At 67.6% G+C, this 226866-nt stretch carries 212 protein-coding genes (2 of these 212 cut by a window edge); 90 read left to right on the top strand and 122 right to left on the bottom strand.

Features of this window, described 5'->3' with window-relative positions; genetic code table 11:
- The 6 genes in view from EJP69_RS02330 to EJP69_RS02305 are tightly spaced (at most 18 nt apart) and all read left to right on the top strand, a layout consistent with a single transcriptional unit that may run on beyond the window.
- Positions 1-1952, top strand: partial view of a type VI secretion system Vgr family protein gene (locus tag EJP69_RS02330; protein WP_126468586.1) — the 3' portion only. The gene continues 391 nt to the left of window position 1, outside the view; only the last 1952 of its 2343 coding nucleotides appear in the window; its start codon lies off the left edge, out of view; the stop codon is at positions 1950-1952.
- Positions 1953-1964: 12 nt separating this feature from the next.
- Entirely contained in the window at positions 1965-2399 is a 435-nt protein-coding gene (locus EJP69_RS02325; RefSeq protein ID WP_093195105.1) for a hypothetical protein, read from the top strand.
- Between the two features lie 7 nt (positions 2400-2406).
- Entirely contained in the window at positions 2407-5061 is a 2655-nt protein-coding gene (locus EJP69_RS02320) for a DUF2169 family type VI secretion system accessory protein (protein ID WP_126468585.1), read from the top strand.
- Positions 5058-6170 (top strand): pentapeptide repeat-containing protein, encoded by a 1113-nt coding sequence (locus EJP69_RS02315; RefSeq protein WP_126468584.1) that lies wholly within the window; start codon positions 5058-5060, stop codon positions 6168-6170. Before EJP69_RS02320 ends, EJP69_RS02315 begins: the two co-directional genes overlap by 4 nt.
- Positions 6167-6913: a DUF3540 domain-containing protein gene (locus tag EJP69_RS02310; protein ID WP_126468583.1), complete on the top strand. Its 747-nt coding sequence runs from the start codon at positions 6167-6169 to the stop codon at positions 6911-6913. The genes EJP69_RS02315 and EJP69_RS02310 overlap by 4 nt, the downstream gene beginning before the upstream one ends.
- An 18-nt stretch (positions 6914-6931) precedes the next feature.
- The gene (locus tag EJP69_RS02305) at positions 6932-7318 is read left to right on the top strand and encodes a DUF4150 domain-containing protein (protein ID WP_093195101.1); all 387 of its coding nucleotides are present in this window, start codon (positions 6932-6934) and stop codon (positions 7316-7318) included.
- Positions 7319-7351: 33 nt separating this feature from the next.
- Here EJP69_RS02305 and EJP69_RS02300 read toward each other — a convergent pair whose 3' ends face one another.
- From EJP69_RS02300 to EJP69_RS02285, 4 genes are all read right to left on the bottom strand, one after another.
- Positions 7352-8839: a tannase/feruloyl esterase family alpha/beta hydrolase gene (locus EJP69_RS02300; protein WP_170217029.1), complete on the bottom strand. Its 1488-nt coding sequence runs from the start codon at positions 8837-8839 to the stop codon at positions 7352-7354.
- A gap of 194 nt (positions 8840-9033) precedes the next feature.
- Positions 9034-10014 (bottom strand): tripartite tricarboxylate transporter substrate binding protein, encoded by a 981-nt coding sequence (locus EJP69_RS02295; protein WP_126468581.1) that lies wholly within the window; start codon positions 10012-10014, stop codon positions 9034-9036.
- A 119-nt stretch (positions 10015-10133) separates the two neighbouring features.
- Positions 10134-11543, bottom strand: a complete 1410-nt coding sequence (locus tag EJP69_RS02290; RefSeq protein WP_126468580.1) for a sensor histidine kinase — start codon at positions 11541-11543, stop codon at positions 10134-10136.
- Entirely contained in the window at positions 11536-12249 is a 714-nt protein-coding gene (locus EJP69_RS02285) for a response regulator transcription factor (protein ID WP_126468579.1), read from the bottom strand. The genes EJP69_RS02290 and EJP69_RS02285 overlap by 8 nt, the downstream gene beginning before the upstream one ends.
- 208 nt (positions 12250-12457) lie before the next feature.
- Here EJP69_RS02285 and EJP69_RS02280 point away from each other — a divergent pair, with 208 nt between their 5' ends.
- Genes EJP69_RS02280 through EJP69_RS02260 form a run of 5 tightly spaced genes read left to right on the top strand, consistent with a single transcriptional unit; the run spans position 12458 to position 18955 of the window.
- Positions 12458-13612, top strand: a complete 1155-nt coding sequence (locus tag EJP69_RS02280; RefSeq protein WP_126468578.1) for an efflux RND transporter periplasmic adaptor subunit — start codon at positions 12458-12460, stop codon at positions 13610-13612.
- Entirely contained in the window at positions 13605-16700 is a 3096-nt protein-coding gene (locus EJP69_RS02275) for an efflux RND transporter permease subunit (protein WP_126468577.1), read from the top strand. Before EJP69_RS02280 ends, EJP69_RS02275 begins: the two co-directional genes overlap by 8 nt.
- A gap of 25 nt (positions 16701-16725) precedes the next feature.
- Entirely contained in the window at positions 16726-18222 is a 1497-nt protein-coding gene (locus EJP69_RS02270; RefSeq protein WP_126468576.1) for an efflux transporter outer membrane subunit, read from the top strand.
- A complete protein-coding gene (locus EJP69_RS02265; protein ID WP_093195093.1) occupies positions 18219-18590 on the top strand; it encodes a RidA family protein in 372 nt (123 codons plus the stop codon). Before EJP69_RS02270 ends, EJP69_RS02265 begins: the two co-directional genes overlap by 4 nt.
- On the top strand, positions 18587-18955 hold the full coding sequence (locus tag EJP69_RS02260; protein WP_240652006.1) for a hypothetical protein: 369 nt from the start codon (positions 18587-18589) through the stop codon (positions 18953-18955). The genes EJP69_RS02265 and EJP69_RS02260 overlap by 4 nt, the downstream gene beginning before the upstream one ends.
- Here the strand turns inward: EJP69_RS02260 and EJP69_RS02255 are convergent.
- The 4 genes from EJP69_RS02255 to EJP69_RS02240 form a co-directional block, all read right to left on the bottom strand.
- A complete protein-coding gene (locus EJP69_RS02255; RefSeq protein ID WP_093306884.1) occupies positions 18919-19992 on the bottom strand; it encodes a patatin-like phospholipase domain-containing protein in 1074 nt (357 codons plus the stop codon). The genes EJP69_RS02260 and EJP69_RS02255 overlap by 37 nt on opposite strands.
- Before the next feature lie 52 nt (positions 19993-20044).
- Positions 20045-22420, bottom strand: a complete 2376-nt coding sequence (locus tag EJP69_RS02250) for a Tex family protein (protein WP_126468575.1) — start codon at positions 22418-22420, stop codon at positions 20045-20047.
- A gap of 84 nt (positions 22421-22504) precedes the next feature.
- A complete protein-coding gene (locus tag EJP69_RS02245) occupies positions 22505-23452 on the bottom strand; it encodes a sensor histidine kinase (protein WP_240652005.1) in 948 nt (315 codons plus the stop codon).
- Between the two features lie 59 nt (positions 23453-23511).
- The gene (locus tag EJP69_RS02240) at positions 23512-24306 is read right to left on the bottom strand and encodes a LuxR C-terminal-related transcriptional regulator (RefSeq protein ID WP_093195090.1); all 795 of its coding nucleotides are present in this window, start codon (positions 24304-24306) and stop codon (positions 23512-23514) included.
- 385 nt (positions 24307-24691) lie between these two features.
- On the opposite strand from EJP69_RS02240, the gene EJP69_RS02235 reads away from it, so the two are divergent.
- The 7 genes from EJP69_RS02235 (at position 24692) to EJP69_RS02205 (ending at position 29767) form a co-directional block, all read left to right on the top strand.
- Positions 24692-25381: a hypothetical protein gene (locus EJP69_RS02235; RefSeq protein ID WP_093195089.1), complete on the top strand. Its 690-nt coding sequence runs from the start codon at positions 24692-24694 to the stop codon at positions 25379-25381.
- 77 nt (positions 25382-25458) lie between these two features.
- Complete coding sequence (locus tag EJP69_RS02230) at positions 25459-26328, top strand: hypothetical protein (RefSeq protein WP_126468573.1); 870 nt, start codon at positions 25459-25461, stop codon at positions 26326-26328.
- Positions 26329-26344: 16 nt separating this feature from the next.
- Positions 26345-26674: a hypothetical protein gene (locus EJP69_RS02225; protein WP_093306795.1), complete on the top strand. Its 330-nt coding sequence runs from the start codon at positions 26345-26347 to the stop codon at positions 26672-26674.
- Positions 26675-26732: 58 nt separating this feature from the next.
- Entirely contained in the window at positions 26733-27239 is a 507-nt protein-coding gene (locus tag EJP69_RS02220) for a hypothetical protein (protein ID WP_093195086.1), read from the top strand.
- Between the two features lie 58 nt (positions 27240-27297).
- On the top strand, positions 27298-27660 hold the full coding sequence (locus EJP69_RS02215; protein WP_126468572.1) for a GIY-YIG nuclease family protein: 363 nt from the start codon (positions 27298-27300) through the stop codon (positions 27658-27660).
- 116 nt (positions 27661-27776) lie between these two features.
- A complete protein-coding gene (locus EJP69_RS02210) occupies positions 27777-28343 on the top strand; it encodes a DUF2239 family protein (RefSeq protein WP_093195084.1) in 567 nt (188 codons plus the stop codon).
- Positions 28340-29767 (top strand): MATE family efflux transporter, encoded by a 1428-nt coding sequence (locus EJP69_RS02205; RefSeq protein WP_126468571.1) that lies wholly within the window; start codon positions 28340-28342, stop codon positions 29765-29767. The genes EJP69_RS02210 and EJP69_RS02205 overlap by 4 nt, the downstream gene beginning before the upstream one ends.
- Before the next feature lie 12 nt (positions 29768-29779).
- Here EJP69_RS02205 and EJP69_RS02200 read toward each other — a convergent pair whose 3' ends face one another.
- Together EJP69_RS02200 and EJP69_RS02195 are read right to left on the bottom strand one after the other, a co-directional pair.
- A complete protein-coding gene (locus tag EJP69_RS02200; protein ID WP_093195082.1) occupies positions 29780-30256 on the bottom strand; it encodes a VOC family protein in 477 nt (158 codons plus the stop codon).
- Positions 30257-30392: 136 nt separating this feature from the next.
- Entirely contained in the window at positions 30393-30743 is a 351-nt protein-coding gene (locus tag EJP69_RS02195) for an antibiotic biosynthesis monooxygenase family protein (RefSeq protein ID WP_126468570.1), read from the bottom strand.
- 99 nt (positions 30744-30842) lie between these two features.
- Here EJP69_RS02195 and soxR point away from each other — a divergent pair, with 99 nt between their 5' ends.
- A complete protein-coding gene (soxR, locus tag EJP69_RS02190) occupies positions 30843-31316 on the top strand; it encodes a redox-sensitive transcriptional activator SoxR (protein WP_093306799.1) in 474 nt (157 codons plus the stop codon).
- 4 nt (positions 31317-31320) lie between these two features.
- On the opposite strand, the gene EJP69_RS02185 is transcribed toward soxR, so the two are convergent.
- The gene (locus EJP69_RS02185; protein WP_126468569.1) at positions 31321-32322 is read right to left on the bottom strand and encodes a hydroxyacid dehydrogenase; all 1002 of its coding nucleotides are present in this window, start codon (positions 32320-32322) and stop codon (positions 31321-31323) included.
- Positions 32323-32432: 110 nt separating this feature from the next.
- Between EJP69_RS02185 and EJP69_RS02180 the strand changes: the two genes are divergently transcribed.
- Positions 32433-32963 carry an HD domain-containing protein gene (locus EJP69_RS02180; RefSeq protein WP_126468568.1) on the top strand — a complete coding sequence of 177 codons (531 nt, stop codon included), beginning with the start codon at positions 32433-32435 and terminating at the stop codon, positions 32961-32963.
- A 148-nt stretch (positions 32964-33111) separates the two neighbouring features.
- Positions 33112-33699 carry a hypothetical protein gene (locus EJP69_RS02175; protein WP_093195077.1) on the top strand — a complete coding sequence of 196 codons (588 nt, stop codon included), beginning with the start codon at positions 33112-33114 and terminating at the stop codon, positions 33697-33699.
- A 6-nt stretch (positions 33700-33705) separates the two neighbouring features.
- Here EJP69_RS02175 and EJP69_RS02170 read toward each other — a convergent pair whose 3' ends face one another.
- From EJP69_RS02170 to EJP69_RS02120, 11 genes are all read right to left on the bottom strand, one after another.
- Complete coding sequence (locus EJP69_RS02170; RefSeq protein WP_126468567.1) at positions 33706-35184, bottom strand: flavin-containing monooxygenase; 1479 nt, start codon at positions 35182-35184, stop codon at positions 33706-33708.
- Positions 35185-35204: 20 nt separating this feature from the next.
- Positions 35205-36806, bottom strand: a complete 1602-nt coding sequence (locus EJP69_RS02165) for an MFS transporter (protein ID WP_126468566.1) — start codon at positions 36804-36806, stop codon at positions 35205-35207.
- Positions 36807-36871: 65 nt separating this feature from the next.
- Positions 36872-37504, bottom strand: coding sequence for a PqiC family protein (locus EJP69_RS02160; protein WP_126468565.1), 633 nt, complete (start codon positions 37502-37504; stop codon positions 36872-36874).
- Positions 37501-39162 (bottom strand): PqiB family protein, encoded by a 1662-nt coding sequence (locus tag EJP69_RS02155; RefSeq protein WP_206169273.1) that lies wholly within the window; start codon positions 39160-39162, stop codon positions 37501-37503. The genes EJP69_RS02160 and EJP69_RS02155 overlap by 4 nt, the downstream gene beginning before the upstream one ends.
- Positions 39159-39914, bottom strand: a complete 756-nt coding sequence (locus tag EJP69_RS02150) for a paraquat-inducible protein A (RefSeq protein ID WP_420824195.1) — start codon at positions 39912-39914, stop codon at positions 39159-39161. The genes EJP69_RS02155 and EJP69_RS02150 overlap by 4 nt, the downstream gene beginning before the upstream one ends.
- Positions 39911-40585 (bottom strand): paraquat-inducible protein A, encoded by a 675-nt coding sequence (locus tag EJP69_RS02145; protein WP_126468564.1) that lies wholly within the window; start codon positions 40583-40585, stop codon positions 39911-39913. Before EJP69_RS02145 ends, EJP69_RS02150 begins: the two co-directional genes overlap by 4 nt.
- Before the next feature lie 20 nt (positions 40586-40605).
- The gene (locus EJP69_RS02140) at positions 40606-42078 is read right to left on the bottom strand and encodes an MFS transporter (RefSeq protein ID WP_206169272.1); all 1473 of its coding nucleotides are present in this window, start codon (positions 42076-42078) and stop codon (positions 40606-40608) included.
- On the bottom strand, positions 42078-43310 hold the full coding sequence (locus tag EJP69_RS02135) for a multidrug effflux MFS transporter (RefSeq protein ID WP_206169271.1): 1233 nt from the start codon (positions 43308-43310) through the stop codon (positions 42078-42080). The genes EJP69_RS02140 and EJP69_RS02135 overlap by 1 nt, the downstream gene beginning before the upstream one ends.
- A 73-nt stretch (positions 43311-43383) precedes the next feature.
- The gene (locus EJP69_RS02130; RefSeq protein WP_126468563.1) at positions 43384-44715 is read right to left on the bottom strand and encodes an LLM class flavin-dependent oxidoreductase; all 1332 of its coding nucleotides are present in this window, start codon (positions 44713-44715) and stop codon (positions 43384-43386) included.
- 10 nt (positions 44716-44725) lie between these two features.
- On the bottom strand, positions 44726-45586 hold the full coding sequence (locus tag EJP69_RS02125; protein ID WP_126468562.1) for a CmcJ/NvfI family oxidoreductase: 861 nt from the start codon (positions 45584-45586) through the stop codon (positions 44726-44728).
- A 13-nt stretch (positions 45587-45599) separates the two neighbouring features.
- Positions 45600-46397 (bottom strand): SDR family NAD(P)-dependent oxidoreductase, encoded by a 798-nt coding sequence (locus EJP69_RS02120; RefSeq protein ID WP_126468561.1) that lies wholly within the window; start codon positions 46395-46397, stop codon positions 45600-45602.
- 199 nt (positions 46398-46596) lie between these two features.
- Between EJP69_RS02120 and EJP69_RS02115 the strand changes: the two genes are divergently transcribed.
- The 3 genes from EJP69_RS02115 to EJP69_RS02105 all read left to right on the top strand — a co-directional run bounded on the left by EJP69_RS02115 (position 46597) and on the right by EJP69_RS02105 (position 50160).
- Positions 46597-48459 carry a M48 family metallopeptidase gene (locus EJP69_RS02115; protein WP_126468560.1) on the top strand — a complete coding sequence of 621 codons (1863 nt, stop codon included), beginning with the start codon at positions 46597-46599 and terminating at the stop codon, positions 48457-48459.
- A gap of 76 nt (positions 48460-48535) precedes the next feature.
- Positions 48536-49834 carry an MFS transporter gene (locus EJP69_RS02110; RefSeq protein WP_093195069.1) on the top strand — a complete coding sequence of 433 codons (1299 nt, stop codon included), beginning with the start codon at positions 48536-48538 and terminating at the stop codon, positions 49832-49834.
- Between the two features lie 161 nt (positions 49835-49995).
- Positions 49996-50160, top strand: a complete 165-nt coding sequence (locus EJP69_RS02105; RefSeq protein ID WP_126468559.1) for an HHHH-motif protein — start codon at positions 49996-49998, stop codon at positions 50158-50160.
- A gap of 76 nt (positions 50161-50236) precedes the next feature.
- Here EJP69_RS02105 and EJP69_RS02100 read toward each other — a convergent pair whose 3' ends face one another.
- Together EJP69_RS02100 and EJP69_RS02095 are read right to left on the bottom strand one after the other, a co-directional pair.
- Positions 50237-50857, bottom strand: a complete 621-nt coding sequence (locus tag EJP69_RS02100) for a pyridoxamine 5'-phosphate oxidase family protein (RefSeq protein WP_126468558.1) — start codon at positions 50855-50857, stop codon at positions 50237-50239.
- Positions 50854-52020 carry an MFS transporter gene (locus EJP69_RS02095; RefSeq protein WP_126468557.1) on the bottom strand — a complete coding sequence of 389 codons (1167 nt, stop codon included), beginning with the start codon at positions 52018-52020 and terminating at the stop codon, positions 50854-50856. The genes EJP69_RS02100 and EJP69_RS02095 overlap by 4 nt, the downstream gene beginning before the upstream one ends.
- A 78-nt stretch (positions 52021-52098) precedes the next feature.
- On the opposite strand from EJP69_RS02095, the gene EJP69_RS02090 reads away from it, so the two are divergent.
- The gene (locus tag EJP69_RS02090; RefSeq protein WP_126468556.1) at positions 52099-52998 is read left to right on the top strand and encodes a LysR substrate-binding domain-containing protein; all 900 of its coding nucleotides are present in this window, start codon (positions 52099-52101) and stop codon (positions 52996-52998) included.
- Here EJP69_RS02090 and EJP69_RS02085 read toward each other — a convergent pair.
- The gene (locus EJP69_RS02085) at positions 52995-53861 is read right to left on the bottom strand and encodes an NmrA family NAD(P)-binding protein (RefSeq protein WP_126468555.1); all 867 of its coding nucleotides are present in this window, start codon (positions 53859-53861) and stop codon (positions 52995-52997) included. The genes EJP69_RS02090 and EJP69_RS02085 overlap by 4 nt on opposite strands.
- Positions 53862-53990: 129 nt before the next feature.
- On the opposite strand from EJP69_RS02085, the gene EJP69_RS02080 reads away from it, so the two are divergent.
- Positions 53991-54929, top strand: coding sequence for a LysR family transcriptional regulator (locus EJP69_RS02080; protein WP_126468554.1), 939 nt, complete (start codon positions 53991-53993; stop codon positions 54927-54929).
- Between the two features lie 57 nt (positions 54930-54986).
- On the top strand, positions 54987-56213 hold the full coding sequence (locus tag EJP69_RS02075) for an MFS transporter (protein WP_126468553.1): 1227 nt from the start codon (positions 54987-54989) through the stop codon (positions 56211-56213).
- A gap of 27 nt (positions 56214-56240) precedes the next feature.
- Here EJP69_RS02075 and EJP69_RS02070 read toward each other — a convergent pair whose 3' ends face one another.
- The 5 genes from EJP69_RS02070 to EJP69_RS02050 form a co-directional block, all read right to left on the bottom strand.
- Entirely contained in the window at positions 56241-58469 is a 2229-nt protein-coding gene (locus tag EJP69_RS02070; protein WP_093195062.1) for a DNA/RNA non-specific endonuclease, read from the bottom strand.
- A gap of 105 nt (positions 58470-58574) precedes the next feature.
- On the bottom strand, positions 58575-59111 hold the full coding sequence (locus EJP69_RS02065) for a methylated-DNA--[protein]-cysteine S-methyltransferase (protein WP_126468552.1): 537 nt from the start codon (positions 59109-59111) through the stop codon (positions 58575-58577).
- Positions 59111-60343: a YbfB/YjiJ family MFS transporter gene (locus EJP69_RS02060; RefSeq protein ID WP_126468551.1), complete on the bottom strand. Its 1233-nt coding sequence runs from the start codon at positions 60341-60343 to the stop codon at positions 59111-59113. Before EJP69_RS02060 ends, EJP69_RS02065 begins: the two co-directional genes overlap by 1 nt.
- A 66-nt stretch (positions 60344-60409) precedes the next feature.
- Entirely contained in the window at positions 60410-63487 is a 3078-nt protein-coding gene (locus EJP69_RS02055) for an FAD-binding and (Fe-S)-binding domain-containing protein (protein WP_126468550.1), read from the bottom strand.
- A 27-nt stretch (positions 63488-63514) separates the two neighbouring features.
- On the bottom strand, positions 63515-64207 hold the full coding sequence (locus tag EJP69_RS02050; RefSeq protein WP_093195058.1) for a GntR family transcriptional regulator: 693 nt from the start codon (positions 64205-64207) through the stop codon (positions 63515-63517).
- Between the two features lie 120 nt (positions 64208-64327).
- Here EJP69_RS02050 and EJP69_RS02045 point away from each other — a divergent pair, with 120 nt between their 5' ends.
- From EJP69_RS02045 to EJP69_RS02035, 3 genes are all read left to right on the top strand, one after another.
- Positions 64328-65569 carry a pyridoxal-phosphate-dependent aminotransferase family protein gene (locus tag EJP69_RS02045; RefSeq protein WP_126468549.1) on the top strand — a complete coding sequence of 414 codons (1242 nt, stop codon included), beginning with the start codon at positions 64328-64330 and terminating at the stop codon, positions 65567-65569.
- An 86-nt stretch (positions 65570-65655) separates the two neighbouring features.
- Positions 65656-66633, top strand: a complete 978-nt coding sequence (locus EJP69_RS02040) for a Bug family tripartite tricarboxylate transporter substrate binding protein (RefSeq protein WP_093195056.1) — start codon at positions 65656-65658, stop codon at positions 66631-66633.
- A 153-nt stretch (positions 66634-66786) separates the two neighbouring features.
- Positions 66787-67557 carry a fumarylacetoacetate hydrolase family protein gene (locus EJP69_RS02035; protein ID WP_126468548.1) on the top strand — a complete coding sequence of 257 codons (771 nt, stop codon included), beginning with the start codon at positions 66787-66789 and terminating at the stop codon, positions 67555-67557.
- On the opposite strand, the gene EJP69_RS02030 is transcribed toward EJP69_RS02035, so the two are convergent.
- A complete protein-coding gene (locus tag EJP69_RS02030; RefSeq protein WP_126468547.1) occupies positions 67506-68468 on the bottom strand; it encodes a LysR family transcriptional regulator in 963 nt (320 codons plus the stop codon). The genes EJP69_RS02035 and EJP69_RS02030 overlap by 52 nt on opposite strands.
- A 94-nt stretch (positions 68469-68562) precedes the next feature.
- Here EJP69_RS02030 and EJP69_RS02025 point away from each other — a divergent pair, with 94 nt between their 5' ends.
- Positions 68563-69753, top strand: a complete 1191-nt coding sequence (locus EJP69_RS02025; protein ID WP_126468546.1) for an MFS transporter — start codon at positions 68563-68565, stop codon at positions 69751-69753.
- A gap of 36 nt (positions 69754-69789) precedes the next feature.
- Complete coding sequence (locus tag EJP69_RS02020) at positions 69790-70323, top strand: GNAT family N-acetyltransferase (protein ID WP_170217027.1); 534 nt, start codon at positions 69790-69792, stop codon at positions 70321-70323.
- Positions 70324-70344: 21 nt separating this feature from the next.
- On the opposite strand, the gene EJP69_RS02015 is transcribed toward EJP69_RS02020, so the two are convergent.
- The gene (locus EJP69_RS02015; protein WP_240652004.1) at positions 70345-73107 is read right to left on the bottom strand and encodes a sensor domain-containing diguanylate cyclase; all 2763 of its coding nucleotides are present in this window, start codon (positions 73105-73107) and stop codon (positions 70345-70347) included.
- Between the two features lie 175 nt (positions 73108-73282).
- On the bottom strand, positions 73283-74716 hold the full coding sequence (pdxR, locus tag EJP69_RS02010; protein WP_126468544.1) for a MocR-like pyridoxine biosynthesis transcription factor PdxR: 1434 nt from the start codon (positions 74714-74716) through the stop codon (positions 73283-73285).
- A gap of 103 nt (positions 74717-74819) precedes the next feature.
- Here pdxR and EJP69_RS02005 point away from each other — a divergent pair, with 103 nt between their 5' ends.
- Entirely contained in the window at positions 74820-75272 is a 453-nt protein-coding gene (locus EJP69_RS02005) for a carboxymuconolactone decarboxylase family protein (RefSeq protein ID WP_126468543.1), read from the top strand.
- A 19-nt stretch (positions 75273-75291) separates the two neighbouring features.
- Here EJP69_RS02005 and EJP69_RS02000 read toward each other — a convergent pair whose 3' ends face one another.
- Positions 75292-75699: a PaaI family thioesterase gene (locus EJP69_RS02000; RefSeq protein WP_093306825.1), complete on the bottom strand. Its 408-nt coding sequence runs from the start codon at positions 75697-75699 to the stop codon at positions 75292-75294.
- A 29-nt stretch (positions 75700-75728) separates the two neighbouring features.
- The gene (locus EJP69_RS01995; RefSeq protein ID WP_240652003.1) at positions 75729-76445 is read right to left on the bottom strand and encodes an FMN-dependent NADH-azoreductase; all 717 of its coding nucleotides are present in this window, start codon (positions 76443-76445) and stop codon (positions 75729-75731) included.
- Positions 76446-76565: 120 nt separating this feature from the next.
- Here EJP69_RS01995 and EJP69_RS01990 point away from each other — a divergent pair, with 120 nt between their 5' ends.
- A complete protein-coding gene (locus EJP69_RS01990) occupies positions 76566-77492 on the top strand; it encodes a LysR substrate-binding domain-containing protein (protein WP_126468541.1) in 927 nt (308 codons plus the stop codon).
- 79 nt (positions 77493-77571) lie between these two features.
- Positions 77572-79152, top strand: coding sequence for a serine hydrolase domain-containing protein (locus tag EJP69_RS01985; protein WP_126468540.1), 1581 nt, complete (start codon positions 77572-77574; stop codon positions 79150-79152).
- A gap of 58 nt (positions 79153-79210) precedes the next feature.
- Here the strand turns inward: EJP69_RS01985 and EJP69_RS01980 are convergent, their stop codons facing one another.
- Complete coding sequence (locus EJP69_RS01980) at positions 79211-79414, bottom strand: hypothetical protein (protein WP_093195045.1); 204 nt, start codon at positions 79412-79414, stop codon at positions 79211-79213.
- 220 nt (positions 79415-79634) lie between these two features.
- On the opposite strand from EJP69_RS01980, the gene EJP69_RS01975 reads away from it, so the two are divergent.
- A complete protein-coding gene (locus EJP69_RS01975) occupies positions 79635-80351 on the top strand; it encodes a hypothetical protein (RefSeq protein WP_126468539.1) in 717 nt (238 codons plus the stop codon).
- Positions 80352-80357: 6 nt separating this feature from the next.
- On the opposite strand, the gene EJP69_RS01970 is transcribed toward EJP69_RS01975, so the two are convergent.
- The 4 genes from EJP69_RS01970 to EJP69_RS01960 form a co-directional block, all read right to left on the bottom strand.
- Complete coding sequence (locus EJP69_RS01970; protein WP_240652002.1) at positions 80358-80621, bottom strand: general secretion pathway protein GspL; 264 nt, start codon at positions 80619-80621, stop codon at positions 80358-80360.
- 21 nt (positions 80622-80642) lie between these two features.
- Positions 80643-80888, bottom strand: a complete 246-nt coding sequence (locus EJP69_RS01965) for a hypothetical protein (RefSeq protein ID WP_126468537.1) — start codon at positions 80886-80888, stop codon at positions 80643-80645.
- 347 nt (positions 80889-81235) lie between these two features.
- On the bottom strand, positions 81236-81403 hold the full coding sequence (locus EJP69_RS29395) for a hypothetical protein (RefSeq protein ID WP_170217026.1): 168 nt from the start codon (positions 81401-81403) through the stop codon (positions 81236-81238).
- Between the two features lie 139 nt (positions 81404-81542).
- Positions 81543-82445 (bottom strand): LysR substrate-binding domain-containing protein, encoded by a 903-nt coding sequence (locus EJP69_RS01960; protein WP_126468536.1) that lies wholly within the window; start codon positions 82443-82445, stop codon positions 81543-81545.
- Positions 82446-82580: 135 nt separating this feature from the next.
- Between EJP69_RS01960 and EJP69_RS01955 the strand changes: the two genes are divergently transcribed.
- The gene (locus EJP69_RS01955; protein ID WP_126468535.1) at positions 82581-83249 is read left to right on the top strand and encodes an FMN-dependent NADH-azoreductase; all 669 of its coding nucleotides are present in this window, start codon (positions 82581-82583) and stop codon (positions 83247-83249) included.
- Between the two features lie 139 nt (positions 83250-83388).
- Positions 83389-83841: a fimbrial protein gene (locus EJP69_RS01950; protein WP_126468534.1), complete on the top strand. Its 453-nt coding sequence runs from the start codon at positions 83389-83391 to the stop codon at positions 83839-83841.
- 15 nt (positions 83842-83856) lie between these two features.
- Here EJP69_RS01950 and EJP69_RS01945 read toward each other — a convergent pair whose 3' ends face one another.
- The 21 genes from EJP69_RS01945 to EJP69_RS01845 form a co-directional block, all read right to left on the bottom strand.
- The gene (locus tag EJP69_RS01945) at positions 83857-84762 is read right to left on the bottom strand and encodes an SDR family oxidoreductase (protein ID WP_093195038.1); all 906 of its coding nucleotides are present in this window, start codon (positions 84760-84762) and stop codon (positions 83857-83859) included.
- Between the two features lie 81 nt (positions 84763-84843).
- Positions 84844-85782 (bottom strand): glutathione S-transferase family protein, encoded by a 939-nt coding sequence (locus EJP69_RS01940; RefSeq protein ID WP_126468533.1) that lies wholly within the window; start codon positions 85780-85782, stop codon positions 84844-84846.
- Positions 85783-85818: 36 nt separating this feature from the next.
- Complete coding sequence (locus EJP69_RS01935; protein ID WP_126468532.1) at positions 85819-87462, bottom strand: isovaleryl-CoA dehydrogenase; 1644 nt, start codon at positions 87460-87462, stop codon at positions 85819-85821.
- A 42-nt stretch (positions 87463-87504) separates the two neighbouring features.
- Positions 87505-88521, bottom strand: a complete 1017-nt coding sequence (locus tag EJP69_RS01930) for an NADP-dependent oxidoreductase (RefSeq protein WP_126468531.1) — start codon at positions 88519-88521, stop codon at positions 87505-87507.
- A 43-nt stretch (positions 88522-88564) separates the two neighbouring features.
- Complete coding sequence (locus EJP69_RS01925; RefSeq protein ID WP_126468530.1) at positions 88565-89029, bottom strand: PaaI family thioesterase; 465 nt, start codon at positions 89027-89029, stop codon at positions 88565-88567.
- Between the two features lie 9 nt (positions 89030-89038).
- A complete protein-coding gene (locus EJP69_RS01920; protein WP_126468529.1) occupies positions 89039-89836 on the bottom strand; it encodes an SDR family oxidoreductase in 798 nt (265 codons plus the stop codon).
- Positions 89837-89862: 26 nt separating this feature from the next.
- A complete protein-coding gene (locus tag EJP69_RS01915; protein ID WP_093306839.1) occupies positions 89863-90165 on the bottom strand; it encodes a Dabb family protein in 303 nt (100 codons plus the stop codon).
- 20 nt (positions 90166-90185) lie between these two features.
- Positions 90186-90446 carry a hypothetical protein gene (locus tag EJP69_RS01910; RefSeq protein WP_093195028.1) on the bottom strand — a complete coding sequence of 87 codons (261 nt, stop codon included), beginning with the start codon at positions 90444-90446 and terminating at the stop codon, positions 90186-90188.
- The gene (locus tag EJP69_RS01905) at positions 90446-92299 is read right to left on the bottom strand and encodes an acyl-CoA dehydrogenase (RefSeq protein ID WP_126468528.1); all 1854 of its coding nucleotides are present in this window, start codon (positions 92297-92299) and stop codon (positions 90446-90448) included. The genes EJP69_RS01910 and EJP69_RS01905 overlap by 1 nt, the downstream gene beginning before the upstream one ends.
- A gap of 189 nt (positions 92300-92488) precedes the next feature.
- On the bottom strand, positions 92489-93664 hold the full coding sequence (locus EJP69_RS01900) for an acetyl-CoA C-acyltransferase (protein ID WP_126468527.1): 1176 nt from the start codon (positions 93662-93664) through the stop codon (positions 92489-92491).
- A 49-nt stretch (positions 93665-93713) separates the two neighbouring features.
- The gene (locus EJP69_RS01895; protein ID WP_126468526.1) at positions 93714-95189 is read right to left on the bottom strand and encodes a M20 family peptidase; all 1476 of its coding nucleotides are present in this window, start codon (positions 95187-95189) and stop codon (positions 93714-93716) included.
- Positions 95190-95229: 40 nt separating this feature from the next.
- On the bottom strand, positions 95230-97335 hold the full coding sequence (locus tag EJP69_RS01890) for a 3-hydroxyacyl-CoA dehydrogenase NAD-binding domain-containing protein (protein ID WP_093195024.1): 2106 nt from the start codon (positions 97333-97335) through the stop codon (positions 95230-95232).
- A gap of 237 nt (positions 97336-97572) precedes the next feature.
- Complete coding sequence (locus EJP69_RS01885) at positions 97573-98268, bottom strand: ABC transporter ATP-binding protein (protein ID WP_093195022.1); 696 nt, start codon at positions 98266-98268, stop codon at positions 97573-97575.
- A 1-nt stretch (position 98269) separates the two neighbouring features.
- Positions 98270-99040: an ABC transporter ATP-binding protein gene (locus EJP69_RS01880; RefSeq protein WP_093195021.1), complete on the bottom strand. Its 771-nt coding sequence runs from the start codon at positions 99038-99040 to the stop codon at positions 98270-98272.
- Entirely contained in the window at positions 99037-100368 is a 1332-nt protein-coding gene (locus tag EJP69_RS01875; protein WP_093195020.1) for a branched-chain amino acid ABC transporter permease, read from the bottom strand. The genes EJP69_RS01880 and EJP69_RS01875 overlap by 4 nt, the downstream gene beginning before the upstream one ends.
- 4 nt (positions 100369-100372) lie before the next feature.
- Complete coding sequence (locus EJP69_RS01870) at positions 100373-101326, bottom strand: branched-chain amino acid ABC transporter permease (protein ID WP_093195019.1); 954 nt, start codon at positions 101324-101326, stop codon at positions 100373-100375.
- Positions 101327-101410: 84 nt separating this feature from the next.
- Positions 101411-102652, bottom strand: a complete 1242-nt coding sequence (locus EJP69_RS01865; RefSeq protein WP_093195018.1) for a branched-chain amino acid ABC transporter substrate-binding protein — start codon at positions 102650-102652, stop codon at positions 101411-101413.
- A gap of 200 nt (positions 102653-102852) precedes the next feature.
- A complete protein-coding gene (locus tag EJP69_RS01860; RefSeq protein WP_093195017.1) occupies positions 102853-104082 on the bottom strand; it encodes a branched-chain amino acid ABC transporter substrate-binding protein in 1230 nt (409 codons plus the stop codon).
- 141 nt (positions 104083-104223) lie between these two features.
- A complete protein-coding gene (locus EJP69_RS01855; RefSeq protein ID WP_093306842.1) occupies positions 104224-105867 on the bottom strand; it encodes a 3-(methylthio)propionyl-CoA ligase in 1644 nt (547 codons plus the stop codon).
- Between the two features lie 114 nt (positions 105868-105981).
- On the bottom strand, positions 105982-107865 hold the full coding sequence (locus EJP69_RS01850) for a CocE/NonD family hydrolase (RefSeq protein ID WP_126468525.1): 1884 nt from the start codon (positions 107863-107865) through the stop codon (positions 105982-105984).
- A gap of 77 nt (positions 107866-107942) precedes the next feature.
- Positions 107943-109703 (bottom strand): carboxylesterase/lipase family protein, encoded by a 1761-nt coding sequence (locus EJP69_RS01845; protein ID WP_126469257.1) that lies wholly within the window; start codon positions 109701-109703, stop codon positions 107943-107945.
- A 233-nt stretch (positions 109704-109936) separates the two neighbouring features.
- On the opposite strand from EJP69_RS01845, the gene EJP69_RS01840 reads away from it, so the two are divergent.
- The 6 genes from EJP69_RS01840 to EJP69_RS01815 all read left to right on the top strand — a co-directional run bounded on the left by EJP69_RS01840 (position 109937) and on the right by EJP69_RS01815 (position 114730).
- Positions 109937-111016 (top strand): AraC family transcriptional regulator, encoded by a 1080-nt coding sequence (locus EJP69_RS01840; RefSeq protein ID WP_126468524.1) that lies wholly within the window; start codon positions 109937-109939, stop codon positions 111014-111016.
- Positions 111017-111079: 63 nt separating this feature from the next.
- Complete coding sequence (locus EJP69_RS01835) at positions 111080-112561, top strand: protein adenylyltransferase SelO (protein WP_126468523.1); 1482 nt, start codon at positions 111080-111082, stop codon at positions 112559-112561.
- A complete protein-coding gene (gene msrB / locus EJP69_RS01830) occupies positions 112558-112968 on the top strand; it encodes a peptide-methionine (R)-S-oxide reductase MsrB (RefSeq protein WP_093195012.1) in 411 nt (136 codons plus the stop codon). Before EJP69_RS01835 ends, msrB begins: the two co-directional genes overlap by 4 nt.
- Before the next feature lie 28 nt (positions 112969-112996).
- The gene (locus EJP69_RS01825) at positions 112997-113539 is read left to right on the top strand and encodes a septation protein A (RefSeq protein ID WP_093195011.1); all 543 of its coding nucleotides are present in this window, start codon (positions 112997-112999) and stop codon (positions 113537-113539) included.
- Positions 113536-113814 carry a BolA family protein gene (locus EJP69_RS01820; protein ID WP_093306846.1) on the top strand — a complete coding sequence of 93 codons (279 nt, stop codon included), beginning with the start codon at positions 113536-113538 and terminating at the stop codon, positions 113812-113814. Before EJP69_RS01825 ends, EJP69_RS01820 begins: the two co-directional genes overlap by 4 nt.
- A gap of 130 nt (positions 113815-113944) precedes the next feature.
- Positions 113945-114730, top strand: coding sequence for a peptidylprolyl isomerase (locus EJP69_RS01815; protein ID WP_093195009.1), 786 nt, complete (start codon positions 113945-113947; stop codon positions 114728-114730).
- 105 nt (positions 114731-114835) lie between these two features.
- Here EJP69_RS01815 and purL read toward each other — a convergent pair whose 3' ends face one another.
- The gene (gene purL, locus EJP69_RS01810; RefSeq protein WP_126468522.1) at positions 114836-118804 is read right to left on the bottom strand and encodes a phosphoribosylformylglycinamidine synthase; all 3969 of its coding nucleotides are present in this window, start codon (positions 118802-118804) and stop codon (positions 114836-114838) included.
- A gap of 237 nt (positions 118805-119041) precedes the next feature.
- On the opposite strand from purL, the gene map reads away from it, so the two are divergent.
- Genes map through EJP69_RS01795 form a run of 3 tightly spaced genes read left to right on the top strand, consistent with a single transcriptional unit; the run spans position 119042 to position 123561 of the window.
- On the top strand, positions 119042-119866 hold the full coding sequence (gene map / locus EJP69_RS01805; protein ID WP_093195007.1) for a type I methionyl aminopeptidase: 825 nt from the start codon (positions 119042-119044) through the stop codon (positions 119864-119866).
- Positions 119867-119888: 22 nt separating this feature from the next.
- On the top strand, positions 119889-122495 hold the full coding sequence (locus EJP69_RS01800; protein WP_093195006.1) for a [protein-PII] uridylyltransferase: 2607 nt from the start codon (positions 119889-119891) through the stop codon (positions 122493-122495).
- A 28-nt stretch (positions 122496-122523) separates the two neighbouring features.
- Complete coding sequence (locus EJP69_RS01795) at positions 122524-123561, top strand: sensor domain-containing diguanylate cyclase (protein WP_126468521.1); 1038 nt, start codon at positions 122524-122526, stop codon at positions 123559-123561.
- Between the two features lie 30 nt (positions 123562-123591).
- On the opposite strand, the gene EJP69_RS01790 is transcribed toward EJP69_RS01795, so the two are convergent.
- Both EJP69_RS01790 and EJP69_RS01785 read right to left on the bottom strand, forming a co-directional pair.
- Positions 123592-124941, bottom strand: coding sequence for a putative bifunctional diguanylate cyclase/phosphodiesterase (locus EJP69_RS01790; protein ID WP_093195005.1), 1350 nt, complete (start codon positions 124939-124941; stop codon positions 123592-123594).
- A 144-nt stretch (positions 124942-125085) separates the two neighbouring features.
- Positions 125086-125442 carry a hypothetical protein gene (locus EJP69_RS01785; RefSeq protein ID WP_093195004.1) on the bottom strand — a complete coding sequence of 119 codons (357 nt, stop codon included), beginning with the start codon at positions 125440-125442 and terminating at the stop codon, positions 125086-125088.
- 189 nt (positions 125443-125631) lie between these two features.
- On the opposite strand from EJP69_RS01785, the gene EJP69_RS01780 reads away from it, so the two are divergent.
- Genes EJP69_RS01780 through EJP69_RS01770 form a run of 3 tightly spaced genes read left to right on the top strand, consistent with a single transcriptional unit; the run spans position 125632 to position 128366 of the window.
- Positions 125632-126309 carry an HAD family hydrolase gene (locus EJP69_RS01780; protein WP_126468520.1) on the top strand — a complete coding sequence of 226 codons (678 nt, stop codon included), beginning with the start codon at positions 125632-125634 and terminating at the stop codon, positions 126307-126309.
- The gene (pgm, locus tag EJP69_RS01775; protein ID WP_126468519.1) at positions 126306-127961 is read left to right on the top strand and encodes a phosphoglucomutase (alpha-D-glucose-1,6-bisphosphate-dependent); all 1656 of its coding nucleotides are present in this window, start codon (positions 126306-126308) and stop codon (positions 127959-127961) included. The genes EJP69_RS01780 and pgm overlap by 4 nt, the downstream gene beginning before the upstream one ends.
- 6 nt (positions 127962-127967) lie before the next feature.
- The gene (locus tag EJP69_RS01770) at positions 127968-128366 is read left to right on the top strand and encodes a PPC domain-containing DNA-binding protein (RefSeq protein ID WP_126468518.1); all 399 of its coding nucleotides are present in this window, start codon (positions 127968-127970) and stop codon (positions 128364-128366) included.
- Between the two features lie 8 nt (positions 128367-128374).
- Here EJP69_RS01770 and EJP69_RS01765 read toward each other — a convergent pair whose 3' ends face one another.
- The 4 genes from EJP69_RS01765 to EJP69_RS01750 form a co-directional block, all read right to left on the bottom strand.
- The gene (locus EJP69_RS01765; RefSeq protein WP_126468517.1) at positions 128375-129736 is read right to left on the bottom strand and encodes a homoserine dehydrogenase; all 1362 of its coding nucleotides are present in this window, start codon (positions 129734-129736) and stop codon (positions 128375-128377) included.
- 271 nt (positions 129737-130007) lie between these two features.
- Positions 130008-131066 (bottom strand): amino acid ABC transporter permease, encoded by a 1059-nt coding sequence (locus EJP69_RS01760; RefSeq protein WP_126468516.1) that lies wholly within the window; start codon positions 131064-131066, stop codon positions 130008-130010.
- Positions 131063-132052: an amino acid ABC transporter permease gene (locus tag EJP69_RS01755; protein WP_126468515.1), complete on the bottom strand. Its 990-nt coding sequence runs from the start codon at positions 132050-132052 to the stop codon at positions 131063-131065. The genes EJP69_RS01760 and EJP69_RS01755 overlap by 4 nt, the downstream gene beginning before the upstream one ends.
- The gene (locus tag EJP69_RS01750; RefSeq protein WP_093195569.1) at positions 132049-133083 is read right to left on the bottom strand and encodes an amino acid ABC transporter substrate-binding protein; all 1035 of its coding nucleotides are present in this window, start codon (positions 133081-133083) and stop codon (positions 132049-132051) included. The genes EJP69_RS01755 and EJP69_RS01750 overlap by 4 nt, the downstream gene beginning before the upstream one ends.
- A 179-nt stretch (positions 133084-133262) precedes the next feature.
- On the opposite strand from EJP69_RS01750, the gene EJP69_RS01745 reads away from it, so the two are divergent.
- Positions 133263-133658, top strand: coding sequence for a DoxX family protein (locus EJP69_RS01745; protein WP_093194997.1), 396 nt, complete (start codon positions 133263-133265; stop codon positions 133656-133658).
- Positions 133659-133664: 6 nt separating this feature from the next.
- Here the strand turns inward: EJP69_RS01745 and def are convergent, their stop codons facing one another.
- From def to smc, 5 genes are all read right to left on the bottom strand, one after another.
- A complete protein-coding gene (gene def, locus EJP69_RS01740) occupies positions 133665-134204 on the bottom strand; it encodes a peptide deformylase (protein WP_126468514.1) in 540 nt (179 codons plus the stop codon).
- Between the two features lie 46 nt (positions 134205-134250).
- Positions 134251-134655 (bottom strand): hypothetical protein, encoded by a 405-nt coding sequence (locus EJP69_RS01735; protein WP_126468513.1) that lies wholly within the window; start codon positions 134653-134655, stop codon positions 134251-134253.
- 130 nt (positions 134656-134785) lie between these two features.
- A complete protein-coding gene (ligA, locus tag EJP69_RS01730; RefSeq protein ID WP_126468512.1) occupies positions 134786-136873 on the bottom strand; it encodes an NAD-dependent DNA ligase LigA in 2088 nt (695 codons plus the stop codon).
- A gap of 29 nt (positions 136874-136902) precedes the next feature.
- Entirely contained in the window at positions 136903-138006 is a 1104-nt protein-coding gene (locus EJP69_RS01725; RefSeq protein ID WP_093194994.1) for a cell division protein ZipA C-terminal FtsZ-binding domain-containing protein, read from the bottom strand.
- Between the two features lie 18 nt (positions 138007-138024).
- Positions 138025-141540, bottom strand: a complete 3516-nt coding sequence (smc, locus tag EJP69_RS01720; protein WP_126468511.1) for a chromosome segregation protein SMC — start codon at positions 141538-141540, stop codon at positions 138025-138027.
- Between the two features lie 171 nt (positions 141541-141711).
- On the opposite strand from smc, the gene EJP69_RS01715 reads away from it, so the two are divergent.
- The 3 genes from EJP69_RS01715 (at position 141712) to EJP69_RS01705 (ending at position 143973) form a co-directional block, all read left to right on the top strand.
- Positions 141712-142413: a hypothetical protein gene (locus EJP69_RS01715; RefSeq protein ID WP_240651999.1), complete on the top strand. Its 702-nt coding sequence runs from the start codon at positions 141712-141714 to the stop codon at positions 142411-142413.
- A 74-nt stretch (positions 142414-142487) separates the two neighbouring features.
- A complete protein-coding gene (locus EJP69_RS01710) occupies positions 142488-143180 on the top strand; it encodes a P-loop NTPase family protein (RefSeq protein ID WP_093306858.1) in 693 nt (230 codons plus the stop codon).
- 79 nt (positions 143181-143259) lie between these two features.
- A complete protein-coding gene (locus EJP69_RS01705; RefSeq protein WP_170217025.1) occupies positions 143260-143973 on the top strand; it encodes a DUF4339 domain-containing protein in 714 nt (237 codons plus the stop codon).
- Positions 143974-144013: 40 nt separating this feature from the next.
- Here the strand turns inward: EJP69_RS01705 and fabG are convergent, their stop codons facing one another.
- From fabG to EJP69_RS01655, 10 genes are read right to left on the bottom strand one after another with little or no spacing between them, the layout of a single operon-like run.
- Positions 144014-144745: a 3-oxoacyl-ACP reductase FabG gene (gene fabG, locus EJP69_RS01700; RefSeq protein WP_093306860.1), complete on the bottom strand. Its 732-nt coding sequence runs from the start codon at positions 144743-144745 to the stop codon at positions 144014-144016.
- On the bottom strand, positions 144742-145221 hold the full coding sequence (locus EJP69_RS01695; protein ID WP_126468509.1) for a hotdog family protein: 480 nt from the start codon (positions 145219-145221) through the stop codon (positions 144742-144744). The genes fabG and EJP69_RS01695 overlap by 4 nt, the downstream gene beginning before the upstream one ends.
- Complete coding sequence (locus EJP69_RS01690) at positions 145218-145988, bottom strand: class I SAM-dependent methyltransferase (RefSeq protein WP_093306862.1); 771 nt, start codon at positions 145986-145988, stop codon at positions 145218-145220. The genes EJP69_RS01695 and EJP69_RS01690 overlap by 4 nt, the downstream gene beginning before the upstream one ends.
- Positions 145985-146806: a polysaccharide deacetylase family protein gene (locus EJP69_RS01685; protein WP_126468508.1), complete on the bottom strand. Its 822-nt coding sequence runs from the start codon at positions 146804-146806 to the stop codon at positions 145985-145987. Before EJP69_RS01685 ends, EJP69_RS01690 begins: the two co-directional genes overlap by 4 nt.
- Before the next feature lie 20 nt (positions 146807-146826).
- Positions 146827-149232, bottom strand: coding sequence for an MMPL family transporter (locus tag EJP69_RS01680; RefSeq protein ID WP_126468507.1), 2406 nt, complete (start codon positions 149230-149232; stop codon positions 146827-146829).
- Positions 149229-149867, bottom strand: a complete 639-nt coding sequence (locus EJP69_RS01675) for a LolA-related protein (protein ID WP_126468506.1) — start codon at positions 149865-149867, stop codon at positions 149229-149231. The genes EJP69_RS01680 and EJP69_RS01675 overlap by 4 nt, the downstream gene beginning before the upstream one ends.
- Positions 149839-150852: an LpxL/LpxP family acyltransferase gene (locus tag EJP69_RS01670; RefSeq protein WP_093306865.1), complete on the bottom strand. Its 1014-nt coding sequence runs from the start codon at positions 150850-150852 to the stop codon at positions 149839-149841. Before EJP69_RS01670 ends, EJP69_RS01675 begins: the two co-directional genes overlap by 29 nt.
- Complete coding sequence (locus tag EJP69_RS01665; RefSeq protein WP_126468505.1) at positions 150852-152573, bottom strand: AMP-binding protein; 1722 nt, start codon at positions 152571-152573, stop codon at positions 150852-150854. Before EJP69_RS01665 ends, EJP69_RS01670 begins: the two co-directional genes overlap by 1 nt.
- A 16-nt stretch (positions 152574-152589) precedes the next feature.
- A complete protein-coding gene (locus EJP69_RS01660) occupies positions 152590-153234 on the bottom strand; it encodes a COG4648 family protein (RefSeq protein WP_093194981.1) in 645 nt (214 codons plus the stop codon).
- A 4-nt stretch (positions 153235-153238) separates the two neighbouring features.
- Entirely contained in the window at positions 153239-153550 is a 312-nt protein-coding gene (locus tag EJP69_RS01655) for a phosphopantetheine-binding protein (RefSeq protein WP_093194980.1), read from the bottom strand.
- A 181-nt stretch (positions 153551-153731) separates the two neighbouring features.
- Between EJP69_RS01655 and EJP69_RS01650 the strand changes: the two genes are divergently transcribed.
- A complete protein-coding gene (locus tag EJP69_RS01650; RefSeq protein WP_126468504.1) occupies positions 153732-155249 on the top strand; it encodes a helicase HerA-like domain-containing protein in 1518 nt (505 codons plus the stop codon).
- A 30-nt stretch (positions 155250-155279) separates the two neighbouring features.
- Here EJP69_RS01650 and EJP69_RS01645 read toward each other — a convergent pair whose 3' ends face one another.
- Both EJP69_RS01645 and EJP69_RS01640 read right to left on the bottom strand, forming a co-directional pair.
- On the bottom strand, positions 155280-155921 hold the full coding sequence (locus EJP69_RS01645) for an NrsF family protein (RefSeq protein ID WP_093194978.1): 642 nt from the start codon (positions 155919-155921) through the stop codon (positions 155280-155282).
- A complete protein-coding gene (locus tag EJP69_RS01640; protein ID WP_093194977.1) occupies positions 155918-156508 on the bottom strand; it encodes a sigma-70 family RNA polymerase sigma factor in 591 nt (196 codons plus the stop codon). The genes EJP69_RS01645 and EJP69_RS01640 overlap by 4 nt, the downstream gene beginning before the upstream one ends.
- A gap of 124 nt (positions 156509-156632) precedes the next feature.
- On the opposite strand from EJP69_RS01640, the gene EJP69_RS01635 reads away from it, so the two are divergent.
- The 14 genes from EJP69_RS01635 (at position 156633) to EJP69_RS01570 (ending at position 170023) form a co-directional block, all read left to right on the top strand.
- On the top strand, positions 156633-157055 hold the full coding sequence (locus EJP69_RS01635) for a hypothetical protein (RefSeq protein ID WP_126468503.1): 423 nt from the start codon (positions 156633-156635) through the stop codon (positions 157053-157055).
- Between the two features lie 18 nt (positions 157056-157073).
- Positions 157074-157544, top strand: a complete 471-nt coding sequence (locus EJP69_RS01630) for a DUF6152 family protein (protein ID WP_126468502.1) — start codon at positions 157074-157076, stop codon at positions 157542-157544.
- 66 nt (positions 157545-157610) lie between these two features.
- A complete protein-coding gene (locus tag EJP69_RS01625; protein WP_206169270.1) occupies positions 157611-158921 on the top strand; it encodes a GTP cyclohydrolase II in 1311 nt (436 codons plus the stop codon).
- Complete coding sequence (locus tag EJP69_RS01620) at positions 158918-160321, top strand: URC4/urg3 family protein (RefSeq protein WP_126468501.1); 1404 nt, start codon at positions 158918-158920, stop codon at positions 160319-160321. Before EJP69_RS01625 ends, EJP69_RS01620 begins: the two co-directional genes overlap by 4 nt.
- A gap of 44 nt (positions 160322-160365) precedes the next feature.
- Entirely contained in the window at positions 160366-160998 is a 633-nt protein-coding gene (upp, locus tag EJP69_RS01615; RefSeq protein WP_093194973.1) for a uracil phosphoribosyltransferase, read from the top strand.
- 194 nt (positions 160999-161192) lie between these two features.
- A complete protein-coding gene (locus EJP69_RS01610) occupies positions 161193-162197 on the top strand; it encodes a BMP family protein (protein ID WP_093306870.1) in 1005 nt (334 codons plus the stop codon).
- Between the two features lie 8 nt (positions 162198-162205).
- A complete protein-coding gene (locus EJP69_RS01605; protein WP_126468500.1) occupies positions 162206-163159 on the top strand; it encodes a 5'-methylthioadenosine/S-adenosylhomocysteine nucleosidase in 954 nt (317 codons plus the stop codon).
- Positions 163150-164805, top strand: a complete 1656-nt coding sequence (locus EJP69_RS01600; RefSeq protein WP_126468499.1) for an ABC transporter ATP-binding protein — start codon at positions 163150-163152, stop codon at positions 164803-164805. Before EJP69_RS01605 ends, EJP69_RS01600 begins: the two co-directional genes overlap by 10 nt.
- The gene (locus EJP69_RS01595) at positions 164805-165869 is read left to right on the top strand and encodes an ABC transporter permease (RefSeq protein WP_176947614.1); all 1065 of its coding nucleotides are present in this window, start codon (positions 164805-164807) and stop codon (positions 165867-165869) included. Before EJP69_RS01600 ends, EJP69_RS01595 begins: the two co-directional genes overlap by 1 nt.
- Positions 165870-166793: an ABC transporter permease gene (locus EJP69_RS01590; RefSeq protein WP_126468498.1), complete on the top strand. Its 924-nt coding sequence runs from the start codon at positions 165870-165872 to the stop codon at positions 166791-166793.
- Complete coding sequence (locus tag EJP69_RS01585; protein ID WP_093194968.1) at positions 166793-167266, top strand: hypothetical protein; 474 nt, start codon at positions 166793-166795, stop codon at positions 167264-167266. The genes EJP69_RS01590 and EJP69_RS01585 overlap by 1 nt, the downstream gene beginning before the upstream one ends.
- Positions 167267-167289: 23 nt before the next feature.
- Entirely contained in the window at positions 167290-167745 is a 456-nt protein-coding gene (locus EJP69_RS01580; RefSeq protein ID WP_126468497.1) for a hypothetical protein, read from the top strand.
- Between the two features lie 30 nt (positions 167746-167775).
- Entirely contained in the window at positions 167776-169062 is a 1287-nt protein-coding gene (locus EJP69_RS01575; protein WP_126468496.1) for an amidohydrolase family protein, read from the top strand.
- Positions 169063-169138: 76 nt separating this feature from the next.
- Entirely contained in the window at positions 169139-170023 is an 885-nt protein-coding gene (locus EJP69_RS01570) for an alpha/beta hydrolase (RefSeq protein WP_126468495.1), read from the top strand.
- Here the strand turns inward: EJP69_RS01570 and EJP69_RS01565 are convergent.
- A complete protein-coding gene (locus EJP69_RS01565; RefSeq protein ID WP_126468494.1) occupies positions 170020-170853 on the bottom strand; it encodes an NAD-dependent protein deacetylase in 834 nt (277 codons plus the stop codon). The genes EJP69_RS01570 and EJP69_RS01565 overlap by 4 nt on opposite strands.
- A gap of 69 nt (positions 170854-170922) precedes the next feature.
- Here EJP69_RS01565 and EJP69_RS01560 point away from each other — a divergent pair, with 69 nt between their 5' ends.
- A complete protein-coding gene (locus EJP69_RS01560; protein ID WP_126468493.1) occupies positions 170923-171909 on the top strand; it encodes a Bug family tripartite tricarboxylate transporter substrate binding protein in 987 nt (328 codons plus the stop codon).
- Between the two features lie 33 nt (positions 171910-171942).
- Here EJP69_RS01560 and EJP69_RS01555 read toward each other — a convergent pair whose 3' ends face one another.
- The 7 genes from EJP69_RS01555 to icd form a co-directional block, all read right to left on the bottom strand.
- Positions 171943-172392, bottom strand: coding sequence for a DUF3574 domain-containing protein (locus EJP69_RS01555; protein ID WP_093194962.1), 450 nt, complete (start codon positions 172390-172392; stop codon positions 171943-171945).
- A gap of 24 nt (positions 172393-172416) precedes the next feature.
- Positions 172417-173151 (bottom strand): CatB-related O-acetyltransferase, encoded by a 735-nt coding sequence (locus EJP69_RS01550; RefSeq protein ID WP_170217024.1) that lies wholly within the window; start codon positions 173149-173151, stop codon positions 172417-172419.
- A 23-nt stretch (positions 173152-173174) separates the two neighbouring features.
- Positions 173175-174614: an exodeoxyribonuclease I gene (gene sbcB, locus EJP69_RS01545; protein ID WP_126468492.1), complete on the bottom strand. Its 1440-nt coding sequence runs from the start codon at positions 174612-174614 to the stop codon at positions 173175-173177.
- Positions 174615-176060 (bottom strand): cardiolipin synthase, encoded by a 1446-nt coding sequence (cls, locus tag EJP69_RS01540; protein WP_093306879.1) that lies wholly within the window; start codon positions 176058-176060, stop codon positions 174615-174617. It lies immediately after the preceding gene.
- A 112-nt stretch (positions 176061-176172) separates the two neighbouring features.
- Complete coding sequence (gene clpA / locus EJP69_RS01535; protein WP_093194958.1) at positions 176173-178494, bottom strand: ATP-dependent Clp protease ATP-binding subunit ClpA; 2322 nt, start codon at positions 178492-178494, stop codon at positions 176173-176175.
- A 67-nt stretch (positions 178495-178561) separates the two neighbouring features.
- A complete protein-coding gene (gene clpS, locus EJP69_RS01530) occupies positions 178562-178921 on the bottom strand; it encodes an ATP-dependent Clp protease adapter ClpS (protein WP_093195566.1) in 360 nt (119 codons plus the stop codon).
- Between the two features lie 250 nt (positions 178922-179171).
- Positions 179172-180431, bottom strand: a complete 1260-nt coding sequence (gene icd / locus EJP69_RS01525) for an NADP-dependent isocitrate dehydrogenase (RefSeq protein ID WP_093194957.1) — start codon at positions 180429-180431, stop codon at positions 179172-179174.
- Positions 180432-180650: 219 nt separating this feature from the next.
- On the opposite strand from icd, the gene EJP69_RS01520 reads away from it, so the two are divergent.
- The 3 genes from EJP69_RS01520 (at position 180651) to EJP69_RS01510 (ending at position 181900) form a co-directional block, all read left to right on the top strand.
- Positions 180651-180974, top strand: coding sequence for a nuclear transport factor 2 family protein (locus tag EJP69_RS01520; RefSeq protein ID WP_093194956.1), 324 nt, complete (start codon positions 180651-180653; stop codon positions 180972-180974).
- Between the two features lie 154 nt (positions 180975-181128).
- Positions 181129-181332: a hypothetical protein gene (locus tag EJP69_RS01515; RefSeq protein WP_093195565.1), complete on the top strand. Its 204-nt coding sequence runs from the start codon at positions 181129-181131 to the stop codon at positions 181330-181332.
- Between the two features lie 97 nt (positions 181333-181429).
- The gene (locus EJP69_RS01510; RefSeq protein ID WP_093194955.1) at positions 181430-181900 is read left to right on the top strand and encodes a DUF192 domain-containing protein; all 471 of its coding nucleotides are present in this window, start codon (positions 181430-181432) and stop codon (positions 181898-181900) included.
- Between the two features lie 68 nt (positions 181901-181968).
- On the opposite strand, the gene EJP69_RS01505 is transcribed toward EJP69_RS01510, so the two are convergent.
- Positions 181969-182550 (bottom strand): superoxide dismutase, encoded by a 582-nt coding sequence (locus EJP69_RS01505; protein ID WP_126468491.1) that lies wholly within the window; start codon positions 182548-182550, stop codon positions 181969-181971.
- Between the two features lie 49 nt (positions 182551-182599).
- The gene (gene xseA / locus EJP69_RS01500; RefSeq protein WP_126469254.1) at positions 182600-183913 is read right to left on the bottom strand and encodes an exodeoxyribonuclease VII large subunit; all 1314 of its coding nucleotides are present in this window, start codon (positions 183911-183913) and stop codon (positions 182600-182602) included.
- 313 nt (positions 183914-184226) lie between these two features.
- Here xseA and EJP69_RS01495 point away from each other — a divergent pair, with 313 nt between their 5' ends.
- From EJP69_RS01495 to adk, 6 genes are all read left to right on the top strand, one after another.
- Positions 184227-184859 carry a MotA/TolQ/ExbB proton channel family protein gene (locus tag EJP69_RS01495; protein ID WP_093202257.1) on the top strand — a complete coding sequence of 211 codons (633 nt, stop codon included), beginning with the start codon at positions 184227-184229 and terminating at the stop codon, positions 184857-184859.
- 100 nt (positions 184860-184959) lie between these two features.
- Positions 184960-185385, top strand: a complete 426-nt coding sequence (locus tag EJP69_RS01490; RefSeq protein WP_371287180.1) for an ExbD/TolR family protein — start codon at positions 184960-184962, stop codon at positions 185383-185385.
- Positions 185386-186408: a tetraacyldisaccharide 4'-kinase gene (gene lpxK, locus EJP69_RS01485; protein ID WP_126468490.1), complete on the top strand. Its 1023-nt coding sequence runs from the start codon at positions 185386-185388 to the stop codon at positions 186406-186408. It begins immediately after the preceding gene.
- Positions 186389-186571 carry a Trm112 family protein gene (locus EJP69_RS01480; protein WP_093202265.1) on the top strand — a complete coding sequence of 61 codons (183 nt, stop codon included), beginning with the start codon at positions 186389-186391 and terminating at the stop codon, positions 186569-186571. The genes lpxK and EJP69_RS01480 overlap by 20 nt, the downstream gene beginning before the upstream one ends.
- Entirely contained in the window at positions 186568-187341 is a 774-nt protein-coding gene (kdsB, locus tag EJP69_RS01475) for a 3-deoxy-manno-octulosonate cytidylyltransferase (RefSeq protein WP_126468489.1), read from the top strand. The genes EJP69_RS01480 and kdsB overlap by 4 nt, the downstream gene beginning before the upstream one ends.
- Before the next feature lie 136 nt (positions 187342-187477).
- Entirely contained in the window at positions 187478-188134 is a 657-nt protein-coding gene (gene adk, locus EJP69_RS01470) for an adenylate kinase (protein ID WP_093202271.1), read from the top strand.
- Between the two features lie 45 nt (positions 188135-188179).
- Here the strand turns inward: adk and EJP69_RS01465 are convergent, their stop codons facing one another.
- Positions 188180-189145 (bottom strand): asparaginase, encoded by a 966-nt coding sequence (locus EJP69_RS01465; protein WP_126468488.1) that lies wholly within the window; start codon positions 189143-189145, stop codon positions 188180-188182.
- Between the two features lie 73 nt (positions 189146-189218).
- Here EJP69_RS01465 and lexA point away from each other — a divergent pair, with 73 nt between their 5' ends.
- The 9 genes from lexA to EJP69_RS01420 all read left to right on the top strand — a co-directional run bounded on the left by lexA (position 189219) and on the right by EJP69_RS01420 (position 198431).
- Positions 189219-189902 (top strand): transcriptional repressor LexA, encoded by a 684-nt coding sequence (gene lexA, locus EJP69_RS01460; RefSeq protein WP_019652457.1) that lies wholly within the window; start codon positions 189219-189221, stop codon positions 189900-189902.
- Positions 189903-190047: 145 nt separating this feature from the next.
- Entirely contained in the window at positions 190048-190425 is a 378-nt protein-coding gene (locus EJP69_RS01455; RefSeq protein WP_126468487.1) for a hypothetical protein, read from the top strand.
- Positions 190426-190526: 101 nt separating this feature from the next.
- Positions 190527-191534 (top strand): D-2-hydroxyacid dehydrogenase family protein, encoded by a 1008-nt coding sequence (locus tag EJP69_RS01450; RefSeq protein ID WP_093202278.1) that lies wholly within the window; start codon positions 190527-190529, stop codon positions 191532-191534.
- Entirely contained in the window at positions 191531-192688 is a 1158-nt protein-coding gene (locus EJP69_RS01445) for an MFS transporter (protein ID WP_126468486.1), read from the top strand. The genes EJP69_RS01450 and EJP69_RS01445 overlap by 4 nt, the downstream gene beginning before the upstream one ends.
- A gap of 149 nt (positions 192689-192837) precedes the next feature.
- The gene (locus EJP69_RS01440) at positions 192838-194358 is read left to right on the top strand and encodes a 3-hydroxyacyl-CoA dehydrogenase (RefSeq protein WP_126468485.1); all 1521 of its coding nucleotides are present in this window, start codon (positions 192838-192840) and stop codon (positions 194356-194358) included.
- A gap of 30 nt (positions 194359-194388) precedes the next feature.
- Positions 194389-195171, top strand: a complete 783-nt coding sequence (locus EJP69_RS01435) for an oxepin-CoA hydrolase, alternative type (protein WP_126468484.1) — start codon at positions 194389-194391, stop codon at positions 195169-195171.
- Between the two features lie 89 nt (positions 195172-195260).
- Positions 195261-195980 (top strand): Crp/Fnr family transcriptional regulator, encoded by a 720-nt coding sequence (locus EJP69_RS01430; protein WP_093202289.1) that lies wholly within the window; start codon positions 195261-195263, stop codon positions 195978-195980.
- Positions 195981-196025: 45 nt separating this feature from the next.
- On the top strand, positions 196026-197132 hold the full coding sequence (locus tag EJP69_RS01425; RefSeq protein ID WP_093202291.1) for a phosphotransferase: 1107 nt from the start codon (positions 196026-196028) through the stop codon (positions 197130-197132).
- A gap of 27 nt (positions 197133-197159) precedes the next feature.
- A complete protein-coding gene (locus EJP69_RS01420) occupies positions 197160-198431 on the top strand; it encodes an acyl-CoA dehydrogenase family protein (protein ID WP_126468483.1) in 1272 nt (423 codons plus the stop codon).
- Between the two features lie 102 nt (positions 198432-198533).
- On the opposite strand, the gene EJP69_RS01415 is transcribed toward EJP69_RS01420, so the two are convergent.
- The 5 genes from EJP69_RS01415 to EJP69_RS01395 all read right to left on the bottom strand — a co-directional run bounded on the left by EJP69_RS01415 (position 198534) and on the right by EJP69_RS01395 (position 204057).
- Positions 198534-199031: a GNAT family N-acetyltransferase gene (locus EJP69_RS01415; RefSeq protein ID WP_126468482.1), complete on the bottom strand. Its 498-nt coding sequence runs from the start codon at positions 199029-199031 to the stop codon at positions 198534-198536.
- Positions 199028-200365 (bottom strand): phosphoglucosamine mutase, encoded by a 1338-nt coding sequence (glmM, locus tag EJP69_RS01410; RefSeq protein WP_093202299.1) that lies wholly within the window; start codon positions 200363-200365, stop codon positions 199028-199030. The genes EJP69_RS01415 and glmM overlap by 4 nt, the downstream gene beginning before the upstream one ends.
- Positions 200362-201180 carry a dihydropteroate synthase gene (gene folP, locus EJP69_RS01405; protein WP_093202911.1) on the bottom strand — a complete coding sequence of 273 codons (819 nt, stop codon included), beginning with the start codon at positions 201178-201180 and terminating at the stop codon, positions 200362-200364. The genes glmM and folP overlap by 4 nt, the downstream gene beginning before the upstream one ends.
- 125 nt (positions 201181-201305) lie before the next feature.
- Positions 201306-203222, bottom strand: coding sequence for an ATP-dependent zinc metalloprotease FtsH (gene ftsH / locus EJP69_RS01400; RefSeq protein ID WP_093202302.1), 1917 nt, complete (start codon positions 203220-203222; stop codon positions 201306-201308).
- A 166-nt stretch (positions 203223-203388) separates the two neighbouring features.
- Positions 203389-204057 carry an RlmE family RNA methyltransferase gene (locus tag EJP69_RS01395; protein ID WP_093306397.1) on the bottom strand — a complete coding sequence of 223 codons (669 nt, stop codon included), beginning with the start codon at positions 204055-204057 and terminating at the stop codon, positions 203389-203391.
- Between the two features lie 33 nt (positions 204058-204090).
- Here EJP69_RS01395 and EJP69_RS01390 point away from each other — a divergent pair, with 33 nt between their 5' ends.
- Together EJP69_RS01390 and EJP69_RS01385 are read left to right on the top strand one after the other, a co-directional pair.
- Entirely contained in the window at positions 204091-204570 is a 480-nt protein-coding gene (locus EJP69_RS01390; protein WP_093202307.1) for a YhbY family RNA-binding protein, read from the top strand.
- Positions 204571-204575: 5 nt separating this feature from the next.
- Positions 204576-205334 (top strand): glycosyltransferase, encoded by a 759-nt coding sequence (locus tag EJP69_RS01385; protein WP_206169290.1) that lies wholly within the window; start codon positions 204576-204578, stop codon positions 205332-205334.
- Between the two features lie 63 nt (positions 205335-205397).
- On the opposite strand, the gene EJP69_RS01380 is transcribed toward EJP69_RS01385, so the two are convergent.
- From EJP69_RS01380 to rpsB, 21 genes are all read right to left on the bottom strand, one after another.
- A complete protein-coding gene (locus tag EJP69_RS01380; RefSeq protein ID WP_170217023.1) occupies positions 205398-205823 on the bottom strand; it encodes a DUF4149 domain-containing protein in 426 nt (141 codons plus the stop codon).
- Between the two features lie 11 nt (positions 205824-205834).
- Positions 205835-206311 carry a transcription elongation factor GreA gene (gene greA, locus EJP69_RS01375; protein ID WP_093202309.1) on the bottom strand — a complete coding sequence of 159 codons (477 nt, stop codon included), beginning with the start codon at positions 206309-206311 and terminating at the stop codon, positions 205835-205837.
- Positions 206312-206375: 64 nt separating this feature from the next.
- Entirely contained in the window at positions 206376-207245 is an 870-nt protein-coding gene (locus EJP69_RS01370) for a Kdo hydroxylase KdoO (RefSeq protein ID WP_126468481.1), read from the bottom strand.
- 11 nt (positions 207246-207256) lie between these two features.
- The gene (gene carB, locus EJP69_RS01365) at positions 207257-210505 is read right to left on the bottom strand and encodes a carbamoyl-phosphate synthase large subunit (protein WP_126468480.1); all 3249 of its coding nucleotides are present in this window, start codon (positions 210503-210505) and stop codon (positions 207257-207259) included.
- Complete coding sequence (gene carA, locus EJP69_RS01360; protein WP_126468479.1) at positions 210498-211691, bottom strand: glutamine-hydrolyzing carbamoyl-phosphate synthase small subunit; 1194 nt, start codon at positions 211689-211691, stop codon at positions 210498-210500. The genes carB and carA overlap by 8 nt, the downstream gene beginning before the upstream one ends.
- Before the next feature lie 142 nt (positions 211692-211833).
- Positions 211834-212619: a TrmH family RNA methyltransferase gene (locus EJP69_RS01355; RefSeq protein ID WP_126468478.1), complete on the bottom strand. Its 786-nt coding sequence runs from the start codon at positions 212617-212619 to the stop codon at positions 211834-211836.
- Positions 212620-212630: 11 nt separating this feature from the next.
- A complete protein-coding gene (gene rnhB, locus EJP69_RS01350; RefSeq protein WP_093306441.1) occupies positions 212631-213353 on the bottom strand; it encodes a ribonuclease HII in 723 nt (240 codons plus the stop codon).
- Positions 213325-214473 (bottom strand): lipid-A-disaccharide synthase, encoded by a 1149-nt coding sequence (gene lpxB, locus EJP69_RS01345; RefSeq protein WP_126468477.1) that lies wholly within the window; start codon positions 214471-214473, stop codon positions 213325-213327. The genes rnhB and lpxB overlap by 29 nt, the downstream gene beginning before the upstream one ends.
- 10 nt (positions 214474-214483) lie before the next feature.
- Positions 214484-215272 carry an acyl-ACP--UDP-N-acetylglucosamine O-acyltransferase gene (gene lpxA, locus EJP69_RS01340; RefSeq protein WP_093202327.1) on the bottom strand — a complete coding sequence of 263 codons (789 nt, stop codon included), beginning with the start codon at positions 215270-215272 and terminating at the stop codon, positions 214484-214486.
- A gap of 31 nt (positions 215273-215303) precedes the next feature.
- Positions 215304-215753, bottom strand: a complete 450-nt coding sequence (gene fabZ / locus EJP69_RS01335; RefSeq protein ID WP_093202918.1) for a 3-hydroxyacyl-ACP dehydratase FabZ — start codon at positions 215751-215753, stop codon at positions 215304-215306.
- 23 nt (positions 215754-215776) lie between these two features.
- Positions 215777-216754: a UDP-3-O-(3-hydroxymyristoyl)glucosamine N-acyltransferase gene (gene lpxD, locus EJP69_RS01330; RefSeq protein WP_126468476.1), complete on the bottom strand. Its 978-nt coding sequence runs from the start codon at positions 216752-216754 to the stop codon at positions 215777-215779.
- A gap of 14 nt (positions 216755-216768) precedes the next feature.
- Positions 216769-217320: an OmpH/Skp family outer membrane protein gene (locus tag EJP69_RS01325; protein WP_093202332.1), complete on the bottom strand. Its 552-nt coding sequence runs from the start codon at positions 217318-217320 to the stop codon at positions 216769-216771.
- On the bottom strand, positions 217321-219753 hold the full coding sequence (bamA, locus tag EJP69_RS01320) for an outer membrane protein assembly factor BamA (protein WP_093202334.1): 2433 nt from the start codon (positions 219751-219753) through the stop codon (positions 217321-217323).
- A gap of 38 nt (positions 219754-219791) precedes the next feature.
- On the bottom strand, positions 219792-221165 hold the full coding sequence (gene rseP, locus EJP69_RS01315; RefSeq protein WP_126468475.1) for an RIP metalloprotease RseP: 1374 nt from the start codon (positions 221163-221165) through the stop codon (positions 219792-219794).
- Positions 221166-221192: 27 nt separating this feature from the next.
- Positions 221193-222353 carry a 1-deoxy-D-xylulose-5-phosphate reductoisomerase gene (gene ispC / locus EJP69_RS01310; RefSeq protein WP_420824199.1) on the bottom strand — a complete coding sequence of 387 codons (1161 nt, stop codon included), beginning with the start codon at positions 222351-222353 and terminating at the stop codon, positions 221193-221195.
- A 26-nt stretch (positions 222354-222379) separates the two neighbouring features.
- Positions 222380-223225, bottom strand: a complete 846-nt coding sequence (locus EJP69_RS01305; RefSeq protein WP_126468474.1) for a phosphatidate cytidylyltransferase — start codon at positions 223223-223225, stop codon at positions 222380-222382.
- A gap of 21 nt (positions 223226-223246) precedes the next feature.
- On the bottom strand, positions 223247-223969 hold the full coding sequence (uppS, locus tag EJP69_RS01300) for a polyprenyl diphosphate synthase (RefSeq protein ID WP_126468473.1): 723 nt from the start codon (positions 223967-223969) through the stop codon (positions 223247-223249).
- 8 nt (positions 223970-223977) lie between these two features.
- Positions 223978-224538: a ribosome recycling factor gene (gene frr, locus EJP69_RS01295; RefSeq protein WP_093202347.1), complete on the bottom strand. Its 561-nt coding sequence runs from the start codon at positions 224536-224538 to the stop codon at positions 223978-223980.
- An 11-nt stretch (positions 224539-224549) separates the two neighbouring features.
- Positions 224550-225272, bottom strand: coding sequence for a UMP kinase (gene pyrH, locus EJP69_RS01290; protein WP_093202350.1), 723 nt, complete (start codon positions 225270-225272; stop codon positions 224550-224552).
- A gap of 96 nt (positions 225273-225368) precedes the next feature.
- Complete coding sequence (tsf, locus tag EJP69_RS01285; RefSeq protein WP_093202352.1) at positions 225369-226292, bottom strand: translation elongation factor Ts; 924 nt, start codon at positions 226290-226292, stop codon at positions 225369-225371.
- An 80-nt stretch (positions 226293-226372) separates the two neighbouring features.
- Positions 226373-226866, bottom strand: partial view of a 30S ribosomal protein S2 gene (rpsB, locus tag EJP69_RS01280; RefSeq protein WP_093202355.1) — the 3' portion only. 259 nt of this gene lie beyond the right edge of the window; 494 of the gene's 753 nt are visible here — the last part of the coding sequence; its start codon lies off the right edge, out of view; the stop codon is at positions 226373-226375.

Here is a 226866-nt window from a genome sequence, read left to right as displayed (position 1 = left end):
AGCGCCTCACGGGCAGCTACGCCGCCCAGGAATACTGCGTGCAGTATCAGGAAAGCGACTTCTCCTTCGTAAGCCGTCTCATGGAGCACGAAGGCATCGGCTACCACTTCGAGCACAGCAACGGCTCGCACCTGCTGGTGCTGGCCGACGACTCGGGCAGCTACAAGCCGCTGCCCGGCCATGCGAGCATCGCCTACCGCCCGCGCGACCGCGTGGTCAACGCGCTGGAGCCCTGCATCGACCAGTGGCGGGTGTCCGAGCAGATCACCTCCGGCCGCGTGATGCTCGACGACTTCGACTTCAGGAAGTCGCGCGCCTCGCTGCAAAGCGTGCAGCAGGACCCGAAGCCGCACGAGCATTCGACCTACGAGGTCTACGAATGGCTCGGCGGCTACACCGAGCACCAGCAGGGCGACGCCTACGCCAGGATTCGCCTGCAGGAGTTGCAGTGCGCGCACGAGCTGGCCTCGGGCCACACCAACGTGGTGGGCATGGCGCCGGGCTACCTGTTCCAGATGACGCATTGCCCGCGCGAGTCGGACAACCGCGAATACCTCGTCACCGAAACCCGCTACGACCTGCGGGAGCCCGAGTACTCCTCGGGCGGCAGCAGCGAATCGGTGTGCGAGTTCGACTTCACCGTGCTGCCCTCCTCCGTGCCCTATCGTCCCGCACGCAACACCCCGCGCCCGCGCACCAACGGCCCGCAGACCGCCACCGTGGTCGGCCCCGAGGAAATCTGGACCGACCGCTTCGGCCGCGTGAAGCTGCAGTTCCGCTGGGACCGCTACGGCCAGTCCGACGAGAACAGCTCGTGCTGGGTGCGTGTATCGAGCAGCTGGGCCGGTGCCAACTACGGCACCATGCACATGCCGCGCGTGGGCCAGGAAGTGATCGTCGATTTCATCGGCGGCGAACCCGACCGCCCCATCATCACCGGCCGCGTCTACAACAGCGACCAGATGCCTCCGTGGGAACTGCCCGCCAACGCCACGGCCAGCGGCATCCTCACGCGCTCCAGCTCGGGCGGCGCGGCCAACCAGGCCAACATGCTGCGCTTCGAGGACCGCACGGGCGCCGAGCAGATCCTGCTGCATGCAGAGCGCAACTTCGACGTGGAAGTGGAAGCCGACGAGACGCACACCACCGACGGCACCCGCACCACGCTCATCAAGGGCCACGAGTCGGCCACGTATCAAGATGGCGAGACGCGCGACATCACCGCCGGCGCCAAGGAAACCATCACCGGCGGCGACACGCGCAGCGTGACGGGCGGCTTCACCGAGACCGTGACCGGCGGCGTGAACCAGACCCTCTCTGGCGGCAAGACCCGCATGCTCAGCGGCGGGCTGAACGACACCATCACGGGCGGCGTGCAGCTCGCCATCACCGGCGGCTTCCACGGCACCATCGACGGCAAGGAGATCCGTTTCGTCAGCGACGGACGCAACGACACCATCAACACGTCGAACGACGTGCTGGTCAACGGCCCCTCGACCACCACGGTCACCGGCCCCACGGTGCACACCTCGCCCGATGTGACGTTCAACACGACGAACCACATCCACAACACGACGCAGCACGTCATCAACACCAACGTCTACAACACGACGTCGAACACCTACAACAACCTGACGGTCAACTACACCAACAACTCCGCCACCTACACCAACAACTACTCCAAGAGCAGCGACTGGAGGTGGTTCCGTCTGGGCGGCACCGGCCTGAACATGGACGTGTCGGGCATTTCGCTGGGCGTGCTGGCAGTGCGTTCGATGGCCATGGGCGTGCAGGCGCAGGCCATCGGCGTGAAGCTGGAGGCCGTGGGCGCGGAGTGGAAGAACAAGGCCATGTCGCTGGGCGATGCCGGTGCGCTCATCCAGCTCGTGGGCACGGAGATCAAGACGGGCGGTCTGCGCGCCGGCATCCAGGCGCTCAAGATCCTGCTCTGAGGCGTAGACAAGGTGCTCGATATCGTTCTGTGGGGAGTGTTCGGCATCGTCAGCCTGGGCGTGATCGCGCTCGCCGCAATCGTGCTCGCGGTGGCGCTGATGAGCCATCGCGCCTATTCCGAGGAAGGCCGGCTGTGGCAGCAGCTGCAGGCCGACGGGCGCCCGCTGCAGGGCGTCGCGGTTTCCCTGATGCGCTCGCCCAGCGGCTACTCCCGGCGCGGCCCCGTCGGGCAGCGCATGACGGCCGTGCAACTGGGCGTCGCCTATGTCGATGCCGCCGGCATCGAACAGCAGACCACCTTGCGCACCCTCATCGACGAGGACCTGCTGGCTCATTTCTCGGCGGGCCGGCCCGACATTCATCTGCTGCAGGACCCGCAGGACCCGTCGCGGCTGGCCATCGACCGCAGGCATACACCGCTGGTGATCCGCGGCGCAAGGCGCTGATCCCGCTGTGAAAACCATCAAACCCCTGCGCCTGAGCGTCCTGACACGCCCCTTCCTGCGCGCGCAAAGCGAGCAAAGCCAACGTCTCGCACTCACCGTGATCGGCATGCACACCCTCGGCGAAGGAGGCGTGCTGCTGCCGGAGACGGAGCTCTGGAAGACCGTCTCCACCGAATTGGGAAACCAGTCCGCGATCGATCTCGGCATTCCCAAGCTGCGGCCCGAGTTCCTGGTGAGCGGCCAGGCCTACACCTGCCACCAGCAGGACAAGACACGCTGCGCGGTCGAGCTGCGCGTCGGCGGCCTGCGGCGCCAGTTCCTCGTTTCGGGCGACCGCTACTGGCTGGATGGCCGTGCCACCGAGCCGCAGGCTTTCGACACCATGCGGCTGGACTGGCAGCACGCGTTCGGCGGTCCCGGCTTTGCCGCCAACCCCGCGGGCATCGGGTACGCACTCGAGATGGTCAATGGCCTGCTGGTGCAGCGGCTTCCCAATGTCGAACGCCCGGGCGACGGCATGGACCGTCCCGACCGGCGTCCGACTCCGGCCTGCCCGGGTGCGATGGACGTCGATCTGCCCGAGCGCCTGAAGCTGCTGGGAACGGACTACGGCGACCGCTGGCGCGAGACGCTCTACCCCGGCTTTGCGCGCGACATGGACTGGCAGTTCTTCAACAGCGCGGCCCCGGAGCAACGCTGGAACGACGAACTGTCCATCCCCGCGGCCGCGCCCTACGAGATCTGGAACATGCACCCGGAGCACACGGTACTGCGCGGGCGGCTTCCGGATCTGCGCGCACGCGGCTTCGTGGCGAGAAAGTCCGCGCCGCCTCTCGCGCTGGAAGAGGTGCCGCTGCGGCTGACCACCGCCTGGTTCTTCCCGCACCTGGCGCAGGTCATGCTGATCTTCCACGGCGAGACGACCATCGTCGAGGACGATGCCGCGGACATCACGCACGTCATGCCGGCGATGGAGGCGGCCGACAGCCCGCCGCGCCCCCTCTCCCACTACGAGAAGGTCTTCGAGAACCGCTGCAACCTCGAGAAAGGCGCGATCCATGCGTTTCTCGACGAGGAGCTGCTGCCGGCCTCGGCCATCGGCCCCTGGCTGGACCGGATCGACGCGCGCGAATCGATCCTGGCAAGGAACATCAAGGATAAGGGCGAGCGCCTGCGAGCCGAACTGACGGCGCGCGCCCTGGAGGCCGGCCACAAGCCGCGTTACTTCCGGGAACGGCCCCTGCCGAAGCCTTTCGACAAGATGCCCACGCTGGCCGAGCTGCCCGAGTTCATCGACAAGACCCGCGCCTACCAGCGCGAACAGGAACGCAAGCTGGAGGAAGCCAGGCAGGAAGTCGCGAAGGCGGCGCGGGACAACGCATCCGAATCGCGCAAGGCGGGCTTCGACAGCGGCCGGATCATCGAGGAAAGCCAGAACGCGCAGCTCAAGGGCCCGCCGAAGTTCGACGCCGAGACGATCCTCCAGGGGCTGGCCGGCATCGCCGCGGCCACGGGTACCCCGGCCATGAGCGCCGCCGAGCACGCCGAGCTGCAGGCCGTCGGGCAACGGGGCCGCAAGGACATGCTGACGCTGTACCGCATGGGCGCGCACCACCAGGCCGCTGCCGACCCGATGGCCGCCGAACAGAATGCGCAGGCGCGCGAACGCGTGCTCGCCGCCATGGCCGCGGACCGCGATCTGTCGGCCATGGACCTGACGGGCTGCGACCTGTCGGGCCTCGATCTGCGGGGCGCCCGCATGCACCAGACCTTGCTCGAAGGCGCGCGCCTCCAGGGCACCCGCCTGGATGGCGCCGACTTGAGCCAATCGGTGCTGGTGCGCGCCGACCTGCGCCAGGCCTCGCTGACGGGCTGCAACCTGGAGCGTGCCAACCTCAGCCTCGCCCGCTGCGAGAACACCAACTTCGCGCAGGCCCGCTTCGAGCGCACGCAGATGGAAAAGCTGCGCCTCGACGGCTGCTGTCTCGACGAGGCGAAGTGGAGCCATCTGTTGCTGCAGGGGATCGAGCTCGCGGGTTGCAGCCTGCGGCGCGCCGACCTGAGCTACGTGAGCATGGCCGAACACTGCCGGCTGGCGCGCTGCGACTTCGGCGAGGCGCGCCTGGAAAAGGTGCTGTTCGTGCAGGCCGAATTCGAGTCGGTTGATTTTTCCGGCGCCACCGTCGAAGCCTGCAGCTGGGCCCACACCCCGCTGCACAAGGGCACCCGGTTCCGGCGAGCCTTGCTCAAGACGACCAGCTTCGTCGGCACTACGGATCTCCGCGAGGCCGACTTCGAGGACGCCACGCTGGTGCACTGCACCTTGCGCGAACTGCCGCTCGACGGCGCGAACTTCAGGCGGGCCACGCTCGATACCTGCGATTTCTCCTCCGCGTCGCTCAAGGGCGCGGACCTGCGCGCGGCGGCTGCGCCCGACAGCCTCTTCATCCGCGCCGATTTCACGCGAGCCTCCCTGCGGCTCGCCAATCTCATGAATGCCAACCTCCAGAAAGCCTGCCTGGTCGATGCCGACCTGGGCGAGGCCAACCTGTTCCGCGCCGATGTCGCCCAGGTTCTCATCAGCCACGGCACGATCACCCTGGGTGCCCACATCGAACAGATGAAGACACTGCCCCGGCGCGCCGAGGCAGGCAGCGCGTGAACGCCGAGACGCTGGCAGCCCAGGTCCGCAACGGCGAGCCGATCCGCGAGAAGGACTTCAGCAACATGGACATGAGGGGCATCGACCTGCGCGGCGGCGTGTTCAGTGAATGCAGCTTCCAGGGCGTTCAGGCCGATGCCGCGCTCCTGGGCGAATCCCTCTTCGAGAAATGCCGCTTCGACCAGGCGCAGCTGCCAGCGGCCGAACTCACGCGCGCCGCCTTCCACGAATGCAGCCTGCAGGATGCGGTGCTGGACGCGGCATCCATGCCGCATTCGGTGTTCAGCGGCTGCACCCTGCCAGGCGTTCGATTTGATGGAGCCTTCATGGACCAGGCGAACTTCCATCAAAGCAAGCTGCACGACGCCTGCCTGGACCGCGCCAGCCTCGAAAAGGCCGTGTTCTCCGAGTGCGACCTGACGGGCGTGTCCTTCAACGAGGTGGCCTTCTCGTCGACCATCTTCTTTCGCGCAAAGCTCACAGGCACACGCTACGCCGGAGCCAGCTTCACGAACGCGATCTTCAGCGAGGCGGACCTCGCGGGGCAGGACTTCTCCGGGCAGCAGTTTCACCTCTGCCAGTTCATCGATGCGGTGCTGACGGCGTGCCGGTTCCACGATGCGCGCCTCACGCAGTGCAATTTCAAGGGTGCCGATCTGCGCAACGCGGTGCTGGCGGAGGCGCAGGCCATGCAGTGCCTGTTTCCCGAGGCCGATCTGCGCGGCGTCGATGCGCGGCGCGGCCACTTCCAGCACAGCATCTGGGTCGACGCCCATCTCGACGGCGCGGACTTCTCGCAGGCGCAGCTCGAGCAAGGCGTCTTCCATCGTGCGCACTGCGGACAGACGACATTCGCCGGCAGCCGCCTGGACTACGCCGATTTTTCCTATGCCTCGCTGGTCCAGGCCGACTTCCGCGATGCCGCTTTCCTGCGCACCGTGTTTCATCGCGCCGACCTCGACGGTGCCAGGTTCAGCACCCGCCTGGGTACGCTGGACCGGGACCCTGCGCTGCACGAAGCCGAGAAGGTGGCGCTGCAGCAGCCCGAGCGCGCATCCCGCCTGGACCGCGACATCCATGGCCGCCGGCCCAAGAAAGAAAGCCCATGACCTCCACCCGGAACACCCACGGGACCACGGCCGGCGAGACGATCGCCACCGCAAGCGATGCAACGCAAGGCGTGCTGGATCCGCTCATGCAGCGCCCTTCTCATGCAGGCCGCGCGGACTCCGGCACGCGAATCGCCACTGTGATCGCCAGCGACGCCGACCTCTGGTTCGATGTCGACCTCGACGACGGCCAGGGATCGCTGCGCTGCCGGCGCGTCGCCAGTTGCCTGCTGCTGCCCGCGCCGGGCGATACGGTGCTGATCACCTCGACCCGCCAGGGCGACAGCTTCGTCATCGCGGTGGTCGCCCAGGCCGACCCGCGGCAGGCGACGCTGGCCGTGGACGGCGACCTGACGCTGGTGTCGCGCTCGGGTGGCATCCGGGCGCGCAGCGCCGGCCCCATGGCACTGGAGTCGGACACCTCGATCGCCATGCAGTCGCCCGAGTGGCGCACCCAGGCCCGGCAGGCCCATTGCGAGATCGGCGAGATGGACTACCAGGGCGGACACATCCGCTTCAGCGTGCTGGTGTCGCACTTCGTCGGCCGTGCCTGCGAGGTGGTGCTGGACCGCTTCAACCTGCTCACCCGCTCGAGCTTCCGCCTGACCGAGGAGGTGGAACAGGTGCGTGCCGGCCAGCTCGACATCGAGGCCGAGCAGACCCTGCGCCTGCATTCGAAGAACACGCTGCTGACCAGCAAGGGGCTGGTCAAGGTCGATGCCGAACAGATCCACATGGGCTGACCCGAAGGAGCCGTTGCCATGTTTGCCAATGCACAGATGATGGGCGTTGACCTCGCCTTCCCCGACGTCTGCAAGACGCCGCCGGCGCTGCCGATTCCCTACCCCAACTTCGCGCTGGGGCCGACCGCCATCCCCAACGCCTGGAACATCCTCTACGGCGGCACGCCCGCTCACAACCTGGCGACCACCACGCCCATCACCAACGGCGACAACGCCGGGGTGCTGATGGGTGTGGTTTCGCAGACGGTGATGGGCCCCTCGCGTCACATCACCGGCGCGTTCACCGTGCTGCTGAAGGGCACGCCGTGCACGCGCATGACCAGCCTGTCGGTGCAGAACCGCTGCAACATCATCGGCATGCGGATCGTGCCGAGCCAGTTCAAGGTGCTGGTGCTGGCCCCCTGACTCTTGGCCTTGGCGCCGGGGGCGCTGCCGGCCTCAGGGGCTGGCGATGCATTTCCAGGCGTTCAGGGCCTGGTTCGACGGAATCTCGCCCGTCGCGTTTCTTGCGAGCGACGGCGCGCCGACTCGGGCCTGATCGTCGTGCACCCAGTTGTCGAGGTCAGCCACCGCATTCCAGGCCAGCTGTAGCGGCGTCAGGCCAATCCGCCTGAGCAGCGTATTGGTGTTGTAGAAGCCGTGGCTGTAGTCCTCGATGAAATAGGCGCGAACCGAGGCCTTGATCTCGCCCGATGTCACCCTTCCACCCGAAGGCAAGGCCGCCAGCTTGCTGACGAACTCACCGGCCTGCGTGCAGGGCACCAGGAAGTCCGACGTGCCCTGGTAGACGATGATCTTCTTGCCCTTCGCGCCCGCCTTCTTCTGGCTCGCCGCCGCGTCGAAGAACGGCAGGAGTTCGCGGGGCTGGACGTTCCAGACGGGCGCGAGCACGTCCAGCAGCCTGTTGTAGCCGTCGTAGTCCGCGCCCGACTCGATGGCCACGTCCGCCAGATGCCGCGAGACGGCGCCCAGCCCGTCGCTCAGGGTCTGCTGCGACACCTCCTGGCCGAAGAGGCTCGTGATCATCGCCGAGGCGCTGCCCCAGTTGACCACCCAGTCGTTGACCACCGCCGGCACCTCGATGCTCTTGAGCAGGTTGGTCTCGTCCACGGGCGGCGCTCCCGCGACGATGCCGTCGTAGGCGTCGGGCCAGTTCGCCATGGCCTTCAGTGCCTGCCTGCCGCCGGTGGAAATGCCGACGAAGTACGTGTCGGTCGGCTTGCTCCCTGTGAGCTTCTTCAGGAGATACAGCCCGACGTCCAGCGATTTCTTGATGGAGTCCTGCCCGAAGTTCTTCACCATTTCCTGCTTCGCGACCTCACCGAGCTTCCTGCCGGGTCGCACGAAATCAGGGTTGAACGACTTGCCCGAATCGCCGGCGCCCGCGTCGCTGAGGATCACGGCGTAGTTCGACAGCGCAATCCCCTGCAGCGAGGGCGAATACTGCAGATTGGTCTGGATGCCGTTGGCGACAACGTCGGTCTTCCAGGCGAATCCGCCGCCGCCGAGCTGCACGAACTTTCCGTTCCACTGGGCCGGCACATAGATCTGGTAGTTGATGTCGGGCACGCGATAGCTCGGGTCCTTGACGGCCGGATCCACGCGGTCGGGAGAAGTCGGCTGGATCGTTCCCTTGATGAGGCAATAGGCCGGCAGCGCGAGCCAGACCTGCTCGACGGACGTGACCGTGAATCCGCCCGTGCGCGGCGAAGGAAAGCGGGTGCCGCGGAAATCGTCGAGCAAGGCATCGCCGTACTGCGTGCCGTTCAACTGGTTGGAGCAGGTCCGGACGAGAGTGCCCGAAATGTCGCTGGCCGCGTGGGCCGATGCAATGAACCCGCCGCAGGCCATTGCCACGAAGATGGGCCGCAGCAGCAGCCGCGACCGCCATGTCTCACGAAGGCCGGAATTCGTCGTCTTGTTCAAGATTTGTCTCCAGGTATCGAGTTGGGATTTCGCCAAACCCATCGCTTGTTCAGCTTGGGTGGACCCGCGCCTTCTCTGAGGCACTGAAATTCTCGATTGCCCTTCGACGGGCCGCGCTATCCGTGCAGTGCCATCCGAATGACCTTCCGGACACTCGGAGCCCGTCCTGAAAAGACCCGGCTACGCTGAAAGCACTACTCGGCCTTCACGCCCGCGGTGCGGATGACCTTTCCCCACTTCGCCGTCTCGGCGGTGATGAATGCATCGAATTCCTCGGGCGTGCTGCCCGCCGGAATGGTGCCCATCGCGTCGAGCTTCGCGCGCGTCTCGTCGCTCCTGATGATGCGGGCCACCTCTTCCGACATGCGCTTGACGATGTCGCGCGGCGTGGCCGCCGGCGCCAGCATGCCGGCCCAGGTGCTGCCGATGAAGCCCGCGAAGCCCTGCTCGATGAATGTCGGCACCTCAGGCGCCGCCGCGAGGCGCTTGTCCCCCGCCACGCCGATCAGCCGCACCTTGCCCGCCTTGGCCTGGTTGATGAGGCCCGTGGGCGCATCGAAGAAAAGCTGGATCTGCCCGCCCATCAGGTCGGTCAGCGCCGGCATCGCGCCGCGGTACGGGATGTGGATCATGTACGTCTGCGTCAGCGACTTCCACAGCTCGGTGGTGAGATGCGCCGCCGAGCCGTTGCCCGACGAGCCGAAGCTCACCTTGCCCGGATTGGCGCGCGCGTAGTCGATGAGCTCGCGCGCGGTCTTGAAGGGCGCGTCGACATTCACCGCCGCCAGCAGCGGCGACACGCCCATCAGCGAAACGCCCGTCAGGTCCTTGCGTGGGTCGTAGGGCAGCTTCGGGTACAGCGTGGTGTTGGCCGCATAGGCCGCGATGACCACGCCGAAGGTCGTGCCGTCGGGCGCTGCCTTGGCGATCGCATCGACGCCGATCAGGCTGTTGGCTCCGGGCTTGTTGTCGATCAGCACCGGCTGGCCAAGCTTCGTCTGCAGCCCGATCTGCACCAGCCGCGCCATCTGGTCGGTGAAGCCGCCCGGCGTGTAAGGCACGACGATGCGGATCGGCTTCGAGGGCCATGCGCCCTGCGCGAACGACGGCATCGCAAGGCTTGCGGCGGCGGTGGCTAGCGTGAACCGGCGGCGGGACAGCGTGGCTTGAGGCATGGCGGCGGAAACCCTTCTTCGTTGCTTCTTCGGAAATGGAGCGGACCATTCTCGAAGCGCCGCGCGGCGGCACGGTCAGGGTTTGCCCGGCGACCGCATTGGCGCGAAGCCTTCGCCGTTCACCTCGCCAACGGCAACCGCATCTCGAACCGCGCCCCACCACCGCTTTCATTCGCCGCCTCGATCCGCCCGCCATGCGCATGCACCACGGCCTGAGACAAGGCCAATCCGAGCCCGAGACCCGGCGTCTTCTCGTCCGACCGCGCAGTGGCCCCACGGTAGAAGCGCTCGAACAGATGCGGCATTTCGTCGCCGCGTATGCCGGGGCCGCTGTCGGCCACGCTGATGACGGCCTCGTTGGCATCGGCATCCGCCCGCAGGCCCACGCGCACGGTGGTTCCGGCCGGCGAGAACTTGAGGGCGTTGTCGAGCAGGTTGGCCAATGCCAGGCTGGCCGCACCGCGCGCCACCCGCGCGGCCACCGGCGGCGCGGGCTCCAGCGAAAGCGTGAGGCGTCGTTCGCGTGCCAGCGGCTCCAGTCGCCTCGATGCTTCTTCCACGAGCTGGTTGAGCGACACCGTCTCGGCCACGTCGCGCTCCTGACCGGCATCGAGTCGGGCCAGCACGAGCAGCTCCTCGACCAGCAGCGTGAGCGACTCGACCTCCTCCAGCGAGGAATGCAGCGTCTCGACGTACGCGGCCGGTTCGCGCGGCCTGCGCAAGGCCAGCTCGAGCTCGGTGCGCAGGCGCGACAGCGGCGAGCGCAGTTCGTGCGAGGCGTCGGCGGTGAAGCGCCGCTGTGCTTCCATGCCCTGCTCGATGCGCGCCAGCATGTCGTTGAGCGTGTCCACAAGCCGCCCGATCTCGTCCTTCGTTCCGGGGTGCGGCAGTCGCTCGCCGAGATTCGCGTCCCCGATGCGGTGTGCCTGCCGCACCACGTCGTCGATGGCGCCGAACGCGCGCCGGGTGATCAGCGCGCCCGCCGCGCCCAGCGCCAGCAGCAGCGCGCAGCCGAGGATCAGGAACAGCGCGCTGGCCATGGCCACCGTGCGGTTCACGTCGTCCAGCGAGCCCGCCACCTGCACCGCGAGCAGCGAACTGCGGCCCGGCACGGGCACCGAGACCATGCGCGTGGGCTCCTCGCCGTAGCCGTCGAGCGTCTCGAACACGGTTTCGCCCGCGGCCAACCTCTCGCGCAGCGCGAGCGGGATGGGCAGCTGCGCCTCGCCGAGGTTGCTGCTGCGCGCGAGCACGCGCCCGTCGGCGTCGACGATCTGCACCAGCCGGTCGAGCCGCACGAACGACGGCGCACCGGGGCCCGGTGGGGCCTCGTGCACGATGACGGTGTCGCCCTCGCCGGCGGACAGCAGCATGCCCATCTCGGTCTCGGCCAGCGCCAGCAGCGCGGCATCGAGCTCGCGGTGCACGTTGCGCGAGAACACGAGGTACGAGCCGAAGGCGGCGACCGCCATCACCACGACGATCGCGCTCACGTGCGCCAGCGCGAGCCGCTTGCGAAAGCTAAGCATGCGCGGCGGCTCCGGTTCCGGTGCCTGCGCTGTCGTCGGCCGGCGCCAGCCTGAAACCGCGCCCGCGCACCGTCTGTATCAGCGGCGCTGCCGGCGGCGCGTCGACCTTGCGGCGCAGGTTGCTGATGTGCACGTCGATCAGGTTGTCGATGGCGATCAGGTCGTCCTTCCACACCTGCTCGGCCAGGCGCGAGCGGCTGACCACCTCGCCGGCATGGCGCAGCAGGATCTGCAGGATCGCGAACTCCTTGTGCGTCAGGTCGAGCACCATGCCGCCGCGCAGCACCCGCTGGCTCAGCGGATCGAGGCTCAGGTCGGCCAGCGAGAGCACCACCGGACGCACGAGCTCGGAGCGGCGCAGCAGCGCGCGCACGCGGGCCAGCAGCTCGTCGAAGGCGAAGGGCTTGGTCAGGTAGTCGTCGGCGCCGGTGTTGAGGCCGGCCACGCGGTCGCTCAGCGCGTCGCGGGCCGTCAGCATGAGCACGGGCGTCTTGCAGCCGCGCTGGCGCAGGTCGCGGCACAGGGTGAGGCCGTCCTTCCCGGGCAGCATCCAGTCGAGCACGATCAGGTCGTAGGCGACGACGAATGCCTCTTCGTCGCCTTCCTCCGCCGTGTGCACCACGTCGACCACGAAGCCCTCTTCCTGCAGGCCCCGGGCCAGCAGGCGAGCCGCCTTGCGGTCGTCTTCGATCAGCAGAATTCTCATGGCGCGGATCATGCCGCGCCTTCCTGACTCCCGGCCACCGAAGGCCACCAAAGGCCGTCGGTGGCCGATCCTGAAGAGAACTTCAGGATTTCTTGGGAGCTTCTTCAGGCGCCCTTTCATACGCTCCCCGGCAGGAGACGGGAGCGGATCGAGGGCATGGGAAGGGGTCCCATGCGCGGCGCGCCCGTCCCGCGACATCCGCATCGCGATGAAGAAGAAAACCCTCTACCAGATCACCCCCGCACGCATCGTCTTCGGCCTGATGACCTGCGCGGCCCTGTGCGTCGACTCGTTCGACAACCCCGCCCATGCGGCCACCGCGGTGGCGGCCGCGCCGGCCCCGATGCTCGTGCGCCAGGGCAACCGGCTGAACGTGCCCGCGGGGTCGCCGCTGCGCGATCGCCTGCTGGTCGCAACGGTCGGCCAGGACGCCCTGCCGCACGAAGTGAGCCTGCCGGCCACTGTGGAAGCCGACCCGGCCGGCACCGTCAACATCCTGCCGCCGCTGACCGGCCGGCTGCTCGAGCTGAAGGTGCGGCTGGGCGACACCGTCAGGCGCGGCCAGGTGCTCGCGACGATGAGCTCGCCCGACCTGGCGCAGGCCGTCGCCGACGCGCAGAAGGCCCGCGACGCGCTCGACCTCGCCCAGCGTGCGCTGGTGCGTGCGCGCGGCGTGAACGAGGCCGGCTCCAACGCCGCCAAGGACGTGGAAGCGGCCCAGAGCGCCGTCGCCCAGCAGACGGCCGAACTGCGCCGCAGCGAGGCGCGTCTGCGCAGCCTTGGCGCCGAGGGCGGCGGCGCGCAGGCCGGCCAGGTGCTGAAGATCGTCGCGCCCACGTCCGGCACGGTCACGGCACTGAACGCTGCCCCGGGCGCGAACCTGAACGACGCCAACGCGGCGCTGATGACGGTGTCGAACCTCGACTCGGTCTGGGTCACGGTCAACGTGCCCGAGAGCGTCGTCGGCACGGTCGCGCCGGGGCAGAACGCGGTGGTCACGCTGGCGGCCTATCCGGGCCGCAGCTTCAGCGGCAAGGTCGCCTTCGTGAGCGCGGTGCTCGACGCGGACACGCGCCGCGCCCGCGCGCGCATCGTGTTCGCCAACCCCGACGGGATCTTCAAGCCCAACATGTACGCGACGGCGGTGCTGGGCGTGCCGCAGGGCGCGCAGCCGCAGGTGCCGGCCTCGGCGCTGCTGATGAACAACGACAGCGTGAGTGTCTTCGTCGAGGCCGAGCCCTGGACCTTCGTGCGGCGCACGGTGGAACTGGGCCGGGAAGACGGCGACAAGGTGCGCATCCGCAGCGGCCTGGCCGCGGGCGAGCGCGTGGTGGTGCGTGGTGGTGTGCTGCTGAATGATTAATCTCATCATCACCCAGTTCTTCCGCCGCAGGCACCTCGCCTGGGCGATGTCGGTGGCGCTGGTGCTTTTCGGCGCGTGGTCGTGGACGCAGATGACGGTCGAGGCGTACCCCGACCTCGGCGACGTCAACGTGCAGGTGACGACGCAGGTCAACGGCCTGGCCGCCGAGGAGATCGAGCAGCAGATCACCACGCCGCTGGAACGCGCGCTGAGCAACACGCCGGGACTGGCCTCGATCCGCTCGAGCAGCACCTTCGGACTGTCGCTCATCACGCTGACCTTCAAGGACGGCACCGACGACTACTTCGCGCGCCAGCGCGTGACCGAGCGCATCGGCCAGGTCAGCCTGCCCTCGGGCGCGCAGCCCGGCCTGGGCCCGGTGGCGGGGCCGGCCGGCGAGATCTACCGCTACACGCTGGAGTCGGACACGAAGAACCTGATGGAGCTGTCGGAGCTGCAGCGCTGGAAAGTGATTCCCGCGCTCAAGCAGGTTGCCGGCGTGGTGGACATCAACAACTTCGGCGGCTTCACCAAGGAGTTCCAGCTGGAGCTCGACCCGGCTCGGCTGCAGAAGTACGGGCTGGTGCTCAACGACGTGGTCACCGCCATCAACAACAACAGCGCGAACGCGGGCGGCGGGCGCATCGCGCGCGGCGACCAGAGCTACGTGGTGCGCGGCATCGGCCAGATCCGCACGCTGGACGACCTGGGCACGGTGGTGGTGGCGCAGAGCAACGGCTCGCCGGTGCTGGTGCGCGACCTCGGGCGGCTGCAGTTCGGCCACCAGGAGCGCGGCGGCATCCTCGGCAAGGACACCAACCCGGACACCATCGAGGGCATCGTGCTGATGCTCAAGTACGAGAACCCCTCGCGCGTGCTCGAAGGCGTGCACAGGAAGATCGACGAGCTGCAGGCCGAGCTCGCGCCCATGGGCGTGAAGATCGTGCCCTACATCGACCGCGACGACCTGGTGAAGCTCACGGTCGACAAGGTGACGCACACGGTGCTCGAAGGCATGGCGCTGGTGTGCTTCGTGCTGATCCTTTTCCTGGGCAGCCCGCGCAGCGCGGTGGTGGCGGCGGTGGCCATTCCTATGTCGCTGGTGACGGTGTTCATCGTGATGCACTTCACCCGCATGCCGGCCAACCTGTTCTCGCTGGGCGCGATCGACTTCGGCATCATCGTGGACGGCGCCATCGTGGTGATGGAGGCCATCTTGCGCAGGCGCGAGGAGGAACCGCACGCCACGCTCACCGAGGGCAACATCCTCGAGACGGTGAGCCACGTGTCGGGGCCGATCTTCTTCGCCACGCTGATCATCATCACGGCGTACTTTCCGCTCTTCGCGTTCGAGCGCGCCGAGGGCAAGCTCTTCAAGCCGATGGCCTTCACCGTGGGCTACGCGCTGGTGGGCGCCCTGCTCTGCGCGCTGACGCTCATCCCGAGCCTGGCCTACGTGGCGCTGCGCAAGCCGAGCAAGCCCTTCGTCAACAAGCCGCTGGTGTGGCTCACGGCGGCGTACCGCCGGGTGCTGGCCAGGCTGCTGGAGGTGCCCGCCATCGCCTACGGCCTGAGCGTGGCGGCACTTGCAGCGGTGGTAGTGCTGGGCGCCACGGCCGGGCGCGAGTTCCTGCCCGACATCGACGAAGGCGCGCTGTGGTTGCAGGTGCAGCTGCCCTCGGGCCTGTCGCTCGACAAGGCCAGCGAGATGGCCACGGAGCTGAGGCACGTGCTGCTCGAATACCCCGAGGTGTCGTACGTGGTGACCCAACTCGGCCGCAACGACGACGGCACCGACCCGTGGACGCCCTCGCACATGGAGGTGCCAGTGGGCCTCAAGCCGTACAGCGAGTGGCCGGCCGGCGTGAAGAAGGCGGACTTCGTGCGCACTCTGACCGAGCGCTTCGCGCGCATGCCGGGCTTCGACGTGGGCATCAGCCAGCCGATCATCGACGGCGTGAACGACGCCGTGGGCGGCGCGCACAGCCCGCTGGTGCTGCGCATCTACGGCGACGACCTGAAGGAAAGCCGGCGCATCGGCAACCAGATCGTCGATCTGCTGGAGACGGTGCGCGGCACGGCCTCGGCCTCGCTGTTCCAGGAGCCGCCCATTCCGCAGGTGGTGATCCAGCTCAACCGCGAGGCGGCGGCGCGCTTCGGCGTCAATGCGAACGACGTGGCCAGCCTGATCCAGACCGGCATCGGCGGCGCGCCGGTGATCACGGTGTACTCGGGCAACCGCACCTACAACGTGTCGGTGAAGATGCCCAAGAGCGCCAAGGGCAACACCGAGGCCATCGGCGCGCTGCTGCTCAACAGCTCCGGCGGCGCGAAGGTGCCGCTCTCGCAGGTGGCCGACATCCGGCTGCAGACCGGCGAAAGCACGATCTCGCACGAGATGAACGAGCGCCAGATCACGGTGCGCGTGGACAACCGCGACCGCGACTTGGCCTCCTACCTCGACGAGGCACGCGATCGCATCGCGAAGGAGGTGAAGTTCGACGCCACGAAATTCCGCCTGCAGTGGGCCGGCCAGTTCGAGAACCAGCAGCGCGCGCAGGCCCGCCTGGGCGTGTCGCTGGCCATCGTGGTCTGCATCATGGCTGTGCTGCTGTTCTTCCAGTTCGGAAAGATCCGGCAGGTTGCGCTGATCCTCGGCGTGGTCCCGATGGCCACGCTGGGCGGGCTGATCGCGGTGCACGTGGCGGGCGAAACGCTCAACGTGGCCACGGCCGTGGGCTTCATCGCGCTGTTCGGCGTGTCGATACAGAACGGGATCATCATGGTCGCGAACTTCCGGCGCGTGCGTGGCGAAGGGCTGGAGCTGCAGGCCTCGGTGCTCGAAGGCGCGACCGAGCGGCTGCGGCCGGTGCTGATGACTGCCACCGTTGCATCGGTGGGCATGCTGCCCGCCGCACTGGCCACCGGCGTGGGTACCGACGTGCAGCGCGGCCTGGCGACCGTGGTTGTCGGCGGGCTGGTGGTGTCGACGCTGCTGACGCTCTTCATCCTGCCGACGCTGTACTTCGCGATGGAGCGCCTGTTCGAGCGCAAGGGCTGGGGCACCCGCTCGCGCCGCGACCGCTGAGGGAGCAAGAAAAATGACGAAAGCAATGAAGACAAGAACGGCCCCCGCGGCCGCAGGCGTCGCGCTGACCCTGCTGATGGCCGGGTGCGCCGTCGGCCCCGACTACGCTCGCCCGGGGCTGAGCCTGCCCGCGCAGTACACGGCCGAGCCGCCCACGAGCCGCGAGGCCGAGAGCGTGCCGCTGGCACGCCTGTCGCCCGAGCTGGACGTACCCGCCCAGTGGTGGCAGGCCTTTCGCAGCGAACCGCTGAACGCGCTGGTGACGCAGAGCCTCGCCGGCAACCCGACCATCGAGGCCGCCGACGCTGCGCTGCGCGCCGCGCAGGAGAACGAGGCGGCCGACCGCGCCGCCTTCTGGCCGACCGTGGCGCTGGGCTACTCGCCCACGAGGCAGCGCGTGGCCAGCGCGGTCGCGAGCCCGGTGTCGTCCAACGCGAGCCTCTACACGCTGCACACGGCGCAGGTGACGGTGTCGTACACGCCCGACGTGTTCGGTGCCACCCGCCGGCAGGTGGAAGGCGCCAAGGCGCAGACCGAGCTGCAGCGCTTCCAGACGGTGGCGGCGAAGCTCACGCTGAGCAGCAACGTGGTGGCTGCCGCGATCACCGAGGCCTCGCTGCGCGCGCAGCAACGCGCCACGCAGGCCATCGTCGCGGGCCAGAAGGAGATGCTCGCGGCCTACCGCAAGCAACTGGCGCTGGGCCAGGTGGCGCCAGCCGACGTCGACGCGCAGGAGGCCTCGCTGGCAGCCACCGAGGCCACCCTGCCGCCGCTGGAAAAGCAGCTCGCGCAGCAGCGCAACCTGCTTGCCGCGCTGGCGGGACGCTATCCGAGCCAGGGCGTCGAGGCGCAATTCGATCTCGATGCCTTGCAGCTGCCGTCGGAGCTGCCGCTGACGCTGCCGTCGAGCCTGGTCGAGCACCGGCCCGACGTGCGCGCGGCAGAAGCGCAGCTGCAGGCCGCGAGCGCCGCCATCGGCGTGGCGGTAGCGGCCCGCCTGCCGAACCTGACGCTGGGCGTGAACTCGTACGGCTCGTCGGCGTACAGGCTGTCGGACCTGTTCAAGTCGTCGTCGCTCTTCTGGACCGTGGCCGGGAGCGTGACGCAGCCCATCTTCGACGGCGGCGCGCTGAAGCACCGCGAGGCGGCCGCGCGGGCCTCGTTCGACGAGGCGGCGGCGCAGTACCGCGCGACGGTGCTCGCTGCCTTCCAGGACGTGGCCAACACGCTCGAAGCCATCGACGCCGACACGCGCGCGCTGCAGGCGGCCGTGAAGGCCGAGCGCACCGCTTCGCAGAGCCTGGCGCGCACGCAGGCGCAGGTGCGTCTGGGCGATGCCAGCGCGCTCTCGCTGCGTATCGCGCAGCAGGCGCAACAGCAGGCGCTACTCAACCTCGTGCAGGCGCGTGCACTGCGGCTGACCGACGCGGCCGCCCTCTTCCAGGCGCTCGGCGGCGGCTGGTGGAATGCGCAGCAACCTGCCATCGTCTCGTCATCTTCCAATTCCCCCGCATCGCCATGAACATCATCCGCCACGACATGGGCCCCCGCTTCAGCGAGATGGTGACCGTCGACCTGGGCGCCGCGCGCCTGCTGTACCTCTCGGGCCAGGTTGCCGAGAACCCCTCGCTCGACATCACCGGGCAGATGCGCGAGATCCTGCGCCACATCGACCGCCTGCTCGCCATGCAGGGCGCGACGAAGAAAGACCTGGTGAGCGTGACGATCTACCTGCGCACGGTAGGCGACTACGCCGCGATGAACTCGGTGTGGGACGAATGGGTACCCGCCGGCCACACGCCCGCCCGCGCCACCGTCGGCGCGAAGCTGATCGACTCGGAATACCGCGTCGAGATCCAGGCCACGGCGGCGATCGGGCCGGCGCCGTGAGACGCGTCCGGCGCGCAACCCTGCTGTGGGCGCTGGCGCTGGGCGGCTGCTCGGCTTTCGACGCGCATTCCTTCGACCACGCCGCCGGCTGGCGAGCGGCGCAGGTCGTCAGCGTCGGGCGGGCCGGCGACCTGGCCGCGACGGCCGACCGCGATTGCGGCGCGGAGGGCGGCACCGCGGCGCTCTACGCCGTCGTGCGCTACCGCAACGGCGGCGTGCACACGCGCTCGATCGGCACGGGCCGCTGGCCCGCCGGCGCCGCGCTCAAGGCCGGCGATGCGGTGGAAGTGAACATCCTCGACTGCGCCCTGCCCCTGGCGCTGCCGGGTCAGAGAGGCAGCATGCCGGGGGCGGCGTCGCGCTGAAGCCAGTCCTGGAACTCGTCGGAAAGCCGCTGCGCCTCGCGCGTGGCCCGGCCCCATGCGGCGATGCGCGACTGGGCGTCGTTGGCGAAGTGGATGAAGTCCTTGCGGTCGGGCAGCTTGCCGTTGGGCAGGGTCCGCACCCATTCGGGATCGGGCGCGAGCACCACCATGCGGTCGAGGAAGCCGCTGGCCTTGTGGCGCCAGCGCAGGCCCTTGTCGAGCCAGCCCGGCACGACCGCCTGCTGGAAATGCGGATACAGCACGATGCCGTCGTCGGCCGGCTGGTAGTCGAGGTGCAGGTGGTAGTCGGTGATGCCGCCGTCCCAGTAGGCGCCGCGCGGTGCGCCGGGAATGTCGTGCACCGCCGCCAGCAGGAACGGAATGGAGCACGAGGCCTGCAGCACCATGTTGAAGTTGGCCTCGCTCAGCGCGTGCTGGCGCGTGCGGAAGTCGCGCGTGGCGAAAGGCAAGGCGGCTCCGGGCGTGGAGAACACGCAGCGCTCCAGCCACGCGCCCAGGCTCTTGCGGTGCAGGCTGTTGGTGGCGAAGGCGCCGAGGTAACCCACCGGCGTACGCGCCCTGCCCTCGCGTCCGAGGATGTGCCGGCCGCGCGATGTCACGACGTGCAGGCGGTATCGCGGATGGCTCAGCACCTCGCCGATGCGCCCGCCGTAGAAGGCTTCAAGGCTCTCGGCGAAGCGCTCGCTCAGCTGGCGCGGGCTGAGCCGCTTCTGCCCCGGCGGCACCTCGAACTGCTGGTGCACGTAGTCGTGCTCGAAGCGCTCGAAGGCGGCGTCGGAGTTCGACAGGCAGGCCGTGGACAGTCGCCACGCGCCGATCGAGGCGCCCACCAGATGCACCTGCTGGCTCGACTGCGGCAGCCAGCGGCCGAAGATGAAGCGGTCGAGCGGCCCGAGGATCAGGCCCTTGGGCCCGCCCGCCGCGCCGGGAATGGTGCGCACGTCCTGCGGGCGCAGGCCGTGCTGCTCGATGTGCTTGCGGGCCGCGGGGCCGGCATAGATGCGCAGGGCTTTCATCGTCATGCCGGACACGTCAGCAAGAAGCGTGCGTCGCGGTCCGCCGGGTCTGCTACTTGCGCAGTCCCTGCAGCTTGGCGAAGGCGTTGGCCATCTGGCCGGCCGGCTGCGGCGAGCTGTCGCGGCGGCCGTGCTGCTGCTGCCCGCGTCCCGCGCCCTCGAAGCGGTTGTCGCGCGGGCCGTCGCGGCGCGCCGGAGCGGCGTCGAGCTTCATCGACAGGCCGATGCGCTTGCGCGCCACGTCGACTTCCATGACCTTGACCTTGACGATGTCGCCGGTCTTCACGACCTCGCGCGCGTCGTTCACGAACTTGTGGCTCAGCTGGCTCACGTGGACCAGGCCGTCCTGGTGCACGCCGAGATCGACGAAGGCGCCGAACTGGGCCACGTTGCTCACCGTGCCCTCGAGCACCATGCCTTCCTTCAGGTCGGCGATGTCTTCCACGCCGTCGTTGAAGCGCGCCACCTTGAAGTCGGGGCGCGGGTCGCGACCGGGCTTCTCGAGTTCGCCCAGGATGTCCTTGACCGTGATGACGCCGAACTTCTCGTTGGCGAACAGTTCGGGCTTCAGCGTCTTGAGCATGTCGGCGCGGCCCATCAGCTCGGCAATGGGCTTGCCGGTCTTCACGATGATCTGCTCGACCAGCGGATAGGTTTCGGGGTGCACGCCGGTGATGTCCAGCGGATCGGCGCCGCCGCGGATGCGCAGGAAGCCCGCGCTCTGCTCGAAGGCCTTGGGGCCGAAGCCGGTCACGTCCAGCAGCTGCTTGCGGGTGGAGAAGGCGCCGTTGGCCTCGCGCCAGCGCACCACCGCCTTCGCGACGCTCGACGACAGCCCCGACACGCGGCTGAGCAGCGGCACGCTGGCGGTGTTGAGGTCGACGCCCACCGAATTCACGCAGTCTTCCACCACGGCCTGCAGGGTGCGCGCGAGTTCGCTCTGGTTCACGTCGTGCTGGTACTGGCCCACGCCGATGCTCTTGGGGTCGATCTTCACCAGCTCTGCCAGCGGGTCCTGCAGGCGGCGCGCGATGGAGGCGGCGCCGCGCAGGCTCACGTCGACGTCGGGCATTTCCTGCGAGGCGAATTCGCTGGCGGAGTACACCGAGGCGCCGGCCTCGCTCACCACCACCTTGTCGACCTTCAGCTCGGGCGCGCCGGCCTGCGCGGCCATCTTGGCCAGCAGCTTGATGAGGTCGGCGGCCAGCTTGTCGGTTTCGCGGCTGGCGGTGCCGTTGCCGATGGCGATCAGGTTCACGCCGTGCTTGGCGCACAGCTTGCCCAGCGTGTGCAGCGAGCCTTCCCAGTCCTTGCGCGGCTCGTGCGGGAACACGGTGGCGGTTTCGACCAGCTTGCCGGTGGAATCGACCACGGCCACCTTCACGCCGGTGCGGATGCCGGGGTCGAGGCCCATCACCACGCGCGGGCCGGCGGGGGCCGCCAGCAGCAGGTCGCGCAGGTTGTCGGCGAACACCTTGATGGCGACCTTTTCCGCGTCTTCGCGCAGGCGGGTGAACAGGTCGCGCTCGGTGGAAAGAGCCAGCTTCACGCGCCAGGTCCAGGCCACGCACTTGCGGATCAGGTCGTCCGACAGGCGGGCCGAATGGCTCCAGCCCAGGTGCAGCGCGATGCGGCCTTCGGCGATGCTGGGCTTGCCCGGTTCGGGCTCCACGGGCAGCACCAGCTTGGCGTCGAGGATCTCGAGCGCGCGACCGCGGAACACGGCCAGCGCACGGTGCGAAGGCACGCGGCCGATGGGCTCGTCGTACTCGAAGTAGTCGCGGAACTTGGCGACGTCGGCGTTGTTCTCGTCCTTGCCGGCCATGAGGCTGGAGCGCAGCAGGCCTTCGTTCCAGAGCCATTCGCGCAGGCTCTGCACCAGCGCGGCGTCTTCGGCCCAGCGCTCGGAAAGGATGTCGCGCACGCCGTCGAGCACGAGCGGCACGGTGGAGAAGTCGGGGCCCGGCTTGCCGTCGTCGAGCGTGGTGGAGGGCTGCAGGAAGGCCTTGGCTTCCACGGCGGGGTCGAGCGTGGGGTTGGCCAGCAGCTTGTCGGCCAGCGGCTCGATGCCGAATTCGCGGGCGATCTGGCCCTTGGTGCGGCGCTTCTGCTTGAACGGCAGGTAGAGGTCTTCCAGCTCCTGCTTGGTGGGCGCCAGCTCGACCGCGGCGCGCAGCTCGGGGGTCAGCTTGCCCTGCTCGTCGATGGCCTTGAGCACGGCCACGCGGCGGTCCTCGAGTTCGCGCAGGTAGGAAAGGCGGGCTTCAATCTCGCGCAGCTGGGTGTCGTCGAGGCCATCGGTGGCTTCCTTGCGGTAGCGGGCGATGAATGGAACCGTGGCGCCTCCGTCGAGCAGTTCGACGGCGGCCTTCACCTGGTTCTCGCCGACCTTGATCTCGACGGCGAGCTGGCGAATGATTTTCTGCATGTCTTGAGCGCGTCCCTGGCAACAAAGCGCGGGAGTTTGCCATAGGCGGGAACGGCATCCGCGCCGGTTCGCCCGGCGGGCGTGTTACAGCATGCTTTCGTGTTCGGGCCGTGCCTCGGGCTGCGGCTGCGCGACCGCCTCGCAAGGCACCACCAGCCGCACGCACAGGCCATGCGGCGCGACGGGAGCGATGTCGAGCTCCGCCCCGATCGCCTCGGCGCGCGAATGCATGCTGCGCAACCCCTTGCCCAGGCTCTCGAAAGAGTGCTCGTCGCCGGTCGGCAGGCTGCCCGGCGCGCCCAGCCCCCGGCCGTTGTCCCGCACCTCGAGCACCATCGCCCTGCCGCCCTCCTGCGGAGCCACGCGCAGCTCGACGCGGGTCGCACGGGAGTGGCGCAATGCGTTGGACAAGGCCTCCTGCGCCACGCGGCAGACCTGCGACGCGGTTTCAGCCGGCATGGGAAAGGCCTCGGACTCGGGCGACACGCTCCACTCGAGCGCGATGCCCATGCGCTCGAAAGCGGGCCTCAGCCGGTAGCGCAAATGGCCCAGCCGCTCGACGACGGTGCTGTCGCCCTGATCGTCCAGGTCGTCCACGGTCATTTGCAGTTCGAGAAGGCAGGCCTGCAGCGCCATCGAGAGGCTGTCGGGGCCGCCGGACCCGGGGTTCTGGCTGGCCAGCAGCGCCACCAGCCGGGAGCCGACGCCGTCGTGCAGGTCGTTGGCGATGCGGCGGCGCTCCGCCATCACCGCCTGGGTCTGCCGGAAGCGCGATGCGCGCCGCTGCGAGACGTACCAGATGCCCAGGATCATGCCGAGCACCAGCACGTTGACTACCTGCAGGGCCCAGAAGGTGAACGGCATGTCCTGCGCCATGACCGTGATGGCCGAACCCGCCCTGATGACCTGCGCGGCCACCGGCGTCAGGTGCAGCGCGCCGGCCAGGGCAGCCCACATCAGCAGCCGACGGCGCGAGATGCGCGAGTACAGCCACGTCAGAAGCACGAGCCACGAGCCGATCGACAACCACACGAACTGGTCTTCCAGAATGTGCGGAAGATGAAGGACCTGCGGCGCGAGCATGGCATGCCCTACAGGAGTCCCCGGTGGGAGGCGAAGCTCACGGCCTGCGCGCGGGTGTGGGCGTGCAGCTTGCGGTAGATGTTCTTGACGTGCGCGTTGACCGTTTGGGCGCTGATGGTGAGCTGCAGCGCGATCTCCTCGGTTACGTAGCCCGTTGCTACAAGTCGCAACACTTCGCGCTCCCGGGTGGATAACGTGGCCTTGCTGTCCGGCGGACGCACCGGGTTCACGTTGGAGCGCTTGTGGTCGAGGTGCACGAGCAGCCTGCGGGCCAGCCGCGGGGTGATGGCGGCACCACCGTTCACCACCTGCAGCACTGCCTGCGCATAGCTCTGGAACCACGCGTTCTTGACGAGGTAGCCGGAAGCTCCGAGCTCGAAGGCATGCAGTACCTGGGGTTCGTCCTCGAGCGCGGAGACGACGATGATCTCGGCCGCGCTGCGATGCCGCTTGGCCTCCTCGATCAGCTCGAATCCGCTGCCGTCGCCGAGGCGGATGTCGACCATGAGAACGTCGAACTCGTGTTGCATCAGCAATCGGCGTCCCTCGCGCAGGGTACCGGCCTGGCCCTCGAGCTGGATGCGCAGGTCGCCCAGCAATTCCTGGGCGATGACGCGACGCACGAAGGGGTCGTCGTCCACCAGCAGAACGCGTACTGGTTTGGTTTGCTGCCCTGTAAGGAAATCGGGCCACGGGAGGGTATCGGCAGAGGGAGCGAGTAGCCCGCCGAACTGTCCTGGGTTCGAGAATTTCCTAGACCCATTCCCTGAATCTGTCAACGAAATGTCGAGATCGCTTTCCATTTCAGCCCCTTTGTGACAACTGGTGCATCTTGTTCGTGACGAAAAGTTAATCCATTTCCATTCAGATTTTGAGTTTCAGTTTTTTTGATTACTTTGGTTGCATTCTGTTGCGATTCGCGACCCCTGTCCATCGAAAGTTGTACTTTCCTCCTCTGTCGTGTCAAGTAAACGCGTCCTCCGGGCGGCGCTCCGGAGGGGGCGAAACACGCCTTTCGCCATAGCCTTGCTCTACCCAGCACTGGGCATTCTTCGTTCGCTTCCCAGCCAAGAAACTGCATCCCGGTCGACGCGGAATGCCATTTCAGCCCCCGCTACTGACCGTCAGCTGATGGCCGGATGCTCCGGCGATCGGGTTCGTTTCACCACCATCTCTCGAGGAAGCATCATGAAGAAGACTCTCATCGCCATCGCAGTGGTCCTGGTCGGAAGCGTCGCCTCCGCCACGAGCACCACGGCCCTTGCCGCCACCAGCACGACGACCGGCTCCTCCAGCTCGGCCGGCTCCGTGGCAGCCAGCTCCGGCACCGGCAGCGCACTCAGCTACAACGCAGCCAACTCCAGCTCGTCGGCCTCGGCCAACGCGGCAGGCGGCGCGGTCAGCTTCCCGGGCCTGCGCATCGGCGGCGCCTCGGCCAGCGGCTCGGCAACCACCCAGGGCAGCGTGACCAGCATGGCCGCGACGACCGGCAACGGCCTTGCCGTGGGCGGTGCCAACGCACAGGCCAATGCAGGCGCGGCATCCAATGCCAACTACAGCGCCGGCGGGCCGAACTCGGTGAGCGGCAGTGCCGGCGGTACCGCCTCCTCCACGACCAACAACACGGCTGCAACGGCCGCGGGTCCTGGCGGCGGTCTCGCGATCGTGACGCGCACCTCGGGCACGACCTCGGGTTACAGCGCCTCCTCGGGCGCCGTCAACGGCTTCATCAACGGCACCACCACCTCGGCCACCGCGGGCTCCACCGGCGGCTCCTTCGGCGTGACCAACGTCAGCTTCGGCAATGCAGGCGGCTTCAGCAACGGCGGCGGCACCGGCGGCCTGGCTGGCGCAGGTTCGACCGCATCGGCACCCTGAACTTCGCCGACACCGGTTGTTGCACCAGGAAATGGGGAGGGGTTCGCCCCTCCCCGGCTACCAAAGGAGTCGAGAACATGAAGAAACTTATCGTCCTGGCCCTGCTGGGCCTCTCCGCGGGCGCGATGGCGCAGACCAACGTGGGCGGAGCCAACAACCAGTCATCGAGTTCGGCCACCACCTCGGCCCAGGGGAACAACCAGGCCGTGAACTTCAACACCACCAACCCCTCGACGGTGACCCAGAACGTCAACAGCAGCGGCGCGACGACCAGCACCATCGACTACCGGGGCAGCTACACGATCAAGAACGTGCCCTCGGTCAACGGCCCCAACCTGACGACGAGCAACGACACCTGCATGGGCAGCACCAGCGCCAGCGCGAACGGCGCCGGCGTCGGCCTCAGCTTCGGCACCACCTGGACGGACGAGCACTGCAAGCGCCTGAAGATGAGCCGCGAGCTCTGGAACAAGGGCATGAAGGCGGCCTCGCTCGCGATGGATTGCATGGACCCGGCGGCCATGGCCGCGCTGGAGATGACGGGCACCAAATGCCCGCAGTCGATGACGGCGGAAGAACGCGTTTCGGCCTACGGCCCGCAGGCATCGGCCAGCGGCGCGCCCGCCTCGCCGCCTCGGCCGGTGGCTGCCGTGGCGCCACCCGCTCCGGCGGTGCCGCAACCCGTGGCGGCCATCGCACCGGCGCCCCAGCCCGCTCCCGCGGCCGCTGCGCTGCCAACGCCACCGGCTCCCATCGCCGAAGCAGCGCCGCAGCGGGTGGCTACCGCTCCCGTTGCCGCGGAAGAGCCGTCCGCCGCGGTGGCGACTCCGGTCGTCAGCGCGACTGTGACGCCGATCGACCCGCGTGACGCAGCCGCCATCCGCGCCGCGCATCTGCTCGACGCCCGGCTTGACGACGGCCCTGGCCTGCGGACGGTGCCGCAATGACCGCGCGGAGCCTGAAATGACCAGGACCGTACTTCTCCTCTGGCTGGCGGCCTGCTGCGCGACGACGGCGGCGGCGGCCGCTTCCGTCGCGCAGCCCACGCTGCGCGTCGAGCGGATGAACATGGGTAGCGGCCTGCAGAACGCACGGGGTACCGAGAACGCGGAAGCGGTAGGTTCCCTGGGCGTGTGGCACGTGCCGCAGTACATGCCGGGCTATCCCACGGCTGCGACGATCTGGCCGCGCGTGATCGTGATCCAGTGCACCAACGACCTGTGCGCCGGCTACGAGGTCACGCCCGAGATGGGCCGCGGCGAATACCTGTTCTTCGTGCCTGCCGGAAAGTAGGCGAAGGCGAGCGACAGGGCCGCGCGGGGCCCGGTCCGCATTGCCTTACGCTAGCGGAATGCCCACATTTCCGCGCGCCTTGCGTGCCCTGCTCCGTGCCATAGGTACCGCGCTCGTCGTTCCCCTGCTGCTCTTCGAGGAATGGGGCTGGGAGCCGCTGGCCGCGCTCGCGGCGCGACTGTCGCGCCTTCCCTTCTGGGCCGCTCTCGAAGCACGGCTGCGGCGGCTGCCGCCCTGGGGAGCGCTGCTGGCTTTCTTCATTCCGGTGCTGTTGCTGCTGCCGGTGAAGGTGCTGGCGCTGTTCCTGTTCAGCCGGGGCCATGCCGCCACCGCGCTCACCGTGCTGGTGCTGGCCAAGCTCGTGGGCACGGCCATCGTCGCGCGGATCTTCCAGCTGGTCGAAGGGCCGCTGATGCGCATTCCGTGGTTCGCCCGCTGGTATCCGCGATGGAAGGCGTGGAAGGACCACGTGCTCACCATCGTTCGCCAGAGCCGCCCCTGGCGCGTGGTGCGGGCGCTGAACCGGCGGATCGCCCGCGGCTGGCGACGGTTCCGGGAAGGCTGAGATAAGTATTACCCGGGTTATATTGCAATCTCCATTTAACCCGGGTAATATTTGAAAGATGAATCTCTCCACGGAAAGCCGCCGCGCCCTCGTCCGGCAATACAAGGAAACCCCGCGCCCCGCGGGCGTCTACGTCATCCGCAACGGCTCGAACGGCCGCGTCTATGTGGGCGGCAGCCTGGACGTCGAAGGTGCGATGAACCGAGCGCGCTTTGAACTGAACATGCGCAGCCACCGCAACAAGGCGCTCGGGCAAGACTGGATCGGGCACGGCGCGGGCCATTTCAGCTTCGAGGTGATCGATCGCGTCAAGGAGCGCGACGACCCCGCCTTCGACCGCAAGGCCGAACTCGACAGGCTTCTTTCGCTCTGGCAGGAAGAGTTGCAGTGCTTCGGACCGAAGGGCTACAACACGCGTTGAAACTTGCACCGGGCGCGCACGCAACGCATGGCAACCAGATGACGCGCACCAAAGCGCGGCAGCGAGTAGATTACGCACCTCGTTTCGCTTGGTACCCCCAGGAACAAAACACCCGAATGTCATCCGACACCCCCACCACCCTGACCGTGTTCTTCGACTTCCAGCGCGTCGCGCAAGGCAGCAAGGCCGAAGTGCTCGACCAGCTGCGCCGCCGCGACGATCCCGGGCCCTATCTCGTGTTCGACGACCGCACCGGCGCGCAGCTCGACCTCGACATGCGCGAGCTCCCGCCCGAGTTGCGCGACCACGAAGCCGAGCATCGCGACGATGCCCCGCGCGGCGTGGGCCGCCCCAAGCTCGGCGTGGTCGCGCGTGAAGTCACGCTGCTGCCGCGCCACTGGGACTGGCTCGGCCGCCAGCCGGGCGGCGCATCGGTCGCGCTGCGCAAGCTGGTCGACGATGCCCGCCGCGTGAACGCCGAGCGCGACACCGTGCGCGCGGCGCAGGAAGCCACCTACCGCTTCATGACCGCCATCGCGGGCAACCTGCCGGGCTTCGAGGAAGCCACGCGCGCGCTGTTCGCCGGCGAGGAGCAGCGCTTCGGCAACCTAATAGAAACCTGGCCCGCCGACGTGCGCGCCCACCTGCAGAAACTGTCGGCCGCCGGCTGGCACGCCCAATGAGAACAACACCCGAGACAACCGGAACCGGCGGCGGCGCCGACCCCAGCGGACTGCAAGGCGTGCCAGTGGCACCGGTCAACGCGCCACGGCCGCTGTGGAAGGTCTTTCTTTTCTTCCTCGCGCCGATGTTGCTCAGCAACATCCTCCAGTCGCTCTCCGGCACGCTGAACAACGTGTACGTGGGGCAGATGCTAGGCGTGGGCGCGCTGGCGGCGGTGTCGAGCTTCTTCCCGGTGATGTTCTTCTTCATCGCCTTCATCATCGGCCTGGGCGCCGGCGCCTCGGTGCTCATCGGCCAGGCATGGGGCGCGCGCGACGTTGCCAAGGCCAAGGCCGTGGCGGGCACCACGCTCACCGTCGGCGTGCTGCTGGGACTGGTGATCGCCGTGTTCGGCGGCGCGTTCACCACGCCGATGCTGGCCGCGCTGGGCACGCCGCCCGACGTGCTGGCCGACTCCACGCGCTATGCCCGCATCATGCTGATCGCGATGCCGGGCGTGTTCCTGTTCCTGCTGTCCACCGCGATGCTTCGCGGCGTGGGCGACACCGTCACGCCGCTGTTCACCCTGCTGATCTCCACGCTGATCGGGCTGGTGGTCACGCCAGCGCTCATCCGCGGGTGGGGCGGCCTGCCGCAGCTCGGCGTGGCGAGCGGCGCATGGGCGTCGGTGCTGTCGTTCATCGTGGCGACCACCTGGCTGGGCTTCCGGCTGCGCCAGCAGAAGAGCCCGCTCGCGCCCGACGCGGAGTTCATGCGCAACCTGCGCATCCAGCCGCAGCTGCTGAAGGCCGTGCTGCGCATCGGCGTGCCCACGGGCGTGCAGATGATCGTGGTCGCGCTGGCCGAGGTGGTGCTGCTGTCGATGGTCAACGGCTTCGGCTCCAACGCCACGGCCGCCTACGGCGCTGTGAACCAGGTGGTGGCGTACGTCCAGTTCCCGGCGATCTCTATCGCAATCACGGCGTCGATCCTGGGCGCGCAGGCCATCGGCGCGGGCCGCGCCAACCGGCTCGGCGCCATCGCGCAGACGGCGCTGCTGATGAACCTGGTGCTCACCGGCGGCCTGGTGCTGCTGGGCTACCTGTTCTCGCGGCCGCTGATGGGCTTCTTCATCACCAGCGCGCCGGTCATCGAGATCGCGCAGACGCTGCTGCACATCATGCTGTGGAGCCTGGTGGTCTTCGGCATGGCCTCGGCGCTGTCGGGGATCATGCGCGCCAGCGGCTCGGTGCTGGTGCCCACGCTGATTTCCATCGTCTGCATCCTGGGCGTGGAGGTGCCGGTGGCCTGGGTCATGAGCCACCGCATCGGGCTCGACGGGATCTGGGTGGCCTACCCGGTGACCTTTGGCGCGATGCTGCTGCTGCAGACCGCGTACTACCAGCTGGTGTGGCGCAAGAAGGCCATCCACAAGCTGGTGTAGCCGCCGCGCGGCCTACTTGCCGTCGAAGGCCCGCTGCGCCTCGGCAAGGTCGAGCTTGACCATCTTCATCATGGCCTGCATCGCGCGGTTGGCCTTGGCCTCGTCCTTGTCCTGGAACATGCGGATCATGGCCATGGGCGCGACCTGCCACGACACGCCGAACCGATCGGTGAGCCAGCCGCACTGCACCGGCTGGCCGCCGCCTTCGAGCAGCCTGTCCCAGTAGTAGTCGACCTCGGCCTGCGTCTCGCAGGGCACGAACATCGAGATGGCCGGGTTGAACTTGTATTCCGGGCCGCCGTTGAGGACCATGAACTTCTGCCCGTCGAGCTCGAAGGTCGCGGTAAGCAGCGAGCCCTTGCGGCTGGGGTTGCTGTCGCCCCAGAGCAGCGTGTCGGTCACGCGCGAGTTCGGAAAGATGCTGCTGTAGAACTTCAGCGCCTCCTCGCCGTTGGTGTCGAACCAGAGACAGGGAATGATCTTCTGCATGGGACTCCTTCGCTTTTGACGATGAACCTGATAGTTCAGTATCGAAGCGTCGCACGCCCCCTGTCAACCCGTGCGACGCCTGTCAGCGGGAAGTTCCCATGTGTTCCGATCACCCTGCCCTCGGCCGCCAGGCCCTTCAGGCGATCCGATAGAAGCCCTGGTCGGATAGCACGCCCGCCTTCTTCGTGAATTCGACCGGGTCGAAGCCCTCCTCGGCGAACTTCTTCTTCACGAGCTCTGTGGCCGAGGCCACGGCCTGCTCGCTGCTCCATTCGACCAGCGTCAGTACGTTGAACTCGCTGCCTCCGCCCGTCTGGTCGAGCACATGCGCGCGCAGGCAGCCCGGCAAGTTGCGCAGCGTCTGCTGGATGCGCTGCATCTGCGCGATGAAAGCCTGCCGGGCTTCGGCGGGCACCGCGAACTTGTCGACGCGGAAAACGGGACCGGAAGCGGAGACCGGGGAAGCGACGCTGGTGTCGTTCGACATGAAACGGATTCCTTCAAGGGAAAAATGCGCACGGGACCCGCGCGCTGGAAGTTATTCTCAAACCTCAAGTAAAGCTGAGGTCAAGAGGTTTCTCTTCCGATGAACGACGCACTGCAAAGAGCCGGCATATCCCCCACGCTCACCGTCGGCGAGGTCGCCCGCCGCAGCGGCGTCACGGTGTCCACGCTGCATTTCTACGAGGCGCAGGGCCTGATCGGCAGCACCCGCACCGCAGGAAACCAGCGACGCTACCCGCGCACGGTGCTGCGGCGCGTGGCCTTCGTGCGGGTAGCGCAGAGGGTAGGCATTTCGCTTGCCGAGATCGGCACTGCCCTGGCTACCCTCCCCGAATCCGCAGCGCCGAGCCGCGAGGACTGGGCCCGGCTCTCGGCTTCTTGGCGTGCCGAGCTGGACGAGCGCATGGCGCAGTTGCAGAAGCTGCGCGACACGCTCGACGACTGCATCGGCTGCGGCTGCCTGTCGATCGACCGCTGCAAGCTGCGCAATCCGCTCGACCGGCTTGGCGCCGAGGGCCAGGGGCCGCAGCGGCTGCTGGTGAAACGAGGCGCCTGAAAACTCAGGCGCCCGCGCCGAATGCCTTCCGCCAGCGATAGGCCTCGGCCGCATTGACCGCGCCCTTCGGCGCCCTGCCCTGGAAGATCTCCGCGAGCTGCGACACGGTTTCCATCGCCTGGTGTTCCACCGCCGGCGGCGTGAGCCCGCCGATGTGGGGCGTGGCAATCACGCGCGGATGCGCCGCCACGTCCGGCGAAGGCATCTGGTCGGGCGCGCGGCCGACGTCGAGCGCGCATCCTGCGATCGTGCCGGCGTCCAGCGCGGCGAGCAGCGCACGCTCATCCACCAGATTGCCGCGCGAGGCATTGATGAAGAAGGCATGCGGCTGCATCGCGGCGAACGCCCGGGCATTCATCATGTTCTCGGTCGCCTCGGTGGCGGGCGCGAGGCAGACGACGAAGTCGGACTGCGCCAGCAGTGCCTCGAAGCTCACCTGCTCGAACTCGGCCCGGTCGGTCGCCGTGTACGGGTCGTGCACGACGATGCGCATGCCCAGCGCCAGCGCGACATCGCAGAGGTAGCGGCTGATCTGCCCGTAGCCGATCACGCCCAGCGTGCTGCCGCGCAGTTCGCGCCCCATCGCGGGCGGCGGCAGCCGGCCTGCGTGGTAGCTCGCGGCGGAGGCACTGATGCCCCGGCCCAGGTCGATCATCGCGCCCACGATCCACTCCGACACCGAGGCGATGAACCCCGCGCTCGCCTGCGTCACCAGCACGCCGTGCCGGCTGGCGGAGGCCACGTCGATGTTGCGGATGTCGATGGCACAGCGCACGAAGGCCTTGAGCTTCGGCAGGGCCGCGAACAGCGCCTCGTCGCCCGCCGTCTGGCGGTAGGAAATGATCGCGTCGCAGTCCTGCGCAAGGTCGGCGAGCTCGCGCGACGAAAGATCGGCGTCGCTGGGATTGAAGCGCACCTGCGCGATGGCCCGAAGGGCCGCGGTGGCGCGGTCGCCGAAGTAGTTGGCGAGCTTGGCTGGCGGATGGCTGACGAAAACCGTGGTCATGAAAAAGCTTCTGTTCGGAAGGAAAGACTGGCCGCGAGCATCATGCGGCCGCAAGCGCCAAGGACCGTGCGCCGCCACGAAGGCAGAATGGAAAAACCACAGGACGCCGCATGACCATAACCTCACAGACACCCGACGCAGCCCGAGCCTATGCCGTCGAGATGCACGGCGACCAGAAGTACGGCACGCATCCATACGTGCACCACCTCGACGCCGTCGCCGCCCTGCTCCAGCCCTACGGCGACAACGCGCGCGTCGTCGGCTATCTGCACGACGTGGTCGAGGACACTGCGGCGACCGTGGCCGACGTGCGCTCGCGCTTCGGCGATCTGGTGGCCTCGTGCGTTGCGCTGCTGACCGACGCGCCCGGGGCCAACCGCAAGGAGCGCAAGGCCAAGACCTATGCGGCTCTGGCCGAAGTGAAGGGCGACGAGGAACTCGCGCTGCTCGTGAAGGCCGCCGACCGCCTGGCCAACGTGCGCGCCTGCGTGGCGGACGGCCAGCGCGCGCTGTGGGAGACGTACCACGGCGAGCATCCGACCTTCAGGGCCGCCGCATTCAGGGCCGGGCAATGCGATCCGTTGTGGACCGAGCTCGACACGCTGCTCTCGCCCTCTCGCGCACCAACAGCGACGCCCTGACAAGGGCTGTACACGGCTGGTTCGCCCCTCATAGACGAGCGATCTTTCGAGGGTAAAGCGGTCGCTGCGGTCCGGACAGACGGGCCGCGCGCCCTGAGCCTGCCAGCCCGAGCCTGTCTGTAATGGTGCGAAATGGATTGGTGCCCGAATGGACGCCACAGTGCACGGACTTCAGTTCTCCGGAAAGCCAGAAGGGGGCAAGTTGCCGGCAGCCCCGACTCAGGCACGCATCCGGAGGAAAGTCGGGTGCATCCATTTCAGTAAAGCATCAATCGGATTGGAGGTCCAAATGGGCATTGTGTTTGCAGAAAACTGGAACAACATCGATGGACTCAGGGCGAAGCATGGAGACTGGTATGACGACGACTACAACACCCTGGGCGATGCCAACTACCAGCAGATATGCGCCATGCTGAACACGTGGGCAGAAAGAGAAATTGCCCACAATCACGCCAGCGAGCTATACGAAATCGCTACGGCCGTATTGAGCGACAGACTCAATGTCACAGTCGAACTGGGATTCCACCAGCTTCAGAATTTCAAGGGACAGGATTATTTCCACATCACCGTGATACACCCGGACGGATGGAAAGCCCACATGTTCAGTCGCGCGAAAATCTATATGGGCCAGATCGCGCATATCGAGAAAACAATTGAAGGTGGAACCAAGGTCCCCACTGTCTACGAAAAAAGAATCTACCTGCAGCCTCAGAAGCCCTACACGCCATTTCTCTGAGTCTCGCTAGCCGACACGCCGATTCGCGAACTCCATCACCCCGTCGTCCACCGAACCGAAGCGCAGGCTCACGAGATCGCGCGCGTAGTTCTGGTACACCCGCCACGGCGCGCGCGAGCCCTGCTTCGGAAACCTGCCCACCGCGCGCTGCACGTAGCCCGAGGAGAAGTCGAGCCAAGGCTCGGGCGCCAGGGACGGGTCGGTGTTGCGCGGCGTGCATTGCCTCCAGCCCTGCTTCTCCATGTGGTTGAGCACCCGGCAGACATACGCGCAGGTCAGGTCGCTCTTGAGCGTCCACGAGGCATTCGTGTAGCCGAACGACGAGGCCAGGTTGGGCACGTCGCTGTACATCATTCCCTTGTAGTTGAAGGTCGCGGCCGGGTCCACGCGACGGCCGTCCACCTCGAGCTGCACGCCGCCGAGCACCTGCAGTTCGAGCCCGGTGGCGGTGACGACCACGTCGGCCTCCAGCTCCCTGCCCGACTTCAGCCTGATGCCGCCCGGCGTGAAGGTGTCGACGTGGTCCGTGACCATCGAGGCGCGCCCTGCCCTGATGGCCGCGAACAGGTCGCCGTCGGGCACGAGGCACAGGCGCTGATCCCAGGGGTTGTAGCGCGGCGTGAAATGCGTGGCGACGTCGTAGCCGGGCCCGAGGGCCTGCCGCACGCCGCCAAGAATCAGCTTCTTCACGCGATCGGGCTTGCGCCGCGCGAGGCGGAAGAAGTACATCGACAGCAGCACGTTCTTCCAGCGCGTGAGACCGTAGGCCATTCCGGCCGGCAGGAAGCTGCGAAGCCCGTGGGCGATGGGGTCCTGCGCCGGCCGAGCGACCACGTAGGTGGGCGAGCGCTGCAGCAGCGTCACGTGCGAGGCCGTCTTCGCCAGCGCCGGCACCAGCGTCATCGCGGTCGCGCCGCTGCCGATCACGATCACCTTCTTGCCGCTGCAATCCATGTCCTCGGGCCAGTGCTGCGGATGGACGATGCGGCCCGCGTAGTCGCCAACGCCCGCGAACTCGGGCGTGTAGCCGGCCTCGTATCTGTAGTAGCCGCTGCACAGGAAGAGGAAGTTGCAGCGCATGCGCATCGGAAGCCGTTCGGGGCCGCGCTCGACATCCACGCTCCAGCAGGCATCGGCCGTGGACCACGAGGCGCGCACCACGCGATGGTTGAACCTGATCTTCCGGTCGATGCCGTGCTGCGCCGCGGTCTCGCGCAGGTAGTTCAGGATCGACGGCCCGTCGGCAATGGACTTCGCCTGCGTCCACGGCCGGAACGAATAGCCCAGCGTGTACATGTCGGAATCCGAGCGCACGCCCGGATAGCGGAACAGGTCCCAGGTGCCGCCACTGCGCTCGCGCCCCTCGAGGATCGCGTAGCTGCGCCCCGGGCAATTCGCCTGCAGGTGGTAGCCGGCGCCGATCCCGGAGAGGCCAGCGCCCACGACGAGCACATCGACGTGCTCCTGCTGATCTTCGTCCTGCATCGACATGTCTCCTTGTCCACTCAGTTCTTCCTGTCCGCACCTCCCGCGGAGGTGCCCCGGATCATCAGCCACGCGCTCACCGCACTCAACATGGCCAGCGCGGCGCTCGACAGCATCACCCAGCGAAAGCCCGCGACGAAGGATTCGGCCACCGCCCGTTTCGCGGCCGCGGCCGTGGCCGCATCAACGCCCGGCGGCATCGCCGCGCCCGCCAGCTTGCTGCGCTCGCCTTCGAGAAATGCTGCCACCTGCCTCGAAGCGCCCATGTCGCGCAGGTGATCCGCCAGCGCCGCGTCGAAGGCCCAGGCCATGAGCGCGCCGAACACCGCGATCGCCAGCACCGCCGCAGCGCGCGACACGGCGTTGTTCACGCCCGATGCCACGCCCGCCAGCTCGGGGCCGACCGCATTCATGACCGTGGTGGTCAGCGGCGCCACCGTCACCGTCATGCCGAAGCCCAGCACCACCACTGCCGGCAGGAAGCCGCTCCAGTAGCTCGCGCCCACGCCCGGCACAGCGAACAGCGCGAAGCCCACCGCCGCGATGGCCGGACCGATGACCAGCGGCATGCGCGGCCCGAAGCGGTCCACCAGCTGCCCGGCCCAGCCCGAGAGCGCGAACATGATGAAGATGAAAGGCAGCAGCGCCGCACCCGCCACCGTCGCCGAGTAGCCCTGCACCTGGATCAGGTTGAGCGGAAAGAAGTACAGCCCACCGCCCAGCGCCGCATAGAGCAGCAGCGTCAGCAGGTTCGCGCCGCTGAAGTTGCCGATGCGCAGCAGCTCCAGCGGCAGCATCGGCGTACGCACCTTGCGCTCGGCGACGAAGAAGCCCGCACCGCCCAGCACGCCGACGGCCAGCGCCGAAAGCACGGCCGGCGAGCGCCATCCCTGCGTCGGCGCCTCGATGAATGCGTAGACGATGCCGCCGAGCCCGGCCGTCGCGAGCAGCGCGCCCCACAGGTCGAGCCCGCCGCTGGCGGAAGCGCCGCGGCTCTCGGGCACGTGGCGCCACACGATCCACAGCACCAGCAGCGCCATCGGCACGTTGATGAAGAAGGCCCAGGTCCAGGAAAAGTGATCGACCAGGAAGCCGCCCAGCACCGGCCCCACCGCCGCCGTGATGCCGCTGAAGCCCGACCAGGTGCCGATGGCCTTGCCTCGCTCCTTCTCGGGAAAGGCCGCGCTGATCAGCGCGAGGCTGCCCGGCACCAGCAGCGCCCCGCCGATGCCCTGCACCGCCCTCGCGGCAATGAGCTGCTGCACGCTGGCCGCAAGCCCGCAGGCCACCGACGACAGGGCGAAGATGCCGACGCCGATCGCGAAGATGCGCCGCCGGCCGTAGTGATCGCCCAGCGCGCCGCCCACCAGGAGCAGTGCCGCCAGCAGCAAGGCGTACGACTCGACCACCCATTGCGCCTGGAAGGCCGTGGCGTGCAGGTCGGACTGGATGGCCGGCAGCGCCACGTTGACCACAGTGCCGTCGATGAAGGCCATGCTGGACCCCACGATGGCCGCCGCCAGCACCCAGGGTTTGGAGGCATCGGGGCAGCCGCCCTCCTCGGGGCGGGCGCCATGCAGGATCAGCGTGTCGTCGCAGGGCGCCTTGCCGATCTGTGCCATGGAGGTCTCCTTCCTATGGATTCCGGTCTTGCCTCTTTTTTCTTCCCAGAGGCCGGGAGAAAGAATCAGGTCGCGCAGGCAGTCGTCGACGGATTCGCGCGTGCGGCATTCACGCTGCGCGCCATCGCAGCGGCCGCAGCCGCCGTCACGCGCTGTGCTCCTTGCGCCACCGCGTCCATCCCGCTGCCCACAGCCTCGCCCAAGTTCAGCTGGCAGACCACCGTACGCACCTCGTCCGAGCGCCGCAGCGTCCAGCTGAAGCCCGCATCGACACTCCCGCCGTCCACCGCATCGAACTGGCGCAGCTGCACCGCGATGCGCCACACCGGCTGCGAGCCCTGCTTGCCGCCTCTGGTCACGTCGAGCGCGCCGAGCCGGCCGGCGATGCCGCTGGCCAGCGCATCGCGCAGCTCGTTCTCGAACGACGAGGCCCAGCGATGCTGCTCCAGCACATCGACCTGCACGCTGCCGTTGGGCCGGCGCACCACCATCTGCGGCCGCGCGAAGCGCTCGGGCACGGCCACGGGCGCGAGCTCGATGTAAAGCGGCGCGGCGCTGCCGAGCGTCGAAGGCGCGGCATCAGCCGCCGCCACCGGGCTCGCCAGTGTGTAGTAGTTGTCGGGCTTGCTGGCGCAGCCCGCGAGCGCGGCCAGCATTGCCGCTGCTGCGGCCACGGATGCGATGTGGTTCTTCTTCATTTCTTGCCGTCGTCCGGTTTGCCGCGCAGCAGCGACTCTGGGTGGCGCTCGAGGTAGTCGGTCAGCACGCGCACCGAGCCGGCGGCGCGCGTGAGCTCCTGCAGCGTCTGGCGCATGTCCTGCTGCAGCGGCGAGTCGTCGGCCAGCGTGCGCTCGGCGCTGTTCACGGTCTTGCGCACGTCCTTCATGGCCGCGGTCAGCTCGGGCGTGACGTCGTTGTTGATGCGGCTGACCGTCTGCTCGGTGGTCGTCAGGGTCTTGTTGAGCGAGGCGAGCGTGGTGCGCAGGTCGCCCGCGATCTGCTCGTAGGGCACCTTGTTGAGCTTGGTCGCGATCTCCTGCACCTGCGACTGGATCTCGTCGAGGCTGTTGGCCACGGTGGGCAGCTCGATCGGGTTCTTCGACAGGTCGATCTTCGCGGGCGGCGCCTTCGGGAAGAAGTCGAGCGCCACGTAGACCTGCCCCGTCAGCAGGTTGCCGTTGCGCAGCTGGGCGCGCAGGCCCTTCTCGGCCAGGAAGCGCAGCCGCTCCTGCTGGGTGGCGCGCGACTCGGTGCCGCTCTCGCCCGCGCGGCGGCGCAAGCGGTCGGGGTAGACCTGCACCAGCACCGGCATGCGGAACTCGCGCTCGGCGCGGTCGAACTCCACGCCGATGGACTTGACCTCGCCGATCACCACGCCGCGGAAGTCCACCGGCGCGCCCGGCGTGAGCCCGCGCAGCGACTGGTTGAAGTACATCAGCAGGGTCTGCGAGGGCCCGTCGGGCTCCTTCATGGCGGAAGACTCGTCCTGCGCCAGCGTGAAGGCCGCGTTCTCCTTGGCGACCGGGCCCATGGCATCGTCGGGCGCCTGGAAGGCGATGCCGCCGAGCAGGATGGTCGCCAGCGACTGCGTGCGCAGCGTGAAGCCGCTGGCGCTCAGCTGCGCATCGATGCCGCTGGCCTGCCAGAAGCGCGTGTTCATGCCCACGAACTTGTCGTAGGGCGCGTTGATGAACACGCGGATGGTCACGCCGCGCCCGTCGCCGTCGAGCTCGTAGGCCGCCACCTGCCCGACCTTGACGCGCCTGAAGTACACCGGCGAGCCCACGTCGAGCGAGCCCACGTCGTTGGCGCGCAGCAGAAACTGCTTGCCCGAGTCGTCGCGCGTGACGATGGGCGGCGTCTCCAGCCCGGTGAACTCGCCCGCCGTTTCCGTCGACACACCCGCGTCGGCGCCGATGTAGGCGCCCGACAGCAGCGTGTTGAGCCCCGAGATGCCCGACGTGTCGAGCCGCGGGCGCACCACCCAGAAGCGCGAGTCCTGCGCCGTGAAGCTCTGCGCCTCCTTGTTGAACTGCACCAGCACGCGCACGTGCGAGCGGTCGCGCGCCAGCCGCAGGCTGGTGACCAGGCCGATCTGCACGTCCTTGTACTTCACGGCGGTCTTGCCGGCCTCCAGGCCCTCGGCGGTCTTGAAGGTCAGCACCACCTCGGGGCCGCGCTCCAGGATGATCCGCGCCACCAGCGTGATGCCCACCAGCGCGGCCACGATGGGGATCAGCCAGATCAGCGACGGCAGCCACTCGCGCCGGCGCACCACGCGCGGCCTGGGCAAGGGCGACTGGTCGGGCGGGCCGGACGGCGCCGGCCTGTCCTTGGGTTGATCTTCTTCACTCATGCTGGTTTCTCGTCCCTGTTTCCATGTGTCTGTGCACCTTCCTCGTTGTCGCGCAGGATGGCCTGTTCTTCCCTGCTGTCCCAGGTGAGCTTCGGGTCGAAGCTCAGCGAGGCCAGCATCGTCAGCACCACCACCGAGCCGAAGGCCGCGATGCCCACGCCCGCGGTGATGACCGCGAAGCCCTGGATCTGCACCAGCCCCGTCAGCAGCGACACCACGAACACGTCGAGCATCGACCAGCGGCCGATGATCTCGATGATGTGATAAAGCTTCGCCCGCTCGCGCCGCCGCCAGCTGCTGCCGCGCTGCGCCAGCACCACGAGCAGCAGCAGCACGGCCAGCTTGAACAGCGGCACCAGGAAGCTGGCGATGAAGACGATGGCCGCGAGCCCGTAGGCGCCAGACACCCAGAAATAGATCACCCCGCTCAGGATGGTGTCGTTCTGCGTGCCGAACAGCGTGCGCGTGATCATTACCGGCAGCAGGTTCGCCGGTATGTACATCATGCAGGCCGCGATGAGAAAGGCCCAGGTGAGCTTCAGGCTGTGCGGCTTGCGCGTGTGCAGGTGCGTGCCGCAGCGGCCGCAGGCATCGCCTTCCTCGGCGCCCTCCCAGACGGCGCCGCAATGCCGGCAGGGCATGCAGCCGAGCGAGGCGGCGGTGAGAACCCGCGAGTCCTCGTCGTGGTGGTGATGATCGCTGGAAGCCGCGATGCTCCCGAGGCGCTGCCGGAGACGGCCCAGCGGCTTCATGCCGACGCCCCGCCCTTCTCGTCGTTCGCCCCTTCGCCCGCCCCTTCGTCCGGCAGGGCCTCGCCCTTCGGCCGGAACGCCATTCCCCAGAACGCCCCCGGATCGAACGACAGCACCGCCGTCAGCATGACCGTGAGCGCCATGAAAGCCCACAGCGCCGGCCCCGGCACCACGCTCGCCATGCTCGACAGCTTGACGATGGCCACCAGCACCCCGAGCAGGAACACCTCGATCATTCCCCAGGGCCGCAGCGACTGCATCGCCCGCACCAGCAGCGCGAAGCCCACCGGCCGGTGCTCGCGGCTCAGCGGAATCAACAGGTAGGCCAGGATGCAAAGCTGCAGGAAGGGAAAGAGGATGGTGGTCGCCAGCACCAGCAGCGCTACCAGCGACATGCCCTCGGCGGTCAGCGCCACCACGGCTCCTGCCAGCGTGGTCTGGCTGCGCAGGCCCTGGAGCTCGATCTCGACGATGGGAAACAGGTTCGCGATGGCGAACATGATGAGGCAGGCCACCGTCAGCGGAAGTATGCGGCGCTCCTGCTGGCCCGGGTGCCGGTCGAGCTCGGTGCCGCAGCGGGGGCAGTGCGCCACGTCGCGCGGCTTGAGCGGCGCGCGGCTGTAGACCGCGTCGCAGCCCGGGCAGACCACCGTTTCAGGTACTTCCTTCATGGGTGAGTACCCTAACTCATTCAGGCGCCGTGGCTTGTCGTCCTGAGGCGCAGCGTGCTGAAAACCGCCGCAACCGCGGCAAAACTGGCCGCCAGCACCAGCGCCACCACCGGTCCGTGGCCGCCGTGCGGGCTCCAGACACTGAAGACGCCCGCCAGCACCACGGCGCCCAGGGTCTGCCCGGTGAGCCGGGCCGTGCCCAGCATGCCGCTGGCCGCACCACTGCGGTGCGCCGGCGGCGAGGTCACGATGGTGTGGTTGTTCGGCGACTGGAACAGCCCGAAGCCCAGCCCGCACAGCGCCATGCGCCAGGCGATGTCGGCATTGCCCGGATGCGCCGGCAGCGCCGCCAGCAGCGCCAGGCCGGTGGCCAGCAGGCCCAGCCCGATGCCGCCGAGCAGCCCGTCGGGGTAGCGGCCGATCAGCCGCCCCGCGATGGGCGCCATCACCACGATGGCCAGCGGCCAGGCAGTGATGAGCAGACCGGCCTCGATGTGGCTGCGGCCGTACACGTCGAGCAGCAGGAACGGCAGCGCGATGTAAGCCAGCATCTGCGCGCAGAAGGCGGCCACCGAAGTACCCATCGACAGCGCGAACACCGGAATGCGCAGCAGGTCGATGGGAAAGAGCGGCACGGCCAGCTTGCGCTGGCGCCGCAGGTAGACGAAGCCCACGGCCACGCCGGCGAGCAGGATGCCCCAGGCCGAGGCCTGCGAACCGCCCGCGCCCTGCACAGGGCCCTCGCGCACGCCGAGCCGGTCGACGCCCAGGAACACCAGCGAGAACATCAGCACGTTGAGCGCCACGTCCACCGGCGAGAAGCGCAGCCCGGCGGCAGGCGCCACGCGATTGAACGGCAGCGCCTTCATGCCCAGCGCGAAGGTGACGATGCCCAGCGGCACGTTGATGGCGAAGAGCCAGGGCCACGAAGCCACCGAGAGGATGGCCGCCGCCACCGAAGGCCCCGCCACCGACGAAGTAGCCACCACCAGCGAGTTGATCGCCATGCCCTTGCCCAGCTGGGCGGACGGATACGTGAGCCGCACCAGCGCCGCGTTCACGCTCATGATGCCGGCCGCGCCCAGCCCCTGGAATGCGCGCGCAGCGATCAGCGTGCCCAGCGAGTTGGCGAAGGTGGCTGCCAGCGACGACAGCGTGAACACCGCCATGCCGACCAGGTACACGCGCCGGTAGCCCACGAGGTCGCCCAGCGAGGCCAGCGGCAGCAGCATCACCAGCGTGGCGATCTGGTACGCATTGACCACCCAGATCGCCTGCGACGGGCTGGCCTGCAGTTCGCGCGCGATGCCCGGCAGCGCGAGGTTGACGATGGTGCCGTCGAGCACCGCCACGATCAGCCCGAGGATGATGACCAGCATCGCCCAGCCGCGCTCCGGCTGCGCCAGTCCGTCCATGGGCCTTGGGCCCGCGTTGCCGCCGTTGTTGTTGTCTTCGGCTGCCGGGAGCGCGGCGCCTGCGCGTACCGTGTTCATCAGGCTTGCTGCGTCCTTCCTGTCTTTCCGGCCTTGGCCGTGGGCTCGGAGCGCACACCGCCCAGCGTCAGCCAGGTCAGCACCAGAGCGATGAGCGCGCCGCCGGCCATGCCGGCCACCATCGGCAGCGGACGTCCGTCGGTGAAGAAGCCCACCACCGCCATCGCCAGCGCACCGGTGAGCATCTGCAGCGTGCCCAGCAGCGCCGAGGCCGTGCCCGCAATGGCGCCGTGCATCTCGAGCGCGAGCACGCCGGTGGTCGGAATCACCAGCCCCATGAAGCCCGAGGCGATGAAGTACAGGACGATCAGCACCCAGATGCTGTCGCCGCCCATCGCGAAGTAGACGAACATCGCTGCCATCGCCACGCCGCAGCACACCACGCCGAACTTGACGAGCTTGACCAGTCCGTAGCGCTCGCCCAGCGCACCGGTGAACTGCGAGGCGCCGATGAAGGCTGCCGCGTTCACGCCGAAGGCCACGCTGTAGAGCGCGGGCGACAGGCCGTAGTGGTCGATCATCACGAACGACGAGTTCGCGAGATAGGTGAAGAAGCCCGCCATCGCGAAGCTGCCGATGAACACCAGCCCGAGGTAGTGCGTGTCGCGCAACAGCAGCCAGTAGGCCGAGAGCGCGCTGCCGAGGCTGCTTTCGACGCGCTCCGAGGCCGGGCGGGTTTCGTCGAGCAGCTTCACCATCATCGCGAGGCCGGCCACGGCCGCGATGGTCACGGCCCAGAACACGCCGCGCCAGCCGGCGAACGCGATCACGGCGCTGCCCGCGAGCGGAGCGAGGATCGGCGACACGCTGAACACCAGCATCAGCAGCGACATCAGCCGCGCGGCATCGGTGCCGGTGTGCAGGTCGCGCACCACGGCGCGCGGAATCGCCATGCCGGCTGCGGCGCCCAGGCCCTGGATGAAGCGCAGCACGATCAGCGTCTGGATGTCGGTCGCCAGCGCGCAGCCCACGCTGGCGAGCGCGAACAGCACCAACCCCGCGTACAACGGCGGCTTGCGGCCCATCATGTCGGAGACCGGCCCGTACAGCAGCTGCCCCGCGCCGAGCGAAAGGAAGAAGGCCGTGAGGCTCATCTGCACCGCGCCGATGTCGGCACGCAGGCTCTGCCCGATGGCAGGCAGAGCCGGCAGGTACATGTCGATGGCGAATGGCCCGATGGCCGAGAGCAGGCCCAGCAGCAGGGCCATCTTGAAGAAGGGGGAAGAACGCATTGAACCGATTGTCGCGAAGCGCGGCAATCGGTGCAGGCGTGGGGTCGGCCCCGGTGCGGTTCAGCCCGGGTTGCTAATTCTGGGCAAAGAAACGGTTGCCGGGCCGCGGCAAGCCGAGGTTCTCGCGCAAGGTACGACCTTCGTATTCGCGCCGGAAGATGCCGCGGCGCTGCAGCTCGGGCACCACCTTGTCGACGAAGGCGTCGAGTCCTCCGGGCAGCCAGGGGAACATCACGTTGAAGCCGTCGCAGCCTTCGCTTTCCAGCCACTCCTGCATGTCGTCGGCGATGGTCTGCGCGGTGCCGACGAAGGCAAGTCCGCCGTAGCCGCCCAGGCGCTGGGCCAGCTGGCGCACCGTGAGGTTCTCGCTGCGGGCCAGCTCGATCACGCGGGCGCGGCCGCTCTGGCTCGCATTGGTCTCGGGCACGTCGGGCAACGGGCCGTCGGGGTCGAACTTCGAAGCGTCGTGGCCCAGCGCGACCGACAACGACGCGATGGCGCTGTCGTAGTGCACCAGGCTGTCGAGCTTCGCGCGGATGGCGCGCGCCTCTTCCGCCGTGTCGCCCACCACCACGAAGGCGGCCGGGAGGATCTTGAGATGGTCAGGGTCACGCCCGATCGCGCGCATGCGGCCCTTGATGTCGGCATAGAGGCTGCGCGCGCCAGCCAGCGTGCCGGGCGCGGCGAACACCGCCTCGGCGGTCTCTGCCGCGAGCTGGCGGCCGGCCTCCGAGGCGCCCGCCTGCACGATCACCGGCCAGCCCTGCACCGGCCGCGCGATGTGCAGCGGGCCGCGCACCGACAGGTACTTGCCCTTGTGGTCCAGCACGTGCAGCTTGGCCGGATCGAAGAAGCGGCCGCTTTCGACGTCGCGCTCGAAGGCGTCGTCGGCCCAGCTGTCCCACAGGCCGGTGACCACGTCGTGGAACTCGCGGGCGCGGGCATAGCGCTCGTCGTGTTCCATGTGGTCGTCGCGGCCGAAGTTCAGCGCCGCGTCGGGGTTGGAGGTGGTCACGATGTTCCAGCCCGCGCGGCCTTCGCTCAGGTGGTCGAGCGAGGCGAAGCGACGCGCGATGTGGAACGGCTCGTCGAAAGTGGTCGAAGCCGTTGCCACCAGCCCGATGTGCCGCGTGTGCTGTGCCAGCGCCGACAGCAGCGTGAACGGCTCGAACGACGTGACCGTGTGGCTGCGCTGCAGCGCGGCCACCGGCATGTTCAGTACGGCAAGGTGGTCGGCCATGAAGAAGGCGTCGAAGCGGCCGCGCTCCAGCGTCTGCGCAAGTTGCTTCAGATGCGCGAAGTTGAAGTTCGCGTCGGGCCACGCACCCGGATAGCGCCAGGCGCCGGTATGGATGCTCACGGGGCGCATGAAGGCGCCCAGCCGCAGCTGCTTCGCGGTGCTCATCGGGAGGCTGCTACTTGCCGGCGGGCCAGAACACCAGCGCGCGCAGCTCGATGCTGCGGCGCGGCGGTGCTTCCTGCGAACCCGTCGGGTCCTCGAAGGCGGTGTGCGCGGTGTAGCGCGCCACGCCCTGCTCGAGCGAGTCGTAGATCTTCAGCAGCAGGGCCTCGTCGGGCCGCAGTCTCGGAAACCAGTACCACTGGTGCTCGGGATTCCAGGTGAAGGAATAGGTCTCGCCCACCTTGTCGGGATAGACCAGGTCGCTGGGCACGAGGTCGGCGGGCGAAATGGAGCGCGCGTCGCACAGCGCCAGCGGCAGGCACTCGACCGTGGCCAGCGGCCGCCACAGGTTGATGATCGCGAAGCGGTTCTTCAGGCGCTCCTCGGCCTCCTCGGGCGGCAGGTGGGCGTGCACGCGGCGCGGCGCGGAGACGAAGGTCTGGTCGTTGTGCACGCGTCGCACCGGCTCGCGCAGCTCGGCCGTGCGGCGCGAGCCCTGCGCGCTGTCGCGCAGCGTGTGGTCGAACACCACGACCTTCTCGGCGCCGGTCACGTCGCGCAGCAGCGCTTCGGATTCGCGGTAGTAGATGTCGCGGATCGCCGCGTCCTGGGAGAAATCGGCGAGCGCGCTGCGATGCGAGATCTGCGTGAAGCCGCTGCGGTCGAGCGTCAGCTCGTTCAGCGCCACCAGCGGACGCCCGTCGCGGATCGTCACGCGGCGCGGCTCCAGTTCGCCGGTCACCCAGGGCGTGCCGGGCGGCGGCTCGAATGTGTAGCTCACGGGCCGGCCCTGGCCCGCCTTCAGGTAGTTGAGCTCCGCCTGCACCGAAGGCAGCGTAGCGGCCAGCATCTGTCCATTCGATCCGACGCTCATGTAGCGTGACTCCTCAAAACGGTTCCTTGAACGGCCGCAGGTCCAGCTCCTGCGTCCATGCGCTGCGGTGCTGCACATGCAGCTGCCAGTAACTTTCAGCGATGGCTTCGAGCTGCAGCAGGCCGTCGTCGCCGGCCTGCTCCACGCGTTGCGGCGCGTTGTTGCGCAGGCGCTCGCCGTCGATGCCCCCGTCGATCACCACGTGCGCCACGTGAACGCCCTGCGGGCCGAATTCGCGCGCCAGGCTCTGGCTCAGCGAACGCAACGCGGCCTTGGCCGCGGCGAAGGCCGCGAACGGCGGCTTGCCGCGCAGCGCCGCGGTGGCTCCGGTGAACAGCAAGGTGCCACGTGCGCGCGCTCCGCCCGCCTCGAAGGAATTGGCCAGCAGGCCGCGCAGGGCCTCGTGCCCGAAGATGAAGCCGCCCAGCGCACTGGTGCGCCAGGCCTGCGTGAACTGTTCGACCGAAAGATCCAGCGTCGGCGCGCGCACCGCGCTCGCGGCATTGAAGATGGCCACCGTGAGCGGACCCAGCGCCGCCGTCTTCTGAGCTATGCCGTGAATCTCGGCCTCGCTCGCCACGTCGCCCGCGAAGGCATGGGCCCGGCCGCCGGCTGCGACGATTTCGCCGGCCACCGCATCGAGCTGGGCCTGCGTTCGGCCGGTCAGAGCGACGATGAAGCCTTCGGCCGCGAAGCGCCGCGCGAGCGCCGCACCCAGGCCCGCGCTGGCGCCGACACCGGCAATCCATGCAACGGGCGACGGCGCGGACCCAGACGACGGCGAAAATGGAGTGACGGAGGTGACAGCCATGAATGAGAACGAAGGCTATACCTGCGCCCCGCCGCGCGGAACGATGCAAAAGGGATAACCTTATTCGGTAGCAGGTCGGTGCCTCGCGCCGCTTGACGCCGTGCCCGGCTTCACTGCATACGCCGTGCCCGCTACGCTATCGCCTTCCCGGACCGTTCATAACAACTCACAGCAATCGTCATCCAGGAGCAGCTCGTCCATGGCCCTCGCCCGCACGGTTCACGCCGATCTCTTGCGCGTGTTCGTTCTCACGCTCGTCTCGCTGTTCGCCATTCCGGCGGCCACGCTCGCCTTCACCGAATACGCGCTTCGCTCGCAGGACGCGGAGTTCCTGCAGGCGATGGAAAACCGCATCGCCAAGGATGCGCGTCTCTCCGCCGCGGACAAGGCCGAAGCCACCGCGTTCTACCGCAGCCACCAGCTCTCCAAGGCCTGCGACGCCACCGCGCCTGAAGACAGGAACTTCCACGACAAGGTGTGCAGCCCCTACTCGATGCACTGGCAGTTCCACTGGGCCGACCGCGCCGCCCTCTGGACCATCGTGCTCGGCGCCGCCCTGCTGGTCGCGGCACTGGTGCTGGGCGCGCTGGCCTTCGCCAACCGCGGCCTGCGCTACGCCAGCTTCGTCGCGGGCTGGCGGCTCATGACCGTGTCGAGCGCGGTCGAGGTGGTGCTGCAGAGCGCGATGCTGGTGTGGCTCTCGTTCTGGCTCACGGCGTATTTCTGGCACAGCTACTACATCAAGCTGATCGCGATTGCCGGCATCGCGGCCGGCGCGGCGGTGTTCTACGCGATCTACACGCTGTTCAAGAAGCTGCCCTCGGGCAACGAGATCGAGGGCGAGCTGGTCTCGCAGGCCGACGCTCCGCGCCTGTGGGAGCGCATCCGCCAGCTCGCCGGCCGCGTGAAGACCACCCCGCCCGACCAGATCGTGGCCGGTATCGACACCAACTTCTTCGTGACCGAAGCGCCGTGCGAGGTCAAGGGCCGCCCCTTGCAGGGCCGCACGCTCTTCGTGAGCCTGCCGCTGCTGCGCGTGCTCGACCAGACCGAGGCCGATGCGGTGCTCGCGCACGAGCTCGCCCACCTGGGCGGCGGCGACACCCGCAGCAGCGCGGCGCTCGGCCCCAAGCTGCTGCAGTTCGACCAGTACACCTGGAAGATGCGAAGCGGCGGCCTCACCATCGTGGCGCACTACCTGCTGCGCCTGTACCGCATGATCTTCGCCTTCGCGCTGGCCCGCGACAGCCGCGAGCGCGAATACAAGGCCGACCGCGTGGCGGCCGGGCTCACCGCGCCGCACGCCATCGTGCAGTCGCTCATCAAGATCTCGGCCTATGCGAGCTACCGCAACGACGTGGAGCAGAAGCTCTTCGAGCAGGACCGCGAGCACGACGGCGCACTCGGCATCGCCCGCTTCGTCGCCGACGGCCTGCCGCCGTACGCCAATTCGCCGGCCTTCATCGAGGCGATGAAGACGGCCGGCGTGCCGCATCCCTACGACAGCCATCCGCCGCTGCTGGAACGCATGCGCAACGTCGGCCACCACGTGCCCGAGAGCGCCTACGGCGGCATCGTCGCCACCGCTCCGCAGGCTTCGTGGGCCGACGAGATCGAGACCGCCGACGCCATCGAGCAACGCCTGTGGAGCGAGTACGAGCAGCGCTTCGTGCAGAACCATGAGCTGAGCCTGGCCTACCGCTACGAGCCCGCGACCGAGGAAGAGCGCGCCGTGGTGCTGCGCCACTTTCCGCCCATCGGTTTCGCGCTGAAGAACGGCGAGCGCATCGACATCAGCTACGAGGGCATGCACCCCAGTGCCGATGGCGGTTCGACCATCGCGTGGGACGAGGTCAAGAGCCTGACCTACAAGGACAGCAGCTTCGGCGACACCCTCATCGTCACCCACTTCGATAAGGGCATGCTGGGCGCGCGCACCACCAAGGTGAAGCTCGCGGGCCTCGGCAAGCAGAAAGAAAACTTCAAGGGCGCCGTCGGCCACTACTGGCGGCGCCACCAGATCATGAGGGCGCAACAGCAGCAGCATCGACAACAGCCATGACACCGGCGGCTGCAGCCGCCCTCCCCCTTCTTCCCATCGCCTCCACAAAACCATCCAACACCGGAGACAAGCAACCATGAACCCCGTAGAACAGAGAACCATCTCGAAGATCAGCTGGCGACTGCTGCCGCTTCTGATGGTGAGCTACTTCATCGCCTACCTCGACCGCGTGAACCTCGGCTTCGCCGGCGCGGCCATGTCCAAGGACCTGGGCTTCACCGCCGCCGTGTTCGGCAGCGCGGCCGGCATCTTCTTCCTCGCCTACTTCCTGTTCGAGGTGCCCAGCAACATGGCGCTGGAGCGCTTCGGCGCACGCCGCTGGATCGCCCGCATCATGTTCAGCTGGGGCATCCTCTCGGCCGCGCAGGCCTGGGTGGGCGGCTCGACCAGCTTCAACGTCGTGCGATTCCTGCTCGGCATCGCGGAGGCCGGGTTCTTCCCGGGCGTGATCTTCTACATCACGCTGTGGTTTCCGGCGGCGTACCGCGCGCGCATCGTGGGCTGGTTCATGTTCGCCATTCCGATCTCGACCGTGATCGGCTCGCCCATCTCCGGCTTCATCCTCAACATGGACGGCGTCGGCGGCATGCACGGCTGGCAGTGGCTGTTCATCCTGGAAGCGCTGCCTTCGCTGGTGCTGACCTTCTTCGTGCTGATGTACCTGCCCGACGGCCCGAAGGACGCCAAGTGGCTCAGCACCGAGGAGCGCGACTGGCTGCAGCGCACGCTGGACGCCGAGCGCGCCAACCGCGAGTCGATCAACAAGATCTCCTGGAAGCAGTCGCTGCTGAACCCGCGCGTGATCGGGCTGGGCTTCGTCTACATGGGCATCACGGTACCGCTTTACGGCCTGAGCTTCTTCCTGCCGCAGATCATCAAGGGCTTCGGCGGGCTGGGCAACGTGGAGATCGGCTTCATCAACGCCTTCCCGTACCTGGTGGGCGCCATCGCCATGCTGTTCTGGACGCGGGCCTCCGACGCGCGCAAGGAACGCAAGTGGTTCCTGCTGATCCCGCTGGCCTGCATCTTCCTCGGCCTGGTGCTGGCCGCAGAGACCACCGCGCCCGTTCCGAAGATGGCGGCGGTGACGCTGGCCGCCTTCGGCATCTTCAGCGCCCTGCCCACCTTCTGGACGCTGCCCACCGCCATCCTCAGCGGTACGGCGGCCGCGGCGGGCATCGCGTGGATCAACTCCATCGGCAACCTGGGCGGCTACATCGGCCCGACCATCTTCGGCACGCTGAAGGACCGGATGGGCAACGACTTCTACGCCGTGCTCTTCCTGGCGATGCTGTCGGCGGTGGCCTTCGGGCTGGTGCTGATCATCGGCCACGACGCGCGCACCGAGCAGGCCGCAGCGCCCGGACAGGCCTGATGCGGTGTTGCCCGAATGCCATTCCAGGTACCGCGATCGGTGAGGTTTTTCACGCCCGCCCCGCCAACAACTGTCATCTGAATATTGCATCGAACGTTCTACAGGAGCGCCTGTTCAACGACGCAAATCCTCGATCGATGCCTTTGCTTAGAAAGAACCCCATGAAGACCAAGCATTTCATCCTCTCCAGCATCCTCGCGTTCGCCGGCCTCGCCGTGCTGGCACCGAGCATCGCCTCCGCCGCGCCGCCGCATCACCCCAAGAAGCACAAGGTGTGCAAATGGGACGCGCGCCATCACCACCGCGTCTGCCACTGGGTGCGTTGATCCTGGCGGTGCGAACCGCAAGAAAAAGCCCGCTGACGCGGGCTTTTTTCATGGGCGAATGGAATGGGGTTCCGCGTCAGTACAGCGTCGCTCGCTGCCGCGCCGGCAGTTCCCGGTCGTAGGTTTCCCCGTCGAAGGCCGCTTCGGTCAGCGCAGAGAGGATGGCGCCGGGCGTCGGCACAGTGCGCTGCGCATCCGCCGGCACAGGCGCCCACAGCTTCGAGCGGTGTATAGCCCGGGCGCACTGGAAGAACACCGTCTCCACCGTGATGCGGATCACGCATTGCGGCTGCTTGCCGTCCATGGCGAAGCGCTCGAGCAGCGCCGGCTCGACCGTGAGCTGTGCCTTGCCGTTCACCCGCAGCGTCTCGCCCACGCCGGGAATCAGGAACAGCAGCGCCACGCGCGGGTCGGCCACGATGTTGCGCAGGCTGTCGATGCGGTTGTTGCCGCGCCGCTCGGGCATGAGCAGCGTCTTCTCGTCCTGCACCGCGACGAAACCCGGCGGATCGCCGCGCGGCGAAGCGTCCAGCCCGCCAGGGCCGATGGTGGCGAGCACCGCGAAGGGCGATGCGGCAATCAGCGCCCGGTAGCTCGGGTGCAGGTACGGCACCTCTTTCTTCAGCGCAGCATCGCCGGGCTGGCCGAACAGGGCTTCGAGCTGGGCGATGGTTTCGATGGCATGAGAGCTTGTCATGTGCTTTCCTGGATGCTGGTGGATTGTGGCGATGCGCTGCTCCAGCCGCAGGCCAGCGCCGCGAGCGCAAGCAGCAAGGCGGCCACGCCGTAGATCCATGGCGGCGACGCAACCGGCAGCAGCAGGCCCGCGATCAGCGGCCCGGCACCGGCGCCGATGTCGCGCCACACCGAGCGCGCCGCCAGCGCCTGCACCCGCTCCGGTCCCGGCGTGCGGCGGGCCACGATAGGCGGCAACAAGGGCAGTTGCAGGGCTCGCAGCACCACGATCAGCGCGGCGCAACTCCATAGCCAGCCCAGGCCGAAGCCCACCAGCGCGATGGCGGTGACGAGCGACAGGCTCACCAGCAGGCGCTCGGCGCCGAAGTGCTCGGCCATGCGCCCGCCGACCGGGCTCAGCAATATCTCCGCGAGGTAGCGCAGCGCCATCAGCACGCCGGCAACGATCACCGCGCCGCCCGGCAGCAGGTCCTTGCCGAGGTACGAGAGGCCGACGATGAAGAGCCCGTCGAGCGCCAGCCCTTCCATGAACGACCAGCTGTCGAGGCTGTTGGGCAGCTTGAAGCGTCTGGCAGGCTTGGTCACCGGATGTGGAGCCGCGGGCAGCCGGCGCGTGACGAAGTACGCCAGCAGCGAGAACACCGCGAGGATGGCGAAGATCGTGCGCGGCCCCGTCCAGTGCGCCAGAAGCGCACCCAACGGCAGCGCGAGCACCGGCCCCATCGCGATGAAGGCGCGCGAGCGCCCGTTGCGCCGCGCGGCGCCCACCGGGTCGGCCGTGGCGAGCGCCTGGGTCGACAGGTTCAGCGCCGCGAAGCACAGGCCCCACGTCAGCCTCAGCGGCAGCAGCGCCCAGAAGCCCGAAAGCGTGGCGTAGCCCAGCCCGCACACGGCCGCCGCCACCACGGCGATGGTGCAGGTCAGCCGGTCGCCGTTGCGGGCGTAGAAGCGGGCCACGAAGCCGTAGCCTGCGATTCGCACCAGCCGGTTGGCGGCGAGCAGCATGCCGACTTCGGCGAGCGTCACGCCGAACTGGCTCGCGTACATCGGCAGCAGCAGGTAGAGCACCACGTCGGCCGGAAGCGAAAGGCCCAGGGCCATCGCCGCATGGCGGGAATTCAGGTCGGTGGGGGATGTTTGGGGAGCGGGTGCGGTGCGTGACATCGAGCCTCGATGGTGCGCCGCCGCATGCCGTGCCGACAAACGACATTAACGACCGGCATGCGTGAGAAAATCGCACGCATGCCGCTTCGAGAGCCTCCCCTGAACGCCGTGCGCGCCTTCGCCGCCGCGGCGCGCCACCTCAGCTTCACGCGCGCGGCGCTCGAACTGCACGTCACGCACAGCGCCGTGAGCCGGCAGATCAAGAGCCTCGAGGAGTTCCTCGGCGTCGCGCTGTTCGAGCGACGCATCCGGCAGGTCACGCTCACGGCCGAGGGCCAGCAGTTCTTCGCCGAGGTGCAGCCCGCGCTCGCGCAGATCGGCGCCGCGGCGCGGGCGCTGCAGTCGCAGGGGCCGACGCGCGCGGTGCGGATCAACGTGCGGCCCTCGTTCGCCGTGCGCTGGCTCATTCCACGCCTGCCCTCCTTCGTCGAGCGCTTTCCCGACATCGAACCGCAGGTCGTCACCAGCACGGTGATGCCCGAGGAGGCCGTCGGCAGCTTCGACATCGCGGTGCGCCGGGGCCTGGAAGGCTGGCCGTCGTCGATGGAGGTGCAGCCCTTTCTCGAAGACGAGGTGCTGGTGGTCGGCGCGCCCGCGCTGTTCAAGGGCCATCCGCTGCCCGACCTTCGCGCTCTCGCCTCGCACGTCCTGCTGTCGGCCCGCACGCGCAAGGACGACTGGGACGCCTGGAAGAAGCTGGTCGGCGCGCCGCGCGCACGACCGGCGGGTCGGCTGCAGTTCGATCACCTGCACTTCGTGCTGCAGGCAGCAGTCGACGGACTGGGCATCGCCCTGGCGCCGACCTCGCTGGTGTCGCACGACTTGGCCTCGGGGCGCCTGCAGTCGCCGCTACCCGCGCTGCGCATGACGCTGGAGCGCTACTACTACGGACTGGCACCCGACGCCGCGCCGGAGGCTTCGTACGTGGCCGAGTGGTTCGAGAAGATGCAGGTCGAGGGTCGGGCCGAAGGCGCCTAGCCGACCTGATCCGCCAGCGAGCGGATCACATCCGCCACGCCCACCCTGCCCTTGCGCACGCTCGCGTCTTCGCCTTCGAAGCGGATCCATCCTTCGTTGAAGCCGTCGAGCATCTGGATGCGCGGCACCGGGTCGCGCATGCCTTGCGCTTGGAAGATCGCGCCCCAGCTCTCGCGCGGCACCGCCTCCGCGCGCACCGGCCGGCCCAGCACCTGCGAGAGCGCCGCTGCAATCGCATGCTGCGTCAGCCGCTCGGGGCCTTCGAGCTCGACGACGCGCGGTGCTCCGCCGACCTGCAGCAGGAGCTCTGCAGCGACACTGCCAACGTCGACAGTGGCCACCATCGGCACGGGCCGCTCCAGCGGGTGCAGGTAGCTCGACAGCAGGCCCTGCTCGCGCGCCTGCGTGATGTCCCAGCGCAGGTTCTCCAGGAACCATGCGGGCCGAAGGAAGGTGATCGGAATCGGCAAGGTGCGAAGCGCTTCCTCCATCAGGGTGCGCTGGCTCAACAGGTTGGGTTGGGCCGCCTGCGCGCCGACCGTCGAAAGGCACACCACGCGCGCCGGCCGGGCGGTGTCGAGCGCCTGGCGCAGCGCGGCGTTCTCGGCCCTCGCCTCGGGAAAGCCCGACTCAGGATCGAAGTTGGGCGGCGGCAGCACGAAGACGCCGGCCGCGCCCGAGAAAGCGCGTGTCAGCGCCACGGCGTCGTCCATCGCGGCAACGGCCACCTCGCAGCCGAGCGCGGCCCAGGGGCGGCCCTTGTGTTCGTCGCGGACGACCGCACGAACCGGCTGCCCTTCGGCCAGCAAGGCGCGCGCGACGGCGCCGCCGACCTGGCCCGTGATTCCGGTGATTGCGTACATGAGAGTTCCTTTTTCCTGACTTGATTCGATGGGGTGACGCATGCGACGGGACGAATCGTAGGAACGGCTTATCTTTGAGTAAAGCGACCCCACGACATATCATTCATGACACCTGATCACGAATGAAAAATGACTCTCGACGGACGCCTTCTCTCCAACGTCAGCGTGCTGGCCGCCGTGGTCGAAGGCGGCAGCTTCGCCAGCGCCGCCAATGCGCTGGGCCTCACGCCCTCCGGCGTGAGCCGTGCCATCGCCCGTCTCGAGGGTCGCATCGGCATCCGGCTGTTCGACCGCACGACCCGCTCGCTGAGCCTCACCGACGAAGGCCGGCAGCTCTACGCCAACATCAATCCGCTGGTGCTGGGCATCGAGGACGCGGTGACGATCGCCGCCGGTGCATCCGGTGTGGTGCGTGGTCGCCTGCGGGTCAACACAGATGCCTTCACCTCGCGCCTGCTGCTGGCGCGGCACCTGCCGCGTTTCCTTGCGCAATACCCCGAACTCACGCTGGAGTTGATCGCGCGCGACCAGCTCGGCGACCTGGTGGCCGAGGGCTTCGACATCGCGGTGCGGTTCGGCGAGCCGCCCTCGTCGTCGCTCGTTTCCCGCAAGCTGATGGATTCGCGCGTGGTCACCGTGGCCACGCCGGCGTACCTCGCGCGGCACGGCCGCCCTGCGAAGCCCGCGGACCTCGCCGGGCACGCCTGCCTGCAGGTGCGCAACCCGGCCACGGGGCAGCCATACGCTTGGGAGTTCCAGCGCGGACGCAAGCTCGTGAAGGTGCCGGCCACAGGGCGGCTGCTGCTCACCGATCCGGGCACGGTGCTGGAGACGGTCCTCGCCGGCATCTGCGTGGCGCAGATCAAGGCGGTGGGCATCCAGCCGCAGCTCGAGAGCGGCGAGCTGGTCGATCTGTTTCCCGACTGGCCCGACGAGCGGCTCCCGCTCCATGCGCTCTATCCGTCGCGCCACCTGCCGGCAGCGAAGGTGCGTGTCTTCATCGATTTCGTGATGGAGGTGGTCTCGCCGGCATCGAATCCGATGCCAATGCCGAAGTCGCGGCGCTGACGCTCGCTCGTCCGGAAACGGCCAGCCGGCAAGGCCCCGGGCCAGCACGATGAGGGCATGACTCGAACATCATCCCTCCCCCGTTCCTTCCAGAACCTCGCGTGGTCCAACCTCGCCGCGCAATCCGCGGAACAACTGAGCCTCGCGGCCGTGCCGCTGGTGGCAGTGCTGGCGCTCGGCGCCGGGCCCGGCGAGATCGGCTTTCTCGCTGCCGTCCAGACGCTGCCCTTCCTGCTGGTCTCGATGCCCATGGGCCTGCTCGCGGACCGCATGTCGCGGCGGCGGCTGATGGTCTGGGCCGAGGGGCTGCGCGCGGTGTCGCTGCTCGTGCTGCTGGCGATGGTGTTCGCGTCGAAGCTGAGCATCGGCTGGTTGGCCGTGCTCGGGTTCCTGGGCGCTGTCGGCACCGTGGGTTTCAGCGTCGCGGCACCTGCGTTGGTGCCGGCGCTCGTGCCAAGGGAAGCATTGGCCACTGCCAACGGGCGACTCGAACTGGCGCGCAGCGCGGCATTCACCGCCGGGCCGGCGCTCGCGGGCGCGCTCGTGGCCTGGGCCGGTGCGTCAGCGGCATTCGTCCTGGCCGCGGTGCTTTCCGCGGCTGCCGTGGCCTTGCTGCTGCGCCTGAGCGAGGCCCCACGTGCGCCCTCCGCCGGACGGCATCCACTGCTCGAGGTGCGCGACGGCGCACGCTTCGTCTGGCAGCACGAGATGCTGCGCCCGATGCTGATGACCGGCGCGGTCTTCAACATCTCGTGGTTCGTGCTGCAGGCTGGCTACGTGCCCTATGCCGTGCGCGTGCTCGGCCTCGGCGCGCAGGCGGTGGGCTTCACGCTGGCGATGTACGGCGCGGGCATGGTCGTGGGCGCGCTGCTCACGCCGCGCGTGGTGGCACGGCTGCCGTTCGGCCGCGCGATACAGGTCGGCCCCACGGTCGCCGTGCTGGCTGCGGCGACGATGGCGGCCACGCTCGTTGTGCCGACCGCAACGCTGGCGGCGCTCTCGTTCTTCCTGTTCGGCGCGGGGCCGATGGTCTGGGTCATCACCTCGACCACGCTGCGCCAGAGCGTGACCGCGGCGACGATGCTGGGCCGGGTGTCGGCCGTGTTCCTCACGATCAACGCGGGCGCGCGGCCCATCGGCGCCGCGCTGGGCGGCATGGTCGGCGCGGCATGGGGCGAGCCGGCCTGCCTGCTGCTCGCGCTCGCGGGGTTCGGGCTGCAGGCGGCGATCATCTTCGCGTCGCGCATCGCGACGCTGCACCGCCTGCCTGTGCCGGCCGTCTGAGGCGCGCGCGATCCAGCGGAGCCCCGGCTAGTCCTGCGAATCAGGAAGGATCATCGACTCGAGCGAATCGAGCGGCAGCCAGCCGTCCGGCGCATCGGCCAGCGCCGATTCCTGCGCGCGAACCCTGGTGCTTCTTCTCCTCACGGGCTTCTTCGCAAGCGGATCGACCGTGGAGAGCGAAAAGACCCTCCTGGCGGGGCCACCCGTGAAGCTGAGCCCGGTGAGCCGCTCGACCTCGTCGATCCGGACCTGGAATGTCTTGTAGGCATCGAACGGCACCTCCCGCGCTGCCTCGATGCCGAACTCATCGATGACGCCGGACTGATCGAGGATGTAGGCAGTGGCGAAGAGCGCTCCCTTGGACGTGATCGCCGCGACGACTTTCCAGAAGCGCACCGGATACTGGATCTTCGGATACCTGTCCCACACCGGATCGCTCTCCTCGAGGATCGGCCCCGTGATGACCTGGGCCCTGAACCGGTCGAGCTTGATCGCGTCCTCGAAGATGTGGCGCTCGATGCCCTGCCAGAGCTCCTTGTTCTGGTTGAACTTCGAGTGCTGCGGCGTGCAGTTGGTCCAGTGGCAGGTATCGGCCGCGCTGGTGAGCGCGGCGAGCCGGCTGCCGCCGTACTCCATGTCCTCGCGGCGCGTCAGGTGTCCGCGGTCGAACTGGTTGTTCTCATAGTAGAAATTTGTCAGTTGCGCGCTGGAGGGAATGCGCGGGTCCTGCCTCCACACGTCCGCCGGCCGGGGCAGCTCGAAGCGGCCGCTGAAGTCGACGTTCGCGGCCGAGTAGAGAGCCAGCCGCCTTGCCTTGTGCATCACGAGGCTGTAGCCGTGATAGTTCAGCACGTTCTCGCCCGGGGCGGCGTCGACAAGTTCCGCGGTCTCCTTGGCAAGAGCCTTTCCGAGCAGCGGCAGGTGAACCGACAGTTCGGGCTTGCCGGGTGCGAGGAAGCCGCTGTCGAAGCCCTTGCGGTCGTCGTAGGTCGCATTGAAGGGCACGTCGATGGCCGGCGCGGATTTCTTCTTGGCCTTGGCGCCGGACGCTTCGAAAGCGTCCAGCGATTCGCGGGCCGCGGGGCCGGAGCGCAGCACCGCGACGCTTCCATCCGCCTCGATGCCCAACGTGACCGTGAGCGTCCTTCTTCCACCAGATTGCATGTCGTTCATGATCGTCTTCCGGTTTTGGGGTTGCTGAATGAGCGGGCCGGGCGCTGGCGTGGTCCCGGGAACGTGAGTCGACGTCGACTGCAGCAGATCGACCGAAGGCAGCATCAGCCGCGAGTTCTCCGGCGTGGCCCCGAAGACCGGCTGCAGCAGCGGGTGCGCGGGAAGAACCGACTGCAGCGTCTCGACGATGCGCGAGATGCGGATGCCCTCGTTGGCGATCCACTTGATGTCCTGCTCGCCGTCCTTCCTCGGGTCGTAGTCGCGGCCCGAGATGGTCTGAGTCCGGCCGTCCCGTTCTTCCGGCACGCCGCTGTGGTGGAGCGCGACCACGTACCAGTCGTTGCTGAAGACCGGGGAGCCCGAGGAGCCGCCGAGCGTGTCGGTCGAATACCAGAGCACGTCGTCCGTGCGCTTCAGAAGCTTGTTCTCGCGCACGCACACCTGCTTCCGGTCGCCGTTGGGGTGCTGGATGATCGTGAGCCACTCGCCGTCCGAGACCTTGCCGGTGGCGCCGACGAGCGGCAGGAACCCGTAGTGCGAGAGCTGGCCCTCTCCCACCGTCGATACGGCGGTGACGGCCACGACAGTGAAGTCGAGCGCTTTCGAAGTGAAGAAGAGTGCCTGTGCCTCGAGGCCGTAGGTGGTCGCGTTGAGCGCCGCGCCGTCGATGTCGAGCTCGAATTCGAACTGGGCTTCGGAGCGGCGACAGGCTTCGATGGAAGGCAGGACGTGGTTGTTGGTGATGAGCACGCCCGGCGCGATCAGGAATCCGGTGCCGTAGCCGACGAGCCGCCCCGCCGTGTCCCTGATGACGATCCGGCTGACCGCCTTCGCGGCCCGTGCGCCGCGGGCCAGGTAGTTGACGTCCTGTATCTCGCTGCCGGCAATGATGCGCTCGTACGCAACGGCGGACTTCTCGTCGTCGCCCAGGCTCTCGCGCAGGAAGTTCCTGCGGTCCTCGAGCTGCTTGGGCGTGCCGAGATCGCGCGGGGTCTTGTCTCTTGCGTAGTCGGCAAGAGATTGCAGGTCGATGCCTTCGCTCCGCTCCCGCGCCTTCTCGATCTGCTCAAGCCAGAGTTGCACGTCGCGCCCCCTCGTCCCGTGAGGGTTGCCACTGTGCTCGTTCGCTACCGCCTCCGCATCCCCTTTTCGAGGGATGACTTAGGCACTACGCCGCCTGGCCGATCGTCAGAAGAGCGAAGCCATCCCGTTCGGCCGCGCATCCTCGATGTCGAGCATGCGCAGCTTGGTCAGCGCGCCGCCGCCTGCCGAGAAGCCGCCCGGCTTGTTGCCCGCGGCGAGCACACGATGGCATGGCACCACGGGCGCGAACGGGTTGTGGCCCATGGCCTGCCCGACGGCGCGCGAGAGCCCCTTGTCGCCCAGCTCCTCGGCGATCTCGCCATAGGTGCGGGTCTGCCCCGGCGGAATGCGCCGCGCGATCGCGTAGATGCGCTGGTGGAATTCGGACACGCCGCTCATGTCGAGCTCGATGTGGCTCAGGTCGTCGTGCACACCGCGCAGCAGACCCTGGATGGCGTCGATGGCGCGCTGTGCCCTCTCGTCCGGTGGGCCTTCATGCAGGTCCGGAAAGCGCTGCTGCATGCGCGCTCGCGTGGCGGGTTCGCCGTTGTCGGCGGGCAGTTGCACGCCGACCAGGCCGTGCGGCCCCCACGCCAAGGCGCACATGCCGATGGAAGTTTCGAACAAGGCAAAGCCGCTCATCACGATGTCTCCCGTTGCAGCGAATGCTGGCGCGACGCCAGCACCGCGCCGAGCCAGAGGGCCGTCGCCGAAGCCACGAGGCCGCGCGCCAATCCACCGGGGCCGTCGGAGATCCAGCCCGTGACGGTCGGCCCGACGATCTGCCCCAGCGCGAAGATGATGGTGAACGCGCTGATGCCCTGTGCCCAGCGCGACGGCGGCAGGTTGTGGCGCACCAGCGCGGTGGTCGAGGCCACCACGGACAGGAATACGCCGCCGAACAGCACGCCGGAAATCAGTGCGATCGGCGCGGAAGAACTCAGCACCGGCAGCAGCGTTGCAACGCCGAGCAAACCGTTGAGCAACGCCTGCGGCTGCCCGCCGCGATACCGGTCGAGCAGCCCGGCCCACAGCCGGGAGGAAGCCACGCAGGCGATGCCGAGCAATGCATAGAACAACGTGACGAAGCCGGCGCTGGCGCCCTGCTCGCGCAGCAGCGCGATCACGAAGGTCATGTAGCCGATGTAGCCCATGCCGAACAAGGCATAGCCGGCGAGTGCCCAGCCGAAGCGGTGCAGCGCAACGGGCGGCGCCGAGCCCGACGCGGCGGCAGGTGCAACGGAAGCGGCCGGCTGCTCGGGCATCGCGCGCCCCGCCCAAGCCAGCAGGCAGGTGGCTGCCGCGCTCGCGACCGCCAGCGCCCACCAAGCCCAGGTCCATCCGTGAGGAACGCCCGACGCCGCGCGCAGCACCTGCGGCACGAGCAATGCCGACAGCAGGATGCCGAAGCCGGTGCCGCCGTAGTAGATGCCGAGCAGCAAGCCGCCGCGCGCCGAACCTGCGTCGCTGAGCCGAGCCGCGAGCAGTCCTCCCGCCACGAACACCCAGGCACTGGCAATGCCGGCAAGCAGGCGTTGCAACAGCAATGCAGACGCATCGGTGACGAAGCCGCTGCCCGCCATGAACATACTGGCCAGCACCGCGCCGAACACCAGCAGCCGGGTCGCGCCGAAGCGCCGCATCAGTGCCGGAGTGACCAGCGCGCCGACGAGGTAACCGACCGCGTTCGCCGTGTTCATGCCGCCTGCCAGCGCATAGCTCCAGCCCAGGTCGGCGCGCATCGGCGGCAGCAGCAGCGCATACGCGAAGCGCGTGATGCCCAGCGACACCGCCGCGCCCATCGACAGCGCGAAGGCAAGCCGCAGCGTGGGCTGGGCGGAGATGGGGGATGGAGAAGCGAGCGTCGTCGGCATTGGTGTGGCGGGCGGCAGGCGGGCCTATTCTGCGGCAGCTGCCGCCGGCCTGCAGGCGCCGCCCGCTCAACCCGCTTCGGACACCGGGTCTGTCTGCAGCAGATGCCGCTCCAGCAGCACAGCCACGTGCACCGCCTCGCGCTGCGCGCCATCGCCGATCTGGTGGCGGCAGCTGGTGCCGTCGGCCACCACGATGGCTCCGGGCTTCGCGCGGATGGCGGGCAGCAGGCTGGCCTCGGCCATCTTCATCGACACCTCGAAATGACTGGCCTCGTAGCCGAAGCTGCCGGCCATGCCGCAGCACGAGCTTTCGATGAGTTCGGGCTGCGCGCCGGGAATGAGCTTGAGCACTTCCATCACCGGACTCACCGCGCCGAAGGCCTTCTGGTGGCAATGGCCGTGCAGCAGGATGGGTGCTTCGGCGGGCTTCAGCGGCAGCTCGAAGCGCCCCTGCTTGAGCTCACGCGCGATGAACTCCTCGAACAGCAGCGCATGCTTGGCCACGAGCTCGGCCTTCTCGCCGAAGCCCATCACCAGTGCCTCGTCGCGCAGCGTGAGCAGGCACGAAGGCTCCAGCCCGACGATGGGCACGCCCGCGCGCGCCAGCGGCACGAGCGCATCGATCAACGCCTCGGCCTTCTTCTTCGCCTCGTCGACCATGCCGCTGGCCAGGAATGTGCGACCGCAGCAATGGTGCCCGCCGCTCTTCTCGACCGTGTGCAGCACGTAGCCCGCGGCCTGCAGCACGCGTGCGGCGGCGAATGCGTTCTCGCTCTCGAAGGTGCCGTTGAAGGTGTCGACGAAGAGCACAGCCGCCTTGCCGCCACGGCGCGCGATCGACAACGCCACGTCTCGCTCGACGAACAGCCCGGGCTCATCGGCCTTGCCGCGCCAGAAGGTGTCGCCGCGCCATTCGGGCAGCGAGCGCTTCGCCGAGAAGCCCAGCAGCTTCTCCCCCAGCCATGCGGCGCCGGGCACGCTGTTGCGCAGGTTCAGCAGCCAGGGAAAGCGGCTGGCCTTGTGGGCGTAGTCGGGCAGGTTCGCCACCAGCTTGTCTTTCAGCGTGTGGCCGTGGCGCTTCTTGTAGTGGTCGAGGAACTCGACTTTCATCTTCGCCATGTCCACGCCCGTCGGGCAGTCGCGCTTGCAGCCCTTGCAGCCCACGCACAGGTCCATGGTCTCGTGCATGGCCTCGCTCGTGAAGGCATCGGGGCCCAGCTGGCCCGACAGCGCCAGCCGCAGCGTGTTGGCACGGCCGCGCGTGAGGTGCTGCTCGTCGCGCGTCACGCGGTAGCTGGGGCACATGGTGCCGGCGTCGAACTTGCGGCAGTGGCCGTTGTTGTTGCACATCTCCACGGCCTTGGCCAGGCCGCCTGTGCTGTCGCCGCCGGTGCCGGGCGCGGTGGTCACTTCGGTCACCGGGTCGGCGTTGACGTTCCATGCCGACCAGTCGAGCACGGGCTTGAGTTCGATGCGTCGATACGGCCTGGGCGCAGTGGGCGGCGCGAAGCGGAACAGCGCGCCGTCGTCCATGCGCGGCGGGTCGATGATCTTGCCGGGGTTGAAAAGATCGATGGGGTCGAGCTTGCGCTTGATCGCGCGAAAGGCCTCGTTGATGGCCGGGCCGAACTGCCATTCGATCCACTCGCCACGGCACAGGCCGTCGCCGTGCTCGCCGCTGAACGCGCCCTTGTACTTGCGCACCAGCTCGCTCGCCTCTTCGGCGATGGCGCGCATCTTGGCGGCACCGTCCACTCGCATGTCGAGAATCGGACGCACGTGCAGCGTGCCGACCGAGGCGTGCGCGTACCAGGTGCCGCGGCTGCCATGCTTCGCGAACACCTCGGTCAGCGCGTCGGTGTACTCGGCCAGGTGCTCGAGCGGCACGGCGCAGTCCTCGATGAAGCTCACGGGCTTTCCGTCGCCCTTGAGGCTCATCATGATGTTGAGGCCGGCCTTGCGCACTTCCCAGAGGTTCTTCTGCCGCGCCTCGTCGGGCATCTCGACCACGCTGCCGGGCAGGCCGAGGTCGCCCATCAGTTCGACGAGCTGCTTCAGCTGCGGCAGCAGCGAAGCCTTGTCGGCGCCCGAGAACTCCACCAGCAGGATGGCCGCCGGCTTGCCGATCAGCGCGGTCTCGACGGTCGGCTTGAAGGCCGGGTTGGCCAGGCTCAGCTCGATCATCGTGCGGTCGACAAGCTCTACCGCCGTGGGCCCGAGCTTCACGATGTGCTGGGCCGAATCCATGGCGGCATGGAAGGTCGGGAAGTTGACGATGCCCAGCACCTTCGCGCGCGGCAGCGGCGCGAGCTTGAGCTTCAGGCTACGGGTGTAGGCCAGCGTGCCCTCGGAGCCGATCAGCAGGTGTGCGAGGTTCACGCTGCCGTCGGCCGTGTAGGGCCGCTCGCTCTGGTTGTCGAAGATGTCGAGGTTGTAGCCCGCCACGCGGCGCATGACCTTGGGCCAGTGCTCGGCCATCGCCTCGCGGTGCTGCCGCGCGAGGCTGCGCACGAACTGCGCGATGCCCGCCGCGCGCACGCCGAGCGAGCCGACGGAGCCGAATTCGACGAGCTCGCCGTTCGACAGCCACGCGCTCGCGCCCAGCACGTTGTGCACCATGTTCCCGTAGGCGATGGAGCGGGAGCCGCAGGAGTTGTTGCCCGCCATGCCGCCCAGCGTGGCCTGTGCGCTGGTCGACACGTCCACCGGATACCAGAGCCCGTGCGGCTTGAGCTGCGCGTTGAGGTGGTCGAGCACCAGGCCGGGTTCGACGGTGGCCGTGCCCTCCTCCACGTTCACGTCGAGCACGCGGCGGAAATGCTTGCTGTTGTCGATCACCAGCGCCGCGCCGGTCGTCTGCCCGCACTGGCTGGTGCCGCCGCCGCGCGCGAGCACCGGCACCTTGAGGTCGCGGGCGATGTCGATGGCGGTGGCGATGTCGCGTTCGTTCGTGGGCACGAAGGCGCCGACGGGCGTGATCTGGTAGATCGACGCGTCGGTGGCGTAGCGCCCGCGCGAGGCGTCGTCGAACAGCACTTCGCCTTGCGTTTCGGCGCGCAGGCGGCGGCCGAGCTGCTCGCAGGTTTCGTTGGGCGGAAGAACGGTTCCGGCTGGCTGCATGTGGCTGGCGGGATCGATGCGCATGTGTTTTCTTGGTGACGTTCAGTTCAATCAGCTCGACTTCGCCGAGGGATAGATCTCGCCGGCGCGCAGCAGCTCCAGCACGGTGTCCCGCTTGCGCAGCACGTGCGAGACGAGCACCTTGCGCATGGCCTCGGCGTCGCGTCTTGCGAGCGCGTCGATCATCTGCTCGTGCTCCTCGACGGCGTGCTTCCACTTCGCCTCGTTCTGGTTGGTGCGAAAGCGCAGCGACTGCACGCGCGCGTTGATGGAGCGGTAGGTGTTCGACAGCACCGGGTTCGCCGCCGCGTCGTTGATGGCCGTGTGGATGCGTGCGTTGAGCCTGTAGTAGCCCGAGAGATCGCGCCGAGAGAAGCAGGCCAGCATCTCGTAGTGCAGCGCGCGCACCTCGGCGAGTTCCTCGTCGGTGATGCGCCTGGCGGCGAGTTCGCCCGACATGCCCTCGAGCATGGCCAGCACCTCGAAGGTGTTGAGCACGTCGGCCTCGGTGAGCTTGACCGCCACCGCGCCACGGTTGGGCAGCAGGTCGACCAGCCCTTCGGCCGCGAGCAGCTTGATGGCCTCGCGCAACGGCGTGCGCGACACGTTCAGCTGCAGGCACAGCTCGCGTTCGTTGAGCTTTGCACCGGGCGCGATGAGCCCTTCGACCAGCATGGTGCGCAGGCGCGCCGCCACCTGGTCGTGCAGTGCGAGCCTGGAGATTTCGATGATTTCGGCTGTCATGATTTTTCCCTTGAATGCATTTTGAATGCAAAAAAGATGAGCTACAAGCCAGAGATATCAGGGTAAACCATCAAACAAAAATGCATTTTGAATGCAAAACTGAATGCGAAAGGAGAGTTCATGCTGCAACTCGACATCCACCCCACCGGCCGTCACTTCCTCCAGATTCCCGGTCCCAGCCCGGTGCCCGACCGCATCCTGCGGGCCATGAGCCTGCCCACCATCGACCACCGCGGCCCCGAGTTCGGCACGCTGGGCCTGAAGGTGCTGGGCGGCATCCGGCAGATCTTCAAGACGAAGCACCCTGTCGCGATCTACCCCGCTTCGGGCACTGGTGCCTGGGAAGCCGCGCTCGCCAACACGCTGAGCCCCGGCGACCACGTGCTCATGTACGAGACCGGCCACTTCGCCTCGCTGTGGCAGAAGATGGCCACGCGCCTGGGCCTCTCTACCGAATTCCTCGCATGGCAAGGCGCAGACGCGCAGTTGCCCAATGCGCCGAGCTGGCGCCGCGGCGTGCAGGCCGACCTCATCGAGGCCCGCCTGCGCAAGGACACGGAAAAGAAGATCAAGGCCGTGTGCGTGGTGCACAACGAGACCTCCACCGGCGTCACCTCCGACATCGCCTCGGTGCGCAAGGCCATCGACGCCGCGGGCCACCCCGCCCTGCTGATGGTCGACAGCATCTCGGGCCTCGCCAGCGCGGACTACCGCCACGACGAATGGGGCGTGGACGTGTGCGTCAGCGGCTCGCAGAAAGGCCTGATGCTGCCGCCGGGCATCAGCTTCAACGCGCTCTCGCCACGCGCGCTCGAAGTCTCGAAGACTGCAAAGCTGCCCAAGGCCTTCTGGGCCTGGGACGAGATCGTCGAGATGAACAAGGACGGCTACTGGCCCTACACGCCCAACACCAACCTGCTCTACGGCCTCTCGGAGTCGCTGGACATGATCCTCGGCGAGGGCCTGGACAACGTGTTCGCGCGCCACCAGCGCTGGGCCGCCGGCGTGCGCGCCGCCGTCAACGCCTGGGGCCTGCCGATCCAGTGCGCCGACCCGGCCGTTTACTCGCCCGTGCTCACCGGCGTGATCACGCCCGAGGGCGTGGATGCCGACGCGCTGCGCCGGCTGATCCACCAGCGCTTCGATCTTTCGCTCGGCACCGGCCTGGGCAAGCTCAAGGGCCGCATGTTCCGCATGGGCCACCTGGGCGACAGCAACGACCTGACGCTGGTGGCCATGGTCGCCGGCGTCGAGATGGGCATGAAGCTCGCGGGCATCAGGCTCGCCGGTGGCGGCGTGCAGGCCGCGATGGACCATTTCTCGAACCACACGGCTCCGGCCGCGCTGCAGAAGGCCGCATAGACAGGCACGCAGCGCCGCCGGCGCTGCACAAGCATACGGCGCGGCGGCGCGCATCGGATTTCCCACCCACGACGGAGACAAGGAAGATGCAGAGACGTTCGTTGATCCAGGCCGCGGGCGCCGCGGCCGCCACGCTGGGCGTGCCCCGGCTCTTCGCGCAGGAATGGCCCACCGGGCCGGTGCGCATCGTCGTCGGCTTTCCACCCGGCGGCGGCACCGACGCACTGGCCCGCGTGGTCGCCCAGAAGCTCACCACCATGTGGGGCCAGCAGGTGATCGTCGAGAACAAGGGCGGCGTGGCCGGCGTGCTCGCGGCCGACTACGTGGCGCAGCAGCCCAGCGACGGAAGCACGCTGCTGATGGCCCACATCAACAGCCACGCGCTCGCACCCAGCCTGCAGCCCAAGCTGCGCTACAACGTGGAACGCGACTTCGTGCCGATCGTGCTGGTGGGCGTCACGCCCAACCTGCTGATCGCCAACCCGGCGCAGAAGGCGCTGTCGGTGAAGGACATCGTCGCCGCCTGCAAGGCCGCGCCCGGCACGCTGAGCTTCGGCTCGGCCGGCGCGGGCTCGGCGCAACACCTGGCGCTGGAAATGTTCAAGCTGCAGGGCGGCGTCGATGCGCTGCACGTGCCCTACAAGGGCAGCGGCCCGCTGCTGGCCGACCTGATGGGCGGGCAGATCCAGTACAGCTTCGAGACCATGACCGCCGCCACGCCCCATGTGAAGAACGGCCGCGTGCTCGCCGTGGCGCAGACGCGCACCAAGCGCGCCAAGGGCCACCCCAACGTGCCGACGATGCAGGAGCAAGGCTTCCAGGGCTTCGAGGCCACCACCTGGTACGGCCTGGCCGGACCGGGCAAGCTGCCGGCCTCCATCGCGCAGAAGGTGAACCGCGACGTGAACACGGTGCTGGCGATGCCCGACGTGCAGGAGCGGCTCGACACCTACGGCGCGGAAGACGGAGGCGGCTCGCAGGACAAGTTCAAGCAGTTCATCAGCACCGAGATCGCGAAGTGGGCGAAGGTGGTGAAGGACGGCAACGTGCACGTCGAAACCTGAAGAGCCTGGCTCACACCCCAGGCTTCGCGCACTTCGTGTCGCTACGCCAATCCCCTTCCGGGGGCAACACCTGAGGCCCGGCAAAGCCGGTTCCTCCGTGTTCCCGGAAGGATCGCCATCACCAGCCAGGTTTTTGCTGAGAAGATCGGGAAGATGACTCCATCCCAGACCGCCCTCACCGACGCACTCGTGGCCGCGCGCCGCGGCAACCGCACCCTCGACGCCACGCCCTGGCTCGACACCCTCGAAACAGCGACGCAAGCCTATGAAGTGCAGGACGCCGTCGCGGCCGCGCTCGGCTGGTTCGACGGCCAGCCCGTGCCCCGCGCATGGAAGTCGGGCGGCGGCTCGCGCACCGCGACGCTCACGCATGCGCCGCTGGCGCCCGCCGGTGTCCGCCAGAGCCCGGCCGATTTCAGCGACCTCGTGTTCCATACACCCGGCATCGAGGCCGAGATTGCGCTGCGGTTGGGCCAGGACGTGACACCCGCGCAGGCCGCGAAGCTCGATCACGAGAACGCCGCCGCGCTCATCGATGCGATAGCGGTGTCGGTCGAGATCGTCGATGCACGCTGGCAGGACCTGCCCTCGACGCCCGCCCTGCTGCGTCTTGCCGACTCGCAGGTGCATGGCGCGCTCGTGATCGGCGAATGGAAGCCCTATGCCGCCGTCGACTGGGCCTCGCAGCGCTGCGAAACGAAGATCGGCAGCGCCGACGTCGTGGTGCGCGAAGGCACCCATCCGCTGGCAGACCCGGCCTGGTTGCTGCCGATCTGGCTGCGCCACATCACGCGCAATGGCCAGACAGTACCGGCCGGCACCGTCGTCACCACCGGTTCATGGGTCGGCGTGCTGCCATGCCGGCGCGGCGATCAGGTGACGGCCGAGTTTCCGGGCATCGGCGCGGTCCGCTTGAGCGTATAGCGCCCACCTCCCACGCCCGAGCAGGCCACCAGGAAATCGAGCACCGCCCGCACCCGCGCGGGCAGCGTGCCGGCCTTGCCGATGTAGACCGCGTGGATCGGCTCCACCTCGGCCGGATTGAACTCCTCCAGCAGCGGCACCAGCCGCCCAGCGTCGATGTCGTGCTGTATGTGGTACAGCGACAGCCGCGCCACGCCCGCCCCCGCGATGGCCAACTGGCGCAGCGTTTCGCCGTCGCCTGCGCGCACCGGTCCGGCCACCGGCAGGCACTGCATGCGGCCGTCCACGCGCAGCGGCCAGTCGGGCGTATTGCGCCGGTAGCTCCAGCCCAGGCGGTTGTGCGCCTCCAGCTCCTGCGGCGTGCGCGGCGTGCCGTATTTCTCCAGGTAGGCCGGCGCCGCGACGATGGACTGGCTGGTCTCGCCGAGCCGTCGCGCCACGAGATCAGATGCCGGCAGTTGCCCCCAGCGAATCGCGATGTCGGCGCGCTCGTCCATCAGATCGACGATGCGGTCGGTCAGCGCGATGTCGAGCGTGATCTGCGGATGCATCTCCAGCAGCCGTGGCACCAGCGGCACCAGCTTGTGGTGGCCGAACGAGACGCTGGCGTTGATGCTCACGCGCCCGCGCGGTGCCGCGCCAGCTGCCGCGCAGCGCTCGGCTTCGTCCATGTCGGCCAGAACGCGCAGGCTGCGCTCGTAGAACTCCGTGCCCTCGGGCGTGAGCTGCAGCTTGCGCGTGGAACGGTGCACCAGCTGGATGCCCAGGCGCAGCTCGAGTCGCGCCACCAGCTTGCTCACGGCAGAGGGCGTCATGCCCAGCAGGCGCGCGGCGGCCGAGAAGCCGCCCGACTCGACCACCTGCACGAAGGCTTCCATCTCGCCGGAGCGGTTGACGTCGATGCGCGGCATGGCTCTTCCTTCAATCTGTGAGTTGATCTCACAAGTCTGTGTACTGGCGGCATTCTAGTCATCGATGGTCTTCGCCCGCACAGTACAGGCCATCATGCCAATAGCTCTCATCGCCCTCACCGCCGGTGCCTTCGGAATAGGCACCACCGAGTTCGTCATCATGGGCCTGCTGATGCAGGTCTCGACGGATCTTCACGTCTCCATCACGGCCGCCGGCCTGCTGATCTCGGGCTACGCGCTCGGGGTCGCGGTAGGCGCCCCCGTGCTCACCATCGCCACCCGCAAGCTGCCGCGCAAGACCGTGCTGCTCGCGCTGATGGCGATCTTCACGCTCGGCAACCTCGCCTGCGCCCTGGCGCCCAACTACGAGATGCTGATGGCCGCGCGCGTCATCACCTCGCTGGCGCACGGCACCTTCTTCGGCGTCGGCTCGGTGGTTGCCACCGGGCTCGTGGCGCCGGAACGCCGCGCTTCCGCCATTGCGATCATGTTCACCGGCCTCACCGCCGCCACGCTGCTGGGCGTGCCGGCCGGCGCATGGCTGGGCCTGCAGTTCGGCTGGCGCTCGGCCTTCTGGGCCGTGACGCTGATCGGCGTGCTGGCCTTCGCGGTGCTCGCAGTATTCGTTCCGCGCGTGAAGAACGAGGCCAAGCCCGCGCCGCTGCGCGATGAACTGGGCGTGCTGGCGCGTCCGCAGGTGCTGCTCGGCCTCGCGATGACGGTGCTCGGCTTCGCCGGCGTGTTCGTGGTGTACACCTACATCCAGCCGCTGCTCACGCAGGTCACCGGCCTGCCGGAATCGGCCGTGTCGCCGATCCTGCTGGTGTTCGGCGGCGGCCTCGCCATCGGCAACCTGCTCGGCGGCAAGCTGGCCGACCGGGCACCGATGGCCGCCGTGTTCGGCACCCTGGTGGCGCTGGCCGTGGTGCTCGGCGCAATGCAGTTCACCATCGGCACGCCTTTCACCGCCGTGGTGTTCGTCGCCCTGCTGGGCGTGGCCTCCTTCGCCACCGTGGCGCCGATGCAGCTGCGGGTGCTTGAGAAGGCCTCGGGCGCGGGCCAGAACCTCGCGTCCAGCCTCAACATCGCGGCCTTCAACCTCGGCAACGCACTCGGCGCCTGGGTCGGCGGCGTGGTGATCGACCACGGCCCGGGGCTGCGCGCGCTGGGCTGGGTGGCCGCGCTGATCACGCTGGTAGGCCTTGCCATCGCGCTGTGGAGCCGCTCTCTGGACCGCAGCGAACCGCGCGATGCGCCGAGCGATTGCGCATCGGCCCGAGCCTGATCGACGTGCGAAGGCAGAATCGGCCGACCGACCGACATGCCTTCGTCTCCTCCCTCCTTCCGGGTCCGCCCGGCCATCGCCGCCGACGCTCCAGCGCTGGCGGCGTTGTCCATTCAGGTCTGGCTGGCCACCTACGCGACCGAAGGCGTGAGCGACCTGCTCGCGCGCTACGTGCTCGAACAGTTCACGCCCGCCGCGTTCACGGGGTGGATGGACGACGCCGGCACCGGGTTGATCGTCGCCGAGGCCGACGGCCACCTGCTCGGCTACGCGCGCCTGGGGTTCGACGCCCCGCAGCCTCCGCCCCTGTCATCCGTGGCCGGCACAGAGCTTTGCACGCTCTACGTGCAAGAGCCGTTCACCCGCTCGGGCGTGGGCTCCGCCCTGCTCGACGAAGCCTGCGCCACGGCTCGCGAGCGAACCGGCAGCGACGCGATGTGGCTGACGGTCAACGCAAGAAACGAGCGGGCCTGCGGCTTCTACGAGAAGCACGGCTTCGTGCGCCGGGGCACGACGTGGTTCGTCCTCGGCGAAGGCCGTCACGAGAACCTCGTGCTGGCTCGCCCCTGAGCCTCGCCCTGCCGCCGGTGGTCAGTGCTCCTGCCGCGTGGGCGAATCGCTGCTCGAGTTCGATTCGCCCGAGGGCATGAAGAACGCGAACCGGTCACGCCCGGCCGCCTTCGCGTTGTAGAGAGCGGCGTCCGCCCGAGCCAGAAGCTCGGTGGCGGTGGCCGAGGAGCCGGCCGCGCGGTGGAACGCGATGCCGATGCTGGTCGTGACGTCCACGCGCTGGCCGTCCACCACGAAGGGCGGCATGTGGACGCGCTGCACGATCTTTTCCGCGACCACGGCCGCCGCCTCCGGCGTGCCGAGCCCTTCCAGCACCAGCACGAACTCGTCGCCGGCCAGCCGGGCCACCATGTCGGTGCCGCGCACGCAGGCCTGCAGCCTGCGCGCGTACTCGGCCAGCACCGCGTCGCCCACGGCGTGGCCCATCGTGTCGTTGATGGCCTTGAAGTGATCGATGTCGAGGAACATCAGCGCCAACGCATGGCCGGTGAGCTGCCCGCGCAGCACCGCGTCGGGCAGGTACTCGTTGAAGGCCAGCCGGTTGGGCAGGCCGGTGAGCGTGTCGAGCCGGGCCAGCTCGATGAGCTTGTGCTCCACCACCTTCAGCGCCGTGATGTCCAGCGCCAGCGAGAAGATGCCGTGCGTCAGCCCGTCGGTGCGCACGTCTGGCACGTAGATGACCTGGGTGATGCGCTCGAAGCCCGCGCGCTGCGTGCGCGACTCGAACTCCACGCGCTCGCCGGCCAGCGCCCTGGCGAGCATTGGCTGGCGCGACACGTAGACCTCGCGGCCGGCCACCTCCTGGATGTGGCGCCCCAGCACCTGCGCCGGGTCGAGCCCGAGCCATTCGCGGCTGGTGGCGTTGGCGAAGGTGATCTTCTCGTCGCGATCGATGTAGGTGATCAGCGCCGGCATGTTGTCGGTGATGGCGCGCAGGCGCAGCTCGCTCTCCGCCTGGCGCAGCTCGGCCTCCTTCAGCGCCGTGATGTTGAAGGACATCAGGTAGAAGCCCACGACCTCGCCGCGCAGGTTCTTGTCCGGGATCAGGTTGACCTGGAAGTAGCCCTGCTTGCCGTGCAGCGGCGCGCGCACCGGAAAGCGCACCTTCTTGCCCGAGAACATGACCGGAAGGTACGGTTTGAGCTGGGAATAGATCGTCCTGCCCAACGCCGAGCGCAACGTCGTGCCCTGCAGCGGAGCCCCCTCGCCCAGGCCCGCCATCTGGCGCGCCCTGACGTTGGCGAACAGGCAGTTCTGCTGGCGGTCGAAATAGCCGACCAGCGCCGGAATGCTGTCGGTCACGTCGCGCAGGCGGGTTTCCTGCTCCGTCAGGGCGCGGCGGATCTTGACCTCCTCGCTGATGTCGAAGGTCATCGAGAACACGCCGCACACCTTGCCGTCGGCGTCGAGGTCGGGGATGTAGTGGGCCTTGAAGGTGCGGTCGCCGATGCCCAGCGCCGGATCGCCCGACTTCTCGATGATCACCGTCTCCCCGGCCAGCGCACGCAGGAAATGCGGCTCCACCACCGCGAAGTCGGCCGGGCCGCGCACGTCGGGCATCAGGCGGCCCACCAGCGACGCGTTGTTGTGCAGGGCCCGCACGTGGGCATTGACGAAGGTGTAGCGCAGCGAGGCGTCGACGTGCGACACCATCGCCGGAATGCTGTCCGCGATGATGCGCACCTGCGCCTCGCTGTGCGCGAGGCTGCGCTCGATGGCGCGCCGCTGCTCCATCAGCTCGTCGAAGGTGCGCGCGAGGTCGCCGATCTCGTCGCGGGTGTAGCTGCGCTGCGCCATCTCGTCGTGAGGGGCGTCCTCCGGGGCTTCCTGGGTGAAGCGCATGTGCCGGTGCAGGTCGGCCAGCGGCCTGAGCTGCCTGCGGGCCACGGCCAGTGCCAGGGCGCCTGCCGAAAACGCCAGCGCCAGTGCGCCGAGCCAGGCGCCGCGCTCGATGGCGTCCACGGTCGCGAAGGCCTCGCGGCGCGGGTACAGCGCGCCGACGATCCAGTTCGCGCTCTCCGCGCGGTCGAAGGCGTAGAGGGCTGGCACGCCGGCCTCGTCGACGCCTTCGCTGGAGCCCTGGAAGCCGGCCAGTGCGCGAAGGATCTGGGGCGTGCCGCCGCCGTCCGCCTGGATCTGGTTGAGGATGCGCGAGGTGCGCGGATGGTCGACCACCACGCCGTCCGTGGTGGTCACGAACAGGTAGCCGGTCTTGCCGAACTTGACGTCGGTCAGCGTGCCCAGGACGTTGCGTTCCTTCAGGTTGATGGCGCCCGAAATCACGAACCTCACCTGCCCCGCGTGGTCGAGCACAGGTTCGGTGATGGCCACCTGGGCCAGCCCGTTGAGCCTGTTCCGGTAAGGCTCCGACACCAGGCCCGCCCTGGAGGCGACGGTCTGCTGGAAGTAGGCCCGGTCCTTGACGTTCACCTTGCCGATGGCCTGCGCGCCGTTCAGGTTGGCCACCAGGTTGCCGTCCATGTCGAGGAAGGCGACGTTGTCGAAGGCCTGGCGCAGCGAGACGTGCTTTTCCAGGAAGGCCTGCAGCGCCGCGTCGGCCTGGAAGTCCTGCGCCTTCACGGTGCCGCCGAAGGTCTGCAACAGGATGCGGCGGCTGTCGAACTTCTGGTCGATGGCATCGGCGATGGCGCTCACCCGGGCCAGTTCTTCGGCCGCGATCGAGGCCCGCATGTTGCTCTTGACCAGGTGCAGGGCGACGGTGGCGATCGCGAAGGTGGCCAGCAGGACCACGGCCGCCACGCCGAGGCTCAGGCGGGTATGCAAGCCGAGGCGGATTTTCGAGGAGCCTGTTTGAGTCATTGAGCGTGTTCGGACCGGTGCGTTGCCGGCAGGACTGGGGTTTCCGGGCACAGTATCGACGCGTTCTGCGCACCACGGAAGATATCGGAAGCCCTCCATTCTTGCCGTGTGGGGGTACGCAGCTGTACCCGGATCGGATTCAACCCATCTGCAGGAGCACGTCGCGTACCCGGTCCAGCGACGGATCGATGTCCGCCTCGTCGATGGCGCCGAAACCCAGCATCAGCCCCGGACGCGGCGGCGAGAAATGGAAGAACGGCGCCAGCGGATACAGCCCCACGTCGACCCTCCGGGCCAGCGCGATGAGCTGGCCGATGTCGATCTCGCGCCTGCAGATGGCCGCCATGTGGATGCCGGCCGTCACCGGCAGCAGCTCGAACCAGGGCGACAGCTCGTCCGCGAAGCGTCGCACGATGCGCTCCCGCCGCGCCGCGTAGGCCGCGTGGCAGCGGCGGATGTGCCTGTTGAGGTCGCCGTCGGCAATGAACTTGGCAAGCGCCCATTGCGCCTGCGTCGAGGTGTGCCAGTCGGTCAGGTGCCTGGCCGTGCCCACGGCCTCCAGCACCGCCAGCGGTGCGACCAGGTAGCCCAGCCGCAGATCGGGCGAAAGCGTCTTCGAGAAGGTGCCGACGAAGGCCACGCGGCCGTGCTCGTCCATGCTCTGCAGCGAATCGGCCGGGCGGCCCTCGTAGCGGAATTCGCTGTCGTAGTCGTCCTCGATCACGATGGCGCCCAGCTCGTCTGCACGCGCCAGCAGCGCCCTGCGGCGGCGCTCGCTCATCGGCACGCCCAGCGGAAACTGGTGCGCAGGCGTCACGTAGATCAGCCGCGTGCCGTCGGGAATGCACTCGACCACCAGCCCCTCGCGGTCGACCGGCACGCCCACCACCTTCGCGCCCTGCGCCTCCAGCAGCAGCCGGGCCGGCGGGTAGCCGGGCTCCTCCATCGCGACCGTGCTCCCGGGCTCGACCAGCACCCGTGCGATCAGGTCGAGCGCCTGCTGCGCGCCGTTGGTGACGAGGACGTCGGCCGCGCCGCAGCGCACGCCCCTGGAAAAGCTGGCATGCCGGGCGATGCCATCGCGCAGTTCATGCAGCCCTTCGGCGTCGCCGTACAGCCCGCGCGAGCGCGCGCCCTGCCGCAGCGCATGCAGCACGCAGCGGCGCCAGTCGGCGTGCGGAAAGAGATCGCGCGCCGGAGCCCCGCCGATGTACTCGTAGCGCGCGCTGCCCGCCGGCGCGGGATGCCGCAGCGGCGTGCTCATGCCGCGCCAGTGCTCGACCATCGCCGAGCCCGCGAGCGCCCGTGCCGCCACGGGCGCCGGCTTGCGCGCCGCGCCTTCGGCCACGAAGGTGCCGCTGCCGACGCGCGCGGTGAGTAGCCGGTCGAAGGTCAGCCGGGCATAAACCTCCGACACCGTCTTGCGCGACAGGCCCAGTCGCTCGGCGAGAAGCCGCGACGGCGGCAGCCTTTCGCCGGCGGCCAGCCGGCCAGCGCGGATCGCTTCCTTCAGCTGCCGGTAGAGCTGCCCGGTCAGGTCCTTGTCGCCTTCGATGACGACGTGCAATTCCATCGGATTGGTCTCCTGCGAATGCTCCGGATTGGCCGCCGCCGGCGGCGGCCCCGGCTCCTAGCATCGAGTCAGGATTGAACCACTACCCAAGAAGGAACCCGACATGCAAGCGCACTCCGAATCCCGCCTCGATTTCTACAAGGCCTCGCCCGACGCGCTCAAGGCGCTGATCGCCTTCGAGGTGGCCATCGGCAAGCTCGGCCTGGAGCCGAAGCTGCTCGACATGGTCAAGCTGCGCGCCTCGCAGATCAACGGCTGCGCCTACTGCATCGACCTGCACACGGCCGACCTGCGCAAGGCCGGTGAAACCGACCGCCGCCTGGCCACGCTGAGTGTCTGGCACGAGACTCCCTTCTTCACCGGGCGCGAGCGCGCCGCGCTGTCGTGGACCGAAGCGGTGACGCAGGTCTCGCTCACGCACGTACCCGACGAGGCCTACGAGGCGCTCGCGGCGCAGTTCAGCGAGGCCGAACGGGTCGACCTGACGATGGCGATCAATGCGATCAACAGCTGGAACCGGCTGTCGATCGGCTTCCGCAAGCAGCTGTCGGCCTGAGCGCTTGCAGTTCGCCGCATCAGGCCTTCACGATGCGCGCGCTCGCGGTGGAGCGCGCGACGATGCGGCCCTCCGCGTCGCTCAGTTGCGCCTCGAGAAAGGCGATGCTCCTGCCGCGCTGCACGACGCGGCCTTCGCCGTACAGCAGGCCGGGCTTCGCGGCGGCCAGGAAGGACACGCTGAAGTCGATGGTGACGGAGTACGTTTCCTCGCCGTTGAGCACCCACAGCGCCGGGCCCATCGTGTCGTCGAGCATCGCCGCCAGGATGCCGCCTTGCACCGCTCCGGCGGGGTTCAGGAATGCATCGGTGGCCGTGAAGCTCAGCCGGATCGTGCCCCTGGCCCGGTCGAACTCCAGCACGCGCTGGCCGAAGAGCTCAGCGGTCGGCGGGCGGGGAAAGCGCTCCAGCAGAGGGTCAGGCACCATTTTTCGCTCCGGAAGTGGAGCGAAAAATCCTAGGCGGCTGCTGCTGACAGCGTGGTGTCAGCAGTGGCGATGCGTCCACGCGAGTCGAGCAGCTCGTCTACGAGATCGTCCACCCGCTGCTCGGCGCGCCGCAGCGACTGCGCAAGCTGCTCGCCGCCGAACTCGTCGGACTCCACCGCCGCCTCGAACACCTCGGTGATGCCGATGTAGCCCAATGCCGAGCGCACGCTGTTCTCGGTGTGGTTGAGGTGCGCGATGCGCCCGCCCGCGTCGTAGCCGTGGTCGCCGCGCGCACCGAGGAGCACCACGCGCTTGCCCATGTCCGCCAGCATCGGCCAGTACGGCACCGCCCCGCGCAAGCGGTCGAAGCCGAAGGTGCGGCCCACGCGCACGATGTTGTCGATCCAGGCCTTGAACTGCGCTGGCACGCTGAAGTTGTACATGGGCAGGCCGATGACGACGAGGTCGGCCGCGACGAGCTGATCGACCAGCCGATCGCTCTCGGCCAGCGCCTCGGCCATCCATGGTTCGCGCGCCGCGGGCGGCGTGAAGGCCGCGTGAATCCAGCGCCCGTTGACGTGCGCGGGCGGCTGCTGGCCCACGTCGAGGTAGTCGATGCGGTCGGCGGGCCGCGCCTTCTGCCAGCGCTCGACGAAACGCGCGGACAGGCGGCGCGTGTGCGAGCCGTGGAGGTCGGTGTCGGAACGGCCGGGGCGGGCGCTGGCGTCGATGTGGAGGATGTTCATGGTCGTTGTCCTGCTCGTGATGGATGAATTGGTGTCTTTCATTCCGCGCTGCCAGAATGCTGCGCAGGCCTCTAATCTATGGATCGAGGTCATTCCTCACAAACGACGATTTCTCCTCTTATGAACGAGATTGGCTCATCCATCCGCCCTCCCCGCCGGCTGCCTCCCCTGCTCTCGCTGCGCGCCTTCGAAGCCGCGGCCGCGCACCTGAGCTTCCAGCGCGCGGCGCTCGAGCTATCGGTCACGCCTTCGGCCATCAGCCATCAGGTGCGCGGGCTCGAAGACACGCTGGGCCAGCCGCTGTTCCGGCGGCTCACGCGGCAGCTCGCGCTGACGCCCGCGGGCCAGCGGCTCTTCGACGACCTGCGCATGGGCTTCGATCTGCTCGAGGCCGGCGTCGACAGGCTGCGCCGGCCCGCCGCGTCGCAGGCCGTGACGCTCACCACCAACACGGCATTCGCAGCGCGCTGGGTGCTGCCGCGCATGGATGCGTTCCGCAAGGCCAGCCCCGGCGTGGAACTGCGGCTGCATGCGAGCGACACCGTGGTCGACCTGGCGCGCGGCGATGCGGACATCGCGGTGCGCTCGGGCAGCGGCAACTGGCCGGGCCTGGTGTCGCGCGAGCTGATGCGCGAGCACTATGCGCCGCTGTGCAGCCCGATGCTGGGCCTGAAGCGCGCGGAAGATCTGCCGAAGCACCGGCTGATCCACTGCGACTGGCAGCCGCAGGCGCTCGCGCCCGCCGTGTGGCCGCGCTGGTTCCGCGAAGCCGGCGTCGTGCCGCCGAGGGGGCGCGCGATGAAGGCATCGGACCTGTCGTTCTCCGACGAGACGCACGCGATGCTGGCGGCGCTCGCCGGGCACGGCGTGGCGCTGCTGAGCCTCACGCTCTCGGCCGAGGAGCTTCGCAGCGGTGCGCTGGTGCAGCCCTTCGGGCCCGCGCTCGATACCGGCAGCTACTTCCTTGCGGTCGCGAGCGGCAGGGAGAACGAGCCGGCGATCCGCGCCGTCTGGGAGTGGATCGCATCGCAGGCCGCCTCAGGCTGAGCGGTATCTGAAGAGCGGGCTTGCATGTCGTTACGGTTCTCGCGCAGACTCCGGCAACAACAAAGCGAGGAGCCCCCCAATGACGAGGTTTGTCCGCGCGCCCTTTGCCATCGCAACAGGTGCGCTGCTTGTAATAGCTTTGACCTCATGTGGGGGCGGCGGCGGAGGCGGTGGGGGCGGAGGAATCGGCATAGGGCTCGGCACTGGCGGCGGAACCACCTCGCCGCCGTCTTCCAACACGCCGGAACTGCCCGCACGCGAAGCGCTCATTGCCCGCGCCAGGAGCTACGAGCTCAACACGCCGTACGTGCCGCCACCGGGTGACCCGCTGGAGCACAACACCTCCGGCTACGCCAAGGCGATGTGCTCCGCGGCGTTCATCACCGGCCTCGACCCCGACGTGGCGGCCGAGAGCGTCGGCTACTTCACCGGGCCCTACGACCAGCGCAAGAAGGTCGGCAAGCCGGTGGTGGACAGCGTCAAGAAGGAAGTCCGCATCACCATTCCCAACGGCCCGACGCTGACCGCGCGCTACTTCGGCTCGCAGGGCTGCATCACGCTGCCGCCCGGCCGGGACGACGTGTTCTTCACGCCGGTGACCGTCAAGAGCGCTCTGCCTGACCCATCGACACAGCAATGGCCGATGGGCGACATCGTGCCCTCCGGCTCCGCACCCGGCATCGACACGACGAAGGTGGGCCAGGCGGTCGATGCAGCCTTCGAGCTGCCGGAGGCCTACACCGCGGCCTTCGTCGTCACGCACAAGGGGCGCATCGTCGGCGAGCGCTACATGAACGGCATCACCTCGAGCACGCCGCTGGAGTCGTGGTCGATGGGCAAGAGCGTCACCGCGACGATGATGGGCGTGCTCATGAAGCAGGGCGTGTACAGCCTCGACCAGCCGGCGCCCATTCCGGAATGGCAGGGAGCCGACGACAAGCGCAAGGAAATCAGGATCCAGGACATCCTGCACATGTCGAGCGGCCTGCGCATCAAGGCGCCGGACGACCCGGACTTCGACCCCACCGGCACCTACCCCGACCACGTCTACTTCTACACGGGCCGCATCAACATCTTCAACTACGCGGCCACGCGGCCGCAGCAATGGCCGCCCAACACCATCGGCCGCTATCGCAACACCGACCCTGTGCTGGCGAACTACCTGATCCGCCTGGCGGTGGAGAAACGCGGCGAGGAATACCTGTCGTTCCCGCAGAGAAACCTGTTCGACAAGATCGGCATCCGCACGATGACGCTGGAGACCGACCCCTACGGCAACTTCATGGGACAGGGCTACGACTTCATGTCGGGGCGCGACTGGGCGCGGCTGGCCAACCTGTACCTGCAGGACGGCGTGTGGAACGGCGAACGCCTCTTGCCAGAGGGCTACGTGAAGTTCGTGAGCACGCTCGCGCCGGCCTGGGCCGCCGACAAGCGACCGATCTACGGGGGCTTCTTCTGGCTCAACGGCTCGAGCACCTGGCCGGTGCCGACCTCGGCCTACTACATGCTGGGCGCCGGCGGGCAGGTGGTGCTGATCGTTCCTTCGCACGACCTGGTGGTGGTGCGGCTGGGCTTCGACAAGGGGGCCAACGCGTCGGTCACGAGCCTGCGAAAGGCGCTGACGCTGCTGATGCAGGCGGTGCCCAGTTCGTCCTGACCCTCTGCGCCAGAAGCGCAAAGGCCTCCCGAGGGAGGCCTTTTTTTGCCCGTCCGGCTTACTCCGCGCGCTTGCTCAGGAGGGTCTGCACGACATAGCCGTCGCGGTAGACCGCCTCGATGGTCCCTTCCACCCGGTCACTGGCATGCGCGGTGACGAACTTCTGCTCCGTCACCCGGTAGACCACCATCGTGCTGGACGAATGCTTGCTGAGCGTGCGGGCCACGCCGGTGGCTTGTCTCAGGGTCGGATATGTCTCCATGGGGCTCTCTTCCTTGTCCTCTCGATGCCTCAAATGTTAACCCTTTGGTATTCGAATATGCCTCAGGGTATTTTCCAAGCACAAACGCCCGCGATTCTCTTCGGTTCGTCTTGTTCAGGAATCGGATGATCCGGTCATTGACAAGCCCGGGCCAGCGGGTCGATCGCGCACCGTCATGCATCGAGGCCGTGCGTTGCCCCTTCACTACACTGCCATCCCGATGAGCCCCGGCATCCTGATCTCCCACTTCGCCAGCGGCGACATGCTCCGCAGCCGAAGCGTGAGCGACGTGGTTCTGAGGGGCACGCTGGATGTGCCCGCGCCTGCGCCACGCCTGCTCTCGGACTGGGACAGGGAGATCGCGTCGCAGCTCTCGCTGGAGCCGGGAGACGTCGAGGCACTTCCCCTGCCACGCGCTCGCGCACGCTGGCCCGACTACAGGCACTGCGTGCAGGCCGTTTCCGACTGGACGCTCGCGCTGGGCCTGCCAGGGGTGCTCGGCTCGGCCGACGTGGCCCTCATGGCCTGCCGCGGCGCGAGGTATCACCACGACGGCATGCAATACGGCGGCGCGGCCTTCTGCAATCTCTTCATGAGCGAGGACAAGGGGCTGGACCTGCACTTTCCCCATGCGGGCCTGCGGATCCCGCTCCGGCGGGGTACGGCGGTCGTCTTCGACACGGGCCAGCCGCACGGCGTCATCCGGCGCGGCAGCACGGGCTTCGACCCGGCGGACTTCGCGGACGGCAACGACTGCAACCAGGTCTTCCTGACCTGGGAGCTCCCGATCGAGGATGCCCATGTGGCAAGGGCCCTGCGGGTCGACTTCGACATCGCATCGCCGGCATCTGCCCGGCCCGATGAAGAGCAGCTCATGCGAAACGGCGCGCCAGCCGTCGTGTGCCCGGACTCGGGCCGCTGGCTCGACGCCGGTTGATCGCGCTCAACGCGCCGTAGGTGAGGCGCTGGCGGCCAGCCCCCGCAGACATTCGTTGACCGCCTGCAGCGGCGTCTTCTCGTGGCAGCGCGCCACTGCCTCGCGGGCGACGGCTTCGCTCAGGCGACGCTCCTGCGCGGCCTCGACCTGCAGCTCGACGATCCACTTCATGAGCATGGCGAGCACGATCAGCAATCCGACCATGGCGGCCATCAGCATCACACGCCAGTTCCCGGCGCGAAGCAAGGGAGTCGCGGTCTTGCCGGCCAAGGTTTCTTCCCGGGTGCTCATCTAGCGCGGAAGGTCCGGAAAGACCCACATGCTCAGCCCGAGGATCAGGCCGATGCCCAGCGACACGATGGCTGCGGTCGTGAACATCGATGCCGCGATGATGTTCTGCACGAAGACGGCCACCAGCACGAAACCCACGGAGGCCACGATGCACAGCACCACCGGCAACCAGGCGACGTAGGCCGGCCGGCGCTGGAGCACCGCGGGCTCGTCGGGACTGGTTTCGCGCAGGAACGGGGTGCGCATGATCTGCCTCCTCTTCGCGATATGTCGCGTGTCTGTCTGTCGCCGAAGAAGGCCGAAGGCTCCGAAACAGCGACGCATGCTTGCGGCACCACGCTCCACACTCCCTCGCATGGCCCGTTCGCAACCTTTACTGACCTTCGTCAAAAAGTACCGGGAGGTTATGGAAAACATCTGACGGGGTTAAGGGATTACTGCGCGAACGCCGTACTTGAAAACAGGCACGGCACAGAAAGCTCATGAACCTGCGCAATATTTGACAAGTGTCAACAGTGCGCCGGAGCACGACTACGCCTTTCGTATTCCTGGCGCAGCACGGCCCGGCGCAACGAGCGAAGCGCGTCCCCTGCTCAACCGCAGAGATCGAAGATCGCTTCCATGATCAGCTGGTAGCCGCTCCAGAACAGCCAGTGATCGCCGCACTGCGTGAACGGCCCGGCCATCGCGGGAGCCGCAACGGCCAGCGACGACAGGATCGCCGCAACGACGCCGGCCTTGACTGCGGTTGCACGTTTCATGATTTCCTCCTCCAGTGGTGCTGTTGAACGCAGGACATCACGCTCCTGCGGCGCGACGAGTTGCACCCGCAACTCATCGGGAGGGACTCTAGAAATGTGAACAGCCGGCCGCCAGTGCCGAAAGTCACCGCGCGCGAAATCAGGTGCCTGCACCCGGCGGCTGCAGCCCTCTCACCCACTCGAACACCGCCGCCACCGCGGGCTCGTCGCGCCGTGCCTCGGGGCACACGAGATGAAACGGAAGCCCCGGCAGCTGCGGACCGAACGGCTGCACCAGATTGCCCGCGCGCAGTTCGTCCGCGATCAGCGCGAGGCCCATCAGCGCGACGCCCTGCCCCTGCAGCGCGGCGGACACGGTGTGCGTCTCGTCCGAGAACACCGGCCCCGCCGACACATCGAGGCCCGGCACCTGCGCCTCCTGCTGCCATGCGGCCCATGTGCCTGGCTGGTTCCTGCTGCCCGGCACCGCGAAGTGAAGCAGCGTGTGCCGCGTCAGATCGCCGCGCCGGCGCAGCTTGAGCGCAGGGCTGCAGGCCGGCGCGAAGACGGTGTCGAACAGCTTCTCCGACACCATGCCCGGCCACTGCCCACGGCCGTAGCGGATCGCGATGTCGGCCGTGACGCCGTCGAGCGCGACAGCGTCGTGCGACGCATGGATGCGCAGGTCGAGCCGCGGATGCAGCGCGCGCAGCGTGCCCACGCGCGGCAGCAGCCAGCGCGCCGCGACGGCCGGCGTGGTCGACAGGGTGATGGCCATCCGCTGCGGCGGCGCACGCAACCGCGCGACCGCATTCGCCATGGCATTGAACGACTCGCTCAGCACCGCCTGCAGCTCCCTGCCCTGCGGCGTCAGCACCAGTTGCCTCGGCTGGCGGATGAACAGCGGCACGCCGAGCGAGTCTTCGAGCTGCCGCACCTGGTGGCTGATGGCCGTGGGCGTGACCGAGAGCTCGTTGGCCGCGAGCTTGGCGCTGCAGTGGCGCGCGGCGGCCTCGAAGGCCCGCAGCGCCGCCAGCGGAGGGAGTTGTCGAAGGTTGGCCATGGATGAATCAAATTTTCATCAACACAAAGAAATCGTCGTTTGTCGCGCTGGTTCTCCCTCAATACAGTGAGATCCAAGCCAGCCCGAAAGCTGAATTTTCTTCATCCAACCCTTCATGTCAAAGAGGATCTCGCCATGACCACACTGCTCCACATCGACGCCAGCGCCCGCCCCGGCCGTTCGGGCACGCACGTTCACGGCTCGCACTCGCGCCGGCTGAGCCATCACTTCGTGTCGACCTGGCGCGCGACGCGCCCCGACGACGAAGTGATCTACCGCGACATCGGCGCCACGCCGCCAAGCAACGTCACCGGCGAATGGATCGCGTCGGGCTACACGCCGGCCGAACAGCGCGAGCCGTGGATGCACGCCGTGCTCGCGGAGAGCGACGCGCTGATCGCCGAGATCCGTCGCGCCGACGTGCTGGTGATCGGCGTGCCGATGTACAACTTCGGCATGCCTGCGCCGCTGAAGTCATGGATCGACAACATCGTGCGCATCGGCTCCACCTTCAACTACGACCCCAGCCGCGAGAACCCGTACGTGCCTCTGCTGGCCGAGCGCACCCGCCGCACCGTGCTGCTCACCTCGTGCGGCAGCAGCGGCTACCGGCCGGGCGGATTCCAGGCGCACCTTGACCTGCTCACGCCGGGCATCACGGCTCCGCTGTCGCTGCTCGGCCTCGACGAAGTGCACAGCGTCGCGATCGAACATGCGGAGGACCACGGCGACCTGCTCGACTGCTCCATCGCCGATGCGCTCGCCCGCGTCGAAGCGCTCGTTGCCGAGCTGCAGGCCGCGTGATCCGGCGCGACCTCGATAGTCGCGTCGCTGCCACTACTTTTCGACAAGATGTTGCAAGCGCGGTGCGTGCGTGATTTGATGCATCGCGTACATCAGGGAGTCCTAGAAGAAAGAAAAACGGGACGAAAGAGAGGTCGCGATGGGACGACTCGAACATCAGGTGCGCGCATGCGCGACATCGGTTTTCCTGCTTGCAGCAGCGACAGTCGGGACATCGGCATGCGCCCACGCGGCGGATGGCACGATCCACTTCACGGGCGAGATCGTGGCCGCGCCCTACTCCATCAGCTCGGCGCCCGCCACACCGGCCACGATGGCCGCGCGCATCGGCAAGGCGGGGCCCGCCAGCGAAGTGATCTTCCAGCGCCAGTACATCGACCGGCCCAGCGCCAGCGTGCGAGTCGATGCCCTTGGCGGGCAACCGCTGGAACTGGCCTTCACCGATGCGCGAGGCCAGAGGCATGCACTGGCTCCGAAGGACGCGCGCGACATCGGACAGGACGGCGGCACGCTGTCGATCCGCCCGAAAGGCGGTACCACCGACGACACGAGCCGCGTGACGGCCGCGCTGGTGACCGTCACCTACAACTGAAGAAGAACCGCGCGCTCAGGCCGAGCGCAGTTGCTCGCGCAGCTTCTGCCCGATCTCCGGCCGCTCGAGGAACGGGTCGGCCGGATTGGTGATGGAGACGATGTTCTCCATGCGGCTGCGCACGTTGCCCAGCGCCTTCGGGTGGCTGAACACGTAGAACTGGTTGTCGGTGATGGCCTCGAACACCTTGGCGGCCACTTCGGCCGCCGTGATCTTGCCGCTGCTCACCGCCTTGTTGCTCATGGCCTGGCCGATCAGCTGGCTCTTGGTGAGCTCGCTTTCCTTCGGCGCATTCGGGCGGTTGCGCTCGCTGCTGGTGATGCCCGTGGGCACGAAGTACGGGCACAGCAGGCTCGCGCCGATCTGGTCGGTGACGAGGTTCAGGTCCTGGTACATCGTCTCGGTGAGGCTCACGACTGCGGCCTTCGCCGCGTTGTAGATGCCCATGTTCGGCGGCGTGAGCAGGCCGGCCATGCTGGCGGTGTTGGTCACGTGGCCGCGATAGGCCGGGTCTTTCGCCGCGGCCTCCAGCATCATCGGCACGAACAGGCGCACGCCGTGGATCACGCCCCACAGGTCCACGCCCAGCACCCATTCCCAATCGGCGACCGTGTTCTCCCACACGAGGCCGCCGGCGCCCACACCCGCGTTGTTGAACACGAAGTGCGGCGCGCCGAAGCGTTCCTTCACGGCTGCGGCCAGCGCTTCCATCTGCGCCGCGTTCGACACGTCGACCTTGCGCGCCAGCACCTGCGCACCGGCCGCTTCCATCTCGGCCCTGGCCTTGTCGAGCGCATCCTGCTGCACGTCGACCAGCACGAGGTTCATGCCGCGGGCGGCGCCGATGCGCGCGCACTCCAGGCCGAAGCCCGAACCAGCGCCGGTGAGAACGGCGGTCTTGCCCTTGAAGTCCTGAATCATTGGGTGCTTTCCTTTGGTTGTCTCTGCGCCGTCTATTGGACCGCTTCGCGCGGAGATCGACTGTCGTTCGCGTGACGCGAGTCAGTCACCGGCCTTCTTCAGCACATACCCGATCCGCGGAAAGTGCACATGAATCGCCCCCACGCGCTCGCTGCTGCGCTCCAGCGTGTAGTGCGTGCGCGTGGCCGCGATCAGCGTGCCCGGTGTTTCCTCGAGCCCGAAGCTCTCGGCGCGGATGGTGACTGCGCTGCCCAGCGGGATGCCGTGGTCGTCCTGGAAGGTGCTGTCGGTCAGCAGCGTGTGCGGCGTCGAGGCCTTGGCAACGGCGATGGCTTCCTCGCTCGTGAACTTCTCGGGCACGTCGTGGCCGATGGCGGCCATGCGGTCCATCCAGTCGATCACCGCCGGCGTGAGGTCGAGGATGGTGCGGACCGACTCGATGCGCCGCGTGTACCAGAGCGGGTGGTAGGCCGAGAAGTCGGCGATGCTGGGCACTTCGCCCAGCAGGAAGGGCTTCTCGTCGAGCATGTCCGAGAGGCGGCGCAGGTACGACTTGTAGGCGCTGGTGGCATCGGCCGGACGCAGGCGGGTCATGTTGCCCGCGCTCATCCTGCCGCGGTCTTCTCCGAAGGCCTTGGCTGCCTCGGGTGGCGCCTTGGCGAACACCTCGGCCGCGCCCTTGGGCTGCAGGCTCCAGGCCATCGCGGCCCAGAACAGCGAGGTGTCGGCCCACTGCGCGAGGATGCGCGACATGCCCTTCTCGGGCTCGGGGTAGAGCGTGGGCTCGGGCCGCAGGTGCTCGAGCACGTCGGCGATGAGCGCGCTGTCGCAGTAGATGTCGGCGCCGATCTGCAGGAAGGGAGTCTTGCGATAGCCACCGGTGAGCACCTCCACGTCGGGCTTCGGCATGATCGGCGGGATGAAGACCGACTTCCACGGCAGCTTCTTGGCGCCGAGGATCAGGCGCACCTTCTCCGAGAACGGCGAGGTCAGGTAGTGGTGAAGGATCAGGTCGACCATGGTTGATGTTTCCCGTGGGGTTGTCGTTGTGTTGCTTCAGCGCGGCTGTGCGCGCTGGACGATGGAGTCGAAATCGGTCCCTGCCCCCAGCGTACCGAAGGCATTGCCCCAGTCGCCGCCCAGGCGCGACGCGCAGAACGCGCCGGCGACCGCCGATGGTGCGGTCTGCACGAGCAGCGCAGCCTGCACCGCCAATGCGACATCTTGCGCCAGGCGGCGGGCCTCGGCTTCGGATGCCATCGCCTCGATGCGCGCCGGCAGCGCATCGGCCAGCCGGTCGAGCGCGGCGTGCTGGCCGCGCGCGGGGGCCAGTTCCTTTTCGAGGGCAGCCACCGCATCGCCCTTGCGCAGGCCCCGCAGCAGGTCGAGCGCCATGATGTTGCCCGCGCCTTCCCAGATGGAATTGAGCGGCATCTCGCGGTAGATGCGGGCCATGATGCCTTCGCCGCCCTCTTCCACGTAGCCGTTGCCGCCGAGGCATTCCATCGCCTCCTGCGCGAAATGGCTGCCGCGCTTGCAGATCCAGAACTTGGCGACGGGCGTGAGCAGGCGCGCCATCAGGCGTTCATGCTCGTCGGACTGGTTGTCGAAGGCCTTCGCAAGACGGATCGCGAGCGCGGTGGCGGCCTCGCTCTCCAGTGCCAGGTCGGCCAGCACGTTCTTCATCAGCGGCTGGTCGATCAGCGGCTTGCCGAAGGCCATGCGCTGCGTGGCGTGGTTGAGTGCGATGGACAGCGCCTGCCGCATCAGTCCGCTGGTGCCCAGCGCGCAGTCGAGCCGCGTCATCGTGCCCATCTCGAGGATCTGCGGAATGCCGCGCCCCTCCTCGCCCACGAGCCACGCGGTCGCGCCATGGAACTCGACCTCGGAGCTCGCATTGGCCTTGTTGCCCAGCTTGTCCTTCAGCCGCTGGATGCGGATGGCGTTGCGCGAGCCGTCGGGCAGCACGCGCGGCAGGAAGAAGCACGAGAGCCCGGCGGGCGCCTGCGCCAGCACCAGGAAGGCATCGCACATCGGCGCCGAAAAGAACCACTTGTGACCGGTGATGGCATAGCGCTCGCCCCAGGCATCGCTGCTGCCTTCGCGCACGGCTTGAGTGGTGTTGGCTCGCACGTCGGAGCCGCCCTGCTTCTCGGTCATGCCCATGCCCATGGTCACGCCGGGCTTGTCGCTGAACGGCTTCAGCGCCGGGTCGTACCAGAGGCTGCCGAGCTTCGGACCCCAGTCGGCATGCGCCGCCGCATTGCCGCGCAACGCGGGCGTGACGGCGTAGGTCATGGAGATGGGGCAAAGGATCGAAGGCTCCAGCTCGGTGAAGAGCATGAAGCCCGCCGCGCGCAGCACGTGCGGCGAGGCGGAAGTGCCGGTCCACGGCGTGCCGTGCAGGCCTGCGCCCACGGCCGCGCTCATCAGCGCGTGGTAGCTCGGATGGAACTCCACTTCGTCGATGCGCCGGCCGAAGCGGTCATGCGTATGCAGCTCCGGCGTGTGGATGTTGGCGAGCCGCGCATGCGCCTGCATGCCGTCCGAGCCGAGGGTCGCGCCCAGTTCGTGCAGCTGCGTTGTCTGCAGCGCGGGCGCGTTGAACTTCAGCGCATCGCGCAGGGGCCGGTTGGTGTCGAAGAGGTTGTAGTCCACCAGCGGCGCGGGCTGGTTGAAGACCTCGTGTGTCGTGTCCATGGCCGGCCTCCTTGCCGTGCGTTCAGTTCATCGGTGCATGCATCAGATGAGCTTGACGAGTTGCTTGCCGAAGTTGCGGCCCTTGAGCAGGCCCAGGAAGGCCTCTGGAGCCGACTCGATACCCTGCGCGATCGACTCGCGCGGCTTCAGCTTGCCCGTGCCCACCAGCGTGCCCAGTTCGGTCAGCGCCTCGGGCCACACTTCCATGTGCTCGCTGACGATGAAGCCTTCGATCTTCATGCGGTTGATGAGGATCAGCGCCGGGTTCGCAAGCGGCAGCGGTTGGCCGTCGTAGCCCGCGATCATTCCGCACAGCGCCACGCGGGCGAAGGCGTTGGCGCGCAGCAGCACCGCGTCGAAGATGTAGCCGCCGACGTTCTCGAAGTAGCCGTCGATGCCGTTCGGGCAGGCTTCCTTGAGCGCCGCGCTCATCGACTTGACATCGGGATGCAGGCGGTAGTCGATGCAGGCGTCGAAGCCCAGTTCGTCGGTCACGTACTTGCACTTGTCCGCGCCGCCCGCGATGCCGACGACGCGGCAGCCGCGCGCCTTGGCCAGCGCGCCGAAGGCGCTGCCGACCGCGCCGCTGGCGGCGGTGATGACCATGGTTTCACCGGCCTTGGGCGCGATGATCTTCACGAGGCCGTACCAGGCGGTGACGCCCGGCATGCCGACCGCGCCGAGGTAGTGCGACAGCGGCACGTGCGTGGTGTCGACCTTCTTCAGCGCGCCGGGTTGCGAGGCATCGACCACGCTGTATTCCTGCCAGCCGCCGAAGCCGACCACCTTGTCGCCCACGGCGTATTTGGGATGCTTGCTCTCCACCACCTCGCCCACCGTGCCGCCCTGCATCGTCTGGCCCAGCGGTTGCGGTTGCGCGTAGCTCTTGGAGTCGTTCATGCGCCCGCGCATGTAGGGGTCGAGGCTCAGGTAGTGGTGGCGCACCAGGACCTGGTTGTCCTTGAGTTCGGGGGTCTGGGCCGTGACGAGCTTGAAGTTGCTCGCGACGGCTTCGCCTTCGGGGCGGTTGTCGAGGTGGATCTGCTTGTTGGTGGGCACGGAAGTCTCCGGAAAAATCAGTCGGTCGAATCGGTCAGTCGAATCAGTCGGTCGACGGCGGGCGCATCTCGTTGGCGCTGGCCGGCCCGGTCGGCAGCCGGCGCTTCACGTACTTGAATGTGCCGGTGGCATGGGCGCACACGCGCTCCTGCTCGTCATAGATTCTGGCCTCGGTGAAAGCCAGCGTCGCCGTCCTGTGAATGAGCGTGCCGCGCGCGTGCAGCGGGCCGACCGAGGGCTGCATGAAGCTGGTCTTCATCTCGATGGTGACCACGCCCATCTCGGGCGCGATGCTGCGCGCGGCCGCCGCCATGGTGATGTCCAGCAGCGTCATGCAGGCGCCGCCGTGCGTCACGTCGAAGGTGTTCAGGTGCTCGGGCTTGGCGGTGTACTCGATTTCCGATTCGCCGCCCTCGAACTTCGTCAGCTCGAAGCCGAGATGGCGCGCGAACGGGATGCGGCTCGTGTACGAGCGGAAATTGATGTCGTCGGATTCAGGGGTTGTCATTTCGATTCTTCATGCGGCGCCGAGCACCACGCTCACGCCGCCGTCCACCGCCAGCCACTGGCCGGTGACGTGCTTGCCGGCATCGCTCGCGAACAGCAGCGTCAGGCCCTTCAGGTCTTCGTCGTCGCCGAGGCGGCCAAGCGGCGCCTGGGCGGCCATCTTCTCCTCGCCCAGCGACTTGATGAGACCGGCGGCCATCTTCGTCATGAAGAAGCCCGGGCAGATGGCGTTCACGTTGATGTTGTACTTGCCCCATTCGGCCGCCAACGTGCGGGTGAAGCCGATGACGGCGGTCTTGGAGGTGTTGTAGGCCAGCGTCTGCATCTCGGGCGGGTTGCCGTTGAGCCCGGCGATGGAGGCGATGTTGATGATGCGCCCCGACTTCTTCGGGATCATGTAGCCGTTGGCGATCTGCTGCGACAGGATGAAGTAGCCGCGCACGTTGAGGTTCATCACCTTGTCCCAGGCCTCGACCGGATGGTTCTCGGCCGGCGCGCCCCAGCTGGCGCCCGCGTTGTTCACCAGGATGTCGACAGCGCCCATGCGCTGCAGCGTCTCGTCGGCCAGGCGGCGGGTGTCTTCTTCCTTCGAGCAGTCGGCGGCGATCCAGCGCGCGTCGATGCCGGCGGCCTGCAGCTCGGCTGCGGCCTGCTCCAGGTCTTCGGCCTTGCGCGAACTCAGCATGATCTTCGCGCCGGCCTCGCCCAGCGCGTGGGCCATCTGCAGGCCCAGGCCGCGCGAGCCGCCGGTGACGAGGGCGGTCTTGCCGGTGAGGTCGAAGAGTTTCTGGACGGTGCGTGCGGTCATGGGTTGTCTCCGGGGTTCGGGTTGGATCAGATCTCGTAGTCCATGCACTGGCGGGCTTCGCGCACTGCGCCGATGAATGGCTTCAGGGCCACGTGCTGCGGATGGTCCGCATAGGCCGCGAGCGCGGCGGCGTCGGTGAATTCCGAGTACAGGACCAGGTCGTAGGTGGCCTCAAGCCCGGGCTGGGCGATGGCTACCTCGAAGCGCAGTGTGCCGGGCGAGAGCTTCGCGCAGGCATCGAGCAGCGCCTTGGCCTTGAGCAGGTTGGTCGCCTTGTCGGCGCCCTCGGCGTGTTCCTTGAACTTCCACATCACGATGTGCTTGAGCATGGCGGGTTTCGTTCGGTCGGTCACTTGCCGGAAGGGTTGTTGGAAAGGCGCGAGCGCACGTAGATCAGCACGAAACCGACCAGCGCCACGATGCCGCCGGGCACCGCAATGGACCAGCCCAGCGCAGCGTCGGTGCGGCCTGTGGCAATGCCCAGGACCACGCCGAACAGGCCGCCGTAGATCAGGATCCAGATCCATTTCTCGAGCCGCGCGTGCGGCTTCGGCGGCTTGGCGGCAGGGTTGTTGTTGGGGGCGGTGTTCGGCGAATCGGTCGTGGCCATCAGAAGGCGTCCTCGGGCAAAGCTGTACAGGTCGGGTCGCGGGTTTCGACCACGTTGAGCCATGCGCCGATTTTCGGCAGCTCGTAGTGGAAGAAATAGTCCGTGGCGCCGATCTTGCCAGCTGTTACCGCCCTCGCCTTTTCTCCATCGCTTTCCAGGGCCCTTTGGGCCACGTCCAGCCAGATCCAGGCCAGCACCGTGTGGCCGAAGGCCTGCATGTACGGCACGGCGTTGGCCAGCGCCTCAGCCGGGTCGCCGGTGGACCACGCAGCCTCTGTGGCGCTGCCGATGCGCTGCAGCGCGCCGCCCAGCGCCTTGGCATGGGCCGCCAGCGCCGGCACCTTGGCCGCGCGGCCGATGGTGCCCGTCATGCGCGCGGCCAGCAGCTGCAGGCCGCGGCCCTTCTCCATCAGCACCTTGCGGCCCAGCAGGTCGGCTGCCTGGATGCCGTGGGTGCCCTCGTGGATCATGTTCAGGCGGTTGTCGCGCCAGTACTGCTCCACCGGGAAATCGCGCGTGTAGCCATAGCCGCCGTGCACCTGGATGGCCAGCGAATTGGCCTCCAGGCACCACTCGCTGGGCCAGCTCTTGGCGATGGGCGTGAGCACTTCCAACAGCAGCCGCGCGTCGTCGGCGGCCTGCGCGTCGCCGGTCTTCTGCTCGTCGACCAGCCGTGCGCAGTACAGCTCCAGCGCCAGCGCGCCCTCGCAGTACGCCTTCTGGGCCAGCAGCATGCGGCGCACGTCGGCGTGCTCGATGATGCGCACCTGCGGCGCCGCCGAGTCCTTGGCAACGGCTGCACCGGCGGCATCGGGCTTCTTCACCAGCCGGCCCTGCGGGCGGCTCTTGGCGTACTCGAGCGAGGCGTGGTAGCCGGCCATGCCGAGCATGGTGGCGGCCGTGCCGACACCGATGCGCGCCTCGTTCATCATGTGGAACATGCAGTGCAGGCCCTTGCCGGGCTCGCCGACCAGATAGCCCACCGCGCCCGCCTTGCCGTCGACCGGGTACTTGCCCTCGCCGAAGTTCAGCAGCGTGTTCGTGGTGCCGCGCCAGCCCAGCTTGTGGTTGAGGCCCGCGAGCGCCACGTCGTTGCGCTGGCCGGTAAGTTGGCCATCGGTGTCGACCATGCGCTTGGGCACGATGAACAGCGAGATGCCGCGCGTGCCGGGCACCAGCTTGCCGTTCTCGTCGGGAATCTTGGCCAGCACGATGTGCACGATGTTCTCGGTCAGCTCGTGGTCGCCCGACGAGATCCACATCTTGTTGCCCGTGAGACGGTAGCGCGGGCCCAGCGGGTCGTTCTGGAAGTCGTCGCCGTCAGGCACGGCGCGCGTGGCCACGTCGCTCAGCGACGAGCCCGCTTGCGGCTCCGACAGGCACATGGTGCCGGCCCAGCGGCCCGAGAACTCGTTCTTGGCGAAGACCTCCTTCTGCATCTCGGTGCCGTGCACCATCAGCAGGTTGGCGTTGCCGCTGGTGAGCATGTTCGAGCCGATGCTCACCGAGGCCATCGCGAAGAAGCTGTTGGCCGCGGCCTGCAGCGTGTAGGGCAGCTGCATGCCGCCGATGTCGTAGTCCTGCGCCGCGCTCATCATTCCCGACTCGACGAAGGCCTTGTGCGCGTCGTGCGTGGCCTGCGGCAGCACGACCTTCTCGCCGTCGAAATGCGGCTCCTGCGTGTCGACCGTGCGGTTGAACGGCGCGTACTTCTCGCGCGCGATGCGCTCGCAGGTGTCGAGCACCGCGTCGAAGGTCTCGCGCGAGTGGTCGGCGAAGCGCTCGCGCTGGTTGAGGGATTCGGCGTCGAGCCAGTCGTAGAGCAGAAAGTCGAGGGTGGAGCGCAGGCTCATGGTGTTCTCCGGGGGAGCGGGGGCGGCATCAAACTGCCGAACGCTAAAGGGGTGCGAAAGAGTGCAAAAACCGCGCAAAAAAAGTCGCAGCGAAAAACCAATGAAATTTTGGTTTCTCTTCTGCGACTTCTGCGTAACCTCCGCGACTTCGGTGTCCGGAAGCCTGGTTTCAGCGGCTCAAAAAGAGACTCAGAGCACCTCGAACACGCCGGCGGCACCCATGCCGCCGCCGATGCACATCGTGACCACGACCTTCTTCGCGCCGCGGCGCTTGCCTTCGATGAGCGCGTGGCCCGTGAGGCGCTGGCCGCTCACGCCGTAGGGGTGGCCCACGGCGATGGCACCGCCGTTCACGTTCAGGCGGTCACCGGGGATGCCCAGCTTGTCGCGGCAGTAGATCACCTGCACGGCGAAGGCTTCGTTCAGCTCCCACAGGTCGATGTCGTTGACCGTCAGGCCCAGGCGCTTGAGCACCTTCGGAATGGCGAAGACGGGGCCGATGCCCATTTCGTCGGGCTCGCAGCCGGCCACGGCGAAGCCGAGGAAGCGGCCCAGGGGCTTCAGGCCCTTCTGCTCGGCGTACTTCTCGTCGACCACCACGCAGGCGCCGCCGCCGTCGGAGAACTGGCTGGCGTTGCCGGCCGAGATCACGCCGCCGGGAATGGCCGGGCGGATGCCGCTGATGCCTTCCTTGGTGGTGCCCGGGCGGATGCCTTCGTCGTTCTCGACGGTGACTTCCTTGGTGCGCAGGCCCATCACGGGGTCGGCCACGCCGGCCAGCACGGTGATGGGAGCGATCTCGGCCTTGAAGAGGCCGGCTTCCAGCGCGGCAGTGGCGCGCTGCTGGCTTTGCGCGCCGTATTCGTCCATGGCGTCGCGGCCGATGTTGTAGCGCTTGGCGACCTGCTCGGCCGTCTGCAGCATGTTCCAGTAGATCTCGGGCTTGTGCTTCACGAGCCAGGGATCGGCCAGCATGTGCTTGTTGGCTTCGTTCTGCACGCACGAGATGCTCTCGACGCCGCCGGCCACATAGACCTCGCCCTCGCCCGCGATGATGCGCTGGGCGGCGGTGGCGATGGTCTGCAGGCCCGAGGAGCAGAAGCGGTTGATGGTCATGCCCGAGGTGGTGATCGGCAGGCCGGCGCGCAGCGCGATCTGGCGCGCGATGTTCGAGCCGGTCGCGCCTTCGGGCGTGGCGCAACCCACGATGACGTCGTCGACCGATGCGGGGTCGATGCCGGCGCGCTGCACGGCGTGCTGCACCGCGTGGCCGCCGAGCGTGGCGCCGTGCGTCATGTTGAAGGCACCCTTCCAGCTCTTCGCGAGCGGCGTGCGGGCAGTGGAAACGATGACGGCGCTGGTCATGGTGAGGTCCTTTGAAGCAGAGGGAAGGGAAAAGAGGTTGCGGTTGTCGTCATTGCGCCGGAGCAGCGTTGGTGTTGCTCAGGAGCTGGCGGTAGAAGCCGATCATCTCGCCGTAGTTCGAGATGGCCAGGCGTTCGTTGTTGCCGTGGAAGCGCGCCAGGTCCTCGCCCTTCACGCGGAACGGCGAGAAGCGGAAGACGGCGTCGCTCACGATGCTGAAGTGGCGCGAGTCGGTCGCGGCGGTCATGAGGCCGGGGGCCACCACCGCGTCGGGAAAGCTCTGGCGCACGGCCTGCTGGATCGCGCGGTAGCCGGTGCTGTCGGTCGGCGACACCGGCGACGGCTCCGAATTGCCCGGATAGGCCTTGATCTTGATGTCGTCGTTGCCCAGCGCCTTGCGCAGGTGCGCCTCGGTGCTGGCGATGGTGTCGCCCGGCAGGATGCGGAAGTTGACGGCAGCCTCGGCGCGGCCGGGCAGCACGTTGTCCTTGTTGCCCGCGCGCACGATGGTCAGCGCGGTGGTGGTGCGCAGCATGGCGTTGCTGCTCGGGCTCTTCTCGAGCTGGCCACGCACCAGCGGCTCGGTGAGCCACAGGTTCGAAAGCATCACGCGGTTGACGCCGCTCATCTCGGGCGCCAGCGCACCGAACATCTGGCCCGCCACGCCCTTGATGCCGCCGGGCATCGGGTTGGCCTCGAGGCGCGCCAGCGCGGCGCTCATGCTGCCGATGGCGCTGTGCTGCGGCGGCATCGACGAATGGCCGGGAGCGGTGTCGAGCGACAGGAAGAAGGTCGCATAGCCCTTCTCCGCCAGGCCGATGAGCGCGGCCGGCCTGCTCAGGCCCGGCAGCACGCCGTCGAGCACGAGCAGGCCTTCGTCGAGCACCCAGTCGAGGCGCACGTTGCGCGACTTGAGCAGCTCGGCGATGGGCAGCGCGCCACGCAGGCCGCTCACCTCCTCGTCGTCGCCCATCACGAGGTAGACAGTCTGCCTCGGCTTGAAGCCGCTGCCGATGAGAAGCTCGATGGCTTCCATCTGCGCGAACAGGTTGCTCTTGTTGTCGAGCGTGCCGCGGCCCCAGATGTAGCCGTCCTTGATCTCGCCCGAGAAGGGATCGACCGACCATGCCTTCTCGGTGCCCGGCGCGATGGGCACCATGTCCTGGTGCGCCATCAGCGCAACGGGCTTGGCCTGCGGGTCGGTACCGGTCCAGGTGTAGAGCAGCGCCTTGTTGCCCACCACTTCCTTCTTCAGGGTGGCGTGCACTTTCGGAAACTGCTGCTCGAGGAATGCGTGCAGCTTGTCGAACTCGGCCGCGTTGGCGGCCGGATCGTCCAGCCCCGACACCGTGCGGAACGTGATCGCCGTCGACAGCCGCTTGGCGGCTGCCTGCAGGTCGATGTCCAGCTTCGGCGCGGGCGCCACCGCCAGCTGCTGCGATGGCGTGGTCCAGGTCTTGACCGCCACGGCGGCCACCAGCAGCACGATTGCCAGCAGCAGCCCGAGGAAGATGCGTTTCAACATTGGCGGTCTTGATCCCGGTTCAGGTTCTGCCTGGTCGATATCAGCCGAAGGACTTGCCTTCGGCCACCAGCTTCTGGATCAGCGGCGCGGGCTGCCAGAACTCGGCGTCGTCGCGCGGGTTCTTCGCGAAGCGCTTCATCGTCTCGGCCACGTTGTACAGGCCGACCTGCGACGCGTAGTGCATCGGGCCACCGCGATAGATCGGGAAGCCGTAGCCGGTGAGGTACACCATGTCGATGTCGCCCGACTTCGAGGCGATGCCGTCTTCCAGGATGTGCGCGCCTTCGTTGACCAGCGCGTACACCAGGCGCTGCACGATTTCCTCGTCGGAGATCTTGCGCGGCGTGATGCCCAGTTCCTTGCGGTGGTCCTCGATCATCTTGTTGACGAGGTCCGACGGAATGGCATCGCGCTTGCCGGCCTGGTAGTCGTACCACCCTGCCCCGGTCTTCTGGCCGAAGCGGCCCAGCTCGCAGAGCTTGTCGGCCGTGCGGCTGTACTTCATGTCGGCGCGTTCGACGGCGCGGCGCTTGCGGATGGCCCAGCCGATGTCGTTGCCGGCCAGGTCGCCCATGCGGAACGGGCCCATGGCGAAGCCGAACTTCTCGATGGCCTTGTCGACCTGCTGCGGCGTGGCGCCTTCGTCCAGCAGGAAGCCGGCCTGGCGGCTGTACTGCTCGATCATGCGATTGCCGATGAAACCGTCGCACACGCCCGAGACCACTGCCGTCTTCTTGATCTTCTTGCCGATGGCCATGACCGTGGCCAGCACGTCCTTGGCGGTGGCCTTGCCGCGCACCACTTCAAGCAGCTTCATCACGTTGGCGGGGCTGAAGAAGTGCATGCCGACCACGTCCTGCGGACGCTCGGTGAACGAGGCGATCTTGTCGACGTCGAGCGTCGAGGTGTTCGAGGCCAGGATCGCGCCCTTCTTGGCGACGCGGTCGAGCTCCTTGAACACTTTTTCCTTCACGCCGATTTCCTCGAACACGGCCTCGATGATGAGGTCGGCGTTCTTCAACTCGTCGTAGCTCAGCGTGGTGCTCAGCAGGGCCATGCGCTGCTCGTACTTGTCCTGCTTGAGCTTGCCCTTCTTGACCTGGGCTTCGTAGTTCTTCTTGATGGTGGCGATGCCGCGGTCGAGCGCTTCCTGCTTCATCTCGAGGATGGTCACGGGGATGCCCGCGTTCAGGAAGTTCATCGAGATGCCGCCGCCCATGGTGCCGGCGCCGATCACGCCGACCGACTTGATCTCGCGCTTGGGCGTGTCTTCGGGCACGTCGGGGATCTTGCTCGCGGCCCGTTCGGCCATGAACAGGTGGCGCAGTGCCAGCGATTCGGGCGTGAACATCAGCGCGGTGAACAGGCGGCGCTCCTCGGCCATGCCTTCGTCGAACTTCAGCCTGGTGGCGGCCTGCACGGCGTCGACGCACTTCAGCGGCGCGGGGTAGTTCTTCGACATGCCGCCGACCATGTTCTTCGCGAACTGGAAGTAGGCGTCGCCCTGCGGGTGCTTGCACGGCAGGTTGCGCACCAGCGGCAGGGCCTCGCCCGTCTTGCCGGCCACGCTCTTGGCGAATTCCACGGCCTCTTCGAACACCGACTCGGCCGAGGCCGCCAGCTTGTCGAACAGCTTCTGGCCGGGCAGGCTCGCGAGCAGCTCGCTCTTCACGGGTTCGCCGCTGACGATCATGTTCAGCGCTGTCTCGACGCCCAGCACGCGCGGCAGGCGCTGCGTGCCGCCCGCGCCGGGCAGCAGGCCCAGCTTGACTTCAGGCAGTGCCACGCTGGTGCCGGGGGCGGCCACGCGGTAGTGGCAGCCCAGGGCCAGCTCGAGGCCGCCGCCCATGCACACCGAGTGGATGGCCGCGACGATGGGCTTGGGAGAAGCTTCGAGCGCGAGGATCACGCTCAGCAGGTTGGGCTCCTGCAGCGCCTTGGGCGTGCCGAACTCCTTGATGTCCGCGCCGCCCGAGAACGCCTTGCCGGCGCCGGTGATGACGATGGCCTTGACGGCGTCGTCGGCATTGGCCTTCGACAGGCCGTCGGTGATGCCGATGCGCGTCGAGAAACCGAGACCGTTGACCGGAGGGTTGGTCAGTGTGATCACGGCGATATCGCCGAGCACTTTGTATTCAGCCGTCATGCTGCGTTCCTTGGTGTGTGAAGAAAAAGAAGAAAAAGCACGAGTGTTCTTTTTCAGGAGATTCTAGGCGTTTCGCGAGGCCAAACAATGGCACGCAGTCGCTGTAGAGACAAGGCCTTCCATGAGGAGGCCGGGACTTTCCGGAAACACCGCGGAACCGGCTTCGCCGGGCCGCAGGTGTTGCCCCCTGCAAGGGGGAAGGCGTGCGCGACACGAAGTGCGCGAAGCCTGGGGGGCCTAGACTTCCAGCCACTCCTTGCGAGTGGCCGCGTCGGCGCGCAGGCTGTCCGGCGTGCCGTCGAACACGATGCTGCCGTGGCCCATGACAAGAGCACGGTCGGAAATCGCCATCGCGATAGTGAGCTTCTGCTCGATCAGCAGCACCGAGATGCCCTTGTCCTTGAGCGTGCGCAGGTACTGCCCGACCAGCTCGACGATCTTGGGCGCGAGGCCTTCGGTCGGCTCGTCGATGATGATGAGGTCGGGGTCGCCCATCAGCGTGCGGCACAGCGTGAGCATCTGCTGCTCGCCGCCCGAGAGCACGCCGGCCTCGGTGTGCTGGCGCTCCTTCAGGCGCGGGAACATGCCGTACATGTCGTCGAACGACCAGCGGCTGCCCTTGCCCGAGCCCTTCTGCCCCAGCAGCAGGTTCTGGTGCACCGTGAGCTTGGGGAAGATGTCGCGGTTCTCCGGCACGTAGCCGATGCCGAAGTGCGCGATCTCGTAGGCCTTGCGGCGCAGGATGTCCTGCCCCTTCCAGTGCAGGCCGCCCTCGGCATGCACCAGGCCCATGATGGCCTTGGCGGTGGTCGAGCGGCCCGAGCCGTTGCGCCCCAGCAGCGCCACGATCTCGCCCGGATTCACGTCGAAGGAAACGCCATGCAGCACATGGCTCTTGCCGTAGTAGGCGTGGATGTCTTGAAGCTTCAGCATTTCAGTGTCCCGCCCCCTGTGCATCGGCAACAGCGGAGCCCAGATAAGCCTCCTGCACTCGCGCATTGGCACGAACGGCAGCCGGTGTGTCGAAGGCGATCACCTCGCCGTACACCACCACCGCGATCTTGTCGGCCAGCCCGAAGACCACGCCCATGTCGTGCTCCACCGTCAGCAGCGTCTTGCCGACGGTCACGTGCTTGATGAGCGAGATGAAGTGCGAGGTCTCGGTCTTGCTCATGCCCGCCGTGGGCTCGTCCAGCAGGATCACGCTGGCGCCGCCGGCGATGGTCACGCCGATCTCCAGCGCGCGCTGCTCGGCGTAGGTGAGGTTCACCGCGTGCACGTCGCGCTTCTTCTCCAGGCCGATCTGCCTGATGAGCTCCTCGGTGCGCTCGTTGGCGTCGTCGAGGTTCGAGAGAAAGCGCAGGAAGGTGTACTTGTAGCCCAGGCTCCAGAGCACGCCGCAGCGCAGGTTCTCGAAGACCGTGAGCTTCGGAAAGATGTTGGTGATCTGGAAGCTGCGCGACAGCCCCATGCGGTTGATCTCGTACGGCTTCATGCCGTCGATGCGCGTGCCGTTGAGCAGCACCTCGCCGCTGCTCGGCGCGAGCCGGCCGCTGATGAGGTTGAAGAGCGTCGACTTGCCAGCGCCGTTCGGCCCGATGATCGCAATGCGCTCGCCTGCCGTCACGGCCAGGTCGACGCCGCGGATGATGTCGGTCTTGCCGAAGCTCTTTCGCAGGTTCTTGAGTTCGAGTGAATAGGTCATGCGGTCTCCCTGCGCTTGATCTCGGCTTCGATTTCTTCCTGGGCCTGGCCCCAGACCTTCGCGAAGCGCCGGCGCACCACCTCGAACACGCCCAGGCCCACGGCCAGCAGCGCCACAGCGACGATCCACGCCGTAGCCGACGAGGTATCGAGCTGCAGGCCCGCGAACGGCACCATCGGTCCGAGAGCCGCGTTCAGCTGCATGTGATAGATCATCTCGACCATGGCCGCGGCGCCCGCGAGCATGATGGCCGCGCCGATGAAAAGGCCCACGTACAGCAGGTAGAAGCGCTTGATCTTGCCGAACAGCGCCACGCGCACGTTCATCATGATCAGGCTGGCCACGCCGCCGGGCGCGAACATCACCATCAGCAGGAACACCAGGCCCACGTACAGCAGCCAGGCCTTGCTGAGTTCGGACAGCAGCACCAGCGCGAACACCAGCAGCGCCGCGCCGATGATCGGCCCGAAGAAGAAGGTCGCGCCGCCCAGGAAGGTGAACAGCAGGTAGCTGCCCGAGCGCAGCCCGTTGAGGCTGTCGGCCGCATTCACGATCTCGAAGTTGATGGCCGCCAGGCCGCCGCCGATGCCCGCGAAGAAGCCCGCGATGATGAAGGCGTAGTAGCGAACGCGCTGCGTGTTGTAGCCGATGAACTCCACGCGCTCCGGGTTGTCTCGCACCGCGTTGAGCATGCGCCCGAGCGGCGTGCCGGTGAAGGCGAACATCAGGCCGGTGCAGATGAAGCAGTAGACGGCGATCAGGTAGTACACCTGGTTCTGCGGACCGAAGTTGAGCCCGAAGAAAGAGGCGCCGTACACGCGGTTGGTGGTGATGCCGCCCTCGCCGCCGAAGAAGCTGGGGAACATCAGCGACATCGCGGCCACCAGCTCGCCCAGGCCCAGCGTGATCATCGCGAAGGTGGTGCCCGACTTCTTGGTCGACACGTAGCCGAACACGAAGGCGAAGAACATGCCGCCCAGGCCGCCCACGAGCGGAATCAGCACCAGCGGAACCGGCAGCTTGCCGGCGCTGGCCAGGTTCATCGCATGGATGGCGATGAACGAGCCCAGGCCCACGTACACCGCGTGCCCGAAGCTGAGCATGCCGCCCTGCCCCAGCAGCATGTTGTAGCTCAGGCAGATGATGATGAGGTAGCCGATCTGCGACAGCATGGTCAGCGCCAGGCTGCTGGTGAAGATCATCGGCGCCACGATCAGCAGCAGCGCGAAGAAGGACCAGATCAGGATGCGGCCGATGTTCAGCGGCTTGAACCGGTAGTAGCGAACGGGCGTGGAGGTCGTCGAAGCGGTTGTCGTTGCGGTGTTCATGGCATCAGTCCTCCCGCGTTCCGAGAAGACCCTTGGGCCTGAAGATGAGGATCAGCACCAGGAAGAGGTACGGAAGGATCGGGGCGACCTGCGAGATGGTCAGCTTGAGCAGCTCGTAGCCGAAGGTCTGGTCGGTCACCGCCACGCCGAAGGCCTGCAGGCCGGTGGCCAGCGACTGGTCCATGGCCACCGCGAAGGTCTGCACGATGCCGATGATCAGCGAGGCCAGGAAGGCGCCGGCCAGCGAGCCCATGCCGCCGACCACCACCACCACGAAGATGATGGAGCCGACGGAGGCAGCCATCGCCGGCTCGGTGACATAGGTGTTGCCGCCGACCACGCCCGCGAGGCCCGCCAGCGCGGCACCGCCGCCGAACACCAGCATGAAGACGCGCGGCACGTTGTGGCCCAGCGCCTCGACCATCTCGGGGTGCTTCAGCGCCGCCTGGATGACCAGGCCGATGCGCGTGCGCGTGAGCAGCAGCCACACCGACAGCAGCATCAGCACAGCCACCAGCATGATGAAGGAGCGCGACTTCGGGAACTGCGTGCCGTAGAGCGAGAAGAGCGGCCCCTGCAGCGCCGACGGGAGGCCGTACGGCACCGTGGAGCGGCCCCACACCAGCTGCACGACTTCGAGGATCAGGTACGAGAGACCGAAGGTCACCAGCAGCTCGGGCACATGGCCGAACTTGTGGACCCGGCGCAGGCAGTAGCGCTCGAAGGCGGCGCCCAGTGCGAACACCAGCACCGGCGCGATGAACAGCGCCGGCCAGAAGCCCACGATGCCGGACAGCGTGTAGGCGAAATAGGCGCCCAGCATGTAGAAGCTGGCATGCGCGAAGTTGAGCACGCCCATCATGCTGAAGATCAGCGTGAGGCCGGAACTCAGCATGAACAACAGCAAGCCGTAGCTCACGCCGTTGAGCAGCGAGATGACGAAGAATTCGACGTTCATCGGTCTTTCGTGTCAGGTGGAAAAAGAAAAAGGCCCGAGTGTTGAAGTCGGGCCTCGACCTGTCGGATGGCGATCAGGCTGCGATCAGGAGGCGCCGCCAGGCCGCTTCATCTGGCAGGAGGTGGGCGTGCTCGCCACGTAGGCGTCGTAGTACTTCACCGGGGCCAGCGTGTAGCCGGTGTTCTCCGGGCTGTACGGGTACTTGGCGCTGGCCTTCTCCCACTTGGCGATGTACAGGCCCTGCTGTGCCTGGTGGTCGGTCTTGCGCAGCTCGATCTCGCCGTTGAAGCTCTTGAACTTCATGCCTTCCATGGCAGCCGCCACCTTGACGGGGTCGGTCGACTTGGTCTTCACGAAGGCTTCGGTCAGAGCCTGGAACACGGTGTAGACGTCGGTGGTGTAGAGGTCGTCGTTGAACTTCTTCTTGAAGTCCTCGGCGTACTTCTGCATGTCGCCGCCCATGTTGTAGTGGGCATAACCGACCTGGTACACCTTGCCGTCGGACGCCGCGCCCATGGCGGTCGGCGTGCCGGTGGTCACGGCGTAGTAGGTGTAGAACTTGACGTTCAGGCCCGAGTCGTTGGCCGACTTGATGAGCAGCGCGAGGTCGGAGCCCCAGTTGCCGGTGATGACGGTATCCGCGCCCGATGCCTTGATCTTGGCCACGTACGGCGCGAAGTCGCGCACCTGGGCCAGCGGATGCAGGTCGTCGCCGACGATCTGCACGTCGGGGCGCTTGGTCTTGAGGTTTTCCTTGGCGAACTTCGAGACCTGCTGGCCGTGCGCGTAGTTCTGGTTGAGCAGGTAGACCTTCTTGATGTCCGGCTGGTCCTTCATGTAGGTGGTCAGCGCTTCCATCTTCATCGACGTGTCGGCGTCGAAGCGGTACTGCCAGTAGCTGCACTTGCTGTTGGTCAGGTCGGGGTCGACGGCGGCGTAGTTCAGGTACAGCGCTTCCTTGCCCGGATTGCGCGCGTTGTTCTTCTCGAGCGCGTCGATGATGGCGAGCGCCGGGCCGGAGCCGTTGCCCTGCACGATGTAGCGCGCGCCCTGGTCGAGAGCCGAGCGCAGCGCGCTGGTGGTCTCCTGCGGGCTCAACTTGTTGTCGATGCCGATGATCTCGAACTTCACGCCCGCCGCGTTCTTCTTGTTGAACTCTTCTGCGAAGAACTGGAAGGTCTTGAGCTGGTTCGTCCCGACCGCGGCCATGAGGCCCGACAGCGGGTCGAGCCATGCGATCTTGACGGTTTCACCCTTCTGGGCAAAGGCACCGGTGGCGGTGGCAGCGATGACGGCTGCTGCGGCGATTTTCAGAGCGAACTTCAATCTATATCTCCTGGTCAAACCGAATCAAAAACGCCGCACGAGAGTACAAGCGTTTGCAGCCCCTCCCCTCAGGGAATGCCCGTAAGAGGGGTGCCGCAAAGGCCCGTTTCTATCGCGCATGCGACACCGCGTTTCTCCAATTTGCTACCCGCCGGTAGGCTGCTGCTACCACCGGGTAGGAAACGCGTTCACAAAGACGCCTAGGGGCGCTTCATCTGGCACGACGTGGGCGTGCTCGCCACGTACGATTCGAAGTACTTCACGGGAACGTTCGTGTAGCCGGTGTTCTCCGCGTCGTACGGGTACTTGGCGCTGGCCTTCTCCCAGCGCGAGATGTAGAGACCCTGCTGCAACTGGTGGTCGGCCTTGCGCACCTCGACCTCGCCGTTGAAGCTCTTGATCTTCATGCCCTCCAGCGCGGCGGCCACCTTCACAGGGTCGGTCGACTTGGTCTTGGCAAAGGCCGCGTCGAGCAGCGCGAACACGTGATAGATCGACGACTGCGTGAGGTCGTCGTTCATGCGTTTCTTGTAGCCCGCGAGCAGCTGCTGGATCTCGCCGCCCATGTTGTAGTGGGCATAGGCCACGGTGTAGACCTTGCCCTCCGAGGTGGCGCCCATGGCCGTCGGCGTGCCGGCGCCAGGCGCGTAGTAGGTGAGGAACTTGACGTTCAGGCCCGAGTCGTTGGCGGCCTTGATGAGCAGCGACAGGTCGGAGCCCCAGTTGCCGGTGATCACGGTGTCGGCGCCCGAGGCCTTGATCTTGGCGATGTAGGGAGAGAAGTCGCGCACCTGCGCGAGCGGATGCAGGTCGTCGCCCACGATCTGGATGTCGGGGCGCTTGACCTTCAGGTCTTCCTTCGCGAACTTCGACACCTGCACGCCGTGGGCGTAGTTCTGGCCGAGGATGTAGACCTTCTTGATGTCGGGCTGGTCCTTCATCCAGGTGGTCAGCGCCTCCATCTTCATGGAGGTGTCGGCGTCGACCCGGAAGTGCCAGTAGCTGCACTTGCTGTTGGTCAGGTCGGGATCGACCGCCGCGTAGTTCATGTACAGCAGCTCCTTGCCCGGATTGCGCGCGTTGTTCTTCTCGACGGCGTCGATGATCGCGAGCGCGGGGCCGGAGCCGTTGCCCTGCATGATGTAGCGCGCGCCCTGGTCCTGCGCGGAACGCAGGGCCGCCGTGGTCTCCTGCGGGCTGAGCTTGTTGTCGAGCGCGATGATCTCGAACTTCACGCCCGACTGGTTCTTCTTGTTGAACTCTTCAGCAAGGAATTGCGTGGTCTTCAGCTGGTTGGTGCCCACCGCAGCCATCAGGCCCGACAGCGGGTCGAGCCAGGCGATCTTGACGGTCTCGCCCTTTTGGGCGAATGCGGCGGTGGCGCCCACCAACATTGCACAGGCAGCTACTGACTTGATAGCAAATTGCATGAAGAGTCTCCAGTGTGAAAGGCGGACTGCCAGCGTACAAGCGCCCTTTTCTTCGCCGCACAGGGATTGCCCGGAAGGGAAGCCGCCGAGGCGGCTTTCCTATCGCGTGCGCGACAGTGCGGGTGGGCTTTGCTCGTTGTTTCAGAGGCCGGGCAGCTTGTAGTCTTTAAGTAGCTCTCGCAGCTTGGTCTTGAGGATCTTTCCGGTGGCGCCGATCGGGATGGCCTCGACGAACACCACGTCGTCCGGGATCTGCCACTTGGCGGTCTTGCCCTCGTAGAACTTCAGCAGCTCTTCGCGCGTGACCTCGGCATTGGGCTTCTTCACGACCGCGATGATCGGCCGCTCGTCCCACTTCGGATGGAACACGCCGATGCACGCGGCCATGGCCACGGCCGGATGCGCGACGGCGATGTTCTCGATGTCGATGGAGCTGATCCACTCGCCGCCGGACTTGATCACGTCCTTGCTGCGGTCGGTGATCTGCAGGTAGCCCTCGGCGTCGATGGTGGCCACGTCGCCGGTGGGGAACCAGCCGCGGTTGCGCTCGTCGGGAATGAGCGGGTCGCCGCCCTCGCCCTTGAAGTATTCCTTGACGATCCACGGCCCCTTGACCAGCAGGTCGCCGTAGGCCTTGCCGTCCCACGGCAGCTCCTTGCCGTCGCCATCGATGATCTTCATGTCGACGCCGAAGATGGCGCGGCCCTGCTTCATGCGGATCTGCAGCTGCGCGTCGGCCGGCAGCGACAGGTGCTTGTTCTTGAGCGTGCACAGCGTGCCCAACGGGCTCATCTCGGTCATGCCCCAGGCGTGCAGCACCTCTACGTTGTAGAGGTCCTGGAACGCCTTGATCATGGCCGGCGGGCAGGCCGAGCCGCCGATCACCGTGCGGTTGAGCTTGCTGAACTTCAGGCCGCCCGCCTGCATGTGGCCCAGCAGCATCTGCCACACGGTGGGCACGCCTGCGGCGAAGGTCACGCCCTCGGCCTCGATCAGGTCGTACACCGACTTGCCGTCGAGCGCCGGGCCGGGAAACACCAGCTTGCAACCCACCAACGCGGCCGAATACGGAATGCCCCATGCGTTGACGTGGAACATCGGCACCACCGGCAGCACCGAGTCGCGCGCCGACAGGTGCATCACGTCGGGCAGCGCGGCCGCATACGCGTGCAGCAGCGTCGAGCGGTGGCTGTAGAGCGCGGCCTTGGGGTTGCCCGTGGTGCCGCTCGTGTAGCACATGCTCGAGGCCGAGTTCTCGTCGAAGCTGGGCCATTCGTACTCGGCGGGCTGCGAACCCATCCAGCTCTCGTAGCTCACGAGGTTGGGCACACCGCTGTCGGCGGGGAGCTTGTCGGCGTCACACAGTGCAACCCATTTCCGGATCGTGGGACAACGCGCATGCACGGCCTGCACCAGCGGCAGGAACGTGAGGTCGAAGCACAGGATCTGGTCTTCGGCGTGGTTGGCGATCCACGCGATCTGGTCGGGATGCAGGCGCGGGTTGATGGTGTGCAGCACGCGGCCGCTGCCGCTCACGCCGTAGTAGAGCTCGAGGTGGCGATAGCCGTTCCAGGCCAGGGTGGCGATGCGGTCGCTGAACAGCAATTGCTCGCCGTCCAGCGCGTTGGCCACCTGCTTGGCGCGCGATGCGATGTCGCGCCAGGTGCAGCGGTGGATATCGCCTTCGACACGACGCGAGACGATCTCGCCGTCGCCGTTGTGGCGCTCGGCGAACTCGATCAGCGACGAGATCAGAAGCGGTTGGTCTTGCATCAAACCCAGCATCTACGGACTCCTATGTGAAATGACTTCATGAAAACTTGCGGACAACGGATTCACGCAAGCTTCGGCCACTTCCACAATGACACAAACCCGCACTGCACGATTGAACGAAGCGGCTCAAGTGGGAGCCCTCGGACCGGTGCCCGCCGGCACCGTCACCACGTTGGTGCGGCACGGCTGACGCAGCGTCTTGCCGCAGTCCGGCAGAGCGGCTGCATGCGGGTACGGCACATAGCCCAGCACGATGCTCGAAGCATTGGCGGCCTCATGCCACAGCGTGTTGGTCGAAGGCGTCTTGTCGTTGCCGAACAGCCAGAAGCCTGTCTGCGAGGGCGAGTCCACCGTCACGCGGATGCTGGAGCCGGCGCGAAAGACGTGGGCGAACTTTTGGATCTCGATGCGCACCAGGTTGGGTTGCCCCGGCAGCAGCGCCGCCTCCTTCGGTTGCGTGAAGTCGCCGAAGGGACGCAGTTCGGTGGAGCGGCTGTCGTCGAGCGCGCGCTTGGAGGCACGCAGCCATCCGCGTTGCACGAACATCTCCTTGCCGTCGGGCCGCACTTCGGACACCGTGACCTGCAGGTCGGTGTTGTCGGCGGTGGCGCTCAGGTACAGGTCGGCCGAGCCTTCCCCGTAAAAGCTCAGGTCCTCGGGCAAGGCTGCGGTGGTGAAGGTTAGCTGGCCGTCCTTCTCCGCATCTGCCACTGCCTGCCAGCCTTCGGCGGCCGGGTTGTTCACCACCGGGCTCTTTGCCGGATACCTGTAGTCGGACGATGCCGCGCCGGAGCTCGGCTTCGCGTCGCCGAGCACGCCGCCTGGCTGCATCCACAGGCGCATCGGCTTGACCTTGACCGGCAGGCGGTCGAACTCGGCCACGGCCGTCTGCTTCAGCTTCGCGGCGCCGTTCACCGCCTTCTGGTCGGTCTGCTGCATCTCCTGCAGCAGGCGCACGCGCGGCTCCTTCTCGAAGCCGTTGTCCTCGCCCTTCACGAAATGGGCGAGGAAGCGCTTCAGGGTGCCGTCGATGTAGTCGGAGGTGACGTTGGTGTGGTGGTCGCCGTTGGAGCTGACGAGCCACATCCTGTCGGGCGACATGGTGTCCTCGTAGTAGCCCGAGCGCGGGCCGATCTGCTCGTCCTGCCACGACTGGGTGCCCAGCGCGGGAATGTCGATCTTGCCGGTCTCGTAGAACGCGCTGCGCTTCACGTAGAGGCCGTCGGCATACGGGTTCTCGAGCCACTTGGTCAGGTCGAGATCGGGCCGCTTGATCTTCTCGATGTTGTCGGCCACGGTCTTCGCGCATTCCGTGTCGCCGTCGAGCCTGGCGGCCAGCGCCGCCGCGCGGTTCCAGGTGGCCGGGAAGCCGCCCCACCACTGCGAGGGAAAGCCGATGTTCTTGATGCCGCCCGGGTAGCCCACGTCGCGGTACGGATCGGTCACGTTCTTGCTGGGCGTGATCGCCAGCAGGCCCTTGGGCCGGTGCGCGGCCACCCAGAGCTGGTTGTAGCCCGAGTACGAGTAGCCGACCATGCCGATCCTGCCGTTCGACCACGGCTGCTTGCCGGCCCATTCGACGGCGAAGGCGCCAGCCGCGCCGGTGCTGGCATCGAAGACCTGGTCTTCGCCGCTGGAGCAACCCGTGCCCGGCACGTTCAGGCCCATGACTGCATAGCCCTCGTTCACCCAGAGCTGGCCGATGTTCGGGGCCGAGCCCGAGCTGTAGCCGTCGTACTCGACCAGCAGCGGAAAGGTGCCCTTGCCGCCGTTGGGCAGCAGCAGCGAGTAGCGCATCCTGTTGCCGTCGGGCAGCGTGATGTAGCCCCACTTGCGGACCACGCCCGTCTCGGGCGTGGCCGGCGGCTGTGCCGGCGGCGTTTCGGCGGCCGGCGGGAAAAAGGTGAAGCCGCCGCCCGACGAGCCGCCGCCGCACGCGGCGATGCCCGCTGCCGTGGCAAGCAGCGACGCGGCAATACGCCATCGTGGGAAATCTCTGAAAGTCCTCATTGATCCGTCTCCGTTATCGTTTTGATTGATGTCATGCGCTGCCCACGCGCGCTTCGGGGCAAAGCGGTACGCGAGCGTCAGGGCGCCACGGTGATCTTGGTGGCCGTGGGCGTGGCGTCGAGCAGCAGTTGCGAAGGCCACGGCGCCCAGGTCGCGCCCAGCTCGGCGGTGTTCGGGTCGCCCGTTCGCATGAAGGCGCCCACGCTGGCCATGACTGCGTTCGACAGCGCCAGCCGCCCCTTCTCGTTGGCCTTGCCGCGCATCGCGTTCGACAGCACCGACGGGCCGAAATTGCCGAACACGAAAGGCAGGTCGAAGGCGTGCGCCGCGCCGTACACGTCGTTCCACGGAGAGGCTTCCTGCGCCCAGTCGAGGCGGTAGTGCCAGACGTTCGACTGGCGCGTCTTCATCGTGTTGAGCAGGTTGTCGCGGTTGGCCTCGAACAGGCCCTTCGTGATGAGCGCGGTGGCCGCGTTGTAGCCGGTGCCGGGCTTGTCTACCGGAAGGTAGAACGGGTCGATGATGTCGTTCACCGTGAGCGTGGGCGCTGCATCGGGGTCGAAGTTGAACATCATCGAGAAGCGCTGGGCGTCGGTGACGATCCAGCCCGGCTTCGGAAAGCCGATGGTGCCCAGCAGCGACGCGAAGAGCTTGCCCTCGTCGCGCGTGTTGCCGGAGAGCATCGGCACCTTCACGTACTGGTCGGCAGCGATGGCGCCGATGGGGTCGGTTGGGATCACCGTGCCGTCGGGAATGGGCCCGACCGAGCCGAGGCCGGCGGCGACCACCGTGGTCAGCATCTTGCCGCCGTCCTGCGCGCGCAGGTATTCGGCAATCTGCGCCGGCGTACGGCCGGCGATATAGGCCTTTGCCGCCGTCGCGTCGGCGGCGATGCCGTCGGCAACGAGAAGCTTCTCGAGGATGCCCTCGCCTTGCGCCAGCGAGGCCGAGGCCGGCGACAGCGAAGGCAGCGTGCCCGGCGGCAGGTTGCTCGCGAGCGAGATGCCGCCGCTCATCTCGAAGGCCTTGTGGAACAAGCCCTTGGCCATCGGCGAGGTCATCACCGACAGCAGGTTGGTGGCGCCGGCCGACTCGCCCGAGAGCGTGACGTTGCCCGGGTCGCCGCCGAAGTTGGCCACGTTGTCGCGGATGAAGCGCAGCGCCGCCATGTTGTCGAGCAGCGCGAAGTTGCCCGAGTCGTCGCCCTCGGTGCCGCCCGGGCGCAGCTGCGGCACGTTCAGGAAGCCCAGGATGCCCAGGCGGTAGCTGGCGGTGATGACCACCGCATTGGCGGCCTTGGCCAGTGCCGCGCCGTCGTACAGCGGATCGGCCGTGTAGCCCGAGATGTTGCTGCCGCCATGGATGAAGAGCAGCACCGGCAGGTTCTTGTCCGCCGTGGCCGGGCGCCAGATGTTGACGAACAGGCAGTCCTCGCTGCCGCTCGGTTTGCCCAGCATGGTGCCGATGGTCTCGTCATAGGTGTTGTTGGCGCCGGGGCTGAAGATCCGGCCGATCTGCAGGCAGGCGTTGCCGAACTTCGTGGCCTGGCGGATGCCGCTCCAGGGCTCGGGCGTCGCCGGCGCGCGCCAGCGCAGCTCGCCGACCGGCGGCTTGGCGAACGGAATCCCTTTCCAGAACCAGGTGCCCGACTTGGCGCTGTCGTCCACGCCCTCGACCTTGCCGGCAGTGGTCTGGCGGACCATCGGGCCGTCGGCGGCGGGCGGTGCCGGCGAGGGAGCCGGTGCGGGCGGCGGCGCGCTAGGCAGGAAGGCGAAGCCGGACGAACCGGACGAGCCGCCCCCGCAGGCCGAAAGTGCCGCCAGGGCGGCCGTGGCCATCACCAGGGCCACGGCCCTGGCCGTTGCGGTCTTCTTTACTGCTGCCGCAGCCTGGTTGCGCGCGGTTGTCTCTGTCTTCATGTTTTTTGTCTCCACACCGGGTTAATCGGAATTCCTGGCCTGGCGCGCGGCACCCATACTCCGGGCCGCCGAACACGCAAAAAAATTCTAGAAACCGGCACCGTTTTCATCGCTATCGCAACAAAGCCAAACGAATGACTTCAGGAGCCTCCATGCCGTTGCGCCAGCGCGGCACCCAGCGCCGGGCGGGCTGCATGCCGCAGCCGGAGCTGCGCACCAGCTCGGCCGCATGGCTCGAAGGCGTCCTGTCGATGTTCGAGGCCGAGGGGCTGGACGTGCCCTCGCTGCTGCGGGAGGCCGGCTTCGACCCGGATTCGCTGCACCGGCAGAACACGCGCATCCCGGTCGACGAGATCACGGTGCTCTGGCAGCTTGCAGTGGCCCGTGCCGGCCGGCCCACGCTGGGCCTGCACCGCGACCTGGCCTCCACCCACAGCAAGCTGGGCACGGTGGGACATGCGATGTCGTGCAGCTCCAGCCTCGAATCGGCGCTCGTGCGGCTGACCCGCTACATGGCCGTGATCTCGGACGCGACGGCCTTTTCGCTGCAGCCCGATCCGCGCGGCTGCTGGATGGTGATGCGGCACACCGGTGGCAGCCTGCCCATTCCCCGCCAGCGCGTCGAATACGCCCTGCTGACCGTGCTCATGCAATGCCAGTGGCTCACGCGCCGCGACCTGCAGCCGCTGGCCATGGAGTTCGTCTACCCCGCGCCGGCCGACGACCGGCTGCATCGCGAGGCATTCGGCTGCGATGTGCGATTCAACGCCGAAGCCAACCGCCTGCTGCTGTCGGCCGCCGACATGGCGACGCCGCTGCCCACCTTCCACGAAGTGCTCGGCGAGATGCAGGAGCATCTGCTGGACGACCAGCTGAACCTGCTGGGCCAGACCACCACCAGCACGCTGGTGTGCGCCGAGATCGCGCGCCGGCTCCAGTACGGCGAGCCGCGCCGGCAGGACGTCGCCTCGGGCCTCGGACTGGCCGAGCGCACGCTGCAGCGGCGGCTGCAGGAAGAGTCGGTGTCGTTCCAGTCGCTGCTCGACCGCACCCGCCGCGAGCTGGCGAAGCAATACCTGGCCGAAGACCGCCACACGTTGACCGATGTGGCCGACATGCTGGGCTTCGTGGACACGAGCAACTTCTTCCGTGCCTGCAAGCGCTGGTTCGGCGTACCGCCGGCGCAGTACCGGGCGCGCATCTGGGACGCGCCCGCCGCCCTCGCGGCCTGACCCCTCCGGGGTCCCGATGGCCCGCCCGGCCAGGGGTTACGCGCCGTGCCGGACAATCCGGGCATGAGCTTGCTTGCTGAAGACACCGGGGTCGCGGACCTGGGACTGCGCTGGAAACCTGGTTTCCACGCCCTGGGACCGGCCTTTCTCACCGACTTGCGGCCGACGCCGCTGCCCGATCCGTACTGGGTGGGCCGCAGCGAAGCTGTCGCCCGAGATCTGGGCCTGCCGCCCGATTGGCATTCGTCGCATGCCACGCTGGCCGCGTTGACCGGCAGCCTGCCCATTGCCGGCACCAGCCCCTTCGCCACGGTCTACAGCGGCCACCAGTTCGGCGTGTGGGCCGGCCAGCTCGGTGACGGGCGCGCCATCATGCTCGGCGAGACCGAAGGCGGGCTCGAGGTGCAGCTGAAGGGCGCGGGGCGTACGCCCTACTCGCGTGGCGGCGACGGCCGTGCAGTGCTGCGCTCCAGCATCCGCGAATTCCTGTGCAGCGAAGCCATGCACGGCCTGGGCATCCCGACCACGCGCGCCCTGTGCGTGACCGGCTCCGACGCGCGCATCTACCGCGAAGAGGTGGAAAGCGCCGCCGTCGTCACCCGCGTGGCGCCCAGCTTCGTGCGCTTCGGCCATTTCGAGCACTTCGCAGCCAACCAGCGCGAAGACGAGCTTCGTGCGCTGGCCGACTACGTCATCGACCGCTACTACCCGGCCTGCCATACCACGGAGCGCTTCGGCGGCAACGCCTACGCGGCATTCCTGGAAGCCGTGAGCGAGCGCACCGCCGCCCTGCTCGCCCAGTGGCAGGCAGTGGGCTTCTGCCACGGCGTGATGAACACCGACAACATGAGCATCCTCGGGCTCACCATCGACTACGGCCCGTTCCAGTTCCTCGACGGCTTCGACCCGCGCCACATCTGCAACCACAGCGACACCAACGGGCGCTACGCCTTCAACCAGCAGCCCAACGTGGCCTACTGGAACCTGTTCTGCCTCGCGCAGGCGCTGCTGCCGCTGATCGGCGACCAGGAGGTCGCGGTGGCCGCGCTGGAGTCGTACAAGACGGTGTTCCCGAACGAGTTCGAGGGCCGCATGCGCGCCAAGCTGGGGCTGGCCGAGGCGGCCGAAGGCGACCGGCCGCTGATCGAGGGCGTTCTCAAGCTGCTGGCCGCGGGCAAGGTCGACTACACGATCTTCTGGCGCCGGCTCTCCGGCTTCATGGCCGACGGCAACGTGGAGCCGGTGCGCGACCTGTTCCTCGACCGCGAAGGCTTCGACGCCTGGATGCTATCTTTTTCGGAGCGCCACGCCTCGACCGACCGGGCCCTGGCCGCAAAACTGATGCGCCGCACCAACCCGAAGTTCGTGCTGCGGAACCACCTGGGACAGCAAGCCATCGAAGCGAGTCAGCAAAAGGACCACTCGGGTGTGGCAACCTTGCTGGCAGTGCTCCAGACCCCATTTGAAGAACATCCCGGTGCCGACGCATACGCCGGCTTCCCGCCCGACTGGGCTTCCACGATCGAAATCAGCTGCTCATCATGACCACTCCCGTACAGAAAACCGACGCCGAATGGAAAGCCCTGCTCGCCGAAAAAGGCGCCGAGCCCGCGGCCTTCGAGGTGACTCGCCACGCGGCCACCGAGCGCCCCTTCACCGGCAAGTACGAGGCGCACTGGGATGACGGCACCTACCATTGCATCTGCTGCGGCGCCAAGCTGTTCGAGTCGGCGACCAAGTTCGACGCCGGCTGCGGCTGGCCCAGCTTCTCGCAGGAAGCGGTGCCGGGCGCGATCCGCAACATCATCGACCGCTCGCACGGCATGGTGCGCACCGAGAACGTCTGCGCGAACTGCGGCGCCCACTTGGGCCACGTGTTCCCCGACGGCCCCACCGAAACCGGCCTGCGCTACTGCATGAATTCGGCGTCGCTCGACTTCCAGAAGAAATAAGCAAGCCAGCCAGCAAACCAAGAGCTCAATGAAACTGCTCCTCGACTTCTTCCCGATCCTGCTTTTCTTCATTGCCTACAAGCTGGGCGACATCTACACCGCCACGGGCGTGCTGATGGCCGCCACGGTGGTGCAGATGGCCGTCATCTACGCCACCGAGCGCAAGCTGCAGGCCATGCAGAAGGCCACGCTGGTGCTGATCCTGCTGTTCGGCACGCTCACGCTGGCGTTGCACGACGATCGCTTCATCAAGTGGAAGCCGACGGTGCTTTACGGCGCAATGGCGGTCGCGCTGGCCGTGGCGCTCTGGGCGCTGAAGAAGAACTTCCTGAAGATGCTGCTGGGTTCGCAGCTCGAGCTGCCCGACCGCATCTGGGGCAGGCTCAACGTGGCGTGGATCGGCTACTGCCTGTTCATGGCCGCCATCAACGCCTACGTGGCGGCGTACTTCACGACCGAGGCCTGGGTCAACTTCAAGCTCTGGGGCTACGTGTTCCCCATCGTCTTCCTGGTGGCGCAGGGCCTGTATATCGCGCCGCACCTGAAGAACGAGGACAAGCCGACCGCATGACCACGGACACCGCACAACTCCCCACCACGGCAGCCCTGGAGGCCGCGCTGCGCAAGGCGCTCGCGCCGACGGCGCTCGAAGTCATCGACGAAAGCGCGGCCCACGCAGGCCATGCGGGCGCCAACGCGGAAGGCCGCGGCACCCATTTCCGCGTGCGCATCGCCTCCCCGCTGTTCGAGGGCAAGCCCCGCGTGGCGCGGCATCGGCTTGTGTATGATGCCCTCCACGTTTTCATCGCACAGGGTCTGCACGCCATCGCCATCGAGGTGCTCTGAGTCAGTCGTCCAACGCATTGCTCGCACGCCACGCCCGCGTCGGCCGTTGCCCCTTCTTCCCCAATCCCCTGCTTTCATTACCGCGCAACTCCTACACGCGCATTCACTTCCCAGCTCGACCATTCATTCCATGAAAAAACAAATCTTGCAGGCCGTCGCGGCCGCAGCGCTGCTCGGTGCCATCCCCATGGCGGCCCTGGCGCAGAACGCAGCCATCGTGAACGGCAAGCCGGTGCCCAAGGCCCGCATGGACGTTCTGGCCCAGCAACTGGCTGCCGCGGGCCGTCCGGTGACGCCTGAAATGCAAGGCCAGCTGCGCGAGGAAATCGTGGCGCGCGAAGTGTTCATGCAGGAAGCCCAGAAGCAGGGCCTGGACGCCACCGACGACTACAAGAACCAGCTCGAGCTCGCCCGCCAGGCCATCCTGATCCGCGCGCTGTTCGAGAACTACCGCAAGACCAACCCGGTCGCGGACGCCGACGTGAAGGCCGAGTACGACAAGTTCGTCGCGGCCAACGGTGGCAAGGAATACAAGGCCCGCCACATCCTGGTCGAAACCGAAGACCAGGCCAAGAAGATCATGGCCGACCTGAAGAAGGGCGCCAAGTTCGAGGACATCGCCAAGAAGCAGAGCAAGGACCCGGGTTCGGGCGCCAACGGCGGCGACCTCGACTGGGCCAACCCCGCGAGCTTCGTGCCCGAGTTCTCGGAAGCCATGATCAAGCTCAAGAAGGGCGAGACCACCCCCGCTCCGGTGAAGAGCCAGTTCGGCTGGCACATCATCCGCGTCGACGACATCCGCCAGGCTCAACTGCCGAAGCTGGAAGAAGTGAAGCCGCAGATCACGCAGCAGCTGCAGCAGCAGCGCCTGCAGAAGTACCAGGAAGACCTGCGCGCGAAGGCCAAGGTCGAGTAATCGATCCGAGCAAAAAGAAAGCGGCCCTCGAGGCCGCTTTTTTATTGCCGTCCGTTAGCGTCCGCCAGGCCTTGCCGGCTTCGCGAACGATCGGGCCGGATGTCGTCAGCCCACCCAGCGACGGGCGTTGCGCCAGATCTGCATCCAGGGGCTCAGCTCGCTGCGGTCGCCTGAGGTCCAGCTCATCTGGATGTTGCGGAACACGCGCTCGGGGTGCGGCATCACCGCCGTGAAGCGGCCGTCGGGCGTGGTCACCGAAGTCAGGCCGCCCGCGCTGCCGTTGGGGTTGAACGGGTACTGCTCGGTCGGCTTGCCGTGGTTGTCCACGAAGCGCATCGCGCCGATGGCCTTGGCCGCGTCGCCGCGGTGCTTGAAGTTGGCGTAGCCCTCGCCGTGCGCCACCGCGATCGGCAGGCGGCTGCCGGCCATGCCCGCGAAGAAGATGCTCGGCGATTCGAGCACCTCGACCATCGACAGGCGCGCCTCGAAGCGCTCGCTCTGGTTGGTGGTGAAGCGCGGCCAGGCTTCGGCGCCCGGAATGATGTCGGCCAGCTCGGCGAACATCTGGCAGCCGTTGCACACGCCCAGGCCGAAGGTGTCGGCGCGGCCGAAGAAGGTCTTGAACTGCTCGGCCAGCTTCGGGTTGAAGGTGATGCTGCGCGCCCATCCGATGCCGGCGCCCAGCGTGTCGCCATAGCTGAAGCCGCCGCAGGCGACCACGCCCTTGAAACTGGCGAGGTCCGCCCTGCCCGTCTGCAGGTCGGTCATGTGGACGTCGAATGCCTCGAAGCCGGCTTCGGTGAAGGCATAGGCCATCTCGACATGCGAGTTGACGCCCTGCTCGCGCAGGATCGCAACCTTGGGGCGCGACTGCAGGATGGCGGGTGCTGCCGGCTGGGGATTCGGCAGGAACACGTGCATGCCCGGATCGGCCGGATCGCCGGCTGCCGCGTGTTCGGCATCGGCGCAGGCCGGGTTGTCGCGCTCGCGGGCGATCTTCCAGCTGACCGAGTCCCACACCTGCTGCAGGTCGTGCAGGCTCGCGCTGAACACGGCCTTGGCGTCGCGCCAGACTTCGATCTTGCCCTTGCCCGCATCCATCTGCGAGCTGGCGGGACGCGTCTTGCCGACGAAGTGGCTGTGCGTGCTGAGGCCGTGGGCGCGCAGCACCTGCATGACGTCGTTGCGCTCGGCGGTGCGCACCTGCAGCACCATGCCCAGCTCTTCGTTGAAGAGCGCCTTGAGCGTGAGTTCTTCGCGGCGCGCGCTGACCTGCTGCGCCCAGTTCTTGGCGTCGCCGGTTTCCATTCGGCTGTCGGAGATGCCGTCGCCCTCGGTGACGAGCATGTCGACGTTCAGCGCCACGCCGACGTGGCCCGCGAAGGCCATCTCGCAGGCGGTGGCGAACAGGCCGCCGTCGCTGCGGTCATGCATCGCGAGGATCTTGCCGTCGGCGCGCAGGGCGTTCACGGCATTGACCAACGCGACGAGCTGCGCCGGGTCGTCGAGGTCGGGCACGGTGTCGCCGCTCTGGTTGAGCGTCTGCGCCAGGATGCTGCCGGCCATGCGGTGCTTGCCCTGGCCCAGGTCGATCAGCACCAGCGTGGTGTCGGGCTCTTCGGCGTCTAGCTGCGGCGTGAGCGTGCCGCGCACGTCGGGCAGCGTGGCGAAGGCGCTGACGATCAGGCTCACGGGCGAGGTGACCTTCTTCGCCTCGGCGCCGTCCTTCCACTGGGTGCGCATCGACAGGGAATCCTTGCCGACCGGGATCGACACGCCCAGCGCCGGGCAAAGCTCCAGGCCCACGGCCTTGACGGTCTCGTACAGCGCGGCGTCTTCGCCGGCCTCGCCGCAGGCCGCCATCCAGTTGGCCGACAGCTTGACGCGCGAGAGTTCGATGGGCGCGGCCAGCAGGTTGGTGATGGCCTCGGCCACCGCCATGCGGCCCGAGGCCGGCGCGTCGAGCGCGGCCAGCGGCGTGCGCTCGCCCATGCTCATGGCCTCGCCAGCGAAGCCATTGAAGTCGGCCAGCGTCACTGCGCAGTCGGCCACGGGCACCTGCCAGGGGCCGACCATCTGGTCGCGGTGGCTCAGTCCGCCCACGGTGCGGTCGCCGATGGTGACGAGGAAGCGCTTGGAAGCCACGGTGGGGTTCGCGAGCACGTCGATGGCGGCCTTCTGCAGGTCGACGCCGGTGAGGTCGAGCGGCTTGAAGCTGCGCGCCACGGTCTTCACGTCGCGGTGCATCTTCGGCGGCTTGCCGAGGAGCACGTCCATCGGCATGTCGACGGGCTGCACGGCGGCGCCCTCGTCGGCCACCAGCAGCTGGCGCTCCTCGGTGGCTACGCCGACCACCGAGAACGGGCAGCGCTCGCGTTCGCAGAAGGCCTTGAACTGCTCGAGCGATTCGGGCGCGATGGCCAGCACGTAGCGCTCCTGGCTCTCGTTGCACCAGATTTCCTTCGGCGCCATGCCCGACTCTTCGAGCGGCACCGATCGCAGGTCGAAACGCGCGCCGCGGCCGGCGTCGTTGGTCAGTTCGGGGAAGGCGTTGCTCAGGCCGCCCGCGCCCACGTCGTGGATGGCAAGGATCGGGTTGGCGTCGCCCTGCTGCCAGCAGTGGTTGATGACCTCCTGCGCGCGGCGCTCGATCTCGGGGTTGCCGCGCTGGACGGAGTCGAAGTCGAGCTCGGCGGCGTTGGCGCCGGTGGCCATGGAGCTGGCTGCGCTGCCGCCCATGCCGATGCGCATGCCGGGGCCGCCGAGCTGGATCAGCAGGGAGCCGGTGGGAAAGCGGATCTTCTTGGTCTGCGTCGCGTCGATGCTGCCGAGGCCGCCCGCGATCATGATGGGCTTGTGGTAGCCGCGCTGCACGGTGTCGACATCGCTCGCCACCGTCTGCTCGTACTCGCGGAAGTAGCCCAGCAGGTTGGGACGGCCGAATTCGTTGTTGAACGCAGCGCCGCCCAGCGGGCCCTCGGTCATGATCTGCAGCGGGCTGGCGATGTGCTCGGGCTTGCCGTAGCTGCCCTCTTCCGGCCACAGCTTCGAGACGGTGAAGCCGGTCAGGCCGGCCTTGGGCTTCGAGCCGCGGCCCGTGGCGCCTTCGTCGCGGATCTCGCCGCCCGCGCCCGTCGAGGCGCCCGGGAAAGGCGAGATGGCGGTCGGGTGGTTGTGCGTCTCGACCTTCATCAGCACGTGGCTCAGGGCGCTATCTTTTTGATAGCTCTGCGAGCCGTTGGCCGGAATGAAGCGCTCGATGGTCGTGCCCTCCATCACCGAGGCGTTGTCGGCATACGCGATGACCGTGTGCTGCGGGTTCTGCTTCTCGGTGTTGCGGATCATCGAGAACAGGCTCTGCGGCTGGGCCTCGCCGTCGATGGTGAAGTCGGCGTTGAAGATCTTGTGGCGGCAGTGCTCGCTGTTGGCCTGCGCGAACATCATGAGTTCGACGTCGCTGGGGTTGCGGCCCAGGCGGGTGAAGGCGTCGACCAGGTAGTCGATCTCGTCCTCGGCCAGTGCCAGACCGAAGCCGGTGTTGGCCGCCACCAGCGCGGCGCGGCCGCCGCCCTGCACGTCGACCTGCGCCATCGGCTGGGCCGGCAGCTCGCTGAACAGGCTGGCCGCTTGCTCGACGGTGGCCAGCACCGATTCGGTCATGCGGTCATGCAGCGGGCCGGCCGCGGCGGCCAGGGCGTCGCCCTCGAGCACCGGAGCCTTGCCGATCAGCGGCGCCTTGAGCTTCAGGTGGTACTGGGTAACGCGCTCGACGCGGCGCAGCGCCAGGCCGCAGTTGTGGGCGATGTCGGTGGCCTTGGAGGCCCAGGGCGAAACGGTGCCCAGGCGCGGCGTGACCACGACGGTGGTGCCCGCCTTGGCCGGCGCCTCGAAGGGCTCGCCGTAGGTCAGGAGTGCGGCGAAGCGCTCATGGCCCGCCCGGTCGAGCGCCGAGTCGGTCACCACCAGGTGCACGAAACGGGCCGAAATGCCCTCGATGCGCGGCTCGATGGCCTGCAGTTTCGGCAGAAGCTGCCGTGCGCGGAAGTCGCTGAGCGCGCTGCCGCCCTCGAACATGGTTACGACAGGAAGGGCTTGATGTGCGGGCTGCGTCACGGTCGATGGGGCCTCGGGGGCCGCGTTGGGAATCAAGAAATTGAGGCTGATGACCGCTGACTGGGATCATCCGCGTTAGCCCGTGATTTTAGGCCATCGCCGGGACGCCCCGAGGCGGTCGCCCCCCTTGAGGGGCAGCGGGGCACGAAGTGTTCCGCGTTGGGGGCAGGTTCATCTTGCCGATGGGATAATTCCGGGATGAGCATTAACTACAAAGACGCTGCAGGCATCGAAGCCATGCGGGTCGCCTGCCGCCTGGCCTCCGAGGTGCTGGACTACCTCACGCCCCTGATCAAGCCCGGCATCACGACCAACGACGTCGACCGGCTCGCAGCCGAGTACATGGTCAAGCAGGGCACCACCTCCGCCACGGTGGGCTACATGGGCGCGAGCAGCGTCCCGTTCCCGAAGTCGCTGTGCACCTCGGTGAACCACGTGGTGTGCCACGGCATCCCGAACGACAAGCCCCTGAAGAAGGGCGATATCATGAACGTCGACGTCACCGTCATCAAGGACGGCTGGTTCGGCGACAACAGCCGCATGTACGTGATCGGCGACGCATCCATCGCCGCCAAGCGCCTGTGCAACATCACCTTCGAGGCCATGTGGCACGGCATCCTGCAGGTGCGACCCGGAGCCCACCTGGGCGACGTGGGCCACGCGATCCAGAAGTTCGCCGAGGGCCAGGGCTTCTCGGTGGTGCGCGAGTTCTGCGGCCACGGCGTGGGCCAGCGCTTCCACGAAGAGCCCCAGGTGCTGCACTACGGCCGCCCGGGCACCATGGAAGAACTCAAGCCCGGCATGATCTTCACCATCGAGCCGATGATCAACGCCGGCAAGCGCGACGTGAAGGAAGACTTCAAGGGCGGCCAGTACGACGGCTGGACCATCGTCACGCGCGACCACTCGCTGTCGGCCCAGTGGGAGCACACGGTGCTCGTCACCGAGACCGGCTACGAGGTGCTGACCCTGTCGGCAGGCAGCCCTCCGCTGCCTTCCTTCGTCACCGCCACCAAGACCTGACGCGGCAACGCGTTCCCCGCCCGTGATCGAAGCAGCCAACATCGACGTGGCGACGCTGCGCGAAGCCTATCGCGCGAAGAAGCTCGCCCTGTTCGACACCCTGCGCTTCGCGCGCGCTCCCACCCGCAGCGTGCACACGGTGCTGCGCCAGCTCTCGGCGCTGGCCGACGAAACGCTGTGCACCCTGTGGCGCGAAGCCGGCTTCGGCGACTCGCTCACGCTGGCGGCCGTGGGCGGCTTCGGGCGCGGCGAGCTGTTCCCGTATTCCGACGTCGACGTGCTGCTGCTGCTGCCGCCCGAGGGCGAGACAGGCGGCATCGAGCCGGCCCGCATCGAGGCCTTCATCGGCCACTGCTGGGACGCCGGCCTCGAGATCGGATCCAGCGTGCGCACGGTGGACGAATGCCTGGCCGAGGCCGAGAAGGACGTCACCGTCCAGACCTCGCTGCTCGAGGCTCGCCTGATCGCCGGCGACAAGAAGCTCTTCACCGCCTTCCGCCGCCGCTTCTCGCGGGCCATCGATCCGCAGGCCTTCTTCGTGGCCAAGTCGCAGGAAATGCGGCACCGCCACCAGAAGTTCGACAACACTCCCTACGCGCTCGAGCCCAACTGCAAGGAATCGCCCGGCGGCCTGCGCGACCTGCAGACCATCCTCTGGATGACCAAAGCCGCCGGCTACGGCAGCCGCTGGGACGATCTCGCCAAGAACGGCCTGGCCACCTCCTTCGAGGCGCAGCAGATCAAGCGCAACGAGGCGCTGCTCTCGCTCATTCGCGCCCGGCTGCACGTGATCGCCAACCGGCGCGAGGACCGCCTGGTGTTCGACCTGCAGACCGCCGTGGCGGCCAGCTTCGGCTACGAAAGCGAATCGCAGCGCAAGTCGAGCGAAGCCCTGATGCGGCGCTACTACTGGGCCGCCAAGGCGGTGTCGCAGCTCAACCAGATCCTGCTGCTCAACATTTCCGAGCGCCTGCAGCCCAGCGACGAGCAGCACACGCCCATCAACGAGCGCTTCTACGAGCGCGCCGGCCTGATCGAGATCGCCAGCGACGACCTCTACGAGCGCGAGCCGCACGCGGTGCTCGAAACCTTCCTGCTGTACCAGAAGACCATCGGCGTGAAGGGCCTGTCGGCACGCACGCTGCGCGCGCTCTACAACGCGCGTCACGTGATGGACAGCAAGTTCCGCAACGACCCGGTCAACCACCAGACCTTCATGCGGATCGTCCAGCAGCCTTACGGCATCACGCATGCCTTCCGGCTGATGAACCAGACCTCGGTGCTGGGGCGCTACCTGCGCGTGTTCCGCAGCATCGTGGGGCAGATGCAGCACGACCTGTTCCACGTCTACACGGTGGACCAGCACATCCTGATGGTGCTGCGCAACGTGCGGCGCTTCTTCATCGCCGAGCATGCGCACGAGTACCCGTTCTGCTCGCAGCTGGCGGCCGGCTGGGACAAGCCCTGGATCCTGTACGTGGCGGCCCTCTTCCACGACATCGCCAAGGGCCGCGGCGGCGACCACTCCACGCTGGGCGCACGCGACGTGCAGCGCTTCTGCAAGCAGCACGGCATCGCCCGCGAAGACGCGAAGCTGATCGAGTTCCTCGTGGCCGAGCACCTGGTGATGAGCCAGGTCGCCCAGAAGCAGGACCTGAGCGATCCCGAAGTCATCGGCGCCTTCGCCAAGCGCGTGGGCAACGAGCGCTACCTGACCGCGCTCTACCTGCTGACCGTGGCCGACATCCGCGGCACCTCCCCGCGCGTGTGGAACGCCTGGAAAGGCAAGCTGCTCGAGGACCTGTACCGCTACACCCTGCGCGCGCTGGGCGGCCGCATGCCCGACCCGGACGCCGAGGTCGAGTCGCGCAAGCGCGAAGCGCTGGTGCAGCTCGCCCTGCACGCCCAGCGCTTCGAGGCGCACAAGGCCCTGTGGGACACGCTCGACGTGGGCTACTTCATGCGCCACGACGCCTCCGAGATCGCCTGGCACGCCAAGCAGCTCGCGCGCTTCGTGCCGCCGCCCAACGTGCCCGTCGACCCGAAGGCGCCGCCCATCGTGCGCGCGCACCTGTCGCCGGTGGGCGAAGGCCTTCAGGTGGTGGTCTACACGCCCGACCAGCCCGACCTGTTCGCGCGCATCTGCGGCTACTTCGACCAGGCCTCCTTCAGCATCCTGGACGCCAAGGTGCACACCACGAGCAACGGCTATGCGCTCGACACCTTCCAGGTCGTCACCACCTTCCTGCCGGACCACTACCGCGACCTGATCAGCATGGTCGAGTCGGGCCTGGCACAGACGCTCACCGAGGCCGGCGCCCTGCCCCCGCCCAGCATGGGACGGGTGTCGCGCCGGGTGCGCAGCTTCCCGATCAAGCCGCGCATCAGCCTGCTGCCCGACGACAAGGCGCAGCGCTGGCTGCTCAACATCTCGGCCAGCGACCGCGCCGGCCTGCTGTATTCGGTGGCCCGGGTGCTGGCACGCCATCACCTGAACCTGCAGCTCGCCAAGGTCACGACGCTGGGCGAGCGGGTGGAAGACACCTTCCTGATCAGCGGCCCCGAGCTCCAGGGCCAGAAGACGCAGCTGGCCATCGAAACGGAATTGATGGAAGCACTGGCATCCTGAAACCCCGGGAGCCCTCAGAATGTCGGCCATGGAATTCCTGATCGAACAGCTATCCGAATCGGTCTCCTCTGCCAAGACGCTGGAAGACCTCGCCCGCCCGATGCTCGAAATGCTCGAGGCGGCAACCGGCCTCGAATCGGCCTACCTCACGATCATCGAGCCCGACAAGGCCCGCCAGCACGTCCTCTTCGCCCACAACACGGGCGAGCTCGCCATTCCCGAAGGGGCCTATGTGCCCTGGGCCGACACGCTGTGCCGCCACGCACTGGAAGAAAACCGCATCTACGCCGACGATGCCGGCGGCTGCTGGGGCGACGCCGATGCCGCCCGCGAGCTGGGCATCCAGTCCTGCGCGAGCGCGCCGGTCAGGCTCGACGACGGCGGCCTCCATGGCGCGCTGTGCGTCGCCAGCGCACGGCAGGTTCCGCTGCCGGCCATCGCCGAGCCGGTACTGCGCCTGTTCGCCAGGCTGATCGGCCAGCAGGTCGAGCGGGAGCAGATGATCGCCAAGCTCGACAAGGCCGGCATCGAACTCTCGACCAATGCAGCGACCGACGTCCTCACCGGCCTGCCGAACCGCCGCGCCCTCGTCGACGCGCTGCAGCGCATGCTCGCCCAGGGCGCGCGCAGCGCCCAGAGCGTGCTGGTCGGCTTCATCGACATGGACGACTTCAAGAAGATCAACGACGCGCACGGCCACGGAGTCGGCGACGAGTTCCTGGCGGCCATGGCGAAGCAGCTGGCGGCTTGCGTGCGCGCGAGCGACATGCTGGCGCGCTTCGGCTCCGACGAGTTCGTCGTGATCGGACTGGGTCCCGGCCTGGGCGAATCGCCGCGCACCGGCGCCATGGCGCTGGCCGACCGGCTGGCGGAAAACACCAAAGGCGAGCTGCGCCTCAGGAACATGACGATCGACTACAAGGGCGCCAGCGTCGGCGTGGTGGCCGTCGACCCTCGCACCACCTCGGCCGAGGAGGCCCTGCGGCAGGCGGATACCGCCATGTACGCGGTCAAGCACAACCGCCGAAACATGATCCACGACACCGGCGCGCTCCTGTCGGGCTGAACCCTGTCAGGCTGAACCTGGCCGGCGCCTTCAGCCGGCGGGCAGCGCAGCCGCGTCGCGCCCCCACAGCGGCGCCTGCTCGTACTGCGCCACCCACTGCGCGACATCCTTGGCCGCCATCGGCCTCGCGATGCCGAAGCCCTGCGCCAGCGTGCAGCCCAGGGCGAGCAGCGCCTCGCCCTGCTTCGTGGTTTCGACGCCCTCGGCCACCGCCGTGAGCCCCAGCGCATGGAGCAGCGCGATGATGCCCTGCACGATGGCCCGGTCCTGGCTGTTGTCGAGCATGCCGCGCACGAAGGACTGGTCGATCTTCACGGTCGACACCGGCAGCTGACGCAGGTAGGTGAGCGACGAATACCCGGTGCCGAAGTCGTCGATGGTGACGCCCACGCCCAGCATCTTGCAGGCCTCCACGAAGAGCGCGACGTTCGCGAACTGGCTGATCGCCGTGGTCTCGAGGATCTCGAGCTCCAGCATCCCCTCGCCCTGCTTCGGAAACTGCGCCAGGTGCCTGGCGAGCCGCTCGACGAAGTCCCAGCGCATCATGTGGCGCGGCGCCACGTTCACACTCACCGAGATGTGCAGGCCCGCAAGGCGCCACTGGTGCGCCTGCCACAGCGCCGTGGCGATGGCCCAGTCGCCGACCTGCTCCACCAGCTGGTCGTCCTCGATCAGCGGCACGAACTGCGCGGGCGGCAGCAGGCCGCGCTCGGGATGCTGCCAGCGGATGAGAGCCTCGACGCCCACCACCACGCCGCGCCGCATGTCGACCTTGGGCTGGTAGACCAGGAAGAACTCGCCCTGCAGCAGGCCTTCCTGGATGCGCTGGCGTTCGCGGACCACCTGCTCGTCGGCGCGAGCCCTGGGAGCGTCGAAATAGTGCACCTTGCCGTCGGCTGCGCGCTTGGCGAAGAAAGCCGCGTGCTGCGCCTGGCGCAGCGCGGTCTCGGGGGGCGGGCCGTTGCTGTCGAGCAGCATGGCGCCGATGCTGGCGTCGATGCTGGCGGTCTGGTCGCGCCAGATCCAGGGGTCGGCCAGCGAGGTCTGGATGCGTTCGAGCACCTGGGCGCACTGCGAGGCGCCAAGGCCGGCGAACAGGGCCGCGAACTCGTCGCCGCCCACCCGGGCCATCACGCTCTCCCGCGGCAACTCGGCCTTGATGCGCTGGGCAACCTCCTCGAGGGCGGCATTGCCCGCGACCATGCCCAGACGCTCGTTCAACTCGGCGAAGTGGTCGACGTCGATGTAGCAGATGGCAGCCAGGCGCTTGCCCGCGCGTGCCCAGTCGGCCATCAACGGGCGCAGCACCTCGTCCGGCGGGAGACGGGCCGATCCGTCGTAGTACGACGGCAACGAGACTGGAGGTTGCTGGTTCGACAAAAGACTGGGGCTCCGGAAGTCGCGGACTATTGTTCTCCCAATTCGAACTGTTCCGCGTGTTGTTGCGAAAATTTGTTACAGCCGATGTGTGAACATCACAACAGTCTCGGCAAGAAGGGCAACACCGGGCGGCATCGGGCGGTCCTAGCCGCAATACGCACCGACCACGCGGCCGGTGGGCTCGACCTGCACATTCAGCCGCATCATGTCCTGCGCCGGGTCGGCAGTCTCGGTGGCCAGCACGGTGCGGGCCATCCGGGCACCGGCGCGCTGGCGCATTTCCTCCAGCAGCTGCTGGCTGATGCGCAAGCCCAGGGCGAAGCGCACGGATGCCGCCTGGCAGGCCTCGGGAGGCGTGACGAAGCTCGGGGGCTCGGGGACTTCCGGTGACAGGGGCCGGTCGGCCGGGGGCGTCTGGCAGCCGGCCAGCACCAGGCTCAAGCACAGGCTCGAAGCCACTGCCGACAGGCCAGGCCGGTATCGACCGTTCGTGATGCGCATCTTTCTTGCTCCTTCTTCAAGCTGATCCAAGCTGGGCGGAAGCTTATTCAACTCCGGGGACGGTCCTGTGGCACAGATTAAGCCAGCGAGGCTCGAAGCATCAACTAATTCACGCGGGCTCCGATTGGCGTCGCATCCGGGGCGTATGCTGGACGCGGCGTGCAGTCCAGGCCCGTGGGCCCCGAAACCATGACACAACCTCCTGCCACCGTTTTCCTGATCGACGTCGACAACACGCTGCTCGACAACGACCGCGTCATCGCCGACCTTCGCGTCCGCCTCGAGCAATCCTTCGGCGCGGAAAGCGCCAGTCGCTACTGGGTCGCCTTCGAACAGCTGCGCGACCAGCTCGGCTACGTCGACTACCTCGGCGCCCTGCAGCGCTTCCGCGCCGGGGAAAGCCGCCTGGGCATGAGCGACCCGCGGCTGCTGCAGATGTCGAACTTTCTTCTCGACTATCCGTTCGCCGACAGGCTCTACCCCGGCGCGCTCGAAGCGCTGAAGCACCTGCGCCGGCAGGGGCCCACGGTGATCCTGTCGGACGGCGACGCGGTCTTCCAGCCGCGCAAGGTGCAGCGCTCGGGCCTCGGGGACGCCACCGAAGGCCGCGTGCTGATCTACGTGCACAAGGAGCAGATGCTCGACGTCGTCGAGCAGCTCCACCCGGCCCGGCACTACGTGATGGTCGACGACAAGCTGCGCATCCTGTCGGCCATGAAGGCCATCTGGGGACCGCGTCTTACAACGGTCTTCGTGCGGCAAGGGCACTATGCGCTCGACGCGCAGGCCATTGCGGCCTACGCACCCGCCGACATCACTGTCGAGCGCATCGCAGATCTCATCAACTTCGACTTCCCATCGACATGAGCCAGGCAACCAATCCTCTCGCGGGCCAGCCCGCCCCCCTCGAACTGCTGGTCGACGTGCCGCGCCTCGTCTCGGCCTACTACACCGGGCGGCCCGACCCGTCGGTGCCATCGCAGCGCGTGGCCTTCGGCACCTCGGGGCACCGCGGCTCCTCCTTCGACGACGCCTTCAACGAATGGCACGTGCTGGCGATCAGCCAGGCCATCTGCGACTACCGCAGGCAGAAAGGCATCGACGGGCCGCTCTTCCTGGGCATCGACACGCACGCGCTGTCGACGCCGGCCTTCGGCAGCGCGGTCGAGGTGCTCGCCGCCAACGGCGTCGAGCTGATGATCTCGAAGGACGACGAGTACACGCCGACGCCGGCCGTGTCGCACGCCATCCTGGTCTACAACCGCGGCCGCACGACGGGCCTTGCCGACGGCATCGTCATCACGCCCTCGCACAACCCGCCCGAGAGCGGCGGCTTCAAGTACAACCCGCCCAACGGCGGACCTGCGGGCACCGACATCACCTCGGCCGTCGAGGCCGCGGCCAACACGATGCTGGCGAACGGCCTCGAAGGCGTGAAGCGCATGCCGCTCGCACAGGCGCTGCGCGCATCGACCACGCACCGGCACGACTACCTGAACACCTATGTAGAAGACCTGGCCCAGGTCCTCGACATGGACGCGATCCGCGACGTGAACCTCGACCTCGGCGTCGATCCGCTGGGCGGCGCCGGCGTGCGCTACTGGCCCGCGATCGCCGAGCGCTACAAGCTCAAGCGCCTGAACGTGCTGAGCCGCGAGGTCGACCCGACCTTCCGCTTCATGTCGCTCGACTGGGACGGCCGCATCCGCATGGACCCGTCGTCGCCCGACGCCATGCACAAGCTGATCGAACTGAAGAACCGCTTCGGCATCGCCTTCGCCTGCGACACCGACCACGACCGCCACGGCATCGTCTCCGGCAGCACCGGGCTGATGCAGCCCAACAGCTACCTCGCGGTGATGATCGACTACCTCTACACGCACCGCCCGCAGTGGCCCGCCCAGGCGGCCATCGGCAAGACGGTGGTCAGCAGCCAGATGATCGACCGCGTCGCCAACCGGCTCGGGCGCAGGCTGCACGAGGTGCCGGTGGGCTTCAAGTGGTTCGTCGACGGGCTGGTCGATGCCTCGCTGGCCTTCGGCGGCGAGGAAAGCGCGGGCGCGACCTTCCTGCGCAAGGACGGCTCGGTCTGGACCACCGACAAGGACGGCATGGTGCCCGCCCTGCTCTCGGCCGAGATCGCCGCGCGCACCGGACGCGACCCGGGCGAGCGCTACGCCGAGCTGACGCAGGCGCTGGGCAAGCCGGTGTCCGACCGGGTGGACGCGCCGGCCACGGTCGAGCAGAAGAAGCGGCTGTCGAGCCTCTCGCCGCAGCAGATCCGCTCGACCGAGCTGGCGGGCGACAGGATCGTCGAGGTGCTGAGCCATGCGCCGGGCAACGGCGCGGCCATCGGCGGCGTGAAGGTGGTGACCGCGAACGGTTGGTTCGCCGCGCGGCCCTCGGGCACGGAGAACATCTACAAGATCTACGGCGAGAGCTTCAAGGGCAAGGACCACCTCGCGCGCATCCTCGAGGAGGCGCAGCACGTGGTCGACGGGGCGCTTTCGGGTAACTGAGGCCGAATGCGGACGCTGGTGCTGCGGCTGAATCCGGGCGACGACCTGCGCGCGTCGCTCGATGCGGCGCTGGAGCAAACCGGCACCGAGGCGGCCTTCGTGGTTTCCGGCATCGGCAGCCTGCGCGGGGCGAGCATCCGGTTCGCGGGCGCCGAGACACCGGCACGCATCGAGGGCGACCTGGAAATCCTCACGCTCGCGGGCAGCCTGTCTCCGGACGGCTCTCACCTGCACATCAGCGTGTCGGACGCCGAGGGCCGGGTCTTCGGCGGGCATGCGGCGCCGGGATGCATCGTGCGCACCACCGCCGAGATACTCGTCGCCGAACTTCCCGGCTGGCGCTTCGCGCGCGAGCACGACCCGCTCACCGGCTATGCCGAACTGAGCCCGCGCCGGAAGTCCTGACGCCCGGCTCAGCCTTCCAGCGACTCCACGCGCAGCATCGCGACCGCGCCCGCCACTTCGGCGCGCGCCTGCAGCGCGTGCACGGCGAGGTCGAGCGCGCCCTGCTCCACCGGCCCCGTCAGCACCAGCACCTGCGGGCCCGCGCCGGGCCGTTCGGCCGCCAGCGCGACCTGGCGCACAGGGACTTTCCGCTCCGCGAGACAAGCCGCAACTGCCTGGATCTGCCCCACCGCATGCACCGGCACGCGCAGGTAGTGCGATGTGTGGACGGCGGCGCGCGGCACCACGGCAAGCGCATTCGTCGCATGGGCATGGACGCCGAGATGCGGTACGTGCCGCGCGGCATGCACGCCATCGAGCCGCGCCACATCGACCAGGTCGGCGATCACGGCGGAGGCCGTCTGCTCCGAGCCGGCGCCCGCGCCGTAGTACATCGTGAGGCCGGCGGCGTCGCTCTTGACCATGACGGCGTTCATCGAGCCGTTAACCTGGGCCATCAGGTGCGTGACGGGCACTAGCACGGGCTGCACGCGCAGCTCGACCCCGGCCGCCTGCCGGCGCGCCACGCCCAGCAGCTTGATGCGATAGCCCAGCTGCTCGGCGCAGGCCACGTCCACGCCCTGCAGCGCGGTGATGCCTTCCACCTGCGCATCGGCGAAACGCAGCGGCATGCCGAAGGCGTTGGCCGCGAGCAATGTCAGCTTGTGGGCGGCATCGATGCCCTCGATGTCGAAGGTCGGGTCGGCCTCGGCATAGCCCAGCGCCTGCGCCTGCGCGAGTGCGGCGGCGAAGTCCAGGCCCTCGTCGCGCATCTTGCTCAGGATGAAGTTGGTAGTGCCGTTGATGATGCCGGCCACCCATTCGATGCGGTTGGCCGCGAGGCCCTCGCGCAGCGCCTTGATGATGGGGATGCTCACGGCCACCGCGCCCTCGTAGGCCACGATCACGCCCTTTTCGCGCGCGGCCGCGAAGACCTCGGCGCCATGCACCGCCAGCAAGGCCTTGTTGGCCGTGACCACGTGCTTGCCGTGCGCGATGGCGGCCAGCACCCAGTCGCGCGCCGGGCCGGTGCCGCCGGCCACCTCGACCACCACGTCGACGTCGGGATGGGTGGCGACCTGCATCGCGTCGGCCGTGAGCGCGACGCCCTCTCCCAGGATGCCGGCGGCCCGCTGCAGGTTGCGCGCGGCAACGATCACGAGCTCGATCGACCGGCCGGCCCGCGCCGCGATGTCGGCCCGGTTGCGCACCAGCACGCGGAAGGTGCCCGAGCCCACGGTGCCGATGCCGATCATCCCCACGCGCAAGGTACGAATGGCCGCCGGGCGGTGGTGCAAGGGCTCTAGGGATTCAACGGGATCGCGGTACATGGACATCTCCTGACGAAAAAACAAAACCCAGCTGCCAGAGCTGGGTTCATTCGTTCGGGGAGAGAGCGATACACCAGGTGGCTGCCGGAACGGCCACCTGCGCGTGCTCAGGTGGCCGCGGTGGTAATGGTGGTAATCATTCGAGCAACAACCATCGCCTGCGCGGAGGCAGGCGGCATCATGCGAGCCATCAGGGCTGCGTTGGATGCGAGGTGGAGGTTGTGGCGCGACATGAAGGCCCGGAGTGTACAGGAGCCGGGCGGCGACCGGCTCAGGGCGCCGCCGAAAGCCGTTTTTCGAGCCACACGCTGTAGCGCGAGAGCCCGAAGCACAGCACCCAGTACACCGCGGCCACGAAGAGATAGCCCTCGAGGTAGAACGGCCGCCACGTCGGGTCGCCGCCGAGCGCCAGTCCCAGCGCTCCGGTCAGCTCGAACAGGCCGACCACGGTGACGAGCGAGGTGTCCTTCAGCGTGCCCACCACGTTGTTCGTGAGCGCGGGCACGACGAGGCGCAGTGCCTGCGGCAGCACGATGTCGCGCTGCACCGGCCAGCGCCCGAAGCCCAGCGCCATGGCCACTTCGGTCTGGCCGCGCGGCACGGCCTGCAGACCACCGCGGATGATTTCCGCAAGGTAGGCCGCCACGAACAGCGCCAGGCCCGTGAGCACCCGCACCAGCACGTCGGGCTGCCAGCCGGCAGGCCACAGCAGCGGCAGCAGGAACGAGGCCATGAACAGCACCGAGATCAGCGGCACGCCGCGCACCAGCTCGATGTAGCTCGCGCTCAGCGTGCGCACCACGGGCCAGTCCGACCGGCGCCCCAGCGCCAGCAGCAGGGCCAGCGGAAAGGCCAGTGCCAGCCCCACCACCGCGAGCCCGATGGTCAACGGCAGGCCGCCCCAGCGCCCCGTGGGCACATGGCTCAGGCCCAGGACGCCTCCACGCATCAGCAGCACGAAAAGCAGCAGAGCGACGATCCACAGCGGCATCAGCCACCAGCGCCAGCTGCGCGGCCAGGCGCTGAGCATCGTGACGGCGGACAGCACCACGACCGCGACGGCCGGACGCCACTGTTCCTCGTACGGGAAGCGTCCGAAGAGCATCGGCCGCCATTTCTCCGCCACCACGCCCCAGCACGCGCCATGCTGGACGGCCCTGCAGGCCTCGGCATCGGGTCGGAACACCGCGTGCACGATGCCCCACTCGACGACGTGGAACCCGATCCACACGAACAGCACCAGCAACAGCACCGTGGCCAGCGAACGCAGCGGGGAGCCCCACAGTTCGCGGCGCCATTCAACAGGCTGCCCTCGCACCGCACCTCTCATCGCCAGCCCCGCAGTGCGACGCGCGCGTTGTAGCGGTTCATGCCGAAGGAGATCACCAGCGACAGCAGCAGGTACACCGCCATGATGATCGCGATGCACTCGAAGGCGCGCCCGTTCGTCCCGATGGTGGTGTTGGCCACCGACACCAGCTCCGGATAGCCCACGGCCACCGCCAGCGACGAATTCTTGGTAAGGCTCAGCAGCTGGTTGGTGAGCGACGGCACGATCACCCGCAGCGCCTGCGGCAGCACGACGATGCGCAACTGCTGCACCGGCGACAGGCCCAGTGCCTGCCCCGCCAGCACCTGTCCCTGCGGCACCGACAGGATGCCCGCGCGCACGATCTCCGCCACGAAGGCGGCCGAGTAGAGGCTCAGGCCCGCCACGATGGTCACGTACTCCGGGCTCAGCGAAGCGCCGCCGCTCACACCGAAGTCACCGCGCTCGGGAAGCTCGAAGTGCAGGCCGCCCTCGCCCATCATGGGCCACGGCACGCTGAGCCCGCCCTTGCTGAGCCACACGCCCGGAAGCAGCCGCACCGGCTCGGTCGGGTCGGGCAGCAGGTTGGCCATCGCGAAGGCCAGCATCAGCAGTTGCACCAGCAGCGGCACGTTGCGTACCAGCTCGACGTACGCGGTGCAGATGCCGCGCAGCAGCACGTGCGGCGCGAGCCGGCCGATGCCGATCAGCGTGCCCAGCACCACCGAGAAGATGGCAGCCGGCACCGCCGCGCGCACCGTGTTGATCAGCCCCGCGAGAAAGGCTCGCCTGAACGGCTGGCTGGCGTCGAAATCGAGCCAGCCTTCGCTGATCGAGAAACCGGCGGGCTCGGTGAGAAAGTCGAAACCCGAGCGGACGCCGCGCGCGCGCAGCACCTCGAGCGCGTGGTGCACCACCCAGACCGCGCCGGCCAAGACAGCCAGCACCAGCAGGGCCTGGACGGCCCATGCCAGCCAGACCCCGCGGCGCGAGGTCCTGCCGTTCATCGAACCGGGGGTGCGTAGATCAGGCCGCCCTTGCTCCAGAGGTTGTTGGAGCCGCGCGGCAGCTTGAGCACCGACTTCGGTCCGACGTTGCGCTCGAAGATCTCGCCGTAGTTGCCAACGGCCTTGATGGCGCGGAACGACCAGTCTTTGTCGAGGCCCAGCAGCTTGCCGAGGTCTTCACCGGTACCGAGCAGACGCTGCTGCGCCGGGTCCTTGCTGCCGGCCTTGAGCTCGTCGGCGTTGGCCTGCGTGACACCGAACTCCTCGGCCTCGATGAGCGCGTTGGGCACCCACTTGGCAATGGCGAACCACTCGTCGTCGCCGCGGCGCACCAGGGGCGCCAGCGGCTCCTTGGAGATCAGCTCGGGCAGGATGATGTAGTCGTCGGGATTCGAGGCTTCCTTGTTGCGCAGGCCGGCCAGCGCCGAGGCGTCGGTCGTGAAGGCCTGGCAGCGACCCGAGAAGAAGGCCTTGAACGAGGCCTCGAAGCTCTCGAACACCACCGTCTTCACGGGGATGCCCTGGGCGCGGAAGTAGTCCGACACGTTCTTCTCGTTGGTGGTGCCCGACTGCGTGCAGATGGTGGCGTTCTTGAGCTGCTTGGCGCTCGTCACCTTGAGCTTCTTGGGCACCAGGAAGCCCTGGCCGTCGTAGTAGGTGATGGTGGTGAAGTTGAAGCCCAGCGAAGCGTCGCGCGTGAGCGTCCAGGTGGTGTTGCGCGCGAGGATGTCGATCTCGCCGGCCTGCAGGGCCGAGAAGCGCTGCTGCGAGTTGAGCGGCACGAAGTCGACCTTCTTGCCGTCGCCGAGCACGGCCGCCGCGATGGCACGGCAGGTGTCGACGTCGAGGCCGGACCAGTTGCCCTGCGTATCGGGTGCCGAAAAGCCGGCCACGCCGTTGGTCACGCCGCACTTGACGGTGCCGCGCTGCTTGACCGCATCGAGCGTCTTGCCGGCGAAGGCCGGAGCGGCAAAGGCCAGGGCGGCGAGGCAGGCGCCCGCGAGCAACGCCGGCCGGAAGGTTTTGTTCATCATTGGTGTTCTCCTCAACAACGGTAAGCAAAAGGCAGTGTACGGGCCGACGCCGGACTCTGCCAAAGAACTCCGGGTTGGATGCATATGCGCCGCGATATGCGGGTACGGGCTGGATCGATGCGCCCCGGGTTCACTACCATACGGCCCTCAATAACCACTCAATGGGAATCCACACAATGGTCAAATCCGACGACACCGGCAAGTTCATCCTGCGCGTTTCGCTTGGCGTGCTGATCCTGCTGCATGGCATCGCCAAGCTGCAAGGCGGCGTCGGCTTCATCTCGGGCATGCTGGCCCAACACGGCCTGCCGGGAGCGCTGGCCTACCTGGTCTACATCGGGGAAGTGGTGGCGCCCGTGCTGCTGATCATCGGGCTGTACACGCGCCCTGCCGCGTGGATCGTGGCCATCAACATGCTGGTGGCCATCGCCCTGGTCCACACGAAGGAACTGGGCGCGCTCGGCAAGCAAGGAGGCTGGGCGCTGGAACTGCAGGGCATGTTCCTGTTCGCGGCGCTGGGCCTCGCCTTCATGGGCGGCGGCCGCTTCTCGCTCAGCAGCAAGTACAACTGACCGGGCTCAGTCGTCGTCGGCCGCATCGAGGCCCGGGAACAGGACCTCGGTGTAGCCGAAGCGCGAGAAATCGCGCACTCTCATCGGGTAGAGCCTGCCCAGGAGATGGTCTACCTCATGCTGCACCACGCGTGCATGGAAGCCGGTGGCGACCCGGTCGATCGGGTCGCCATACGGATCGAAGCCGGTATAGCGGATGTTGGCGAAGCGCGGCACCACGCCACGCAGGCCCGGCACCGACAGGCAGCCTTCCCACCCCTCCTCTTCCTCGTCGTTCAGCGGCGTGATGACGGGGTTCAGCAGCACGGTGCGCGGCACCGGCGGCGCGTCTGGATAGCGGGGGTTCACGACATCGGTGCCGAAGATCACCAGTTGCTGGTCGACACCGATCTGCGGCGCGGCAAGGCCGGCGCCGTTGACCGCATGCATGGTCTCGAACATGTCGCGCACCAGCAGGTGTAGTTCGTCGGTGTCGAAGGCGGCGACCGGCTGCGCGATGCGCAGCAGCCGTGGGTCGCCCATTTTCAGGATTTCGCGGATGGCCATGGCGGGATTATCGCGACGGCCTCGGCTCTCCACTCCTCGAAGGGAATCAGGGAGGGCTCTGGGTCTTGGAGTCGGGCGAAGTCATCAGGCGTGCGTCGCCGCGCGGCGGCGCCGGCATCGAGCCAGGCCCCCCGGCAATCGGTGGGCGATGCGGCATTGCGACCGGCGGCACGGGTCGACCTCCACCGCCCCAGGCCGGCGGGGGCGGACGAACCGGATAAGCCGGACGGTCGTAGTAGGGCCTGTCGTAGTAGCGCGGACGCCGCTCGTAGTAACCACCGCCGTTGATGTAGACCGGCGCGGGCACGACCACCGGTGCCGGCTCGCTGTAGTAAGGCCCCGACGAATAGCCCCCGCCATAGTAGGGATCGGCGGGTACGCCCACACAGCCGCTCAGCAGCACGACGCCGCCTGCTGCCGCGCAGGCACCGAGAACTCGAATTTTTTTCATGAGGGACTCTCCTTGTGGCCTTCAGTTAGCTTTCAACGCCAGGTTTTAGACCCTGTTGACTGCGCTCCGATGAAGTCGCGTAACGGCCGGTAAAGAGGCCCGGCTGCCGCTTTTGCCGACTGCGCCCCGTTCAGGCCGCCGGAACGCCGTTGGCGAGGATCTCCAGCATACGCGCCTCGTCGATGATCTCGACGCCGTTTTCCCGCGCCTTGTCGAGCTTGCTCCCGGCCTCTTCGCCGGCCACGAGGTAATGGGTCTTCTTGCTGACCGAGCCGGATACCTTCGCACCGGCCGCCTCCAATTTATCCTTCGCTTCATCGCGGCTCAGCGTAGGAAGGGTACCGGTGATGACGAAGGTCAGGCCCGCCAGCGGCTTCGGTGCCCTGGCCGCCGGCTCGCCCTCTTCCCAGGTCAGGCCGCAGGCGCGCAGTTGCTCGACCACCTCGCGGTTGTGCGGCTGGTCGAAGAAGGTGCGCAGGCTCTGCGCCACCACCGGGCCGACGTCGTTCACCTCGAGCAGCTGCTCCTCGGGCGCATCCATGATCGAGTCCAGCTTGCCGAAGTGCTTGGCCAGGTCTTTTGCTGTGCTCTCGCCCACATGGCGTATGCCCAGTCCGAACAAGAAGCGCGGCAGCGTGGTCTTCTTCGAGGCTTCCAGCGCGTCGACGAGGTTCTTCGCCGACTTCTCCGCCATGCGATCCAGCCCCGCCAGCGTGGTGAAGCCCAGCTTGTACAGATCGGGCAAGGTGCGGATCAGGTTCGAATCGACGAGCTGCTCGACCAGCTTGTCGCCCAGCCCGTCGACATCCACGGCGCGTCGTGCCGCGAAGTGGAGGATGGCCTCCTTGCGCTGCGCCGCGCAGAACAGGCCGCCGGTGCAGCGGTAGTCGACCTCGCCCTCCTCGCGCACGGCCTCCGAGCCGCACACGGGGCACTTGTGAGGCATCGTGAAGACCTCGCCACGCTGATCCTCGGGCTTGGCCAGGCTGTCCGGCGCCACACCCACCACCTCGGGAATCACGTCCCCCGCGCGGCGCACGATCACCGTGTCGCCCACGCGAACGTCCTTGCGACGCGCCTCATCCTCGTTGTGCAGCGTGGCGTTGGTCACCGTCACGCCGCCGACGAACACCGGCGCCAGCTTGGCCACGGGCGTGAGCTTGCCGGTGCGGCCGACCTGGATCTCGATGCCGACCACCTCGGTCAGCTGCTCCTGCGCCGGGTACTTGTGCGCCACGGCCCAGCGCGGCTCGCGCGAGACGAAGCCCAGCTGCCGCTGCAGCTCGATGCTGTCGACCTTGTAGACCACGCCGTCGATGTCATAGGGCAAGGCATCGCGCTGGCGGCCGATGTTCTCGTGAAATGCTATGAGTTCGATAGCGCCGGTCGCCCGGGCCGTCTGCGTGGCCACCGGAAATCCCCATTCGTGGAACTGCTGCAGCCAGTCGAACTGCGTGGGCCAGTCGGGCCCGCCCTCGGCCATCGGCGTGACCTCGCCCAGCCCGTAGGCAAAGAAGCTCAGCGGCCGCGCCGCGGCAATCGCCGGATCGAGCTGGCGCACGGCGCCGGCAGCCGCGTTGCGCGGATTGACGAACACCTTCTCGTTCTTCTGCCCGTCCGCGATCTTCTGCCGCTGGCGCTCGTTGAGCGCGTCGAAATCGGCGCGCTTCATGTAGACCTCGCCGCGTACCTCGACCACGGGCGGCGCCTTGCCGTTGAGCCTCAACGGAATCTCGCGCACCGTGCGGATGTTCTGCGTGACCTCCTCGCCCACCTCGCCGTCGCCGCGCGTCGCGGCCTGCACCAGCACGCCGTTCTCGTAGCGCAGGTTCATGGCCAGGCCGTCGAACTTCAGCTCGCAGACGTAGCTGACCTGCGGTCCGTCCTCGGCCAGGCCGAGCTCCCGGCGCACGCGCGCATCGAAGGCGCTCGCGCCGCCGGGCGTGATGTCGGTCTCGGTGCGGATCGACAGCATCGGCACCTTGTGGCGCACCTTGACGAAGCCGTCGAGCACCTTGCCGCCCACGCGCTGCGTGGGCGAGTCGGCAGTGCGCAGCTCGGGAAACTCGTTCTCGATGGCCTGCAGGCGCTGGAACAGCTTGTCGTACTCGGCGTCCGGCAGTTCGGGCGTGTCGAGCACGTAGTAGAGATGGGCGTGCCTGTGGAGCTGTTCGCTCAGTGCGGCGGCTTCGCGTGCGGCTTCGTCGCGCGTCGTCATGGGTGTCTCCCGAAGAAGAATCGGAGTTGTCAGCTGAAGAGCCGCCGAGCCAGCGGGGAGCCCGCCGCAAGGTCGCGCCCGTCGAGCGTGTCGTAGAGCTGTTCGAGGTCGGCGCCGATGGCGTCCATCGTCCCGTCGCGCAGCAGCTGGCCGTCGCTGTCGGTGACCACGCCGTCCATCTCGCGCGCCAGCGTGGCCGCGGCTTCGCGCATGCGGCGGAAGGGCTCCTCCGCGCGATCGACCTGCGGCACATCCAGGCTCAGGCTGAGTTCACGGATGGCCGACTGGGCCGGATCGTCGGCTAGCGCGGCCTGCGTGTCGAAGGCCAGCCCGAGCACCGGCGGCAGGCCGGCTTCGCTGGTCGGCAGGACCATGCGCCCCGGGATGATGCCGGCCACGAAGCCGAGCCGCGCGGCGTTCTGCTGCACGTAGCCCGGGCTCCAGGCCGCATGCAGCGCGCGCAGCACGAAGCTCAGCTGCGCATCATGCGCGCTGGCGAACTGGTCGAGCTCGCGGGCGCGGGCCACTTCGTCGAGCATCTCGGGGAATTCGGGAGCACCGTTGACCGCGTCGGCAAAGGCCTGGGCCTTGACCACGAACTCGGAGTACTCGATCTCGTTGAGCGCACCCGTGCGGTTGGCCAGCTGAACGCCGACCTGGAAGGCGCTGTAGCGCTGCCCCGGCACGGGAGACTCCCACTGGCCCGTGTGTTCGTTCAGGCCCTCGATGGCCACCGGCTTGCTGCCGGCACGGCGCGTCGACGGCATGGCAGCGATGGCGGCATCGCCCGAGGCCAGGCCGTCGAGCGAGATCGGTGCGATCACGTCGATCAGCGGATCGAGCCCGCCGCGGCGCTCGGCCGTGGGCACGGGCACGCCGCTGGGCGCCGGGAGGTCGGGGTCGAAGAGCGGCTCGTGCCGGTCGGAGCCCTGTACCTTGTTCGGATCGGCATGGAGCACCGGCTCCACGTCATCGCCGCCCGCTGCCAATGCGCGTTCGGCCTCGTCGAGCGCGACGTCGACCGCGTCGGGTTGCCGCGGTGCATTGCGGCGCGACATCATGGCCTCGTAGCCGACGACGGCCGCAAGAACGAGACCGCCGAAGATTGCCAGGGCGAGTGTGAGATTGCTCATGGATCGTTGCCGCCCGGCTTATGCGGCTTCGACCATCGAGACCGCCGACTCCATGTCGACCGCCACGATGCGCGACACGCCCTGCTCCTGCATCGTCACGCCGATCAGCTGTTCGGCCATTTCCATGGCGATCTTGTTGTGGCTGATGAAGAGGAACTGGGTTTCACGGCTCATGGCGGAGACGAGTTTGGCATAGCGCTCGGTGTTGGCGTCGTCCAGAGGCGCGTCAACTTCGTCGAGCAAACAGAAAGGCGCCGGGTTCAGCTGGAAGATGGCGAACACGAGCGCGATGGCCGTGAGCGCCTTCTCGCCGCCCGACAGCAGGTGGATGGTCTGGTTCTTCTTGCCCGGGGGCTGCGCCATCACCTGCACGCCGGAGTCGAGGATCTCGTCGCCGGTCATCATGAGCTTGGCATTGCCGCCGCCGAACAGCTCCGGGAACATCCGGCTGAAGTGCTCGTTGACGATCTTGAAGGTGCCGCCGAGCAGGTCGCGCGTCTCGGCGTCGATCTTGCGGATGGCGTCTTCCAGCGTGCCGATGGCTTCGTTCAGGTCGGCCGACTGGGCGTCGAGGAAGGTCTTGCGCTCGCTCGCGATGGCGAGTTCGTCCAGCGCCGCCAGGTTCACCGCGCCCAGCGCTACCACCTCGCGATTGAGGCGGTCGATTTCGCTCTGCAGCCCGGTGAGCTTCACCTTGTCGTTCTCGATCGACTGCTCGACGGCCTCGAGGTCGGCGCCGGCATCGTCCAGCAGCTGCTGATACTGCTCGACACCCAGGCGCGCGGCCTGCTCCTTGAGCTGGAACTCGGTGATGCGCTGGCGCAGCGGGTCGAGCTCGCGCTCGAGCTGCAGACGGCGCTCGTCGCTGGCACGCAGCTTGAGCGTGAGGTCGTCGTACTGGCTGCGGGCCGAGCCCAGCGCGGCCTCGCGCTCGAGCTTGAGCGACAGCGCGTCTTGCAGGCCGGCCTGCGCGGCAGCGTCGGACAGGCGGCTCAGCTCGGCGCGCGCGCGCTCGTCTTCGTCGGTCAGCGCCACGGTCTGCTGGGCCGAGGTTTCGATGGAGCGGTTGAGTTCGGCGCGGCGCGCTTCGAGCGTACGCTGCGAGAAGGTGGCCTCCTGCGCCTGCCGTTCGAGGCTGCGGTGCTGCTCGCGGCTCGCGGCCAGCGCGCGGCCGGCCTCGATCACGCGCTCGTCGAGTTCGGCGTGGCGCTCCTGGCTGTCGGCCAGCTGCATGTCGAGTTCCTCGAAGCGGCCTTCGGCGGCGATGCGCCTCTCCTGCAGTTCCTCGAGTTGCGCGTCGACTTCGCCGAGGTCGGCGGCCAGCTGCTGGCTGCGGGCACGGGTCTGCTCGGCGAGCTGCGTCATGCGCAGGGTCTCGACCTGCAGTTCGTGCGCGCGCGACTGGGTTTCGGCGGCTTCGCGCCGGGCGGTGACGAGGCGCGAAGCCGCATCCGCATAGGCAGCTTCGGCACGGACCAGCGCGGTGCGCGCTTCTTCGGTGATGAGCGTCTGGGCGCGCAGCTGGCGCTCCAGGTTTTCCATTTCCTGCTGGCGGGCCAGCAGGCCGGCCTGCTCGGAATCGGGCGCGTAGAAGTTGACGCTGTGCGCGGACACGGCATGGCCGCTCTGCACGTAGATGACCTCGCCGGGCTGCAGCGAGCCGCGCTGGCCCAGCGCCTCCTCGAAGCTCGCGGCGGTGTAGCAGCCGTGCAGCCAGTCGTTCAGCAGGGCCTGCTGCCCCGCGTCGTTCAGCCGCAGCAGGCTCGACAGGCGCGGCAGCGCGGCCGAGCCTTCGGGCGCGCCGGCGGCCGGCGGGCTGTAGAAGGCCAGCTTGGCGGGCGGCGCATCGTTGCCGAAGGCGCGCACCATCTCCAGCCGGCTGACTTCGAGCGCGCCCAGGCGCTCGCGCAGCGCGGCCTCAAGGGCGTTTTCCCAGCCCTGCTCGATGTGGATGCGGCTCCACAGGCCCTGCAGGCCGTCGAGGCCGTGCTTGGCGAGCCAGGGAGCCAGCTTGCCGTCGGTCTTGACCTTTTCCTGCAGCGCGCGCAGCGCTTCGAGGCGGGCCGAGAACTCGGCATGACGCGCACCCTCAGTGTTGACGGCCAGCTGCTTCGCGCGGCGGTCGTCGTCGAGTTGCGGCACGGCCTCCTGCAGCTCCTGCAGTCGTGCGTCGGATTCGCTCGCGGCCTCCTGCGCCATCGCGTGCTGCTCCTGCATTTCGAGCAGGCGGGCTTCGTCGGGCGCGGCCAGGGCGTTCTGGTCGGCGCGCAGGCGTTCGCTGCGCATGGTGAGCTGGCGGCTCTGTTCCTCGATGTTGCGCTGGTCGGCGGCCAGCACCTGGATCTGCTGCTGCACCTGCGACACGGTCGTGCGCTGGGCATTGGCCTCGTCCTGCGCACGCTGCACCGCCTCTTCGAGATCGGGCATGCGCGCGTCGTGCTCCTCGAGCTGGGCGGCCAGCATGATGGCCTGCTCTTCCGCATCCACGCCCGCGCCGGCCAGGGTCTCGATCTCGGCTTCGGCTTCCTCGCGGCGGCGGCCCCACTGGCCCATCTGCTCGCGCAGCTGGACGAGACGCTGCTCGACACGCTGGCGGCCTTCGACCACGAAGCGGATCTCGCCCTCGAGCCGGCCGACTTCGGCGCTGGCCTCGTAGAGCTTGCCCTGAGCCTGGTTGACCTGGTCGCCCGCTCCGTAGTGCGCCTGGCGCACGGTTTCGAGCTCGGCCTCGATGTGGCGCAGGTCGGCCGTACGCGATTCGAGGTCGTTGATGGCACGCTCTGAATCGGCCTTGATCTTCGCCTGGTCGGCGTTGCTCTCGCCGCGCTTCAGGAACCACAGCTGGTGCTGCTTCTTCGTGGCGTCGCCCTGCAGGGCGTTGTAGCGCGCGGCCACCTCGGCCTGCTTCTCGAGCTTTTCGAGGTTGGCGTTGAGTTCGCGAAGGATGTCCTCGACCCGCGTGAGGTTCTCGCGCGTGTCGCCCAGGCGGTTCTCGGTCTCGCGGCGACGTTCCTTGTACTTGGAAACACCCGCGGCCTCCTCGAGGAAGAGGCGCAGTTCCTCGGGCTTGGATTCGATGATCCGGCTGATCGTGCCCTGGCCGATGATGGCGTAAGCGCGAGGGCCGAGGCCGGTGCCCAGGAACACGTCCTGCACGTCGCGGCGACGCACAGGCTGGTTGTTGATGTAGTAGCTGCTGGTGCCGTCGCGGGTGAGCACTCGGCGCACCGCGATTTCGCCGAACTGGTTCCATTGGCCGCCGGCCCGGTGGTCGGCGTTGTCGAACACCAGTTCAACGCTCGAACGGCTGGCCTGCTTGCGGGTGGTCGTGCCGTTGAAGATCACGTCCTGCATCGATTCGCCGCGAAGCTCCGAGGCGCGCGACTCGCCGAGCACCCAGCGCACGGCATCCATGATGTTCGACTTGCCGCAACCGTTGGGCCCGACAACGCCCACCAGTTGGCCCGGCAGCATGAAGTTGGTGGGTTCGGCGAACGACTTGAAGCCCGATAGCTTGATGGAATTAAGACGCACGACTTGTCGGCCTGCCTTGGCTGTACCGCCAAGGTATTGATTTGTAAGGAAAATTGCACGGGCCCGCAGCTTGCAGCAGGCCGCCGCCCCAGCCGTGGATGATAACGTCAGGGCATGCACGATTCCCTGGTTTCACCCCTCGCCGCACGATGGGCCTGCCTCCTGGCGGGCATGGCCGCCCTGCTGGTCACCGCAGGCTGTTCGTCGATGCGCGACACCCAGCGCGCCGAGCCCTACACCAACCAGGAATGGCTGCAGTCCGGCGCCAACCGCATCGCCAACCTGTCGCTGCGGGACAACCTGCAGTCGGTGCGCCGCGTGCAGAGCACGCTCTACAAGCGCAACCCGCGCGAGTGGCGAAAGTCTGCGGCCAGCATGGACGAAGCCATCCAACGTTCCTGGGACGCGGTGCTCAAGGGCCCGCCCCTGCCCGAGCTGAAAGGCGCGAGCGGCATCGACGCCATCCGCATGGCCTTCGACAGCACCCCGCAGGGCTACCAGGGCGACCGGGTGGCGGCGCTGGTGTACGGCTGGGCCACCATGCTCAAGCAGGCCAACGGCGACACCTGGGACCAGACCATGCTCGACGGCGTCAACGCCGAGAACAGCTACCGCGCCGCACGCAACTTCGAGATCTCGCTGTGGCTCATCACCTCCAAGACCGGCCCCGACGGCCAGCCGCTGCTGCTGGCCACCGAGATCAGCGACCGCGGCCGCAACCTCGTGGCCGACCGGGAGCTGTCGAAGGTGGTGGCGCGGCTCGACCTGCTGGCCGCCCAGGCCGACGAGAAGTACCGCCGGGCGGCGCTCGACTTCGGGCAGAACTGGGTGATGGGCGTGGTCATGCCGCTTTTCACGCTGGTTCCCAAGTGAGCCTGCGCAAGACGGCCCCCTAGAATGATCCCGCCCTCCCCCTCTCCTCAACCCATTCGAGGCTGCAGCAACTCATGAGCTCCATCAATTTCATCGGCGGCGAAAAAGGCGGTGTAGGCAAGTCGGTCACCGCGCGCGTGCTGGCGCAGTACTTCATCGACCACAGCCGGCCCTTCACGGGCTTCGACACCGACCGCTCGCACAGTTCGTTCACCCGCTTCTACGAAGGCTTCGCCTCGCCGGTGGTGGTCGACAGCTTCGAAGGGCTGGACACGGTCGTCAACGGCTTCGAGACCAATCCGCAGCAGAGTGTGATCGTCGACCTCGCGGCGCAGACGCTGGCGCCGCTGGCGCGCTGGATCAAGGAATCCGACCTGTTCGACGTGTTCGCCGAGATCGGCGTCACCGTCAACTTCTGGCACGTGCTGGACGACGGCAAGGACTCGACCGACCTGCTCGGCACGCTGATCGACACCTTCGGCAACCGGCCCAACTACATCGTGGTGCAGAACTACGGACGCGGCAGCGACTTCGGCATGCTGCTGGGTTCGCAGTCGCTCGCGAAGGCCACGGCCAACGGCGCCCGCGTTATCGCCCTGCCCCGCCTGCACGACGCGAGCATGCGCAAGATCGACGCGCAGAACACCAGCTTCTGGAAGGCCGTGAACGACCGCGACGGGCCGCATGCGCTGGGCCTGCTGGAGCGCCAGCGCGTGAAGTCGTGGCTGGCTACGGCCTACGCGGCCTTCGATACGCTGCCCCTTTGAGCCTTCATCCGGTCGGTCGAGGCTGGGCGCACTCGACCTGGCCCGACGTCCCCAAGAAACAGAAAGAGGGAGATTCGCCTTGGACATCCACGTCAACCGAAACGGCCAGGCCTTCGGCCCCTACGAAGAGAGCGAGGCCAGGGCACTCTACGCCCGGGGCAACATCGCCGTGACGGACCTGGTCTGGCGCAACGGAATGGCCGAATGGCAGACGGCCCTGCAGATGTTCGGCGAGCGGGCGACGCAGCCTGGTGCGCCCCCGGTGGTCTCGCCGCCTCCCTTGCCGCCGCAACAGGTATCCCCCGTGCCGGGCTACGCCGCGCCGCCGTCCTCCTACGGACAGCAGACCGTGGTGCCGCAGCAGGATCTGCCACCCAAACTGCATTGGGCGCTGGTCCTGTTGTTCACGGTATTGACCTTCGGCATCTTTGCCGTTGTCTGGCAGTTCTTCCAGTCCATGTGGGTGCGCCGCAGCATCGACCCTCAATCCAATGCCACCCTGTACCTGATCGGCTCCGTGGCTCTGGCTATCGTCGGGAGCGTGCTGGAAGCCGCCTCGGTCCTTTCGAACGCTCCGGGGCTTGATCTCCTGCTTCAGGCCCTGTCGTACGTGCTCTTCTTTTGCGGGTACTACTCGATGAGGCGCTCGATGATCGATCACTACAACAATGTCGAATCGATCGGGCTGACGCTCTCCGGGGTCATGACCTTCTTCTTCAGCATGCTCTACCTCCAATACCACATGACGCGGATCACCAAGTGGAAGCAGACCGGAGAGATCAAGCCGCAGTAGCCAGCTTCGGGTGCCATCCGGCACCGCGCCCGAAAACCGATCAGATCATCCCGCCGTTGATCGAGATCACCTGCCCCGTGATGTAGCCGGCTTCCTCGCTCGCGAGGAACGAAGCCAGCGCGGCCACCTCCTGCGGCGTACCGGCCCGCTTCACCGGCACCATCTGGTTGATGACCGCGGGGTCGAACACCGCATCCGCCATCGGCGACGAGATGATCCCCGGCGCGATCGCATTCACCGTCACGCCTCGGGAAGCCACTTCGAGCGACAGCGCCTTGGTCGCGCTGTTCAATGCACCCTTGGCCGCGGCGTAGTTGACCTGCCCCCGGTTGCCTGCGATCGCGGCCACCGACGAGATGTTCAGGACGCGCCCCCACCGCGTGCGCATCATCGGCAGCAGCAGAGGCTGCGTGACGCGAAAGAAGCCGTTGAGCGACACGTCGATCACCTTGTGCCACTGCTCGGCGCGCATGCCGGGCAGCACGGCGTCGTCGTGCACGCCCGCGTTGTTGACGAGGATCTGCACCGGCCCTCCTTCGAGGATGCGCGCGCATGCCGCCGCGGCAGCCTCGTCGCTGCACAGGTCGAACACATGGCATTCGGCCTTGCCGCCCGCGGCCGTGATCGACGCCGCCAGCTGCTCGACCGCCTCGGGACGCGAATTGGCATGCAGCAGCACCGTGGCGCCGTCACGCGCCAGGCGTTCGGCCATGGCGGCGCCCAGCGCGCCGCTGGCGCCGGTGATCAGCGCGCGTTTTCCTTCGAGACTCATGGCGTTGCCGTGCTTTCTGCTGCTGTTGCCAGCGGGGTATTCAGGACCACCACGGCACGGCCTTCGGCCAGCATGCGGCCGTCGTCGGCCTTCACCGTGAATTCATAGAGGATCTGCCGGTCGTCGCCCGACAGGCGCCGGGCCGCGACCTGCATGGCGCCGGGCACGTCGTCCAGGCGCGCCACCGCCAGCTTCACGTTGCGCGCGCTCGCGAGGAAACCGGCCGAAGGAGCGCTGCCCTCTTCCGCCAGCAGACCGCCGTGCAGCGCCATGGCCTGTGCGGCGTACTCGATGGCGTTCGGGGCCAGCAGGCCGCTTTCGGTGCGCAGCGGGTTGTCGGCCTGCGCGTGGGTCGTGGTGCTGCAGCGGATGGTGTCGGCGTCCCAGCCTTCGAGCCGTTCCAGCAGGCACATGCTGCCGCTGTGCGGAATGCGCCGGGCGATGCCCGCGCGGTCGAGCGTCTGCGGCGCGGTCAAGCGGCCGGCTCCAGGTCGGCCACCAGCAGCACGTTGGCGAAGGGGGTGCCCTCGCTCATCGGAATGCTCTGCACCCGGAAGCCGAGTCGCTGCAACAGCGCCGTCCACTCGGCCAGTGGCCGGCCCCAGGTCGGCGAGACCTTGTGGCCGCGGATGCGCGTGACCGTGCGGTCGACCCACTGGCTGATCGCGAAGCCGCGCCGGCTCGAGGCATCGCCCACGCGCAGCAGCAGCCGCGCCTGCGGGTTGCCGCCGTTGCGCAGTGCGTCGCGCACACGCCGCAGCACGCCTTCCTGCGCCTCGAGGTCGACGTAGTGCAGCACGTCGAGGATCACGACGAGATCGCAGTCAGGCAACGCGGCCGTGCACATGTCGGCGCAGACCAGCCTGGGAGCCGGCTGCAGGTGGCCGATGGAAGCCTCCGCGCGCGCCACGTCCTTGGGCATGAGCTCGATGCCGGTGTAGTCGGCGCCTTCGGGCGTGGCGAGCCACGACGACGGCCAGCGGCCCTGCTTCTGCATCGCGCTCATCGAGGCCAGCAGGCTGGCGAAGAGGCCCTGGCCGCAGCCGATGTCGACCACGCGGCGATGCTGCGCGCCGATCAGGCCGCGTTCGAGCAGCCCCCGGAACACCGGATCGCGCCCCAGCTTGCCGCGTGCGAAGTGCCAGGCGAAGCTGCCGCCCTTCTTGTAGGGGATGGTGGCTGCCTCGTGCAGCTCGCGCCATGCGGTCTCGGTCGACGACGAGGGCGACATTACCGCGCTCATGGCTTCATTCCTTCCGGCAAGGTCACGGAGCGCAATCCATCGACGCGCAGACGTTCGAGCAACAAGGGCAATACCTCCAGCAAAACAGGTTGTCCCGCGGCGGTGCGCGCGGCGTTGCCGTCGTGCAGCAACAGGATGTCGCGCGCCTGCAGGTTGCGGCTCAGGCGCGCCATCACCTTGACGGCGTCGCCTTCGCGGGTGTCGAAGCCGCGCCGCGTCCAGCTCACGAGCGAGAGGCCCAGGCGGTGCAGCACGGGTTCGAGGAACGGGTTGCGCAGCCCCGCCGGAGCGCGGAAACAGGTCGGGCGCTGGCCGGTGACGTCGCTCAGGATGTCCTGCGCCCGCGCGATCTCGGCGGCGAAACCGCGCGGCCCGAGAAAGGAGAAGTTGTGTCGGTGCCGCGCCGTGTGGTTCTGGATGCTGTGGCCACGCGCGACGATCTCGCGCGCCAGCGCGGGCTGGGCCAAGACGCGCTCGGCGATGCAGAAGAAGGTGGCGCGCTGGCCGTGCGCATCGAGCAGGTCGAGCACGCGCGGCGTGACTTCGGGCTCGGGGCCGTCGTCGATGGTGATCGCCACTTCGCGACGCGCGGCAGCGGCCTCGGGCAGCCGCGTGACGTTGGGCCCCAGCAGGCTGCTGCGCGGCGTGAGACCGGCGCCGGTGATCAGCGCATGGTTCAGCACGATCGCGCCAACGGCCCACGGCAACGCGCCCGGCACCAGCACGCCCGCGCCGATGGCGGCAACGTGCCATGCGGCGCTGGCGCGGATGGCCGGCGGCCAGGGCCAGGATTCGGTGGGCGCGGGAGCGGAAGACATGAGGCCGGATTTTCCCCCGATCAGCCGCGCGCGGGCCGCGAAGGCCCCACGCTGCGCGCGAATGCCGCCGACAGCAGCAGCGCCAGCAGCGCCCCCGGCGCGACCACCCGGCCGATGGAAGACAGCGCCGGAATGTCCGAAATCGCGATCAGCCCGAAGGACACCACGGTCGTCAGGTTGGCCAGCATCAGCGACGCCAGCGTGTCCTCGTCGGCCCTGCCGGTGGTGCGCAGCTGGTCGAAGAAGAGCGCGTAGTTCGACCCAACCGCCACGATCAGCAGCAGCCCCACCAGGTGCAGGATGCCGAGCGCCGCCTGCAGCACGGCCATGCCGCCCAGCGTGAGCACCACCGCGAACAGCAACGGCTGGCACACGGCCAGCAGCCGGCGCCACGAGCGCAGGTAGATGCCGAGCAGCACCACGACGGCCAGCGCCCCGAGCAGCACCTGCACGAAGGCTTCATGCAGATAGCGCTGGTAGAGGCTCGCGAGCTCTCGCCCGACGTCGACCACCTGCACCTCGGGCAACCCCGCCAGCGCCGCTTCGAGGCGGCCCTGGTCGAACTTCGCGCCGGGGTGCAGCACCACCAGCGTGCCCCAGCCGCCGCCGGGACGCTCGTACATCAGCGTGTTCAGGATGGGGCCGAGCGGCCCGTCGGCCAGCTCGGCGCGCTGCACCGGCGGCAGCTTGCGCGCAGCCTCGACGTCAGCCAGGAACGGGCCGAGTCGCGAAGCCGGCAGCGGCAGGCCCTTGGTCGCCTCGGCCAGGTTGGCGCGCAGGGTTTCTGCATCGGGCAGGCCTGCGATGCGCGCCGCCTGCACTTCCAGGCTCGGCAGCACGCGCGTGACGGTTTCGTAGCCGACCAGCTCGCCGCTGTCGACCAGCGCGTCCAGCCGCGCCGCCGCCGCCTCGGTGTGGCGCAGCGCGGCCTGTTCGTCGTCGCCATAGGCGACCACCAGCACACCGCCATCGCTCGCGCCGATGTCGTTGCGCAGCATTTCGTCGAGTTGCTGGGAGGCCTTGGGCACCGGGCTCATCGCGCCGAGGTCGGCACGCCACAGGTGGCCACCCTGCCACAGCACCAGCGCCAGTGCGGCCACGCCCAGCGCCGCCAGCGGCCAGCGCAGACGCGGCAGTCCGCGCACCAGCGCGCCCGCCAGTTGCGCCATGTACCGGCGCATGCCCATGCCGGTGGCGCCATCGGGAGCCAGCACCGGCAGCACGTAGCGCGTGGCCAGCGCGGCCGAGACCAGGCCGGCGATGGAGAAAACGCCCAGCTGCGCCAGTCCCGGGAAGCCCGAGAACACCAGCGCCGCGAAGCCGCATACCGAGGTCAGCAGCCCGAGCCGCACCGTGGGCCAGTTCAGGTCGCGCCAGCGCTGCCAGCCGGTGCCGGCCACCGCGCCCGCCCCCACCTGCCTCGCTTGAATGAGGTAGTAGATGGCGTAGTCCACCGTCTCCCCGATCAGCGTGCTGCCGAAGCCCAGCGTGAGCCCGTGCACCGAGCCGAACACCAGGCTCACGCTCGCGGTGCCGATCACCACGCCCGTAGCCACCGGCAGGAAGGCGATGACCAGCGCGCGCGGCGAGGCGAAAGCCAGCAGCAGCAAACCGCCCATGACGATGCCGCCCACCACCGCGAGGTGGATCGCCTCGGTCTTGATCTTGTCGCGGCTCATCACCGAGAACACCGGCGGGCCGCTCAGCAGAAGCTTGGGCGCTTCCGCCCCCATGTCGCGCACAGCGGCCTCGTAGGCGGCATGCACGTGCGCGATGGCAACGGCCTGCGCGTCGAGGTCGCTCCCGGCGGCGCGCGTGGTGGCGATCATCAGCGCGCGCGGCGCGGTGCGCGACATCCACACGCCATCCTCGCTGCGCGGCGAGCTGGCGGGCACCAGCTCCATGGCGATGCGCTGGGTTTCGCCGGTGGGGTCGCGGTCGAGGAAAGGCTTGATCACGTTGCCGGCCGGCGTGCCCAGCATCGACAGTGTTTCGTTGATGGCGTCGCGCAGGCCCTCGACGGTGAAATGCCCCGGATTCACCCCGGGCGAGAGCTGGTAGCGGTGCTCGAACACCCAGGTTCCGCTGTCGCTCCAGTCGCTGACGTCGCCGTTCTGCACCAGCTCGAAGAGCTTGCTCTGGCGCATTTCCTTTGCCACCGCGCGCGACACGGCGGCCCGTTGCTCCGTGCTGCCGCCTTCGATGCCCAGCATCAGCGTGCGCGAGGCGACGCCGCTTTGCAGCTGCTCGATCAGCACGCGCTGGCGCACGTCGGGGCTCTTGGGCAGGAATGCCGAGAGATCGGCGCCGATCTGCGTGCGCGCGATGACCACCACGCCGCACAGCAGCACCAGCAGCCATGCCAGCAGCACGACCGCCCTGCGCCGCCAGCCCGGCGGGCCGCCCGCCTGCTGCAGTTGCGTCACGGCGTGGTGCGTCCGGGCGTGCCGGCCGGCGCGGGTGCGGGCGCGGCTGCACCCGGCGTGATGTTCATGACCGAGCGGTCGCCGCCGACGAACTCCATCTCGAGCCCCAGCACGTCGCCCGCCCGGCCGCTGATGCGCATGCTGCGCACCTGCGCGGCGAGGCGGCTGTCCAGCGGCGTGAGGTCGAGCGTCCACTTGGTGGCGGAGCCCGACACGGTGCTGCGGAAATAGCGCTGCAGCGTGGCGCCGTCGCCCGTCAGCGTGCCGCGCATGGCTTCGACCAGGCCGAGCAGCTCGGGCATGCTGTCGAGCGCCAGCGTGCGGTTGCGGCCGCCGCGCGACAGCGTCAGCGTGTTGCCCTCGACCGCCATGGTCTCGATGCGCGGCGAAAGCGTGCGGCGCACTAGCTTGTCGGGCGCGTCGAAGCTCAGCGTGCCGCTGGCGTCGAGCGGGCCTTCGAGGCCGTGCACGAAGCGCTGTTCGGTGAAGCGGGCCTCGCCGCTCTTCTGCTTGGCCAGCAGCGTCATCAGCTCGGGCAGGTCGAACGCCGCCCAAGCCGGCACGGCGCAGAAGGCCAGCGCGAGCACGAATGCCCTGCAAAGCCGGTCAAGCCGCATCTTCGAGCCAGAAATCATGGAAATTGAACCAGTTGTAGGGGTACGCGCGGCACATCGCCTCCAGGCGCGCCACGTAGGCTTCGACAGCCGCCCGGATGCGCTGCTCGCGCTCCTCGGAGCTGGCGGCCCGCTCGCCGAAGTCGGCCAGCGGATCGAACCGGACATCGTAGCGCGCGCCTCCGCCGTAGAGACCCGCCATGAAGAACACCTTGCGGCGCAGTAGCGCGGCCAGGCGGAAGGGGCCATCGTTGAAGACGGCGGGCTGCCCGAGGAACGGCAGCACGATGTTGTTGCCGCGCTGATGCGCGGGCTGGTCCTCGCTGCCCGGCAGCGTGCGGTCGGCCAGCATGCCGCCCATGCCGCCGCTGTCGAGCCAGTCGCGCAGCTCGAGCATCGAGTGCGGCCGGCCCAGCGCGATGACGTGGGGCCGCAGCCCGGGCACCGCGATGGCATTGAGGATGCCCGTGATGCGCCGTGCGTTGTCCGGATACATCAGCATCGCGAGCCGCATGTGGCGCTGGTGCGTCTGCTGCTTGCAGGCACCCAGCGCCTCGAAGCTACCAACGTGGGCGCCGAGCAGGAAGGCGCCCCGCCCGTTCGCCAGCTCGACGTCGAGCGGCTCGTTGCCCTCGATCTTCACCTTGAAGAGATCCATGCGTCCGCGCAGGAAATACACGCGGTCGAGCACGGTCGACGCGAAAGCATGCAGCAGCCGGAAACCGTCGACCCAGCCGGCGCGCGGTCCGATGGCGCGGAACAGATAGCGCTTGATGTGCCGGCGCTGCGCCGGCGCGAAGAGCAGGAAATACAGCGCGATCGGCGGCAGCAGCAGGCGCGTGACGTGGCGCCCGCACACCAGCGCCATCATGACGATGAAGCGCAGCGCGAGCATGTTGCTGCGCTCGGGCGCATGCGCCCAGGCGCCGCTCTCGCCCTTCGGCGCGGCCTGTGCGGTGCGGTCCGCTTCGTTCACGGCGCGCGTCTCCACTTCGGTGTGCTTCATCACGCCGACTCTTGCATGCCCGTCCAGCGGCCGGTGACAGCCACGACGCCGTCGCAGCGAACGTCGAACCGCACGCCGCGGGCTGCTCCGGCTTCCGGATTCAGCTCGATGGAAAGCACCGCGCCGGGCCGCACGGGCGCCAGGAACTTGGCGGCAGCGAGCGTGGGGTGGTCGCCCAGCCGCGCCGCCAGCGCCGGCACGCGGCGAATGGCCTCCATCACCTCGGCCAGCACCAGCGCGCCCGGCAGCAGGGGCTGACCCGGGAAGTGGCCGGCAAACACCGGGTGGTCGGCAGGCACCTCGTGCGCCATCTGCACCGGCGTGTCGTCTTCCGCCAGCTGCGCCAGCGCAAATTCGCGCAGCGCCCGCACGGTGAGCTTGCCCGTGCCTTCGCGCGGAAAGGCCTTCACCTGCACCACGCGACGCGGCACGAACACGGCCTCGAGCCGCTGCCGCAGGGCCGCGATGATCTCGCCGGCCGAAAGCGTCGGCGCAACCACGAAGGCCACCGGCCGCACGACGCCGTCGGCCACCTCGTCGGGCAGCCAGAAGGCGCCGTCGTCCACGCCGGGAATGCTGTTGAGATGAAAGTTCAGGTGCGCCAGCGAACTGCGCCGGCCCGCCACGTGGATCAGGTCGTTGGCGCGGCCGAAAAGGCGGAAACGCCGCTCGTCCAGCAGCTCGAGCACGTCGGCCATCGGCGTGGGCTCGGGAATGAAATCGCCGCTGAAGATGAAGCGCTCGGGGCCGCCGTCGGCCGAGGGCTCGGCATGCACGCGGATCTCGCCGAAGGTTTCCCAGATCTCGTTGTCGGTGGTGCGGCGCGTGGCGACCTGGCCCGACTCGGTGCTGCCGTAGATCTCGAGCAGCACGCCGCCCATCGCCTGCTCGGCCTGCTGCGCGAGCTGCGGCGACAGCGGCGCGGTGGCCGAAAGAATCAGGTCGACCGGCGGCAGCTCGATGCCCGAGAGCAGCAGCGTCTTGAGGTGGAACGGCGTGGTCACCAGCGCGCGCGGGCGCGGCACCGAAGCCAGCGTCTTCGCGACATCCGCCGGGAAGAACGGCCGGCCGCTCTCGAAGGCCGCACCGCCCAGCATCGCGAGCAGCACCGACGATTCGAGCCCGTAGCTGTGCTGTACCGGCACGGTGGCGACCAGGGTCAGGCCTTCGAGCGTGGGGCGTTCCAGCACACGGCACAGGCGCTTGACGGCCACTTCCACGTCGCCCACCAGCGTGCGCCAGGTCTTGGCGTGGGGCTGCGGCACGCCGGTGGAGCCGGAGGTCAGCAGGCTGGCCGCGTGCATGGCGCCGTCGACGGCGGGCACGGCCGCAGCCGGCTCTTCCGTCGGGCCCGCCGGGCCTGCGAGGCCGTCGACCGCGATGCGCTGCATGCCGGGGGTCTGCAGCTTCGGATCGTCGGTCAGCGCGAAGAGAGGCGAGCCGCTGGATTCGAGCAGGCGCGCGAGCGTATCGGGTCGCGCGTCGGGCGGCAGCATGCTGGCGTGGTCGCGCACCAGCGCCGCGCCGAGGCTCACCGCGAAGGCATAGCGGTCGACGCAGAGATTGACGGCGGCGCCCTCGGCCGGCAGCGCGGGAGCGAAGCGGGCCACGTCGGCCAGGAACTGGCGCGTGCTCACCGGCTCGCCGGCGCGCCATGCGAGAGGGGCGTCGAGGTCGCGGTTCGCGAGCAGCGGGAGGAAGCGGATGTCGTCTGTCGTCACGCGGGCGGCGCCTGTGTCATTGGCCGCCGGGGCTGGTGTCAACCGACGACGTGCCATAGAACGCGCGCACCGCGTCCACGAGGCGCGTACGTTCGAATTCGGGATGCAGCCGGTAGCGCACCAGGTGTTCGCCCACGAAAAGCAGCGTCACCATCACGGGCGACAGCACATTGGCGAACAGCGACCAGTCGGAGAACGGCCGAGTCAGGTAGATGATGATCGAGGCCACCACCATCACCGCGAAGAAACCTGTCCAGATGCGCGTGAGCTGCGTGGTGTAGGACAGCATGTGCCCGCGCAGCGGATGCACGCGCTGCGCGAACTGCGTGATCAGCGGCAGGCCCTTGCCGCGCAGCGTGGAGCCGAACCAGCCGCACAGCGCGGCGTTGATGGCCACGTGCTGCATCACGTACAGCCGGTTGGGGTCGCCCGCCTCACCCAGGAAGACGAGCGAGAAGCCGCCGATGCCCGCAGCCGCGGCAATGGCAACGCCCCAGCGGCCGAACCAGCTGCCGGCCAGGCCCATGGCGGCGAGCCAGAGCGGACCGAGCAGCACGACCACCGCCCATGGCTGCGTCGCATGGAACAGCGTCATCCAGTGGGAGAGGCCGGCATATGCGACACCCACCACCAGCAGGAGCGCTATTCGCCATCGGGACATGGGATCAGGTAGCGACGCGATGCTGCGCGACGTGGGCCGCGAGCGTGCGCAGCGACTGGAAAATCTGCTGGTTGCGTTCGTCGTCCGAACGCAGCTGGAAACCGTAGCGGCGCGAGACTTCGAGCGCGACTTCGAGAATGTCGATCGAGTCGAGGCCGAGTCCTTCGCCGTAGAGCGGCTCGGTCGGCACGATGTCCTCGGGAGCCACTTCGAGATTGAGCGCGTTCACGAGCAGCACGGCCAGCTCTTTTTCGATCGGCGACTGTTCGGAGGCATCGCCGTTGGCGGGAATGGGGGGCTGGGCAGTCGATGACAAAAAAACCTCCTAAAACTTATTCCTGAACCACCGTGCGGGCCGTGGATTATAGGAGTGCAGTCCAGCGGACCGTTGCGAAGCTGCACGGAGCGGAATTACGCCGGAATTGCGCACTCTTTCGGCCTGTTTCACTCTCTTGCAGGCCCTAGACTACCCGCTTCGATACGACCCGGAGCGCCCCATGGCCGACCCTCTTCTGATCGCACGGCACGACACCATCGAGTGCAACCTCCTTCCCGGCCTGGCCAACCGCCACGGCCTCATCACGGGCGCCACCGGCACCGGCAAGACAGTCACCCTGCAGACCATCGCCGAAAAACTCTCATCCATCGGCGTTCCGGTGTTCATGGCCGACGTCAAGGGCGACCTGACGGGCATCAGCCAGAAAGGCGCCATCGGAGCAAAGCTGGCCGCCACGCTCAAGGAACGCGGCATCGAGGTGCCCGAGCCCTCCGCCTGCCCCGTCACGCTGTGGGACGTGTTCGGCGAACAGGGCCATCCGGTTCGTGCCACCGTTTCCGACATGGGCCCCCTGCTGCTGGGTCGCATGCTCGACGTGAACGAAACCCAGGCCGGCGTGCTGAACCTGGTGTTCAAGATCGCCGACGACAACGGCCTGCTGCTGCTCGACCTGAAAGACCTGCGCGCCATGCTGCAGTACGTGGGCGACAACTCGAGCCAGTTCACCACGCAGTACGGCAACATCAGCGCCGCCAGCGTGGGCGCCATCCAGCGCGGGCTGCTGCAGATCGAGACCCAGGGCGGCGAGAAGTTCTTCGGCGAGCCGATGCTCAACATCTCCGACTTCATGCAGACCGAGGGCGGCAAGGGGGTGATCAACATCCTCGCGGCCGACAAGCTCATGAATTCGCCTCGCCTGTACGCCACCTTCCTGCTGTGGATGCTGTCGGAGCTGTTCGAACAGCTGCCCGAAGTCGGCGACCCCGAGCAGCCCAAGCTGGCCTTCTTCTTCGACGAGGCCCACCTGCTGTTCAACGAGGCGCCCAAGGCGCTGGTGGAGCGCATCGAGCTCGTGGTGCGGCTGGTGCGCTCCAAGGGCGTCGGCGTGTACTTCGTCACCCAGAACCCGCTGGACATTCCCGACACCGTGCTGGCCCAGCTGGGCAACCGCGTGCAGCACGCGCTGCGCGCCTTCACCCCGCGCGACCAGAAGGCCGTGAAGGCCGCCGCGAGCACCATGCGCCAGAAACCGGGCCTCGACATCGAGACCGCCATAACAGAACTCGCAGTCGGCGAGGCGCTGGTGAGCTTTCTCGACGAGAAGGGTCGCCCCAGCGTGACCGAGCGCGTGTTCGTGCTGCCGCCGGGCAGCCAGCTCGGCCCGATCACGCCCGACCAGCGCAAGGCGCTGATCTCGGGCTCGCTCGTCGCCGGCGTCTACGAGAAATCGGTGGATCGCGAATCGGCCTACGAGAAGCTCAAGGGCCGTGCCGAAAGCGCGCCCGACGCGCCTGCCGCAGCGGCTCCGGGCACCAAGGGCACGGCCGAATCCTCGGGCTCCGGCATGGGCAGCATGCTCAACGACATGCTCTTCGGCACCACCGGCCCGCGCGGCGCCAAGCACGACGGACTGGTGCAGACCATGGCCAAGTCGGCGGTGCGCACCATGGGCACCTCGGTGGGCAAGGAGATCCTGCGCGGCGTGCTGGGCGGGATCTTCGGCAGCAAGAAGCGCTGAGCCCCAAAAGGCGCCAAGGGGCCCGCCCGCCTACCAGCGCAGCAGGCGCGGCCCCAGCAAGGCGCCCACCAGGATGGGCACCGCGATCCCGCTCACGTACCAGACGGCGAGGAAGGGCGCGGTCAGCTCCATGCAGTGAAGCGCGTAGATCGAGGCTCCGACGCCTCCAGCCAGCGCCCCCGCCGCGGCGCCCGCCAGCGCGGGCCGCGTGGGTGCCATGCTCCTGAGCGCCACCAGCGCGGCGGCGAACACCGGCAGCGCCATCAGCCCGATGCTCGCCGCGCAGATGCGCCACGACTGCCCCATCAGCGAAGGCATGCGCTCCTCGGCCGGCAAGGTGAACCAGGCGATCACAGCCAGCAGCCACACCCCGAGCACGGGCAGCGCGGCGCCCATCCAGGCATGCCGGGGTTTCACGCCCGGCCGCCCGAGCCGTTCGGCAGCCACGAAGCCGGCGGCCGCGATGCACAGCGGAAACAGCACCTTGACCCAGAACATCGGCCAGAACATGGCCTGCACAATGTCGTGCCGCACGCCGTACGCGGCGAACAGGATCGCGAACGAGAACGGCAACCCCAGCAGCACGGCCAGCCAGATGCGGTAGCTGGCGCGGCGGCGCGGCACGGCCACTTCGCCGTTGGCGAGCATCGCGACCAGGTCGTCGGTCTTCATGCCGCGGCTCCCCAGTTGTTGCCGAAACGGGCGGCCAGCGCCTTGAGCCCGCGGTGGATGCCCACCTTCACCGCCGACTCCGACATGCCCGTCAGGCTCGCCGTCTCGGCCACCGAGCGGCCCTCGATCTTCACGTGCACGATGGGCAGGCGCTGGCGCTCGGGCAGGGTCTCGAGCAGGCCGCCGAGGTCGCGCTTCGCGTCGCTGGCCTCTTCGGCGGATTCTGCGAACACGGCCAGCTCGTCGTCCAGCGGGTCATGCAGGTCTTCGCGGGCCGACTTGGCACGCAGCAGGTCGATCATCTTGTAGCGCGCGATGGCATGCACCCAGGCCGTCAGCGGCTGGTCGCTCTGGTAGGTGTGGCGCTGGTTGTGCATGGCGAGCAGGCATTCCTGGACAAGGTCTTCCACTTCATCGGGCCAGCCAAAGAGGCGCTTGCCCAGAAAGGCGCGCAGGTGCGCGCTGAGCTGCTGCAGGAAGTCGCGGTAGGCCTTCGCGTCGCCGTCGAGGCCGCGAAGGAACAGGCCGCGCAGCGCCGCTTCCGCGTCGCCCGGGTTCGTCCTGCTGCCTACTGTGGTTCGTGTCATCCGGCCGGCCGGTTACAGCTCCGGCGAAAAAAGTCCTGGCGAATTGTGCCGTGTGCCGGCGCTACGCCTGGGCTAAGCTCGCCCGCACCCTGCGGAAGCCGTGGAAACGATGGAAGGAGCATCCATGTTCAGCGGACTCGTCTCGCACCCCTGGGCCTATCCGGCGCTGGAGGTCGTGCACATCGTCGGCATCGCGATGCTGTTCGGCGGCCTGCTGGTGTTCGAGCTGCGCGCGTTCGGACTGGGCCGCGACCTGCCGGCCGCCCTGCTCGCCCGCCTCACGCTGACACCCGCCCTGGCCGGCTTCGGCCTGTGCGCCGCCACCGGCCTCACGATGTTCGCCGGCCAGCCGGGCGAGCTGCTGGCCAACCCGGCCTTCAGGCTGAAGCTGCTGCTGATCGCGCTGGCGGGCCTCAACGCGCTGCTCTTCCACCTGCTCGGTGGCACCGCCACGCTGGAGAGCCGGCGCGGCAAGCTGCAATGCCTCATGTCCTTGGGGTTTTGGCTCGCTGTCATCATCTGCGGTCGCTGGATCGCCTACGCCTGAACAAGCAAGGAGCCTGAGATGACGATGCAAAGACGCGCCTTCGTTGCCAGTTCCCTCGCCCTGGCCTCCCCGGCCTGGGCCCATCACGGTTGGAGCAGCTTCGACCAGGACCGCCCCCTCTACCTCGAGGGACGCGCCACCAAGGTCATGTGGCGCAATCCGCACGGAGAGCTGGAGCTCGAGCTGCCCGAGAAGCTCGCGCTGCCGCCCGACCTGAAGCAGCGCCCGCTGCCGAAGCAGAGCGCCGACGTGGACGGCCCCGGCCTGCTCGCCAAGGCGCAGCTGCCCACCCGCACCGACCGCAAGTGGCTGGTCGAACTCGCGCCGCTCACGCGCCTGCAGGCCTGGAGCGTGGAAGAGATCAAGCCCGGCACGCAGGTGGCCGTGCTGGGCTTCACCCACGCCGACGAAAAGGGCGACGCGGTGCTGCGGGCCGAATACCTCTTCGTCGGCGGCAAGACCTACGGCCTGCGTTCCTCGCCGGCCTGACGTGGGGGCGCCCCTGCTTGCAAGCCGTGCGGACGGTCGGTACATTGCATTTTTTGAGGGCCTCCAATGTCTGCTGACAGCACAACGATCCCTTCCGTCCCCGGCGGCGCGACGCCCCTCCCCCCACCCCACCCCTCCACGTCGACCGGCCACATCCGGCTGACCTCGCACGCCGGCGGCTTCGGCGCGCTGCCTATCCGCTGGGGCGCGGCCACGCCGGCCGAGCGGGGGCCGGTGGTCGGCACCACCACCAAGCGCGCGCACCGCAACGTGATCGGCACGCACAGCGGCTCCTACAGCGTCTACCGCGCGCTCGCGGTGGCGGCCGGCGCGCTCAAGCGCGAGCACAAGGCCGACCTGACGAACACCGCGCCCACCGACGTGATCGGCCCCTATCCACAATGGAGCGAGCCGGGGCGCATCGTGTCGCTGGACCCGTGGGGCGCGCAGGTGGCGGACGTGTTCGCCACCGAACTGGCGGCGGGCTACGACATCCGCCCGACCATCGCGATCACCAAGGCGCACGTGATCCTGCCCGAGGTGATCGAGGCGCTGCAGAAGGGCCGCCTCAAGGCCGACGGCAAGTTCCTCACCGCCGGCGGCGCCGCGATGGTGACCAAGGCCGCCATCGAGCCCGTGTGGTACCTGCCCGAGGTGGCGCGCCGCTTCGGCTGCTCCGAGACCGACCTGCGCCGCACGCTCTTCGAGGAAACCGGCGGCATGTACCCCGAACTGGTGACACGCTCCGACCTCGAGGTGTTCCTGCCGCCCATCGGCGGGCAGACGCTCTACATCTTCGGCAACCCGCGCGACCTGGCCAACCCCGAGGTCGAGCTCACCGCACGCATCCACGACGAGTGCAACGGCTCCGACGTCTTCGGCTCCGACATCTGCACCTGCCGGCCCTACCTCACGCACGCCATCGAGGAATGCATCCAGGGCGCGCAGCGCGGCGGCGTCGGGCTCATCGCCTACTCGCGCAAGGAAGGCCGCGCGCTGGGCGAAGTGACCAAGTTCCTGGTCTACAACGCACGCAAGCGCCAGGTGGGCGGCGATACGGCCGACCAGTATTTCGCGCGCACCGAGTGCGTGGCCGGCGTGCAGGACATGCGCTTCCAGGAGCTGATGCCCGACGTCTTCCACTGGCTCGGCATCAGGAAGATCCATCGGCTCGTGTCGATGAGCAACATGAAGTTCGACGCGATCGTCGGCTCGGGCATCCAGATCGGCGAGCGCGTGAACATTCCCGACGAGCTGATTCCGGCGGACGCCCGCGTCGAGATGGACGCCAAGATGGCGGCGGGCTACTTCACGCCCGGGCCGGTGCCGGACGCCGAGGAACTGAAAAAGGCCAAGGGCCGGGGATTGAGCGAATGAGCAGCAGCAACGACGAGAAGTACATGCCGGTCGACGGCTCCGGCAGCCTGCCGCCGGGCGGCGCGGGCGATGTCGATCCGTCCATCGAATTCACCGCCGACACCGCCCATCCGGCGGGAGCGGCCACGCTGCTGCGCACCACCGCCGCCATCCGCCAGCGCGCGAACGCCCTGCTGGCACGCGCCCGGCGCGGCGAATCGCAGTGGTTCCGCATCGGCGGCGACGACTCGCTCGAAGACGCGGCGCGCACCGTCGCCGAGGTCACGCGCGAGCGCTATCCGTGGGACACCATCCCGTATCACAGCCGCTGGCGCCATTTCGAGGCTGGCGGCGTGAACCGCGTCGAAGAGCTCGACAAACTGCTCGGCAATGCCGACGCACGCCAGCGCGCCCGCGCCCACATCGACCTCGTGCTGGTGAGCGTGCTGCTCGACGCCGGCGCCGGACCGGGCTGGCACTACACCGAATCGGCCACCGACCAGCGCTTCACGCGCTCGGAAGGACTGGGCGTGGCGAGCTTCCATGCGTTCACGAGCGGGCTCTTCTCGTCCGACGCCGACCATCCGTATCAGGTCGATGCGGCCGGCCTGCGCGGGCTGGTCACCGACCGGCTCGGCGACGCCTTCCAGGTCAGCGAGGTCAATCCGCTGGTCGGCCTCGCGGGCCGCGCCACGCTGCTGCGCCGGCTGGGCGAAGCCATGAGCGAGCAACCCGAGACCTTCGGCGACGACGGTCGGCCCGGCCGGCTGTTCGACGCACTGGTCGGCCCCTACGGTCCGGCCGCACCGCCCACCGCCGAGATCACGGCGCACCAGATCCTTTCGCTGCTGCTGGAGACGCTCTCGCGCATCTGGCCGGCAGCCAACGCGGTCGACAGCATCGCGGCCGACGGCAGCGACAGCGCGGGCGGCATCGGCTCAGGCGACCCCGCGCTGGCGCTCGGCGACTGCTGGCGCCACAGCGCCGTGCGCGGCCCTGGCCTCACCAACGGCTGGATGCCCTTCCACAAGCTCTCGCAGTGGCTCACGTATTCGCTGCTCGAGCCCTTCGAGTGGGCCGGCGTGAAGGTGCGCCACCTCGACGCGCTCACCGCCCTGCCCGAGTACCGCAACGGCGGCCTGCTGATCGACAGCGGCGTGATCGTGCCGAAAGACCCGGCCTTCCTTGCCCGCACCTGGAAGGTGGGCGACGAATTCATCGTCGAATGGCGCGCGCTCACGGTGGCGCTGCTCGACGAGGTTGCGCCGCGCGTGCGCAAGGTGCTCGACCGCACCGAGGAAGAGCTGCCGCTGGCCTGTGTGCTCGAAGGCGGCACCTGGGCCGCCGGCCGGGCTCTGGCACAGCGCTTGCGTGACGGTGCGCCGCCTCTGCTGATCGAGAGCGACGGCACTGTCTTTTAGACTCGGGTGTTCCCCGTCTTCCAGCAACGCCACAAAGAATTCAAATGAGCAGCAACGTCCACCTCCTCGACCATCCCCTCATCCAGCACAAGCTCACGCTGATGCGCCGCAAGGACGCGTCCACCAACAGCTTCCGCCGGCTCCTCAACGAAATCAGCATGCTGATGGCCTATGAGGTCACGCGCGACATGCCGATGCAGGACATCGAGGTCGAGACCCCGCTCGAGACCATGCAGGCCAAGGTCATCGACGGCAAGAAGCTGGTGCTGGTGTCCATCCTGCGCGCCGGCACGGGCATCCTGGACGGCATGCTCACCGTGGTGCCGGGCGCGCGCGTCGGCCACATCGGCCTGTACCGCGACCCCAAGACGCTGACGGCCGTCGAGTACTACTTCAAGATGCCCGGCGAGATGGAGAACCGCGACGTGATCGTGGTCGACCCGATGCTGGCCACCGGCAACTCGGCCGTCGCGGCGGTCGAGCGGCTGAAGGAACTCAACCCGAAGTCGATCAAGTTCGTCTGCCTGCTGACCTGCCCCGAGGGTGTCGCGACGATGCAGAAGGCGCACCCCGACGTGGCGATCTACACCGCCGCGATCGACCGCGAGCTCAACAGCCACGGCTACATCCTGCCGGGCCTGGGCGACGCGGGTGACCGGATCTTCGGCACGAAGTAAGGCTCGCCCCCAGGCTGCGCGCACTTCGTGTCGCTTCGCCAACCCCCTACCGGGGGCAACACCTGAGGCCCGGCAAAGCCGGTTCCTCGGTGTTTCTGGAATGGGGCACAGGCGGCTTTTGGGGCCGCGCCCTGGCGGGCACGGGGATTGCAGCGCTAGTTCTTTCATTACCAATCGAATCGAGGAGAAGCACCGTGACCGCACGTCGTCAATTGATCATCCGTTCCGTCGCCGTTGCCGCAGCGCTCGCTGCGGTGGGCACTCCGGGCCTTGCGCTCGCGCAGGCCAAGCTGAAGGTGGCGGCTGTGTACACCGTGCCGTTCGAGCAGCAATGGGTGGGCCGCATCCACAAGGCGCTGAAGGCGGCCGAGGCGCGCGGGGAGATCGAGTACAAGGCCACCGAGAACGTGAGCAATGCCGACTACGAGCGCGTGATGCGCGAGTACGCCACGGCCGGCAACCAGCTGATCCTGGGCGAGGTGTTCGGCGTGGAGGCGGCGGCGCGCAAGGTGGCGAAGGACTTTCCGAAGGTGGCCTTCCTGATGGGCTCTTCGCTCAAGCCCCAGGCGCCCAACTTCAGCGTGTTCGACAACTACATCCAGGAGCCCGCCTACCTCAGCGGCATGGTGGCCGGCGGCATGACGAAGAGCAACCGCATCGGCATGGTCGGCGGCTTCCCGATTCCGGAGGTCAATCGCCTGATGAACGCCTTCATGGCCGGCGCGAAGGAAACGAACCCGAAGGTGGAGTTCAGCGTGAGCTTCATCAACAGCTGGTTCGATCCGCCGAAGGCGAAGGAAGCGGCCTTCGCCATGATCGACAAGGGGGCCGACGTGATGTACGCGGAGCGCTTCGGCGTTTCCGACGCGGCCAAGGAAAAGGGCAAGCTCGCCATCGGCAACGTGATCGACACCCAGAGCCAGTACCCCGACACGGTGGTGGCCTCTGCCCTGTGGAACTTCGAGCCCGCCGCCGACCGCGCGATCAAGCTCGTGAAGGAAGGCAAGTTCGCCGCCGAGGACTACGGCCAGTACGCGCAGATGAAGCACAAGGGCTCCGAGCTCGCGCCGCTGGGTACCTTCGAGAAGAAGGTTCCGGCCGACATCGTCGCGAAGGTGAAGGCCAAGCAGGCAGACATCCTCTCGGGCAAGTTCACCGTGAAGGTCGACGACTCGCAACCCAAGTCCACCGCGAAGTGAGGATGCCGATGACGACGACGATCCGCTGGCGTTCCCTCCTCGCAGCCGGCGCGCTGGCCATCGGCCTGAGCGGCTGCGTGGGTGTCTACAAGGGCGGCGCCGTCGCCATCAACAGCAGCACCCGCCTCGACGACACGCCGCGCATCGCGGTGCTCTCGGCCTTCGAGCCCGAGCTGAAGCTGCTGCTGACGCGTCTGCAGGGCCCGGTGAAGCACAGCGTGAACGGCGTGGAGTTCACCACCGGCACGCTCGAAGGCAAGCCGGTGGTGCTGTTCCTGTCGGGCATCAGCATGACGAACGCGACGATGAACACGCAGCTGGTGCTCAACCGCTTCCGCGTGACGAACATCGTGTTCAGCGGCATCGCAGGCGGCGTGAACCCGTCGCTGCACGTGGGCGATGTCACCGTGCCGGCGCAGTGGGGCCAGTACCTCGAAGTGCTGATGGCGCGCGAGACCTCGCCTGGCAAATACGCCGCGCCGCCCTTCATCACCGACGCGACGCTGCCCAACTTCGGCATGATGTTCCCGCGCCCGGTCGAGGTGCGCTCTGCGGCGCGGCCCGAGATCCAGCGCAAGTTCTGGTTCGAGGCCGATCCGAAGATGCTCGAGGTGGCGCGCAGCATCCGCAACGTCGACCTCGCCAACTGCAGCGCCGGCAAGTGCCTGCCGCGCAAGCCCCAGCTGGTGGTGGGCGGAAACGGCGTCTCGGGCCAAGCCTTCATGGACAACAAGGCCTACCGCGAATACACCTACAAGACCTTCCAGGCCAACGTGCTCGACATGGAGACCGCCGCCGTGGGCATGGTCGCCTACAGCAATGGCGTGCCTTTCATCGCCTTCCGCTCGCTCAGCGACCTCGCGGGCGGCGGCGACGGCGAGAACGAGATGGGCACCTTCATGGGCATCGCGGCGGACAACTCCGCCAAGGTCATGCTGGCCTTCCTGGCCGCATGGAAGTGACGGCGCCTTCGTCGCCGCTGCCTCCCGAGGAGGGAGCAAGGGCCACCGTCCTGCGCCTGCAGGGCATCACCAAGCGCTTCGGCACCCTCGTCGCCAACGACGCGGTCTCGCTCGACCTGAAGTCGGGCGAGGTGCTGGCGCTGCTCGGCGAGAACGGCGCGGGCAAGTCCACGCTGATGTCCATTCTTTTCGGCCACTACGTCGCCGACGAGGGCGGCATCGAGGTCTTCGGCTCGCCGCTGCCGCCGGGCAACCCCAAGGCGGCGCTGGCCGCGGGCGTGGGCATGGTGCACCAGCACTTCACGTTGGCCGACAACCTGAGCGTGCTCGACAACGTGATGATGGGCACCGAGCCGCTGTGGCGCCCGGTGTCGCGCCGCGCGGCCGCGTGCGAGCGGCTGCTCGACGTGGCCAGGCGCTTCGGGCTGCCGGTGCAGCCTGACGCGCTCGTGGGAAGCCTGTCCGTCGGCGAGCGCCAGCGGGTGGAAATTCTCAAGGCGCTGTATCGCGGCGCGCGAATCCTGATCCTCGACGAACCGACCGCCGTGCTCACGCCGCAGGAAAGCGAGGCGCTCTTCGCCACGCTCGCGCAGATGGTGGCGCAGGGGCTGTCGGTGATCTTCATCAGCCACAAGCTCGACGAGGTGCTGCGCGTGTCGCACCGCATCGCCGTGCTGCGCGGCGGAAAGCTGGTGGCCGAGGCACGTACGGCGGGCACCACGCAGGCGCAGCTCGCGCTGTGGATGGTCGGGCATGCGGTCGAAGCGCCGCAGCGCCGGCCCGCGAAATCGGTGGGAGATGCCGTCTGCGTGCTCGACCGTGTGAGCACCGCGGCCTCCGACAAGGGCGACGGGCGCGACCGGCTGCGCGAGGTGTCGCTGACGCTTCGCGCGGGCGAGATCACCGCCATCGCGGGTGTCTCCGGCAACGGGCAGGTCGCGCTGGCCGAACTGCTGTGCGGCACGCGCCGCGCGGCCTCGGGCACGGCGCAGCTGATGGGCCGCGCGCTGCCGCCCTCGCCTGCACGGCTGGTGCAGCGCGGCGTCGCGCGCATCCCGGAAGACCGGCATGCGGTCGGCGTGGTCGGCGACCTGCCGGTGTGGGAGAACGCGGTGTCGGAGCGCCTGCGCAGCCCGGTGTTCTCGCGCTGGTCGTGGATAGTGAAGCGCGCCGCCGCACGGCTCCATGCACGGCGCATCGAGAAGGCGTTCGACGTGCGCGGTGCCGGCCTGATGGCGCCCGCCCGTTCGCTCTCGGGCGGGAACATGCAGAAACTGATTCTTGGCCGCGCCCTGCTGGCGCCTGAACAACCAGAGCCGCCCCCCGGCCTGGACAAGGGCGACCGCAAGCACCCGAACCGCGCACCGCGCCTGATCGTCGCGCACCAGCCGACCTGGGGCCTGGACATCGGCGCCGTCGCCTACGTGCAGCAGCAGCTGATCGCCGCGCGCGACGCCGGCGCGGCCGTGCTGGTGATTTCCGACGACCTCGACGAAGTGCTCGCGCTCGGCGACCGCGTGGCGGTGATGCACGGAGGCCACCTGGGCGAAGCGCGCCCGGCGGCGGCATGGACGCGCGAGGCCATCGGGCTGGCCATGGCCGGCGCGACGTCCGCATCCCAGGCCAGCAAGGGAGCCTCGTCATGATGCGGCTCGAACGACGCCACGAGACCTCGCGCACGGCGCTGGTGCTCGCCCCCATCGGCGCGGTGCTCTTCACGATGGCGATCAGCGCGCTGCTGGTGCTGTGGGCCGGCGCGCCGATCGGCCGCACCTACGCGCTGCTGCTGCAGGGCGGTTTCGGCTCGGTGTTCGCCTGGAGCGAGACGCTGACGCGCGCGATCCCGCTGATCCTCACCGGGCTGGCGGCCACGGTCGCCTTCAAGGCGCGGCTCTTCAACATCGGCGCGGAAGGCCAGCTGTATGCCGGCGCGCTGGCTGCGGTGGCGGTGGGCGGCATGCATGGGGGCACCGGCTTCGAGCTTTCGCCTTGGCTGCTGTTTCCGCTGATGATGCTCGCCGCCGCTATCGCCGGCGCGCTGATGCTGCTGGGCCCGGCGCTCATGAAGAACAGGCTGGGCGTGGACGAGGTCGTGACCACGCTGCTGATCAACTTCATCGTGCTGCTGGGCGTGTCGGCGCTGCTCGACGGGCCGATGAAGGACCCGACCGCCATGGGCTGGCCGCAGAGCGTGTCGCTGCAGTCCGACCTGGAGCTGGGCAAGCTCGTCGCGCAGACACGGGTGCACACCGGCCTCTTGTGGGCGGTGTCGCTCTCGGTGATGGTCTGGGCGATCTTCAAGTACACCGTGCTGGGCTTCGACATCCGCGCCGTGGGCGCGAACGCGCGCGCCGCCGCCTTTGCCGGCGTGCCGGTGACGCGGACCGTGGTGATGGTCGCCCTGCTCTCGGGTGCGCTGGCAGGCCTTGCCGGCGCCATCGAGGTGGCGGGCCGCACCAGCTACGTCACGCTCGACATGTCGCCGGGCTATGGCTACACCGGCATCGTGATCGCGATGCTGGCGGGGCTGCATCCGCTGGGCGTGATCGCCGCGGCGGTATTCGTGGCGGGCGTGCTGGTGGGCGCCGACACCATGAGCCGCGCGGTCGGCGTGCCGACGTACATCGCCGACGTGATCGTCGCGGCCTCGCTGATCGCGGTGCTGGTCGCGACGCTGCTCACGCAGTACCAGATCAAGCTGAAGAAGTAGATGAGCGACCTCCTCGACATCCTCGTCAACGCATCCTTCTGGGTCGCGGTGCTGCGCATCGCCACGCCGCTCATCCTGGGCACGCTCGGCGTGCTGCTGTGCGAGCGCGCGGGGGTGCTCAACCTCGGCATCGAGGGGATCATGGTCGCGGGCGCCTTCACCGGCTGGCTCGCGGTGTATGCCGGCGCGCCGCTGTGGGTGGGCGTGGCCGTGGCCGCGCTCGCGGGCATGGTTTTCGGGCTGCTGCATGCCTTCCTGACCGTCGGGCTGGCGCTTTCGCAGCACGTCTCGGGGCTGGGCATCACGCTGCTGGCGACCGCGCTGAGCTACTTCGGCTACCGCGTGAGCTTTCCGAAGGTGAACACGCCGCCCACCATCACGCCATTCGCGCCGATGGACTGGCTGCCGGTGCCCGTGCTGAATGCACAGACTTCGCTGACGCTGTTCGCGCTGCTGCTGGTGCCTGCCGTCGGCTGGCTGCTGTATCGCACGCCGCTGGGCCTCGCGCTTCGCATGGCCGGCGAGAACCCGCAGGCTGCCGAGAGCCAGGGCGTGTCGGTCGCGGCCACGCGCACCGGCGCGATCGTCGCTGGCTCCGCGCTGATGGGCATGGCGGGCTCCTTCCTCACGCTGTCGGCCTTCAATGCCTTCTTCTTCAACATGGTGAACGGCCGGGGCTGGATCTGCGTGGCGCTGGTGGTGTTCGCCTCCTGGCGGCCGGGCAAGGCCCTGCTGGGCGCGCTGCTGTTCGCCTTCTTCGACGCGCTGCAGCTTCGGCTGCAACAATCCGGCGACGCCGTGCTGCCCTACCAGATCTACCTGATGCTGCCCTACCTGCTGTCGATCCTGGCGCTGGTGCTGGTGGCGCGCAAGGCGAGCTACCCGCAGGCACTGATGAAACCGTACCGCAAGGGGGAACGCTGATGACCACGAGGACCGCCACCGCCGCGCGAGGCGCACTGCTCGCGGCATTGCTGGCATTGCTGGGATCGGGCGGCAACGGCGCTCACGCACTGGGCATGAACTACGGCTACGAAGCCTTCAGCACGGCCGACGCGGTGACCTGGGTGCAGATGTGCGGCACCTGGGGCAAGGACCACCAGGGCACCTACCGCGTGGTGCACGCCGAGCAGTACGCGCAGTCGTTCCTCTACGTGCAATGGATGACGCGCGACGCCAACGGCAGCCTGCGCGCCGAGCACACGGTGGCCATTGCCGAGCTCGACAACGACCACGCGGAAATCTCTCTTTCCGACCTCACCTGCCGCGCCACGCCGCGCGGCATCGTCGTCACCGCGAAGGCCGATTCGGGACACGACCAGAAGCTGCGCCGCGTGACCATCGAGGTCGGGCCCGCGCCGGGGCAATACCGCTACCGGGCGCAGAACACGCGCTGAGACGCCGGCATCCGGGCGGTGAGGTGAACACGGCGCTCCATCTGGACATCACGAACGGTCGTCTCTCGGCGGCCGGGATCGTTGCCGGCATCGACACCCGCGCCGACAGCCTGCCGGACTCCTTCGTGCAGACGGCCCAGGCCGTGCATGTCGAAGGCCGGCTCGTCGATTGCGTATTCGCACGCGCGACCACCACATCCGGCGACATGACCGCGCAGCTCGAACTGCGCTTCGAGGAGTTTCTGCTGGTCAGCTGCTTCCTCACGCTCACGACACCTGCCCTGTGCAAGCTCGAGGACGCCGACTTCTACGGCAGCGTCGACCAGCGGTACCGTTTTCACGAACGCTGGCTGGCCTCCATGGGCGTTTCCGGCACCTCGACCGCATTCCCATGGGGCAGCGCCGGCGTCGCTCGCGACCGCAGCGACAACGTGTACATCTACATCCACAACCGGAACAACCGCTGGGCTCTCCGATAGCCTCGCGAGGAACAAGAAAAGGCCTCCACGATGCTCGACCTCCTCATCACCAACGCCACCCTCCCCGACGGCCGCACCGGCATGTCGGTCGCCGTGCAGGGCGGGCGGATCGCCGAAGTCACGCCGGGCCTCGACGTGCCTGCCCACGAGAAGCTGGATGCGCAGGGCCTGCTGCTCTCGCCGCACTTCGTCGATCCGCACTTCCACATGGACGCCACGCTGAGCTACGGCCTGCCGCGCGTCAACCAGAGCGGCACGCTGCTCGAAGGCATCGCGCTGTGGGGCGAGCTGAAGCCGCTGCTCACGGCCGATGCGCTCGTCGAGCGCGCGCTGGCGTACTGCGACTGGGCAGTGGCCAAGGGGCTGCTGGCCGTGCGCTCCCACGTCGACACCAGCGACCCGAGCCTGCTCGCGGTCGATGCGCTGCTGGAGGTCAAGCGCAAGGTGGCGCCGTACCTCGAGCTGCAGCTGGTCGCCTTTCCGCAGGACGGCGTGCTGCGCTCGCCGGGCGGCGTCGAGAACCTGGAGCGCGCCCTCGACAAGGGCGTGGACGTGGTCGGCGGCATCCCGCACTTCGAGCGCACCATGGCCGACGGCGCGGCGAGCGTGAAGCTGCTGTGCGAGATCGCGGCGTCGCGCGGCAAGCTGGTCGACATGCACTGCGACGAATCGGACGACCCGCTCTCGCGCCACATCGAGACGCTGGCCTTCGAGGCCCATCGCCTCGGGCTGCAGGGCCGCGTGACCGGCTCGCACTGCACCTCGATGCACTCGATGGACAACTACTACGTGAGCAAGCTGCTTCCGCTGATCGCGCAGAGCGGCGTCTCCGTGGTTTCCAACCCGCTGATCAACATCACGCTGCAGGGCCGCCACGACACCTACCCCAAGCGCCGCGGCATGACGCGCGTGCCCGAACTCATGGCAGCCGGCGTGAACGTCGCCTTCGGCCACGACTGCGTGATGGACCCCTGGTACGGCATGGGCTCGGGCGACATGCTCGAAGTGGCGCACATGGGCCTGCACGTGGCGCAGATGACGAGCCAGGCCGGCATCCGCCAGTGCTTCGAGGCGGTGACGACGAATGCCGCGCGCGTGATGCACCTGGAGAACTACGGTCTCGAGGCCGGCTGCGACGCCAGCTTCGTGCTGCTGCAGGCGCGCGACCCGGTCGAGGCGATCCGGCTGCGCGCCGCTCGGCTCAAGGTGTTCCGCAAGGGGCAGTTGCTGGCCGAGACGCCCGCCGCCACCGCCAGCCTCCACATCGCGGGCCGGGGCGCCTCGACGAGCTGGATGGCGCCGAAGCACGCCGGTTGAGCGGAGCGGTCAGTCCGGCGACAGGGCTGCTGCCGCGCGAAAATCCGGCCCTCATCGGTTCACGGGGAGTCCTCTCATGAAGCGTCTTGCACGGATCTTCGCGGCGGCGCTGCTGCTGGCACTGGCGTTCTCGCAGGCCATTGCACAGCCGACCGCCGAAACGGCCGCGCCGCCCGCCGGCGTGCGCGTGCTGGCCGACCAGCCCTACGGCCCCGATCCGCGCCAGCGCATGGACGTCTACCTGCCGCCGAATCCGCAGCAAGGCGCGCCGGTGCTCGTGATGGTCCATGGCGGGGCCTGGATGTTCGGCGACAAGGCGGCGGCCTCGGTGGTGAGCCAGAAGGTCGAGCACTGGGTGCGCGGACAGGGCTTCATCCTCGTCTCGGTGAGCTACCGCTTCGTGCCGCAGGTCGACGTGCTGCAGCAGGCGCAGGACGTCGCGCGTGCCGTCGCCACCGCGCAGGCGAGCGCCCCCTCGTGGGGCGGCGACGCCGGCCGCTTCGTGCTCATGGGACATTCGGCCGGCGCGCACCTCGTGGCGCTGCTCAGCGCATCGCCTTCCATCGCCCGGCAGCAAGCTGCCCGTCCGTGGCTCGGCACCGTTGCGCTGGACAGCGCAGCGCTCGATACGGCCGCGCTGATGCAGCGCCGACACATGCCCTTCTACGACCGCGTGTTCGGCAGCGATCCCGCCTTCTGGCGCAGCGTGTCGCCCACCGACACGCTGGCGCCCGGCGCGCCGCCGATGCTGCTGGTGTGTTCCACCCAACGCCGCGACGGCTCGTGCACGCAGGCCCGGCAGTTCGAGACGCGCATCACGGCAACAGGCGGCCGCGCGGAGGTGGTGCCAGAAGATCTCTCGCACGCACAGATCAATGCCGAACTGGGGCTGCCCGGCACCTACACCACGGCGGTCGACGCCTTCATCCGCTCCCTGCTCAAGGCATCGGGCCGGAGCTAGGCAATCTCCTGCGCAAGCGCCGTCAGCGCCTCGCCGACTGGGCGTTCCACCTTCAGCGAGAGAAGCGGATCGGCCCGCGTGCGCCCCAGGTTCACCGCAGCCACTGGCTTGCCCGCGGCGACGGCGGCCTGCACGAAGCGAAAGCCCGAATACACCATCAGCGATGAACCGGCCACGAGCACGGCGTCGGCATCTTCCAGAGCGGCGAAGGCAGCGTTGACGCGCTCCTTCGGCACGCTCTCGCCGAAGAACACCACGTCGGGCTTGAGCAGCCCGCCGCAATGCGGGCAGGCCGGCACGTCGAAACTCGAGAAATCGCGGCCTTCGAGGTCTGCGTCGCCATCGGGCGCGGCGCGGGCCTCCAGCTCGGCCCATCGCGGGTTGCGTCGCCGCAGTTCGACCTGGAGTTCCGCGCGCGGCGTGCGCTGCTCACAGCCCATGCAGCGCACGGTGTCGATGCGGCCATGCAGGTCGATGGCGCCCCGGCTGCCGGCCGCCTCGTGCAGGCCATCGACGTTCTGCGTGAGCAGCAGGCCCACCCTGCCCGCCTCGCCGAGCTGCGCCAGCGCGCGGTGCGCGGCGCCCGGACGGGCACCGGCCATGGTCGGCCAGCCGATCAGGCTGCGCGCCCAGTAACGCTGTCGCGTGGACTCCTCGCCCATGAAGGCCTGGTAGGTGACGGGCGACGGGCGCTTCCATTCGCCGTCGACGTCGCGGTAATCGGGGATGCCCGAATCGGTGCTGCACCCCGCGCCCGTGAGCACGAAGAGCTTGCGGTGGCGTGTGGCGAAGTCGGCGAGCTCGGCGTATGCGGCGGGGTTGGCGGACATGCGGCGAGCATAAGTCGGCGGCCCGATTCCTGCTAAAGCCCTGACTCTTGTCCGTCGCCGGAGAACGCCATGATCCACACCCGCCCCTCTCGCCTCACGCGGCGCGATGCGCTGCAGATTCTTGCCGCAGGCATAGCCTCCACCGCCCTGCCCGCCTTCGCCCAATGGCCCGACCGGGCCATCAAGATCATCGTGACCTTCCCGCCCGGCGGCTCCAGCGACGTGCTGGCGCGCGTAATGGCGGAGCAGCTCGCGAAGAAGCTGGGGCAGCCCGTGGTGGTCGACAACAAGCCCGGCGCGGGCGGCACCATCGGCGGCGCGCTTGTGGCGTCGTCGCCGGCCGACGGCTACACGCTGATGCTGTCGAACACCACGCCGATCGCGCTCGGGCCGTTCACGCTCGACAAGCTGCCCTACGACCCGGTAACGGGCTTCACGCACGTCGCCTACCTGGGCGCGGCACCGCTGGTGGTCATGGCGAGCAAGCCTTCCGGCCTCAAGACCTTCGCCGACTTCGAGGCGCTGGCGCGCAAGGAAGGCCGCATCGACTTCGGCTCGGGCGGCCCCGGGTCCGTCGGGCACATCCACGGCGAGCTGCTGAAGAAGGTCACCGGGATCAACATGGTGCACGTGCCCTATCGCGGCGGTGCGCCGATGACCACCGACCTGATCGCCAACACCATTCCGGTGGGCATCGACGTCATCACCTCGTACGTTCCCTTCTTCAAGAGCGGCCAGCTGGTGCCGCTGGCCGTGACGGGCACGCAGCGTTCGCCGCTGATGCCGGACGTGCCCACGATGGTCGAGCTGCGTCAGCCGAAGCTGGTGCTCGAGAATTTCTTCGGCCTATCGGGGCCGGCCAGGCTGCCGCCGGACGTGGTGACGCGGCTCAACGCGGCCTGCAACGAAGTGCTGGCCATGCCCGAGATCCAGAAGAAGCTGACCGAGCTGGGCATCGTGGCCAAGCCGGAGACGGTGGCCGTGTTCAACGGCTTCGTGAAGGAGCAGGTCGATGTGCTCGGGCCGACGGTCAAGGGAGCGGGAATCAAGCTGTAGCCTCGCGGCCACGGCGCTTTCGGAGGCGGTCGTTCAGAAGCGGACGCAGACGGCCTGCCTCTCCTGCAGCACGGCCTCCTGCGCGAAGCGCTGGCGGTAGACACCGACGATGGTCGCGATGGCTGCATCGTCCTTCTCGCTGCGCGGGTGCAGCAGCACGACCAGCTTGGAGCGCTCGCGCACCACGTCGCCCGATACGCCGCGCCACTGGCCGGCGGCATCGATCACCGTCAGGCCCTGCGGAAAGGCCGGCGTCACGGTGGCGTCCAGGAAGGCCGTCCACTCGGCGTCCGACACCTGGCCGCCCGAGGGAATGGCACGGCCGAAATACAGCGTGTCGCGCTCGAAGGTTTCGAAGCCGCTGCCGCAGGCCTTCGCACCGCCGGGCGACGACGGCAAGGAGCCGCATCCGGCCAGCGCGACGGACGCCAGGGCCGCCACCAATGCAGCGCGAGCAAGAGATGGAATGCCTGCTGTCTTCATGCGAGCTACCTCCATGCGCCGTCTTCAACCCGGCAGAAAAACGAGCGGTGCCGGCTGGCCTTCGGCGGGCGGCTCGCCGCGGTCGAGCAGGCGCCAGCCAGGGTTCCAGCGCGACAGGCTGCCCGCGGCAACGGCTTCTTCGAGCATCGACTGGGCCGCCTCCGGACGCTGCCAGTCGAGCGCCAGCGTGCGCAGGTCCCAGTCCCACCAGGGGCAGGCGCGGATGCGTTCGACGAGCGCGTCGGGAAAGCGCTGGCGGATGACGCGCGCCGGCACGCCGCCCACCACGGTGAAAGGCGCCACGTCGCGCGTCACGATCGCGCCGGCGCCGATCACCGCGCCGTCTCCGATGGTGATGCCGCTCTTGAGGCTGACGCGCGAGCCGATCCAAACGTCGTTGCCGATGGTCACCGGCGAATGCGACGGGAACTGCCCTACGGACTGGTGCCGGTACGGCGCGGGAAAGTTGGGCGCGTAGGCCAGCATGTGCGTCGTGAACCAGTCGGCAGGATGGTCCGACAGGGTCTGCACGCCGTCGCCGATCGAGCAGTAGCGCCCCATGCTCACGTCGACCAGCAGCGCGCCGGGCGAGATGCTCGAGTACGCGCCAATGGAGCAGCGGCCATGCAACTGCGCCGCATGCCAGACGCGCGCCGGCGTCTCGAAGCGCAGCGGCGTCGGCAGCAGGCAGCCGTCCGACAGGTAGAGCCCGTAGCTTTCGAGCCCCTTCGAGAGTTCGGCGTTGATGCTCAGGCTCATGGCTGCACGGTCCGGTCTGTAGATCAGGCCTCGGGCGCGATGGCCTCGGCGTATTCGTAGAGCGCGCCGAGGATCTCTTCTCCGCGCTCGTCGGCGTTCTCCGAGAGCGCATCGACTTCGCTGAACAGCATCTCGATGGTGCGCGCCCCGCCCTCGCCCTTGAAGAGCTTTGCAACGCGCAGTGCCTCCCAGCGCTCGACCTCTTCTTCGTTGAGCAGCTCGGGCCAGTTGCGCGCACGGTAGCGGAAGAGGATCTCGTCGAGCCGGCCATCGTCGAAGCCTGTGCGGTCCTTCGCCAGCTCCTCGGGCGACAGGCCCCGCAGCTGGTTCAGGCGCCGCCGGTCAGCATTGCCGACGAAGCCGCCGTACAGGTCTTCGTCGACATCGGGCGTGGCCTCCTTGGGCCGGGCGTAGACCTGCGACCAGATGGCGCTCATGTCGGGCAGGTCGCGCGCGATGGCCGCGTGGCGCATCGCCGTGTCGAGGTCGACGCCCCAGCGCTCGGCCATGGGCGCTGCGAGCGTGCGCAGGTTGCCGACGACCATCGGCGACTTGTTGAGGTGCACGCCCTTGATCGGCAGGCGCACCACGCCCTCGGGCAGGTCGGCCGTGCGGGTGAAGAGGCGCAGCCGCAGCGTCTCGACGTCGATGTCGCGCAGCTCGCTGGGGTCATGGGCCAGGTCCCAGGCCAGCAGCTCGTTCTTGTTGGTGGGGTGGCTCGCCAGCGGCCACATCACGGCCAGGCAGCCGCGCTCGACCGGAAACATGCCCGAGACGTGCAGGAAGGGCTTCGCGGTCTCGCGCGTCGCGGGCAGGCCCAGTTCGGTGGCGACGCGGTCCTTCTTGTGCAGGCCGAAGGCGAAGTCGAACAGCTTGGGCTGCTTGCCGCGGATGAGGCGAGCCAGCGCGATGGTGGCGCGCACGTCAGACAGCGCATCGTGCGCCGACTCGTGCAGCAGGCCGTTGGCGCGCGCCAGGTCTTCGAGCTTGAAGCTGGGCTTGCCGTCTTCCTTCTTCGGCCACTCGATGCCTTCGGGGCGCAGCGCATACGTGAGGCGCACCACGTCGAGCAGGTCCCAGCGGCCGCAGTCGTTCTGCCATTCGCGCGCGTACGGATCGATCAGGTTGCGCCAGAACAGGAAGCGCGTGACCTCGTCGTCGAAGCGAATGGTGTTGTAACCCACGCCGATGGTGCCGGGCTGCGAGAAGGCGCGCTCGATCTGCGCGGCGAATTCGTGTTCGGGAATGCCGCGCTCCAGGCACAGCTGCGGCGTGATGCCGGTGATGAGACAGGCCTCGGGGCTGGGCAGGTAGTCCGGCGCGGGCTTGCAGTAGATCATCAGCGGCTCGCCGACCTCGTTGAGCTCGGCGTCGGTGCGGATGGCCGCGAACTGCGATGGACGATCGCGGCGCGGCACCGCGCCGAAGGTTTCGTAGTCGTGCCAGAGAAAGGTGTGGTTCATTCAGAGCAAGGGTGAAAACAGGCGGGCGATGGCGTCGCCGAGGCGGCGCCAGAAGCCCTGGCGCCGGTTGGCGCGCACCGCGCCGGAGCTGTGCAGGTCGGTCTCGAACTGCGTCGCGAGCGGCCGGGACAGTTCCGGACCATAGACCACCGCGCAGACCTCGAAGTTGAGGCGGAAGCTGCGGTTGTCGAAATTGGCCGTGCCGATCATCGCGCAATGGTCGTCCACCACCAAGGTCTTGGAATGGAGCATGCGGGCCTTGTACTCCCACACCTTCACGCCGGCGGCGATCAGCTCGTCGAAGTACGAACGCGCGGCGGCGCTCACGATGGCCGAGTCGCTGCGGCGCGGCACCAGCAGGCGCACGTCGACGCCGCGCAGCGCGGCGCTCGTCAATGCCATGAGCGCCGGCTCGCCGGGCACGAAGTACGGCGTGGTGAGCCAGGCGCGGTGCGTGGCCGAATGGATGGCTTCGACGTGCATGCGGTGGATGGCCTCCATGGGGCTGTCGGGGCCGCTGGTGACGATCTGCACGGGGATGTCGCCCGCCTCCAGCTGGGGCAGCATGGCGTTCAGGGCATCGTCCAGGCCGCGCAGGTTCTCGCCGGTGGCATAAGCCCAGTCTTCGAGAAAGGTGGTCTGCAGCCAGCGCACCGCGCTGCCTTCGATGCGCAGGTGCACGTCGTGGTAGGCGTCGGGGTTGGTGCGCTTGTCTTCCTCGTCGGTGATGTTCACGCCGCCCGTGAAGCCGACGCGTCCGTCGCACACCACGATCTTGCGGTGGGTGCGGTAGTTGGTCACGGGGCGCAGGCGGCGGCCGATCTTGGTGTCGTGGAAGAGCGCCACCTCGACGCCCGCCTCCAGCATGGGCGCCATGAACTTGCGGCCGATGCGCTTGGAGCCGAGCGCGTCGATCAGCAGGCGTACCTTCACGCCCTCCTTGGCGCGCTCTGTCAGCAGGTCGCGCAGCGCGGTGCCGATCCTGTCGGGCTCGAAGATGTAGTACTCGAGGTGGATGTGGTTTCGTGCGGCGCGCACCGCTTCGAAGATCGCATCGAAGGTGCGTGCGCCGCCCGAGAGCAGCTCGACGTCGACGGCGCTCGACACCGGCAGCCCGCAGGTCGCGGTGCCCAGCTTCGCCATCTGCTGCAGCGCCGGTGGCGCGTTCTGCGCTGCGTCGCGCAGCCGTGCCACGTCGGCCTGGGCCGAGGCGCCAGCACGGCTGCGAAGCCGCTTGAGACGTTGCTTCTTCAAGCGCTGCGGCCCGAGGAAGTAATAGACGACGAAGCCCGCGAACGGCAGCAGCGCCAGCGAGAGGATCCAACTCATCGTCGACACCGGTGCGCGCTTCTGCATCACGATCCACACCGACAACACCGCGATGTAGCCGCTCCATGCGAGGGAGAGGCCGGTTTTCCATTCGTGGCTGAGTTCGGGGAGGATCAAGGCGGGAGGCGGCTGGGGCGGCTGTGACGGTGATTCGATATGGGCGGGCCCAAAGAAAAAGGCCGGTAGCGATGCTACCGGCCTTTGGCTTCATTTCAGGAACCGCAAGGTATCACCCTGCTGCTGCTTCCTCTGCTTCGGGCTTGGACTTGCCCTCCTTCTTCGGAAGCGGCTGGATGTCGAGCAGCACTTCGTCCTTGTCGTCGAGGTCGACTTCGAGGCGGCCACCGTCGGTAAGGCGTCCGAACAGCAGTTCGTCGGCCAGTGCACGACGGATCGTGTCCTGGATCAGACGCTGCATCGGACGTGCGCCCATCAGCGGATCGAAGCCCTTCTTCGCCAGGTGCTTGCGCAGCTTGTCGCTGAAGGTGACTTCCACCTTCTTCTCGCTGAGCTGGGTTTCCAGCTGCAGCAGGAACTTGTCGACCACGCGCAGGATGACCTGTTCGTCGAGTGCCTTGAAGTTGACGATGGCGTCCAGCCGGTTGCGGAATTCAGGCGAGAACAGACGCTTGATGTCGCCCATTTCGTCGCCCGCCTGACGCGGGTTGGTGAAGCCGATGGTCGCCTTGTTCATGGTCTCGGCGCCCGCATTCGTCGTCATGATGATGATGACGTTGCGGAAGTCGGCCTTGCGTCCGTTGTTGTCGGTCAGCGTGCCATGGTCCATGACCTGCAGCAGCACATTGAAGATGTCCGGGTGCGCCTTCTCGATTTCGTCGAGCAGCAGTACCGCGTGCGGCTTCTTCGTGACGGCTTCGGTCAGCAGGCCGCCCTGGTCGAAACCGACGTAGCCCGGAGGCGCGCCGATCAGGCGGCTCACCGCGTGACGCTCCATGTACTCCGACATGTCGAAGCGGATCAGCTCGATGCCCATGATGTAGGCGAGCTGCTTCGCGGCCTCGGTCTTGCCCACGCCGGTGGGGCCGGAGAACAGGAACGAGCCGATGGGCTTGTCGCCCTTGCCGAGGCCCGAGCGAGCCATCTTTACCGCCGAGGCGAGCACTTCGAGTGCCTTGTCCTGGCCGAACACAACGCTCTTGAGGTCGCGCTCGATGGTCTGCAGCTTGCTGCGGTCGTCGTTGCTGACGTTGGCCGGGGGAATGCGCGCGATCTTCGCCACGATTTCCTCGACTTCGGTCTTGCTGATGGTCTTCTTGCGCTTGCTCGGCGGCAGGATGCGCTGGGCTGCGCCGGCTTCGTCGATGACGTCGATCGCCTTGTCGGGCAGGTGACGGTCATTGATGTACTTGGCGCTGAGCTCGGCCGCGGCCTGCAGGGCCGCCACGGCGTACTTCACGCCGTGGTGTTCCTCGAAGCGCGACTTCAGGCCCTTCAGGATGTCGACGGTTTCCTGCACCGACGGCTCGACCACGTCGACCTTCTGGAAACGACGCGACAGGGCCGCGTCTTTCTCGAAGATGCCGCGGTATTCGGTGAAGGTGGTCGCGCCGATGCACTTGAGCTGGCCGCTCGAGAGCGCCGGCTTGAGCAGGTTCGACGCGTCGAGCGTGCCGCCCGAGGCAGCACCCGCACCGATCAGGGTGTGGATCTCGTCGATGAAGAGGATGGCGTTCGGCTTGTCCTTCAGCGACTTCAGAACGCCCTTCAGGCGCTGTTCGAAATCGCCGCGGTACTTGGTGCCGGCCAGCAGCGCGCCCATATCAAGCGAGAACACGTTCGACTCGGCCAGGATCTCCGGCACGTCGCCCTGAGTGATGCGCCATGCGAGGCCCTCGGCGATGGCGGTCTTGCCCACGCCGGCCTCGCCGACCAGCAGCGGGTTGTTCTTGCGCCGGCGGCACAGGATCTGGATGACGCGCTCGACCTCGTACTCGCGGCCGATCAGCGGATCGATCTTGCCGTCCTTGGCCATCTGGTTGAGGTTCTGCGTGAACTGCTCGAGCGGCGAAGCCTTCTCGTTGCGTTCGCCGCCACCCTCTTCGCCTTCGCCCGAGGGAGCTTCGCCACTGCCCTTGACGGCTTCAGGCGGATCGCTCTTCTTGATGCCGTGGGCGATGAAGTTCACCACGTCGAGGCGCGTGACACCCTGCTGGTGCAGGTAGTACACGGCGTGCGAGTCCTTCTCGCCGAAGATCGCGACCAGCACGTTGGCGCCGGTGACTTCCTTCTTGCCGTTGCCGGTGGACTGCACATGCATGATGGCGCGCTGGATCACGCGCTGGAAACCCAGGGTGGGCTGGGTGTCTACATCGTCGGTACCCGCCACCTGGGGCGTGTTGTCCTTGATGAAGTTGGTGAGCGACGCCCGCAGGTCGTCGACGTTGGCCGAGCAGGCGCGCAGAACTTCCGCGGCGCTCGGGTTGTCCAGCAAAGCGAGCAGCAGATGTTCCACGGTGATGAACTCGTGGCGTTGCTGCCGGGCCTCGACGAAGGCCATGTGCAAGCTGACTTCCAGTTCCTGGGCAATCATGTGATTTCCTTTTGCCTTGCTGTAAATAAGTTCTCAGATGGGTTGGAGCTTGCGCAATTCAACTGGTTCATGCAACAGGTTCGCTCACGCACTGGAGCGGATGCCCGGCCTGCTGCGCGGCTTCCATGACCTGGTTGACCTTGGTGGCGGCCATGTCGCGGGAATAAACCCCACAGACGCCCCGGCCATCGAGGTGGATCTTGAGCATGATCTGGGTGGCGGTCTCGCGATCCTTGTTGAAATATTCCTGCAGCACGACGATCACGAACTCCATGGGCGTGTAGTCGTCGTTCAGCATCACCACCTGGTACATCTGGGGCGGCGCAGTTTTCTGCGGCCGGCGCTCCAGGACGACCGAATCTCCGTCGTCCCCGGCCGGTTTCTGCGCCGGCGGGGTGGTAGGAGTTTTGGGAATTCTCGTTGCCATGAAAATGATTCTATAGAGCGTGCAAGCGCTGTGCCGACCCGGAAAAACTTGGTGGCGCATATCCGACAATTCAAGGGGATTGCGGCGCTTGCGACAGCATTTCGATGAAGGGCTGCGGCAAGGAGTTTTAGGCAAAAACTCCAGCTGGCCGCTGGATGAAAAACCAATAAAAAACCCTTGAATTCCTTCCGGAAGTTCAAGGGCTCCTTCGATTGCCGCGACGCCCCGGGGACGTCGGAATGCACGGCAATTACATGTTGTCGATCATCACCTGGCCGAAGCCCGAGCAGCTCACCTGCGTCGCGCCGTCCATCAGGCGCGCGAAGTCGTAGGTGACCTTCTTGCTGGCGATCGACTTTTCCATCGAGCTGATGATCAGGTCGGCGGCTTCCTTCCAGCCCATGTGGCGCAGCATCATCTCGGCCGAGAGGATCTCGGAGCCGGGGTTCACGTAGTCCTTGCCGGCGTACTTGGGGGCCGTGCCGTGGGTGGCCTCGAACATGGCGACGGTATCGCTCAGGTTCGCGCCCGGGGCGATGCCGATGCCGCCCACCTGCGCGGCGAGCGCGTCGGACACGTAGTCGCCATTGAGGTTGAGCGTGGCGATCACGCTGTATTCGGCGGGACGCAGCAGGATCTGCTGCAGGAATGCGTCGGCGATGCTGTCCTTGACGGTGATTTCCTTGCCCGTCTTGGGATTCTTGAACTTCATCCACGGGCCGCCGTCGATCAGCTCGGCGCCGAACTCCTTGGCAGCGAGGCCGTAGCCCCAGTCACGGAAGCCACCTTCGGTGAACTTCATGATGTTGCCCTTGTGCACCAGGGTGACGCTGGGCTTGTCGTTGTCGATCGCGTATTGCAGCGCCTTGCGAACGAGGCGCTCGGTGCCCTCCCTCGACACGGGCTTGACGCCGATGCCCGAAGTGTTGGGGAAGCGGATCTTCTTGACGCCCATTTCGTCCTGCAGGAACTTGATGAGCTTCCTGGCCTTTTCGCTCTCGGCTTCGAACTCGATGCCGGCGTAGATGTCTTCCGAGTTCTCGCGGAAGATCACCATGTTCGTCTTGTGCGGTTCGCGCACCGGGCTCGGAACGCCCTCGAAATACTGGATGGGGCGCAGGCAGACGTAGAGGTCGAGTTCCTGGCGCAGCGCGACGTTCAGCGAACGGATGCCGCCGCCGACGGGCGTGGTCAGCGGACCCTTGATGGAAATCACGTAGTCGCGCACGGCGTGCAGCGTTTCCTCGGGAAGCCAGACGTCGGGGCCGTAGACCTTGGTCGACTTCTCGCCGGCGTAGACCTCCATCCAATGGATCTTCTTCTTGCCGCCGTAGGCCTTCGCCACGGCGGCGTCCACCACCTTCAGCATCACCGGCGTGATGTCCAGGCCGGTTCCATCGCCCTCGATGAAAGGAATGATCGGTTGGTCAGGCACATTGAGGGAGTTGTCGGCGTTGACCGTGATCTTCTGGCCTTCGGTCGGGACTTTGATGTGCTGATAACTGGTCATGAGAGAGGACGGCTCCGGGATTGACGTACTTTTGACAACTGTCAGCGAATTCAGACACGGCGCGTATTCCGCTGTACAGCCGGCGAACAAATCGCTGTACATTTTAGACGCAACCCATCAGCAAGCGTTTGTCAACCGACGGGCCAATGGCCTCGTTAGTGGCTGACCTTCTGCTCGCCGGGAGGCGTTTCCAACCAATTCTCGATAGAGGAATCATCAATGAGCAAAATTCTCGCAGTCATGATCGCTGGCCTGTTCGCCGCTGGCGCCTACGCCCAAAACCCGGCAGGTACGACGCCCGAGCAAGGCAACGCCACCAACAGCAAGTCGCAGCAGCGCGCCGAAACCAAGAAGGCCGCCAAGCCCGCTGGCCAGGTCAAGGGCCCGGCTGGCGACGAAGCCAAGACCCCCGAAGGCGGCGCCATCGGTGCCGACAAGGCTGCTGCCTCTGGCGAGAAGCGTGCTGAAACCCGCGACCAGCGTCGTCGCAACAAGGACGGCAGCGTCAAGCGCAAGTCGACCCAAGGCGGCACCCCGAAGTAATTCGGCCTGCCTGCAAAAAAGAAGCGCTCTTCGGAGCGCTTTTTTTTCGCCTGAAAGCAGCTTTGTCCTGTCAACCGCGGAAAACGGCCTTCGTTGAATGTCTACCTTCCGCAAGAAGGCCAATCCAGATCAACGAATTTCAAAGGATATGTTCATGAACAAGCTGCTCGCAGCCCTGGTCGCCGGTCTCTTCGCCGTCGGCGCTTTCGCTCAACAAGCCGAACCCACCACGGCTGCTCCCGCACCCGCAGCCAAGGCTGCCGCCAAGCACGCTCCTGCCAAGAAGCACGCCGCGGCCAAGAAGCACAAGGTTCGCCACGTTGCCAAGGCCCACACGGCCGCTGCCAAGAAGGTGTAAGCTTCCCCGCTCACCGGCAATGCCCGCATCAGCGGGCATTTTTATTGGCATTTTTAATCCAGGCCGGGCCCTGGCCCCGCCCTGAAAGAGTCGTCCGATGCTCATCAAGCGTCTAGCCGCCCTGCTCTCCCTGCTTCTCGCATCCGCATCGTTCATGATGCCGGCACATGCCCAGCAGCAACCCCAGACCGACCTGCCGCGCACGCAACTGTCGGTCGGCCTGTACAAGATCGACGCGCAGGTCGCGCAAACCCCTCTTCAACGTGAAATCGGCCTGATGTTCCGCAAGGAAATGCCCCAGGCCGAAGGCATGATCTTTGTGTTCGAGCAACCGGCAACACAGTGCTTCTGGATGCGCAACACGATCCTGCCGCTGACCGCCGCCTTCGTTGCCGACGATGGCCGAATCGTCAACCTGGCCGACATGCAGCCCATGACCGAGAGCACGCATTGCTCGCAGGAGCCGGTGCGCTACGTGCTCGAAATGAACCAGGGCTGGTTCGCCAAGAAGAACATCAAGAAGGGCGCCAAGCTCGGCGGCGAGTTGTTCGCAGCCGGCAAGCGCTGATCATTTGCTGTCCATAGCCGACAAAAAAGCCGACCATGGGTCGGCTTTTTTGTTGGGCGAGTTCGGGATCAGCCGAAGTTCTTGGCGACGAAGTCCCAGTTGACCAGCTTGGCCAGGAAGGTCTCGACGAACTTCGGGCGCAGGTTGCGGTAGTCGATGTAGTAGGCGTGCTCCCAGACGTCCACCGTCAGCAGCGCGGTGTCGGCGGTCGTCAGCGGCGTGCCGGCAGCGCCCGTGTTCACGATGTCCACCGAGCCGTCGGCCTTCTTCACCAGCCAGGTCCAGCCCGAGCCGAAGTTGCCCACGGCCGACTTCACGAAGGCTTCCTTGAAGGCGTCGTAGCTGCCCCACTTGGCTTCGATGGCCTTGGCCAGCGCGCCGGTGGGAGCGCCGCCGCCTTGCGGCTTCATGCAGTTCCAGAAGAAGGTGTGGTTCCAGATCTGCGCGGCGTTGTTGTAGATGCCGCCGCTGGACTTCTTGACGATCTCCTCGAGCGTCATCGATTCGAACTCGGTGCCCTTCTGCAGGTTGTTGAGGTTCACCACGTAGGCGTTGTGGTGCTTGCCGTAGTGGTACTCGAGGGTTTCCTTCGAATACTCGGGTGCCAGCGCGTCCAGTGCGTACGGCAGGGGTGGGAGCACATGTTCCATGGTTTTTTCTCGTGGGTTGGTTGTGGGAATCAGGGATTCTAGGAAGTAATCATCGAGACGGCGTCGGACGCGTTCCCGTTGCGCCGCCCGGCGTGACAGTCAGGTCGACTTCGCCATCGGCGAGTCGCGCCTTGACCGCATCGCCCGGTGCAAGTTGCGCGGTGCTGACGATCGCATGACCGTCTGTATCGGTCAGCCATGCATAGCCACGTTGCAAGACCAATGCCGGATCGAGCAATCGCATGCGCAGGGCCACGTGATCCAGCCGATCACGACGCTGCACCACCGCGCGTCCCAGCTTCAGGGGAAAGTCGGCTGCGATCTGGCGCGGCAGCTGCGTCAGGCGCTCCCTTCTGGACATCACCGTGTAGCGAAGCCGCTGCGCGTGATGCGCGAGGCGCAACTGCTGGCGAGTCACGAGATTGGAAGGCCGGCCCAGGCGTCCCGCGGCCTGGTCGAGACGCTGTCCGAGCACGTCGACGCGACCGCCCAGCGCGTCGGCGAGCCGCTCCTCGAGCAGATCGAGCGCACCGAGCCAAACGTCTCGTGGCGCGCTCACGAGTTCCGCCGCGGCCGTGGGCGTAGGCGCACGCAGGTCGGAGCAGAAATCGGCGATGGTGAAGTCGGTTTCGTGCCCCACGCCGCTGACCAACGGCACCGGGCTCTGAACGATGGTGCGCGCCAGCGTCTCGTCGTTGAAGGCCCAGAGGTCTTCGATGGAACCGCCGCCGCGCACCAGCAGGATCACGTCGACGGCAGGCGCGAGCTCATAGAGCGACTGCAACGCACGCACCAGTTCGCCTGGCGCGTTGGCCCCCTGCACTGCTGCCGGGGCAAGTACGACCGGAATGTGTGGAACACGCCTTCGCAGCGCGGTGACCACGTCGTGCAAGGCAGCAGCGCCGAGCGAGGTGACGATGCCGATCGAACGCGGCATGGTCGGCAACGCCCGCTTCCGCGCCGGATCGAAGAGGCCCTCGGCTTCCAGGCGCGCCTTGCGCTGCATGAACTGCTCGAACAGAGCGCCCTGCCCGGCACGCCGCAGGCTCTCGACCACCAGCTGCAGATCGCCGCGCGGCTCGTAGACCGCAAGTCGCCCGCGCACCTCGACCTGGTCGCCATCGCGCGGCGAAAAATCGAGCAGGCCGGCGGCGCGGCGGAACATCGCGCAGCGCAGCTGGCCGGACTCGTCCTTGAGCGCGAAGTAACAATGTCCGCTCGAAGCCCGGGAAAAACCGGAAATCTCGCCGCGCACCGTCACCGGGTTGAAGCGGGCGTCGAGCGCGTCGGCGACCGCGCGGCACAAGGCGCCGACAGCCCAGACTCGCGGCCCGGGCGCGGAATTCGGTTCACGCAAGTTCACAAAACGCCCGCTCGGCCGGATGCCACTCTTCCACAACGGGCAGCATGCACCCCAGCTTCGCCCCCCAGGGCAGGACAGGCGCACGGTTTCTCGTGCAAGCCATTGATTTCATTGAAAAAAGTGCTGCTCAAAATTCAGTCGTTCCAGCGAAAAGGCCACCCCATGCGGGTCGCGGCGAGTTGCGCAGCAGGTTAATCACAAAGTTATCCACAGAATCTGTGCGTCCTTGCCGACACAAAAACAAGGCGCGTGACGATGGTGGGCTCAGTGGATAATCGCCGCGCATTTGCAGTCTACGGGCCGGAGGATTTTCTTGTTTTCCATCATAGTTGCCGCGGGTTGGCCGATCTGGCCCTTGCTCGCATGTTCGGTCATTGCGCTCGCGCTGGTTATAGAACGTTTCACGAGTCTCAAGACCGTGAGGGTATTGCCGCCGAAGCTGCTCGACGAAACCATCACCGCGTCGCACGGAGCCATTCCCGGTCCGGACGTCGTGACCAAACTGGAACGCAACTCGATGCTCGGCCAGGTCCTGGCCGCCGGTCTGCGCGCGCTGAACGCCAATCCGCGCTGCACCGAAGACGACCTGCGCGCGGCCATGGAGGCCTCCGGACGCACCGTGGCGCACAAGCTCGAGCGATACCTGCCGGCGCTTGCCACCATCGCCTCTGCTGCCCCGTTGCTGGGTCTGCTGGGCACGGTGATCGGCATGATCGAGATCTTCGGCTCGCAGTCGCCGGGCAGCGGCGCGGTGGGCTCGGGCAACCCGGCGCAACTGGCGCACGGCATCTCGATCGCGCTCTACAACACCGCCTTCGGCCTGATCGTCGCCATTCCGACGCTGATCTTCTGGCGCTACTTCCGCAGCCGGGTCGATGAGTACCTGCTGAACCTCGAGCTTTCCGGCGAGCGCTTCGCCCGCCACCTCAACGCCCTGCGCAAATGATGACCCCCACGCTTGCCACTGCGTGTGCTGCGCTGCCCCCCAAAGGGGCCGCCGCCTCCTTGGGGCGGCCCGGCGGAGGCTTGTCATGACCCGCGCCCGCATGCAGTTCCGCCACGGCGCGCGCGACGAGCCGGAGATCAACCTGATCCCGTTCATCGACGTGCTGCTGGTGATCCTGATCTTCCTGATGCTGTCGACCACGTACAGCAAGTTCACCGAGATGCAGCTTCGGCTGCCCACGGCGGACGTCGACGCGCAGCGCGACTACCCGAAGGAAGTGATCGTGGCGGTCTCGGCCGATGGCCGCTACTCGGTCAACAAGAACGCCGTGGCCGACCGCAGCGTGGAAACCGTGACGGCCGCCCTCGCTGCCGCGGCCACGGGCGGCAAGGACAGCGTGGTGATCATCAGCGCCGACGCGACCAGCCCGCACCAGGCCGTGGTGACGGTGATGGAAGCCGCGCGCCGTGCCGGCCTGATGCAGATCACCTTCGCGGCCCAGTCGACGGCGCAAGCCGGGCACTGAGTGCCTAACGGCGGCAGCGACAACGGCAACAAGGGTTCCTCGCGGCTGCAGGACGCCTGGCTGCGTCACGGCCCTCTGGCCTGCCTGCTGTGGCCGCTGTCGCTCGTCTACGCCGCGCTCTTCGCGGTGCGCGGCTGGCTCTATCGCGTGGGATGGCTGCGGACCGAACGCGTGCGCGTGCCGGTGATCGTGGTCGGCAACGTGATTGCGGGCGGGGCTGGCAAGACGCCGGTCGTGATGGCCGTCGTGCGCCATCTGCAGTCGCGGGGAGTGCAAGTCGGTGTCGTGTCGCGCGGCTATGGCCGTCGTACCGACGACTGCCGCGAAGTGCTCGGTGACAGCGATCCGCAGGATGTAGGCGACGAGCCTGCGCTGATCCATCACGCGACCAAGGCGCCGGTGTTCGTCGCGCGCCGACGCATCGACGCGGCACGCGCGCTGCTCGAACGCCACCCGGCTACGCAGGTCATCGTCAGCGACGACGGCCTGCAGCATCTGGCGCTCGCGCGCGACATCGAGATCTGCGTGTTCGACGACCGGGGCATCGGCAACGGCTGGCGGCTGCCTGCAGGCCCGTTGCGCGAAGCCTGGCCGCGTCGCTGCGATCTGGTGCTGCACAGCGGCGCGCGGCCCGCCTTCGCCGGAGGGCACACCGCCACCCGGAAACTGGCCCACGATGCGCTGGCCAGCGACGGAAGACGCGTCCCGCTGACTTCCCTAGCAGGCCAGCCGGTGACCGCGCTGGCGGCCATCGCACGGCCGGAAGCCTTCTTCGAGATGCTGCGAGCGCATGGCCTGACGCTCGCCGAGACCATCGCGCTTCCCGATCACTTCGATTTCGAGGGCTGGCAGCGCCCGGCAGGCGCTGCGCAACCCCTTGTCTGCACCGAGAAGGACGCGGTCAAGCTGTGGCGCAGGGTGCCCGACGCGCTGTCCGTGCCGCTGGAGTTCGTGCCTTCCGCGGAATTCTTCGCTGCCCTCGACGCAAAGCTATCATCGCTCGATGGATACCAAGCTGCTTGAACTGCTCGTCTGCCCCGTCACCAAGGGGCCGCTGACCTGGACCCCCGAGAAGCAGGAGCTGTGGTCTCGCAGCGCCCGCCTGGCGTACCCGGTGCGCGACGGTATTCCGGTGCTGCTCGAGAACGAGGCACGCACGCTCTCCGACGAAGAGCTCGGGCTGTGAGCTTCACTGTCCTGGTTCCGGCGCGGCTGGCGTCGACGCGGCTTCCCAACAAACCTCTCGCCGACATCGCCGGCGTGCCCATGGTGGTGCGCGTGGCGCAACGTGCGAGCGAATCCGGTGCGGCGCGCGTGGTGGTCGCGGGCGACGATCCCTCCATCATCGATGCCTGCAAGGTGCATGGCGTCGAGGCCATCCTCACCAGCCAGAACCACCCGAGCGGCACCGACCGGCTGGCCGAGGCCTGCGAAAAGCTGGGACTGGACGGCGACGACATCGTCGTCAATGTTCAGGGCGACGAGCCGCTGATCGATCCCGCGCTGATCGATGCCGTGGCGAGCACGCTGGCCACGCACGCCGAAGCGGCGATGAGCACCGCCGCCCACGAGATCGATTCGGTAGTCGACTTCATGAATCCCAACGTGGTGAAGGTGGTGCTCGACGTGCAGGGCAACGCGATGTACTTCAGTCGCGCGCCGATCCCGTGGTGGCGCGACGGCTCCGCCAACGGTGCCGCGCCTGCCGTGCTGCCTGCCGCCCCTGCCCCGCTGCGCCACATCGGGATCTATGGCTATCGCGCAGGCTTCGTGCGGCGCTTTCCGTCCCTGCCTCCCGCGCCCGTCGAGGCGACGGAAGCACTCGAACAGTTGCGCGCGCTGTGGCACGGCCATCGCATCGCGGTGCATGTGAGCCATGTCGCGCCGGGCCCCGGCATCGACACGCCCGAAGACCTGGCGCGCGTGCGCGCGGTCTTCGCTGCCGCCGGCGCCTGAGTCCAGGCGTCTCGAGGGCTACGGCAGCGGGATTTCCCCAAGGGCACGCATGCTATCCTCGAAGCAACTCCGCCTAGCCCGGCCATGGGGCCGATGCTCGGCGCGACACAAAATCTAAGAACCGTCCGAGGACACCATGAGACTAATTTTGCTGGGCGCGCCCGGGGCGGGCAAAGGCACGCAAGCGGCCTTCATTTGCCAGAAATACAGCATTCCCCAGATTTCGACCGGTGACATGCTGCGCGCAGCCGTCAAGGCCGGCACCCCGCTCGGACTACAGGCCAAGGCCGTCATGGACGCCGGCGCGCTGGTCAGCGACGACCTGATCATCAACCTGGTGAAGGAACGCATCGCGCAGCCCGATTGCGCCGGCGGCTTCCTCTTCGACGGGTTCCCCCGCACCATTCCCCAGGCCGACGCCATGAAGGCGGCCGGCGTGAAGCTCGACTACGTGCTCGAGATCGACGTGCCCTTCGGCGACATCATCGAGCGCATGAGCGGCCGCCGCTCTCACCCGGCTTCGGGCCGCACCTACCACGTCAAGTTCAATCCGCCCAAGGTGGAAGGCAAGGACGACGTGACCGGCGAGGACCTGATCCAGCGCGAGGACGACAAGGAAGAAACCGTCCGCAAGCGGCTCGACGTGTATAGCCAGCAGACGCGTCCGCTCGTCGACTACTACTCCGCCTGGGCCAAGACCGATCCGGCCGCTGCACCGAAGTACCGCGCCATCAAGGGCGTGGGCACCGTCGACGAGATCACGCAGCGGGCACTTGCCGCGCTGAGCAGCTGACCCGGCTCCCCTGAAACCGCCCCTTCGACAGGGGCGGTTTCGTTTTCACCCCAGCAGTTCCAGCATCAGGGCGATGCGCGCCTTGACCGGCGTCAGCGCACCTGCATCGCGCAGCGGATCGCCGGCCTTCGGCAGGATTCGCCCGCTGGTGCAACGCGTTGCCCTGACCACCGAGACGCCAGCGCCTCGCGCCTTGAGCGCAGCCGCTTCCAGCGCATGGTGCAGGGTGCCGTTGCCCGTAGTGGCGAGCACCAGTCCACGCAGGGGCTCTGCGCCGCCATGCAGCAGGAGCGCATCGATCACCGCTCCGCTGGCACCAGCATGGCTCATGACGATCTCGACCCGGGGCCACTGCACCGCAGCCGCCCCCAGGATCTTCGCCGCCGGCACTGCCTGTCCTTGCGGCCAGGGACGGACGAGGCGCACTTCCCCCTCCTCGACATAGCCGACAGGCCCCGCATCGCCCGACGCGAAGGCGTCGAGCCGATAGGTGTGCACCTTCTGGATGTCTACCCCTCCATGGACGACACCAGCGCACACCACCGTCACGCCTCGAGCCCCCTGCGTCGCTGCAACGCCGATCGCGTCCCGCACGTTCTGCGGTCCGTCCGGCGACAACGCTGTGGCCGGACGCATCGCACAGGTGAGCACCACGGGCTTGGATGGCGCCAGCACCGAGTGCAGGAAGAACGCCGTCTCCTCGATGGTGTCGGTGCCGTGCGTGATCACCACGCCGGCCACATCGGCCTGCGCCAGCCAGTGAGCACAGCGTCGGGCCAGTTGCTGCCAGATGTCGAAGGACATGTCCTTGCTGTCGACCTGGGCCACCTGCTCGGCTTCGAGCGTCACGCCGTCGGGTGCCTCGATACCGCCCAGCAGGTCGGCCACGCCCACCTGCGCGGCGGTGTAGCCGATGTTGTCGTCGCTGCTGGCGGCCCGCCCCGCGATGGTGCCGCCGGTGCCCAGAACCACCACGCGTCGGCGCAGTTCAGGCGAAGAGGAATTAACCATGGCTTGTCAACTTAAAAAAACTGGTTAAAAATACAGCCACTGGATATCCAGCCAGTACCGCAAGGAACCACATATGCAGTTCGCCGTGAAGCTTACAGCCCGCCAGCAGCAGATCCTGGATCTCATCCAGAGCGCCATCGCACGCACCGGTGCGCCGCCCACCCGCGCCGAGATCGCCAACGAACTCGGCTTCAAGTCAGCCAATGCCGCAGAGGAGCATCTGCAGGCACTGGCTCGCAAGGGCGTCATCGAACTCGTCAGCGGCACCTCGCGCGGCATCCGCCTCAAGGGCGACGCGCTGCGCTCGCTCAACGAGACGCGCCATCGCGAAGGCAACCAGTTCTCGCTCTCTCTGCCCGGCATGGCCCAGCTCGCACTGCCGCTCATCGGCCGCGTCGCAGCCGGCTCGCCCATCCTGGCGCAGGAGCACGTCGACCAGACCTACTACGTCGAGAACACGCTGTTCCAGCGGCAACCCGACTACCTGCTCAAGGTGCGCGGCATGTCGATGCGCGACGCCGGCATCATGGACGGCGATCTGCTCGCGGTTCAGGCCACCAAGGAGGCGCGCAACGGCCAGATCGTGGTGGCACGCCTGGGCGACGAAGTGACCGTCAAGCGCCTGAAGCGCAACAAGCAGGTCATCGAGCTGCACGCCGAGAACCCGGACTACCCGACCATCATCGTCCAGCCCGGAGAGCCGTTCGAAATCGAAGGCCTCGCAGTCGGCCTCATCCGGAACACCATGCTGATGTAGGCCCGGGCGGCCTGCCTTCTGCAGCACCACATCCCCATCCGGCCTCGACAGGTGGCGGGCGTATGGCGAAGAGTCGCCATCACCCTGTCGCGGCCGATTCAAGAAATCCTGCCTGTGTTCAACCTCATACTTTCTTGGAGTTCACATGGGAATCGCCCTCCTCGCCATCGCCGATATCTGGATGCCGCTGCAATCGCTGGCCAATCGCCTGATGCCGGCACGCCGCGCTCATCGCGGGAATCACCTCGACGCCACCGAATCCACGGCAGGATTGCGCTACGTGGCGGTTCGCCCCGCCTGCACCGCCCGCTCCGGCGGTGTTTCGTCCCCGGAAACGGCTGCCTCGCCGGCGCGCCCTCTGCGCGTGGTCCGGGTCGTTGACGGCAAGGGGCAGCAGCGCAGCGCCAACCGCGTGGTGATCTCCGGCCGCATGGCCGACGTCTGCGCCGAGCTCGACCGCCTGGCCGCGCTGGAAGCCGCAGAAACCATGGCCACGGCCCCGCGCTCCACACGCCTGCATTGAGCGCCTATTGGGTCCGGAACCGCCCTGCGAGCGGCTTCGGGGTGGGTATCCAAACGTTCGCAGGCGCGACATTCCAATGCTGCGAGGCACAATGGCACGCCATGAACATTGTGATCCTCGACGATTACCAGGACGCCGTGCGCAAGCTGCGCTGTGCCTCCAAGCTGGACGCATACGCGGCCAAGGTCTATACCAACACGGTGAAAGGCATTGGGCAGTTGTCGGTTCGCCTCAAGGACGCCGACGTGATCGTGCTGATCCGCGAGCGCACCCAGATCTCGCGCCAGCTGATCGAAAAGCTCCCGAAGCTCAAGCTCATTTCCCAGACCGGACGCGTTGCCGGGCACATCGACGTGGCGGCCTGCACCGAGCGCGGCGTGGCCGTGGCGGAAGGCTCCGGCTCTCCCCAGGCACCGGCCGAGCTCACATGGGCACTCATCATGGCCGCCATGCGCCGGCTGCCGCAGTACATCAGCAATCTCAAGCACGGTGCCTGGCAGCAGTCGGGGCTCAAGTCGGCGTCGATGCCGCCCAACTTCGGCATCGGCTCCGTGCTCAAGGGCAAGACGCTTTGCATCTGGGGCTACGGCCGCATCGGCCAACTGGTCGCGCGCTACGGGCAGGCCTTCGGCATGCAGGTCGTGATCTGGGGCCGTGAAGCCAGCTGTGCCAAGGCGCGTTCCGATGGCTTCCAGGTTGCGCAGAACCGCCACGAGTTCTTCGCCGCCGCCGACGTGCTGTCGGTGCACCTGCGGCTCAACGAGGAAACCAACGGCCTCATCACGCTGGAAGACCTCTCGCGCATGAAGCCGACCGCCCTGTTCGTGAACACCTCGCGTGCCGAGCTGGTCGAAGCCGACGCCCTGCTCGCCGCCCTCAACCGTGGCCGCCCCGGGCTCGCCGCCGTCGACGTGTTCGAGAGCGAACCGCCGCTGCAAGGCCACGCGCTGCTGCGCCTCGAAAACTGCATCTGCACGCCGCACATCGGCTACGTCGAGCAGGAAAGCTACGAGAGCTATTTCGGCCAGGCCTTCGACAACGTCGTGAGCTACATCAACGGCAACCCCACGAACATCGTGAATCCCGGCGCGCTGCAGGTCCGTCGGTGAGCCAGCCGGCGTCCCGGGGTGCGCTCTGGGCGCTGCTCGTCGGCAACTTCGTGATCGGCACGGGCGTGATGGTCGTGCCCGGCACGCTCAACGAGATCAGCGCCTCGCTCTCGGTCACGGCCGCCACGGCGGGGCAACTCATCACGGCCGCTGCCGCGGTCATGTGCATCGGCGCGCCGCTGCTGGCCGCTGCGGTCGCAGGCTGGGACCGCCGACAACTGCTGGCCCTCTCCCTGCTCTGGTACGCCGCCGGGCACGTTCTCTGCGCACTGATGCCGAGCTTCGGCGCACTGCTGCCGATGCGCATGCTCACGGTGATCGCGCCAGCCATCTTCACGCCCCAGGCTGCTGCCTGCGCCGGCCTGCTGGTGCCGCCCGAGCATCGCGGGCGCGCCGTCACCTTCGTCTTTCTCGGCTGGTCGATGGCCTCGGTGCTGGGCCTGCCCATCGGTGCGCTGATCGGCGGGCATCTGGGCTGGCGCATGGCTTTCGCGGCCATCGCACTGCTCAGTGTCGCGAGTGCGACATGGGTCTGGCTCACCCTGCCGAACGGCATTCGCCCCGCCGCGCTGACGGCCGCCGCGTGGTCGCGCGTGCTGCGCAGCCCCGTGCTGATGGGCATCGTCTCGGTCACGGCGCTGCAGGGCGCCGGCCAGTTCGTGCTGTTCAGCTACTTCGGCCCGATCCTCAAGCAGAGCTTCGGTGCCGACGCCACCACGCTGAGCGTGATGTGGGCACTCTTCGGCGCTTGCGGGCTGGTCGGCAACATGGTGGTCAGCAGGTACATCGACCGCGTGGGTGCCGGCCGCATGGTGCTGATCACGACGGTGCTGATCGCCGCCAGCCTGCTGCTGTGGCCGCTGGCCTCCACGCTCGCCTGGCTGGCAGTGGTGCTGGTGCCCTGGGGCCTGGGCTGCTTCTCCACGAATTCGGCGCAACAGGCCCGGCTGGTGGGCCTCGCACCCGCGCTCGCGCCGGGCTCGGTGGCGCTCAACAGCTCCGGCATCTACACCGGGCAGGCCGTGGGCGCGGCGCTGGGCGGCTGGCTGCTCGCCAACGACGCCAGTGCATGGATGAGCTGGGTCGGCCTCGGCCTGGTGCTGGTCGCCATCTCGCTGAGCGTGGCCATCGACCGCAGCCGCCGTGCGCCCTGAAAGCGCGCCCCCGCGTAAAACCCGTCACGCCCCGCCCGCGCGGGGCTGCAAAATCGAAGACTTCGACCGCGGTGCCGGCGCGTACGGCCCCGTGTCGACGCCTGCCCTGCAGGCCCGGATACCACCCAACCAGTGAAAATCTCCAGCAAATGACAGTGAACTACTCCCGAATCGGCGTCGTCGGCGCCGGCGCCATGGGGCGCGGCATCGCGCAGATCGCCGCACAGGCGGGCAGCGAAGTGCTGCTGCTCGACAGCTTCGCGGGTGCCGCCGAGCGCGGCCGCGAGGCCCTCGTCGCCCAATGGAACAAGCTACACGAGAAGAACAAGATCGACGCCGCCACGCGCGACGCGTACATCGCCCGCGTGAAGGCGGTCGATTCGGTTCAGGCGCTGGCCGGCTGCGACCTGGTGGTCGAAGCCATCGTCGAAGACCTCGAAGTCAAGCGCAAGCTGTTCCGCGAACTCGAAGGCGTGGTGGCCGAGACCGCCACGCTGGTCACCAACACCTCTTCCCTCTCGGTGACGGCCATCGCCGCAGGGCTGAAGCACCCCGGGCGCATCGCCGGCTTCCACTTCTTCAACCCGGTGCCGCTGATGAAGGTGGTCGAAGTTGTCGCGGGCTTCAAGACCGCCCCCGAGGTCTGCAAGCAACTGGCAGGCTATGCCACGCAGATGGGCCACAGCGCCGTGCAGGCGCAGGACACGCCCGGCTTCATCGTCAACCACGCGGGCCGCGGCTACGGCACCGAGGCGCTGCGCATCGTCGGCGAAGGCGTTGCCGACTTCGCGACCGTCGACCGCATCCTCAAGGACCAGGCCGGCTTCCGCCTCGGCCCCTTCGAGCTGCTGGACCTGACGGCGCTCGACGTGTCGCATCCGGTGATGGAGTCGATCTACCACCAGTACTTCGAGGAGCCGCGCTTCCGCCCCAGCGTGATCACCGCGCAGCGCCTGGCCGCCGGCGCGCTGGGCCGCAAGACCAACGAAGGCTTCTACCGCTACAACGACGGCGTGATGCAGCAGGTGCCCGAGGCGCCTGCGCCGGTGGTCGAGGGCACGCCCTCGGTCTGGGTCTCGCCGCGTGCCGCGCGCCGCGCAGAGCTGCTGCGCCTCGTGAACACGCTGGGCGCGCAGATCGACAGCGGCGCCACGGCCGCGCCGCAATCGTTGATCCTGGTCGCGCCGCTGGGCTTCGATGTGACCACGGTGGCCGCCGTCGAGCGCCTGGACGCCACCCGCACCGTCGGCATCGACATGATGATCGACGACGCCGCCACCAAGCGCCGCGTGCTCGCCACCAACCCGGCCACGCGCCGCGACATCCGCGACGCGGCGCACGCCCTCTTCGCGCGCGACGGCAAGGCCGTGAGCGTGATCCGCGACAGCGGCGGCTTCGTCACGCAGCGCGTGATCGGCACCATCGTCAACATCGCCGCCGACATGTGCCAGCAGCGCGTGTGCACGCCGGCCGACCTCGAGACCGCCGTGCAGTTGGGCCTGGGCTATCCGCGCGGCCCGCTCGCCATGGGCAACCTCTACGGACCGACCAACATGCTCGAGGTGCTGTTCAACCTGCAGACGGTGTACGGCGACCCGCGCTATCGCCCGAGCCCGTGGCTGCGCCGCCGCGGCGCGCTGGGCCTGAGCCTGCTGCACGAAGAAGAATGAAGACCGAGTAAGAAAGCACGGAACCGAGCCATGAGCACCGCAGAACTCAAGAGTACGAGCGAGGGCAGCACCATGGTGCTGACGATCTCCAACCCCAGCCAGCGCAACGCGCTGGGCCCCGACATCTACGCCGCGGGCATCGAGGCGCTGAACAAGGCCGAGAACAGCGCGGAGATCCGCAGCGTGGTCATCGTGGGCGAAGGCTCATGGTTCTGCGCCGGCGGCTCGCTGCAGCGCCTCCTGGCCAACCGGCAGCTCGACCGCTCGGTGCAGGCCGAGAGCATCGAGGGCCTGCACAACTGGATCGATTCGATCCGCACCTTTCCCAAGCCGGTCATCGCGGCCGTCGAAGGCGCGGCGGCGGGCGCGGGCTTTTCGCTCGCGCTGGCCTGCGATTTCGTGGTGTCGGCGCGCGACGCGGTCTTCGCGGCCTCGTACAGCAACGTTGCGCTGTCGCCCGACGGCGGTCTGAGCTGGCACCTGGGGCGCCAACTGCCGCGCCAGCTCGCGAGCGAATGGCTGATGAACGGCGAGCGCATCGCCGCGCCGCGCCTGCACGCACTGGGCCTGGTCAACGAGCTCACCGAAAGCGGCCAGGCGCTCGCGGGCGCGCTGGCGCTGGCGGGCCGGCTCAACGCGCGTGCACCGAATTCGCTGGCCAGCATCAAGGAGCTGCTGAGCGAGGCCCAAAGTGCCACGCTGGCCTCGCAGCTTTCGCAGGAGCGCGACCACTTCGTGCGCAACCTGCACCACGCGAACGCGGGCATCGGCATCGCCGCGTTCCTCGAGAAGAAGCCGCCGCAGTACGAATAGACAGCCCAGCAACCGAGCAAGCGGGTAGCGCCGGACGGCGTCGCTCCCGTGACACCCACCAGCTTTCCAGTCGCCGAGAGGACAGACCAATGGACGACCCCATTCTTACCATCGAAGAACGTGAAGCGATCAACAGTGGTCGCTGGTTTTCTTCCCTTTCTCCATCGCTGCGGCACGACATCCTCCGATGCGCCTTCGTCAAACGCTACAAGGACGGCGACCTGATCGCCGCCCGCGGCGATCCGCCCGAACACTGGATTGCCTGCGCCAAGGGCGCGGTGCGCGTGAGCTCGACGGCCGTCTCGGGCAAGCAGGTGACGCTGACCTACGTGGAACCGGGCATCTGGTTCGGCGACGTGGCGATGTTCGACGGGGACCGGCGCACGCACGACACCTACTCGCATGGCGACACCACCATCCTGTGCGTGGCGCGCGCCGACTTCCAGAAGATCCTGGCCTCGCACGTGGAGCTGTACGAGGCGCTGATGCGGCTGCAGGCGCGGCGCATCCGCACGCTCTTCGGGCTGGTGGAAGACCTCAACACCCTGCCCCTGCGAGCGCGGCTGGCCAAGCAGCTCATTCACCTCGTGCGCAGCTACGGCGTGCCGAACCTGGAAGACGGCAGCCAGATGCGCATCGGCCTGCAACTGGCGCAGGAAGAACTGGCGCAGCTGCTGGGTGCCTCGCGCCAGCGGGTCAACCAGGAGCTGAAGACCATGGAGCGCGAGGGCACCATCCGCATCGAGCCGGGCGGCCTGGTGGTGCTCGACCGTTCGGCGTTGATGCGCGTCTCGGAAGCTGAAAGCTAGAACGACAACTACAACGACAACCCCAGGCAGACAAGACATACCGACATGAGCCAGGACTTCTCCTCCTTCATCGGCACCCGTGCCGTCTCGCAACAGCACGCCTTCGACGTCGACGCGCTCGCGGCCTGGCTCGGGAAGAACCTCGACGGCTTCAAGGGCCCGCTGACGGTCGAGATGTTCAAGGGCGGCCAGTCGAACCCGACCTACAAGCTGGTCACGCCCACGCAGAGCTACGTGATGCGCGCCAAGCCGGGCCCGGTCGCGAAGCTGCTGCCTTCCGCCCACGCGGTGGAGCGCGAGTTCAAGGTGATGAGCGGCCTGGCCGGCACCGACGTGCCGGTGCCGCGCATGTACTGCCTGTGCGAGGACGAAAGCGTCATCGGCCGTGCCTTCTACGTCATGGAGTTCATGCAGGGCCGCGTGCTGTGGGACCAGTCGCTGCCCGGCATGAGCAACGCCGAGCGCGACGCCCACTACGACGAGATGAACCGCGTGATCGCCGCGCTGCATACGGTCGACTTCGCCGCCCGCGGCCTGGCCGACTATGGCAAGCCCGGCAACTACTTCGAGCGCCAGATCGGCCGCTGGAGCAAGCAGTACAAGGCTTCGGCCGACGGCGCGGGCGAGCTCTCGCAACCCATCGAGGCCATGGAGCGGCTGATCGACTGGCTGCCCGCGCACATGCCCGCTAGCGCGCGCGACGAGAGCAAGGTGTCGATCGTCCACGGCGACTACCGCCTCGACAACGTGATGTTCCATGCCACCGAGCCGCGCATCATCGCGGTGCTCGACTGGGAGCTTTCCACGCTGGGCCACCCGCTGGCCGACTTCAGCTACCACTGCATGTCCTGGCATATGCCGCCGAGCACTGGGCGCGGCATCGGCGGCGTCGATGTCGCCTCGCTGGGCATTCCCACCGAGAGCGAATACATCCGCCGCTACTGCGAGCGCACCCGCATCAGCACGCCCGAGGCGCTCGCGCCCGACTGGAACTTCTACCAGGCCTACAACCTGTTCCGCATGGCCGCGATCCTGCAAGGCATTGCCAAGCGGGTCGAGGCCGGAACCGCGTCGAGCGAGCAAGCCGTGGCTTCGGCCCGCGGCGCCCGCCCCATGGCCGACATGGCCTGGCAGTTTGCCCAAAAGGCATAAGCCGCCCCACCCCACCAGGAGACGAAGATGGATTTCGAATACTCGGCCAAGACCAAAGACCTGCAGAAACGCGTCCAGGCTTTCATGGACGACCACATCTACCCGGCCGAGGCCGAGTACGCGGCCGAGCTGGCCGCAAACACGGTCGCCGGCAAGCGCTGGACCGCGCTCAAGACGGTCGAGAAGCTCAAGGAAAAGGCCAAGGCCCAGGGCCTGTGGAACCTGTTCCTGCCGGTCGACAGCGCCGCAGCGTCGGGCTACGACGGCGCCGGCCTGACCAACCAGGAATACGCCCCGCTGGCCGAGATCATGGGCCGGGTGCCATGGGCTTCGGAAGCCTTCAACTGCTCGGCACCCGACACCGGCAACATGGAGACCATCGCGCGCTACGGCTCGGAAGAGATCAAGGCACGCTGGCTCAAGCCGCTGCTCGAAGGCCAGATCCGCTCGGCCTTCGCCATGACCGAGCCCGAAGTGGCTTCGAGCGACGCCACCAACATCTCCACGCGCATCGAGCGCCAGGGCGACGAGTACGTCATCAACGGCCACAAGTGGTGGATTTCCGGTGCGGCCGATCCGCGCTGCGCGGTCTTCATCACCATGGGCAAGAGCGACCCCGAGGCGCCTCGCCACTCGCAGCAGAGCATGATCGTGGTGCCGGCCGACGCCAAGGGCATCCGCATCGTGCGCCCGCTGAACGTGATGGGCTACGACGACGCGCCGCACGGCCACGTCGAGATGTATTTCGAGAACGTGCGCGTGCCCGCCAGCAACATGCTGCTGGGCGAAGGCCGCGGCTTCGAGATCGCCCAGGGCCGCCTCGGCCCCGGACGCATCCACCACTGCATGCGCCTGATCGGCCTGGCCGAGCGCGCGCTGGAGCTGATGTGCAAGCGCGCCTCCTCGCGCGTGGCCTTCGGCAAGACCGTGGCTTCGCAGACCGTGACGCAGGAGCGCATCGCCGAAGCTCGCTGCAAGATCGACATGGCCCGCCTGCTCACGCTGAAGGCCGCATGGCTGATGGACGTGGCCGGCAACAAGGTCGCGAAGAACGAGATCGCCATGATCAAGGTCGTCGCACCGTCGATGGCCTGCCAGGTGATCGACTGGGCCATGCAGGTCCACGGCGGTGGCGGCATGTGCGACGACTTCCCGCTGGCTGCCGCCTATGCCGGCGCACGCACGCTGCGCTTCGCGGACGGTCCGGACGAAGTGCACCGCAATGCGATCGCCAAGTGGGAGCTGGGCAAGTACGCACCGGGCAAGGCCGATGCTGAAATGCCGGTGACGCGTTTCTGATCCACCCGTTTCGACGACTCCTCTTCAGGTTGAAGAGGGTCGACGAACAAAGGGCCGGCGGCGAACGATTCGCCCCGGCCCTTTTTCTTTGGTCCCTTGTCCTCAGAGCTTCTTCTGCAGGAAGACGGCTGTGCCGAATGCCGGGTCGAGCTGGTAGCCCGCGAAGCCCTCGCGCTCGTAGGCGCGCAGCGCGGGCGCGTTGCCCGACAACACCTCGAGCGTGAGCTTGCACGCCCCGCGCCTGCGGGCCTCTTCCTCGACCCGCGCGAACATCTTCTGCGCCACGCGTTGCCCTCGATGGCTGGGCAGCACCACCACGTCGTGCACGTTCACCAGCGGCCTGGCTGCGAAGGTCGAGAAGCCCTCGATGCAGTTGATCAACCCGACGGGCTGCCCCGCGTCGTACGCCAGCACGCTGAAGGCCTGGGGACGCGCGGCCAGTGCCGCCGGCAGGCTCTCGCGCACAGAAGCATCGAGCGGCTGACCGCCGCCGGCGGGGTCGCTGGCATAAGCATCGAGAAGGCCGACCAGCGCGGCCGCATGAGCGGCATTAAGGTAGTCGGCGATGAAGACCTCGATCTGCGCCGAGGCCGCCGTCATCGCGCGGGCTCCAGTGTGGCCGCGAGGCGCTTCGCGCAGGATTCGGCCTGCTTCGCATCGCGCGCCTCGACCATCACGCGCACCAGCGGCTCGGTACCGCTCGCACGGATCAGCACACGGCCTGCATCGCCGAGCTCGGCTTCGATGCGAGCGGTTTCGCTGGCCAGCGCCTTGTTGGCCTTCCAGTCCTGGTCGGGCGAGATGCGCACGTTGATCAGGGTCTGCGGGAACAGCGTGACGCCTTCGAGCAGCTGCGCCACCGTCTTGCCGCTGCGCACGCAGGCCTGCAGCACCTGCAGCGCGCTCACGATGCCGTCGCCGGTGGTATGGCGGTCGAGCGCCAGCAGGTGGCCGGAGCCCTCGCCGCCGAGCAGCCAGCCGCGCTTGTCGAGTTCTTCGAGCACGTAGCGGTCGCCGACCTTGGCGCGCACGAACTCGATGCCCTGCTTGCGCAAGGCCATCTCGACGGCCTTGTTGGTCATGAGCGTGCCCACCACGCCCACCGGCTTGTCGCCGCGCGCGATGCGCTCGGACACCATGAGGTAGAGCAGCTCATCGCCGTTGAAGAGGCGCCCGCTGGCGTCGACCAGCTGCAGGCGGTCGGCGTCGCCGTCGAGGGCGATCCCGTAGTCGGCCTTCTGCGCCGTGACCGCGGCGATCAGCGCCTCGGGATGCGTGGCGCCGAAGCCCTTGTTGATGTTCAGCCCGTCGGGCGAAACGCCGATGCTCGTCACTTCCGCGCCCAGCTCGTGGAACACGTTGGGTGCCACCTGGTAGGCCGCACCGTGCGCGGCGTCGACCACCAGCTTCATGTCGCGCAGCGTCAGGTCGTTGGCGAAGGTGCTCTTGCAGAACTCGATGTAACGGCCGGGCGCGTCGTTGAGGCGGCGGGCCTTGCCCAGGTTGGCGGAATCGACCCACACGGGGTCTTCTTCCAGCGCTGCCTCTACGGCCAACTCCCAGGCATCGTCGAGCTTGGTGCCCTGCGCGCTGAAGAACTTGATGCCGTTGTCGGGGTAGGCGTTGTGGCTTGCGCTGATCACCACGCCGAGGCTCGCACGCTGGGCGCGCGTGAGGTAGGCCACGCCAGGCGTCGGCAGCGGGCCCAGCAGCACGACATCGACGCCAGCCGAGTTGAAGCCCGATTCGAGCGCGGATTCGAGCATGTAGCCCGAGATGCGCGTGTCCTTGCCGATGAGCACCGTCGGACGCGACTGCGTCTTCTTGAGCACGCGGCCCACGGCATGCGCGAGGCGCAGGACGAAGTCGGGCGTGATGGGCGCCTGGCCCACCGTGCCGCGGATGCCGTCGGTGCCGAAATATTTGCGGGTCATGTTGATCCTGTCTGCTCTTGTGTTTGTTGTTGTGACTCTTGCGCCTTCATGGCGCGCCATACCGCGAGTGCCGCGACGGTGTCGCGCACGTCGTGCACGCGCACCACGGCTGCTCCCCTGTCCACCGCCAGCACCGCCGCGGCGACGCTGGGCACGATGCGTTCACCCGCCACCTCGATGCCGGTGACCGCGCCGATCGACGACTTGCGCGACCAGCCCAGCAGCAGCGGATAGCCGCCGGCGAGCAGTTCGCGCTGCCGCGCGAGCAAGGCGAAATTCTGCGCCACCGTCTTGCCGAAGCCCACGCCGGGGTCGAGCGTGATGCGCGAGGGATCGACTCCCATCTCGCGCAGGAGTTGCACCTGAGCCGAGAGGAACGACAGCACTTCGGGAATCACGTCGCCGGCCATGGGCACGGCCTGCATGGTCTGCGGGTCGCGATGCATGTGCATCAGGCAGATGCCGCACGAAGGGTGCGCCGCGACGGCCTCGCGCGCGCCTGGCTGGCGCAGCGCCCAGATGTCGTTGACGATGTCCGCGCCCAGGTCGAGCACGGCACGCATGACCTCGGGCTTGTAGGTGTCGATGGAGATCGGCACGTTCAGCTTCACCGCCTCGCGCACCACCGGTACCACCCGCGCAAGCTCGGCCTCGAGCGGCACAGCGGGGCTGCCGGGGCGGGTCGATTCGCCGCCGATGTCGAGGATGTCGGCGCCCTCCTTCAGCAGCTGCTCGCAGTGGCGCAGTGCGGTTTCGGTGGAGGCGTGGGCGCCGCCGTCCGAGAAGGAATCGGGCGTGACGTTGACGATGCCCATCACGCGCGGCAGCGCGAGGTCGATGCGGAAGCGGGAGGTCTGCCAGAAGGCGGCACCGGCAGCCGCATGCCCTCCATCGAAAACGGGGCCAGAGGCCCCGTTGTGGTTTGACGCCTGGCTCGCGCTCACGCTGCGTTGGGCGCCGGGTCGGTCGACACGGCGGGCGTGCCGCCGCTGCCACCGCTGCCCGAAGGCGGAACGCGCGGCGTCCAGTCCTTGGGCGGACGGGGCGCGCGGCCGGCCATGATGTCGTCGAGCTGCTCGGTGTCGATGGTTTCCCATTCGAGCAGTGCCTTGGCCATGGCGTGCATCTTGTCGCTGTTCTCCTCGATCAGGCGGCGCGCCAGGGCGTACTGCTCGTCGATGATGCGGCGGACTTCGGAGTCGACCTTCTCCATGGTCTGCTCGCTCATGTTCGTGGTCTTGGTGACCGAGCGACCCAGGAACACTTCGCCTTCGTTCTCGGCGTAGACCATCGGGCCGAGCGCATCGCTCATGCCGTACTTCATGACCATGTCTCGCGCCAGGTTGGTGGCACGCTCGAAGTCGTTGCTGGCGCCGGTGGTCATCTGGTGCATGAACACCTCCTCGGCGATGCGGCCGCCGAACAGCATGCTGATCTGGTTCAGCATGTACTCGCGGTCGTAGCTGTAGCGGTCCTGAGCGGGCAGGCTCATGGTCACGCCGAGGGCACGGCCGCGAGGAATGATCGTGACCTTGTGGACCGGGTCGCACTTGGGCAGCAGCTTGCCGATGAGGGCGTGGCCGGACTCGTGGTAGGCCGTGTTGCGGCGCTCTTCCTCGGGCATGACCATGCTCTTGCGCTCGGGGCCCATGAAGATCTTGTCCTTGGCCTTCTCGAAGTCCTGCATCTCGACCACGCGCGCATTGCGGCGGGCTGCCATCAGGGCAGCTTCGTTGCAGAGGTTGGCCAGGTCGGCGCCGGACATGCCGGGCGTGCCGCGAGCGATCACGCTCGGGTTTACGTCCTGGCCCAGCGGGACCTTGCGCATGTGCACGCCGAGGATCTGCTCGCGGCCGCGGATGTCGGGCAGCGTCACGTAGACCTGGCGGTCGAAGCGGCCGGGGCGCAGCAGGGCCGCGTCCAGGATGTCGGGGCGGTTGGTGGCAGCCACCACGATCACGCCGAGGTTGGTCTCGAAGCCGTCCATCTCGACCAGCATCTGGTTGAGCGTCTGCTCGCGTTCATCGTTGCCGCCGCCGAGGCCGGCACCGCGCTGGCGACCCACCGCGTCGATTTCGTCGATGAAGATGATGCAGGGAGCGTTCTTCTTGGCGTTCTCGAACATGTCGCGGACACGGGCAGCGCCCACGCCGACGAACATTTCGACGAAGTCGGAACCGGAGATCGAGAAGAAAGGCACCTTGGCTTCGCCGGCGATCGACTTGGCCAGCAGCGTCTTGCCGGTGCCGGGAGGGCCGACCAGCAGCAGGCCGCGCGGAATACGGCCGCCGAGCTTCTGGAAGCGCTGCGGGTCCTTCAGGAAGTCGACGACTTCGCGGACTTCTTCCTTGGCCTCGTCGCAGCCCGCGACGTCGGCGAAGGTGACCGTGTTGTTGTTCTCGTCCATCATGCGGGCCTTGCTCTTGCCGAAGCTGAACGCCCCGCCCTTGCCGCCGCCCTGCATCTGTCGCATGAAGTAGATCCAGACGCCGATCAGCAGCAGCATCGGGCCCCAGCTGACCAGCAGGGTCATGAGCAGGGAGCTTTCTTCGCGCGGCTTGACGTCGAACTTGACGTTGTGGTCGATCAGGTCGCCCACGAGGCCGCGGTCGAGGACCGTGGCGGTCGTGCGGATCTTGCGATCGTCGTTGGTGACGGCGACGATCTCGCCGCCGGCGGCGCCTTCAGGAATGACGGCGCTCTTGATCTGGTTGTTCCGGACCTGGTCCAGAAACTCGGAGTAGCTGACTGTCCCCGAGCCGACGCCACCGCGGGTGTCGAACTGCTTGAACACAGTGAACAACACCATGGCAATGACGAGCCATACGGCAACTTTGGAAAACCACTGATTGTTCAAACGAAACTCCAGGCTAAGGCGCGTGACAGGTGGATGAAAAAACGCGCTGTGGGTACGCAATTGCGCCCCATTTTAGGCTTTTCAAGCTACGAAAAGCGGGCATTTCCCTAATGCGGCCATAGCCTGGCATGGCTTTGTGCCGCCGGCCGTGTTGCTTGGCACGGTTTCAAGGCGTATCCACGGCCTTCAGTCCTACACCGACCAGGAAAGTCTCGGCCGACTTGTCCCGCGACGCCTTGGGCTTGAAGGGCTTCGCGACGCGGAAATTGGCCTTGAAGAGCTTCACCAGCTCGTCGTAGCCACTGCCGTGGAAAACCTTGGCCACCAGTGCGCCCTCGGGCTTCAGGTGGTGCTGGGAGAAGTCGATTGCAAGCTCGATCAGGTGCGACACCCGGGCGGCATCGGCCGAGTGGATGCCAGAGAGGTTCGGAGCCATGTCCGACACCACCAGGTCGGCCTTGCGGCCCGCCAGGACGCCCAGCAGCTGCTGGAGCAGCGCGTCTTCGCGGAAATCCCCCTGCAGGAAGGTCACGCCCTCGATGGGCTCCATGGGCAGGATGTCGAGCGAGATGATGGTTCCGTTCAGTTCGCCGGCCGCGGCGCCGCCGGGCGACATGCGCCGGCGCAAATACTGGCTCCAGGCGCCCGGGGTGGAACCGAGGTCCACCACCAGCTGGCCCGGCTTGACGAGGCCGAGCGCCTCGTCGATTTCCTTGAGCTTGTACGCGGCGCGCGCCCTGTAGCCTTCCTTCGTGGCGAGCTTCACGTAGGGGTCGTTGATATGGTCGTGCAACCACGCCTTGTTGACTTTCTTGCTTTTGGCTTTGGTGCTCATGGGGGTCTTCGTGTACGGGCCGATAATACGGGGATGCCCGCCATTCAACTTACCCCTGCCGAGCGCAAGGTGCATCGCGCCGAAGCTCACCACCTGGATCCGATCGTCATGGTCGGTGGAGACGGGCTCACCCCTGCCGTGAAGAAGGAAGCCGACGCGGCGCTCAAGGCCCACGGCCTGATCAAGATCCGCGTCTTCTCCGATGACCGCCTGGCCCGCGACGCCATGCTGCGCGAACTGGCCGAGGAACTCGACGCCGCCCCGATCCAGCACATCGGCAAGCTGCTGGTGCTGTGGCGCCCGAAGGCCGAGAAGGAACGCGTGGTCGACGAAGACCGCATGCCCGGCCCGCGCGACGTGAAGATCGTCAAGTACAGCAAGCGCGGCGGCCAACGCCCAGAGATCAAGACGCTGCGCGTGCTCGGCAACCAGCGCCTGACGCCCGGCGGCACCATCAAGCGCGCCAAGGCGAAGCGGCCGCTGTCGGTCAAGAAGCGCAACCAGGCGGATTGAGCCTGGTGGCAGCCGCCGAAGGCGCCCAGCGCCACATTCTCTGCATGAAGTGGGGCACGAAATACGGCCCCGAATACGTCAACCGCCTCTACGCGATGGTCCGCCGTCACCTGAGCGGCGACTTCAAGTTCGTCTGCCTGACCGACGATGGCAACGGCGTACGCCCCGAGGTGACCTGCCTGCCGATTCCGCCGCTCAACCTGCACCTGGCCCCCGGCCAGCGCGACGGCGCCTGGAAGAAGCTCACCACCTTCGAGCAGGACCTGCACGGCCTGCGCGGCCCCGCCCTCTTCCTCGACCTCGACGTGGTCGTCGTGGGCAGCCTGGACGCCTTCTTCGAGCAGCCGGGTCAGTTCCTGATCATTCACGACTACGACCGCCCCTGGCGACGCGGCCGGATCACGGGCAACTCCTCGGTCTACCGCTTCGAGCTCGGCGCCCATGCCGACGTGCTGGCGTATTTCCGGGCCAACATGGACAAGGTCCAGGCCGAATACCGAAACGAGCAGACCTACCTGTCGGACGTGCTCCACAAGCAGGGAAAGCTGGCCTACTGGCCCGGCGGCTGGTGCCCGAGCTTCAAGTACCACGGCATCCCGACCTGGCCGACCAACTACTGGGAAGAGCCCTTCGTGCCCGAAGGCGCGCGAATCATGGTGTTCCATGGCGAGTGCAACCCGCCGGACGCCCTTGCGGGCCGCCGCAACCGAGCCTTCCGGTTCATCAAGCCGGCTCGCTGGGTCGCGGAATACTGGAAAGAGTAGGAAGCGACAGGCGGAAAAGCAAAAGGCGGCCCGGGCCGCCTTTTTTCTTGCCCTGCCATCGCTTCAGCCTGCCGTACGGGCCCCGATGCGCCACAGCACCACGCCGGCGCACAGCCACTGCACGAAGTACATCCCGGTGCCCATGGCATGCCACAGCTTGAGGTTCTCGCGAGCCACGATGCGCGGCGCCACCGCGTATTGCTGCAGCAGCGCCAGCAGCAGCGCGCCCAGGATGAAGAAGATGGTCGTCATCGCCGGCCCGCTCATGCGCTCGTCGGCCTTCGACCTGAAATGGATCAGCAGGATCACCCCGCAGGCGATGGCGATCCAGCTCTGCGCCTCGAACAGCTGCGCCGCGAAATTGCCCGCCACCGACGGGTTGCCCAGCTTCGCGAAGAGCATGGGCACGACGAGAAAGCCGATCGTCGTCAGGCTGCCCCACCAGAAGGCAGCCAGCATCAGCGCAATACGGTCCTTCAGGTCTTTCATGCCTGCGGCGATCAGAGGTAGCTGACCGCCACGATCTCGTAGCGCTTGAGGCCGCCGGGCGTCTGCACCTCGGCGGTGTCGCCCTCTTCCTTGCCGATGAGCGCGCGTGCGATCGGGCTGGACACGTTGATGAGGCCCTGCTTCAGGTCGGCCTCGTCCTCGCCCACGATCTGGTACTTGACGGCATCGCCGCTGTCTTCTTCCTCGAGCTCGACGGTCGAGCCGAACACCACCTTGCCGCCGGCATCGAGCTCGGTCGGATCGATCACCTGCGCGGCAGACAGCTTGCCCTCGACCTCGAGGATGCGGCCCTCGATGAAGCCCTGGCGATCCTTGGCGGCCTCGTACTCGGCGTTTTCGCTGATGTCACCCTGGGCGCGCGCCTCGGCGATCGCATTGATGATCGCGGGCCGCTCGACCGACTTGAGCCGGCGCAGTTCTTCGCGCAGCTTCTCCGCGCCGCGCTTGGTGATGGGGATGGTCGCCATATCTAGTTCTCCATAAAGCGAAACCGCCGAACGCTGCCGTTCGGCGGTCGATGGGGGACGGCGCTCAGACGAGCGTCCGTCCAGTCAGCCGGCTCAGGATGGCGAGCGGGCTCGAAGCGGGATTGTATTGCTTGGAAGCGTCCAGGTGGAGGGTCTGTTCGAGCATGTACTGACCCGCCATCACGGCGTGCGAAGTCTGGTCGGAGAAGCACACCCAGACCGAACCCGGCGGAAACTTCGCGGTTTCCTGCGGCGAACTCTCCTGGTAAGCCATGTCCGACTTCATGCCGTCATGCAGCTGCAGCATGAGATGGTCGTATTCGCTGCGGAACGACTTGGTCACGTGCAGCGCCTGCAGCAGCTTGGCCTGCCAGCGCGAGTACGGCTTGGCGCGCGGCAGGAAGCGCCTGGCGATGTCCTCGAAAGGCTCGCCCACGCGCCACACGCGCGGCGCGCCGTCGGGGTTCACGTTGGTGAAGACGCGCAGGATGCGCTCGCCGTAGTTCGGCCGCGACGGGAATGCATCCACGTGCAAACGCCGGTCGTCGGCGCGCCACGACTGCACGCGCGTCTCGACCTGCGCCGGGCGGTAGCTGGTGGGCGCCAGCCGCAGGGCCGGTGCGTAGTGCGGCAGCAGCCCGTGGATGAGCTGCGTGGCCTGCGCCCTGAAGCGCCCCACCATCGCGGCCGCCGTGCGCTGCACCGTCTCGTCGCCCACGGCGCCCTTGAGCTTGCCGTTGGCATCGAGGCTGATGTTGCGCACGTCCGGCGACAGCAGGCTGGGCGTGAGCAGGCTGCGTTCTTCGGGCAGCAGCTCGAAACCCAGGCGCGGGAAGTACAGCACCTTACCCGCCTCCAGCTCCGCGATCCACGCCTCGTTGGGCGTGGCCGCGTTCCAGTCGGCCAGGCCGAGTTCGACGAGCTGCGTTTCCATGGCTGTGACGCTCAGGCCGTGGCCAGTTGCGCGTGCATTTCCTGCACCGAGATCACGCCGAGCTCGTCCATGAAGCCCATGCCTTCGACCGCGGCTTCGGCGCCGAAGATCGTGGTGAAGGTGGTCACGCGGGCCTGCAGGGCCGAGGTGCGGATCTGGCGCGAGTCGGTGATGGCGTTGCGGCGCTCTTCCACCGTGTTGATGACCAGCGCAATCTCGTTGTTCTTGATCATATCCACGATGTGCGGGCGGCCTTCGGTCACCTTGTTCACCGTCGCGCATTCGATGCCCGCGGCGTTGATGGCGGCAGCCGTGCCCTTGGTCGCGATCAGCTCGAAGCCCAGCTTGGCCAGGCCGCGTGCCACCTCGACGGCACGTGCCTTGTCGTTGTTCTTCACCGAGATGAAGACCTTGCCCGACTTCGGCAGGTGCGTGCCCGCGCCCAGCTGCGACTTCACGAAGGCTTCGCCGAAGGTCTTGCCCACGCCCATCACCTCGCCGGTCGACTTCATCTCGGGGCCGAGGATGGTGTCCACGCCCGGGAACTTGACGAACGGGAACACGGCTTCCTTCACGCTGAAGTACGGCGGCGTCACTTCCTTCGTGATGCCCTGCGACTTCAGCGACTGGCCGGCCATGCAGCGTGCCGCCACCTTGGCGAGCTGGATGCCGGTGGCCTTGCTCACGTAGGGCACGGTGCGCGAGGCACGCGGGTTCACTTCGAGCACGTAGATGACGTCCTTGCCGTCCTTCTGCTGGATGGCGAACTGCACGTTCATCAGGCCGACCACGTTCAGCGCGGCCGCCATCGCGGCGCTCTGGCGCTTCAGCTCGGTCACCGTCTCGGCGCTCAGGCTGTAGGGCGGCAGGGAGCAGGCAGAGTCGCCCGAGTGCACGCCGGCCTGCTCGATGTGCTCCATCACACCGCCGATCAGGGTCTGGCCCTCGGCGTCGCGCAGGCAGTCGACGTCGCATTCGACGGCGTCGTTCAGGAAGCGATCGAGCAGCACCGGCGAATCGTTGCTGACCTTGACGGCTTCGCGCATGTAGCGCTCGAGGTCGCGCTGCTCGTGCACGATTTCCATCGCGCGGCCGCCCAGCACGTAGCTCGGGCGCACCACCAGCGGGTAACCCAGCTCGGTGGCCTTCTCGAGGGCTTCGGCTTCGGTGCGCGCGGTGGCGTTCGGCGGCTGCAGCAGCTTGAGTTCGTGCAGCAGCTTCTGGAAGCGCTCGCGGTCTTCGGCCGCGTCGATCATGTCGGGCGAGGTGCCGATGATCGGCACGCCGTTGGCCTCGAGGTCGAGCGCGAGCTTCAGCGGCGTCTGGCCGCCGTACTGCACGATCACGCCCAGCGGCTTTTCGCGGTCGACGATCTCGAGCACGTCCTCGAGCGTCAGCGGCTCGAAGTACAGGCGGTCGGACGTGTCGTAGTCGGTCGACACGGTCTCGGGGTTGCAGTTGACCATGATGGTCTCGTAGCCGTCCTCGCGCATGGCGAGCGCGGCATGCACGCAGCAGTAGTCGAACTCGATGCCCTGGCCGATGCGGTTGGGACCGCCGCCGAGCACCATGATCTTCTTCTTGTCGCTCGGGTCGGCCTCACACTCGTCCTCATAGGTCGAGTACATGTAGGCCGTGTTGGTGGCGAACTCGGCCGCGCAGGTGTCGACGCGCTTGTAGACCGGGCGCACGCCCAGGGCGCGGCGCTTCTCGCGGATGGCCGTGTCGGTGGTGCGCAGCTGCTTGGCCAGGCGGCGGTCGGAGAAGCCCTTCTGCTTCAGCAGGCGCAGCGTGGCGGCGTCGATGTCGTCGAGCGACTTGGTTTCCAGCTCGAGTTCGATCTTCACGATCTCCTCGATCTGCACCAGGAACCACGGGTCGATCTTCGTGAGCGCGAACACTTCATCGACGCTCATGCCCTGGGCGAAGGCATCGCCCACGTACCAGATGCGCTCGGGACCGGGCTCGCCCAGTTCCTTCTCGAGCACTTCGCGGTCCTGCGTCTTCTCGTTCATGCCATCAACGCCGACTTCGAGGCCGCGCAGCGCCTTCTGGAACGACTCCTGGAAGGTGCGGCCCATGGCCATGACCTCGCCCACCGACTTCATCTGCGTGGTAAGGCGCGAATCGGCCTGCGGGAACTTCTCGAAGGCGAAGCGCGGGATCTTGGTAACGACGTAGTCGATCGAGGGTTCGAACGACGCGGGCGTGGCGCCGCCGGTGATCTCGTTGCGCAGCTCGTCGAGCGTGTAGCCCACGGCCAGCTTGGCCGCGACCTTGGCGATCGGGAAGCCGGTGGCCTTGGAGGCCAGTGCCGACGAACGCGACACGCGCGGATTCATCTCGATGACGACCATGCGGCCGTCCTTCGGGTTGATCGAGAACTGCACGTTCGAGCCGCCGGTGTCGACGCCGATCTCGCGCAGCACGGCCAGCGAGGCATTGCGCAGGATCTGGTATTCCTTGTCAGACAGCGTCTGCGCGGGTGCCACGGTGATCGAGTCGCCGGTGTGCACGCCCATCGGGTCGAGGTTTTCGATCGAGCAGACGATGATGCAGTTGTCGGCCTTGTCGCGCACGACTTCCATCTCGTACTCTTTCCAGCCGAGCAGCGACTCTTCGATCAGCAGCTCGTTGGTCGGCGAGGCTTCGATGCCGCGCTTGCAGATGGTCTCGAACTCTTCCGGGTTGTAGGCGATGCCGCCGCCGGTGCCGCCGAGCGTGAAGCTGGGGCGGATGACCGTCGGGAAGCCGACGTTCTTCTGCACCGCCCAGGCCTCGTCCATCGAGTGCGCGATGCCGGAGCGGGCCGAGCCCAGTCCAATCTTGGTCATCGCGTCCTTGAACTTCAGGCGGTCCTCGGCCTTGTCGATGGCTTCGGGCGTGGCGCCGATCAGCTCCACCGGCTTGTTGGTGGCCGCGCCCGTGTACTTGTCGAGCACGCCGTTGCGCCACAGGTCGAGCGCGCAGTTCAGCGCGGTCTGGCCGCCCATGGTCGGCAGGATCGCGTCGGGGCGTTCCTTGGCGATGATCTTCTCGACCGTCTGCCAGGTGATGGGCTCGATGTAGGTGACGTCGGCCGTGGCCGGGTCGGTCATGATCGTCGCGGGGTTGCTGTTGATCAGGATGACCTTGTAGCCCTCTTCGCGCAGCGCCTTGCAGGCCTGCACGCCGGAGTAGTCGAACTCGCAGGCCTGGCCGATGATGATCGGGCCGGCGCCGATGATGAGGATCGATTTGAGGTCTGTGCGCTTAGGCATTCTCTTTCTCCGTCTTTTCCGTCTTGTTCTTTTCCATGAGTGCCGTGAAGCGATCGAACAGGTAACCGATGTCGTGCGGACCCGGCGAGGCTTCGGGGTGGCCCTGGAAGCAGAACGCGGGCTTGTCGGTGCGCGCCAGGCCCTGCAGCGTGTTGTCGAACAGGCTGATGTGGGTGGGACGCAGGTTGGCCGGCAGCGACTTCTCGTCGACCGCGAAGCCGTGGTTCTGGCTGGTGATGCTCACGCGGCCGTTGTCGAGGTCCTTCACCGGATGGTTCGCGCCGTGGTGGCCGAACTTCATCTTGAAGGTCTTGGCGCCCGAGGCCAGCGCCATGATCTGGTGGCCCAGGCAGATGCCGAAGGTGGGAATGCCGGTCTCGATCAGCTCCTTGACGGCGCTGATGGCGTAGTCGCAGGGCTCCGGGTCGCCAGGGCCGTTGGCCAGGAAAATGCCGTCGGGTTTCAGCTTGAGCACGTCGGCAGCGGGCGTCTGCGCCGGCACAACGGTGATGCGCGCGCCGCGCTGGGCGATCATGCGCAGGATGTTCTTCTTGACGCCGTAGTCGAAGGCGACGACGTGGAAGCGCGGCGTGATCTGCACGCCGTAGCCCGAACCCAGCTTCCACTCGGTCTCGATCCACTCGTAGGTCTGCTTGACCGACACCACCTTGGCCAGATCGAGGCCGGCCATGCTCGGCGCGGCCTTGGCGGAGGCGATGGCCTTGTCGATCAGCGCCTGCGTCACGGTCTCGCCTGCGGCCAAGCCCAGGATGCAGCCGTTCTGCGCGCCGTTGGTGCGCAGGTGGCGAGTGAGCTTGCGGGTGTCGATGTTCGCGATGGCCACGGTGTTGCCGGACACGAGGTACTCGGTCAGCGTGGCGGTCTTGCGGAAGTTGGAGGCGACGAGAGGCAGGTCCTTGATGATCAGGCCCGCGGCATGGATCTTGTCGGCTTCGATGTCCTCGCCGTTGACGCCGTAGTTGCCGATGTGCGGATACGTGAGCGTCACGATCTGCTGGCAGTAGCTCGGGTCGGTGAGGATTTCCTGGTAACCGGTCATGGCGGTGTTGAACACCACTTCACCGGTCGTGGAGCCGGCGGCTCCGATCGAATTGCCGAGAAAGACCGTGCCGTCTGCGAGCGCCAGGATGGCGGGCGGGAAACTTCCCTTGAGAGACAAAAGCACTGGGTTCTCCGGATGGTTACGGTCGCCCGGAGCCTCAGGCGCGATGCCTGGGGACTGCTGCTTAAGGGGAGGATGGCGTTGTAGGCGGCCGGGCGACGCTGATTTGCGAGTAAGCCCCCGATTGTAGCCCGGACTGGATGTGTTATTCAGCCTGCAGGGCTGCTCCGCTCGCATGCAGGCATATTGCGGCGGCGGCGGCCACGTTGAGCGACTCCTCGCCGCCCGGCTGCGCGATGCGGATATGGCGCGTGGCCCGGGCCTCCAGCGCCGGCGAAACGCCCTGCCCCTCGTGCCCCATGAGCCAGGCGCAGGGATGCGGCAGATCGGCCTTGTGGAGCCATTCGCCCCGGTGGGAGCTGGTCGCCACCAGCGGCACCTTCAGGCCGTCGAGCACGTCAAGATCCACGCCTTCGATCAGCCGCAGGCCGAAATGGGCACCCATGCCGGCGCGCAGCACCTTCGGAGCCCACAGCGCCGCCGTTCCCTTGAGCGCGACCACCTGGGTGAAGCCGAAGGCGGCGGCGCTGCGCAGGATGGAGCCGGCGTTGCCTGCGTCCTGAAGGCGGTCGAGCACCACGGTGGGAGCGTTGGGCAGCAGCTCGGGCCGGACCGGCGCGTCGAGCACGAAGCCCATCGGGGCCGGCGATTCGAGCCCGCTGATGCCACGCAGCAGATCGTCAGCGACGACTACCGTTTTGATAGCACCAACCGACCACTCGGCGGGCGCCTTGGGCCAGAAAGACTCCGAGAACACCGCAATTGCGGGCTTGACGCCCCGCGCTAGCGCCGCCCGGCACAGGTGGTCGCCCTCGAGCCAGAGCCGGCCGAGCTTGCGGTAGGCGCCCGGGTCCTGCGCGAGCTTGCGCAGGTCCTTGAGCAACGGGTTGTCGCGCGAGCTGATGTGGCTGGCGCCGGTGTCGGAGGTCATCGTTGCGGGTTTCAGGGCGCGGCGCGAAGGTCGGGGCGCGCGACCTCCATGGAGCCGGCCATCATTACCGGCTGCTCGGATTCGGCGGGCACCACCACGTTCAGCACGCCGCCCGTGCGGGCCAGCGCCGCGGCCACCGGGCTGAACGACCTACGGTGATGCACGCAGGCACCGTGCCGTTGCAGCGCCTCGAGGTGCTCGCGCGTGCCGTAGCCCTTGTGGCCGGCAAAGCCGTAATGCGGAAATTCGGTATGAAGCTGCTCGCAGAGCCGGTCGCGGTGCACCTTCGCCAGGATCGAGGCAGCTGAAATCGCCTTGACCCTCGCATCGCCCTTGACGATGGCCTCAGCCAGCACGTCCAGCGTGGGCAGGCGGTTGCCGTCGACCAGCACCTTCACCGGCTTGAGCCGCAGCCCTTCCACCGCCCTGCGCATCGCGAGCATGGTCGCCTGCAGGATGTTGTGGGTGTCGATTTCCTCGACGGAGGCCTGCGCGATGGAGCAGCACAGCGCCTTGGCCAGGATCTGGTCATGCAGGCGCTCGCGCTGCAGGGCCGTCAGCGTCTTGGAGTCCGCGAGGCCGCGAATGGGCCGCATGTCGTCGAGGATCACGGCCGCAGCCACCACCGGCCCCGCCAGGGGCCCGCGGCCCGCCTCGTCGACACCCGCGATCAGGCCCGGTGCATCCCACGCCAGCGGGGCCTGCTCAGCCTTCAAGAACTTTCTGGATCGCATCGGCGCAAAGTGTGGGCGTATCGCGCTGCAATTGCACATGCAGCTCTGAAAATCTTTGTTGCAACGCCCGCGTCTTCTCCGGCGCGCCGAGCCAGGCCAGCGTCGCCTCGGCCAGCGCCTCGGGCGTGGCGGCCTCCTGCAGGAGCTCGGGCACGACGAACTCCCGGCACAGTATGTTGGGCAGGCCCACCCAGGGCTGCAGCTGCTTGCGCCGCATGAGGCGCCACGAGAGCGAGTTCATGTTGTAGGCGATGACCATCGGCCGCTTGAACAACGCCGCCTCGAGCGTGGCGGTGCCGCTGGCGATCAGCGTGACGTCGCAGGCGGCCAGCACGGCGTGCGACTGACCGTCGAGCAGCTTCACGCGCCCGGCCATGCCGCTGGCCTGAAGCAAGGCTTCGACCTCGGCGCGCAGGCCCGGGATGACGGGGGCCACGAACTGGAGCTCGGGCCGCGCCTTCTGCATCAGCGCGGCAGCGGCGAAGAAGCGAGCGGCAAGGTAGCGGATCTCGGAACGGCGGCTGCCCGGCAGCAAGGCGACGACCGGCGCATCGGGCGAAAGGCCCAGCTTGGCACGCGCACCGGCCTGGTCGGGCGTCATCGGGATCACGTTGGCAACGGGATGGCCGACGTAGCTCGCGGCCACGCCCTGCTCCGCCAGCAATTCGGGCTCGAACGGGAAGATGCACAGGACGTGGTCGGCCGCCGCCCGGATCTTCTCGATGCGCTCCGGCCGCCAGGCCCAGATCGACGGACAGACGAAATGCACCGTCCTGATGCCCTGGCTGCGCAGGCCGGCCTCGAGGTCGAGGTTGAAATCGGGCGCATCCACTCCAATGAAGAGCTGGGGCCGCTCCTGCAGCAGCCGGGCCTTGAGCTGGCGGCGGATACCGGCGATTTCCGCGTAGTGCCGCAGCACCTCGATGTAGCCGCGCACAGCGAGCTTTTCCTGGGGCCACCAGCTCTGGAAGCCGTGGGCCAGCATGCGGGGGCCGCCGATGCCGGCGGTCTGGAGATCGGGCCATCGGGCCAGCAGGCCGTCGAGCAGCAGGCCGGCGAGCAGGTCGCCGGACGCTTCGCCCGCGACCAGCGCGAAGCGTCGCTGTCCGTCCGTCTGCATCGCCGTCACTTCAGCGCGCGATGCCGCGCGTCGAGTTGGCGAGGAAGGCCTCCATCAGCGCGACGTCGCCGGCCGCTTCGGGCATTTCGGTCGCCAGCGCGGCGATGCCCGCACGCGCCTCGTCGAGCGTCTTGCCCTGGCGATACAGCAGCCGGTGCATCTGCTTCACCGCCGCGAGCCGCTGGGCGGAGAAATCGCGCCGGCGCAGGCCGACGATGTTGAAACCGCGCACGGCCAGCGGATTGCCGTCGACCAGCATGAATGGCGGCACGTCCTGCGTGACGGCGCTGGCAAAGCCGAGCATGGCGTGGGCACCGACCGAGACGAACTGGTGGATGCCCGTGAGCCCGCCGACCGTGACCCAGTCGGCCAGGTGCACATGCCCGGCCAGCGTGGTGTTGTTGGCCAGCGTGGTGTGGTCGTCCACGCGACAGTCGTGGGCGATGTGCGTGTACGCCATGATCCAGTTGTCGTTGCCGACACGCGTGACGCCGCCTGCCCCCGGCACGCCGAGGTTGAAGGTGCAGAACTCGCGGATCACGTTGCGGTCGCCGATGACGAGCTCGGTCGGCTCGCCGGCGTACTTCTTGTCCTGGGGAATGGCGCCGAGCGACGAGAACTGGAAGATCCTGTTGTCGCGCCCGATGGTCGTGCGCCCCTCGATCACGCAATGCGCGCCGATGGTGGTACCCGCGCCGATCCGCACGTGCGGGCCGATCACGGTGTAGGGCCCGACGGACACCGAGGCATCGAGCTGTGCCTGGGGGTCGACGACGGCCGTCGAATGAACCTGGGTCATGCCTTTGAAGAAACGGCTTGCTGCGGGCGTGTCAGCTGATCTGGCGCATGGCGCACATCAGCGAAGCCTCGCAGGCGAGTTCGCTGCCCACCAGGGCGCGGCCCTTGAACTTGGAAATGCCCGCCTTCATGCGCTCGATCTCGACTTCGAGCGTCAGCTGGTCACCGGGCTCCACGGGGCGCTTGAAGCGCGCGCCATCGATGGCCGCGAAGTAGTAGACGGTGTTGTCGTCCGGCACGATGTCGAGCGAATGGAACGACAGCAGCGCCGCGGCCTGGGCCATGGCCTCGAGCATCAGCACGCCCGGCATCACCGGACGGTGCGGGAAGTGGCCGTTGAAGAACGGCTCGTTCATCGTCACGTTCTTGAGCGCCGTGATGCGCTTGCCCTTTTCCATGTCCAGCACGCGGTCCACCAGCAGGAACGGGTAGCGGTGAGGCAGCAGCTTGAGGATTTGATGGATATCGAGCGTCGTCGTCATGATTTTCTGTTCCTGCATCGTCGTCATTTTTTCGAGGGAGCCTTCTCCAGCGCCTTCAGTCGTTCGCGCAGGCTGTGCAACTGCTTGAGGGTTGCAGCGTTCTTTTCCCAGCTCGCATTGTCATCGATGGGAAACATACCGGTGTATTGGCCGGCCTTATGAATGGAACGGGTGACCACGGTCGCAGCCGACACATGCACGCCGTCGGCCACCGTCAGATGCCCCAGCACGATGGCGCCGCCGCCGAACGTGCAGTTGGCGCCGATGGTCGCGCTGCCGGCCACGCCGACGCAGCCCGCCATGGCGGTGTTCTTGCCGACCCGCACGTTGTGGCCGATCTGGATCAGGTTGTCGAGCTTGACCCCGTCTTCGATCACGGTGTCGTCGAGCGCGCCCCGGTCGATGCAGGTGTTGGCACCGATCTCGACGTCGTTGCCGATGCGCACCGCTCCCAGCTGCTCGATCTTGACCCAGCGCCCCTCGTGCGGCGCCAGGCCGAAGCCGTCGGCGCCAATGACCACGCCCGGGTGGAGCAGGCAGCGATCGCCGACGATGCAGTCCTCGCTGACCGTCACGCGCGACTTCAGTACGGTGCCCGCACCGATGCGCGCGCCCCGCTCCACCACGCACAGCGCGCCGATGCGTGCCGTGGCGTCGACCTGCGCCTCGGAGTGGATCACTGCGCTGGGATGGATTCGGTCAGGCTCCGGACGGGCATGGTGCGCCTTCCAGAGCTGCGTGAGGCGGGCAAAGTAGAGATACGGATCGGGCGTGACGATGAAAGCCCCGCGCGCCGCTGCCGCATCCCGCATGGCGGGCGATACGATCACGCAGGCAGCCTTCGAGGCCGCCAGCTCCTGCTGGTATTTGGGATGGCTCAGGAAGCTGAGCGCATCGGGCTGCGCATTCTGCAGCGGCGCGAGCCGCTCGATGGACAGCGCCGAATCGCCATGAAGCTCGCCCCCGAGGGCGTCGACAATGGCTCCGAGCTGCAGTGACACGCCGGTTCGCGGCGTTACTTGCCGGCCGCGGGGGCAGGAGAAGCCACGGACGCGTTCAGCGCCTTGATCACCTTGTCGGTGATGTCGTGCTTCGGATTGATGTAGATCGCTTCCTGCAGGATGGCGTCGTACTTCTCGGCCTCGGCGACCTGCTTCACCACGCGGTTGGCACGCTCGTAGACCTGCTGGAGCTCTTCGTTCTTGCGAGCATTCAGGTCTTCCTGGAATTCACGGCGCTTGCGCTGAAAGTCGCGGTCCTGGTCGACCAGCGAACGCTGGCGGGTAGTCCGCTGGCTTTCGGACAGCGTGGGCGCCTCGCGCTCGAACTTCTCCGAAGCGGCCTTCAGGGCATCACCCTGTGCGGTCAGGTCCTTTTCTCGCTTCAGGAACTCCGCCTCGAGCTTTGCCTGGGCGTTCTTGGCCGGCTGGGCTTCGCGCAGCACGCGGTCCGGGTTCACAAAACCGATGCGAAAGGTTTCCTGAGCCTGCGCTTGCGCGGGCGCCACAGCGAGCGCAAAAGCGGGGATCAACAACGCGCCTGCCGCGGCGCGAATCAAATGCTTCATTTAGAAAGACGTTCCGATCTGGAATTGGAGGCGCTGAATTCTATCCTTCGGGATATAGCCTGCCGTGAACGGTTGCCCCACTTCCTTCTGGGACTTGATCGGGAAGGCGTACGCCAGACGCAGCGGGCCCAGCGGCGAGATCCAGCTGACGCCCAGGCCAACCGACGCGCGCAGCTTCTTCTCGGCCTTCCATTGCTCGTCGGTGACACCGGCAGCACGCGAACCGAAGACGTTACCGACGTCGAAGAAGCCGTACAGGCGCAGCGTGCGGTCATTGCCGGCACCAGGGAACGGGGTGCTCAGTTCCGCATTGAAGATCGCCTTCTTCGTGCCGCCGAGGGCCGCACCTTCGCTCTGGAGGAACAGCGGTGCGTCACGCGGACCCAGCGAGTTCTGCTCGAAGCCGCGCACCGAACCCAGGCCGCCCGCATAGAAATTCTTGAAGATCGGGTAGACCTTGCCGCCGAGCGCCTTGGCATAGCCGACTTCGCCGTTGATCGAGAAGGTGTACTGCTTGTTGATCGGGAAGAACTGCTGGTACTGATAGCTCGTCTTGACGTACTTCATGTCGCCGGCAGCACCCAACTCGAGGTTGGCGCGCTGCACGCGGCCGGAGGTCGGCACCAGCGCGCTGTCGCGGCTGTCCCGGCCCCAGCCGATACTCAGCGGAACACCCCAAACGCTCTTCTGGTCGCAGCTGACCACCAGCAGGCCCGTGGGGTCCTTCTTGCACTGGAAGTAGTTGAGATACGACGGCGGCGTATACAGGCCGGAGAATGCGGTCGAACTGTTCGGGTCGAACGCATAGCGCTCGATGCCGACGCCGAAGAAAACGGTATCGACTTCGCTGAACGGCACACCGAAACGAACCGAAGCGCCCTGGTTCACGAGCTTGTAGTCGCCGTCGGTGGACGTTTGATAGGGGCGCGTCGTGGTGTGATAGACGCTGAACGTGCGCGAGATGCCGTCCGGCGTGAAGTAAGGATCGGTGGTCGTCAGCGACAGCGTACGGTTGTATTTGCTGGTGTTGACCTGCACGCCCAGGAAGTTGCCCGAGCCGAACACGTTTTCCTGCGAGATGCCGAAGGTCAGTGCGACCTTCTCCGCGCTCGAGTAGCCGGCGCCGAGCTGCAGGCTGCCGGTGGGCTTTTCGGTCACGTTGACGGTCAGGTCCACCTGGTCGGGCGAGCCCGGCACTTCCTGCGTATCGACGTTCACTTCGTTGAAGAAGCCCAGGCGGTCCACGCGGTCGCGGGAAAGCTTGATCTTGTCGCCGTCGTACCAGGAGGCTTCGTACTGGCGGAATTCGCGGCGGATCACTTCGTCGCGGGTCTTGTTGTTGCCACCCACGGAAACGCGGCGCACGTACACGCGGCGCGAGGGCTCGGCCTGCAGCGTGAGGGCCACGCGGTTGTTGGCGCGGTCAATCTCGGGGCGCGCCTGCACGCGTGCGAAGGCGTAGCCGAAGGTGCCGAAGTAGTCGTTGAAGGCCTTGGTGGTCTCGGTGACCTGCTCGCCGTTGTACGGCTCGCCCGGCTTGATGGTGATGAGCGACTTGAACTCGTCGTCGCGGCCGAGGTAGTTGCCGTCGAGCTTGACGCTGGACACCACGAACTTCTCGCCTTCGGTGATGTTCACGGTCACCGTCAGGTCCTTGCGGTCCGGAGAGATGGCGACCTGGGTCGAATCGATGCGGAACTCGAGGTAGCCGCGCGTGATGTAGTACGAGCGCAGGGTCTCGAGGTCGGCGTTGAGCTTGGCGCGCGAATACTGGTTCGACTTCGTGTACCAGCTCATGAAGCCGCCGCTGTCCTGGTCGAACAGGCTCAGCAACGTCGATTCGCTGAAGGCCTTGTTGCCGACCACATGCACTTCGCGGATGCGGGCCGACTCGCCTTCGGTCACGGTGAAGGTCAGGTTGACGCGGTTGCGCTCCATGGGCGTGACGGTGGTCACGACCTGCGCGTTGTAGAGGCTGCGGCTCACGTACTGGCGCTTGAGCTCCTGCTCTGCACGGTCGGCCAGCGCCTTGTCGTAGGGACGCCCTTCGGTCAGGCCGACCTCGCGCAGCGCCTTCTGCAGCGCGGCCTTGTCGAATTCCTTGGTGCCGACGAAGTCGACGTCGGCAATGGTAGGACGCTCCTCGACGATGACGACCAGCACGTTGCCGTTCACGTCGATGCGCACGTCCTTGAACAAACCCAGATCGAACAGCGCGCGGATCGCGGCGGAACCACGCTCGTCGCTGTAGGTATCGCCCACTCGCAGCGGCAGCGACGCGAAGATCGTGCCGGCTTCGACGCGTTGCAGGCCCTCGACGCGGATGTCGCGCACCGTAAAAGGCTCGACGGCCCAGGCGGCCGTAGCCGCAAGCGCACTGGCAACCACCGCAGCAACGCTACGCAGGCGAAAGCGACTGAGTTTTTTGTTCATCTGTGAATTGAGCCGGCACGGAAAGGGCCGGCAGAAAGTTAACCAAAGAGCCGCGTGACGTCGTTGAAGAGTGCGACCGACATCATGACCAGCAGAAGGGCTACGCCCCCGCGCTGAAGCCGTTCCATCCAGGCGTCAGAGACGCTCTTGCCGGTCAGGCCCTCCCAAAGATAATACATCAGGTGTCCCCCATCGAGGACCGGCAGCGGCATGAGATTGAGCACCCCAAGGCTCACGCTGATGAGCGCCAGGAAGACCAGATACTGGGTGAAACCGAGGCTTGCGGACTTGCCCGCGTAGTCAGCGATCGTGAGCGGGCCGCTCAGGTTCTTGAGCGAAGCCTCGCCGATCACCATCTTGCCCATCATGCGCACGGTCAGCGCAGACACCTCCCAGGTGCGCACCACGCCGCGCCATACGCCATCGACCAGGCCCTGGCGCACGGTCACCATTTCGGGCGGTGCGCCGACATACGCGCCGACGCGTCCCACCTTGGCGCCGCCCTCTTCCCGCACCTCGGGCTTCACGTCGATGACGAGCGAGCGACCGCCGCGGTCGATCTGCCAGGCCTGCACGCGGGGCTGGTCGCCGTCCACGGATGCACGGATGGCCTCGCGCAACTGCTGCCCGTCGATGATCTCCGTGCCGCCGATGGCGCGCACGACGTCGCCGTTGTGCAGCCCCGCTGCCTCGGCCGCACTGCCCTTCATGACCTCGCCGATCTCGGGCCGGGTCAGGGGAGCCAGCACGCCGATCTTGCGAAACATCTGCGGATCGGCGTCCTTCGCCTGCATCCGGCTCAGCGGAAGCACCAGCTGGCGCACCGGCCGGCCGGCCTCGCCTGCGACCTCGAGTGTCAGGTCGTGCCCGTCGAGCGCGCCGCGCGTCATGCGCCAGCGCAGGTCCTCGAAGGACTGGACCGGCGACAGATCGCCGTCGAAACCCGCCCGCGTGATGTGTTCGCCGCCCCGCAAGCCCGCAGCCTCAGCCAGGGAGGCTGCCACCGGCCGCGCCAGCGTGGCGACCGGCTCCTGCACCCCGATCCAGTTGACGGCTGTGTAGAGCGCCACTGCCAGCAGCAGATTGGCAATGGGGCCGGCGGCCACGATGGCCGCGCGCGAGCGCAGCGGCTGGGTATTGAAGGCGCGATGACGCTCTTCGGGTGCGACGGGGCCTTCACGCCCGTCGAGCATCTTCACGTAGCCGCCGAAGGGGAATGCACCGATGACGAACTCGGTCTGCTGCCCCGGGTGCTGCCGCTTCGGCTGCCAGCGGACCAGCGCCTTGCCGAAGCCGACGGAGAAACGCTCCACCTTGACACCGCAAGCCACCGCCACGCGATAGTGGCCGTATTCGTGCACCGCGATCAGGACACCGAGCGCAACCACAAAGGCTATGACAGTAAGCAGCATCGGAGTCCTTGGTTTCCGGGGGAGGCGTCAGGCAGCGAAGCGAAGCGCCGCGGCATTGGCCGCCGCACGGGCGCTGGCGTCGATCGCCAGCAGGTCGGCCAACGATGCCGGCTTGGAGGGAGCGACTCTTTCCAAAGTTTCCATGTTCACCGCATGTATGCAATCAAAACGCAGCCGGCGGTTAAGGAATGCTTCAACTGCGACCTCGTTGGCGGCATTGAGCACCGCCGTCGTTCCCGGGGCAGCGCGAAGCGCGTGCCAGGCAAGGTCCAGTCCCGGGAAGAGCGCCGCGTCGGGTGATTCGAAGGTCAGCGAGCCCATCTGGCGGAAGTCGAGCCGTGCTGCACCGCTTTCGATGCGCTCGGGCCAGGCCAGGCCCACCGCGATCGGCACCTTCATGTCGGGCGTGCCGAGTTGGGCAATGACCGAGGCGTCGGTGAACTGCACCATCGAATGCACCACGCTCTGCGGATGGATGACGACCTCGATCTGCTCCGGCGACACGCCGAACAGGTGGCGCGCCTCGATGACTTCGAGCGCCTTGTTCATCATCGTGGCCGAGTCGACCGAAATCTTGCGCCCCATCACCCAGTTCGGATGGGCGCAAGCCTGCTCGGGCGTGACAGCGCTCAGGGTTTCCGGCGCGCGCGTGCGGAAAGGGCCGCCGGACGCCGTCAGGATGATCTTGTCGATGCGCCGCGCCCAGGTGGACGGGTCTTCGGGCAGCGATTGGAAGATGGCGGAATGCTCGCTGTCGATGGGCAGCAGCGTCGCACCGCCCTCGCGCACAGTGCGCATGAAGAGCTCGCCGCCGACCACGAGCGCCTCTTTGTTGGCCAGCAGAAGGCGCTTGCCGGCACGCGCCGCGGCCAGGCAGGGCCCGAGGCCCGCTGCGCCGACAATCGCGGCCATCACGGAATCGGCTTCTTCGTGGGATGCTATCGTTTCGAGAGCATCGTCGCCCATCAGGACGACCGTCTTCAGGCCGTTTTGCTTCAGTTTCTCGGCCAGCACCGCTGCATGCGGTGCACTGGCCATCACGGCGAACTTCGGCGAGAACTGCGCGCACTGCGCCAGCAGTTCATCAACCTTGGTCGCCGCGGAAAGCGCGAACACCTCGAAACGCTCGGGGTGGCGCGAAATGACGTCGAGCGTGCTCACACCGACCGAACCGGTCGAGCCGAGCACCGTCACGCGTTGTTTTCTGGAAAAGTTCACAGGAAAGCCAGCATCATGGCAATGGGGAGCGCCGGCAAGAGGGCATCCACGCGGTCGAGGACGCCGCCGTGGCCGGGCAGCAGCCGGCTGCTGTCCTTGGCGCCGGCGCTGCGCTTGATGAGAGATTCGACGAGGTCGCCCACGACGCTCATGGCCGAGAGGAACAACGCGGCGAGCAGCAGCAGCCACCAGCCCCGCTCGTTGAGACGGGTATACAGGCTGGCCACCGTGGCGCCCGCAGCCTTGTCGGCCCAGACCCAGGCGAATGCCAGCACCACCACGCCGATCATGCCGCCCCACACGCCTTCCCAGCTCTTGCCGGGACTGATCGAGGGTGCGAGCTTGTTGCGGGTGAACCTGAGGCCGAAGGCGCGGCCGGCGAAATAGGCGAACACGTCGGCAACCCACACCAGCACGAGGATCGACAGCAGGAAGTTGATGCCAATCATCCGTGCCTGCACTGCGGCAAGCCACGCCACCCACAGCGCCAGCAGGCCACCGACCAGCCGCAGTCCGCGCGGAATGCGGGGCCAGCCCGGCACGGCCACGCGCAGCAGCGCAGCGCCGCCCAGCACCCAGGCCGCGCTGGCCAGGGTCCACATCAGGAATAGCGGCTTCTCCAGCAGCCCGAGCCACCAGGAGAGCGCACACAGCACCACGGTCTCGGCGCCGAGGAACAGCGACAGCTCCTGTCCGTAGCCGTTCAGTCGCCCCCACTCCCAGGCGGCGGCGCCGATCAACACCAGCATGACGCAGCCGAAGGGTATGTAGCTTGGGTAGAACAGCGCCGGCAGCAGGATCGCGAGGAGCACGATCGCCGTGATGATGCGTTGCTTGAGCATGCGGAAAAGGTTCCCGCGCCTTCAGGCCGCGGCAGTGGATGAGACTTGCGCCGAGGTCTGGCCGAAGCGCCGCTCGCGGCCCTGGAACGCGGCAATCGCCTCGTCCAGCGCAGCTTCGTCGAATTCGGGCCACAGCTTGTCGCTGAAGAAAAGCTCGGCGTAGGCACTCTGCCAGAGCAGGAAATTGGACAGACGCTGCTCGCCGCCAGTGCGGATGAACAGGTCGGGATCGGGCACGTGGGCCAGCGCCATGGCGCGATCGAGACTAAGCTCGGTGATCGCCTCGCCCTGCGCGGCGAGCTTTGCAGCGGCCTGCGCGATGTCCCATCGGCCGCCGTAGTTGAAGCAGACGTTGAGCACCAGCCGGGTGTTGTGCGCGGTGGCGGCTTCGGCGTCGAGCAGGCCGTTCACCATCTTGGGCGACAGGCCCGCGCGTTCGCCGACGAAATGAAGCCGAACGCCGTCGGCGCTGAGCTTGGGCACCTCACGGGCAAGCGCGCCGACCATCAGCTCCATGAGCCCGGAAACCTCCTCGACAGGACGATTCCAGTTCTCGGACGAGAACGCGAACACAGTGAGCACGGCCACGCCGCGCTCGACGCAGGCCTTGACGCAGCGGCGCAACGACTCGACGCCCTGCTTGTGCCCCGCGATGCGGGGCAGGAAGCGCCGCGTCGCCCAGCGACCGTTGCCGTCCATCACGATGGCAACGTGGTGGGGAATGTGCGGCGCTGAAGAGGCCATGGCAGGCCTCAAACGGCCATGATCTCCGCTTCCTTGGCCGCTACCAGGCGGTCGATTTCCGCGATGTGGCGGTCGGTGACCTTCTGGATCTCGGCTTCGGCGCGCTTCTGGTCGTCTTCCGACGCCAGCTTTTCCTTGACCAGCTTCTTGACCGACTCGTTCGCGTCGCGGCGCAGGTTGCGCGTGGCGATCTTGGCGCTTTCGCCTTCGTTGCGGACGAGCTTGGTCATTTCCTTGCGGCGCTCTTCGCTCATGGCGGGCAGCGGCACGCGAATCAGGTCGCCCATCGAAGCGGGATTCAGGCCCAGGTCGCTTTCGCGGATGGCCTTCTCGATCTTGGCGCCCATGCCCTTTTCCCAGGGCTGGACGCTGATGGTGCGCGAATCGAGCACCGACACGTTGGCCACCTGGCTCAACGGCACTTGCGAGCCGTAGTACTCGACGTGGACGGAATCGAGCAGCGCGGAATTGGCTCGGCCCGTACGGATCTTGGTGAGGTTGTTCTGGAATGCGGCGAGCGACTGGTTCATCTTCGCGTCGGTCGCATTGCGGATGTCTGCAATGGTCATCTCAAATACTCCTAGGCATGCACCAGCGTGCCTTCGTCCTCGCCCATGACGACGCGCTTGAGCGCACCATTCTTGAAGATCGAGAACACCTTGATCGGCAGCTTCTGGTCGCGACACAGCGCGAAGGCCGTGGCGTCCATGATGCCGAGATTCTTCGCGATCGCCTCGTCGAAGGTCAGCGTGGCGTAGCGCGTTGCGTCGGGATTGGTCTTGGGGTCGGCGGTATAGACGCCATCGACCTTGGTCGCCTTTAGCACCAGCTCGGCGCCGATCTCGGCACCGCGCAGCGCGGCGGCCGTATCGGTGGTGAAGAACGGATTACCCGTGCCGGCCGCGAACACCACGACCTTGCCCTCTTCGAGGTACTGCAGGGCCTTGGGACGCACATAGGGCTCGACCACCTGCTCGATGGCGATGGCGGACATCACGCGGGCCACAAGGCCCTGCTTGTCCATCGCATCGGCCAGGGCCAGCGAATTCATGACCGTGGCCAGCATGCCCATGTAGTCGGCGGTGGCGCGGTCCATGCCGACCGAACCGCCCGCGACGCCGCGGAAGATGTTGCCGCCGCCGATCACGACCGCCACCTCGACGCCCATGTTCACGACCTCGGCAACCTCCTGCACCATGCGCACGATGGTCGCGCGGTTGATGCCGAAGGCATCGTCGCCCATCAATGCCTCTCCCGACAGCTTCAACAAGATTCGCTTGTGGGCTGGGCGGGCATCAGACATGGGCAATTTCCTTTGGTTTGGGCGAGACGAGTGTAAAACGTGGCGATGAAAAAACGACGGTGCGCGCGAACGCACCGTCGTTGGAGCCGTAAAGGCTTAAGCGGCAGCCTTGGCTGCGGCGACTTGCGCGGCGACCTCTGCTGCGAAGTCGTCAACTTTCTTCTCAATGCCTTCACCCACCACGTACAGGGTGAAGCCCTTGATCGTGGTGTTGACGGCCTTGAGCATCTGCTCGACGGTCTGCTTGTCGTTCTTCACGAACGGCTGGTTGTGCAGCGAGACTTCCTTGAGGAACTTCTGCACGCCGCCTTCGATGCGCTTGGCAACGATGTCGGCCGGCTGCGGCTTCTTGCCTTCGGCTTCGGCCGTCTTGCGGTCTTCTTCCGCCTTGCCGGCAGCCACGGCACGCTCTTTCTCGATCAGCTCGGCAGGCACGTCCGACGCGGCGACCGACACGGGCTTCATGGCGGCGATGTGCATCGCGACGTCCTTGGCGGCGGTGTCGTCACCTTCGAACTCGACCATCACGCCGATGCGCGTGCCGTGCAGGTACGAGGCCAGCTTGCCGTTGCCGGCGAAGCGCTTGAAGCGGCGGAAGCTCATGTTCTCGCCGATCTTGCCGATCAGGCCCTTGCGCACGTCTTCGAGCGTGGGGCCGAAGCCATCCTGCTCGTAGGCCAGGGCGCCCAGCGCGGCGATGTCGGCCGGGTTCTTCTCGGCGATCAGCTTGGCGGCGGCATTGACCAGGGCCAGGAAGCTGTCGTTCTTCGAGACGAAGTCGGTTTCGCAGTTGACTTCGATCATGGCGCCGGTGTCACCGGCAACGTACGCGGCCACGACGCCTTCGGCGGTGATGCGGCTCGACGCCTTCCCAGCCTTGTTGCCGAGCTTGATGCGCAGCAGCTCTTCGGCCTTTTCCATGTTGCCATCGGCCTCGGTCAGGGCCTTCTTGCATTCCATCATCGGTGCGTCGGTCTTCGCGCGCAGCTCGCCGACCATGCTTGCGGTGATTGCAGCCATTTTGTATCTCCGTGAATTCAAAAATCAGGTTAAAAAAAAGGGGCACCAAAGCCCCTTCTTCAGGCTCGCGGGCGTGCCAATCAGGCCGAAGCGCCCTCTTCGACTTCGACGAATTCGTCGTTACCTTCGGCGATGGCCTTGACCACGTCGCCGGTGGCGCTGTTACGGCCTTCGATGATCGCATCGGCGATGCCGCGGGCATACAGCGTGACGGCCTTCGACGAGTCGTCGTTACCGGGGATCACGTAGTCGATACCTTCGGGCGAATGGTTGGAGTCCACCACGCCGATCAGCGGAATGCCGAGCTTCTTGGCTTCGGCCACGGCGATCTTGTGGAAGCCCACGTCGATCACGAAGATGGCGTCGGGCAGCGCAGCCATGTCCTGGATACCGCCGATGTCCTTCTCGAGCTTCTCGATTTCACGCGTGAACGTGAGCTGCTCTTTCTTGCTCAGACTGTCGAGACCGGCTTCCTGCTGGGCCTTCATGTCCTTCAGGCGCTTGATCGAGGTCTTGACCGTCTTGAAGTTGGTCAGCATGCCGCCGAGCCAACGGGTGTCGACGAAGGGCACGC

Source organism: Variovorax gossypii (genome assembly GCF_003965815.1).
In the GTDB taxonomy this organism is placed as follows: Bacteria; Pseudomonadota; Gammaproteobacteria; order Burkholderiales; family Burkholderiaceae_C; genus Variovorax; species Variovorax gossypii.
This window is presented reverse-complemented; position numbering and strand designations above follow the sequence as displayed.

Bases quoted from the DNA above. Each gene is read 5' to 3' on its own strand.
- sbcB (WP_126468492.1), bottom strand. From the start codon at position 174,614: ATGAACCACACCTTTCTCTGGCACGACTACGAAACCTTCGGCGCGGTG.
- EJP69_RS02005 (WP_126468543.1), top strand. From the start codon at position 74,820: ATGCAAGCGCACTCCGAATCCCGCCTCGATTTCTACAAGGCCTCGCCC.
- ligA (WP_126468512.1), bottom strand. From the start codon at position 136,873: ATGACGACGCGCGACGAAGCCGCACGCGAAGCCGCCGCACTGAGCGAA.
- lexA (WP_019652457.1), top strand. From the start codon at position 189,219: ATGCAGTTCGCCGTGAAGCTTACAGCCCGCCAGCAGCAGATCCTGGAT.
- EJP69_RS01690 (WP_093306862.1), bottom strand. From the start codon at position 145,988: ATGAGCGCGGTAATGTCGCCCTCGTCGTCGACCGAGACCGCATGGCGC.
- EJP69_RS01600 (WP_126468499.1), top strand. From the start codon at position 163,150: ATGGAAGTGACGGCGCCTTCGTCGCCGCTGCCTCCCGAGGAGGGAGCA.
- EJP69_RS02020 (WP_170217027.1), top strand. From the start codon at position 69,790: ATGCCTTCGTCTCCTCCCTCCTTCCGGGTCCGCCCGGCCATCGCCGCC.
- EJP69_RS01505 (WP_126468491.1), bottom strand. From the start codon at position 182,550: ATGGAACATGTGCTCCCACCCCTGCCGTACGCACTGGACGCGCTGGCA.
- EJP69_RS02075 (WP_126468553.1), top strand. From the start codon at position 54,987: ATGACTCGAACATCATCCCTCCCCCGTTCCTTCCAGAACCTCGCGTGG.
- EJP69_RS01635 (WP_126468503.1), top strand. From the start codon at position 156,633: ATGTTCAGCGGACTCGTCTCGCACCCCTGGGCCTATCCGGCGCTGGAG.
- EJP69_RS02110 (WP_093195069.1), top strand. From the start codon at position 48,536: ATGAACCCCGTAGAACAGAGAACCATCTCGAAGATCAGCTGGCGACTG.
- EJP69_RS01670 (WP_093306865.1), bottom strand. From the start codon at position 150,852: ATGAAGCACACCGAAGTGGAGACGCGCGCCGTGAACGAAGCGGACCGC.
- EJP69_RS02265 (WP_093195093.1), top strand. From the start codon at position 18,219: ATGAACATCATCCGCCACGACATGGGCCCCCGCTTCAGCGAGATGGTG.
- EJP69_RS01420 (WP_126468483.1), top strand. From the start codon at position 197,160: ATGGATTTCGAATACTCGGCCAAGACCAAAGACCTGCAGAAACGCGTC.
- EJP69_RS02250 (WP_126468575.1), bottom strand. From the start codon at position 22,420: ATGCAGAAAATCATTCGCCAGCTCGCCGTCGAGATCAAGGTCGGCGAG.
- EJP69_RS01650 (WP_126468504.1), top strand. From the start codon at position 153,732: ATGGCCGACCCTCTTCTGATCGCACGGCACGACACCATCGAGTGCAAC.
- EJP69_RS02230 (WP_126468573.1), top strand. From the start codon at position 25,459: ATGAAGAAACTTATCGTCCTGGCCCTGCTGGGCCTCTCCGCGGGCGCG.
- EJP69_RS01870 (WP_093195019.1), bottom strand. From the start codon at position 101,326: ATGAACGTCGAATTCTTCGTCATCTCGCTGCTCAACGGCGTGAGCTAC.
- EJP69_RS01815 (WP_093195009.1), top strand. From the start codon at position 113,945: ATGAAAAAACAAATCTTGCAGGCCGTCGCGGCCGCAGCGCTGCTCGGT.
- EJP69_RS01370 (WP_126468481.1), bottom strand. From the start codon at position 207,245: ATGGAAACGCAGCTCGTCGAACTCGGCCTGGCCGACTGGAACGCGGCC.
- EJP69_RS01435 (WP_126468484.1), top strand. From the start codon at position 194,389: ATGAGCACCGCAGAACTCAAGAGTACGAGCGAGGGCAGCACCATGGTG.
- EJP69_RS01745 (WP_093194997.1), top strand. From the start codon at position 133,263: ATGGTCAAATCCGACGACACCGGCAAGTTCATCCTGCGCGTTTCGCTT.
- rseP (WP_126468475.1), bottom strand. From the start codon at position 221,165: ATGCTGCTTACTGTCATAGCCTTTGTGGTTGCGCTCGGTGTCCTGATC.
- EJP69_RS02125 (WP_126468562.1), bottom strand. From the start codon at position 45,586: ATGAGCGTCGGATCGAATGGACAGATGCTGGCCGCTACGCTGCCTTCG.
- msrB (WP_093195012.1), top strand. From the start codon at position 112,558: ATGACCACTCCCGTACAGAAAACCGACGCCGAATGGAAAGCCCTGCTC.
- EJP69_RS02150 (WP_420824195.1), bottom strand. From the start codon at position 39,914: ATGAAGCCGCTGGGCCGTCTCCGGCAGCGCCTCGGGAGCATCGCGGCT.
- EJP69_RS01915 (WP_093306839.1), bottom strand. From the start codon at position 90,165: ATGCTCAAGCACATCGTGATGTGGAAGTTCAAGGAACACGCCGAGGGC.
- EJP69_RS02035 (WP_126468548.1), top strand. From the start codon at position 66,787: ATGACTCCATCCCAGACCGCCCTCACCGACGCACTCGTGGCCGCGCGC.
- def (WP_126468514.1), bottom strand. From the start codon at position 134,204: ATGGCCATCCGCGAAATCCTGAAAATGGGCGACCCACGGCTGCTGCGC.
- EJP69_RS01675 (WP_126468506.1), bottom strand. From the start codon at position 149,867: ATGATTTCTGGCTCGAAGATGCGGCTTGACCGGCTTTGCAGGGCATTC.
- EJP69_RS02210 (WP_093195084.1), top strand. From the start codon at position 27,777: ATGTCATCCGACACCCCCACCACCCTGACCGTGTTCTTCGACTTCCAG.
- EJP69_RS01920 (WP_126468529.1), bottom strand. From the start codon at position 89,836: ATGACCGCACGCACCGTCCAGAAACTCTTCGACCTCACCGGCAAGACC.
- EJP69_RS01875 (WP_093195020.1), bottom strand. From the start codon at position 100,368: ATGAACACCGCAACGACAACCGCTTCGACGACCTCCACGCCCGTTCGC.
- EJP69_RS01765 (WP_126468517.1), bottom strand. From the start codon at position 129,736: ATGTACCGCGATCCCGTTGAATCCCTAGAGCCCTTGCACCACCGCCCG.
- EJP69_RS01710 (WP_093306858.1), top strand. From the start codon at position 142,488: ATGAGCTCCATCAATTTCATCGGCGGCGAAAAAGGCGGTGTAGGCAAG.
- EJP69_RS01325 (WP_093202332.1), bottom strand. From the start codon at position 217,320: ATGAAGCATTTGATTCGCGCCGCGGCAGGCGCGTTGTTGATCCCCGCT.
- EJP69_RS01625 (WP_206169270.1), top strand. From the start codon at position 157,611: ATGTCTGCTGACAGCACAACGATCCCTTCCGTCCCCGGCGGCGCGACG.
- EJP69_RS02275 (WP_126468577.1), top strand. From the start codon at position 13,605: ATGATTAATCTCATCATCACCCAGTTCTTCCGCCGCAGGCACCTCGCC.
- EJP69_RS01945 (WP_093195038.1), bottom strand. From the start codon at position 84,762: ATGATTCAGGACTTCAAGGGCAAGACCGCCGTTCTCACCGGCGCTGGT.
- EJP69_RS01605 (WP_126468500.1), top strand. From the start codon at position 162,206: ATGACGACGACGATCCGCTGGCGTTCCCTCCTCGCAGCCGGCGCGCTG.
- EJP69_RS01480 (WP_093202265.1), top strand. From the start codon at position 186,389: ATGGATACCAAGCTGCTTGAACTGCTCGTCTGCCCCGTCACCAAGGGG.
- EJP69_RS01985 (WP_126468540.1), top strand. From the start codon at position 77,572: ATGACGAGGTTTGTCCGCGCGCCCTTTGCCATCGCAACAGGTGCGCTG.
- EJP69_RS01660 (WP_093194981.1), bottom strand. From the start codon at position 153,234: ATGTCCCGATGGCGAATAGCGCTCCTGCTGGTGGTGGGTGTCGCATAT.
- fabZ (WP_093202918.1), bottom strand. From the start codon at position 215,753: ATGACGACGACGCTCGATATCCATCAAATCCTCAAGCTGCTGCCTCAC.
- EJP69_RS01450 (WP_093202278.1), top strand. From the start codon at position 190,527: ATGAACATTGTGATCCTCGACGATTACCAGGACGCCGTGCGCAAGCTG.
- EJP69_RS01595 (WP_176947614.1), top strand. From the start codon at position 164,805: ATGCGGCTCGAACGACGCCACGAGACCTCGCGCACGGCGCTGGTGCTC.
- EJP69_RS01455 (WP_126468487.1), top strand. From the start codon at position 190,048: ATGGGAATCGCCCTCCTCGCCATCGCCGATATCTGGATGCCGCTGCAA.
- upp (WP_093194973.1), top strand. From the start codon at position 160,366: ATGAGCAGCAACGTCCACCTCCTCGACCATCCCCTCATCCAGCACAAG.
- EJP69_RS01415 (WP_126468482.1), bottom strand. From the start codon at position 199,031: ATGACGGCGGCCTCGGCGCAGATCGAGGTCTTCATCGCCGACTACCTT.
- EJP69_RS01735 (WP_126468513.1), bottom strand. From the start codon at position 134,655: ATGAAAAAAATTCGAGTTCTCGGTGCCTGCGCGGCAGCAGGCGGCGTC.
- EJP69_RS01840 (WP_126468524.1), top strand. From the start codon at position 109,937: ATGCCGTTGCGCCAGCGCGGCACCCAGCGCCGGGCGGGCTGCATGCCG.
- EJP69_RS01990 (WP_126468541.1), top strand. From the start codon at position 76,566: ATGAACGAGATTGGCTCATCCATCCGCCCTCCCCGCCGGCTGCCTCCC.
- glmM (WP_093202299.1), bottom strand. From the start codon at position 200,365: ATGACCCGCAAATATTTCGGCACCGACGGCATCCGCGGCACGGTGGGC.
- EJP69_RS02305 (WP_093195101.1), top strand. From the start codon at position 6,932: ATGTTTGCCAATGCACAGATGATGGGCGTTGACCTCGCCTTCCCCGAC.
- EJP69_RS01965 (WP_126468537.1), bottom strand. From the start codon at position 80,888: ATGCGCACCCCGTTCCTGCGCGAAACCAGTCCCGACGAGCCCGCGGTG.
- fabG (WP_093306860.1), bottom strand. From the start codon at position 144,745: ATGAGTCTCGAAGGAAAACGCGCGCTGATCACCGGCGCCAGCGGCGCG.
- EJP69_RS01515 (WP_093195565.1), top strand. From the start codon at position 181,129: ATGAACAAGCTGCTCGCAGCCCTGGTCGCCGGTCTCTTCGCCGTCGGC.
- EJP69_RS02055 (WP_126468550.1), bottom strand. From the start codon at position 63,487: ATGCGCATCGATCCCGCCAGCCACATGCAGCCAGCCGGAACCGTTCTT.
- carB (WP_126468480.1), bottom strand. From the start codon at position 210,505: ATGCCTAAGCGCACAGACCTCAAATCGATCCTCATCATCGGCGCCGGC.
- EJP69_RS01825 (WP_093195011.1), top strand. From the start codon at position 112,997: ATGAAACTGCTCCTCGACTTCTTCCCGATCCTGCTTTTCTTCATTGCC.
- EJP69_RS02040 (WP_093195056.1), top strand. From the start codon at position 65,656: ATGCAGAGACGTTCGTTGATCCAGGCCGCGGGCGCCGCGGCCGCCACG.
- EJP69_RS02310 (WP_126468583.1), top strand. From the start codon at position 6,167: ATGACCTCCACCCGGAACACCCACGGGACCACGGCCGGCGAGACGATC.
- EJP69_RS01575 (WP_126468496.1), top strand. From the start codon at position 167,776: ATGCTCGACCTCCTCATCACCAACGCCACCCTCCCCGACGGCCGCACC.
- EJP69_RS01620 (WP_126468501.1), top strand. From the start codon at position 158,918: ATGAGCAGCAGCAACGACGAGAAGTACATGCCGGTCGACGGCTCCGGC.
- EJP69_RS01430 (WP_093202289.1), top strand. From the start codon at position 195,261: ATGGACGACCCCATTCTTACCATCGAAGAACGTGAAGCGATCAACAGT.
- pyrH (WP_093202350.1), bottom strand. From the start codon at position 225,272: ATGTCTGATGCCCGCCCAGCCCACAAGCGAATCTTGTTGAAGCTGTCG.
- EJP69_RS01895 (WP_126468526.1), bottom strand. From the start codon at position 95,189: ATGTTGAAACGCATCTTCCTCGGGCTGCTGCTGGCAATCGTGCTGCTG.
- clpS (WP_093195566.1), bottom strand. From the start codon at position 178,921: ATGGCAACGAGAATTCCCAAAACTCCTACCACCCCGCCGGCGCAGAAA.
- EJP69_RS01425 (WP_093202291.1), top strand. From the start codon at position 196,026: ATGAGCCAGGACTTCTCCTCCTTCATCGGCACCCGTGCCGTCTCGCAA.
- EJP69_RS01520 (WP_093194956.1), top strand. From the start codon at position 180,651: ATGAGCAAAATTCTCGCAGTCATGATCGCTGGCCTGTTCGCCGCTGGC.
- EJP69_RS02220 (WP_093195086.1), top strand. From the start codon at position 26,733: ATGCCCACATTTCCGCGCGCCTTGCGTGCCCTGCTCCGTGCCATAGGT.
- EJP69_RS02080 (WP_126468554.1), top strand. From the start codon at position 53,991: ATGACTCTCGACGGACGCCTTCTCTCCAACGTCAGCGTGCTGGCCGCC.
- EJP69_RS02140 (WP_206169272.1), bottom strand. From the start codon at position 42,078: ATGAACACGGTACGCGCAGGCGCCGCGCTCCCGGCAGCCGAAGACAAC.
- EJP69_RS02045 (WP_126468549.1), top strand. From the start codon at position 64,328: ATGCTGCAACTCGACATCCACCCCACCGGCCGTCACTTCCTCCAGATT.
- bamA (WP_093202334.1), bottom strand. From the start codon at position 219,753: ATGAACAAAAAACTCAGTCGCTTTCGCCTGCGTAGCGTTGCTGCGGTG.
- greA (WP_093202309.1), bottom strand. From the start codon at position 206,311: ATGGCGACCATCCCCATCACCAAGCGCGGCGCGGAGAAGCTGCGCGAA.
- EJP69_RS01910 (WP_093195028.1), bottom strand. From the start codon at position 90,446: ATGGCCACGACCGATTCGCCGAACACCGCCCCCAACAACAACCCTGCC.
- EJP69_RS02270 (WP_126468576.1), top strand. From the start codon at position 16,726: ATGAAGACAAGAACGGCCCCCGCGGCCGCAGGCGTCGCGCTGACCCTG.
- pdxR (WP_126468544.1), bottom strand. From the start codon at position 74,716: ATGGAATTGCACGTCGTCATCGAAGGCGACAAGGACCTGACCGGGCAG.
- EJP69_RS01755 (WP_126468515.1), bottom strand. From the start codon at position 132,052: ATGAACGGCAGGACCTCGCGCCGCGGGGTCTGGCTGGCATGGGCCGTC.
- EJP69_RS01860 (WP_093195017.1), bottom strand. From the start codon at position 104,082: ATGCAATTTGCTATCAAGTCAGTAGCTGCCTGTGCAATGTTGGTGGGC.
- EJP69_RS02085 (WP_126468555.1), bottom strand. From the start codon at position 53,861: ATGTACGCAATCACCGGAATCACGGGCCAGGTCGGCGGCGCCGTCGCG.
- EJP69_RS02165 (WP_126468566.1), bottom strand. From the start codon at position 36,806: ATGGCACAGATCGGCAAGGCGCCCTGCGACGACACGCTGATCCTGCAT.
- EJP69_RS02185 (WP_126468569.1), bottom strand. From the start codon at position 32,322: ATGACCACGGTTTTCGTCAGCCATCCGCCAGCCAAGCTCGCCAACTAC.
- EJP69_RS02060 (WP_126468551.1), bottom strand. From the start codon at position 60,343: ATGCCGACGACGCTCGCTTCTCCATCCCCCATCTCCGCCCAGCCCACG.
- EJP69_RS02065 (WP_126468552.1), bottom strand. From the start codon at position 59,111: ATGAGCGGCTTTGCCTTGTTCGAAACTTCCATCGGCATGTGCGCCTTG.
- EJP69_RS01795 (WP_126468521.1), top strand. From the start codon at position 122,524: ATGGAATTCCTGATCGAACAGCTATCCGAATCGGTCTCCTCTGCCAAG.
- EJP69_RS01975 (WP_126468539.1), top strand. From the start codon at position 79,635: ATGAGCCCCGGCATCCTGATCTCCCACTTCGCCAGCGGCGACATGCTC.
- EJP69_RS01820 (WP_093306846.1), top strand. From the start codon at position 113,536: ATGACCACGGACACCGCACAACTCCCCACCACGGCAGCCCTGGAGGCC.
- rnhB (WP_093306441.1), bottom strand. From the start codon at position 213,353: ATGCGATCCAGAAAGTTCTTGAAGGCTGAGCAGGCCCCGCTGGCGTGG.
- EJP69_RS01950 (WP_126468534.1), top strand. From the start codon at position 83,389: ATGGGACGACTCGAACATCAGGTGCGCGCATGCGCGACATCGGTTTTC.
- EJP69_RS01685 (WP_126468508.1), bottom strand. From the start codon at position 146,806: ATGTCTTCCGCTCCCGCGCCCACCGAATCCTGGCCCTGGCCGCCGGCC.
- EJP69_RS02290 (WP_126468580.1), bottom strand. From the start codon at position 11,543: ATGCTTAGCTTTCGCAAGCGGCTCGCGCTGGCGCACGTGAGCGCGATC.
- EJP69_RS01960 (WP_126468536.1), bottom strand. From the start codon at position 82,445: ATGGCCAACCTTCGACAACTCCCTCCGCTGGCGGCGCTGCGGGCCTTC.
- EJP69_RS01850 (WP_126468525.1), bottom strand. From the start codon at position 107,865: ATGAGGACTTTCAGAGATTTCCCACGATGGCGTATTGCCGCGTCGCTG.
- tsf (WP_093202352.1), bottom strand. From the start codon at position 226,292: ATGGCTGCAATCACCGCAAGCATGGTCGGCGAGCTGCGCGCGAAGACC.
- EJP69_RS01940 (WP_126468533.1), bottom strand. From the start codon at position 85,782: ATGGTCGACCTGATCCTTCACCACTACCTGACCTCGCCGTTCTCGGAG.
- EJP69_RS02160 (WP_126468565.1), bottom strand. From the start codon at position 37,504: ATGAAGAAGAACCACATCGCATCCGTGGCCGCAGCAGCGGCAATGCTG.
- EJP69_RS01585 (WP_093194968.1), top strand. From the start codon at position 166,793: ATGACCACGAGGACCGCCACCGCCGCGCGAGGCGCACTGCTCGCGGCA.
- EJP69_RS02120 (WP_126468561.1), bottom strand. From the start codon at position 46,397: ATGGCTGTCACCTCCGTCACTCCATTTTCGCCGTCGTCTGGGTCCGCG.
- EJP69_RS02000 (WP_093306825.1), bottom strand. From the start codon at position 75,699: ATGGTGCCTGACCCTCTGCTGGAGCGCTTTCCCCGCCCGCCGACCGCT.
- frr (WP_093202347.1), bottom strand. From the start codon at position 224,538: ATGACCATTGCAGACATCCGCAATGCGACCGACGCGAAGATGAACCAG.
- EJP69_RS02280 (WP_126468578.1), top strand. From the start codon at position 12,458: ATGAAGAAGAAAACCCTCTACCAGATCACCCCCGCACGCATCGTCTTC.
- EJP69_RS01305 (WP_126468474.1), bottom strand. From the start codon at position 223,225: ATGCTCAAGCAACGCATCATCACGGCGATCGTGCTCCTCGCGATCCTG.
- EJP69_RS01760 (WP_126468516.1), bottom strand. From the start codon at position 131,066: ATGAGAGGTGCGGTGCGAGGGCAGCCTGTTGAATGGCGCCGCGAACTG.
- EJP69_RS02285 (WP_126468579.1), bottom strand. From the start codon at position 12,249: ATGAGAATTCTGCTGATCGAAGACGACCGCAAGGCGGCTCGCCTGCTG.
- EJP69_RS02200 (WP_093195082.1), bottom strand. From the start codon at position 30,256: ATGCAGAAGATCATTCCCTGTCTCTGGTTCGACACCAACGGCGAGGAG.
- EJP69_RS02255 (WP_093306884.1), bottom strand. From the start codon at position 19,992: ATGAAAGCCCTGCGCATCTATGCCGGCCCCGCGGCCCGCAAGCACATC.
- EJP69_RS01835 (WP_126468523.1), top strand. From the start codon at position 111,080: ATGAGCTTGCTTGCTGAAGACACCGGGGTCGCGGACCTGGGACTGCGC.
- EJP69_RS01630 (WP_126468502.1), top strand. From the start codon at position 157,074: ATGACGATGCAAAGACGCGCCTTCGTTGCCAGTTCCCTCGCCCTGGCC.
- EJP69_RS01555 (WP_093194962.1), bottom strand. From the start codon at position 172,392: ATGAAGACAGCAGGCATTCCATCTCTTGCTCGCGCTGCATTGGTGGCG.
- pgm (WP_126468519.1), top strand. From the start codon at position 126,306: ATGAGCCAGGCAACCAATCCTCTCGCGGGCCAGCCCGCCCCCCTCGAA.
- EJP69_RS01995 (WP_240652003.1), bottom strand. From the start codon at position 76,445: ATGAACATCCTCCACATCGACGCCAGCGCCCGCCCCGGCCGTTCCGAC.
- EJP69_RS01725 (WP_093194994.1), bottom strand. From the start codon at position 138,006: ATGAGCAATCTCACACTCGCCCTGGCAATCTTCGGCGGTCTCGTTCTT.
- EJP69_RS01645 (WP_093194978.1), bottom strand. From the start codon at position 155,921: ATGAAGACCGACGACCTGGTCGCGATGCTCGCCAACGGCGAAGTGGCC.
- EJP69_RS02105 (WP_126468559.1), top strand. From the start codon at position 49,996: ATGAAGACCAAGCATTTCATCCTCTCCAGCATCCTCGCGTTCGCCGGC.
- EJP69_RS01900 (WP_126468527.1), bottom strand. From the start codon at position 93,664: ATGACCAGCGCCGTCATCGTTTCCACTGCCCGCACGCCGCTCGCGAAG.
- EJP69_RS02235 (WP_093195089.1), top strand. From the start codon at position 24,692: ATGAAGAAGACTCTCATCGCCATCGCAGTGGTCCTGGTCGGAAGCGTC.
- EJP69_RS02025 (WP_126468546.1), top strand. From the start codon at position 68,563: ATGCCAATAGCTCTCATCGCCCTCACCGCCGGTGCCTTCGGAATAGGC.
- EJP69_RS01785 (WP_093195004.1), bottom strand. From the start codon at position 125,442: ATGCGCATCACGAACGGTCGATACCGGCCTGGCCTGTCGGCAGTGGCT.
- adk (WP_093202271.1), top strand. From the start codon at position 187,478: ATGAGACTAATTTTGCTGGGCGCGCCCGGGGCGGGCAAAGGCACGCAA.
- EJP69_RS01590 (WP_126468498.1), top strand. From the start codon at position 165,870: ATGAGCGACCTCCTCGACATCCTCGTCAACGCATCCTTCTGGGTCGCG.
- EJP69_RS02205 (WP_126468571.1), top strand. From the start codon at position 28,340: ATGAGAACAACACCCGAGACAACCGGAACCGGCGGCGGCGCCGACCCC.
- EJP69_RS02295 (WP_126468581.1), bottom strand. From the start codon at position 10,014: ATGCCTCAAGCCACGCTGTCCCGCCGCCGGTTCACGCTAGCCACCGCC.
- EJP69_RS02215 (WP_126468572.1), top strand. From the start codon at position 27,298: ATGAATCTCTCCACGGAAAGCCGCCGCGCCCTCGTCCGGCAATACAAG.
- EJP69_RS02170 (WP_126468567.1), bottom strand. From the start codon at position 35,184: ATGCAGGACGAAGATCAGCAGGAGCACGTCGATGTGCTCGTCGTGGGC.
- EJP69_RS02090 (WP_126468556.1), top strand. From the start codon at position 52,099: ATGCCGCTTCGAGAGCCTCCCCTGAACGCCGTGCGCGCCTTCGCCGCC.
- EJP69_RS02100 (WP_126468558.1), bottom strand. From the start codon at position 50,857: ATGACAAGCTCTCATGCCATCGAAACCATCGCCCAGCTCGAAGCCCTG.
- EJP69_RS01490 (WP_371287180.1), top strand. From the start codon at position 184,960: ATGCAGTTCCGCCACGGCGCGCGCGACGAGCCGGAGATCAACCTGATC.
- folP (WP_093202911.1), bottom strand. From the start codon at position 201,180: ATGGGCATCGTCAACGTCACGCCCGATTCCTTCTCGGACGGCGGCGCC.
- EJP69_RS01770 (WP_126468518.1), top strand. From the start codon at position 127,968: ATGCGGACGCTGGTGCTGCGGCTGAATCCGGGCGACGACCTGCGCGCG.
- EJP69_RS02115 (WP_126468560.1), top strand. From the start codon at position 46,597: ATGGCCCTCGCCCGCACGGTTCACGCCGATCTCTTGCGCGTGTTCGTT.
- EJP69_RS02145 (WP_126468564.1), bottom strand. From the start codon at position 40,585: ATGAAGGAAGTACCTGAAACGGTGGTCTGCCCGGGCTGCGACGCGGTC.
- EJP69_RS01395 (WP_093306397.1), bottom strand. From the start codon at position 204,057: ATGAGCACCAAAGCCAAAAGCAAGAAAGTCAACAAGGCGTGGTTGCAC.
- lpxB (WP_126468477.1), bottom strand. From the start codon at position 214,473: ATGCAGACGGACGGACAGCGACGCTTCGCGCTGGTCGCGGGCGAAGCG.
- EJP69_RS01935 (WP_126468532.1), bottom strand. From the start codon at position 87,462: ATGGACACGACACACGAGGTCTTCAACCAGCCCGCGCCGCTGGTGGAC.
- EJP69_RS01640 (WP_093194977.1), bottom strand. From the start codon at position 156,508: ATGACACGAACCACAGTAGGCAGCAGGACGAACCCGGGCGACGCGGAA.
- EJP69_RS01440 (WP_126468485.1), top strand. From the start codon at position 192,838: ATGACAGTGAACTACTCCCGAATCGGCGTCGTCGGCGCCGGCGCCATG.
- EJP69_RS01955 (WP_126468535.1), top strand. From the start codon at position 82,581: ATGACCACACTGCTCCACATCGACGCCAGCGCCCGCCCCGGCCGTTCG.
- EJP69_RS02175 (WP_093195077.1), top strand. From the start codon at position 33,112: ATGGACGCCACAGTGCACGGACTTCAGTTCTCCGGAAAGCCAGAAGGG.
- EJP69_RS01380 (WP_170217023.1), bottom strand. From the start codon at position 205,823: ATGAAAGACCTGAAGGACCGTATTGCGCTGATGCTGGCTGCCTTCTGG.
- EJP69_RS02130 (WP_126468563.1), bottom strand. From the start codon at position 44,715: ATGAGCACCGCGAAGCAGCTGCGGCTGGGCGCCTTCATGCGCCCCGTG.
- EJP69_RS01355 (WP_126468478.1), bottom strand. From the start codon at position 212,619: ATGACCTCCGACACCGGCGCCAGCCACATCAGCTCGCGCGACAACCCG.
- EJP69_RS02180 (WP_126468568.1), top strand. From the start codon at position 32,433: ATGACCATAACCTCACAGACACCCGACGCAGCCCGAGCCTATGCCGTC.
- EJP69_RS01925 (WP_126468530.1), bottom strand. From the start codon at position 89,029: ATGACAACCCCTGAATCCGACGACATCAATTTCCGCTCGTACACGAGC.
- EJP69_RS01550 (WP_170217024.1), bottom strand. From the start codon at position 173,151: ATGAGCCTGAGCATCAACGCCGAACTCTCGAAGGGGCTCGAAAGCTAC.
- EJP69_RS01780 (WP_126468520.1), top strand. From the start codon at position 125,632: ATGACACAACCTCCTGCCACCGTTTTCCTGATCGACGTCGACAACACG.
- clpA (WP_093194958.1), bottom strand. From the start codon at position 178,494: ATGATTGCCCAGGAACTGGAAGTCAGCTTGCACATGGCCTTCGTCGAG.
- EJP69_RS01465 (WP_126468488.1), bottom strand. From the start codon at position 189,145: ATGGTTAATTCCTCTTCGCCTGAACTGCGCCGACGCGTGGTGGTTCTG.
- EJP69_RS02195 (WP_126468570.1), bottom strand. From the start codon at position 30,743: ATGTCGAACGACACCAGCGTCGCTTCCCCGGTCTCCGCTTCCGGTCCC.
- uppS (WP_126468473.1), bottom strand. From the start codon at position 223,969: ATGGCCTCTTCAGCGCCGCACATTCCCCACCACGTTGCCATCGTGATG.
- purL (WP_126468522.1), bottom strand. From the start codon at position 118,804: ATGTTCGAGGGCGGCAGCGCGCTCAGCGACTTCCGCGCACGGCAGCTT.
- EJP69_RS02135 (WP_206169271.1), bottom strand. From the start codon at position 43,310: ATGCGTTCTTCCCCCTTCTTCAAGATGGCCCTGCTGCTGGGCCTGCTC.
- soxR (WP_093306799.1), top strand. From the start codon at position 30,843: ATGAACGACGCACTGCAAAGAGCCGGCATATCCCCCACGCTCACCGTC.
- EJP69_RS01570 (WP_126468495.1), top strand. From the start codon at position 169,139: ATGAAGCGTCTTGCACGGATCTTCGCGGCGGCGCTGCTGCTGGCACTG.
- EJP69_RS02095 (WP_126468557.1), bottom strand. From the start codon at position 52,020: ATGTCACGCACCGCACCCGCTCCCCAAACATCCCCCACCGACCTGAAT.
- EJP69_RS02030 (WP_126468547.1), bottom strand. From the start codon at position 68,468: ATGCCGCGCATCGACGTCAACCGCTCCGGCGAGATGGAAGCCTTCGTG.
- icd (WP_093194957.1), bottom strand. From the start codon at position 180,431: ATGACCAGTTATCAGCACATCAAAGTCCCGACCGAAGGCCAGAAGATC.
- EJP69_RS02050 (WP_093195058.1), bottom strand. From the start codon at position 64,207: ATGACAGCCGAAATCATCGAAATCTCCAGGCTCGCACTGCACGACCAG.
- EJP69_RS29395 (WP_170217026.1), bottom strand. From the start codon at position 81,403: ATGAAACGTGCAACCGCAGTCAAGGCCGGCGTCGTTGCGGCGATCCTG.
- EJP69_RS02225 (WP_093306795.1), top strand. From the start codon at position 26,345: ATGACCAGGACCGTACTTCTCCTCTGGCTGGCGGCCTGCTGCGCGACG.
- EJP69_RS01890 (WP_093195024.1), bottom strand. From the start codon at position 97,335: ATGACGGCTGAATACAAAGTGCTCGGCGATATCGCCGTGATCACACTG.
- EJP69_RS01750 (WP_093195569.1), bottom strand. From the start codon at position 133,083: ATGAACAAAACCTTCCGGCCGGCGTTGCTCGCGGGCGCCTGCCTCGCC.
- EJP69_RS01565 (WP_126468494.1), bottom strand. From the start codon at position 170,853: ATGTCCGCCAACCCCGCCGCATACGCCGAGCTCGCCGACTTCGCCACA.
- EJP69_RS01905 (WP_126468528.1), bottom strand. From the start codon at position 92,299: ATGAGCCTGCGCTCCACCCTCGACTTTCTGCTCTACGACTGGCTCGAC.
- map (WP_093195007.1), top strand. From the start codon at position 119,042: ATGAGCATTAACTACAAAGACGCTGCAGGCATCGAAGCCATGCGGGTC.
- EJP69_RS02240 (WP_093195090.1), bottom strand. From the start codon at position 24,306: ATGGAAAGCGATCTCGACATTTCGTTGACAGATTCAGGGAATGGGTCT.
- EJP69_RS02155 (WP_206169273.1), bottom strand. From the start codon at position 39,162: ATGAGTGAAGAAGATCAACCCAAGGACAGGCCGGCGCCGTCCGGCCCG.
- EJP69_RS01390 (WP_093202307.1), top strand. From the start codon at position 204,091: ATGCCCGCCATTCAACTTACCCCTGCCGAGCGCAAGGTGCATCGCGCC.
- EJP69_RS01510 (WP_093194955.1), top strand. From the start codon at position 181,430: ATGCTCATCAAGCGTCTAGCCGCCCTGCTCTCCCTGCTTCTCGCATCC.
- EJP69_RS01885 (WP_093195022.1), bottom strand. From the start codon at position 98,268: ATGCTGAAGCTTCAAGACATCCACGCCTACTACGGCAAGAGCCATGTG.
- lpxA (WP_093202327.1), bottom strand. From the start codon at position 215,272: ATGACCCAGGTTCATTCGACGGCCGTCGTCGACCCCCAGGCACAGCTC.
- EJP69_RS01715 (WP_240651999.1), top strand. From the start codon at position 141,712: ATGGCCGCCCTGCTGGTCACCGCAGGCTGTTCGTCGATGCGCGACACC.
- EJP69_RS01880 (WP_093195021.1), bottom strand. From the start codon at position 99,040: ATGACCTATTCACTCGAACTCAAGAACCTGCGAAAGAGCTTCGGCAAG.
- EJP69_RS01845 (WP_126469257.1), bottom strand. From the start codon at position 109,703: ATGGCCACGGCCGCCCTGGCGGCACTTTCGGCCTGCGGGGGCGGCTCG.
- EJP69_RS01560 (WP_126468493.1), top strand. From the start codon at position 170,923: ATGATCCACACCCGCCCCTCTCGCCTCACGCGGCGCGATGCGCTGCAG.
- EJP69_RS01855 (WP_093306842.1), bottom strand. From the start codon at position 105,867: ATGCTGGGTTTGATGCAAGACCAACCGCTTCTGATCTCGTCGCTGATC.
- EJP69_RS01980 (WP_093195045.1), bottom strand. From the start codon at position 79,414: ATGGAGACATATCCGACCCTGAGACAAGCCACCGGCGTGGCCCGCACG.